196 protein-coding genes and 2 pseudogenes (1 of these 198 cut by a window edge) are annotated in these 226,655 nt (G+C 74.8%); 83 read left to right on the top strand and 115 right to left on the bottom strand.

All coding sequences use genetic code 11. The annotated features are described in order from the left end of the window. Positions 1-143: 143 nt before the first annotated feature. The 3 genes from ACIRD3_RS05185 to ACIRD3_RS05175 all read right to left on the bottom strand — a co-directional run bounded on the left by ACIRD3_RS05185 (position 144) and on the right by ACIRD3_RS05175 (position 2,003). Positions 144-368, bottom strand: a complete 225-nt coding sequence (locus ACIRD3_RS05185) for a DUF6480 family protein (protein WP_402211813.1) — start codon at positions 366-368, stop codon at positions 144-146. Between the two features lie 121 nt (positions 369-489). Continuing rightward, entirely contained in the window at positions 490-1,215 is a 726-nt protein-coding gene (locus ACIRD3_RS05180; protein WP_402211811.1) for a GAF and ANTAR domain-containing protein, read from the bottom strand. Between the two features lie 59 nt (positions 1,216-1,274). After that, complete coding sequence (locus ACIRD3_RS05175; protein WP_402211808.1) at positions 1,275-2,003, bottom strand: ANTAR domain-containing protein; 729 nt, start codon at positions 2,001-2,003, stop codon at positions 1,275-1,277. A gap of 254 nt (positions 2,004-2,257) precedes the next feature. On the opposite strand from ACIRD3_RS05175, the gene ACIRD3_RS05170 reads away from it, so the two are divergent. From ACIRD3_RS05170 to ACIRD3_RS05155, 4 genes are all read left to right on the top strand, one after another. Beyond that, entirely contained in the window at positions 2,258-3,145 is an 888-nt protein-coding gene (locus ACIRD3_RS05170) for a Rieske 2Fe-2S domain-containing protein (RefSeq protein ID WP_402211805.1), read from the top strand. Positions 3,146-3,248: 103 nt separating this feature from the next. Then, positions 3,249-4,361, top strand: a complete 1,113-nt coding sequence (locus ACIRD3_RS05165; protein WP_402211802.1) for a glycosyltransferase family 1 protein — start codon at positions 3,249-3,251, stop codon at positions 4,359-4,361. A gap of 46 nt (positions 4,362-4,407) precedes the next feature. Further along, entirely contained in the window at positions 4,408-5,064 is a 657-nt protein-coding gene (locus ACIRD3_RS05160; RefSeq protein WP_402211799.1) for a HemK2/MTQ2 family protein methyltransferase, read from the top strand. Beyond that, positions 5,048-5,365 carry a CDGSH iron-sulfur domain-containing protein gene (locus tag ACIRD3_RS05155; RefSeq protein WP_402211797.1) on the top strand — a complete coding sequence of 106 codons (318 nt, stop codon included), beginning with the start codon at positions 5,048-5,050 and terminating at the stop codon, positions 5,363-5,365. Before ACIRD3_RS05160 ends, ACIRD3_RS05155 begins: the two co-directional genes overlap by 17 nt. On the opposite strand, the gene ACIRD3_RS05150 is transcribed toward ACIRD3_RS05155, so the two are convergent. From ACIRD3_RS05150 to ACIRD3_RS05110, 9 genes are all read right to left on the bottom strand, one after another. Further along, a complete protein-coding gene (locus ACIRD3_RS05150; RefSeq protein WP_402211794.1) occupies positions 5,339-6,421 on the bottom strand; it encodes an iron-containing redox enzyme family protein in 1,083 nt (360 codons plus the stop codon). The genes ACIRD3_RS05155 and ACIRD3_RS05150 overlap by 27 nt on opposite strands. Positions 6,422-6,479: 58 nt before the next feature. Continuing rightward, the gene (locus ACIRD3_RS05145) at positions 6,480-9,092 is read right to left on the bottom strand and encodes a SpoIIE family protein phosphatase (protein WP_402211792.1); all 2,613 of its coding nucleotides are present in this window, start codon (positions 9,090-9,092) and stop codon (positions 6,480-6,482) included. Further along, on the bottom strand, positions 9,085-9,408 hold the full coding sequence (locus ACIRD3_RS05140) for an STAS domain-containing protein (protein WP_402211789.1): 324 nt from the start codon (positions 9,406-9,408) through the stop codon (positions 9,085-9,087). Before ACIRD3_RS05140 ends, ACIRD3_RS05145 begins: the two co-directional genes overlap by 8 nt. Before the next feature lie 266 nt (positions 9,409-9,674). After that, complete coding sequence (locus tag ACIRD3_RS05135) at positions 9,675-9,833, bottom strand: hypothetical protein (RefSeq protein WP_402211786.1); 159 nt, start codon at positions 9,831-9,833, stop codon at positions 9,675-9,677. A 58-nt stretch (positions 9,834-9,891) separates the two neighbouring features. Next, complete coding sequence (locus ACIRD3_RS05130) at positions 9,892-10,695, bottom strand: metallophosphoesterase (protein ID WP_402211783.1); 804 nt, start codon at positions 10,693-10,695, stop codon at positions 9,892-9,894. Then, a complete protein-coding gene (locus ACIRD3_RS05125; protein WP_402211780.1) occupies positions 10,692-10,946 on the bottom strand; it encodes a BON domain-containing protein in 255 nt (84 codons plus the stop codon). Before ACIRD3_RS05125 ends, ACIRD3_RS05130 begins: the two co-directional genes overlap by 4 nt. Continuing rightward, complete coding sequence (locus tag ACIRD3_RS05120; RefSeq protein ID WP_402211778.1) at positions 10,943-11,596, bottom strand: nucleotidyltransferase family protein; 654 nt, start codon at positions 11,594-11,596, stop codon at positions 10,943-10,945. The genes ACIRD3_RS05125 and ACIRD3_RS05120 overlap by 4 nt, the downstream gene beginning before the upstream one ends. 117 nt (positions 11,597-11,713) lie before the next feature. Continuing rightward, positions 11,714-12,391 (bottom strand): HAD family hydrolase, encoded by a 678-nt coding sequence (locus tag ACIRD3_RS05115; RefSeq protein ID WP_402211775.1) that lies wholly within the window; start codon positions 12,389-12,391, stop codon positions 11,714-11,716. A gap of 60 nt (positions 12,392-12,451) precedes the next feature. Continuing rightward, entirely contained in the window at positions 12,452-13,387 is a 936-nt protein-coding gene (locus ACIRD3_RS05110) for a SigB/SigF/SigG family RNA polymerase sigma factor (protein ID WP_402211772.1), read from the bottom strand. Positions 13,388-13,664: 277 nt separating this feature from the next. On the opposite strand from ACIRD3_RS05110, the gene ACIRD3_RS05105 reads away from it, so the two are divergent. After that, positions 13,665-13,988: a plasmid stabilization protein gene (locus tag ACIRD3_RS05105; RefSeq protein WP_402211769.1), complete on the top strand. Its 324-nt coding sequence runs from the start codon at positions 13,665-13,667 to the stop codon at positions 13,986-13,988. 61 nt (positions 13,989-14,049) lie between these two features. On the opposite strand, the gene ACIRD3_RS05100 is transcribed toward ACIRD3_RS05105, so the two are convergent. Continuing rightward, positions 14,050-14,583, bottom strand: a complete 534-nt coding sequence (locus tag ACIRD3_RS05100; protein ID WP_402211768.1) for an ATP-binding protein — start codon at positions 14,581-14,583, stop codon at positions 14,050-14,052. Positions 14,584-14,592: 9 nt separating this feature from the next. Continuing rightward, a complete protein-coding gene (locus ACIRD3_RS05095; protein ID WP_402211765.1) occupies positions 14,593-15,072 on the bottom strand; it encodes an STAS domain-containing protein in 480 nt (159 codons plus the stop codon). A gap of 252 nt (positions 15,073-15,324) precedes the next feature. On the opposite strand from ACIRD3_RS05095, the gene ACIRD3_RS05090 reads away from it, so the two are divergent. From ACIRD3_RS05090 to ACIRD3_RS05075, 4 genes are all read left to right on the top strand, one after another. Next, the gene (locus ACIRD3_RS05090) at positions 15,325-16,482 is read left to right on the top strand and encodes a glutamate--cysteine ligase (protein WP_402211762.1); all 1,158 of its coding nucleotides are present in this window, start codon (positions 15,325-15,327) and stop codon (positions 16,480-16,482) included. Positions 16,483-16,496: 14 nt separating this feature from the next. Beyond that, the gene (locus ACIRD3_RS05085; protein WP_402211760.1) at positions 16,497-17,522 is read left to right on the top strand and encodes a PHP domain-containing protein; all 1,026 of its coding nucleotides are present in this window, start codon (positions 16,497-16,499) and stop codon (positions 17,520-17,522) included. A 113-nt stretch (positions 17,523-17,635) separates the two neighbouring features. Further along, positions 17,636-18,601: an SDR family NAD(P)-dependent oxidoreductase gene (locus tag ACIRD3_RS05080; RefSeq protein WP_402211757.1), complete on the top strand. Its 966-nt coding sequence runs from the start codon at positions 17,636-17,638 to the stop codon at positions 18,599-18,601. Between the two features lie 38 nt (positions 18,602-18,639). After that, the gene (locus ACIRD3_RS05075; RefSeq protein ID WP_402211754.1) at positions 18,640-19,824 is read left to right on the top strand and encodes an alcohol dehydrogenase catalytic domain-containing protein; all 1,185 of its coding nucleotides are present in this window, start codon (positions 18,640-18,642) and stop codon (positions 19,822-19,824) included. Positions 19,825-19,931: 107 nt separating this feature from the next. Here the strand turns inward: ACIRD3_RS05075 and ACIRD3_RS05070 are convergent, their stop codons facing one another. The 9 genes from ACIRD3_RS05070 to dnaK all read right to left on the bottom strand — a co-directional run bounded on the left by ACIRD3_RS05070 (position 19,932) and on the right by dnaK (position 29,440). Further along, on the bottom strand, positions 19,932-20,372 hold the full coding sequence (locus ACIRD3_RS05070) for a DUF1931 family protein (RefSeq protein ID WP_402211752.1): 441 nt from the start codon (positions 20,370-20,372) through the stop codon (positions 19,932-19,934). Between the two features lie 47 nt (positions 20,373-20,419). Continuing rightward, positions 20,420-22,096, bottom strand: a complete 1,677-nt coding sequence (locus ACIRD3_RS05065) for an FAD-dependent oxidoreductase (protein ID WP_402211749.1) — start codon at positions 22,094-22,096, stop codon at positions 20,420-20,422. 87 nt (positions 22,097-22,183) lie between these two features. Next, positions 22,184-22,447 carry a UBP-type zinc finger domain-containing protein gene (locus tag ACIRD3_RS05060; protein WP_402211746.1) on the bottom strand — a complete coding sequence of 88 codons (264 nt, stop codon included), beginning with the start codon at positions 22,445-22,447 and terminating at the stop codon, positions 22,184-22,186. Beyond that, a complete protein-coding gene (gene trxA, locus ACIRD3_RS05055) occupies positions 22,447-22,977 on the bottom strand; it encodes a thioredoxin (RefSeq protein ID WP_402211743.1) in 531 nt (176 codons plus the stop codon). Before trxA ends, ACIRD3_RS05060 begins: the two co-directional genes overlap by 1 nt. Continuing rightward, a complete protein-coding gene (gene clpB / locus ACIRD3_RS05050; RefSeq protein ID WP_402211740.1) occupies positions 22,977-25,601 on the bottom strand; it encodes an ATP-dependent chaperone ClpB in 2,625 nt (874 codons plus the stop codon). The genes trxA and clpB overlap by 1 nt, the downstream gene beginning before the upstream one ends. Next, positions 25,592-25,969 carry a chaperone modulator CbpM gene (locus ACIRD3_RS05045; RefSeq protein WP_402211738.1) on the bottom strand — a complete coding sequence of 126 codons (378 nt, stop codon included), beginning with the start codon at positions 25,967-25,969 and terminating at the stop codon, positions 25,592-25,594. The genes clpB and ACIRD3_RS05045 overlap by 10 nt, the downstream gene beginning before the upstream one ends. Next, positions 25,966-26,943, bottom strand: coding sequence for a DnaJ C-terminal domain-containing protein (locus ACIRD3_RS05040; RefSeq protein WP_402211735.1), 978 nt, complete (start codon positions 26,941-26,943; stop codon positions 25,966-25,968). Before ACIRD3_RS05040 ends, ACIRD3_RS05045 begins: the two co-directional genes overlap by 4 nt. A gap of 7 nt (positions 26,944-26,950) precedes the next feature. Beyond that, positions 26,951-27,520, bottom strand: coding sequence for a nucleotide exchange factor GrpE (locus ACIRD3_RS05035; protein WP_402211732.1), 570 nt, complete (start codon positions 27,518-27,520; stop codon positions 26,951-26,953). A 9-nt stretch (positions 27,521-27,529) separates the two neighbouring features. Next, on the bottom strand, positions 27,530-29,440 hold the full coding sequence (gene dnaK / locus ACIRD3_RS05030) for a molecular chaperone DnaK (protein WP_402211729.1): 1,911 nt from the start codon (positions 29,438-29,440) through the stop codon (positions 27,530-27,532). 240 nt (positions 29,441-29,680) lie between these two features. Between dnaK and ACIRD3_RS05025 the strand changes: the two genes are divergently transcribed. Next, complete coding sequence (locus ACIRD3_RS05025) at positions 29,681-31,549, top strand: PucR family transcriptional regulator (RefSeq protein WP_402211726.1); 1,869 nt, start codon at positions 29,681-29,683, stop codon at positions 31,547-31,549. 217 nt (positions 31,550-31,766) lie between these two features. Here ACIRD3_RS05025 and ACIRD3_RS05020 read toward each other — a convergent pair whose 3' ends face one another. Further along, positions 31,767-32,660: a hypothetical protein gene (locus tag ACIRD3_RS05020; RefSeq protein WP_402211723.1), complete on the bottom strand. Its 894-nt coding sequence runs from the start codon at positions 32,658-32,660 to the stop codon at positions 31,767-31,769. 113 nt (positions 32,661-32,773) lie between these two features. Further along, positions 32,774-33,715 (bottom strand): TIGR01777 family oxidoreductase, encoded by a 942-nt coding sequence (locus ACIRD3_RS05015; protein ID WP_402211721.1) that lies wholly within the window; start codon positions 33,713-33,715, stop codon positions 32,774-32,776. Positions 33,716-33,951: 236 nt separating this feature from the next. Here ACIRD3_RS05015 and ACIRD3_RS05010 point away from each other — a divergent pair, with 236 nt between their 5' ends. Then, positions 33,952-35,175 carry an enoyl-[acyl-carrier-protein] reductase FabV gene (locus ACIRD3_RS05010; protein WP_402211960.1) on the top strand — a complete coding sequence of 408 codons (1,224 nt, stop codon included), beginning with the start codon at positions 33,952-33,954 and terminating at the stop codon, positions 35,173-35,175. A 63-nt stretch (positions 35,176-35,238) separates the two neighbouring features. Here ACIRD3_RS05010 and ACIRD3_RS05005 read toward each other — a convergent pair whose 3' ends face one another. Beyond that, a complete protein-coding gene (locus tag ACIRD3_RS05005; protein ID WP_402211719.1) occupies positions 35,239-35,592 on the bottom strand; it encodes a hypothetical protein in 354 nt (117 codons plus the stop codon). Positions 35,593-35,678: 86 nt separating this feature from the next. Between ACIRD3_RS05005 and ACIRD3_RS05000 the strand changes: the two genes are divergently transcribed. Then, positions 35,679-36,851, top strand: coding sequence for a DUF6183 family protein (locus tag ACIRD3_RS05000; protein ID WP_402211716.1), 1,173 nt, complete (start codon positions 35,679-35,681; stop codon positions 36,849-36,851). Positions 36,852-37,145: 294 nt separating this feature from the next. Further along, entirely contained in the window at positions 37,146-38,312 is a 1,167-nt protein-coding gene (locus ACIRD3_RS04995) for a methyltransferase domain-containing protein (protein WP_402211713.1), read from the top strand. 57 nt (positions 38,313-38,369) lie between these two features. Here the strand turns inward: ACIRD3_RS04995 and ACIRD3_RS04990 are convergent, their stop codons facing one another. From ACIRD3_RS04990 to ACIRD3_RS04980, 3 genes are all read right to left on the bottom strand, one after another. Continuing rightward, the gene (locus tag ACIRD3_RS04990) at positions 38,370-38,537 is read right to left on the bottom strand and encodes a hypothetical protein (RefSeq protein ID WP_402211710.1); all 168 of its coding nucleotides are present in this window, start codon (positions 38,535-38,537) and stop codon (positions 38,370-38,372) included. Between the two features lie 72 nt (positions 38,538-38,609). Continuing rightward, positions 38,610-39,065 (bottom strand): GNAT family N-acetyltransferase, encoded by a 456-nt coding sequence (locus tag ACIRD3_RS04985; protein WP_402211707.1) that lies wholly within the window; start codon positions 39,063-39,065, stop codon positions 38,610-38,612. Positions 39,066-39,209: 144 nt separating this feature from the next. Next, on the bottom strand, positions 39,210-39,824 hold the full coding sequence (locus tag ACIRD3_RS04980) for a TetR-like C-terminal domain-containing protein (RefSeq protein ID WP_402211704.1): 615 nt from the start codon (positions 39,822-39,824) through the stop codon (positions 39,210-39,212). Between the two features lie 103 nt (positions 39,825-39,927). Between ACIRD3_RS04980 and ACIRD3_RS04975 the strand changes: the two genes are divergently transcribed. The 6 genes from ACIRD3_RS04975 (at position 39,928) to ACIRD3_RS04950 (ending at position 45,740) form a co-directional block, all read left to right on the top strand. Next, positions 39,928-41,148 (top strand): alpha/beta hydrolase family protein, encoded by a 1,221-nt coding sequence (locus ACIRD3_RS04975; RefSeq protein WP_402211702.1) that lies wholly within the window; start codon positions 39,928-39,930, stop codon positions 41,146-41,148. 80 nt (positions 41,149-41,228) lie between these two features. Then, the gene (locus ACIRD3_RS04970; protein WP_402211700.1) at positions 41,229-41,924 is read left to right on the top strand and encodes a hypothetical protein; all 696 of its coding nucleotides are present in this window, start codon (positions 41,229-41,231) and stop codon (positions 41,922-41,924) included. 252 nt (positions 41,925-42,176) lie between these two features. Beyond that, on the top strand, positions 42,177-43,061 hold the full coding sequence (locus ACIRD3_RS04965; RefSeq protein ID WP_402211698.1) for a trypsin-like serine peptidase: 885 nt from the start codon (positions 42,177-42,179) through the stop codon (positions 43,059-43,061). A 37-nt stretch (positions 43,062-43,098) separates the two neighbouring features. Next, entirely contained in the window at positions 43,099-44,565 is a 1,467-nt protein-coding gene (locus ACIRD3_RS04960; RefSeq protein ID WP_402211695.1) for an aminotransferase class I/II-fold pyridoxal phosphate-dependent enzyme, read from the top strand. Positions 44,566-44,641: 76 nt separating this feature from the next. Beyond that, a complete protein-coding gene (locus ACIRD3_RS04955) occupies positions 44,642-45,175 on the top strand; it encodes a hypothetical protein (protein WP_402211693.1) in 534 nt (177 codons plus the stop codon). Positions 45,176-45,467: 292 nt separating this feature from the next. Continuing rightward, positions 45,468-45,740 (top strand): hypothetical protein, encoded by a 273-nt coding sequence (locus ACIRD3_RS04950; protein ID WP_402211690.1) that lies wholly within the window; start codon positions 45,468-45,470, stop codon positions 45,738-45,740. A 48-nt stretch (positions 45,741-45,788) separates the two neighbouring features. Here ACIRD3_RS04950 and ACIRD3_RS04945 read toward each other — a convergent pair whose 3' ends face one another. Further along, positions 45,789-46,757 (bottom strand): LLM class F420-dependent oxidoreductase, encoded by a 969-nt coding sequence (locus ACIRD3_RS04945; protein WP_402211687.1) that lies wholly within the window; start codon positions 46,755-46,757, stop codon positions 45,789-45,791. 173 nt (positions 46,758-46,930) lie between these two features. Beyond that, positions 46,931-47,815: a RimK family alpha-L-glutamate ligase gene (locus tag ACIRD3_RS04940; RefSeq protein ID WP_402211685.1), complete on the bottom strand. Its 885-nt coding sequence runs from the start codon at positions 47,813-47,815 to the stop codon at positions 46,931-46,933. A gap of 134 nt (positions 47,816-47,949) precedes the next feature. Here ACIRD3_RS04940 and ACIRD3_RS04935 point away from each other — a divergent pair, with 134 nt between their 5' ends. Together ACIRD3_RS04935 and ACIRD3_RS04930 are read left to right on the top strand one after the other, a co-directional pair. Next, on the top strand, positions 47,950-48,381 hold the full coding sequence (locus tag ACIRD3_RS04935; RefSeq protein ID WP_402211682.1) for a hypothetical protein: 432 nt from the start codon (positions 47,950-47,952) through the stop codon (positions 48,379-48,381). A gap of 316 nt (positions 48,382-48,697) precedes the next feature. Next, positions 48,698-49,963 carry an alpha/beta hydrolase gene (locus ACIRD3_RS04930; protein ID WP_402211679.1) on the top strand — a complete coding sequence of 422 codons (1,266 nt, stop codon included), beginning with the start codon at positions 48,698-48,700 and terminating at the stop codon, positions 49,961-49,963. Positions 49,964-50,162: 199 nt separating this feature from the next. Here ACIRD3_RS04930 and ACIRD3_RS04925 read toward each other — a convergent pair whose 3' ends face one another. Next, positions 50,163-50,885, bottom strand: a complete 723-nt coding sequence (locus ACIRD3_RS04925) for a GNAT family N-acetyltransferase (protein ID WP_402211676.1) — start codon at positions 50,883-50,885, stop codon at positions 50,163-50,165. Between the two features lie 158 nt (positions 50,886-51,043). Beyond that, the gene (locus ACIRD3_RS04920; protein WP_402211674.1) at positions 51,044-52,429 is read right to left on the bottom strand and encodes a rhodanese-like domain-containing protein; all 1,386 of its coding nucleotides are present in this window, start codon (positions 52,427-52,429) and stop codon (positions 51,044-51,046) included. Between the two features lie 367 nt (positions 52,430-52,796). Here ACIRD3_RS04920 and ACIRD3_RS04915 point away from each other — a divergent pair, with 367 nt between their 5' ends. From ACIRD3_RS04915 to ACIRD3_RS04895, 5 genes are all read left to right on the top strand, one after another. Further along, positions 52,797-53,201: a rhodanese-like domain-containing protein gene (locus ACIRD3_RS04915; protein WP_402211671.1), complete on the top strand. Its 405-nt coding sequence runs from the start codon at positions 52,797-52,799 to the stop codon at positions 53,199-53,201. After that, positions 53,198-53,947 carry a sulfite exporter TauE/SafE family protein gene (locus ACIRD3_RS04910; RefSeq protein WP_402211668.1) on the top strand — a complete coding sequence of 250 codons (750 nt, stop codon included), beginning with the start codon at positions 53,198-53,200 and terminating at the stop codon, positions 53,945-53,947. The genes ACIRD3_RS04915 and ACIRD3_RS04910 overlap by 4 nt, the downstream gene beginning before the upstream one ends. Before the next feature lie 131 nt (positions 53,948-54,078). Next, positions 54,079-54,645: a rhodanese-like domain-containing protein gene (locus tag ACIRD3_RS04905; RefSeq protein WP_402211667.1), complete on the top strand. Its 567-nt coding sequence runs from the start codon at positions 54,079-54,081 to the stop codon at positions 54,643-54,645. Between the two features lie 252 nt (positions 54,646-54,897). Next, positions 54,898-57,282 (top strand): RICIN domain-containing protein, encoded by a 2,385-nt coding sequence (locus ACIRD3_RS04900; RefSeq protein WP_402211664.1) that lies wholly within the window; start codon positions 54,898-54,900, stop codon positions 57,280-57,282. Between the two features lie 108 nt (positions 57,283-57,390). Further along, positions 57,391-59,457 carry an alpha-galactosidase gene (locus ACIRD3_RS04895; RefSeq protein ID WP_402211661.1) on the top strand — a complete coding sequence of 689 codons (2,067 nt, stop codon included), beginning with the start codon at positions 57,391-57,393 and terminating at the stop codon, positions 59,455-59,457. On the opposite strand, the gene ACIRD3_RS04890 is transcribed toward ACIRD3_RS04895, so the two are convergent. The 5 genes from ACIRD3_RS04890 to ACIRD3_RS04870 all read right to left on the bottom strand — a co-directional run bounded on the left by ACIRD3_RS04890 (position 59,447) and on the right by ACIRD3_RS04870 (position 65,066). Next, a complete protein-coding gene (locus tag ACIRD3_RS04890; RefSeq protein WP_402211658.1) occupies positions 59,447-59,920 on the bottom strand; it encodes a hypothetical protein in 474 nt (157 codons plus the stop codon). The two genes, ACIRD3_RS04895 and ACIRD3_RS04890, sit on opposite strands and share 11 nt — an antisense overlap. A gap of 205 nt (positions 59,921-60,125) precedes the next feature. Further along, positions 60,126-60,449: a hypothetical protein gene (locus ACIRD3_RS04885; RefSeq protein WP_402211656.1), complete on the bottom strand. Its 324-nt coding sequence runs from the start codon at positions 60,447-60,449 to the stop codon at positions 60,126-60,128. A gap of 224 nt (positions 60,450-60,673) precedes the next feature. Further along, positions 60,674-62,272: a hypothetical protein gene (locus ACIRD3_RS04880; protein WP_402211653.1), complete on the bottom strand. Its 1,599-nt coding sequence runs from the start codon at positions 62,270-62,272 to the stop codon at positions 60,674-60,676. 146 nt (positions 62,273-62,418) lie between these two features. Then, on the bottom strand, positions 62,419-63,357 hold the full coding sequence (locus ACIRD3_RS04875; protein ID WP_402211651.1) for a DUF1906 domain-containing protein: 939 nt from the start codon (positions 63,355-63,357) through the stop codon (positions 62,419-62,421). A gap of 137 nt (positions 63,358-63,494) precedes the next feature. Beyond that, complete coding sequence (locus ACIRD3_RS04870) at positions 63,495-65,066, bottom strand: sodium:solute symporter (RefSeq protein WP_402211648.1); 1,572 nt, start codon at positions 65,064-65,066, stop codon at positions 63,495-63,497. A 179-nt stretch (positions 65,067-65,245) separates the two neighbouring features. Between ACIRD3_RS04870 and sigJ the strand changes: the two genes are divergently transcribed. From sigJ to ACIRD3_RS04845, 5 genes are all read left to right on the top strand, one after another. After that, complete coding sequence (gene sigJ, locus ACIRD3_RS04865; RefSeq protein ID WP_402211645.1) at positions 65,246-66,166, top strand: RNA polymerase sigma factor SigJ; 921 nt, start codon at positions 65,246-65,248, stop codon at positions 66,164-66,166. A 158-nt stretch (positions 66,167-66,324) separates the two neighbouring features. Beyond that, entirely contained in the window at positions 66,325-67,068 is a 744-nt protein-coding gene (locus tag ACIRD3_RS04860; RefSeq protein WP_402211643.1) for an SOS response-associated peptidase, read from the top strand. Positions 67,069-67,162: 94 nt separating this feature from the next. Further along, positions 67,163-73,753, top strand: coding sequence for a tetratricopeptide repeat protein (locus ACIRD3_RS04855; RefSeq protein WP_402211641.1), 6,591 nt, complete (start codon positions 67,163-67,165; stop codon positions 73,751-73,753). A 5-nt stretch (positions 73,754-73,758) separates the two neighbouring features. Beyond that, on the top strand, positions 73,759-75,030 hold the full coding sequence (locus ACIRD3_RS04850; RefSeq protein WP_402211638.1) for a CHAT domain-containing protein: 1,272 nt from the start codon (positions 73,759-73,761) through the stop codon (positions 75,028-75,030). Continuing rightward, positions 75,027-76,073, top strand: a complete 1,047-nt coding sequence (locus ACIRD3_RS04845) for a hypothetical protein (protein WP_402211636.1) — start codon at positions 75,027-75,029, stop codon at positions 76,071-76,073. The genes ACIRD3_RS04850 and ACIRD3_RS04845 overlap by 4 nt, the downstream gene beginning before the upstream one ends. 40 nt (positions 76,074-76,113) lie before the next feature. Here ACIRD3_RS04845 and ACIRD3_RS04840 read toward each other — a convergent pair whose 3' ends face one another. The 13 genes from ACIRD3_RS04840 to ACIRD3_RS04780 all read right to left on the bottom strand — a co-directional run bounded on the left by ACIRD3_RS04840 (position 76,114) and on the right by ACIRD3_RS04780 (position 93,037). Further along, positions 76,114-76,890, bottom strand: a complete 777-nt coding sequence (locus tag ACIRD3_RS04840) for a GNAT family N-acetyltransferase (protein WP_402211633.1) — start codon at positions 76,888-76,890, stop codon at positions 76,114-76,116. 175 nt (positions 76,891-77,065) lie between these two features. Further along, positions 77,066-78,715 carry a thiopeptide-type bacteriocin biosynthesis protein gene (locus ACIRD3_RS04835; protein ID WP_402211631.1) on the bottom strand — a complete coding sequence of 550 codons (1,650 nt, stop codon included), beginning with the start codon at positions 78,713-78,715 and terminating at the stop codon, positions 77,066-77,068. A 55-nt stretch (positions 78,716-78,770) separates the two neighbouring features. Beyond that, positions 78,771-80,663, bottom strand: coding sequence for a TOMM precursor leader peptide-binding protein (locus ACIRD3_RS04830; protein ID WP_402211629.1), 1,893 nt, complete (start codon positions 80,661-80,663; stop codon positions 78,771-78,773). Beyond that, positions 80,660-82,465: a hypothetical protein gene (locus ACIRD3_RS04825; RefSeq protein WP_402211626.1), complete on the bottom strand. Its 1,806-nt coding sequence runs from the start codon at positions 82,463-82,465 to the stop codon at positions 80,660-80,662. The genes ACIRD3_RS04830 and ACIRD3_RS04825 overlap by 4 nt, the downstream gene beginning before the upstream one ends. Next, entirely contained in the window at positions 82,462-83,643 is a 1,182-nt protein-coding gene (locus tag ACIRD3_RS04820) for a hypothetical protein (protein WP_402211623.1), read from the bottom strand. The genes ACIRD3_RS04825 and ACIRD3_RS04820 overlap by 4 nt, the downstream gene beginning before the upstream one ends. Positions 83,644-83,920: 277 nt before the next feature. Next, positions 83,921-86,587, bottom strand: coding sequence for a lantibiotic dehydratase (locus ACIRD3_RS04815; protein ID WP_402211620.1), 2,667 nt, complete (start codon positions 86,585-86,587; stop codon positions 83,921-83,923). Between the two features lie 171 nt (positions 86,588-86,758). After that, the gene (locus ACIRD3_RS04810; protein ID WP_402211618.1) at positions 86,759-86,956 is read right to left on the bottom strand and encodes a thiazolylpeptide-type bacteriocin; all 198 of its coding nucleotides are present in this window, start codon (positions 86,954-86,956) and stop codon (positions 86,759-86,761) included. A gap of 53 nt (positions 86,957-87,009) precedes the next feature. Beyond that, positions 87,010-87,207 (bottom strand): thiazolylpeptide-type bacteriocin, encoded by a 198-nt coding sequence (locus tag ACIRD3_RS04805; RefSeq protein ID WP_402211615.1) that lies wholly within the window; start codon positions 87,205-87,207, stop codon positions 87,010-87,012. A gap of 326 nt (positions 87,208-87,533) precedes the next feature. Next, complete coding sequence (locus ACIRD3_RS04800; RefSeq protein ID WP_402211613.1) at positions 87,534-88,508, bottom strand: alpha/beta hydrolase fold domain-containing protein; 975 nt, start codon at positions 88,506-88,508, stop codon at positions 87,534-87,536. A gap of 370 nt (positions 88,509-88,878) precedes the next feature. Beyond that, on the bottom strand, positions 88,879-89,790 hold the full coding sequence (locus ACIRD3_RS04795) for a phytoene/squalene synthase family protein (protein WP_402211610.1): 912 nt from the start codon (positions 89,788-89,790) through the stop codon (positions 88,879-88,881). 95 nt (positions 89,791-89,885) lie between these two features. Continuing rightward, positions 89,886-90,431 (bottom strand): hypothetical protein, encoded by a 546-nt coding sequence (locus ACIRD3_RS04790; RefSeq protein WP_402211607.1) that lies wholly within the window; start codon positions 90,429-90,431, stop codon positions 89,886-89,888. Between the two features lie 132 nt (positions 90,432-90,563). Continuing rightward, positions 90,564-91,802, bottom strand: coding sequence for a styrene monooxygenase/indole monooxygenase family protein (locus ACIRD3_RS04785; RefSeq protein ID WP_402211605.1), 1,239 nt, complete (start codon positions 91,800-91,802; stop codon positions 90,564-90,566). Between the two features lie 212 nt (positions 91,803-92,014). Next, positions 92,015-93,037: an ArsR/SmtB family transcription factor gene (locus ACIRD3_RS04780; protein WP_402211602.1), complete on the bottom strand. Its 1,023-nt coding sequence runs from the start codon at positions 93,035-93,037 to the stop codon at positions 92,015-92,017. Positions 93,038-93,226: 189 nt separating this feature from the next. On the opposite strand from ACIRD3_RS04780, the gene ACIRD3_RS04775 reads away from it, so the two are divergent. Next, positions 93,227-94,465: an MFS transporter gene (locus ACIRD3_RS04775; protein WP_402211599.1), complete on the top strand. Its 1,239-nt coding sequence runs from the start codon at positions 93,227-93,229 to the stop codon at positions 94,463-94,465. Between the two features lie 22 nt (positions 94,466-94,487). On the opposite strand, the gene ACIRD3_RS04770 is transcribed toward ACIRD3_RS04775, so the two are convergent. From ACIRD3_RS04770 to ACIRD3_RS04760, 3 genes are all read right to left on the bottom strand, one after another. After that, a complete protein-coding gene (locus ACIRD3_RS04770) occupies positions 94,488-94,901 on the bottom strand; it encodes a hypothetical protein (RefSeq protein ID WP_402211596.1) in 414 nt (137 codons plus the stop codon). A gap of 86 nt (positions 94,902-94,987) precedes the next feature. Next, the gene (locus tag ACIRD3_RS04765; protein WP_402211593.1) at positions 94,988-95,638 is read right to left on the bottom strand and encodes a helix-turn-helix domain-containing protein; all 651 of its coding nucleotides are present in this window, start codon (positions 95,636-95,638) and stop codon (positions 94,988-94,990) included. 178 nt (positions 95,639-95,816) lie between these two features. Beyond that, entirely contained in the window at positions 95,817-96,746 is a 930-nt protein-coding gene (locus tag ACIRD3_RS04760; RefSeq protein WP_402211590.1) for a LysR family transcriptional regulator, read from the bottom strand. A 155-nt stretch (positions 96,747-96,901) separates the two neighbouring features. Between ACIRD3_RS04760 and ACIRD3_RS04755 the strand changes: the two genes are divergently transcribed. The 3 genes from ACIRD3_RS04755 (at position 96,902) to ACIRD3_RS04745 (ending at position 101,030) form a co-directional block, all read left to right on the top strand. Continuing rightward, the gene (locus ACIRD3_RS04755) at positions 96,902-98,503 is read left to right on the top strand and encodes an MFS transporter (RefSeq protein WP_402211587.1); all 1,602 of its coding nucleotides are present in this window, start codon (positions 96,902-96,904) and stop codon (positions 98,501-98,503) included. A gap of 136 nt (positions 98,504-98,639) precedes the next feature. Beyond that, positions 98,640-99,497 carry an SPFH domain-containing protein gene (locus tag ACIRD3_RS04750; protein ID WP_402211584.1) on the top strand — a complete coding sequence of 286 codons (858 nt, stop codon included), beginning with the start codon at positions 98,640-98,642 and terminating at the stop codon, positions 99,495-99,497. A gap of 165 nt (positions 99,498-99,662) precedes the next feature. Continuing rightward, positions 99,663-101,030 carry an FAD-dependent oxidoreductase gene (locus ACIRD3_RS04745; RefSeq protein WP_402211582.1) on the top strand — a complete coding sequence of 456 codons (1,368 nt, stop codon included), beginning with the start codon at positions 99,663-99,665 and terminating at the stop codon, positions 101,028-101,030. 6 nt (positions 101,031-101,036) lie between these two features. Here the strand turns inward: ACIRD3_RS04745 and ACIRD3_RS04740 are convergent, their stop codons facing one another. Further along, on the bottom strand, positions 101,037-101,654 hold the full coding sequence (locus ACIRD3_RS04740) for a TetR-like C-terminal domain-containing protein (protein WP_402211579.1): 618 nt from the start codon (positions 101,652-101,654) through the stop codon (positions 101,037-101,039). Between the two features lie 145 nt (positions 101,655-101,799). Beyond that, positions 101,800-102,633: a YitT family protein gene (locus ACIRD3_RS04735; protein WP_402211577.1), complete on the bottom strand. Its 834-nt coding sequence runs from the start codon at positions 102,631-102,633 to the stop codon at positions 101,800-101,802. 135 nt (positions 102,634-102,768) lie between these two features. Here ACIRD3_RS04735 and ACIRD3_RS04730 point away from each other — a divergent pair, with 135 nt between their 5' ends. Next, positions 102,769-104,211 (top strand): PLP-dependent aminotransferase family protein, encoded by a 1,443-nt coding sequence (locus ACIRD3_RS04730; RefSeq protein WP_402211575.1) that lies wholly within the window; start codon positions 102,769-102,771, stop codon positions 104,209-104,211. Positions 104,212-104,334: 123 nt separating this feature from the next. On the opposite strand, the gene ACIRD3_RS04725 is transcribed toward ACIRD3_RS04730, so the two are convergent. Next, positions 104,335-104,529 (bottom strand): hypothetical protein, encoded by a 195-nt coding sequence (locus ACIRD3_RS04725; protein ID WP_402211573.1) that lies wholly within the window; start codon positions 104,527-104,529, stop codon positions 104,335-104,337. A 190-nt stretch (positions 104,530-104,719) separates the two neighbouring features. Between ACIRD3_RS04725 and ACIRD3_RS04720 the strand changes: the two genes are divergently transcribed. The 3 genes from ACIRD3_RS04720 (at position 104,720) to ACIRD3_RS04710 (ending at position 107,555) form a co-directional block, all read left to right on the top strand. Further along, positions 104,720-106,084: an amidase family protein gene (locus tag ACIRD3_RS04720; RefSeq protein WP_402211571.1), complete on the top strand. Its 1,365-nt coding sequence runs from the start codon at positions 104,720-104,722 to the stop codon at positions 106,082-106,084. A gap of 168 nt (positions 106,085-106,252) precedes the next feature. Further along, positions 106,253-107,083 carry an alpha/beta fold hydrolase gene (locus ACIRD3_RS04715; protein WP_402211957.1) on the top strand — a complete coding sequence of 277 codons (831 nt, stop codon included), beginning with the start codon at positions 106,253-106,255 and terminating at the stop codon, positions 107,081-107,083. 43 nt (positions 107,084-107,126) lie between these two features. After that, positions 107,127-107,555: a hypothetical protein gene (locus ACIRD3_RS04710; protein ID WP_402211569.1), complete on the top strand. Its 429-nt coding sequence runs from the start codon at positions 107,127-107,129 to the stop codon at positions 107,553-107,555. Positions 107,556-107,628: 73 nt separating this feature from the next. Here the strand turns inward: ACIRD3_RS04710 and ACIRD3_RS04705 are convergent, their stop codons facing one another. Continuing rightward, positions 107,629-108,555: an alpha/beta hydrolase gene (locus ACIRD3_RS04705; protein WP_402211567.1), complete on the bottom strand. Its 927-nt coding sequence runs from the start codon at positions 108,553-108,555 to the stop codon at positions 107,629-107,631. Between the two features lie 282 nt (positions 108,556-108,837). Between ACIRD3_RS04705 and ACIRD3_RS04700 the strand changes: the two genes are divergently transcribed. Continuing rightward, positions 108,838-109,305 (top strand): SsgA family sporulation/cell division regulator, encoded by a 468-nt coding sequence (locus ACIRD3_RS04700; RefSeq protein ID WP_402211565.1) that lies wholly within the window; start codon positions 108,838-108,840, stop codon positions 109,303-109,305. A 139-nt stretch (positions 109,306-109,444) separates the two neighbouring features. Here the strand turns inward: ACIRD3_RS04700 and ACIRD3_RS04695 are convergent, their stop codons facing one another. Then, on the bottom strand, positions 109,445-111,061 hold the full coding sequence (locus ACIRD3_RS04695) for a tannase/feruloyl esterase family alpha/beta hydrolase (protein WP_402211563.1): 1,617 nt from the start codon (positions 111,059-111,061) through the stop codon (positions 109,445-109,447). Between the two features lie 467 nt (positions 111,062-111,528). Between ACIRD3_RS04695 and ACIRD3_RS04690 the strand changes: the two genes are divergently transcribed. Together ACIRD3_RS04690 and ACIRD3_RS04685 are read left to right on the top strand one after the other, a co-directional pair. Beyond that, the gene (locus tag ACIRD3_RS04690) at positions 111,529-113,163 is read left to right on the top strand and encodes an ABC-F family ATP-binding cassette domain-containing protein (RefSeq protein ID WP_402211561.1); all 1,635 of its coding nucleotides are present in this window, start codon (positions 111,529-111,531) and stop codon (positions 113,161-113,163) included. Positions 113,164-113,267: 104 nt separating this feature from the next. Then, positions 113,268-113,828 (top strand): CGNR zinc finger domain-containing protein, encoded by a 561-nt coding sequence (locus tag ACIRD3_RS04685; protein ID WP_402211560.1) that lies wholly within the window; start codon positions 113,268-113,270, stop codon positions 113,826-113,828. A gap of 158 nt (positions 113,829-113,986) precedes the next feature. Here the strand turns inward: ACIRD3_RS04685 and ACIRD3_RS04680 are convergent, their stop codons facing one another. Next, a complete protein-coding gene (locus ACIRD3_RS04680; RefSeq protein WP_402211558.1) occupies positions 113,987-114,349 on the bottom strand; it encodes a zinc ribbon domain-containing protein YjdM in 363 nt (120 codons plus the stop codon). A 223-nt stretch (positions 114,350-114,572) separates the two neighbouring features. Between ACIRD3_RS04680 and ACIRD3_RS04675 the strand changes: the two genes are divergently transcribed. Continuing rightward, on the top strand, positions 114,573-115,457 hold the full coding sequence (locus tag ACIRD3_RS04675; RefSeq protein ID WP_402211556.1) for a universal stress protein: 885 nt from the start codon (positions 114,573-114,575) through the stop codon (positions 115,455-115,457). Positions 115,458-115,466: 9 nt separating this feature from the next. Here ACIRD3_RS04675 and ACIRD3_RS04670 read toward each other — a convergent pair whose 3' ends face one another. Both ACIRD3_RS04670 and ACIRD3_RS04665 read right to left on the bottom strand, forming a co-directional pair. After that, entirely contained in the window at positions 115,467-116,639 is a 1,173-nt protein-coding gene (locus ACIRD3_RS04670; protein ID WP_402211554.1) for a hypothetical protein, read from the bottom strand. Between the two features lie 257 nt (positions 116,640-116,896). Further along, a complete protein-coding gene (locus tag ACIRD3_RS04665) occupies positions 116,897-117,403 on the bottom strand; it encodes a DUF664 domain-containing protein (RefSeq protein ID WP_402211553.1) in 507 nt (168 codons plus the stop codon). Between the two features lie 250 nt (positions 117,404-117,653). Between ACIRD3_RS04665 and ACIRD3_RS04660 the strand changes: the two genes are divergently transcribed. From ACIRD3_RS04660 to ACIRD3_RS04630, 7 genes and pseudogenes are all read left to right on the top strand, one after another. After that, positions 117,654-118,127 carry a nucleoside deaminase gene (locus tag ACIRD3_RS04660; RefSeq protein ID WP_402211551.1) on the top strand — a complete coding sequence of 158 codons (474 nt, stop codon included), beginning with the start codon at positions 117,654-117,656 and terminating at the stop codon, positions 118,125-118,127. A gap of 36 nt (positions 118,128-118,163) precedes the next feature. Continuing rightward, positions 118,164-118,727: a YbaK/EbsC family protein gene (locus tag ACIRD3_RS04655; protein ID WP_402211549.1), complete on the top strand. Its 564-nt coding sequence runs from the start codon at positions 118,164-118,166 to the stop codon at positions 118,725-118,727. A 139-nt stretch (positions 118,728-118,866) separates the two neighbouring features. Beyond that, positions 118,867-119,304 carry a universal stress protein gene (locus ACIRD3_RS04650; protein ID WP_402211954.1) on the top strand — a complete coding sequence of 146 codons (438 nt, stop codon included), beginning with the start codon at positions 118,867-118,869 and terminating at the stop codon, positions 119,302-119,304. Between the two features lie 83 nt (positions 119,305-119,387). Further along, a complete protein-coding gene (locus ACIRD3_RS04645) occupies positions 119,388-122,555 on the top strand; it encodes an ATP-binding protein (protein ID WP_402211547.1) in 3,168 nt (1,055 codons plus the stop codon). 347 nt (positions 122,556-122,902) lie between these two features. Next, positions 122,903-123,490 (top strand): annotated as a pseudogene (locus tag ACIRD3_RS04640) (CopD family protein); the annotation flags it as partial. 71 nt (positions 123,491-123,561) lie between these two features. Next, complete coding sequence (locus ACIRD3_RS04635; RefSeq protein ID WP_402211963.1) at positions 123,562-123,807, top strand: hypothetical protein; 246 nt, start codon at positions 123,562-123,564, stop codon at positions 123,805-123,807. A gap of 99 nt (positions 123,808-123,906) precedes the next feature. Next, positions 123,907-124,290 carry a hypothetical protein gene (locus tag ACIRD3_RS04630; RefSeq protein ID WP_402211545.1) on the top strand — a complete coding sequence of 128 codons (384 nt, stop codon included), beginning with the start codon at positions 123,907-123,909 and terminating at the stop codon, positions 124,288-124,290. Between the two features lie 45 nt (positions 124,291-124,335). Here the strand turns inward: ACIRD3_RS04630 and ACIRD3_RS04625 are convergent, their stop codons facing one another. From ACIRD3_RS04625 to ACIRD3_RS04605, 5 genes are all read right to left on the bottom strand, one after another. Continuing rightward, the gene (locus ACIRD3_RS04625; RefSeq protein WP_402211543.1) at positions 124,336-125,517 is read right to left on the bottom strand and encodes an ABC transporter ATP-binding protein; all 1,182 of its coding nucleotides are present in this window, start codon (positions 125,515-125,517) and stop codon (positions 124,336-124,338) included. A gap of 48 nt (positions 125,518-125,565) precedes the next feature. Next, positions 125,566-126,399: a carbohydrate ABC transporter permease gene (locus ACIRD3_RS04620; protein WP_402211541.1), complete on the bottom strand. Its 834-nt coding sequence runs from the start codon at positions 126,397-126,399 to the stop codon at positions 125,566-125,568. Continuing rightward, the gene (locus tag ACIRD3_RS04615; RefSeq protein ID WP_402211538.1) at positions 126,396-127,328 is read right to left on the bottom strand and encodes a carbohydrate ABC transporter permease; all 933 of its coding nucleotides are present in this window, start codon (positions 127,326-127,328) and stop codon (positions 126,396-126,398) included. Before ACIRD3_RS04615 ends, ACIRD3_RS04620 begins: the two co-directional genes overlap by 4 nt. Further along, a complete protein-coding gene (locus ACIRD3_RS04610) occupies positions 127,325-128,602 on the bottom strand; it encodes an ABC transporter substrate-binding protein (RefSeq protein WP_402211536.1) in 1,278 nt (425 codons plus the stop codon). The genes ACIRD3_RS04615 and ACIRD3_RS04610 overlap by 4 nt, the downstream gene beginning before the upstream one ends. A gap of 164 nt (positions 128,603-128,766) precedes the next feature. Continuing rightward, entirely contained in the window at positions 128,767-129,282 is a 516-nt protein-coding gene (locus tag ACIRD3_RS04605; RefSeq protein WP_402211533.1) for a hypothetical protein, read from the bottom strand. Between the two features lie 169 nt (positions 129,283-129,451). Here ACIRD3_RS04605 and gltX point away from each other — a divergent pair, with 169 nt between their 5' ends. Continuing rightward, a complete protein-coding gene (gltX, locus tag ACIRD3_RS04600; RefSeq protein WP_402211951.1) occupies positions 129,452-130,822 on the top strand; it encodes a glutamate--tRNA ligase in 1,371 nt (456 codons plus the stop codon). 273 nt (positions 130,823-131,095) lie between these two features. After that, entirely contained in the window at positions 131,096-131,497 is a 402-nt protein-coding gene (locus ACIRD3_RS04595) for a hypothetical protein (protein ID WP_402211530.1), read from the top strand. A gap of 81 nt (positions 131,498-131,578) precedes the next feature. On the opposite strand, the gene ACIRD3_RS04590 is transcribed toward ACIRD3_RS04595, so the two are convergent. The 6 genes from ACIRD3_RS04590 to ACIRD3_RS04565 form a co-directional block, all read right to left on the bottom strand. Next, a complete protein-coding gene (locus ACIRD3_RS04590; protein WP_402211527.1) occupies positions 131,579-132,247 on the bottom strand; it encodes a cytochrome b/b6 domain-containing protein in 669 nt (222 codons plus the stop codon). Positions 132,248-132,347: 100 nt separating this feature from the next. Further along, entirely contained in the window at positions 132,348-133,061 is a 714-nt protein-coding gene (locus ACIRD3_RS04585) for a molybdopterin-dependent oxidoreductase (protein ID WP_402211524.1), read from the bottom strand. Between the two features lie 96 nt (positions 133,062-133,157). Then, a complete protein-coding gene (locus ACIRD3_RS04580; RefSeq protein ID WP_402211521.1) occupies positions 133,158-133,901 on the bottom strand; it encodes a YitT family protein in 744 nt (247 codons plus the stop codon). Between the two features lie 88 nt (positions 133,902-133,989). Next, a complete protein-coding gene (locus ACIRD3_RS04575) occupies positions 133,990-135,315 on the bottom strand; it encodes a pyridoxal phosphate-dependent aminotransferase (protein ID WP_402211519.1) in 1,326 nt (441 codons plus the stop codon). After that, complete coding sequence (locus tag ACIRD3_RS04570; RefSeq protein WP_402211516.1) at positions 135,312-136,073, bottom strand: iron-containing redox enzyme family protein; 762 nt, start codon at positions 136,071-136,073, stop codon at positions 135,312-135,314. Before ACIRD3_RS04570 ends, ACIRD3_RS04575 begins: the two co-directional genes overlap by 4 nt. 537 nt (positions 136,074-136,610) lie before the next feature. Continuing rightward, entirely contained in the window at positions 136,611-137,309 is a 699-nt protein-coding gene (locus tag ACIRD3_RS04565) for a lysophospholipid acyltransferase family protein (RefSeq protein WP_402211513.1), read from the bottom strand. 313 nt (positions 137,310-137,622) lie between these two features. On the opposite strand from ACIRD3_RS04565, the gene ACIRD3_RS04560 reads away from it, so the two are divergent. The 4 genes from ACIRD3_RS04560 to ACIRD3_RS04545 all read left to right on the top strand — a co-directional run bounded on the left by ACIRD3_RS04560 (position 137,623) and on the right by ACIRD3_RS04545 (position 141,754). After that, the gene (locus ACIRD3_RS04560) at positions 137,623-139,167 is read left to right on the top strand and encodes an MFS transporter (protein WP_402211510.1); all 1,545 of its coding nucleotides are present in this window, start codon (positions 137,623-137,625) and stop codon (positions 139,165-139,167) included. A 100-nt stretch (positions 139,168-139,267) separates the two neighbouring features. Continuing rightward, entirely contained in the window at positions 139,268-139,657 is a 390-nt protein-coding gene (locus ACIRD3_RS04555; RefSeq protein ID WP_402211508.1) for an SCO5389 family protein, read from the top strand. Between the two features lie 215 nt (positions 139,658-139,872). After that, entirely contained in the window at positions 139,873-140,916 is a 1,044-nt protein-coding gene (locus ACIRD3_RS04550; RefSeq protein ID WP_402211505.1) for an LLM class flavin-dependent oxidoreductase, read from the top strand. Positions 140,917-141,130: 214 nt separating this feature from the next. After that, entirely contained in the window at positions 141,131-141,754 is a 624-nt protein-coding gene (locus ACIRD3_RS04545; RefSeq protein ID WP_402211502.1) for a hypothetical protein, read from the top strand. Between the two features lie 175 nt (positions 141,755-141,929). On the opposite strand, the pseudogene ACIRD3_RS04540 reads toward ACIRD3_RS04545, so the two are convergent. Further along, a pseudogene (locus tag ACIRD3_RS04540) lies at positions 141,930-142,079 on the bottom strand (Uma2 family endonuclease); the annotation flags it as partial. Between the two features lie 285 nt (positions 142,080-142,364). Between ACIRD3_RS04540 and ACIRD3_RS04535 the strand changes: the two are divergent. Then, positions 142,365-143,381: an NADP-dependent oxidoreductase gene (locus ACIRD3_RS04535; RefSeq protein WP_402211499.1), complete on the top strand. Its 1,017-nt coding sequence runs from the start codon at positions 142,365-142,367 to the stop codon at positions 143,379-143,381. A gap of 69 nt (positions 143,382-143,450) precedes the next feature. Here the strand turns inward: ACIRD3_RS04535 and ACIRD3_RS04530 are convergent, their stop codons facing one another. The 8 genes from ACIRD3_RS04530 to ACIRD3_RS04495 form a co-directional block, all read right to left on the bottom strand. Further along, the gene (locus ACIRD3_RS04530; protein WP_402211497.1) at positions 143,451-145,724 is read right to left on the bottom strand and encodes a HEAT repeat domain-containing protein; all 2,274 of its coding nucleotides are present in this window, start codon (positions 145,722-145,724) and stop codon (positions 143,451-143,453) included. Positions 145,725-145,802: 78 nt separating this feature from the next. After that, positions 145,803-146,432 carry a GNAT family N-acetyltransferase gene (locus ACIRD3_RS04525; protein ID WP_402211494.1) on the bottom strand — a complete coding sequence of 210 codons (630 nt, stop codon included), beginning with the start codon at positions 146,430-146,432 and terminating at the stop codon, positions 145,803-145,805. Next, the gene (locus tag ACIRD3_RS04520) at positions 146,416-147,351 is read right to left on the bottom strand and encodes a class I SAM-dependent methyltransferase (RefSeq protein ID WP_402211491.1); all 936 of its coding nucleotides are present in this window, start codon (positions 147,349-147,351) and stop codon (positions 146,416-146,418) included. Before ACIRD3_RS04520 ends, ACIRD3_RS04525 begins: the two co-directional genes overlap by 17 nt. A 122-nt stretch (positions 147,352-147,473) precedes the next feature. Beyond that, entirely contained in the window at positions 147,474-147,917 is a 444-nt protein-coding gene (locus ACIRD3_RS04515) for a Pycsar system effector family protein (RefSeq protein ID WP_402211489.1), read from the bottom strand. 101 nt (positions 147,918-148,018) lie between these two features. Continuing rightward, positions 148,019-148,963 carry a hypothetical protein gene (locus tag ACIRD3_RS04510; protein WP_402211486.1) on the bottom strand — a complete coding sequence of 315 codons (945 nt, stop codon included), beginning with the start codon at positions 148,961-148,963 and terminating at the stop codon, positions 148,019-148,021. After that, the gene (locus ACIRD3_RS04505; protein ID WP_402211483.1) at positions 148,953-151,100 is read right to left on the bottom strand and encodes a hypothetical protein; all 2,148 of its coding nucleotides are present in this window, start codon (positions 151,098-151,100) and stop codon (positions 148,953-148,955) included. Before ACIRD3_RS04505 ends, ACIRD3_RS04510 begins: the two co-directional genes overlap by 11 nt. After that, positions 151,097-152,032 carry a hypothetical protein gene (locus ACIRD3_RS04500; RefSeq protein ID WP_402211480.1) on the bottom strand — a complete coding sequence of 312 codons (936 nt, stop codon included), beginning with the start codon at positions 152,030-152,032 and terminating at the stop codon, positions 151,097-151,099. The genes ACIRD3_RS04505 and ACIRD3_RS04500 overlap by 4 nt, the downstream gene beginning before the upstream one ends. Positions 152,033-152,150: 118 nt before the next feature. Beyond that, complete coding sequence (locus ACIRD3_RS04495) at positions 152,151-152,837, bottom strand: Crp/Fnr family transcriptional regulator (protein WP_402211477.1); 687 nt, start codon at positions 152,835-152,837, stop codon at positions 152,151-152,153. A 433-nt stretch (positions 152,838-153,270) separates the two neighbouring features. On the opposite strand from ACIRD3_RS04495, the gene ACIRD3_RS04490 reads away from it, so the two are divergent. From ACIRD3_RS04490 to ACIRD3_RS04470, 5 genes are all read left to right on the top strand, one after another. Continuing rightward, entirely contained in the window at positions 153,271-154,977 is a 1,707-nt protein-coding gene (locus ACIRD3_RS04490; protein WP_402211474.1) for a sensor histidine kinase, read from the top strand. A gap of 17 nt (positions 154,978-154,994) precedes the next feature. Beyond that, positions 154,995-155,381 carry a roadblock/LC7 domain-containing protein gene (locus ACIRD3_RS04485; protein ID WP_402211471.1) on the top strand — a complete coding sequence of 129 codons (387 nt, stop codon included), beginning with the start codon at positions 154,995-154,997 and terminating at the stop codon, positions 155,379-155,381. A gap of 119 nt (positions 155,382-155,500) precedes the next feature. Further along, complete coding sequence (locus ACIRD3_RS04480) at positions 155,501-155,863, top strand: DUF742 domain-containing protein (RefSeq protein ID WP_402211468.1); 363 nt, start codon at positions 155,501-155,503, stop codon at positions 155,861-155,863. Next, positions 155,844-156,461 (top strand): GTP-binding protein, encoded by a 618-nt coding sequence (locus tag ACIRD3_RS04475; protein ID WP_402211466.1) that lies wholly within the window; start codon positions 155,844-155,846, stop codon positions 156,459-156,461. The genes ACIRD3_RS04480 and ACIRD3_RS04475 overlap by 20 nt, the downstream gene beginning before the upstream one ends. 143 nt (positions 156,462-156,604) lie before the next feature. Continuing rightward, complete coding sequence (locus ACIRD3_RS04470) at positions 156,605-158,110, top strand: cytochrome P450 (protein ID WP_402211949.1); 1,506 nt, start codon at positions 156,605-156,607, stop codon at positions 158,108-158,110. Positions 158,111-158,266: 156 nt separating this feature from the next. On the opposite strand, the gene ACIRD3_RS04465 is transcribed toward ACIRD3_RS04470, so the two are convergent. The 4 genes from ACIRD3_RS04465 to ACIRD3_RS04450 all read right to left on the bottom strand — a co-directional run bounded on the left by ACIRD3_RS04465 (position 158,267) and on the right by ACIRD3_RS04450 (position 163,698). Beyond that, positions 158,267-159,901 (bottom strand): purple acid phosphatase family protein, encoded by a 1,635-nt coding sequence (locus tag ACIRD3_RS04465; RefSeq protein WP_402211463.1) that lies wholly within the window; start codon positions 159,899-159,901, stop codon positions 158,267-158,269. A 211-nt stretch (positions 159,902-160,112) separates the two neighbouring features. Continuing rightward, on the bottom strand, positions 160,113-161,027 hold the full coding sequence (locus ACIRD3_RS04460; protein WP_402211460.1) for an SAM-dependent methyltransferase: 915 nt from the start codon (positions 161,025-161,027) through the stop codon (positions 160,113-160,115). Between the two features lie 59 nt (positions 161,028-161,086). Beyond that, positions 161,087-162,445, bottom strand: a complete 1,359-nt coding sequence (locus ACIRD3_RS04455; RefSeq protein WP_402211457.1) for an MFS transporter — start codon at positions 162,443-162,445, stop codon at positions 161,087-161,089. A 188-nt stretch (positions 162,446-162,633) separates the two neighbouring features. Continuing rightward, positions 162,634-163,698: a phosphatidylinositol-specific phospholipase C domain-containing protein gene (locus ACIRD3_RS04450; protein WP_402211454.1), complete on the bottom strand. Its 1,065-nt coding sequence runs from the start codon at positions 163,696-163,698 to the stop codon at positions 162,634-162,636. A 333-nt stretch (positions 163,699-164,031) separates the two neighbouring features. On the opposite strand from ACIRD3_RS04450, the gene ACIRD3_RS04445 reads away from it, so the two are divergent. Then, on the top strand, positions 164,032-164,676 hold the full coding sequence (locus ACIRD3_RS04445; protein WP_402211451.1) for a dihydrofolate reductase family protein: 645 nt from the start codon (positions 164,032-164,034) through the stop codon (positions 164,674-164,676). Between the two features lie 92 nt (positions 164,677-164,768). Here ACIRD3_RS04445 and ACIRD3_RS04440 read toward each other — a convergent pair whose 3' ends face one another. The 4 genes from ACIRD3_RS04440 to ACIRD3_RS04425 form a co-directional block, all read right to left on the bottom strand. Beyond that, complete coding sequence (locus ACIRD3_RS04440; RefSeq protein ID WP_402211448.1) at positions 164,769-165,647, bottom strand: geranyl diphosphate 2-C-methyltransferase; 879 nt, start codon at positions 165,645-165,647, stop codon at positions 164,769-164,771. Between the two features lie 59 nt (positions 165,648-165,706). Continuing rightward, entirely contained in the window at positions 165,707-167,041 is a 1,335-nt protein-coding gene (locus ACIRD3_RS04435; protein WP_402211445.1) for a family 2 encapsulin nanocompartment cargo protein terpene cyclase, read from the bottom strand. A 558-nt stretch (positions 167,042-167,599) separates the two neighbouring features. Beyond that, entirely contained in the window at positions 167,600-168,991 is a 1,392-nt protein-coding gene (locus tag ACIRD3_RS04430) for an amidase (RefSeq protein ID WP_402211442.1), read from the bottom strand. Further along, a complete protein-coding gene (locus ACIRD3_RS04425; protein ID WP_402211439.1) occupies positions 168,978-169,187 on the bottom strand; it encodes a hypothetical protein in 210 nt (69 codons plus the stop codon). The genes ACIRD3_RS04430 and ACIRD3_RS04425 overlap by 14 nt, the downstream gene beginning before the upstream one ends. A gap of 217 nt (positions 169,188-169,404) precedes the next feature. Here ACIRD3_RS04425 and ACIRD3_RS04420 point away from each other — a divergent pair, with 217 nt between their 5' ends. After that, positions 169,405-169,743, top strand: a complete 339-nt coding sequence (locus ACIRD3_RS04420) for a cyclic-phosphate processing receiver domain-containing protein (RefSeq protein WP_402211436.1) — start codon at positions 169,405-169,407, stop codon at positions 169,741-169,743. Between the two features lie 91 nt (positions 169,744-169,834). Here the strand turns inward: ACIRD3_RS04420 and ACIRD3_RS04415 are convergent, their stop codons facing one another. Continuing rightward, complete coding sequence (locus ACIRD3_RS04415; protein ID WP_402211433.1) at positions 169,835-171,115, bottom strand: alpha/beta hydrolase family protein; 1,281 nt, start codon at positions 171,113-171,115, stop codon at positions 169,835-169,837. 421 nt (positions 171,116-171,536) lie between these two features. On the opposite strand from ACIRD3_RS04415, the gene ACIRD3_RS04410 reads away from it, so the two are divergent. After that, a complete protein-coding gene (locus ACIRD3_RS04410) occupies positions 171,537-172,862 on the top strand; it encodes a radical SAM protein (RefSeq protein ID WP_402211430.1) in 1,326 nt (441 codons plus the stop codon). Between the two features lie 124 nt (positions 172,863-172,986). Here ACIRD3_RS04410 and ACIRD3_RS04405 read toward each other — a convergent pair whose 3' ends face one another. Both ACIRD3_RS04405 and sph read right to left on the bottom strand, forming a co-directional pair. After that, positions 172,987-173,826: a thioesterase family protein gene (locus ACIRD3_RS04405; protein ID WP_402211428.1), complete on the bottom strand. Its 840-nt coding sequence runs from the start codon at positions 173,824-173,826 to the stop codon at positions 172,987-172,989. Positions 173,827-173,986: 160 nt separating this feature from the next. Beyond that, entirely contained in the window at positions 173,987-174,964 is a 978-nt protein-coding gene (gene sph, locus ACIRD3_RS04400; protein ID WP_402211425.1) for a sphingomyelin phosphodiesterase, read from the bottom strand. A gap of 454 nt (positions 174,965-175,418) precedes the next feature. Here sph and ACIRD3_RS04395 point away from each other — a divergent pair, with 454 nt between their 5' ends. Then, the gene (locus ACIRD3_RS04395; protein ID WP_402211422.1) at positions 175,419-176,183 is read left to right on the top strand and encodes a hypothetical protein; all 765 of its coding nucleotides are present in this window, start codon (positions 175,419-175,421) and stop codon (positions 176,181-176,183) included. Here the strand turns inward: ACIRD3_RS04395 and ACIRD3_RS04390 are convergent. Both ACIRD3_RS04390 and ACIRD3_RS04385 read right to left on the bottom strand, forming a co-directional pair. Continuing rightward, entirely contained in the window at positions 176,165-177,337 is a 1,173-nt protein-coding gene (locus ACIRD3_RS04390) for a hypothetical protein (RefSeq protein ID WP_402211420.1), read from the bottom strand. The genes ACIRD3_RS04395 and ACIRD3_RS04390 overlap by 19 nt on opposite strands. Positions 177,338-177,734: 397 nt before the next feature. After that, positions 177,735-178,844: an FAD-dependent oxidoreductase gene (locus tag ACIRD3_RS04385; protein WP_402211417.1), complete on the bottom strand. Its 1,110-nt coding sequence runs from the start codon at positions 178,842-178,844 to the stop codon at positions 177,735-177,737. Between the two features lie 133 nt (positions 178,845-178,977). Between ACIRD3_RS04385 and ACIRD3_RS04380 the strand changes: the two genes are divergently transcribed. Both ACIRD3_RS04380 and ACIRD3_RS04375 read left to right on the top strand, forming a co-directional pair. Beyond that, positions 178,978-179,559, top strand: a complete 582-nt coding sequence (locus ACIRD3_RS04380; protein WP_402211946.1) for a TetR/AcrR family transcriptional regulator — start codon at positions 178,978-178,980, stop codon at positions 179,557-179,559. A 292-nt stretch (positions 179,560-179,851) separates the two neighbouring features. Continuing rightward, complete coding sequence (locus ACIRD3_RS04375; protein ID WP_402211415.1) at positions 179,852-181,009, top strand: methyltransferase; 1,158 nt, start codon at positions 179,852-179,854, stop codon at positions 181,007-181,009. A gap of 90 nt (positions 181,010-181,099) precedes the next feature. Here ACIRD3_RS04375 and ACIRD3_RS04370 read toward each other — a convergent pair whose 3' ends face one another. Continuing rightward, positions 181,100-183,175: a sensor histidine kinase gene (locus ACIRD3_RS04370; RefSeq protein WP_402211412.1), complete on the bottom strand. Its 2,076-nt coding sequence runs from the start codon at positions 183,173-183,175 to the stop codon at positions 181,100-181,102. 777 nt (positions 183,176-183,952) lie between these two features. Here ACIRD3_RS04370 and ACIRD3_RS04365 point away from each other — a divergent pair. After that, entirely contained in the window at positions 183,953-184,522 is a 570-nt protein-coding gene (locus tag ACIRD3_RS04365) for an RICIN domain-containing protein (protein ID WP_402211410.1), read from the top strand. Between the two features lie 192 nt (positions 184,523-184,714). Here ACIRD3_RS04365 and ACIRD3_RS04360 read toward each other — a convergent pair whose 3' ends face one another. After that, complete coding sequence (locus ACIRD3_RS04360) at positions 184,715-186,097, bottom strand: HEAT repeat domain-containing protein (protein ID WP_402211407.1); 1,383 nt, start codon at positions 186,095-186,097, stop codon at positions 184,715-184,717. A 101-nt stretch (positions 186,098-186,198) separates the two neighbouring features. Then, the gene (locus ACIRD3_RS04355; RefSeq protein WP_402211404.1) at positions 186,199-189,537 is read right to left on the bottom strand and encodes a BTAD domain-containing putative transcriptional regulator; all 3,339 of its coding nucleotides are present in this window, start codon (positions 189,535-189,537) and stop codon (positions 186,199-186,201) included. Between the two features lie 78 nt (positions 189,538-189,615). Here ACIRD3_RS04355 and ACIRD3_RS04350 point away from each other — a divergent pair, with 78 nt between their 5' ends. Further along, positions 189,616-190,281, top strand: coding sequence for a hemerythrin domain-containing protein (locus ACIRD3_RS04350; protein WP_402211401.1), 666 nt, complete (start codon positions 189,616-189,618; stop codon positions 190,279-190,281). Positions 190,282-190,340: 59 nt separating this feature from the next. Continuing rightward, the gene (locus ACIRD3_RS04345; RefSeq protein WP_402211399.1) at positions 190,341-190,733 is read left to right on the top strand and encodes a DUF4267 domain-containing protein; all 393 of its coding nucleotides are present in this window, start codon (positions 190,341-190,343) and stop codon (positions 190,731-190,733) included. 132 nt (positions 190,734-190,865) lie between these two features. Here the strand turns inward: ACIRD3_RS04345 and ACIRD3_RS04340 are convergent, their stop codons facing one another. The 3 genes from ACIRD3_RS04340 to ACIRD3_RS04330 form a co-directional block, all read right to left on the bottom strand. Then, positions 190,866-191,585: a hypothetical protein gene (locus tag ACIRD3_RS04340; protein ID WP_402211396.1), complete on the bottom strand. Its 720-nt coding sequence runs from the start codon at positions 191,583-191,585 to the stop codon at positions 190,866-190,868. A 131-nt stretch (positions 191,586-191,716) separates the two neighbouring features. Then, positions 191,717-192,154 (bottom strand): hypothetical protein, encoded by a 438-nt coding sequence (locus ACIRD3_RS04335; RefSeq protein ID WP_402211393.1) that lies wholly within the window; start codon positions 192,152-192,154, stop codon positions 191,717-191,719. A 197-nt stretch (positions 192,155-192,351) separates the two neighbouring features. Further along, positions 192,352-193,617, bottom strand: a complete 1,266-nt coding sequence (locus ACIRD3_RS04330; RefSeq protein WP_402211390.1) for a YncE family protein — start codon at positions 193,615-193,617, stop codon at positions 192,352-192,354. Between the two features lie 231 nt (positions 193,618-193,848). Here ACIRD3_RS04330 and ACIRD3_RS04325 point away from each other — a divergent pair, with 231 nt between their 5' ends. After that, positions 193,849-194,421 carry a PH domain-containing protein gene (locus ACIRD3_RS04325; RefSeq protein ID WP_402211387.1) on the top strand — a complete coding sequence of 191 codons (573 nt, stop codon included), beginning with the start codon at positions 193,849-193,851 and terminating at the stop codon, positions 194,419-194,421. 127 nt (positions 194,422-194,548) lie between these two features. Here ACIRD3_RS04325 and ACIRD3_RS04320 read toward each other — a convergent pair whose 3' ends face one another. Continuing rightward, the gene (locus ACIRD3_RS04320) at positions 194,549-195,268 is read right to left on the bottom strand and encodes a hypothetical protein (RefSeq protein ID WP_402211384.1); all 720 of its coding nucleotides are present in this window, start codon (positions 195,266-195,268) and stop codon (positions 194,549-194,551) included. 457 nt (positions 195,269-195,725) lie between these two features. Between ACIRD3_RS04320 and ACIRD3_RS04315 the strand changes: the two genes are divergently transcribed. Then, the gene (locus tag ACIRD3_RS04315) at positions 195,726-196,973 is read left to right on the top strand and encodes a hypothetical protein (protein WP_402211381.1); all 1,248 of its coding nucleotides are present in this window, start codon (positions 195,726-195,728) and stop codon (positions 196,971-196,973) included. 103 nt (positions 196,974-197,076) lie between these two features. Here the strand turns inward: ACIRD3_RS04315 and ACIRD3_RS04310 are convergent, their stop codons facing one another. Beyond that, complete coding sequence (locus ACIRD3_RS04310) at positions 197,077-197,292, bottom strand: hypothetical protein (RefSeq protein ID WP_402211378.1); 216 nt, start codon at positions 197,290-197,292, stop codon at positions 197,077-197,079. Between the two features lie 201 nt (positions 197,293-197,493). Continuing rightward, positions 197,494-198,222, bottom strand: a complete 729-nt coding sequence (locus ACIRD3_RS04305) for a ribonuclease H (protein ID WP_402211376.1) — start codon at positions 198,220-198,222, stop codon at positions 197,494-197,496. Between the two features lie 119 nt (positions 198,223-198,341). Between ACIRD3_RS04305 and ACIRD3_RS04300 the strand changes: the two genes are divergently transcribed. Further along, complete coding sequence (locus tag ACIRD3_RS04300) at positions 198,342-198,590, top strand: hypothetical protein (RefSeq protein ID WP_402211373.1); 249 nt, start codon at positions 198,342-198,344, stop codon at positions 198,588-198,590. A 27-nt stretch (positions 198,591-198,617) separates the two neighbouring features. Here the strand turns inward: ACIRD3_RS04300 and ACIRD3_RS04295 are convergent, their stop codons facing one another. Beyond that, the gene (locus ACIRD3_RS04295; protein WP_402211371.1) at positions 198,618-200,348 is read right to left on the bottom strand and encodes a histidine decarboxylase; all 1,731 of its coding nucleotides are present in this window, start codon (positions 200,346-200,348) and stop codon (positions 198,618-198,620) included. 160 nt (positions 200,349-200,508) lie between these two features. On the opposite strand from ACIRD3_RS04295, the gene ACIRD3_RS04290 reads away from it, so the two are divergent. The 4 genes from ACIRD3_RS04290 to ACIRD3_RS04275 all read left to right on the top strand — a co-directional run bounded on the left by ACIRD3_RS04290 (position 200,509) and on the right by ACIRD3_RS04275 (position 206,851). After that, positions 200,509-201,000 carry an Lrp/AsnC family transcriptional regulator gene (locus ACIRD3_RS04290; RefSeq protein WP_402211368.1) on the top strand — a complete coding sequence of 164 codons (492 nt, stop codon included), beginning with the start codon at positions 200,509-200,511 and terminating at the stop codon, positions 200,998-201,000. Between the two features lie 281 nt (positions 201,001-201,281). After that, positions 201,282-203,948: a TIM-barrel domain-containing protein gene (locus tag ACIRD3_RS04285; RefSeq protein WP_402211365.1), complete on the top strand. Its 2,667-nt coding sequence runs from the start codon at positions 201,282-201,284 to the stop codon at positions 203,946-203,948. Positions 203,949-204,231: 283 nt separating this feature from the next. Further along, entirely contained in the window at positions 204,232-205,221 is a 990-nt protein-coding gene (locus ACIRD3_RS04280) for a serine O-acetyltransferase (RefSeq protein ID WP_402211362.1), read from the top strand. A 67-nt stretch (positions 205,222-205,288) separates the two neighbouring features. Next, positions 205,289-206,851, top strand: a complete 1,563-nt coding sequence (locus ACIRD3_RS04275; protein WP_402211359.1) for a hypothetical protein — start codon at positions 205,289-205,291, stop codon at positions 206,849-206,851. Positions 206,852-206,938: 87 nt separating this feature from the next. Here ACIRD3_RS04275 and ACIRD3_RS04270 read toward each other — a convergent pair whose 3' ends face one another. Beyond that, complete coding sequence (locus ACIRD3_RS04270) at positions 206,939-208,099, bottom strand: hypothetical protein (RefSeq protein ID WP_402211356.1); 1,161 nt, start codon at positions 208,097-208,099, stop codon at positions 206,939-206,941. Between the two features lie 115 nt (positions 208,100-208,214). On the opposite strand from ACIRD3_RS04270, the gene tsaA reads away from it, so the two are divergent. Next, positions 208,215-208,661, top strand: coding sequence for a tRNA (N6-threonylcarbamoyladenosine(37)-N6)-methyltransferase TrmO (tsaA, locus tag ACIRD3_RS04265; RefSeq protein ID WP_402211353.1), 447 nt, complete (start codon positions 208,215-208,217; stop codon positions 208,659-208,661). Positions 208,662-208,852: 191 nt separating this feature from the next. Here the strand turns inward: tsaA and ACIRD3_RS04260 are convergent, their stop codons facing one another. The 8 genes from ACIRD3_RS04260 to ACIRD3_RS04225 all read right to left on the bottom strand — a co-directional run bounded on the left by ACIRD3_RS04260 (position 208,853) and on the right by ACIRD3_RS04225 (position 219,680). Continuing rightward, positions 208,853-210,010 (bottom strand): hypothetical protein, encoded by a 1,158-nt coding sequence (locus ACIRD3_RS04260; protein ID WP_402211351.1) that lies wholly within the window; start codon positions 210,008-210,010, stop codon positions 208,853-208,855. A 111-nt stretch (positions 210,011-210,121) separates the two neighbouring features. Continuing rightward, positions 210,122-210,520, bottom strand: coding sequence for an ATP-binding protein (locus tag ACIRD3_RS04255; protein ID WP_402211348.1), 399 nt, complete (start codon positions 210,518-210,520; stop codon positions 210,122-210,124). A 63-nt stretch (positions 210,521-210,583) separates the two neighbouring features. Then, positions 210,584-211,090 carry a hypothetical protein gene (locus ACIRD3_RS04250; RefSeq protein WP_402211345.1) on the bottom strand — a complete coding sequence of 169 codons (507 nt, stop codon included), beginning with the start codon at positions 211,088-211,090 and terminating at the stop codon, positions 210,584-210,586. Between the two features lie 100 nt (positions 211,091-211,190). After that, the gene (locus ACIRD3_RS04245; protein ID WP_402211342.1) at positions 211,191-213,587 is read right to left on the bottom strand and encodes a PP2C family protein-serine/threonine phosphatase; all 2,397 of its coding nucleotides are present in this window, start codon (positions 213,585-213,587) and stop codon (positions 211,191-211,193) included. Positions 213,588-213,750: 163 nt separating this feature from the next. Further along, positions 213,751-217,920, bottom strand: a complete 4,170-nt coding sequence (locus ACIRD3_RS04240) for a HAMP domain-containing protein (protein WP_402211339.1) — start codon at positions 217,918-217,920, stop codon at positions 213,751-213,753. A gap of 218 nt (positions 217,921-218,138) precedes the next feature. Next, positions 218,139-218,522, bottom strand: coding sequence for an STAS domain-containing protein (locus ACIRD3_RS04235; protein ID WP_402211336.1), 384 nt, complete (start codon positions 218,520-218,522; stop codon positions 218,139-218,141). Positions 218,523-218,634: 112 nt separating this feature from the next. Next, entirely contained in the window at positions 218,635-219,108 is a 474-nt protein-coding gene (locus tag ACIRD3_RS04230) for an ATP-binding protein (protein WP_402211334.1), read from the bottom strand. Then, positions 219,105-219,680, bottom strand: a complete 576-nt coding sequence (locus ACIRD3_RS04225) for an STAS domain-containing protein (protein ID WP_402211332.1) — start codon at positions 219,678-219,680, stop codon at positions 219,105-219,107. The genes ACIRD3_RS04230 and ACIRD3_RS04225 overlap by 4 nt, the downstream gene beginning before the upstream one ends. Before the next feature lie 270 nt (positions 219,681-219,950). Here ACIRD3_RS04225 and ACIRD3_RS04220 point away from each other — a divergent pair, with 270 nt between their 5' ends. The 4 genes from ACIRD3_RS04220 to ACIRD3_RS04205 all read left to right on the top strand — a co-directional run bounded on the left by ACIRD3_RS04220 (position 219,951) and on the right by ACIRD3_RS04205 (position 223,462). Beyond that, the gene (locus tag ACIRD3_RS04220) at positions 219,951-220,619 is read left to right on the top strand and encodes a phosphoribosyltransferase (protein ID WP_402211330.1); all 669 of its coding nucleotides are present in this window, start codon (positions 219,951-219,953) and stop codon (positions 220,617-220,619) included. Between the two features lie 170 nt (positions 220,620-220,789). Then, positions 220,790-221,461: a hypothetical protein gene (locus tag ACIRD3_RS04215; protein ID WP_402211328.1), complete on the top strand. Its 672-nt coding sequence runs from the start codon at positions 220,790-220,792 to the stop codon at positions 221,459-221,461. 25 nt (positions 221,462-221,486) lie between these two features. Beyond that, positions 221,487-222,080, top strand: coding sequence for a GNAT family N-acetyltransferase (locus ACIRD3_RS04210; RefSeq protein WP_402211326.1), 594 nt, complete (start codon positions 221,487-221,489; stop codon positions 222,078-222,080). A 494-nt stretch (positions 222,081-222,574) separates the two neighbouring features. Beyond that, complete coding sequence (locus ACIRD3_RS04205) at positions 222,575-223,462, top strand: S1 family peptidase (protein WP_402211323.1); 888 nt, start codon at positions 222,575-222,577, stop codon at positions 223,460-223,462. Positions 223,463-223,543: 81 nt separating this feature from the next. Here the strand turns inward: ACIRD3_RS04205 and ACIRD3_RS04200 are convergent, their stop codons facing one another. After that, on the bottom strand, positions 223,544-226,655 hold the 3' portion of the coding sequence (locus ACIRD3_RS04200) for a bifunctional cytochrome P450/NADPH--P450 reductase (protein WP_402211320.1). The gene runs 71 nt beyond the window's last position; 3,112 of the gene's 3,183 nt are visible here — the last part of the coding sequence; its start codon lies beyond the right edge, outside the window — the gene reads right to left on this strand; the stop codon is at positions 223,544-223,546.

Genomic DNA, 226,655 nt, shown 5'->3' with positions numbered 1-226,655 from the left:
GGGCCTCCTCGCTGGGGATCCGAGCCGGGTGTTTCCCGGCCGACCGCGCGTCTGCCCCGTGGGCCGCGGCGTAACCGCCCCGGCGCCGATCGGGCACGACCCGGCGCGGGACGGCCGGGGCGGGACCGCCGGGGCGGGGAGGCTCAGGCCAGGACGACGATCATGGCGACGAGCATCACCGAGACCGCCAGCGACAGCAGCACGATGACCACGGCGGGCCAGGGCCCCCAGGCCCGGCGCACTTCGACCGGTTCCGGGTGGGAGATGCCGGAGATTCCGCCCTCGGCCGGCGGGGTGTCCCCGCCGGGCAGCGCGCCGTGTTCGTCGAGCGCGGGGGTGCGGTCGGGTTCGGGATCGGGAGAGGTCATGGTGTCGCCCCGGGTAGGAGTGGGTTCCGACACCCGGCGGCTGCCCGGGGGCGGCCACCGGAAACAACCGGCGGAACCCACCCCTCGCGACCCACCCGCTGCGGGCGCCGCCCGCCCGCGGTCAGCCCGCCAGCAGCACGGCGGGGTCGATACGCCCGTCGACCAGGGCGCGGGCCGCGGCGGCCACGCCGGTGCCGCTGCGGCGGGCGTGCGAGCGCAGCACCTCGAAGGCGGTGTCCATGTCCAGCCCGCCGGACTCGGCCAGGACACCCTTGGCCCGTTCGACCGCCGTGCGGTCCGCGAGGGCCGCGCCGATCTCCTCGGCGGCGGTCCGGTCGCGCCCGTACCGGTGCTGCAGCAGGGCGATCACCGCGAGGTCCGCCAGCGGCTGGATCACGTCCGGGCCGTCGTGGCCCGGTTCGGTGCCGGTGCGGACGTCGAAGACGTTGAGCGCCCCCACGACCCGGCCGTCCAGGCGCAGCGGGACGGCGCGGACGGAGCGGAAGCCGAGGGCGAGCGCCTGCGGGGCGAAGCGCGGCCAGCGGGCCCCGGCGCGGTCGAGATCGCGCTCGACCACCGGCTCGCCGGTGCGGTGGCAGTCCAGGCAGGGACCCTCGCCCACGTCGATCTGCAGGGCCTCCAGTCGGCGCACCCGGTCGCTGGAGTAGGCCACGTCACGCAGTTCGCCGCGACGGTCCGCGACGACGAGACCGGCACCGGCCGTACCGCTGAGCACCGTGCACACCTCGGTGAGGCGGTGCAGGAACTCGACGGTGTCGTAGCCGGTGGCGACCAGGGTCCCGGTGAGCCCGGCGAACGCCTCGTTCATCCGGGCCTCGCGCGTCATGACGGCCTCCCTCTCCCCTACGGGCAAGGCTACGCCCGGGGTGTGGCGTCGGTCATCCGTCATCGGTCCCCCTCGGTGAACCGCAGTCGCCGTTCCACCACGTCGTGCGCGACCTCGTCGATCTCCCGGCCGTGGGCGAAGGCGTGGGCGCGCAGCCGGTCCAGGGCCGCGCCGGCGGACAGGCCCAGTTGCACCATGACCATGCCGACGGCCTGGTCCGCCTCGACGCCGTCGAGCGGCGGGTCGTCCAGCCACCGCAGGGCCGGCTGGTCCGCGGGGGGAGCCAGGAAGGAGCCGACGATCGCGAGGGTCACGCTGGTCGCGGCGACCTGGATGTCGGCGGACCCGGCACGGTCCGGGACGCCCGGCCGGACGCGGTAGAGACTCAGGACCCCGATGCCGGAGGTGCCGAGGTGCAGCGGGGTCGCGTACACGCTGCGCAGTTCCGGGCGGGTGGAGTCGGCACCGGCGAGGTCGACCACCAGGACCGGCCAGCGGACCTCGTCCGGGGACAGCAGGTCGGTGACGGCCACCGGGCCGCGGCTGCGGAAGGCGTCCACGCTCGGGCCCTCGCCGAGGCTGAACTGCCGTTCCTCCATCCGCCGGGCCCGTTCGTCGCTGGCCCAGATCCCGGCGCGGTGCCCGGTGTCGGCCATCAGGATGATCGCGGCGGCGTCCGCGGCCAGCGCCTCGGCGCAGGCGACGCAGAGCCGCTCGGGCAGCGCGTGGCGGCCCGGGCCGTTGACGGCCTCGGCCACGGTCTGCGCGATCCGCGTCAGATCGGCCATCTCCGCGCCTCGTGATTCTTCCGTTTCCTGCCACCGTCGCGCGACGGCCGCCTGTTCCGGCAGCCGCACGGGAGGAGCCGCTGCGTGATCACCGCGGAATAGGTGTCCGGGGCGGGAGGCGGACCACCGTCGTGCGCCGGGCGCCCCCGACGTCTGCCGGCCGCTGCGCCGTCCACCCTGGCGCGTCTACCCGGATCGCCGGACCACAACCCCGCACCGGGTTTGGTCGGCCGCCACCCGGCTAGCCGCCCGGTATGGACACCTCACCCCTGCACACCCACCGCTGGTCCCGCCGGCTGCGCGGCGCCCTGGAGGCACCCGAGCACTGGGACTTCCTGGACGCCCCGGCCGGGCCGCTCGCCGACGCGGCGGAGGCCCTCCCGCTCGGTCGGTACCGCGACGCGCTGCACGGCGTGTGGCTCGGCCACCCGCTGCACCCGGCGCTGGTCCAGCTCCCGCTCGGCTGCTGGACGTCCGCCGCCCTGCTGGACTTCATCCCGGGCGGCCGGCGGTCGGCCGGCACCCTGGTGGCGGCCGGGCTGCTGGCCGCCGGGCCCGCCGCGGTCACCGGCTGGGTGGACTGGGCCCGGCTCGATCCCCCGCGCCGCCGCACCGGGCTGGTGCACGCGCTCGCCAACACCACCGGGCTGCTGCTGTACGGCGGGTCGCTGCTGGCCCGCTGCCGGGGGCGCCGCGCCCGGGGCCGGCTGCTCGGCCTGGCCGGGCTGACCGCCGTCTCGGCCGGCGCCGCGCTCGGCGGGCACCTGGCCTACCGGCTGGCCGCCGGGCCCGACCGGGCCGCCGCCGTGCCCCGGTTGGCACCGACCGACTGGGTGGGCCTCGGCGCGCTGGAGGACTTCCCGAGCGGACAGGCGGTGCGACGGTCGGCCGGCGAGCTGGCCGTGGTCGTGGTCCGGGACGGCGAGCGCTGCGACGTCCTGGCCGAGCGCTGCGCCCACCTGTCCGGGCCGCTGTCCGAGGGCACGCTCGTCGACGGCTGCCTGCGCTGTCCGTGGCACGGCAGCGAGTTCCGGCTCCGCGACGGCCAGGTGGTGCACGGCCCGGCCACCGCGCCGCAGCCGGTGCTGGAGACCCGGGTGCTCTCGGGCCACCTGGAGGTCCGCCTCCCCGGGGCCGGCTGACCGGCCGCCACCAGACGCACCGCGAGCGTCCTCCGGCCGTCCCCGGGCGGCGTTTCGCCCCCGCGGCCGGGGGCAGCCGCCCGGGAGCACCTCAGGAGGAGCCATGACCGCCGTCGTCCCCGATCTCCCGCCCCGCAGCGCCGCGCCGGCACGCCGGTACCGCACCGGGATCCGGGTGGCGGCCGTCCCGGCGGGGCACGTCTACGTCCGGCACCTGGCCGCCCTGACCGCCCTGACCGCCCGCGACCCGGTACGGCACCTGCCGGACCCGTGCCCGCGCGCCACGCCGCGCAGCCGATGGGGCTGGTGGCCGTCGGCCATGCTGGACCCGGACTGGGTCCGCCGCCACCACGACGAGTTCGACGTGTTCCACCTCCACCAGGGCTACGAGAACGCCGCCCCGGCCCGGCTGACCGAACTGGTCCGGCTGCTGCGCCGGCTCGGCAAGCCGCTGGTGTTCACCGTGCACGACCTCAGCAATCCGTACGAGGCCTCGGCCACCGGGCACCTCGCCCGGCTGGACATCCTGGTGCCCGCCGCCGGGCAGCTGATCACCCTCACCCCCGGCGCCGCGGCCGAGATCGCCGCACGCTGGGGGCGCCGGCCCCTGGTGCTGCCGTACCCGCACGTGGTCGAGCCGCACCTGCTGGTCCGGCCGCGGCCCGCGCGGGCCGGGTTCACCGTCGGCGTGCACCTGAAGAACCTGCCCGCGAACGTCATGCCGCTGCCGCTGGTGGAGGTCCTCGCACGGACCGTGGTCGAGCTGCCGGACACCCGGCTGCGGATCGGCCTGCACGCGGACGCCCCCGACGGTGCCGTGCTGCGCCGGATCTCCGCTCTGGCCGCCCACCCCCGGATCGAGGTGCGGCGCCAGCCCTACCGGGACGGCACCCGCTGGGCCCACTCCCTGCTCGACCTGGACCTCGTCGTGCTGCCGTACCGCTTCGGCACCCACTCGGGCCGCCTGGAGGCCTGCTTCGACGTCGGCACCGCCGTCCTCGCGCCGAGCTGCGGCCACTTCGCCGAGCAGCAGCCCTGCCTGACCTACCGTCTCGACCGCACCGGGCTCGACGCCGACTCCCTCGCCGGGGCCGTCCGCGCCGCGCACGCCGACCGCACCGTCCACCGGGCCGACCTGGTCCGGCGCGGTGCCGAACGGCAGTGGCTGGCGATGTGCCACCGCAGCGTCTACCGGGCCCTGCTGGCCCGGGCCTGACGGTCCGGCCGGTTCGGTGCGGACCTCCGTTCCGGAAGGAAGCGACATGCTGCTGCTCCGACCCCCCGGGGTCTACCCGCCGCAGGGGGACACCCGGTTGCTGGCCTCGTGCGTACGCCGGGAGCGGCTGGACGCCTCCGGCGAGGTGCTCGACCTCTGTACCGGAACGGGGGCGGTCGCCCTGGTCGCGGCGCGGACCGGGGCCCGGGTGACCGCCGTCGACCTCTCCGCCCGCGCCGTCCTGACCGCCTGGCTCAACACCCGGCTGCACCTGCGCCGGATCCGGCTGCGCCGGGGCGACCTGCTCGCCCCGGTGGCCGGCCGGCGCTTCGACCTGATCACCGCCAACCCCCCGTACGTGCCGGTCGGTCCCGGCGCGGGCGCCGCCGGCCGCGGCGCCGCGCTGGCCTGGGACGCCGGACGGGACGGACGGCTGGTGCTCGACCGGATCTGCCGGTCGGCCCCCGGTCTGCTCACCACCGGCGGGGTGCTGCTGCTCGTGCAGTCCTCGCTCGCCGACGTTCCCGCCACCCTGGCGCTGCTGCGCGCGGCCGGGCTGCGCACGGCCGTGGCGGCCCGGCGGCGGCAGGCCTTCGGGCCGGTGATGACCGCGCGGGCCGCCCTCTTCGAGCGGCTCGGGCTGATCCGGCCGGGCGAGCGCGAGGAGGAGCTGGTGGTGGTGCGCGGTGTCCGCGAACGCTGACCGGACGGCGACCCGGGTGGTCGTCGTGCCGGGTGGGCCGCTGCTGGTCGAGGGCCCGGTGGAGGTCGTCCTGCCGGACGGCACGGTGCGGCTCTCGGAGCGCCCGGTGGTGGCGCTGTGCGCGTGCCGCCGGAGCCGGACGTACCCCTTCTGCGACACCAGCCACCGTCGGCGCGGTCGGCCCGCACGGAGCTCGGACCGGGAGGTCGGGCACGGCCGGGAGCCGGGTCCGGACTCAGAGCGGGACGGGCAGGGCCGGGAGCCGGGTCCGGACTCAGAGCGGGCCGACGGGCAGGGCTGAGCGCAGGGAGGTCCGCCCGGCCCGCCAGGAGTCGAGCAGGTGGTCCGCGAAGCGGCCGTCCACGACCTCGGCGGCGGCGATGCCGAACGCCACGTCCTTCGCCGACTCCGGCTCCGCGGCGAGGAGTTCCTCGATGACCCCGCGGCGCACCAGCTGCTCGTGGACGGCGTCCGCCTCGATGTGCTCGCGGTAGAAGAGGGTGCCGTCCGGGCCTCCGCCGAGCCGCTCCAGCGCGGCGGCCAGCCGGGCCGAGCCGGGCGAGGAGGTGATCTCGACGGTGGCGAAGTGCCCGACCGCGGCGGCGCGCAGCGCCCGGTGCAGGCCGAGGAGCGTCATCAGGTTGACCACCGCCAGGGTCGGTGCCGGCAGCAGGTCCAGGTAGTGCCGGTAGCCGGGGTCCAGGCCGAAGGCCGTCATCATCCGCGCGTACAGCCGGGCGTGCGCCCGCTCCGGCCGCCCGGCCCCGTACTCGTCGTAGAGGATGGCCATCAGCGCGGCCTGCGCGGAGCCGTGGATCCTCGGCAGCATCCACAGCTGCGGGTCCGCCTCCTTGAGGTGGTAGAGCGAGCGGTGCACCAGGTACTCGCGGGCGTGCTGGAGTTCGCCCTCGGCCAGCAGGAAGTGCGAGGGGCCGGTGCCGTCCGGCGGCTCCGTGAGCAGGCGCTCCAGTGCCTCGCCGAGCGGCCGGACGGGCTCCGCCTCCGCCCGCACCTCGGCGAGGAAGGGACGTTCCAACCCGCGCCGCAGCGCCAGGAGTTCGGGGTCCCACTCCCAGTCGGGGGCGACCCCGGGCAGGCCGCGGTCGTGGAGCTCGTAGCAGAGGTACAGGGCGAGCTGGTGGTCCCCGCTCCAGGGGTGGGTGAAGGGGCCGGGCGGCGCGAGCAGGCGCCCGGCGCCCGGCGGCCCGGCCGTCACCAGGCCGAGCACCGCCGCCGACAGGGGACCGCGCGGGGAGGGCAGGCCGCCCTCCGCCGTCGCCACCGGCCGGCCGTGGTCATTCCGCTCCCGCCCGTCCATCCGCTCCTCCTCCTCGCCGTGTCGTCCCGTCCGGCCCACCGCGTCATCCACCCGGTCCGCCCGTTCCGCCCTGGCGGGTGCCCCGAGGACGCGGCCGCTAACGCGACTCACGCGGCCGGAGCCGGACGGCCAGCAGACAGCTGTCGTCGGCGGGGTTGGGGCCGCCGAGGCGGGCGGCGATGTGGTCGAGGCAGGCCTCCGGCTCGCCGGTGCCGCACTCCGCGGCCGCCCGCAGCAGCCGGTCCGGGCGGACGGTACCGCCCTCGCGGCGGTTCAGCAGTCCGTCGGTCCACAGCAGCACGGTGTCGGTCCCCGGCCGCAGCGGCAGCACGGCCTCGCGGCAGCGGGTCTCCGGCAGCGCGCCGAGCACGGTACCGGTCGGGCCCTCGGCGAGGACGGCGGTGCCGTCCCTCAGCACGGCGGGCGGCGAGTGCCCGGCCGCGCTCCAGGTGAGCGTCGCGGCCGCCGGGTCGAGCAGTCCGCACAGCACGCTGGCGATCCGGTGGCCGCCCTGGTGGCAGAGCATCGTGTTGAGCCGGTCGAGCATCTCGGCCGGCCCCGTCCCGGTGTAGCAGAGCCCGCGCAGCGCGTGCCGCAGCTCGGCCATGCCCACGGTGGCGGCCAGCCCGTGACCGCTGACGTCGCCGACGGCCAGCAGGATCCGGCCGTCCGGCAGGTCCGCCAGGTCGTACCAGTCGCCGCCGATCCGGGGGCGCTCCGCCGCGGGCAGGTAGCGGGCGGCGTGCTCCAGCACGGCGGCGGGCGGTTCCGGCTCACCGGGCACCGACAGCAGTGCGTTCTGCAGGGCCCGTGCCGTCCGGTGCTCGGCACCGGCCCGGCGCCGCTGCTCGGCCAGCCGCGCCCGGGTCTCCGCCAGGGCCTGCTCGGTCCGGTGCCGCCGGGTGACGTCCTGGAGCACCCCGCGGACCGCGGCCGGCCGGCCCGCGCCGGGATCGTCCGGGGCCTCCGCGATCAGCCGGACGGTCCGGGAGGTGCCGCCCGCCCGGCCGACGTCGAACTCCAGGGCCGCCGTCCGCCGCCCGGCCAGCAGGCGGCGGACCAGCAGGCGCAGGGCCGGGCGGTCGTCCGGGTGCACTTGGGCCAGGGCCTCCTTCGGGCTGACCGGGTCCGTGCGGTCGGGGTCGAGTCCGAGCAGCCGCAGGGCCTCCGCCGACAGCTCCGGTGGCCGCCCGACCGTCCAGGCGACGCTGCCCACCCCCGCCATCCGCTGCTCCTCGCCGAGCCGGGCCACCCGCTCCGCGGCGCCGTTCGCGGGCCGCCAGGTGAGCAGCACACCGTCGAGGAAGGGCTCCGCCCGGACGGCCAGCGCCTGGCCGGGCGCCCCGTCGGTGAAGTCCTCCGACCGGCCCTGGTAGCCGACCCCGGTCGCCACCGCCGTCACGATCCGGGCGAAGGTCCCGGTGGTGACCAGCCCGGGGTGGAGTTCGCTGAGGCGCCGGCCGACCTGCGGGTCCGTCCCGGCCGCGGCGTTGGCGTAGCGGACCCGCAGGTCGGTGATGCCGCGCTGCGCCGCGCCGGCGGCCGGGCCCTCACGCACGGCGGAGAGCACCAGGACGGGGTCGAACACCGCGTCCAGCACGGCCCGGAACCAGTGCTCGCCGCCGGGGACGGCCAGCCCCGGCTCGTCGCCGTCCGGGGCGGAGAACCGCAGCAGGTGCCCGGCCACCAGCCCGGCCAGGGCGTCGACGAACCGCGTCGCGGCGCGGGCCCGGGCCGGTGGTGCGTCCCAGCCCAGGCTCATCGCTCCGACGATCCGGTCACCGCGGCGCAGCGGTACGGCGCAGGCGCTGCGGCCCGGCACGATCCGCCCGGTGTCGGGGGCGCCGCCCGGCTGGTCGGAGTCGAACTCCCAGACCAGGCCGCCCCCGTGGGCGGCAGCGGCCAGCGGCACGCCGGTCTCCGGCGGGATGCGCTGCCACTGGCTGACCCGGCGGGGCTCCACCCCGTGACTGCCGACCAGCCGGAGCGCGCCGTCGGGCTCCAGCCGCCCGAGCACCACGGCGACGACGCCGAGCGGTGCCAGGGCCACCTCGTGCGCGAGCCGTGCCAGTTCATCGGGCGAGCCGGCGCTGGCCAGGGCGGAGGCCGCCAGGTGGTAGCGCGCGGACAGGCCGGGAACGGGGGCGGCCGGGCCGTTCCCGGGCAGGACGGGAGCGGGGACGGGCGGCTTCGGGGGCGGGGACGCGGGCGCTTCGGTGGTTCCGGGCTCCTCGGTGGGGGTGTCCTCGACGGAGGCGTCCGCGACCGGGACGGCCTCAGCCGGGATGTCCTCGGCCGGGGCGCCGCCGGTGTCGCTCTCCCCCCGGGGCTCCCCGAGCGGGGCCGCGAGGCCGACCAGGCCGGCGGCGATCTCCGCGAGCCGGCGGTTGCTGTCCTGGGAGAGCCGCACCAGGTGGCCGAAGGCCTCGTCCGGCGTGCAGCCGAGCCGCTCGGCCAGGATCCCCTTCGCCTGCTCGATGACGCCCCGGGTGCGCATCGCCCGGCGCAGTCCCTCGGCCTCGGCGCGCAGCCGGTCGACGGCCTCCCGCAGCACGGCCGTGTCGCCGGCCCGGGCGAACTCGCCGCCGTTTCGGCGGTCGGCCTTCCGACGCTCGGTGAGCCGGCGCTCGACGGTCGGTCCCCGCGCCTCCCGGCCCGCCGCGGTCCGGTCCTCGGCGCTCCGGGCCTCGGGGTCGCGGCGCTCACGCACAGGCCGCCGCCACGTCCGGGTAGAGCGGCAGCACCGCCGCCACCCCGCTCAGCTCCACCACGTCCCGCACCCTCGGTACGGCCCCGGCCAGCCGGAGCGCGCCCCGGTCGCGGCGGGCCCGCCGGGCGGCGCCCAGCAGCACGTTCAGGCCGGTGGAGTCCACGAAGGCGACGGCGGTCAGGTCCACGACCATCCGGGCGGCGCCGCCGTCCGCGAGCGCCTCGAACAGGCGTCGGACCTCGCGGGCCGCGAAGTCGTCGAGGTCCCCGCTGAGCGGTACCACCGTCCAGCCGTTGGCCACCACGAAGTCGTGCATCGGACCGCCCTCGACGCTCGGCCCGGCCGCCCCTCCACCGGGCTCCCCTTCCAGGCTAGGCCCACCCCGCTCCACGGCGTCCCCGCCCTCAGGCGACCGCCCGCGCCCAGGCCCGGCCCGGGCGGCGGGCGGCGAGCGCCGCGTGGTGGGCGGCGTGGGCGCCGTGGCGGACGCCCGGCCAGCGGCGGCCGGGCCGGTGGTGGACCGGCCGTCGGGCGGCCCGCGCAGGCTGTGTGCGGGTGCCGAGGCCGGTGGCCCCCGTCTGGTCAGTCCTCGCCGAGGACGGCGTAGGTCTCCGCATCGCCGTGCTCCCCGTTCTGGTCGTCCGGTGCGTCCGAGGGGCGGGGGCGTGCCGGTCCTCCGTCCTCGGACCGTTCGGGTGGGCGGACGGCTTCGGCCTGGCCGCAGCCTTCGCGCGGGTCCATGGTGGCCACCTCCGGGGGCTGGCGGGGCGCCCGCTCGGGGCGCCGGGGACCCCACCGGCTACCCGGCGTCGTGCCCGGCAAACGACGACGGTCCGTCCCGGCCCCGCCCCGTACGCCCCGGACCGGAGCGGTCACCGGCCCGTGCGTGCAGCCCGTAGACGGCGAAGGCCCGGCCGATGACCGGCTGTGCCACGTTGCGCACCCGGACGCCGCAGGCGGTCAGGCCGCGCTCGGTGCCGAGGTGGGCGTGGCCGTGGACGGCGAGGTCGGCGCCGGCGCCGTCGATCGCCTCGGCGAGCAGGTAGCTGCCCAGGAACGGGTGGATCTCCGGCGGCTCCCCGGCGAGGGTGTCGGGGACGGGCGCGAAGTGGGTCAGGGCGATCCGCAGGTCGCAGCGTTCGGCCGCCAGTCCGTCGAGGGCCGCCCGCAGGCCGTCGGCGCACTCCCGGCTGTGCCGGACGAAGGCCTTCATCTCGGGCTCGCCGAACTCGCCGGCGCTGCGGCCCGCGAATCCGCCCCCGAAGCCCTTGGTCCCCGCCACGCCGACCAGGTGACCGTCGACCGGGACGGTGACGGAGGAGCGCTCCAGCACGTGGACGCCGTGCGCCGCGAGGATCCCGGTGACGGCGTCCGGGCAGCCGGCGTCGTGGTCGTGGTTGCCCAGGACGGCGATCACCGGGACGGGCAGGCCGGCGACCTCCCGCGCCACCACGGCGGCCTCCTCCGGGGTGCCGTGCCGGGTGAGGTCGCCGGCCAGCAGCAGCAGGTCCGCCAGCTCGGCCAGGGTGGCGAAGGCCGGACGCAGCAGCCCCCGGCTGTCGGGGCCCAGGTGGATGTCCCCGACGGCGGCGACCCGGATCACCGCAGGTCCTCGACGCCGACCGGCGGCCGGTCGTCGGCCAGCGTGATGTCGGTGTACACCACCAGGCCCGCCAGGACCTGGGCCACGATGCGCTCGACGGCGGCGCGGCGCTGCTCGCTCGGGACGGTGCCGCGCACGGTGACGTGGTCGCCGTGGCACTCGATCCGCAGGCCGAGTTCGCCGATCTCGTCGTCGGCCAGGCGGTCGCGCAGGTGGGCGACCCGGTACTCGGTGTCGGCGATTCCGGTCATGACCCGGCTCCTTCGGGCTCGATCACCTGGAGGCGTTCCAGGAGGTACAGGAAGGCGGCCGGCATGGGCGCCTGGCCCCGCTCGGCCCGGATCCGCCGCCAGTCGATCTTCTCCCGCAGCGGCCGGACGACGGCGAGCACCGCCCCGAAGTCGCAGTGGTGCTCGGAGAACGCGGCGAGCAGGGCGCTGACCATGTCGGTGGCGGCGAGCACCGGCATGTGCACGGAGTCCACCGGCAGCACCTCGGCGCGGTCCAGCAGCTCCGAGGTGACCGGCCGTTTGGCCAGTTCGAGGATCAGGTCGACGTCCTGGCCGAGGCAGCGGGCCTTGACCAGCCAGTCCTCGGGCGGCAGGAACACCTCCAGTCCGGCCTCGCGCAGGGTCCGGGTGACGGCGTCCGCGTCCTCCCGGCGGATGCAGAAGTCGGCGTCGTGCTGCAGGCGCACGACCGCGCCGTGCGCGTAGGCCGCGACCCCGCCCGCGAGCGCGAACGGGTGGTCCTTGGCCTTGAGCAGCGAGCCGATCCGCTTCGCCGCCTCCAGGATCGCCTGGGTCCGGTCCGGCGGCAGGCACCCGTTCGGCTCGCCCAGCGGCCCCTCGTCCCCGTACGGGCGCGACGACGGGATGGGGTGTTCGGAGAGGTGGTCCATCGCGGCTCCTCGGCCGTGCGGTCCGGTTCGACGCCCCGACGGCTACCCGTCCGGCGGGAGTTCACGCAGCGCGGCGGGGCGTCGGCACCGGGCGTGATGGCCCACGGTCGGCGGGCGTCAGCCCGGGCGCGGCCGGCCGAGCAGGCTGCGGTCCAGGTCCGCCAGCAGCTCGGCGGTGTCGCGGTGGACCTCGGCGGCTCCGGCGCCGAGGAGTTCCTGGGCCGAGAAGCCGCCGCTCTCCACGGCCACGCAGCGGACCCCGGCGCGGCCGGCGGCCACGACGTCCCAGACGGTGTCCCCGATGAACACGGCGTCCGCGGGCTCGGCGCCCGCGCGGTCCAGGGCGGCCCGGACGAGGTCCGGCGCGGGCTTGGTGGCGGCCACGTCGTCCGCGGTGGTGGCGTCCGCGATCACGTCGTCGGCGTCGAGCACCCGGCGCAGCGCGGTCAGCTCCCGCTCGGAGGCGGAGCTGGCCAGGACGATCCGGTGGCCGCGTCCGGCGCAGGCGCGCAGCAGGTCGGCCGCGCCGGGCAGCGCCGTGATCACCGGCCAGCGGGCGGCGTAGAGCGCGTCGTGGGCGGCGGTGATCGCCTCGTCGTCGTCCCGGTCGCGGTCGCGGCCGAGCAGGTGGTCGAGCAGTTGGTCCGCGCCCATGCCGACGGCCCGGTGGACCCGGGCGGCCGGAACCGTCCGGTCGTACTGGCGCAGGGCCTCCCACCAGGCGAGGGCGTGGAAGTACGAGGTGTCGAGCAGGGTCCCGTCGACGTCGAAGAGCGCCGTCGCGGTGGTGGTCACCCGGTCCTCCTTCGGTCGGTCCGGCCGGTGTGCGATCGGGGTGCGATCAGCTCCGTCCGATCACGCCGGTTCCTCGGGTTCCTCGTCGTGCCAGCCGGCGGCGTCGACGTCGTCGAGCTGTTCGCGCAGGTGGTTCAGGGTCGCGGTGAGCAGCCGGGAGACGTGCATCTGGGAGACGCCGATCCGTTCGGCGATCTGCGACTGGGTGCAGCCGTCCCAGAACCGGAGTTTGAGGACGACCTGTTCCCGGCGCGGCAGTTCGGCGAGCAGCGGGCGGACGGCGGTGCGGAAGTCGGCGAGTTCGATGCCGGGGTCGCAGCTGCCGAGCCGGTCGAGCAGGGCGCTGCCGCTCTCGTCGGTGTCCTGGTCGCGCAGGGCGTCCAGGGAGTTGGGGCGGTAGACCCGGCCAGCCATCAGGCCCTCGGTGGCCTGTTCGACGGTGAGGTGCAGGCCCTCGGCGATCTCCTCGGGGTGCGGCAGCCGCCCGAGCTCCTGTTCGAGCCGGTCGGAGCCGCGTGCGACGGTCAGGTAGAGCTCCTGCATGCTGCGCGGCACCCGCACCGGCCAGGAGGTGTCACGGAAGAACCGTTTGATCTCGCCGGTGATGGTCGGTATCGCGTAGGTGACGAACTCGACGCCGCGCCCCAGGTCGTAGCCGTCCACGGCCTTGATCAGACCGATGGTGCCGACCTGGAGGATGTCCTCCATGTCCTCGGCCCGGTGCCGGAACCTGGCGGCGATGAACCGCACCAGCGGCATGTTGAGCTCGATGATCGTGCCGCGGACGTAGCTGTAGGCGTGGCTCTCGCGGGCGAGGTCGGTCAGGCGCGCGAACAGCGCGTCGCTCAGTTCCCGCGCCTCGGTCTTGCCCATGGCCCGCAGCTCGGCCTCGCTGGGCCTGGGCGGGATGTCGGGCGGAAGATCGGGCGGGAGGTCGAGCGGTTGGTCATGCGGTGTGACGGCATCCCGGTGGGAGCTCTCCAGTCGGATGGACACTTGATGTCTCCTGGGCAACGGGGTGATCGCCCGGTTGCACGTGCGGTGCGAGCCGCACGCTCGGGGCTTCTTCCCCCAGGACCTGTGCCCGGCTTCTTCAAGCGCGGTCCCGGTGGCACCCGGTCGGGTGCTGGGGCGGCCGGATCCGGTCTCGACCGCCGTAAGGGTGTTCTACCCCGACATACGACAGTGAATTCATGTTTCGGCCGTTTTCTTCCGAATCGGCCGGGTAACCGCGCTCGGGCGACACCATCCGCTACGCGAAGGAGAGGCGGTCATGCCCCGAGGATCAAGCCCCAAGCGGGAGCGCCAGTACGAGCACATCAAGGAGAGCGCGCTCGACCGCGGCGAGAGCGAGAAGCGGGCCGAGGAGATCGCGGCCCGTACGGTGAACAAGGAACGCGCCCGGCACGGCGAGTCCGAGACCGCCAGCCGGACGTCGATCCAGGACGTCTCCTCCGGCCACCGCGGCGGGAAGCGTTCGCACAGCGGCGCCCAGGGACCGACCTTCGACCAGCTGTACAACGAGGCGAAACACCGCAACATCAAGGGCCGTTCGAAGATGAACAAGCGCGAACTGGCCCACGCCCTCGGCCGCTGACCGGTCCACCGGAACGACGGTTCCTCGGCGGAACGACGGTTCGCTCGCTCCTACGCTTCGCTCACCCGGGGTCCCGCGACGTCGGCTCCGACGGGCTCGGACCTCGGTGGTTCACCCGGGCGAGCGGGGACGGTACCTCCAGCCAGACCGTCTTCCCACCGTCCTCGGGCTGCGAGCCCCAGGCCCTGGCCAGCCGGAGCACCACCCTCAGGCCGTACCCGCCGGGGCGGCCGCGGCCGAGGTCCGGGCGCAGCTGCGGACGCTCCGACCCGTCGTCCGCGACCTCCACCCGGAGCCGGTCCCCGTTCCAGCGCAGCCGCAGCTCACGCGGGCCGCCGGGGGCGTACAGACAGGCGTTGGTGACCAGCTCGGAGATCATCAACAGGACGTCCTCCACCGCCAGCCGCCGCTTCTCGTCGACGGCCGGCAGCCAGCGCCAGGACTCCAGCACCCGCCGGCTGAAGGCGCGGCTGCGCTGCACGGCGCCGCCACCGGCGGTGTCCGCGCCCTCCGCGCGGAAGTCGTACCGCCTGGTCACCTCGGTGTCCGGTGTTCCGACGGGCCCCGCCAGCGGTGTGCGTCCGATGCGCTCCATGCCTCCCCCTCACCCCGGATCCGGCGCGGTGGGCCCGCTCGGCGGCGTCGGACCGGGCGTCTTCAGTGCGGAGCCGAGGTCCGGGTGGATCCTCAGCACACTGTCGGCGCCGGTGATCACGAACAGCCGCTCCACAGAGCGCTGGGGGCCCACGAGTTCCAGGCGCAGCCCGGAGGCCTCGGCCCGCCGCCGGGCCGCGAGCAGGATGTTCAGCCCGGTCGAATCGCAGAACCGCAGCTCACCGAGGTCGACCAGGATGAGCTCGATGCCGTCGGCCACCGGGCGGTCGAGCGCGCCCCGCAGCCCGTCCCCGGTGTCGTGGTCGATCTCACCGGCCACGGTGACGATCCGCACCCGGCCCTCATCGACGACCGCGACGGCGAGGTCCGGTCTCCCGGCCGCCAACGGCACGGCGGACGCGCCCTCCGGCGGGAGCGCCGGGGGTTGGGTCCCCGGTGCGGTCGGCCAGGCCGCCTGGTCATCGTCCATACCGCGCGGGTGCCCCGGGGGCCCGCTCCTACACACGCCGGGCGGCCTCCCGGTCCGGGACGGTCACGGGCGCTCCCTGGCAGCACGGTGGCGGGAGAAGGCCCGTCACATGACGTTTCAACACCCCCCGCCCGGCAAGACGCCCGCCATGCGGATCCACCTGCCTCCGGGCCCCCGTGCCGCGGCTCACCGCCCCGGGCCCGGATCTCACGACGTCCGGGGCGCGGCCGTCGCCCCTCCCTCCCCGGGGCGGTGAGCACCGTGCCCGGCGCCGCCCCACCGCCCGACCCAGCACCCGACCCGTCACCCACCCTGCCCACGGTCGGAGTGGAGGAGGAGTTCCTGCTGGTCGACCGGCGCACCCGGCTGCCCGCCGAACGGGCGCCCCAGGTCATCGCCGACGCCGCCGCCGAGCTCGGCGAGCAGGTGCAGGCCGAGTTCTTCCGCGTCCAGGTCGAGGTGTGCACCCGGCCGGCCACCCGGCTCGCCGACCTGGAGGCCGACCTCGCCCGCCTGCGCGCGGCGGTCGCCGCCGCGGCCGCCGGGGCGGACTGCCTGCTGGTCGCCTCGGGCACCGCGGTGCTGAGCGACCGGCGGCCGGGCCGGATCACCGACGATCCGCGCTACCGCGCGATGGCGGCCCGCTACCGGGGCGTGGTCGACGGGTACGGGGGCGCGCTCTGCGGCTGCCACGTCCACCTGGGCACGGTGAGCCGCGGCCAGGCACTGGCGCTGGCCAACCACCTGCGCCCCTGGCTGCCGGTCGTCCAGGCGCTCACGGTCAACTCCCCCTTCACGGAGGGCCGGGACAGCGGCTTCGCGAGCTGGCGCACCGTCCGGTGGGCGCGCTGGCCGACCGTCGGACCGGCCCCGGTGCTGGACGAGGAGCAGTACGACGCGCTGGTGGCCGGCCTGGTGCGGTCCGGCGTGCTGCTCGACCGGCGGATGGTCTACTGGTACGCCCGCCCGTCCGAGCACGTCCCCACGCTGGAGGTGCGGGTCGCCGACGTCAACGCCGACCTGCGGACCGTCCTGCTGCTCGCGGCGCTGCTGCGCGGGCTCGCCGCCGTCCTGCTGGCGGAGATCGACGACGGCCGGCCGGCCCCCGTCCACCCGGCCGGACTGGTCCGCGCCGCCCACTGGCAGGCCGCCCGCGGCGGACTGTCCGGGGACGGGATCGACCCGCTCACCGGGCGGTACGCCCCGATGACCGAGCTGGCCGACCGCCTCCTCGAACGGGCCGCCCCCGGCCTGGCCGCCGCCGGTGACCTGGCCACCGTGGAATCGGCCCTCGCCCGGATCCGCCGGCACGGCACCGGCGCCGACCGCCAGCGGCGCTCCCTGCGCCGCCACGGCCGGCTGACCGCCGTGGTCGACGAGCTCGCGGCACTCACCCTCGCGGTGCCCTGAGGAGGGTCGCGGCCGTGCACCCGGCAGAAGCGCTGCGGCGGATCGCCTTCCTCCTGGAGTGGAACGGCGCCTCGCCCTACCGGGTCCGGGCCTTCCACGCCGCCGCCGACGCGGTCGACGACCTGCCGCCCGGCCCGGTGGACGCCGCCCGGGCCCGGCGGCTGCCGGGCGTGGGGCCGGTGACCTCCGAGGTGATCGCGCAGGCCTCCACCGGAGCGACCCCGCCCTACCTGGCCCGGCTGGAGGCGGAGGCGGGGCCCGACGCGACGGCCGGGTGGCAGCTGCTCGCCGCCGTCCGGGGCGACTGCCACCTGCACTCCGACTGGTCCGACGGCGGCCACCCGATCGACACGATGGCCCGGGCCGCCCGCGACCTGGGGCACCGCTGGGCCGTGCTCACCGACCACTCGCCCCGGCTGACGATCGCCCACGGCCTCAGCCCCGACCGGCTGCGCCGGCAACTCGACGCGGTCGCGGCCTGGAACGCCGGACCGCCCGACGGGCCGGACGGTGGCTTCCGGCTGCTCACCGGGATCGAGTGCGACATCCTGGAGGACGGATCCCTGGACCAGGAACCGGAGTTGCTCGCCCGGCTCGACGTCGTGGTGGCCTCCGTGCACTCGAAGCTGCGCGCCGACCCCGAGCCGATGACCGCCCGGATGCTCACCGCGGTCCGTGACCCGCGCACCAACGTCCTCGGCCACTGCACCGGCCGGATCGTCACCGGTCGCGGCCGCCCGCCCTCCCGCTTCGACGCCGAGGCGGTCTTCGCGGCCTGCGCCGAAGCCGGCACCGCGGTGGAGATCAACTGCCGCCCCGAGCGCCGCGATCCACCCGACCCGCTGCTGCGCCTCGCCGCCGAGGCCGGGTGCCTCTTCGCCGTCGACACCGACGCCCACGCCCCCGAGCAGCTCCACTGGTTCCGCTCCGGCTACGCCCGCGCCGCCCGCCTCGGCCTCACTCCCGACCGCCTCGTCACCACCTGGCCCCGCGACCGCCTCCTCGCCTGGACCCGTCCGAACCGGTCGGCCGGCACGTGAGGCCGCACCGCGAGCGGCGGCGCGGGCGGTACGCACGGCGGCGCGTTTGGCCGCTGCACCGGCGGACAGACGCCCGGCATCCGACCGTCCCCGAGCGAGGAGGTCGCCCTCCGATGGACGCCAACGGCACCCTGACCGGACGCACCGCCCTGGTGACCGGTTCCTCCCGCGGGCTCGGCCTGCTGATCGCGGGCGAACTCGCGGACCGCGGCTGCCGGGTGATGCTCACCGCCCGGGACGAGCTCGGTCTGGAACGGGTCGCCCGCGAGCTGCGCGGCCGTCCCGGCGAGGTCGCCGCGACCGCCTGCGACCTGGTGGACCCCGAGGCACCGGCCTTGCTGCTCGCGGCGGTCCGGGACCGCTTCGGCGCCGACGTCGACCTCCTGGTCAACAACGCCGGTCTCATCCAGGTGGGCCCGGTCACGGCGATGCAGGAACAGGACTTCCGGCGGGCGCACGAGCTGATGACGATGGCGCCGCTGCGGCTGGTCCAGGCGGTGCTGCCCTCGATGCGGGCCCGCGGCGCGGGCTCGATCGTCATGATCAGCTCGGTCGGCGGCCGGATCCCGGCGCCCCACCTGCTGCCCTACGTGGCGGCCAAGTTCGCGCTCACCGGTCTCTCCGAGGGGCTCGGCGCGGAGCTGGCGCCGTACGGGATCCGGGTGACGACGGTGCTGCCCGGGCTGATGCGCACCGGGTCGCAGACCGCCGCCGAGTTCGCGGGGCAGGCCGGGCGCGAGTACGCCTGGTTCGCCACCGCCGCGTCCTTGCCACTGGTGTCGATGGACGCCGGGCGGGCTGCCCGGCGGATCGTCCGGGCCGTCGAGTCCGGACGGCGGGAGCTGGTGCTGACCCCGCTCGCCAAGGCCGCCGTCCTCGCCCACGGGATCGCGCCGGCCACCACCGGCCGGCTGCTGGGGCTGCAGGCGCGTCTGCTGCCCTCGGCCGGGGCGGTGCCGGAACACGGCGTGCCCGGTGTGCGGGCCGCGGCCCGGCACCCGCGCGGCGGCCCGGTCCACCGGCTGACCGCCCTGGGGCGCCGGGCGAGCCGGGCCCACCACGAGCCCACGGCGTCCTGAGCGGGCGCCCGGCACCGAAGTCCCGAAGGGAGACCCCCGTGAAAGCCGTCACCTGGCACGGACGCCGGGACGTCCGCGTCGACTCCGTCCCCGACCCGGTGATCCGGGAGCCCACCGACATCCTGGTCGAGGTCACCACCACCGGACTGTGCGGATCCGACCTGCACCTCTACGAGGTCCTGGGCGCCTTCCTCGACGAGGGCGACATCCTCGGCCACGAGGCGATGGGCGTGGTCCGCGAGACGGGCAGCGCCGTCCACGCGGTGTCCGTCGGGGAACGCGTGGTGGTGCCGTTCAACATCTCCTGCGGCGTCTGCTACATGTGCGTGAACGGTCTGCAGTCCCAGTGCGAGACCACCCAGGTGCACGCCTACGGGACCGGCGCGGCCCTGTTCGGCTACACCAAGCTCTACGGCCAAGTACCCGGCGGGCAGGCCGAGTTGCTTCGGGTTCCGTTCGGCAACACGCTGCCCGTGGTGGTGCCGCCCGGGCCCCCGGACGACCGGTACGTGCTGCTCTCCGACGTCCTGCCCACCGCCTGGCAGGCGGTCGAGTACGCGCAGCTGCCGCCCGGCGGCGCCCTGGCCGTGCTCGGGCTCGGCCCGATCGGCGACATGTGCACCCGCATCGCGCGCCACCGCGGGGCGGGCACCGTCATCGGAGTCGACCTGGTGCCCGAGCGGCTGGAACGCGCCCGGGAGCACGGCGTCGAGGCGCTGGACCTCGCCCGGCTCGGCTCGCGGGTGGTCGACACCGCCCGGGAGCTCACCGGCGGCCGCGGCCCGCACTCCGTGATCGACGCCGTCGGCATGGAGGCCCACGGCTCCCCCGCCGCGACCGCCGCCCAGCGGATGACCTCGCTCCTGCCGGACGCCCTGGCCACCCGGCTGATGACCCGGGTGGGCCTGGACCGCCTGCACGCCCTGCACCTCGCGGTGGACATGGTGCGCCGGGGCGGCACCGTCTCGCTGTCCGGGGTGTACGGCGGGATGACGGACCCCCTGCCGATGCTGACCATGTTCGACAAGCAGTTGCGGCTGCGGATGGGCCAGGCGAACGTCCGGCGCTGGACGGACGACCTGCTGGCCCTGCTCGGCGACGACGACCCCCTCGGGGTGGACGGCTTCGCCACCCACCACCTGCCGCTGACCGAGGCCCCCGCCGCGTACGAGATGTTCCAGCGCAAGCAGGACGGCGTGGTCAAGGTCCTCTTCCAGCCCTGACCCCGGAGGCCGGACGCCGTCCGGCGAACTGGGGCGTGCACCCGGCGCGGTGCGCGAAGGGCGGGGGTCCGCCGGGCCGGCGGACCCCCACCCGGTGGGTGCCCCGCTCAGACCAGCAGGTCGAAGAGCTCGAAGGCCTCGTCCCACTGGTCCGTGGAGGGGCGGCGGGTGTCGCGGGCGATGGTTTTGAGGGCGCGGGCGAGGGCGACGCTGAGGCCGCCGGCCAGGACGGGCAGCCGCTGCCGGGTGTCCTCGGCGGCCTCCATGCCGAGGGCTGGGCGGGCGGCGAGCTGGTCGAGCAGCGGGCGGAGTTCGATGCCCTCCTCCAGCTTCTTGAAGGCGTGGATGCTCTCCTGCAGGCCTTTGGTGACGGGGAGGTCCTGCGGCTCGATGACGTCCCGGCCGTTGGCCTTGGCATTGGCCGTGCCGATGAGGAAGAGGTCGTAGAGCTTGGCGTCCACGAACTCGTTGTAGCGCTTGAGGTCGTTCTTGTGGACATCGAGGCCGGCGGCCGTGCGGAAGAAGCGCTCGAACTTGGGAATACCCATGGCGGGCATGGCATGTGTCCTTTCTCGCGTCGATGGATGAGCCGAGGTCATCGGGTGGCGGGTGGTCTCACCTCCTCGAGGTGCTCGTGGGCCAGGCGGACGGCCATGGCGCCCTCGCCCACCGCGGAGGCCACCCGCTTGACCGAGCCGCTGCGGACGTCCCCGACGGCGAAGACCCCCGGCAGTCCGGTTTCCAGGGCGAGTGGGGCGCGGCCCAGGGATTTCCACAGGTCCGCTGTCCCAGGGGCCACGTCCTGCCCGGTCGGTATGAAGCCGCGCGGGTCCAGAGTGACGGCGCCGGCGAGCCAGGAGGTGGCAGGGCGCGCACCGATGAAGACGAAGAGGGCACGGGCCTCCAGCACCTGCTGCTCGCGGGTGCGGTTGTCCCGGACGACGACGGCTCCGACCCGGTCCTCGCCGGTGACCTCTTGGACCTCGGTGTGCAACCGGACGTGGATCCGTGGGTGCTGCTCGATCCGGTCGATCAGATAGCGGGACATGTGGTGGCCCAGGTCATCGCCGCGGACCAGCAGGTGCACGGCGGGCGACTCGCGCGCCAGGAACAGGGCCGCTTGGCCGGCGGAGTTGCCACCGCCGACGACGGCCACCGGGTCAAGACGGCAGGTCCGTGCCTCCCAGAGGGTGGCGGCGTAGTGGACCCCCAGTCCCTCGAACCGCTCGACGCCTCGGGCGGGCAGCCGTCGGTAGCGAGCGCCGGTGGCCACCACCACGTTGCTGGCGGCGACCGTGCTGCCGTCGGCGAGCCGCACCACGTTGGCACCGTCGCGCTGTTCGAGGCCGGCGGCCTCGGCGGGGACGGTGATCCGGGCGCCGAACCGGGTGGCCTGCACGACGGCCCGTTCGGCGAGTTCCATGCCGGAGATCCCCGCGGGGAAACCGAGGTAGTTCTCGATCCGGGAGGACGTACCGGCCTGCCCGCCGGTCGCCACCGCGTCCAGGACGACGGTGGAGAGCCCCTCGGAGGCGCCGTACACGGCTGCGGCCAGGCCTCCCGGCCCCGCGCCGACCACCATCAGGTCGCAGACGGCCCTCGCCACGGTCTCGGTCCGCAGCCCGATCACCCGGGCGAGTTCGGCGTTGGAGGGATTGCGCAGCACCCGGTGCTCGTGCCAGACGACGATCGGAGTGTCCTCCGGAGCGACCCCGAGACGCGTCAGCAGCGCCTCGGCCTCGGTGTCCTTCTCCAGGTCGGCCCAGCGGTGCGGGAGGCGGTTGCGGGCGGCGAAGTCCAGCAGCCGGCGCGTGTCGGGGGAGAACGCGGAGCCGATGATACGCAGGCCCGCGCCCGCGCCCGCCAGCATCGTGCGGCGCAGCAGGTAGGCCCGCAGGATCACGTCGCCGAGCGCGGGTTCTCGGCTGAGCAGGTCGCGCAGGGCGGCCAGACCCACCGCGAGCACCTCGCCGGGCGTGCTCACCACCGCGCTGAGGAGGGCGGTCTGGCCCTCCAGCACGCCGAGTTCGCCGAGGAAGCTGTGCGCCTCGTGCAGGTGGACGACCTGCTGCTGTTCGCCGTGGCCTTCGACCACGGCCACCCTGCCGCTGAGGACCACGAAGAACTCCTCGCAGGGATCGCCCGCCCGGAAGAGCCGGTCCCCCTCGCGGACCGGCCGTACCTGTCCGCAGGGTCTCAGGATCGCGATCTGGTCGTCCGGCAGCAGCGGATAGGCGCCGTAGACGTCAGCTGTGGGCGTGAGCGTCGGCACGGTCCACTCCTTTCGGTGGAAACGGAGGCGACGACAGATGTGGTGGGGGCGGCGGCGGAAGCGGCGACGCCGGTCCGGACGCCGGGCTCAGACCATCGCCTCGTGCACGAAACACCACAGCCAGTCCTCGCCGGGTTCGAACGACCGGACGATCGGGTGCCCGTCGGTCGCCGCGTGAGCGCGGGCGTGCCGCATCGGCGAGGAGTCGCAGCAGCCGACCTTGCCGCAGGTCAGGCAGAGACGCAGGTGCAGCCACGGAGTCCCCGTGCGCAGGCAGTCCTCGCAACCCCGTGGTGTTCTGGGCGCCACGGGCCGGACCATGGACAGGTGCGGGTCGGTAAGGCTGGTCATCATGGTCTCCCGGAGGTGGAGTCGGCCGGTCCGCGGGGCGTCGAGAGTGACTCGTCCACCCACCGGCGCAGCGCGTGGGCGGGCGCGGCTCCGGTCTGGCGGGCGACGGGCCTGCCGTGGTCGAGGATCAGCAGGGTGGGTACGGCTTGGACCTCGAACCGCCGCGCCAGGGCCGGCGACGTGTCGATGTCGACCTTCACGAGCTTGATCCGGCCGGCCAGGTCCTCGGCGACCTGTTCGAGGGCCGGGCTCACCATGCGGCAGGGACCGCACCAGGCGGCCCAGAGGTCGACGAGCACGGGCAGGCTCGCCCGCTCGGCGACCTCCCCGAAGTCGGCGTCGCCCGCTTCGGCGATCCACGGCAGCGGGGCCCGGCAGTTTCCGCAGCGCGGGCTGCCCTCCGCCGCGGCGGGTACGCGGTTGGTCCGGCCGCAGTTGGCGCAGACGACCGTCGGCAGCGGGGCCCCGGCCCCGTCCGTTCTGCCGTCACGGCCCCTGCGGGCGGCGCGGCCTTCCGGAGAAGCGGTCATCACGGCTCCTGCAGCTCGTCCTGGAGGGTGACGGTCAGTTCCGCCGCCCTGGCGTCGACCAGGATGGTCACGCCTTCGCGTGCCTCGCCGCTGAGCAACGCGCGGCCGATCCTGGTCTCGACCTCGTGCGCGATGAAGCGGCGCAGCGGCCGGGCGCCGTAGACCGGGTCGTAGCCCTCGGCCGCGATCAGCCGGCGGGCGTCCTCGGTGAGTACCAGGTCGATCCGCTGCTCGGCGAGGCGGTGGCGCAGGTCCTCCAGCAGCAGGTCCACGATGCGCTCGATCTGCGCGATGCCGAGCGGGCGGAAGAGCACGATGTCGTCCACCCGGTTGAGGAACTCGGGCCGGAAGTGACCGTTGAGTTCGCCCATCACCAGCTCCCGCACCTCGGGCTTGATCTCGCCGGCCTGGGTGGCGTCGTCGAGCAGGTACTGGGAGCCCAGGTTCGAGGTCATGATGATGACGGTGTTGCGGAAGTCGACGGTACGGCCCTGCGCGTCGGTGATCCTGCCGTCGTCCAGCACCTGGAGCAGCGTGTTGAAGACGTCGGCGTGCGCCTTCTCGATCTCGTCGAACAGGACGACGGAGTACGGCTTGCGGCGCACCGCCTCGGTCAGCTGACCGCCTTCCTCGTAGCCCACGTACCCGGGGGGCGCGCCGACCAGTCGGCTGACGGTGTGCCGCTCCTGGTACTCGCTCATGTCGAGGCGGATCATGTTGCTCTCGCTGTCGAACAACGCGGCGGCCAGCGTCTTGGCCAGCTCGGTCTTCCCGACGCCGGTCGGGCCGAGGAAGATGAACGAACCGATCGGCCGGCGCGGGTCGCGCACCCCGGAGCGGGCCCGGATCACCGCGTCGGCGACGAGCTGGACGGCCTCGTCCTGGCCCACGACCCGCTCGCGCAGGATCCCGTCCAACGTGAGCAGCTTCTGCCGCTCGCCCTCCTGGAGCCGGCTGACGGGGATGCCGGTCCACGCGGAGACGATCTCGGCGATCTCCTCGGCGGTCACCACCTCACGCAGCATCCGGCTCTCGCCCTGCTTGTTGGCGAGCTGTTCCTCCTCGGCGGCCAGTCGGCGCTCCAGTTCGCTGACGGTTCCGTAGCGCAGTTGGGCGGCCCGGTTGAGATCGTAGGCTCGTTCGGCCTCCTCGGCCTCCTGCCGGGCGCGTTCCAGTTTCTGGCGCAGTTCCTGGACCTTGCGGATGGCCTGGCGCTCGGCCTCCCACTGGGCGTGCTTGGCGTCCACCTCGCCCCGCAGGTCGGCCAGTTCGCGCCGCAGGTCCTCCAGGCGGGCGCGGCTGGCCGGGTCGGTTTCGAGGTCCAGCGCGGCCTCCTCGATCTCCAGCCGGGTGGCCCGGCGGGTGAGTTCGTCGAGTTCGGCGGGCATGGAGTCGATCTCGGTCCGCAGGCGCGCGCAGGCCTCGTCGACCAGGTCGATGGCCTTGTCCGGGAGGAAGCGGTCACTGATGTAGCGGTGGCTGAGGGTGGCGGCGGCGACCAGCGCGCCGTCCTGGATCTTGACGCCGTGGAAGATCTCCAGTCGTTCCCGGATGCCGCGCAGGATGGAGATCGCGTCCTCGACGCTCGGCTCGTCCACCTGGACGGTCTGGAAGCGGCGTTCCAGGGCCGCGTCGGACTCGATGTGCTTGCGGTACTCGTCCAGCGTGGTGGCGCCGATCATGTGCAGCTCGCCGCGCGCCAGCATCGGCTTGAGCATGTTGCCCGCGTCCATCGCGCCCTCGGCGGCGCCGGCCCCGACGACGGTGTGCAGCTCGTCCACGAACAGCAGGATCCGGCCCTCGGCTCCCTTGACCTCGGACAGCACGGCCTTGAGGCGTTCCTCGAACTCGCCGCGGTACTTCGCCCCGGCCACCAGCGAGCCCATGTCGAGCGAGAACACCGTCTTGTCCCGCAGCCCTTCCGGCACGTCGCCGCGCACGATCCGCTGGGCCAGGCCCTCCACGATGGCGGTCTTGCCGACGCCCGGTTCGCCGATCAGCACCGGGTTGTTCTTGGTCTTGCGGCTGAGGATCTGGATCACCCGCCGGATCTCCGCGTCGCGCCCGATCACCGGGTCGAGGCGACCGCCGCGGGCCTCGACGACGAGGTCGCGGCCGTACTTCTCGAGGGCCTCGTACGCTTCCTCGGGAGTGGCGGAGGTGACCCGTTGGTTCCCGCGCACCGTGGTGAGGGCGGCGAGGAAGGAGTCCTTGTCGACGCCCTGTTCACCGAGGCGCCGGCCGGCTGCGGTGGTCGCGCCCTCGTCCACCAGGGCCAGCACCAGGTGCTCGGTGGAGACGTACTCGTCCTTGAGCCGCCTGGCCTCCTGCTCCGCGGTGTCGAGCAGTCGGGCCAGCCGCTGGGTCACCGTCACCCGGCCGGGGGCGGCGCCCGGACCGGTCGTGCGCGGACGCTTGGCGAGATCGGCCTCGACGGCGGCCCGCAGGGCTGCCGGGTCTGCGCCGGCACCGGCCAGCAGACGGGTGGTCAGGCCGTCCTGCTGATCGAGCAGGGCCAGCAGCAGGTGCTCCCCGTCGACCTCGGTCTGGCCCATCCGGACCGCGACGCTCTGGGCTTCCTGCAGCGCTTCCTGGGACTTCTGGGTGAGGCGGGTTATGTCCATGGTGGGGGCTCCTTGGCGGCTCGTTCGCTGCGCCGCAGTGCGATTTCCAGGCGTTCGATGCGGTCGAGCAGGTCCAGGACGACGCCGATGGCCGCGTAGTTGAGTCCCAGACCGATCCGCAGCCGCTGCACCCGGGCGATGGCCGACGGCGCGCTCGGCCGGAACCACAACCGGCCCCGGGCGTCACGCTCGGCGTCCACCAGCCCGAGGGCGACGAAGCGGCCGACGAGTTCGGGCGGCAGTCCGCTCCTGGCGGCCACCTCGGCCATGGGGAGCTGATAGGGGCTGCCGCGGTAGACCCTCACCAGGGGATAGGCGGCCCCGATGCCGGGCTGTCCTTCGGCGGGAGGACGCTGTTCGGCTCTCATGTCCGCTTCCTCGGGTCGAAGGAGGAGACGGCGGCCAGTTCCTCGAACAGCTCGCGCTCGCGCGGGCTGGGCGAGGGCGGCACCATCACCTGGATTTCGGCGTAGAGGTGACCGGGGGAACCCTTGGGGTCGGGCATCCCCTCGTTGCGCAGCCGCAGCCTGCGGCCGGTGGAGGTACCGGGCGGCACGTGCACCTTGACCGTCCCTCCCGGACCGGAGACCGGCACCGTCGCGCCCAGCGCGGCTTCCCAGGCGGTGACCGGCAGTTCGACGTGGATGTCGCGCCCGACGAGCCGGTAGCGGGGATGGGGGGCGATGCGGACGACCAGATAGAGGTCCCCGGCGGAAGCCGGGCCGCGGCCCCGGCCGCCCTCCCCCGCGAGCCGGATGCGCTGGCCGTCGACGACGCCGGCCGGGATGGTGACGTCGTAGCTGCGTCCGCCGCCGGGACCACCGAGGGTGATCTTCCGCCGGCCGCCGCGGTACGCCTCCTCCACACTGAGCGTGAGTTCGGCCTCCTGGTCCGCGCCGGGGATGGGGCTGCCCCGTCCGGCGCCGCCCGCCCCGCCGCCGAACATGCTTCCGAAGAGGTCTTCGAAGTCCACGCCGGAGGCGTTGAAGCCGGTCTCCGTCCAGGTCCGGGTGCCTGCCCGGTCGGCTCCCCGGGTACCTCCGAAGGGACTGCCGCGGTATGCGCCGGCTCCGCCGCCGAAGCCCTGGCCGGCCGCGACACGCTCGTCGTAGTCCTCCGGAACCTGCCGGAAGTCGGGGCCGAAGCGGTCGTAGCGGGACCGGGTGTCGGGGTCGGACAGCACGCTGTACGCCTCGTTGATCTGCTTGAAGCGCTCCTCTGCGGCCGGATCACGGTTGACGTCCGGGTGGTAGCGGCGGGCCAGGGTACGGAACGCCTGCTGGATCTCGGCGGCGTCGGCGGTGCGGGGGACGCCCAGCACCTCGTAGTAGTCGTCTGCCATGGCGGCCTCACCCCTGCTTGCGGTTGACCGCCACCGCGGCCGGCCGCAGCTGGTGGCCGGGTTCGCCGTACCCGGGGCGCAGCACCCGAACGACGGTGCCCGCGGTCGTGTCCGGTTCGTCCACCACGGACACCACCTCGTGCCGCTCGGGGTGGAAGGGGACCCCGGTCTCGTCGTAGCGGGGGTAGCCGAGGCTTCGCAGCACCTCGACGGCCTGGTCGCGTACCGCCCGGACTCCGCTGACGATCGTGCCGGGGTCGTCGGCGCCGGCGTGGGCGAGGGCCAGTTCGAGGTTGTCGACGACCGGGAGGAACGCCGCGGCCACTTTGGCCCGCTCGGCCTCCCGTTCCCGGGGGAGCTCACGGGCGTAGCGCTTGCGGAGGTTGTCGCGGTCGGCGAGGGCTCGCCGCCACCGATCCTCCAGCTCCTCGACCTCGGGGCGGGGCGGCTTCTCCTGCTCCGCGGCTCCGGGGCCCCGTGGGATCGTCTGCGGTGCGGGCGTCCGCTCGGGCGGCGTCTGCTCGGGCTCGGGAGGGGAGCGGTCCTCGGCGGAACGCCTCTGTTCCTGATCGGACATGTCGCCGCCTCAGCTCCGGTCGAAATCGGCGTCGATGACGTCGTCGTCCTTCGGAACGCCGCCCTCGGGACTCTGGCCGGGCGTCGCCGCACCGGGCCGGGCTCCACCCCCGGCTCCGTCCGGGCCGGCGGCGTGGGCGGCCAGCGCCGCGTAGATCTGCTGGAGTTCGGAGGCCAGGCTCCGGGACCGTTCGGTCGGCGCCTCCTCCTTGACGGCGGAACGCGCCTCGTCGATGAGCAGTCGGGCGCGGGCGCGCTCGTGCTCCGGAGCGGAGTCGCCGAGCTCGTCCAACCGGCGCTCCACCTGGTACGCGGCGGCGTCGAGCTCGTTGCGGGCGTCGATGGCCTCGCGCAGGGCCAGGTCGCTGGTGCGGTTGCTCTCGGCCTCGTTGATCATCCGCTCGACCTCGGAGGGGTCGAGGTTGGAGCCCTCACTGATGGTGATCGACTGCTCGGCACCGGTGTCCCGGTCCTTGGCGCTGACCTTGAGGATGCCGTTGGCGTCGATGTCGAAGGTGACCTCGATCCGGGTCTCCCCACGCCGGGCCGGCCGCAGGTTCTCCAACCGGAAGCGGCCCAGCACCCGGTTGTCGGCGGCCAGTTCGCGTTCGCCCTGGAGCACGACGATGTCCACGGCCGGCTGGTTGTCCTCAGCCGTCGAGAAGGTCTCGGACCGGCGGGCGGGGATGGTGGTGTTCCGTTCGATGATCTTGGTCATCACGCCACCGGCCGTCTCGACGCCCAGCGACAGCGGGGTGACGTCCAGCAGCAGGACGTCCTTGACCTCACCCTTGAGCACGCCGGCCTGGATGGCGGCGCCCAGCGCCACGACCTCGTCGGGGTTGACGCTCATGTTCGGGTCCTTGCCGCCGGTCAGCCGGCGGACCAGGTTCTGCACGGCCGGGATCCGGGTCGAGCCGCCGACGAGGATGACCTCGTCGATGTCGTTGTCGGTGACCTTGGCGTCCCCCATCGCGGTCCTGACCGGCTCGAGGCAGCGCTCCACCAGGTCCGAGGTGATCTGCTCGAAGGTGGAGCGGCGGACCGTCTCGGTGAGGTGCTTCGGCCCGGAGGCGTCCGCCGTGATGAACGGCAGGCTCACCTGGGTCTGGCTGACCGAACTCAGCTCGGTCTTCGCCTTCTCGGCCGCCTCGAACAGCCGCTGCAGGGCCTGCGGGTCCTTGCGCAGGTCGATGCCCTCGGCCTTCTGGAAGCCGTCCGCCAAGTGGTCCACCAGACGGCGGTCGAAATCGTCGCCACCCAGGTGGGAGTCGCCCGCCGTGGCGCGGACCTCCACCACACCGTCACCGACGTCCAGCAGGCTGACGTCGAACGTGCCGCCGCCGAGGTCGAAGACCATGACCGTCTCGTGGCCCTTCCGGTCCAGCCCGTAGGCGAGCGCCGCGGCGGTCGGCTCGTTGATGATCCGCAGCACGTCGAGGCCGGCGATCCTCCCGGCGTCCTTGGTGGCCTGGCGCTGGGCGTCGTTGAAGTAGGCGGGGACGGTGATGACCGCCTCGGTCACCTTCTCGCCGAGCGACTTCCCGGCGTCGTCGGCGAGCTTGCGCAGCACCTGCGCGCTGATCTCCTCCGGCGCGTACTGCTTTCCCTTCACCTCGAAGCGGGCCACCCCGCCGGGCCCCTCCACGACGTCGAAGGAGACCGCCTTGGCCTCGTCGGAGATCTCGTCGTAGCGGCGTCCGATGAACCGCTTCGCGGAGGTGATGGTGCCCTTGGGGTTGAGGATCGACTGCCGGCGCGCGAGCTGTCCGACCAGCCGCTGGCCGTCATCGGAGAACGCGACCACCGACGGGGTCGTCCTGGCCCCCTCCGCGTTCGGGACGACAGCGGGCTCACCGCCCTCCCAGACCGCGATGACCGAATTGGTGGTGCCGAGATCGATGCCAACTGCCTTCGCCATGGGAATCTCCTCCGTCGCGACACGGGACCGGTCGGCGGGCAGTCGGGCGAACGGACGGCCTCACCCACCCAGGAGCAGCCTCGCGCGGTACGCGGCGTACTTCCCCGCCCCGGTAGGACCAATCCGCGCCGCCGTTCCGGTCCCCGAGGACGGGGCCGGAACGGGTTCGTCGTGGGACGCGTGCCGAGCGGCGTAGCGGGTAGGCAGGAAGGCCAGTGCCGAGCCGCACATGGACCCGCTATGGACGCCGTGCCTTCTCCGACCGCCGATCCCCTCCGCCCCGTCCCGCACCCGGCGGTCGCGCAGCACGCACTGCTCCGCCTGGTGACGGCCATGCTCGACGGTGAGGACGAGCGCGAGGTGCTGTGGGGAGGCATGGCGGCGATCGCCGCCACCGGCCCCTTCATCGCCGAAGCGGCTTATGCCGTCCACAACGGTCTGGCGCGGCGCTGCTCCCCACTCCGGGTGGCTTCCTCCGCCGTCGCCCGGCCGGGCGACGCGGCGCGGGAACCCGAGGGGGGCCGGGCCGGCGAAGCCCCGGCCGAAGCAGCCGCTGCCGTCGACGTACTGGCCGCCGACGTGCTCGACCGGCGGATCGACTCGCTGGACGGCCGCAGCCGGCACCTGCACAGGCCCGGCGGCCTGTGGGTGCGGGCCATCGCACTGCGGTACCGGGAGACCTGCCTCGGATATCTCGTCGTCCGGTCCCTGACCACGCCCTCGGCCGAGGAGACCGCTCTGGCCGATCTGCTCGCGCGGCAGACCGGGATAGTCCTCGCGCGCCTCGCCCGGCGCCGGGGCGAGCCGGCCGCCGGGTCGGGGCACACGCCGGGGAGCGGGGACCTGTCCGGCACCGGGAACCCGCCGGAGCCCGAGGACGCCTCACCCACCGTGGACCCCGGCGACAGAACGGCCTCCGCCCTGGCCTCGCGACTCGCCACCTATGACGCGCTCTCCCGCGCCGCCGTCTCCGGCAGGGGCGAGGCGGGAATCCTCCAGGCCCTGCACGAGCACACGGGATTCGCGGCCCTCACCGAGGACCGCTTCGGCAACCCGCGGGCCTGGGCGGGTCCCCGCGGGGGCGTCCCCCGGAACGGAGTCGGCGGCGCCGCCCGCCCCGGGTCGGAGAACCGGCGCCGGAACGCCCTGATGCACCGCGCGCGGCGACAGCCCGGCGCCGTCCGGGACCGTGACCGGCTGGTCATGCCCCTGGAGATGGCGGGAGACCTGCTCGGTGTCATCGCGCTGGACGATCCGGACCAGCGGGCGGCGGAAGCGGACAGATCGGCGCTCGAACAGGCCGCTCGGGTGCTGGCTCCCCTGCTCTTCCACGAGCGCAGACTGGCTGAGCTGGAGCCCCGGCTGCGCCGCGACCTGGTCGACCGGCTGGTCTCGGGTGAGGGGACCGAGGACGCCTTCACCCGGGCAGCGGCCCTGGGCCACGACCTGCACCGGCCGCACAGAGTCGCCGTACTGGAGTGGCCGGGGGCACCCGAGGGAGCCGCGCTCTGCGACGCGGTGACACGGGCGGCGGAGCGGTTGCGCCTCGACGTGCTCATCGGCTCTCGTGGCACCACAGCGGTCGTCCTGGTGGCCGGTGAGGACCCGCGCGATCCGGGAGACGAGCTGTACCGGGCCGTCTCGGAGGGCCTGGGCACCGGCGCAGGCGCGATCGGGGTCGGCGGCCGGGGCGAGGTCCTCGCCGATCTGCCGCACTCCTACGACGAGGCCGTCCGTGCCCTCGCCGTCCGGCGCCGTTCCCAACACCCGTACGGCAGCACCGCCTTCGACGAGCTGGGCCTGTGCCGCATGTTGGGCACCGGCGAAGGCGAGCGGGAAGCCGACCTCTTCGTCCAGGAATGGCTGGGCCGGCTGCTGGACTACGACGCCCGGCACCACACCGAGCTGGTCATGACGCTCTCGCGCTACCTGGAGAGCGGCTGCAGCTACGACGCGACCTCCGAGCTGCTCCTCATCCACCGCAGCACGGTCCGCTACCGCCTCCAGCGCATCGGCGAGATCACCGGCCACGACCTCAGCGCGGTCGAGACGCGCCTCAATCTGCACATCGCCACCCACATCCACCACGCGCTCGACCCACCGCGATGAATCGCGGGCGGGCGGTGCGACGGTGACGGAGCGGCTGCTCGCAGGGTCGTCACCCGAAGTGACCTCCAGGGCCACAGCTCAGCCGACGCGGCTCCCGGCGGGAAGCTCGGCAGCGTAGGCGGGCGTGGACGCCGCCACGGGCCCGCGTCGGCAACACCGGAAGCGGCCCGCCGCAGGGCCGCGGTGACCGCGGGGCGCCTGCCGGCCGCCGGACCGGTCAGCGACGGCGGTCCGGGAACGGCCGTCGGTCCTGCGGACGGTCCTGCAGGCGGTCCTGCAGGCGGTACTGCTGGCGGACGTACTCGCGGGCCGCGCCGTCCTCGGCGGTGACGCCGTCGTGCTCCAGCAGCCGCCCGGCCGCGAGCAGCGCGGCCGCGACCTGCTCCGCGTCCGCGTCCGCCGTGCCCAGCGCCAGCCGGTCGCGCAGCGCGGCGAGGCGCAGCAGGTGTACGCGCCGGTGCCGGGGCGGCTCGTCGCTCCGGCTCCGGTGCGCGTCGAGGTGCCGCTGCTCCTCCGTGAGGGCGGGCGCGTCGGCGTACGCCTCCTCGGGGGTGGGCACCGGACCGACCGGCACCGGGCGGACGGGCGGCGGCGGGAGCGGCGGCAGGCCGTGGGCGGAGAGGACGGCGTTCGCGAACTCGGGCCGGTCGACGGGCAGTCCGTGCCGGCCGAAGAGGGCGAAGAGTTCGGCGAGGGCGCGCGGTTCGGTGCCGCGCGGGCGGTCGTCGTCCGTGAGGGTGAGCCGGCCGAGGAACGGGCCCCAGGACCGGCCGCGCGGGTGGACGAGGCGCAGCCGGAGCTGGACCCGGTGGGCGCTGGTCTCCGGTTCCTCGTCGACGTGCATGGCCAGGCCCCGGATCTCGGACCAGGTGTGGTGGGTGGGGACGAGCAGGCGGACCACGGTGAGGCCGGTCTCCGATTCCCGCAGCCAGAAGGTGCGCGGTGCGCCGGCGACCGTGGCGGCGACGACCGCGGCGGCGATCAGCAGGGTCGTGCCGACGCCGGCCGCGCCGGTCTCGCTCAGCACGATCGCGGTGATCAGGCCGAGCACGCAGCCGACCCCGATGATGTCCACCCGGCGCCGCACGAACGCCAGCCGTACCGTCGTCATCCCGCCCGCCCCTCCCCGCGTGTGCTCCCAGCCTCGCCGTCGACGCGCGGCGCGGACAAGCGCGGGCCGGGAGCTGTGACGGGCCCGTGACGAACCCGGGGCGCGGCGGCCCGTCACCTCCCGCGCAGGCGGCGGACCAGGTCGCGGGCGGCGGCCGGCCAGCTCGGGTGCTCGAAGGTGAATCCCGCGTCGAGCAGGCGGGTCGGCACGACGCGGCGGCTCTTCAGCAGCAGCTCGGACTCGGAGCGCAGGGCGAACGCGCCGAGTTCGGCCATCCAGCGGGTGGCGGGCAGGGCCAGCGGCATGCCCCAGGCGGCGCGCAGCTCGCGCATGAACTCGCGTTGGGGCAGCGGGTTCGGGGCGGCGAGGTTGACCGGGCCGGTGAGCTCCTCGTGGGCGATCAGGAAGTCGACGGCGCGGGCGAAGTCGCGCTCGTGGATCCAGGAGACGTACTGGGCGCCGCCCGCGATCGGGCCGCCCGCGCCGAGCCGGGCCAGCCAGGAGAGGGCGTCGAGGGCGCCGCCGCGCTCGGGACCGAGCACCACGGCGGTGCGCAGCGCCGTCTTGCGGGTCCGCGGGGTGTCGGCCGCCGTCTGGGCGTCCTCCCAGGCGCGGGCGATGTCGATGCTGTAGCGCCAGGAGGCCGGGGCGTCGGGCTCGTTGCCGCCGATCAGGCCGTCCGGCTCGCCGTTCGGGGCGTCGTGGCGGTGGGCGTAGACCGTGGCGGTGCTCATCTGCAGCCAGACGGCGGGCGGGCGCCGGGCCGCGCTGATCGCCTGGCCGACGGCGCGGGTGGAGAGGACCCGGGAGTCCATCATGGCCCGCCGGTTCTCCTCCGTGTAGCGGCAGTTGACGCTGCGTCCGGCGAGGTTGACCACGACGTCGCTGCCGTCGATCTCCTCGGCCCACGCACCGAGGGTCCGGCCGTCCCAGCCCACCTGCCGGGGCCGGGCGGGCCGGCGGCTCAGGGTGACCACCTGGTGTCCGGCGGCGGTCAGGCCGCGGTCGAGCAGTGTGCCGAGCGCGCCGGATCCCCCGGGTATGACGATCTTCATGCGTACCCCCTCGTCTCGGGAGCCAGCGTAGCCCAAAAATCTGAACACGTTCAATTCCTTGCCGTGGGCAGCGCGGGTGCCGGGTGCACGAGGGCGGCAGCGACAGAATTGCCCGCCGGACCCTGGCACAAGTCGCCAGATCACCCCGGCAGACCGACCGGCCAGGATGGGGAGCAGCCGCCCGGAACGGGCACGAAGGATCGTCAGAGAACCCGAAGGAACCACCTGTGACGCCGATGACCCTCCGCCAGATCAAGCCGGGCAACCGCGGCTTCCTCTACCTCAACTCCCACCCCGAGGGCTGCGCCGCCGTCGTCGACGACCTCTGGCAGCGCACCCCGGCCCGCACCGCACCGGCCCTCGCCGGCGGCGACGGCGGCACCGACGGTGCGGGCCCGGTCGCCCTCATCATCGGTTCGAGCGCCGGGTACGGCCTCGCCGCCACCGTCGCCGCGCTGCGCACCCACGGCATGCGCGGCCTCGGCATCGCCTTCGAAGCCCCCGAGACCGAGCGGCGCACCGCCTCCGCCGGCTGGTACCGGACGGCCCGCACCGCCGAGCTCGCCGGACCGGACGCCGACTTCGCCTTCCTGAACGCGGACGCCTTCTCCGCCGAGGCCAAGGAGCGGGCGCTGGACCACCTTGCCGCCCGGTACGGCCGGGTCGACCACCTCGTCTACAGCGTCGCCGCGCCCCGTCGCACCGACCCCGTCACCGGCGAGGTCCACCACTCGGCGCTCAAGCCCCTGGGCTCCGCCTACCGGGCCAAGACCCTGCAGTTCGACGGCGACACCCCCTTCGTCGGCTCCCTGGAACTCCAGCCCGCCGACGACGCGGAGCGCGACGCGACCGTCCAGGTCATGGGCGGCGCGGACTGGGAGCTGTGGATCGACGCCCTGACCGCCCGCGGCCTCGTCCGGGACGGCTTCCACACCGTGGCGCTCTCCTACGTGGGCTCCGAGCTGACCGCACCGGTCTACCGGGCCGGCACCATCGGCGCCGCCAAGCAGCACCTGGAGGACACCGCGCGCCGGCTCCACCGGGACCTCGCCCCGCTCGGCGGGCAGGCCCACACCGTGGTCGCCGGCGCGGCCGTCACCCAGGCCTCCACCGCCATCCCGTCCATCGCCCTCTACACCGGCCTGCTCCGTGCCGTCCTCGGCGACGGCTTCCGGAGCCCCGCCGAGCAGGCCACCGACCTCTGGCAGCAGCTCACCGGAGCGGCGCCGCTGCGGCTCGACCGGGAACAGCGGATCCGCCTCGACGAGTGGGAGCTCGACGAGCAGGTCCAGGCCGCCGTCCACGAACGCTGGGCCGCGGCGACCACCGACACCCTGACCGGGCTCGCCGACACGGAATGGGTCCGCACCGAGGTCGGCCGCCTGTACGGCTGGCACGTCCCCGGCACCGACTACACCGCCCCGGTCCGCACCAGCGTGCCCTGGCCCACCGGGATCTGACCGCCCCGAACGACCGCTGCGGCGCGACCGGCGGGTGTGGGGGGCCGGGGCCGGAGGAAGGCCCTACCCGCTCAACCGTTCGCAGAGGGGCGGCTCCAGGGCTCCCAGGTCCTCCCAGACGCAGACCTCCAGCGTCGAGAGGAACCCGCCGGACGCGAAGACCATCGCCTGGCCGATGTACTGACCGTCGGAGCCCTGGATCGTCCCGTCAGCGATGACCGGACTCCGCTCGACCACCGGCCCGGGAGCCACGGCGTCCTGGTCCACGCGGAGGTCCACGGTCGGACACCCGCAGGTACAGCCGGGCTTCATCCGGGCATGGGGGATCTGCGCCCGGTACGCCCGGTCCACCTCGGTGTCCCCGGCCAACAGGAGCTCCAGGCTCCGACGCACGTCCTCGCTGAGTGGTCCCCACACCTCCGCTGCTCCTCCTGATCGCCGGGCTGGCATGACGGAACAGCTTAATCCCGGCTGACCTGCGCGATCAGGGCAATAATCACGCCATGGGCAAGAACATCGAGCGCGCAGTGCACACCCTGTGCGAAGCCGACCACGCGGACGTCGCGGTACTCCGCGCCGAGGTCGAATCACGGGTCTCCACCGGCGAGTTCGACTGGGCCGCCGACCTCGCGGTGGAGCTCACCGCCCCGGTCGCCGCCGGCGATGACCACCAGGGGAACTGCGGCGCGGTCCTGTACTGGACCCTCCACGCCCTGGCCGCCCACCCGGAGCCGGAAAGCCTCCGCGCCCTGGTACGGGTGCTGGAATCGCCGCACCACGGCGGCTTCGACCCGACCGCCCACCCGCGTTACCTGGCCGCGGTCGTGGCCCGCGGCCACCGGATCGAGACCATCGCCGGCGTGGTGTTCGGCCGGGTGCCCGAGGCCGCCTGCGCACGCGAGTTCGCGGCGTGCCTGCTCCACGAGTCGGTGCTCGTCCACGACGGGGTGAGCGGGTACCCCGAGCTGCGGGCCTTCGCCGACACCCTCCTGGCCGAGGACCACCCCCTCTCCGTCCTGCCCCTGAGCCTCCTGCCCGAGGAACACGGCCTCCGGCGCCCGCCGGGAGCCGCGGACGACTGGACCTGGACGGTGCCCGCCGTCTGGCCGGAGACGGCCGACGCCCACCGGCTGCCGGCCTCAGCGGCGATGCGCCGGCGGGTGGCCGGACTCGACCCCACCGAGATCGGCCCGCCCGCCACCGCCGGGGCGATGGGCGCAGCCGTCGACCACTGGCTCACCCGGTCCAACGGCAGGCTCGCCGCCCAGGAGTTCTGGCTGCTGGAACCGGTGGCGCGGGAGGACGTCCCGGCGCTCCTGCCACTCCTGCCGCTCACCGCCTGGCCCGAGGAAGCGGCCGGAGCGCAACTCCACCCGGCGGACGCCGACCTGGCGCTGCGGATCCTGCTCACCGCGGCGGTGCGCGCACCCGCCTACGGCCGGGGCCTGCACGGCGCATACGGACGGCGCGCCGCGTGGCGCTCCCTCGCCGGCCTGACCGGAGGTCCCGCGGACGCCCCGATCGCCGACGTCGCCGAACGCGTCCGGCGGACGGGCTGGTTCCGGGTCGGTACCGCGTCCCCGTGGTTCCACAACGTCGCCTGGGACCTCGCCCTCGCAGCCCTCCGGCCCGGCGGCCGGGAGATCGCCGTCCTGGCCGCCACCGACACCGACTGACGGACTCCGCTCGCGCCGCCCACCTCCGCGCGCGGCCCGACCGCCTCCGCGCCCGCCGACCGCGGCCGGCCGCGGCCGGCGCGTGCGCCCCCCGCGGGCTTCCGTGCGCCGTCTACCCGCCGAAGTGACGCCGCGTCAGGATGGTCGGTCTCCGACCCGTCGTGCGCAGGAGGGCAGCATGGGAGACCACTCGAAGCCGCCACCGGACCCCAAGGACGGGAACCCGCCGCCGGACAACGCCGACGGCAAGGTCGACCCACCGCCGGGCAACGGCAAGCACAAGAAGGGCTGACCGTGGCGGGCGCCGGCGGCCCGGCCGGGTACCGGGCGCGCCTGGACGCGCTGATGGCGGAGCGCGGGGCGTGGCCGGAGGACTCCCCGTGGTTGCGCGCGGCGTTCGCGGAACTGCCGCGCCACCGGTTCGCGCCGGAGCGGCTGTGGCGGTGGAACGGCCGGTCCTACGGTCCGGTGGAGCTGGCCGGTGATCCGGACGGCTGGTACGCCGAGTTGTACTCCGACGCCGACGCGGCGGCCGTCACCCGGCTCACCGACGGCCGGCCGTCCTCGTCGTTGTCGGCGCCCTCGGTGGTGGCGGACATGCTGGACAGCCTCAGGCTGGAACCGGGTCACCGGGTGTGGGACGTCGGGACCGGACAGGGCTGGACGGCGGCGCTCGCGGCCTGGCGCGCCGGGCCCGGCCTGGTGGTCTCCACGGAGGTCGACGACCAGCTGGCGGCGTTCGCCCGCGACCGCCTCGCGGCCGCCGGGCTCGACGTCGAGGTCAGGGTGGCGGACGGCACCAGCGCCGAGGTGCCGGAGGGACGCCAGGTCGACCGGCTCCACGCGACGTACGCCGTGGAAACCGTCCCGTGGTCCTGGGTGGCGGCGGTCCGGCCGGGCGGGCGGATCGTCTACCCCTGGGGGCGCCTGGGCTACGCGGCCCTCACGGTCGCCGACGACGGCGCCCGCGCGCACGGGTGGGTCCACGGCCTGGCCCGCTTCATGGGCGACCGAAGCGGTCCGGTGCAGCCGAGCGCCGGGTACTCCGCCTTCACGGCGGTGCGCGGTGACGCCGAGCCCGAGCACTGCCGGGTGCTCGACCGGGACCCGGCCGGCCTGGAGGACTGGCACCTGCGGTTCGCGCTGCGCGTCGCCGTCCCGGACGCCGTGCTGTTCACCTGCCAGGGAGAGGACGGCCCGGTCGCGCTGATCCACGACGGGGACCGCTCCTGGGCCGAGGTCCTCCCCCGGGCCGGCGCCGGGCCGGTGCTGCTGCAGGGCGGGCCGCGCCGGATCGGCGACGAACTGATCGCCGCCTGGTCCCAGTGGGAGGCGCTGGGGCGCCCGGACCTGTACGACTACGGGGTCACCGTCACCCCGGACTCCCAGTGGGCGTGGCACGGCGATCCGGACACCGGCGCGCGATGGCCGATCGGAGCTCCGCGCCGGGCCACGAGGTGACCTTCCGACCGTCCGAGCCCGCCCCGCGTGCTCCGGCCGTGACCGGGTGCGGCCGCCTCAGCGCTTCGCCGCCCCCTGCGGGGCGAGCGCACAGGGCGCCGCCCACAGCGGCACCACCGCGACGGCCGCGGCACCGACGTGCGCGCGGGGCTCGGTGGGACGGCGAGGAGCGGTGGTCGGCCGGATCGCCCTCGGGTGGCCGGCCGTGCTGCGTACGGAAGTCATACGCGGCAACCTAGCCGCCGCCACTGACACGTCCCGCCGGCGCCGTCCCGGTGGACGTTGTCGGCCACGGCACTAGAGCCGCCTCGTCAGGAACGCGCTGTTCGGGTCCGGCCGGTAGTCCGCGAACGGCTCGCAGCGGGTGAACCCGAACTTCTCGTACAGCCTCCTGGCGGGCAGGAAGAACTCGGCCGTGCCGGTCTCCAGGCTCAGCCTCGTGTACCCCATGCCCTTGGCCTCGGTGAGGATGTGCTCCAGCAGCAGGGTCGCGACGCCGCTTCGCTTCCGCACCGGCGAGGTGCGCATCGACTTCAGTTCGGCGTGGTCCGCGTCCAGGCGCTTGATCGCACCGCAGCCCACCAGCACGCCGTCGTCCCGCACCGACCAGAAGGTGATCCCGGGCCTGCGGAGGGCGTCGAGATCGAGGGCATGCGTGCTCTCCGGCGGCGAGACGGCCCGCAGCTGCCGGACGTGCGCCTCGAGGAACGCGGCGATCTCGGCTCCGGAGAGGTCATCGGTCTCGATCTTCACTCGTGCTCTCTCCGTCCTCCGTCGGTGCCGTCCATGAGACTGCCCCAACCGGTCGGTCGTCGGCAACCGTCGACGGCCGCCGGGCGGGGAGAGCGCGACGGCCGCCCACGCGGTGATCCGATCCGGCGTCCGGGCGTCGCGTCGTCAGGCCGGCCGGTTCGTGCCGGGTGCACCGCTTGGGCCGGACGCGTCGCCGAGCAGTCGGTCGACCAGGAGCTCGGCGTAGCCGTGGGCCGGCACGTCGATGCCGAACAGCGCCCGGATGTAGAACGGCGCGATCAGCTGGTCGAGGATCTGCTCCACGGGGGGCGGGTCCTCGCCCCGGGCCGTGGCCCGCCGGCGGATCTGCTCGATGGAGCGCATCCGGCGCTCGAACTGCGGCGCGCGCTCGGCCCGGGCCCGGGAGCTGTTCGGCATGGAGAGGACGACGGCGCGCATCAGGGCGCGTCCTTCGGGTGTCCGGAAGCTCACGACATTGGCCTCGGCCCAGGCGAGGAGGTCGCCGCGCAGGCTGCCGGTGTCGTTCAGCGGCGAGTCGCGTTCGAGGCGGGTGGTGACCATGTCGGCCAGGAGCGCGTCGAGGCTGCCCCAACGCCGGTAGACGCTGGTGTGGTTGACGCCCGCGCGGTGCGCGATCGCGGGGATGTTGAGGTCCTCGCCCTCCGGGTCGCAGAGCAGGTCGATGACCGCCTGGTGGACGGCAGAACGGACCTCTTCGGGGCTCCTGCGGACGCGTGCGGACGCTTGCTTCTCGCTCATGCCCCCATCCTAAGCACACATATTTGCTTCCTGGCGCCCGAGGGGTCTACAGTCTTCCTCGCAAGCACAAATCTGTGCTTGCAGGGTTCAAGGAGGACGTGCGATGAAGCAGCTGCTGTTCCCGAACAACATCCAGTTCTGGTACGAGACCCTGCGGTCGATGAGCCACATCGCCTACGGCGGCGCGGACTTCGGCGAGGTCGTCTCGACCGCCGAGCGGATCACCGAGGGCGACTACGCCAGCTGGTACACCGAGTGGCTGGCCACCGCCGACCGGGTGTCCGGGGACGCCGAGAAGGCCCTGGCGGCCGGTCACGAGGTGAGCGCCCGGGACGGGTTCCTGCGGGCCTCCAACTACTACCGCTCGGCCGAGTTCTTCCTGCACGGCCACCCCTGCGACCCCCGCCACGACCACGCCTACGACCGCAGCGTGGCCTGCTTCCGCTCGGCCGCCGCGCTGTTCACGCCGATCATCGAGCCGGTCGAGATCCCGTACGAGGACACCACCCTGCCGGGCTACCTCTACCGGGTCGACGACTCCGGGACGCCCCGGCCGACGCTCATCATGCACAACGGATTCGACGGCACCGCCGAGGAGTTGCACTTCTTCGGGGCGATGGCGGGCGTCGAGCGCGGCTACACCGTGCTGGTCTTCGACGGGCCGGGCATGCCCGGCCCGCGCCACCACCAGGGCCTGGTCTTCCGCCCCGACTGGGAGAAGGTCGTCACCCCCGTCGTGGACTTCGCCGAGACCCTCCCCGAAGTCGACAACGACCGCATCGCGCTCCTCGGCATCAGCATGGGCGGCGTGCTCGCCCCCAGGGCCGCGGCCTTCGAGCACCGCCTGGCCGCGCTGATCGCCGTCGACGGCCTGTACGACCTCGGCCAGACCTCCGTCCGCACCATCGCCGGCACCCGCGAGGAGGCCGAGCGGCTCCTGCGCGCACCCTCCGCTCCCGAGCTCGACGCGGCCTTCCAGCAGGCCATGGCCGCGGACCCGATCGCCCGCTGGGCGATCAACCACGGCATGTACGTCATGGGCGTCGACACCCCCCGGGCCTTCAGCGCCTCCTACCTCGACTACAGCCTCGCCGACGGCATCGCCGAACGGATCCAGTGCCCCACCCTGGTCTGCGACGCCGAGGACGACATGTTCTTCAAGGGCCAGCCCGAACAGCTCTACGAGCACCTCACCTGCCCCAAGACCCTGATGGTGTTCACCGCCGAGGAGGGCGCCGGCGCCCACTGCCACCCCGGCGCCATGCGCCTCACCCAGGCCCGCATCTACGACTGGCTCGACGACACCCTCGGCGCGGCCTCCTGAGGAGCCGACGGCCACCGCACTCGCCGTCCGCCGTCGCCGTCCGCCGTCGCCGTCCGCCCGGAGGCTCTAGGCTCGCCCCCATGCGTCGTGACGGGCAGGGCAGTGACAGCGTGGTCCGGGTACCGGTGCCGCCGTTGGAGGGCTACGAGTCCGGCCGGCTCTTCCACCGGTTGCTCCTGCTGTTCCTCCGGGACCTGAAGGAGGCCGGGGAGCCGGTCGGCCGGCACCAGTACCTGCTCGGTGCCGTGGTGGAGCTGCACCGGCCCGCCCGGGCCGAGGGCGGTGGCGCCGGGTCGACGCAGCCGCGCTGCGCGAGCTGCCGCACGCCCTACCCGTGCCGCACGGTGCTCGGCGTGGCGGTGAGCGCCGGGCTGCCGATCCCCTGGGGCTCCCCCGCCGCCGTGGTCCCCGCCCTCCGGGACGCGGGGCTCGCACCCAGGCCCGGGGGCGAGGTCACCACGGAGCACGTGTCCTGGGCGCAGGGCTGGGGTGCCCGGCGGACGGCGCAGGGGAGCTGGGAGATCGGCATCGAGATCGACCGCGGCGAGGTCGAGATCCTCTCCCGACCGGACGACGCGGCGATGGCCCGCTACCTGGCCGCGGCAGCGGCCGCCCTGGGCGGCCCGTACCCGTACGGCTGGACCGAGGACGCGGCCGAGGCGGCGGCGGTCCGACCGGCGGCGCACTCCCAGGCGGCCGACTGGCGCCAACACGCCCGACTGCCCTACCTGGACGTGCACCGCCAGTACGGGGCAACCCCGGACGACAGCCCGTGACCGTCCGCGCCCTGCGGGGGTTGCACCGGCATGACGACCTCTGCGCCGACCCGGCCACCGATCCCCGCCGCACCCGACACCGTTTCCGGGCCCGAGCTCGTGCCGCGGAGGGTGCGGGCCGTCAGACAGGCCGCGGCATTCGCGTCCGCCCTGTTGGTGGGCGCCGGGCTCGCCCCGACCGCAGTGGCGGCGACGCCGTCCACGGGCAGTCCGGACGCCGTGCAGCTCGGCCGGTACTGGACCCCGACCCGTATGGCGGCCGCACGGCCGGTCGGCCCCGAGGTCGCCGCACCGGCCACACCGGCCACGTCGGCTGCACCGACCACGGCGGCCGCGGCCGCCACCGCGGACGGCCCCCGGCCCGGTGAGTTCATCCCCGCGAGCCGGAGCTTCGACGGCATGCCGCAGGCCGGCACGTTCTTCTGGACCGACGCCGCCGGCACGCACCGCACCTGCAGCGGCTCCGTGGTCCGCAGCCCCGGCCGCGACCTGGTGCTGAGCGCGGGGCACTGCCTCATCGGGGCCTCCGGGACCTCCCCCGCACGGCATCTGGGGTTCGTCCCGCAGTACCACGACGGGCTCCTGCCCTTCGGCATCTTCCCGGTCAGGACGAACGGCGTGTACGTCCCGCAGCAGTACGCCGAGCTGGGCCCGCATGCCGGGGCCGCGTACGACTTCGCCTTCGCGGTGACCGAGCCCGACCGGGACGGCCGTCGGATCCAGGACGTGGTCGGCGGGTTCGAACTGCTCACCGGCACCGGCACCGACCACGCACCGGTACGGATGACGGGCTACCCGGCCGGCGCGCGGAAGCCGCTGGAGTGCCTGAGCCGCACCACCCGGTGGGTCAGCGACGACCCCGCCGATCCGGGCACCTTCGAACGGATCGCCTGCGACGGCTTCGTGGGCGGGACGTCCGGCGGGCCCATGCTGGTGCCCCGCACGGGCGGCTGGGCGGTGATCGGGATCATCGGCGGCTACCACACCGGCGGCAACACTCCCCAGATCTCCTACAGCGCCTCCTTCGGCTCCGCCACCCGCGCCCTGTACGAGGCCGCCACCTCGCCGGGAGCGGACGGACACGCCGGAGCCGGCCCGGAACGACGCGCCGCACGAAGGACGGCCGGGCAGCGGTGACCGTTTTCCGTCCCGCCCGCCGGGCACACGCACGGCCATGGACCAGTCCCAAGCTCCGGTGCTGGAGGCCCTCGCGGCCTTCCACGCCAACCCCATGACCACGTTCACCCCGCCCGGCCACAAACAGGGGCGCGGTGCCGACCCGCGCGTCATCGAGGCCCTCGGCCCGGACGTCTTCCGCGCGGACGTCCTGGCCACCGGAGGGCTGGACGACCGCCTCGACTCCCGCGGCATCCTGCAGCGGGCGCAGGAGCTGATGGCCGAGGCCGTCGGCGCCGACCACACCTTCTTCTCCACCTGCGGCAGTTCCCTGTCGGTGAAGGCCGCGATGCTCTCCGTCGCCGGGCCGCACGAGGAGCTGCTGGTGGGCCGGGACGCGCACAAGTCCGTCGTCGCCGGTCTGATCCTCGCGGGCATCCGTCCGGTGTGGATCGAGCCCCAGTGGGACGCGGAGCGGCACCTGGCCCACCCGCCCTCCGCGGACTCCGTCCGCGCGGCGCTGGCCCGGCACCCGGACGCCCGGGGCGCCCTCGTCACCTCGCCCACCCCCTACGGGACCAGCGCCGACCTCGAAGCGATCGCCGTCGCCTGCCACGACCACGGCAGACCACTGATCGTGGACGAGGCCTGGGGCGCGCACCTCCCCTTCCACCCCCGGCTGCCGCGCTGGGCCATGGACGCCGGCGCCGACGTGTGCGTCACCTCCGTCCACAAGATGGGCTCGGCGCTCGAACAGAGCTCGGTCTTCCACCTCCAGGGCGGGCTCCTGGACCCGTCCGTCCTGAAGCAGCGCGAGGACCTGCTGGGCACCACCAGCCCCTCCACCCTCGTCTACGCCGCGCTGGACGGCTGGCGCCGGCAGATGGTCCAGCACGGCCGCGCCCTCTACGACCGCACCCTCGGCCTCGCCGACGACCTCCGGGCCCGGATCGAGGCCCTGGACGGCCTGCACGTCCACGGCCGCGACGACTTCTGCGGGCCCCGCCTCGCAGCCGACCTGGACCCCCTCCAGGTCATCATCGACATCTCCGCCCTCGGCACCACCGGCTACCGCGCCGGCGACTGGCTGCGCTCCCACCACCAGCTCACCCTGCACATCTGCGACCACCGCCGGATCAGCGCGCAGCTCACCCACGCCGACCGCCCCGCCACCGCCGACGCCCTCCTCCACGGCCTGACCGAGCTGGTCGCGATCGCACCCGACCTCAGGCCCGCACCGCGCGTCCACGTCCCCGCTCCCCGGGAGCTGCGGCTGGTCCAGGAGCTGCTGCCGCGCGACGCCTTCTTCGGCCCCACCGAACAGGTACCCGTGGAGAAGGCCGCCGGGCGGATCGCCGCCGAGATGCTCACCCCCTACCCGCCCGGCATCCCGGCCGCCCTCCCGGGCGAACGCCTCAACGACGACGTGATCGACTACCTGCGCACCGGCCTCGCCGCGGGCATGCTCATCCCCGACAGCTCCGACCCCGAGCTGACCACGGTGCGCGTCACCGTCGAGACCTGAACCCGGCGGGCGGACCCGGTGCCGGGCCCGCCCGCTCGGCGACCTCCGTCCGTCGAGTCCTTGACAGGGAGGAATCGTGACCCCCCAACCGTTGGCCGAACCCCTGCACATCTACCTGAACGATCACCTGACCGGTGCCTTCGGCGGCGCCGCGCTCGCGGACCGCATGGCCCGTCGGCACCCCGACGGCCGTCGCGCGGACGACCTGCGGCGATTGGCCGACGACATCGAACAGGACCGTGACGACCTCGTCCGGATCATGGACCGGCTCGGCGTGCCCGTCCGGCGGTACCGGACCTGGCTCGGCCTCGCCGGCGAGCGGATCGGCCGGCTCAAGCCCAACGGGACCGTCGTGCGCCGCGCCCCGCTCAGCGACCTCATCGAGCTGGAAGCGCTGCGCACGGGGGTCGAGGGCAAAGCCGCGGTGTGGCGTGCGCTGCGCGCGATCGCCGACACCGACGAACGCCTCGACCGTGCGGAGCTGGACCGCCTCGGCGAGCGGGCGGCCGAGCAGGCGCGGACGTTGACCGGCTGGCACCGAGCGGTCAGCGCCACCGTCCTCGCACCGGGCAACAGGCGGCCGGGCTCCGGTCCGGACACCGCTCGGTGACGGCAGGCCTTCCGCCGCCTCGCGCTTGCCCGGCCACGACCGCTTCCCTGGCGATCCGGACGAGGACACGGGGGTGGTCGGTCAGGAACGTCCACTGCCGCTCGGTGCCCGGGCCGTCCTCCGTGCCCCCGCGATAGGTCGTCCGTTCCACGACTGCCGATACACGACCGCTGATTCGTGCAACGGTTGACAGGTCCGGCAGATGGGCGAAAAGTGGAGCGAGCTGCCCGTCCCGCGTCCGCAGCGGAACCGTGCGGCGGCCACTCGACGGGAGACGGTGCGCATGGCCCCGATGAGCAGAGCAGGGCTGGAACGACTCACGTCCTTGTTGACCGAGCGGATCGGCCCGCCCCGCGACCACGGCACGGACGCGAGCCGGGTCGAGCCACTGCGTCGTCAGGTACGCCACGCGGTCACCGGGATCGACGCCTACCTCAGCGCGGTGGAGGCCGGCAACTGCGCCGCGGTGGGGCTGCGCGAGCAGGCCCTGGAGCTGTGGCAGGGCCTGGAGCGCCTCGCCTCGGTGCGGCCCGGGCCGGACGCCGCCGACAGCGGGGCCGGGTGAACCGCTGACGACGGCGCTGACGACGGCCACTCCCGGACCGGACCGGGGTCAGAACGCCGTCCGCAGTGCCGGCAGCAGCGTGTCCTCGGCCCAGTCGAGGAACGCGGGCTGGCTGTCGCCGCCGATCTGCACGAGGGCGACCTCTCCGAAGCCGGCGTCGACGAACGGCCGTACCGCCTGGACGAAGTCCTCCACCCGGTCGCCGCACGGGATCACCTCGGCGACGTCGTCGGGGCGGACGAACCGGCTCGCGGCGGCGAAACCCGCCGTCCCGGGCAGCTCGGCGTTGACCTTCCAGCCGCCGCCGAACCAGCGGAACTGCTCATGGGCCCGCCGAACGGCGGCGTCCCGGTCGGGGTCCCAGCACACCGGCAGCTGGCCCACCGCCGGCTTCCCCGAGCCGCCGTGCTCCGCGAAGCCGCTGATCAACGACGCGTCCGGCTCGACGGCGATCACCAGATCGGCCAGCCTTCCCGCCAGTTCGCAGGATTCCGGCCCCGAGACCGCGACCCCGATCGGAGGGGGCTGGTCCGGGAGGTCCCACAGCCGGGCACCCTCGACGTCGAAGTACCGGCCGTGACGGGTGACGTACCCGCCGTCGAACAACGCCCGGATGATCTGCACCGCCTCGTCGAGCATCGCCTGACGCACCGGAACCGCCGGCCAACCACGGCCGACCACGTGCTCGTTGAGGTTCTCGCCGCTGCCCAGACCGAGCCGGAAGCGGCCCTCGGACAGCAGGTGCAGCGTGGCGGCCTTCTGCGCCACCACCACCGGGTGGTAGCGGAAGGTCGGGCAGGTCACGTAGGTCATGAGCGGGATCCGCGAGGTGGCGTGCGCGGCGGCACCGAGCACCGCCCACGCGTAAGGGGCGTGGCCCTGCTCGTCCAGCCAGGGGAAGGAGTGGTCCGAGGTCACCGAGAAGTCGAAGCCTGCCCGCTCGGCACGCACCACGTCCGCGACCAGGTCACGGGGGCCGCGCTGCTCGGTCATCATCGTGTATCCGATTCTCACCATGGCCCGCGCCTGCCCCGAAAACGGCACCCCTCACACCGCCGGGCGTGCCGGGCGGCGGGGCGGCGGGGCGGCCCGTGACCGTCCGGTGTGCCTCCCGCACCCCGGTGGTGCTGCCGACGGCCGGGTGGCGGGCCACCACCGGAGTCAGGGGGCCCGCAGATCGGTCCGCGGGATCAGCGCGGGGCTGCGGCGCGCGCGGTCACCGCTTCGGCGAAACGTCCCGGTCCTTCCGGATCGGTCCGGAGGAACAGGTTCGGTTCGATGAGCTCCAGCTCCAGCACCACCGGTTCGCCGGCGTTGTCCAGCACCAGGTCCACCCTGGCGAACAGCAGCGCGCCCGGCGACGGAACCGCCGCCAGCGCCGCCGACGCCGTACGGAGCTCCGCCCCGGTCGGCCGGTACGGTGCGACGCCCGGATGCGGCACCCGGTCGTTGTCGATCACGCCGGGCTCCGTCAGCAGGGGGTCCTTGCGGATCGCGTGGCTGAAAGCGCCGCCGACGAAGATCAGAGCGCGTTCCCCTTCCGCCACCCGGGGCATGAACGGCTGGACCATCACGCTGCGGCCCTGCTCCAGCAGCATCCGGGCATGGCGGGCGGCATCCGCCTCCCGGCCGGGCTCGTAGCGGGCGGTGTCCAGGGCACCGGCGGACACCGCGGGCTTGACCACCACACCGTCCGCGCCGCCGAGCCGAGCCGGGGTGACCTGCGTCCCGGGTTCGAGGAACCCGGTCGGCACGACCGCGACCCCGCGCCGGGCGAGCCCTCCCAGGTAGTGCTTGTCGCTGTTCCAGCGGACCACGGACGCGGGGTTCCACAGCCGGGTGGCCTCCGCCGTGGCGTCGGCCCAGGCCAGGAAGTCGTCGAGCCGTTCCACGTAGTCCCAGGTCGACCGGATGACCGCCGCGTCGAACCGCGCCCAGGGAGCCGTCGCCGAGTCCCACACCACCGGCTCCGCCGACAACCCGCCGGAGCGCAGGGCGTCCACGACCAGCGGGAGATCCTCGTCGTACGCGACGCCGACCTCGCTGGTCACGACCGCGACCCGGGCAACGCTCATGCCGCTCTCCCACCGAACACCCGGCCGCGTCCCGGCAGGCCGCGGCCCTCCGGAGCCGACCACCGAACCCACTCCGCCCGTCAGCGGGAGAGGGCCACACGCCCCCGGGTCCCCGCCGAAAGGGCTCGCCGACAGTGTCCGAACCTATCGCGGCCGACGCCGACCAGCAGGCGGGGCGGTGCGTCCGGGTCCGGGACCGGGTCCGGGTCCGGGTCCGGGTCCGGGTCCGGGTCCGGGCCGGAGGATCACGGCCCGCCGGCCGCCCCGACGACGTCCGCCGCCGAGCCGACCGCCACCCGGCCCGTTTCGCCGAGCACGCCGCGACGATCGTCATCACCGCCCGCGCCGAACTCCTGTTCTGGATCGGGGACTGGCTCACCGACGCCGGCGACCGCGTCGCCGGGGAGCCCCACATCCATCAGCACGGCGAGAGCTTCCTCGGCGACGTCGTCGGCTTCTTCGACCCCCGGGGCACGAACGTGCCGATGCACGCCTTCTGCGTGGTCGCCGTCGAGCCGATCTTCCACCGGGCCCGCTGGCAGCGGCGGCCGGCCCCCGTCGGCTGACGGCTCGGGCGCTCCGGGCGGCTTCCGGGCAGGTCCTGGCCGCGGCCGTCGGCGGCGGGGAAGGCCTCCTCACTCGCCGCGCCGTACGATCCCAGAACTCCCCTGCCCGGCCCAGGAGTACCGCCACGACGGGCTCCGCCTCCGCGGCCGGGCGAGCTCGGTGTTCGGCTCACGGACCGCGGAGTACACAGCCGGAGGCCGGCCCGACTCGCCTCCGCCCGGGGGGATTCCGCGGTTCCGGGGTGGGGCTGGCCCCACCCCGGCCGGGGGGACCGTCGGATGTCCCGGTGGCAAACGGCTCCGTAGCGTTGCCGTCATGACCCACGCCACGACCCGCACCCGCTTCTTCCGACAGGCCTTACGGCGCACACGAGTTCGCCAGGCCCTGGCCGCCGCGACCGTCGTCGTCCTCACCGCCCTCGCCGCCACCCCGGCGGTCGCGGCGTCCGAACCCGGCCCGGCCCAGCAGAGCCTGGGGCGCGGGGACCTCCTCGGTCTCACCCCCGTCGCCGACCTGAGCCAGGCCGAGGTCGCCGCGTTCCTCAAGGGCGCCGACATCGACCCGGCGACCGTGCGCCACGGTGTGCGCGGCTACCGCCTCACGTACCGGACCCTGACGCCCCGGGGCGAACCGACCACGGCCACCGGCCTGTTGGTGCTCCCCAAGGACGGCAGGCACCGGCTCGACCTGGTGGCCGACACCCACGGCACGATGGTCCACCGCGACTACGCGCCGTCCGTCGCCAAGGACTTCGGGCTGTACGCGCCCTATCTGCACGCCGCCGCGGGCCGCGCCGTCGCCGCACCCGACTACCTCGGGCTCGGCAGGGGCCCCGGCCTCCACCCGTACATGGACACCGCCTCCTCCGTCTCCGCCTCGCTCGACATGCTGCGGGCCTCCCGGACCGCCGCGCGTGCGCTCGGCAGGCCGCTCACCGGAGACGTGTACGGCACCGGGTTCTCCCAAGGCGGACAGGTCGCCATGGCGCTGGGCCGCGAGCTGGCGCGGGGCGCGGACCGGCACTTCCGACTCCGGGCGCTCGCGCCGGTCGCCGGACCGTACGACCTGCAGGGCGCCGAGATCCCCGCCCTGTTCGACGGCCGCGTCAACGACATCAGCGGTGTCTTCTACATGTCGTACTTCCTCACCGCACAGAACCGGCTGCACCCCGTCTACGGCAACCCGGCCGAGGCCTTCCGGCAGCCGTACGCGGGGTACGTGGAGGAACTCTTCGACACCCGGCACACCGAGGAGGACATCGTCACGAAGCTGCCCGGCTCTGTGAGGGAACTGCTGACCGACGGCTTCTACGAGCGGCTGCGGCACCCGGACGGCGGCCTGCTGGCCGCGCTCAAGGCGCAGGACGGGACCTGCGACTGGAAGCCCGACGTGCCCGTACGGCTGCACAGCGCGGCCGGCGACACGGACGTGCCGATCGCCAACTCCCTCAGCTGCGCGGCCGATCTGGCCCGCAACGGTGTGACGGCCCCCGTGGTCGACCACGGAAAGGCCGACCACAACGGGTCCTTCAAGCTGGCGGGGCCCGAGATCGTGCGCTGGTTCGACACGCTTGCGCCCTAAAGGTTGTTTCACAAGGTTCCGAGAGACCGGAGCGAGCAGTCAGCCGAGTCAAGAATCGGCTGAGTTGTCCTATTTCTCGAGCGCCCGACCTGGGAGTCAAACCGCATCCAAACGGACACCCTGCCGCGGCCCCCAGCCTTGTGAAACAACCTTTAGCCTCGATCCTGCACGGCGGTCCGCCGACTGACCTGCGTTCCGGCTAGGCGAGCTCCACACTGAGTTGTGCGCCCACCTCGCGGAAGCCCAGCGCGAGCGCGACCCGCCGGGAGGCGGGCACCCGGGCCCGCCACTGCGGAAGCAGTCCGGCCGCCAAGGCGTGCGCCACCGCCTCGGAGCCGACCGCCCGGGCGAGGCTCCGCCCTCGCCACGCGGGGGCGGTCAGCACACCGACGTGGGCGGTCCGGCTCGGCCAGAGCCGGTATCCGGCGGACGCGACGACCTGACCCCGCTCACGGATCACGAACGCGGGTGAGGTGATCTCGTCCAGCCCGGCCTCGTCCGCGTCGTCCGCTCCCGCCAGGTTCTCCAGCTCCCGCAGATCAGGGTGCTCGCCGGGCAGCTGTTCCACCGTCAGCCCGGCGAGCGAGACCGGCCGGAACCGGTCGTCGGACACATAGGACAGCGCGGCCGGGCCGAGCACCCGGGCTACCGGCAGCGCCCCGCGGATCGTCCGAGCGTCGGCGAGGGCCCGCGCCGGAAGCCCCGCCAGCGCGTCGCGCACCCTCGTGGCGGCGTCCTCGCCGGGCGCGGTCACGATCGCCGACCCGCCCAGGACCACCACGCCCACCCAACCCGGGGGGCACGTCCTCGACCCGGCGGACACCACGACGCGCACGCCTCCGGTCGGCGTGAACGACACGGGTACGGAGGCGAGTTCCTCCCACAGTCCACGGGCTCGGGCCAGCAAGGGATCCATCGACATGGACCCGATCCTGCCAGCCCGCACACCCGTCGGGCCCACGGACGACCTCCGACAGGACCGCCACCGGGGACGACGGGTTCGGCCGCGGCACCCGGTCGGAGGCGGCGTGCGGAGCGCCCTCTGCCCGCGGCCGGGGCAGAGGCGCGCGCCGGCTGGGTTCAGGCTTCGGCCGGGTGGGTGAGGGTGTGCCAGGCGTGGTAGCCGCCGAGGAGGTCGGAGACGCCGGGGCGGCCGTGGTAGCGCAGCAGGCTGGCGGCGATGGAGGAGCGGTGGCCGCCGGCGCAGTGGACGACCAGGGGGCGGTCGGTGGGGATCTCGTCCAGGCGGGCGGGGAGTTCGGTCAGGGGGATGTGCAGGGATCCTTCGATGGAGCCGGTTGCGCGTTCGCCGCAGGTGCGGACGTCCAGGACGGTGGGCGGCTGTTCGCCGGCGAGTGCGGTGCGGAGCTGGTGTGCGGTGAGGCGGTCGGCGGGAGTGAGGTCGTCGGCGAGGGCTGACAGGGCGTTGCCGGGGTTGCGCAGGTAGCCGGCGACACGGTCGAAGCCGATGCGGGCGAGGCGGGTGATGACCTCGTCCTCGCGGTCCTGCGGGGCGATGATCACGATGCTGCTCTCCGGGGTGAGGACGGTGCCGGCCTGTTCGGCGAAGCGGCCGTCGAGGGGGACGTTGACGGCGCCGCGGACGTGCCCGGCGCCGAAGTCCTCCGGGCTGCGGGCGTCGAGGACGACGGCGCCCGCGGTACGGGCCTCCTCGAAGCCTTCGGGGCACAGCGGCCGGGCGGCGTCGGTGCGGTCGAGCAGCGGGCGGTCCTGCCGGTTGAGGGCGGCGTCGTGGCCGAAGTAGGCGGGGGCGGCGGACTGGCCGGCGGTGACGATGCGGACGAAGGTGTCCTGGTCCATGGGTCGGCAGGCGTAGTTGGTGGCGCGCTCGCGGCCGATGGTGGACCGGCGGTCGGTGGAGAGGTTCTTGCCGCAGGCGGAGCCGGCGCCGTGGGCGGGGAAGACCAGGGTCTCGTCGGGCAGGGCCATCAGCTTGCGGTGCACGCTGTCGTAGAGCATCGCGCCGAGCTCCTCGGCGGTCACGCCGGTGGAGGCGAGCAGGTCGGGGCGGCCGACGTCGCCGATGAACAGCGCGTCGCCGGTGAGCACGCCGTACGGGACGGTGTCGTCGGGCTGTTCGAAGACCAGGATGCTGATCGACTCGGGCGTGTGGCCTGGGGTCTCCAGGACCTGGAGGGTGACCTCGCCGAGTTCGATCCGCTCGCCGTCGGCGAGCTCGCGGATGGGGTACTCGGTCTCGGCGCGCCGCCCGTACCCGATCCAGGCGCCGGTGCGGGCGGCCAGTTCCAGGTGGCCGGCCAGGAAGTCGGCGTGGAAGTGGGTGTTGATGACGCCGACGACGGTCAGGCCGCGCGCCTCGGCGTCGGCGAGGTACTCGTCGACGTCCCGGCGGGGGTCGACGATCACCGCCTGGCCGGTGCGCTCGTCGGCGATCAGGTAGGAGGCCTGGGAGAGGCAGTCGAGGTAGTACTGGCTGAAGATCATGGGAACCCTCCTGGGCGGCGCCGGGCGGCGCGGCACGGGGCGGCGTCGGGCGCCGCGACTCGGTCTCGATACCCCCCTTGGTATGCCTGGCGGCATGCGGCCGGACTTCGGCCGATACCGGCGGGGGTATCGCTGAACGATTTCGATAATACCCCCGGGGGTACTATGGTGGGCGTCGAGGGGGGACCGGCCGCCGCCATTGAGCCGGCATCGACCAGGCGTGAGCCGGGAATCGAGCCGACGATCGGCGGGGCCGAAGAAGCGCCACTGCCGCTACGGGCCGGGCCACCCGGCCCGTACGGGCGGGGCCACCGCACCCCCGATCCGCCGGACCACCGCTGTCCGGCCCCCACCACTGGAGAGTCCCTTGTCCCAGCTGTCGCACGTCCCGGACCAGCCCGTCCCCGGACAGCCCGCACCTGTACCTCGCGAACCCGGGCAGGCCGGCCCCGCCGAGGCCCACGCGCTCGCCCGCGCCGGTGCCGCCGTGCTGCTCGACGTCCGGGAGGCCGACGAGTTCGCGGCCGGCCACGCCCCCGGCGCGCTGCACCAGCCGCTGATCGCCCTGGTGGCAGGCGTTCCACTGCCGCCCGGGACGGCGGGGCGGACCGTGCTCGCGGTCTGCCGTTCCGGCCACCGCTCCCGGCGCGCGGCGGAGTTGCTCGCACGGCGCGGGGTCGCGGTGCTGAACGTCGCCGGCGGCATGGGCGCCTGGGCCCGGGCCGGGCTGCCGGTCACCACGGCCGCCGGCGACGCCGGGCACGTGATATGACCGCGCTGCTGCTGGCGCTCGCCGCCGGTGCGGTGGTCGGGCTCGCCCTGGGCGGGCTCGGCGGGGGCGGCAGCATGCTGGCCGTCCCCGCCCTGGTCTACCTGCTCGGCTTCAGTCCGGCGCTGGCCACCACGGCCAGCCTGGTGATCGTCGCCGCGACCTCGCTGACCGGGCTGCTCGCCCACGCCCGGGCGGGCCGGGTGCGCTGGCGGACGGGGGCACTGTTCGCCGCCGCCGGACTGCCCGCCGCCGCGGCCGCCGGGGCACTGTCCGCCCGGGTGCCGGGCGCTCTGCTGACCGGCGGCTTCGCGGTGCTGGCGGCGCTCGCCGCCTGGCGGATGCTGAGGCCCGCCGAAGGCGGGCAACGGGAGCGGTCCGCCGCAGGAGCGGGGCGCTCCACCGCCGCGGGCGCGGGACTCGGCGCCGTCACCGGGCTGCTCGGCGTCGGCGGCGGCTTCCTCGCCGTCCCCGCACTGGTCTCGGTGCTCGCCTTCACCATGGCCGAGGCGGTCGGCACCAGCCTGCTGGTCATCTCGGCCAACTCGCTCGCCGCACTGCTGCCCCGTCTCGGCGCGGCCGGCGGCATCGACTGGACCGTCGCCGCGCCCTTCACCGGGGCCGCGATCCTGGGCGCCTGGGACGGCAAGCGGCTCGCCGACAAGCTCAGCGGGCGCACCCTGCAGAAGGCCTTCGCCTTCGCCCTGCTCGGCGTCGCGGCGCTGATGCTGCTCACCGCACTGAGCTGACCGCCCGACGGCACCGGGGAGCACCCGCCCCCGAACCCCGGCTCCGGCCCCACCCCGAGCTCCCACGCGAGACATCGGGCCACTGGCCAACTCCTTGGCCGCACCCCCACCCCACGAGAGGACCCCCCCCCATGACCACGCCGCTGACCGTCGAGCAGCTCAGGCCCCGCCTGGGGCAGCTCACCCTCATCGACGTCCGCTCCCCCGGCGAGTACGCCGCCGGCCACATCCCCGGCGCGGTGAACATCCCCCTGGACCAGCTCGACCGCGCCCTGCCGACGCTGCGCGGCGTCGCCGAGCAGAACGAGCTCGCCGTGGTCTGCGCGGCCGGGCCGCGCGCCGAGAACGCCTGTCGGCAGCTGGCGGCCGCCGGGATCCCGACCCTCACCCTGACCGGCGGCACCCACGCCTGGTCCGGCGCCGGTCAGCCACTGGACCGGGCCGCCGGGGCCCGTACGGTGTGGGCGCTGGACCGCCAAGTCCGCTTCGTGGCCGGCGTGTTCGTGCTCGCCGGACTGCTGCTGGGCCTCGCACTGCCGGGCCTCCGCTGGGTTTCGGCCGCCGTCGGCGCCGGGCTGGCGGTCTCCGCGCTGACCAACACCTGCGCCATGGGCACGGCGCTCGCCAGGCTGCCGTTCAACCGGCCCCGCCCCGGCGCGCCGACGCTGGACGACACGCTCGCCACCCTCGGACGCTGAGGCCGGCCCGCGCGGCCCGGCGTGTGAGTGCCCCTGCCCACCCCCGTCGGACAGGGGCACTCACGGCTCGCCCCGTCCGGTGCCGCAGACCCGCAAAGGTCGGCAACGCACGGGCGTTGACGCGGGCTTGTCCGGACATGTGAAATGTCACCCATCACATGCGACCCTCGCCGCATCGATTTGAACGTTCAAACGCTCCACTCGTCAACCACCCGCGCAGCAACCACCCGCCCGACCGGAGGACGATCCGCCATGCCGCCCCGCGCCCGCGCCCGTACCCGCGCCTTACCGTCCGGTCTCCTGCTCCTGGCCGTCCTCGCCGCCCAGGCCCTCGGCGGCGCCCCGGCCCTCGCCGACGAGCGGACGCCGCTCGTGGACGGCGGCGGCTACGTCCTCGGCTCCGCCCTGGACGGCAGCTGCCTCGGCCCCCGGTTCGCCCGGGCCGAGGCCGGAACCCCGGTGGTCGGCGCGGCCTGCCAACGGCTGCTCAGCCAGCGCTGGCAGCTGCGCCGCACCGGCGGCGACTACCTGCTCGTCAACGCCGCGAGCGGCCGCTGCCTCACCCTCGACGGTTCCGGCCGCCCGCCCGCCACCGCCGACTGCGGCACCTCCCCCGAGGCCGAACGCTTCACCGTCTCCCGCGCCCCCCAGGGCACGTTCACCCTCGCCGCCCGGGGCTCCGGCGCCTGCCTGAGCGCCGAGCCGGCGCGCACCCCCGCACACCCCCGCTGCGACGCACGCCCCGCCCACCGCTGGACGCTCACCCGCAGCGAGCCGCTCCTCCTCGCCAACCCCGGCTTCGAGCAGGGCGCCGAAGGCTGGACCCTCACCGAGCACACCGGCATCGCCAGCAACAACCCGCACAGCGGCACCCGGCTCGCCTACCTCGACGCCGGCACCGGCTACACGGTGAGCCGGTCGACGACCGCCACCGCCGCCGGCAGCCACGACCTCTCGGCCTGGATCGCCACCGGCGGCGCCGGCGGCACCCTCGCGGTCAGCGTCAACGGCACGGTGGTGCGCTCGCTCACCCTCCCCGAGCAGCCCGTCTACGCGAAGTACACCCTCCCCCGGATCCGGGTCGCCCCCGGCGACCGGATCGTTCTCACCATCGGCTCCTCGCCCACCGGTTGGGTCAACGTGGACGACGCGGCCGTCGCCCCGTCCGCGCCCAACGATCCGGTGGCCGACTCCTCCGACCCCGAGCTCGTCGCCCTGTTCGACTGGGCCAAGACCAAGGCCAACAGCTGGGTGCAGCAGGCCGGCACCACCGGCGTCCTCGACATGGACGAGAACCACCCGGGCGGCACCGGCAGCACCGGCTACGACGCCACCTACTGGGCCGGCTACCCCTTCCGGTCCGCCTTCTACAGCCGCGACTTCGCCCACCAGCTGGTGGGCGCCCACCTGCTCGGCCTGGACGCCGAGAACAAGACCATGCTGCGTGGCTTCGCCGCCTCCGCCACCGAGGCCAACGGGCTCTACCCGGTCTGGGCGCTCAACTTCGACGCCCGGACGTACGGGGCGATCGACTACCGCGGCCCGAACCGCTTCGTCCGTGAGCTGCCCGCGCCGTTCGAGCTGGTCCAGAAGGCCGGCGAGGCCTTCCGCTGGACCGGCGACCGCGACTACGCCGACGACCCGGCCCTCGGTGCGTACGTCCGCAACACCCTGGGCCCGTTCATCGCCCGCCACCCCGGCCCGGTCGACAACGGCGGGCTGCCGATCCCCCAGGCCACCAGCCGCAGCATCTTCGCCGGCACCGCCAGCTACGCCGAGAACGCCGCCGGCACCTACGCCGAGGCCGGTGACGCGCTCGGCGCCCAGTACCAGGCCTACCTGGCCGCCGCCACGCTGGCCGACGCCCGGGGCGACGCCGCCTCCGCCGCCGAGCTGCGGCACGCCGCCGACGCCCTGCGGTCGTACGTCAACTCCCGCTGGAGCGTGGACAACCAGCACCCCGGCGAGCTCGTGCACGGCTACGACACCGAGGGCCGGCCGGTCACCGGCTGGGGCTACGAGGCGAGCGTGCTGATGCCGGTCAAGCAGCTGATCGACCCCGGCCCGCGCCGGGACGCGCTCCTCGCCGCCGTCGACGCCGCCGACTCCGGCCCGGAGCGCTCGGTCAACCTGGAGGCCTACACCTACCTGCCGGACGCCTTCTTCGCCAACTCCGACGGCGCCACCGCCTGGAAGTGGATGCGGCACGTCTACGAGAGCGCCGGCGAGCCGCACGTCAGCGGGCAGTTGCTGAACGGCGACTACCCCGAGGTCCCGTTCACCCTGCTCGCCCAGACCGTCCAGGGCCTGCTCGGCGTCGAGCCGGACGCCGCCGGCGGCGCGCTCGCCACCACCTCCCGGCTGCCCGCCTCGGTGGGCTGGCTCCAGGTCGCGTCCATCCCGGTCGGCGCCGGCACCGTCACCGTCCGCCACGACGGCGAGCACGCCAGCACCGTCACCAACACCGGTACCGCGCCGATCACGTGGGAGGCGCGCTTCCGCGGCCGGCACGACCGCATCAGCGTCGACGGCACCGCCCGCGAGGCCCGCACCAAGACGGTCGACGGCGTGACCTACAGCTACGCCACCGTCACCCTCTCCCCCGGCCGCGCCGCCACCGCCTCGGCCACCGACTGACCCCCACACCGCACCACCCGCGGCCGGCCGGCCCCCCCCGGCCGGCCGCACGCCCCACCCGGCCCTTCTCACGCCGCGCCGGTCCCCCACACCCCCAGGAGCGCACGCATGCGCCGAACTCCCCGCCACTTCGCGGCCACCCTCCTCTCGCTCGTCCTCGCCACCGCCGGTCTCACGGCCGCCGGTCCCGCCACGGCCGCCCCCACCGCCGCCCTCGGCAACGGCAACGCCCTGACTCCGCCGATGGGTTGGAACTCCTGGAACTCCCTGGGCACCGAGGTCACCCAGGAACAGGTCGTCCAGACCATCGACTTCATGGCCGCCAACGGCCTGGTGGCGGCCGGTTACGACACCGTCACCATCGACGACGGCTGGTCGCTCTGGCACCGCGACGACCAGAGCACCGACCTGGTCCGCAACGCGGACGGCGGCCTCCAGCTCTACGACGCCGCCGGGCAGCCGGTCAGCGGCAGCGACGGCACCGGCACCGACCCCACCTCCGGCCACCTGATCCCGCGCCCCGACCACTTCCCCGCGCGGACCGTCGACGGCCGCACCGTCAACGGGATCGAGTACCTCGCCCGGTACGCCCACGCCAAGGGCATGAAGTTCGGCCTCTACGCCACCGACACCTACCTCACCTGCCAGATGCACCCCGGCAGCCTCGGCCACGAAGCCACCGACGCGGCCGACTTCGTCGCCTGGGGCGTCGACTTCGTCAAGTACGACGACTGCCCGTACGGCCCGCGGATCCTCGGCCCGGACGGCCACGACTACGGCACCCAGGGCGAGGGCAGGGAACTGACCCGCTCGATCTACGCCCGGGTGCAGACCCTCCGGCAGGCCCTCGACGCCGCCTCCGCCGCCCAGGGCCGGCCCGAGGTCACCCTCAGCGTCTCCGCCCAGCCCGTCCACACCGGCGTCCCCCACCTGCTCGCAGCCGACGACCCGGCCCGCACCGACCCGGTCGTCCTGGCCGCCGGCACCGCCCCCTTCCAGGCCCCCGGCTACGCGCCCACCGGCGTCTGGTGCGGCCAGGTCGCCCACCTGTGCCGGATCGGCGGCGACCGGGACAGCGAACTCGACGGAGTCCTCTGGAACGGGCAGTTGCAGACCGCGCTGCAGTACCCCGGCAACGTCCGCCCGGGCAGCTGGAACGACCTCGACATGATGTTCACCGGCTGGCAGGACGTCTACGGCCTGTACGGCACCACCGACACCTGCCCCTGCCACAAGCCGTTCACCGACGACGAGTCCCGGACCGAGACCTCGATCCTGGCGATGCTCGCCGCGCCGCTGATCTCCGGTGCCGACCTGCGCACCGCCGCGCAGTCCGGGCACAGTGCCGACGGCCACACCTGGTCCACCGGGATCAGCGAGGCGAGCCTCGCGATCCTGAAGAACCGCGAGGTCATCGCCCTCGACCAGGACACCCTCGCCAAGCCCGCCACCCTGGTCGGAGCACGGCCGGCCGACGGCCACGCCCCCGTCGTGCTCCAGCGACAGCTGGCCAACGGGGACACCGCCGTCCTGCTGGTCAACCAGGACCCGACGGCCACCCGCACGGTGAGCACCGGCCTCGCCGAACTCGGTCTCACCGGGGCCTCCTACCGCGCCGAGGAGCTCTGGACGGGCGCGAGTTCGACCGTCACCGGCCCGCTCGGCGCCTCACTGCCCCCGCACGGCGCGGCCCTCTACCGGCTCGCCGCGCAGCCGTCCGGCGGCGGCACCGGCGTGGTCGACGACGGCGGGTACCACACCCTCACCACCGGAGGCCTGGCACTCTCGGTCTCCGGCTCCTGCGCCTCCCCGCTCACCTCGACCACCGACCTGGAGCCGCCGCGCGCCGGCGACCCGGCGCAGCGGTGGACCGTCACCTCCAACCCCGACGGCACCCTCCGGATCACCGACGCCTGCGACACCCCGACCCACCGGCACACCGTGCTCTCGGCCGGCGCCTCCGCCGGGAACAGCGCCTACCTGTACGACCTCGCGCCCGGCAACCCCTGGCAGGAGTGGAGGGCGACGCAGAGCCAGGCCGACGGCAGCCTCACCGTCGCCAACGTCGCCACCGGCCTGGTCCTCGGCATCCGCACCGCGGCCCCCGGCACGCCCGTCACCACCGATCCGCCGGCCGGGCCCTCCGCCGGGCAGCGCTGGACCGTCAGCTCCTGAGTTCCGGCTCCCGGGCGCCGGACCGCTCCGCGACGCGGGCGGGCGGCGTCCGGACCAGAACCGCCACGCTCAGTCCGAAGATCAGGACGCCCAAGGGCACGTGGACCGACGGGACGTGCGCGATGCCCAGCACCACCTGCGCCGATGCCAGCACCAGGAAGCCCGTCGCGTACAGGATCGGCCGGGGCGAACCGCCGCCCGGCCGCCACGCGAGCACGGCGGCGAGCACGTACAGCATCGAGGCGCCGTACATCACCCGCGCCCCGACGCCGTGCACCACCCCGGCGGAGGAGCTGGTCAGCAGCAGGCCCGCGGTGACCGCCTGGAAGAAGACGGTCGTGGTCTGCAGGGCGACGGCCGCCCGCAGGAAGGTGTGGCTGCGCCGGTGCGTCCTCGTCGACGCCCCCGTAGCCGTTGCCGTCCCCGTAGCCGTTGCCGTCGCCGTCCCCGTCGTCGTTGCCATGACGTGGTCCCCTCTTCTGCCTCGCGGCGTCCATCACCGGTGTTCCAGTGATCCGACGACGTGGGCCCGCGAAGTGTGAGGTGCGATGGTCCCCGGGCTCGTCAGGCCCGGGCTCCGCGGGTCGGAGCCGCCCCCGGGCCACCACACCGGCCCGGCCCCGGCGCGTGCGTGCGCCGGGGCCGGGCCGGTGTGGTGGCGTCGGAGATCAGGCGCCCCAGCCGTGGGCGTCTCCGGTCGAGAGCTCCCGCCAGATCGTGGGCTCGACCGGCGCGGTCGCCCCGATGGCCTCGAACATCGGCCGGATCTCGGACCCCTTCTCCTGGAAGAACGACTCGAAGCTCTGCCGATCGGGCCACTCGTCCAGCACCAGCACCCGGCTGCCGTCCTCGGAGCCGTAGAAACGGTGCGCGATGAGACCGTGGCGCTTCGCCGCCTCCAGGACATCCGGGAACGTCTGCGCGTTGTCCCGGGCGTACTGCTCCAGCGCCTTCGCGTCGCCGGCGACCTCCAGGGTCAGGATCACGGACATGGCTGCTCCTCGTGTGTGCGGACTCGTACCGGGATGTTCGCAACAAGCACGTCCGAAAACGGACCACACACGCGCTTCGGCGCGGCGGGCAGTGCCTTGAGGGACCGTCATCAGGGCTCCTGACCTGCCCGTTTCCCGAAATCGAGGTACCTCCACCGGGGCAGGTGTCCGCCGTTCGGCCGCACCGGTTCCTGCCCCGGTCCGGTGTCGTCCTCTGCCTCGCGTCACGGACGCCGGGCCAGCACCTCGTCGGCGATGGCCAGTGCCCCGCCGGGGGCGATCTCCTCCAGGTCGTCGAGGACGGTCGTCCAGCCGTCGAGGAGCACGGCCCGGGCGGCCAGCCGGCGGGCGCGGGCGGGCTCCGAGGCTCCCACCAGGACGGCCAGGGCGCGGGCCCGCGTCCCGCCGTGGGGGATCGTGTGGGCGACCTCCTCGGCCCGGTCCGGCTCACCCTGCCGGGCCAGCGCACCGACGACGTCGATGAGCGCCTCGCCCCGCGCCCAGTCGTCGGGGACCGCGGCGGCGAGGGCTTCGGCCCGGGCCGTCTCGCCGCGCCGGGCCAGCTCGCCGACGACGGCCATCAGGGCCCGGCTCCGCGCCCAGGGGGCCGCGAGGGAGCGCACGAGGGCCTCGGCCCGGTCCGTGTCCCCGGACCGGGCCAGGACCTCGACGACCTCGGTCCTCCGCACCGCCCGCAGGCCGGGCTCGACGATCCGGTCGACGAGGGCCAGGGCCCGGTCGACCTGCCCGTGCCGGGCGAGCAGCGAGGTCACGGCCTCCTCCAGGGCGAGGCTGCCGCGGCCGGCCTCGGATCGGAGCAGGTCCTCGGCCCGGTCGGCCAGGGCGAGCGCCGTCTCCCGGTCGGCGGTCTCGGCGACCGCCGCCAGGAGCTCGGGCACGATCCTCGCGTCGAAGGGCGAGTGGGGGCGGGCGCGGATCGTGAGGCAGAGGACGTCGGCGTCCGTGCCGCCCTCCCGCGCCCCCGCAGCCGCGGCCTCCGCCGCCTTCGCGGCGGCGGCACGGGCCAGGCTGCGCAGCACGGCGTCGAGCCGTTCCAGATCCCCGCTGCGGACCTCCGAGGCCAGCACGGCGACCAGGAACGCGCGCTGCCCGACGCCCGTGCGGCCCTCACGGCGGACGAGGTCCTCCACACGGTCGGCGTACGTGCCCGCCAGCGCGTGGTCACCGGCGGCGCGCGCGATCTCCATGGCCGTGACGAGCGTGCGGCCCGCCTCCGCGCCGCGGCCGGCGCACTCGTCGGCTCTGGCGGCGTACCCGAGCGCGGCGGGGAAGTCGCCGTCGTCCGCCACCGCCTTCGCCAGCCCGGCCCACGCACGCGGCCAGTTGTGCGGATAGCGGACCGTCCGCGCCAGGTCGGCGGCGCGCCCGTGGTCACCGGCGCGGGCCACCGCCGCGATGTGGTCCACCAGGGCGCCGTCCCGCAGGGCGCGGTCGGTCAGCGACTCGACGAGCGCCCGCGCACCGTCCAGGTCCCCGGCCTCGCCCGCCGCTCGCACCAGACGGAGGAGGTCCCCCTCCGTCCCCGGCCGACCCGCCTGCGACCGATCCGCCCCCGACCGGACCAGCTCCACCGCCCGGGCGAGCCGGCCGGCCCGCACCAGCGCCAGTGCCAGGTCCAGATCGGCCCGGCTGCCCGCCTTCCGGTGTGCCGCCAGCCGCAGGACCGTCAGCAGGCAGGGGACGGCGCCGCTGCGCAGCGGACCCTGGTCGCCACTGCCCGGCGGAGCCAGGCCGAGGCGCTGCTCCCGGGCCCTCGTCCAGTAGAGCTCCGGGCCCCACTGGGCCAGCTCCTCGACCATCACGACGCCCCCTCCACCGGCGGCCGCGCCTCGCACCACGCGAGGCCCCCGCCCGGACCGTCACGATAGTGCGAGGCCGGGCGCGGCGCCGCGCCCGGTCCGGACGGCCGACCGGGGACGGCCGGGCGGACGGCCGTCCCGGCGGCCCGTTACGGTTCGGGAACGGCCACGGGGCCGCCCGCCACCGGGCCGTCCACCTGGTCGCGGTCGACGTTCAGCGTCACCCCGCCGTACGTCTCGTCGGCGCCGCCCCGGTACTGGTGGATGCGCCGGTGACCGGTCCACAGGTCGTCGGGCACCCCGGCCTGACCGGTGGTCGTGGGCTTGCCGTCCCAGCGGGCGTACCAGATCGCGTCCGGCAGCGGGGACCGTCCGTCCCGGGCGGCGGCGACGATGTCGGCGATGCCGGAGTTCATGCTGGAGTAGAAGCCCGACCGGTAGCCGGCCTCGTGCAGGGCCTCGGTCCAGCCGGCGGTGAAGTCGACCACCGCCCGGCTGCAGACCTCGTCGCCCGCCGGGTACGCCTCCATGTCGAGGTAGACCGGGCTGCCCGGCCCCAGACCCAGCGTCCGCAGCGCCTGCGCCGCCTCCTCCGCCTCCTGCCCGCCCTGCTCCTCGGCCCACTCCGGGTCGATCCGCAGCGGCTTGTCCGGGCGCTGGGCGCAGGGCGCCTGGAGCCCGACGTGGGTGGGCACCAGCTGCCACCCCATCAGACGGACCCGGGCCACCCACTGCGGCGTCAGCTGGTCCTGCGCGCAGTGGCGCTGGCTCCCGCTGCTGTAGATGTTGACCGCGCCGTAGGGCGAGGCGGTGCGCCAGACGGAGAGGGCCTCCAGCGACGGCGCGGAGCAGGCGTCGAAGCCGGCCCCGGTGAACCGGTACATCGGCAGGTCATCCTCCGGCTCCGGTTCGTCCGGGCGCGGTTCGACCGGTCGCGGTGCGATCGGCAGCGGCGCGGTGAGGGGCCCGGGTACCGGCGCGGGCCGGGCGGCCGGCGCCCGGAGGTCGGTGGCGAGCCCGTGGGCGGTGCCGGGGAGCAGGACGAGCACGGCCGCGGCGGGGAGCGCGGCGAGGGACGGAAGGCGCATCGTTCCCTTCTAGCGGCCGCCGGGCACGTCCCCGCGTCACGGTGCCGCCGTGCCGCCCGCGTTCACCCGCACGCGCGACACTTCCGACCACGAAGGCGCCGTACCGGTGGACCCGGCGAAACGGCGTCGGGTGGGCGTCACTCCTGGACGGGGGCCGCCTCGGCGCGGTCGGCGCCGGGGCCGGACCGGGCGTCGTCCGCGGGGACGCGCCCGGTCTCGGGGGCGCGGTGGAACAGGCTGAGCAGTCCCCCGACGGCCAGGGTGACCAGCACGCCGACGGGGACCAGCCATTGGGCGGCGATGGCCGTGGGCACGACCCCGGTGGCCGTGGTGACGTCGATCCTCACCCCGCGCACGACGTAGGTCATCACGGCGAGGGTGACCAGGAAGGCGAGCACGGCGTCGGTCCCGGTGGCGCGCCGTACCAGGCGGCCGAGCAGGAAGGCGCCGAGCAGCGCGCCGTAGGTGTAGCCGGCGATCGTCAGGCCGGTCAGGTAGACGTTGCCGGTACTGGTGCTGAAGGCACAGGCGAAGACGGCCATCAGCGCGGCCCACACCAGGGTCATCACGCGGGCGAGCCTGAGCAGGAAAGCCTCGGAGGGCGTACCGCGGAAGAAGCTGTGGACGAGGTCGGCGACGGTCGAGTTCGACATGGAGTTCAGGGCCGAGGACAGCGAGCCCATGGCGGCGCCGAGGATGCCGGCGACGAGCAGGCCGGAGACCACCACGGGCAGCCCGTGCAGGATGAAGTCGGGGTAGAGGTTGTCGGAGCTGCCCAGCCCGAGTTCCTTGAAGCTCCTGCCCTGGTTGTAGGACCACAGCAGGGCGCCGACGAGGGAGAAGGCGGCGAACTGGAGGGTGACGAACACGCCGGAGGCGATCATCGCCTTCTGGCCGTCGCGCAGCGTCCTGGTGGCGAGGATGCGCTGGACGATCAGCTGGTCGGAGCCGTGGCTGGCCATGGCGAAGATCGCGCCGCCGACGATCGCCGTCGGCAGGGCGAACGGGCTGGTGAGGATGTGGGCCGGGTCGAAGTCGGTGTCGAAGAACCGGAACCGGCCGGCGTCCAGGGCGCGCGCGTAGCCGTCGGTGCCGACCCGGCCGGACAGCACCGCGACGGTGAGCAGGGCGCCGCCGAGGTACAGGCCCATCTGAATGGCGTCGGTCCAGATGACGGCCTTGATGCCGCCGAGGTAGGTGTAGACGACGGTGATCAGGGTGAGCACGACGATGATCGTGCGGTAGTCGGTGTGCACCCCGAGCTCGCCGAGCAGCAGCCGGATCGGGATCGCCGAGGCGAACAGCCGCACGCCCTCCGCGAGGAGCCGGGTGACGACGAAGGTCACCGAGGCGAGCCCCTGGAGTCCGGGGCCGAACCTGCCGCCCAGGTACTGGTAGGCGCTGACGAAGCCGCCGCGCTTGTACAGCGGGATGAGCGCGGTGGCCACGACGACGCGGCCGATGACGTAGCCCAGGGCGAGTTCGACGTTGCCGAAGCCCTGCCCGCCGTAGGCGCCGCCGGGCAGGCTGATGACGGTCAGCACGCTGGTCTCGGTGGCCACGACCGAGAACGAGACCGTCCACCAGGGCATGTGGCCCTCGCCGACGAAGTAGTCCTTCGACGTCGTCTGACGGCCCGCCAGCCGCAGGCCGATCACCGCGACGGCGACCAGGTAGACGACGACCACGAGAAGGTCGAGTTGGCGCACGCTCTCTCCTGTCTCTCCTTGCCGGCTCCCGCTCCTCCCCCGTTCCCCGTTCCTCCCCGCTCCTACTCTCTCCCGGGCGGCGGTCGGCGGGGTGGGGGCCGGAGTCCCGTGTCGTCGGCAGGACGGCCCGGACCTGCCCCCCCTTCTCCCCCGCGGTGGTCGATCGCTAGGGTCCGACCATGAGCACCCCATCCGAGCCGGAGCTGAGCGCGGTCGTCGGCGAGCGGCGGCAGCTGATCAACCTCGCCTACCGGCTGCTCGGTTCGCTGGCCGAGGCCGAGGACGCCGTCCAGGAGACGTACGCCCGCTGGTACGCGCTGTCGCGGCCGCAGCGGGAGGCCGTCGCCTCGCCCGGCGCCTGGCTGACCACCGTGGCCACCCGCGTCTGCCTGGACCTGCTCGGCTCGGCGCGGGCCCGTCGCGAGCGCTACGTCGGCGAGTGGATACCCGAGCCGCTGCCCGACCGGGCGGAGTGGATCGGCGGGCCGGGCGGCAGCGGGGCGCGGCCCGCCGACCCCGCCGACTGGGTCACCCTGGACGAGTCGGTGAACATGGCCTTCCTCGTCGTCCTGGAGGCGATGACCCCGGCCGAGCGGGTGGCGTTCGTCCTGCACGACGTGTTCCGGTACCCCTTCCCCGAGGTCGCCGAGATCGTCGGCCGCACCCCGGCGGCCTGCCGGCAGCTGGCCACCTCGGCCCGCCGGCGGGTGCGCGCCGCGCAGGCCCCGACGGCTCCCCGGGCCGGACAGGCCGGTCTGGTGCGGCACTTCAAGGAAGCCTGGGAGGCCAGGGACATCCAGGCCCTGATCGGCCTGCTCGCCCCCCACGCCACGATGACCGCCGACGGCGGCGGTACCGTCGGCGCCGCGCTGCGCCCGGTCCTGGGCGCCGAGCGGATCGCCCAGTACCTGCTCCACATCGCCGACAAGGCCCCCGGGCTCGTCCTGCTGGAGCGCACGGTCAACGGCCTGCCCGGCCTGGTCGCCCAGCACACCGGGCGCACCGCGACGGTGGCGGCCTTCGGCGTCGAGGACGGCCGCATCACCCGGATCTGGGCGGTGCGCAACCCGGAGAAGCTGCGGCCGTGGAACGGGACGTGACGCACCGCCCCCGGGCTGCGGTGGCCGCGGTGGTGCAGGTCGCGGGCTGAGGGGCACCGCCGGCCGATCGGGATCGGCCGACTCCCGAGGACGGCCGGGCGCCGCGCTGAGACCGGGGTGCGCGCCGGTTGTCGGCCGTGAGTGGCAGGCTGGGGGGCATGTGCGGCCGCTTCGTCTCCACCACCACGCCCCAGGACCTCGTCTCGCTGCTCGGCGAGCTCCGGTGGGACCCGGCCGAGACCTTCGCGCCGAGCTGGAACGTCGCCCCGACCGATCCGGTCCCCGCCGTCCTGGAGCGCGTCGACCGGGACACCGGCGAGCTGCTGCGCCGGCTGCGACCGCTGCGCTGGGGCCTGGTCCCGTCCTGGGCCAAGGACCCGTCGGGCGGCGCCCGCATGATCAACGCCCGTTCGGAGACGGTCGACACCAAGCCCGCCTTCCGCAAGGCCTTCGCCGCCCGCCGCTGCGTCGTCCCCGCCGACGGCTACTACGAGTGGCGCGAGGTCCCCGGCGACGCCGACCGCAAGAAGTACAAGCAGCCGTACTACCTCAGCACCGGCGGCGTGATGCTGATGGCCGGCCTCTACGAGTTCTGGCGCGACCGCACCCGCGCCGACGACGACCCGCTCGCCTGGCTGGCCACCACCACCGTCATCACCACCGACGCCACCGACAGCGCCGGCCGCGTCCACGACCGGATGCCGCTCACCATCGCCCTCGACGACCTGCCCACCTGGCTCTCCCCCGCCCACACCGACCCCGCCGAGCTCCACCACCTGCTGCGCCGCCCCGGCGACGGCGACCTCCGCGTCCGTGCCGTCCCCACCGCCGTCAACAGCGTCCGCAACAACGGCCCCGACCTCCTCGCCCCCGCCCCCGACCCGCTGGGCCTGGCGGACTGACACCCCTTCACGCATTCCGCTGACACCGCGTCGGCGCCCCACTACGGTGGGCACGCGAAAAACCGTACGCGGGGGTGGGGGCGCCGAAGTGTTGATGTCCGTCACGACGCACGTCCGTCCCGAGGGCGGCATGCCCGACCCGGAGCCGTTCGAGCAGCGCCGCCGCTCCACCTCGGCATCGGCGGCGACGGGCGACCAGCACGCCGCCGTCCTGCCCCCCGAGGCCGCCCGGGCCGCGCTGTCCATCGAGCCGACCACGCCGGCCCCCAACCTGCCGCCACGCCCGGCCGGCCCGCTGATCGGCCGGGAAGCCGAGCTGCGGGCCGTCGCCGAAGCGCTGGCGCAGCACGACGGCGGCGGCCTGGTCACCCAGGCCACCACGCTGCACGGCCTCGGCGGGGTCGGCAAGACCAGCCTGGCCCTGCACTACGCCGCCACGGAGATCGAGAACTACCGGCTGGTCTGGTGGATCACCGCCGAGTCCGAGGAACAGCTCGCCGAGGCCTTCGCCGGACTCGCCGTCCACCTCCACCCGGCCTGGGCGCTCACCGCCCAACCAAGCCAGCAGGTCGAATGGGCCGTCGCCTGGCTGCGCGCCCACGACCGCTGGCTGCTGGTCTACGACAACGCCGAGGACCCGGCGCACCTCGTGCCCTACCTCGGGCGACTGCTCGGCTGCGGCCACCAGCTGGTCACCAGCCGCCGCGCCGGCGGCTGGCACCCGGGGATCCGCCCGGTCCGCATCGACGTCCTCGACACCCCCGAGGCCGCCCGGCTGCTCTGCGGCACCGCCTACCCGGGGGCCGCCGTCGACCCCGTCGAGCAGGACGAGGCCCGCGCCCTCGCCGACGAACTCGGCCACCTGCCGCTGGCCCTCGCCCAGGCCGGCGCGTACGTCCAGCAGACCGGCACCACCTTCGCCGCCTACCGCGAGCTGCTCCGCACCACCAGCCCGGTCGGACCCCGGACGGACGACGGCGCGGTGGACACCGTCGCCCGGCTCTGGCGGACCACGCTGCGCAGCGTCCAGCACACCGCCCCCTTCGCCGTCGAGCTGCTGCGCACCCTGGCCTGGTACGCCCCCGAGGCGCTGCCCCGCGAAGCCCTCAGCCCCTTCGGTGCGCGCCGGGCCGAGGAGGTGGACTCCGCCCTGCGGCTGCTCGCCGACTACCACCTGATCACCCTCGGCGAGACCGTCGCCGTGCACCGGCTGCTGCAGGCCGTGCTGCGCGGCTCGGACGGCGACCGCCGGATGCGCCGCCGGGCCGAGCGGCACCTGGCCGGGGCCGCCACCCGGCTCTGGCCGGACGCCGGACCCGAGCTGCGCCGGGCGCTGCTGCCGCACATCCGGGAACTCGCCGCCGACGGACCGTCGCAGGACCCGACGCCGGAGACCGTCGCGCTCTACGCGCTCGCGGCCGGGGAACTGACCGACCGGGCGCAACGGGTCTTCGCCCTCCCCCTGGTCACCGCGGTGGCGGACGGCCTGACCCGGCTGCGGGGCGCCGACCACCCCGAGACGCTGACGGCGCTCGGCCGCCTCGGCAGGCTGCACGCCCAGGCCGGGAACCCCGCCCGGGCGGTGGAGCTGTGCCGGGAGGTGGTGGCCGGGCGCGGCCGCGTCCAGGGCCCGGACCACCCGGACACCCTCGCCGACCGGCACGGCCTCGCCTACGCCTACCGCAAGGCGGGTCGGCAGGCGGACGCGATCGCCGAGTTCCGTGCCGTCGCGGCCGAGCGCGCCCGGGTCCTGGGGGCGGACCACGACGACACCCTGCACAGCCGCGCGAGCCTCGCCTACGCACTCCAGGTGGCCGGGCAACACCGGGACGCGGTCACGGAGTTCACCCGGCTGGTGGCCGACACGGAACGGGCAATGGGTCCGGACCACCCCGCCGTCCTGACCCGCCGCAACGGTCTCGCCTTCGCCCAACTCGCCGCCGGGCAGCACCGGTTGGCGATCGCCCTGTACGAGCAGGTGGTCGCCGACCGCACCCGGATCCTCGGCGCCGACCATCCCGACACCCTGAACAGCCGCGGCTGGCTCGCCTCCGCCCACGTCGAGGCGGGCGACCACGCGGCGGCGGCGCGCGCCTACGAGGCGGTCATCGCGGACCGGGCGAGGGTGCAGGGCGCCGACCACCCGCTGACCCTGCTGGCCCGCGGCCGACTCGCGGTGGTTCACCGCGACCACGGACAACCCGCCTCGGCCGTGGCGGAGTTCACCGCCCTGGTCGCGGACTACCGGCGACTGCTCGGCCCCGACCACCCGCAGACCCTCGACGCCCGGAACGGGCTGGCCCAGGCCCGCCGCGAGGCGGGTCAGGCCCGGGCGGCGGTGGAGCAGCACCGCGTCCTGGTCCGCGAACGCACCCGTGTCCAGGGCCCGGACCACCCCGGCACGCTGGAGGAGCGCTCCGACCTGGCGTACGCCCTGCGCCTCGCCGAAGCACCCGAGCGCGGGGTCGAGGAGCTCGAACGGCTGGTGGCCGACCGGGCCCGCGCCCAGGGCCCGGATCACCCGGACACCCTGGACGAACGCGCCAACCTGGCCTGGGCCCTGCACACGGCCGGCCGCCCCCGCGAGGCGCTCGCGGAGCGCCGCCGACTGCTCGCCGACCGCGAGCGGATCCACGGTGCCGAGCACATCGAGACCCTCGGCGCCCGCTTGGACCTGGCCCGGGCCTGGAGTTACGCGGGTGAGCACCGACGGGCGGCGGCGCTGTGCGACGAGCTGGTGGCCGACTGGACTCGGGTGCTGGCGCCCGACCACCTCAGGATCCTCGACGCCCGCGGCTGGCAGGCCTGGCTCCACGGCGAGGCCGGGAACCACCGCCAGGCCGTCCGACTGCGCGAATCGCTGGTGGCCGACCGCACCAGGGTCCACGGCCCTGACCACTTCCACACCCTCGACGAGCGCAAGGGGCTCGCCTACGCCCTCCGGGAAGCCGGCCGCTTCGACCAGGCTCTCGCCGAACGCGAGCGCCTCACCGCCGACCGGACCCGGCTCCAGGGTCCCGACCACCCGGACACCCTCCGCGCCCGGCTGGAGCTCAACCTGGCGCACCGGGACGTCGGTCACCACCTCCTCGCCCTCGCGCTCGCTGCCGAGCTGGTCTCCGACTGCACCCGCCTGCTGGGCCCGGACCACCCGTTCACCCTGGACACCCGCTTCTGGCTCGCATCGGCACACGGAGACGCCGACGACCACGACCGGGCGGCCGAGCTCTACGAAGCGGCCACGGCCGATCGCCACCGGATCCTGGGCGCCGACCACCCGGAGACCCTCGCGACGCGCTACTGGCTCGGCAACAGCCTCCGCAGGGCCGGTCATCACGACCGGGCCCTCGCCGTCCTCCGCGCACTCGTGGCCGAGCGCACCCGCGTCCACGGGCCGGACCACCCCGGGACCCTGAGCTCCCGGACGGAACTCGCCTGCGCGTTGTCCGCCGCCGGCGAGCACCGACAGGCGCTCGACCTGCACGAGCACCTCATCGCCGACTACGCCCGGACCCACGGCCCCGACCACCCGAACGCGTTCAACGCCCGCTGGTGGTACGCCAACGCCTTCACCGAGGCGGCCGACCACCCCCGGGCCCTCGTCCTCTACGCCGAGCTGGCCTCGGACCGGGGCCGGGTGCTGGGCGCCGACCATCCGGACACGCTGGTCTCCCGCTGGTGGCAGGCGATCAGCCTCACGCAGACGGGCGACCACCGTCGCGGCATGGAGTCGTACGCCGGGCTGGTGGCCGACTACACCCGGATCCACGGCCCGGAGCACCCGGACACCCTGTCCGTCCGAAAGGGCCTGGCCTGGGCCGTCTTGGCGGCGCAGGACCATCACCGGGCCCTCGGCCTCTTCCGGGAGTTGCTGGCCGACCACATCCGGTTCCTGGGCGCCGACCACCACCGGACCCTGACCTGCCGCGACGCCGTGGCCGCCGCGACCGAGCAGGCCGGCGACCAGCGCCGGGCGATCGAGCTGTACACGGAGCTGGCGGCCGACCGGGCGAGGGTCCAGGGGCCCGACCGTCCGGCCACCCTCCAGACCCGGCGATCACTCGCCCACACGCACCGCGAGGCCAAGGACTTCGAGCGCGCCTCGGAGCTCTACGCGCAGCTGATCGCCGACTGCTGCCGGATCCTGGGCCCGGACCACACCACGACCCTCGACACCCGGTTCGGCCTGGCCCGCACCCGTCGGGAGGCCGGTGACCACGGACGGGCCGTGGAACTCTTCCGGGCCCTGGTCGCCGACTCCCGGCGGGTGCTGGGCCCCGACCACCCCGACACCCTGGACGCGCGGCTCGGCCTCGCCCGCTCGGTGGTGGCGGCCGGTGACCACGGCGCCGCCAGGGAGCTCTACGACGCCCTGCTGGCCGACCGGGAGCGCGTGGAGGGGCCCGACCACCCCTCGGTCATCAACACCCGGTGGTGGCACGGCGCGGCCCACCGCGACGCCGGCCACCACCGGCGGGCCGCCGAGGTCTTCGGCACCGTGGTCACCGCCCGAACCCGGGTGCTCGGAGCCGAGCACACGGACACCCTGGACGCCCGCTGGGGGGAGGCCGCCGAGTACCGGGAGGCCGGTGACCTCCGGAAGGCCCTGCGGCTGTGCGAGGCCCTGCTGGCGGACCGCTCCCGGACCGACGGCCCCGACCACCCGGAGACCTTTCAGACCCGCGCCCTCCTGGCCTGGATCCACCGGACGGCCGGTCATCACCTGCTCAGCACCGAGCTCTACGAGGCGCTGCTGCGCGACCGGATCAGGGTCCAGGGCCCCGACCACCCGCAGGTGCTCGACACCCGGGCCGCCCTCGCCGCCGACCGCCAGGTCTCGGGTCTGCACCTGCGGGCGGTCGCCGACCGCGAGCTGGTGGCCGCGGAGCGGGCCCGCGTGCTCGGCCCGGACCACCCGGACACCCTCGGCGCCCGTACCCTGCTGGCCAACGATCTCCGGGAGATCGGTGCGTGCGACCGTGCCGCCGCGCTGATCACGGCCCTGATCGCCGACCGGGTCCGGATCCAGGGCCCCGACCACCCGGACGTCCTCGCCGCCCGGGCCGCACTCGCGCGCACCCACCGCTATGCCGGCCGCCCCCACGAGGAGATCCTCGAACGGCGCCGGATCCTCGCCGACCGGACCCGCCTCCACGGCGCGGAGCATCCCGACACCCTGGCCGCCCGCCAGGCGCTGGCCTGTGCCCACCGCTTCGCCTGGCGGCACGAGCAGGCCGACGCGATCTACCGGGAGGTCCTGGCCGACCGCACCCGGGTCCTCGGCGCCGACCACCCGGACACCCTGGACGTCCGGGACACCCTCGCGCTCAACCACGGCGAGGCCGGCCGCTACGCCGACTGCGCCGCCCACGCACAGGAGGCGCTCGCCCCGGCCGAAGAAGCGCTCGGACCGGAGCACGTACTCCCCGGAATGCTCCGGTACCGCCGGGCCGCCGCACTGCTGCTCGCCGGGGAGCACCAGGCGGTGATCGCCGAACTCTCCCCGCTGGCGGCGGAATGGAGCAGTCCCGACGCCCCCCTGCTGCCCGTGCTCGGCTACGCCGCCACCGTCCTCGCCTTCGCACGGCACCACAACGGGGAGCACGAGGAGGCCGTCCGCCTCGCCGCCGATCTCGCCGCCACCACCCGCGAAGCATTCGGCGCCGTCCACGACCTGGCGATCGGCGCCCGCGAGACCCACGCGCTCCTCCTGGCCCGCGGCAGCCGGCCGCTGCGCGCCGTCGTCCGCCTGGAGGAACTCGTCGCGACCTGCCTCCGGAGCCGGGGCTCGCGCGGGACCCTCACCCTGAGCGTCCGCCAGAGCCTCGCCCATGCGCGCCTCCTGGCCGGGGACGCGCTCGGAGCGCTCCGCGTGTACGAGGGCATCGTCGCGGAGCTCCTCGCCGTGCCGAGCGCCGCGTCGGCGATCGCCCGGCTCGCCGACGGCCATCGGGAGCTCGACACCGTCGCCGTGACGCTCGGGGCCGAGCGCTGCGACCAACCCGAGCTGTTCCCCACCCTCGCCGTCGGCCTGGCCCGCGCCCTCGCCGAGGCCGGACGCGCCGAGGACGCCAGGGACCTCCTGGAAGCGGTCAGCCTCGGGCGCGAAGCCCTGATGGACCCGGGGCACCCGCTGATCGTCGAGAGCCGCACCGCCCTCACCCGACTCAGGGCCGACACCCCGCCCTCGGCGGCGTCCACCGTGCCCGCGCTCCCGGAGCCCGAACCCGCGCCGCTCCTGCTGCGACGCTCCCGGGGCTCGATGCACCGCGCCGGTCGGCCGGCGCCGCCCGGACCGGCCTGGCACCCCCGGATCACCCTGCTGGACGACCCCGCCGTGGGCGCCGCCACCCGGCTGGAGCTGCGCCTCGAACCGGCCGACGGCCGGCGGGCCGACCCGGCCGCACTGCCGGAGCTACGGCTGGTGGCCGCCGTCGCCCCCGACGCCGCCCTCGATCCGCCGGTGGCCGACTACCACCCGGCCGGCGCGCCCGCGCGGTTCGCGCTCACCCCGGCCGTGCCCGGCCCGCACACCCTCCGCGTCACCGTGTTCGACGGCAGCCACGGCGCCGTGCTCCAGGACCTCTCCGCCGTGGTGGACGTCCCGGAGACCGCGCCCGCCCTCGCCCCCACCCCCGCCGAAGCCGCAGCGCGAACCGCAGCCCGAGCCCAGGAGCTGGAGTAATCGACGTGCCCCGGGACCTCCAAGTCGTCGTCCGGCAGAACCCCTCCGCCGACTACACCCGGCTTCCGCGCCAGGCCGGCCCGTACGGCCCCGGCGAGGACCCGCCGGCCAAGGGCGCGCCCCCGCTCGACCTCGTGGTGACGCTCCGCCGGCACGGCGACGAGCTGCACATGTCCGCCTTCCGGCCCGGCGAGCGCACCCCCAGGACCCGCACCCACGGGGCCCGGCTGGCGGTCAGCGCCCCCACCCTGCTCGCCCGGGCCGCCCGGCTGCGGACCGTCTGGCGCGACCTGCTGATCGCCTACGACCCCGACCCGCTCGCCCACCCCTACCCCTTCGCGAGCACCGTCGACTTCACTCCGCTGGCCGCCGTCGTGGAGCGCAGGGTCGCCGAACTCGCCGAGGAGGGACGGTACTTGCTGGAAACCATGCTCGAGGGACCCGGCCGGGACCTGGCGCTCTTCCGCGACTACCTCCACCGGACGCTCACCGAGCACGGCTCGCTGCGGATCAGCTTCGACTCCGACCTCCACCTCCCCTGGCCGATGCTCGCCGTCGACGCCGAACGCCCCGACACCTGGGCCGACTTCCTCGGCTACCGGCACCAGGTCGAACAGACCGGCGCCGCCTACCCGGCGATCCAACCGCCCTACCAGGCCAGGACCAAGCCCGTCACCAGCCTCAACACCGACGACCAGCTCACCGGCGTCGGCCGGGCGCCCGAAGTCCGCAAGCTGCTGGAGGACCGCTCCCAGCTCACCGTGCGCACGGAGTCCGAGCTGCTGCTGAAGGCACTGTCCTGCGCGGTGCTGGACGAGGACGTCATGTACTTCTGGTGCCACGGCCAGTTCGTCGCCAACGACTCCCCGTACGAGCAGCTCGCCGTCCGGCTCTCCGACGACCGGCACATCGACGCCGACCTCGTCCGCCGGCACCGTCGGCGGCACCTCAACGCGCCCGAGGCCGTGTTCCGGCCCTTCGTGCTGCTGAACGCCTGCCACACCGGGCAGTCCGCCGCGGCCGAACTGGAGCACCTGGGGCGGGCGTTGGTCGACCTCGGCGCGGACGGCGTGCTCGGCCCGCAGATCCAGATACCCCAGGAGTTCGCCGCGGAGTTCGCCTTCGCCTTCCTGGACCTCTACCTCACCGGCGAGTTCACGGCGGGCGAGATCACCCAGCAGCTGGTGCAGCGCTTCGCCCGCGAGTTCCACAACCCCCTGGCGCTCGCCTACTCCCTGCACTGCGGCATCGACAGCATCCTGGAGCTCAACCCGTGACGGCACGCCTCCGTGAAGCACCGGCCCCCGTCGTCCGATCCGCCGTGGTGGACCTGGACGAGGACGGCCGGCTGCTCGTCCCCGGGACGCGCACGCCCGTACCCGGGGCCCGGGTCGCCGACCACCTCGCCCGGCACCTGCCGATACCCGAGCGGGCTACCGACCTCTTCGTCTACGTCCACGGCTGGCAGACCGGTCCCGCCGCGGCCGCCGCGGCGGCCGCCGCACTCGTCGGCCGGGCCGCCGCCCTGCACCGGGCCGCGCCGAACGCCTACCCGGGGCTGACGGCCGGGTTCCGCCCCTGGTGCGTCGTGGTGCGCTGGCCGTCGTCCAGCCTGCCGAGCCCCCACGGCTACCGGCGCATCCGCGCCCGGGCGCACGCCATGAGCGCCCGGGGACAGGCCGGACGGGTCCTCGGCCACCTCCTCGGCTACCTCGACGGCGGCCGCGGCCGCCCGGACGCACCGCGGGTGCTGGCCAACCGCCACGGCCAGTACCTGCACCTGGTCGGCCACTCCTTCGGCGGCCGGTTCCTCTGCGAAGCCGTCCAGTACGCGGCCGACCGCCCGGCCGGACCGCCCGTCCTGGGCTGGAGCCGACCGGGCGACCCCGCACGGCCGTTCACCGTCGACAGCGCGCTGGTCTTCCAGATGGCCGCACCGCGCGACGCCTTCGACCGGCTCTTCCCCCGGCTGTTCCTCGGCCCCGGCCGCCCCGGCGCGCCGCTGCGCGGGCCGGTGGTGCTCACCCACTCCCGCTGGGACCGGGCCACCGGCTTCTGGCACCTGCGCGCCGAAGGCCTCCCGGGCATCGGCCACTCCGGGACGAGCGTCGCGCCGGTGCCCCAGTTCACCGCCCGGCTGCGCCCGGCCTCCTCGCCCTACCCCCGCGCCGAACTCGACCACCCGATCGTCAACATCGACGCCGGCCACGTCTACCGCGGCGGCCTCGCCACCCGCCTCAACCCCGCCGGAGCCCACTCCGACTTCCAGCACCCGGAATCCGCCCACCTGCTGCTCAGCCTCGCCTCCCACGCGCGCTGACCGGTCCCGGCCGATCCGCCTGGCCCACGGCCGGGGTCCCTCAGGTGCGCTCGAAACCGTGGGTGCGGCCGATGACCTCGAAGCCGCGGCGGGCGTACCAGGCGCGTGGCCAGTCGTCGGACTCGGCGATCAGGAAGCGCGTGCCGCAGCCGGCGTCCGCCGCGCGGTGCAGGGCGGTGGACAGGACGGCGTCGGCGTGGCCGCGGCGGCGGTGCGGCTCGGCGGTCATCAGGTCCTCGATCTGGGCGATGCCGAGGGCGGGTTCGAGGTAGAGGTCGGTCCACGCCGCCGGCTCGCCGTTCTCCGCGCGGGCGCCGAGGAACTCGACGCGTTCGGCGCCGCGCCGGTTCGCCTCCCGGCGGTCGACGAGCAGGCGGACCACCTCCTCCTCGGCCTCCGGGAGGGCTGCGCGCCAGCTCGCCGCGAGCGGCTCCCGGAGCACCTCCAGCCCGACCTCCCCGACGGCGTGCCGGTCCCCGACGGGGGCGGGCAGCGGGCCCGTGTGCAGCATCACCAGGTACGTGCTGTGCCGGTACCCGGCCCGCTCGAAGGGCTCGACGCACGCCTCCCCGAACTCCCCGTCCAGCACGGACACCACCCGGAACGGCCGCTCGCCCATCACCTCGTCGACCAGCCCCGGCAGCGCGGCCGGATCGACGTCGGCACGGTCCACGACCACCTGGTTGTTCGACCAGGAGCCCGCGAAGCCGTCGTCGAACACCCCGAACCCGCCCGGGAGTTCCACCGTCCACTCGGCCCGCCGCCGCGCGAACCCGGCCAGGAACGCCTCGATCCGCCGCAACTCGTCATCCGACATACCGGAGACTCTACGGCTTCCCTTGCCGTACACCGTAGTTGGCCGTCAGCCGGGCGGCACAAAGCACGGGGACGATCCGAACACCGGCCGGAGCCTCGGCGCGAGGACCACGTCAAGGACTGATGGCTGATCAGGGAGGCCGGGTTGCACGTTGTCCCCGGGACGATCCCGTGACTCACTCGGTGAGCGCACTCGGTCGGCCCAGGGGGAGGAGGTACTGGAGCGGTTCCTCCAGGTCGTCCAGGCCGAGGAGTTCGTGGGCGAGGTCGTCCTGGAGGCCGCCGAGGGGGGTGGTGCCGAGGCCGTGGGCGGCGGAGGTGAGGAGGAGGTTCTGGGTGAGGTGGCCGGCTTCCAGGAGGCCGAGGCGCAGGGCGCGCAGGCCGTAGCGGCGGCGGAGGTGGGCCAGGTCGAGGTAGACGGCGAGGACGGCGGGGGCGTCGTCGACGCCGATCGCGACCGGGTCCGTGGGCGGGCGGGAGAGGTAGGAGGAGAGCGCCTTGAGGTCGTCGAGGGCGGGGGCCGGGCCGATCGGGCGCAGGCTGCGGTGTTCGGGGAGGCACTGGTAGGTGCCGGCGGGCAGGCCGTCGACGGCGAGGGCGACGAGGCGCAGCCGCACGGTGTGCAGGGCGCCCGCGCTGGGGTACGGGCGGTGGCCGGTGTCGGGGCCGGGGGCGAAGGCGGGCCAGAGCAGGCCGCCGAGGGTGGCGGCGGTGAGCGGGCCGGTCAGGGGGCCGCGGGTGGAGCGGCGGCCGTGCAGGGCGTCGGCGAGGGTGACGGCGGGCAGCGGGTCGGCGGGGAGCGGGAGGTCGCCGGTCCGGGGGCGCGGGGCCGGGGCGGGCGGCAGGTCGCGCAGGGTGCTGTCCTCGGTGCGGCCGATCTGGAACTTGCTGCGTTCCAGGTACTGGTGGTCCGGGGCGTGCTGGTCGTCGGGGAAGAAGGTGAACGGCCGGTCGGTCTCCAGCAGGGTGCGGGCGGCGAGGCGGCAGACCGCCCGCTCCTCGTCGGGGCCGACGCCGAGCCGGTTGAACAGCATGTGCAGCTGGGAGGCCCAGACCCAGGAGAGGCGTTCCGAGGCGTCGGTCTCCGGCGCGGCCGCCGCTGCGGCGGTGCGCATCCGGGCGGCGGCCTCGGCGACCCGGGCGGCCCAGTCGCCCAGCCAGGGCGGGGCCGTCCCCGCGTCGAGCGCCGCGCGCAGGGCACGGGCGCGGGCGGCGAGGGCCTGGCGCTGACGGGCGAAGACCGTGTTGACCCGGGTGTGGACGGCGGCGCCGGGCAGCGCCCGGTACTCGGTGACCCAGCGCCAGGACGCGGCGTGGCGGCGCAGCCAGCGGGAGGCGGCGAGTTCGTCGAGGCCGAGGGCGTGCGCGGTGGTGTGGGCGAGGTCGAGGGCGAGCGGCAGCCGGGAGTCGGGGACGGCGGCGAGGGCGTGCAGGGCGTGGACGGCGGTGCGGGTGGAGTGGGTGAACACCTCCTCGGCGATCGGCAGCAGGGCGGGGCCGCCGTAGCGCTCGGTCTCCGGCTCGTACCGGACCTCGGTGACCTCGCCGTGCCGGGACGTCCAGGGGCCGTCGAGCGGGGTGCGGCGGGTGGCGAGCCGGGTGAGGTCGGCGGCCAGGGCGGCGGGCGGCGGGCCTTGGCTGCGGAGGCGGATCCGCAGGTGGGGGCCGCCCTCGCCGTAGCGGATGAAGAACCAGTCGGTGTCCGGGAGGCCGTCCAGCAGCGGGGCGAGGTCGGCGGTGAGGAAGGCGTCGGCCTCGTCGGCGGGCAGCGGCAGCGCGAGGTGCAGGCTGTGCCATCGGGTGGTCGGCAGCTGGTCGGTGGTCATCGCGTCCTTCCCGGACGGCTGGGGCAACGGAAGGTGGCTTTCGGGATGAGCGCGGTCAGGGGAACGGGTGCGGGTGGAGCGGCAGTCGGTCGTGGCGCAGCGGTGCCGGGGTGCGGCCGAGCCGGTACGGGACGTCCAGCAGCCGGGGCAGGCCCCGGGTGCGGCGGTTGGCGTGGCCGAAGGTCATCGGCAGGGTGCCGGGGACGACCACCTTGGCGCAGTGCAGGCCGAGACGGTCGCGGACGCCGGGCTCGTCCTGGGTGACCACGAGGACCTCCAGACCCTCCCCGGCGAGGCGGGTGACCGTCCGTTCCAGCAGCCCGGTCAGGTCGGCGACCGGCTCGGGCGCGCCGGGCCAGCGTGCGGTCCAGGGCACCGGGGGTGGGCCGGCGAAGAGGAAGTCCAGGCGGGGTTGAGCCTCGGGCAGGGCGTTCAGGCCGGTGTGGTCGTCCAGGGTGACCACCAGCTCGGGGCGGTCCAGCATCGGCCGCAGTCGACGCGGGTCGCGGGGGCCGCCGGGGGCGGTGGAGCGGTGCGGCGCCTCCTGGACGTTGGTGACCACCTCGGCGACGGCGGAGCGGATCGCGGTCAGCGGGTCGTGGTGGGCGCCGGCGGCGAGGAAGGTGCGCGGGGCGTCCGGGTGGCCGCCCCGGTGGCGGCAGAGGGCGATGACGGCGGGGACGCCGAGGTCGTTGGTGGCGTCGAGCAGGGTGAGCCGGTAGCCGAGCAGCCGGGCGCGGGCGGCGAGGTCGGCGACCTGCGGGTCCTCGGTGGGGACGGCGACGCCGGGCAGCGGGGTGCGCGCGTACCAGGCCATCAGGAAGGCGTCGCGCTCGGCGACCTCGAACAGGCCGTAGAGGGCGGCCTCCTGGGGGCTGTTGCCGAGCCCGCAGCCGTTCGAGGACTCGTAGACGACGCGGGGGCGTTCGCGGTCCGGCAGGTCCCAGTAGGCGACGTGTTCGGGGACGGCGACCGGGCGGCGGTGGGTGAGCGACCAGCCGTGGACCCAGTCCAGCACCAGGTCCGGGGTGTACGGGACGGTGGCGGAGGCGCCGGAGTGTTCGGGGCCGGCTCCCGGCTGGGGCTGGTCGGGCAGGCCGAGCCGGACGGGGTCGAGCACGGTGCCCGGGCCGAGCTCGCGTTCCAGCGAGGCGTAGGAGGCCCGCAGGACGGTCCGGCGTCCCAGCGGCCGCATGCCGGCGTACCGTTCCACCGCCTCGAACAGCGCCACCCGCTCGCTGGCGCGGAAGTCCGCCGCCCGGCCGTACCCGCCGTCGTCGACGGCCCGGCCGTCGGTCACCCAGGCGGTGGTGAGGGCGAAGGCGGAGTCCTCGGTGCGGAACAGCCGGCGCACCGGGCCGAAGCGCTCGTCGTGCAGTTCGGCCCGCAGCCGCGCCGCTCCCGTACGGTCGTTGGGGCCGCGCAGCACGGTCGGATCGGGCAGCGGGAGGGGCGTGTCGGGCAGCCGGGCCGCTTCCGGGGTGTCGACGGGCAGCGGGTGGCAGACCGGGCAGCCGCCGACCGGGCGGACCCGGTGGGTCGACCAGGTGGCGCGGGCGCCGTTCACGAGGTGGACGGTGGCATCGGTGAACGCCGATGCGCTCCCGGCCAGTTCGGCGGCGAGCGCGGCCACCGCCTCGCCGAAGGCCGGGGTGCCCGTGCCCGCGAGGGCCAGCCCCGGGCTGTGCCAGGGCACCCGGCCGCCGGCGGTGGCGAGCCGCTGGTACTCGGTGCAGCCGAGGCAGGCCGGTGCGCCGGGGTGCAGCACCGGTCCGACCAGGGTCAGCGCGCCGTCCTCGCGCACCGGCACCAGGCGTACGGGGTGGTCGAGTGCGTGTCGGCTGAGCCGGGCGGCCAGCCCGAGGGTCCACTCGGCGAGGTGGACGACGGCGGTGCCCTCGGTGGCGGCCAGGGCCTGCGCCGGGGTGAGGACGGGGAGTTCGCTCATCGCGGGCCTCCGGTGGTGACCAGCGCGGTGAACCCGCAGCCGGCCAGGGCGTTGGCGAGCGGGCGGGCGGCGGCGCCGGCGGGCCGCCAGGGGGCGGTGCGCAGGCCGGTCAGGCGGCGCAGGGAGGCGCGCAGGTCCGGTTCACGGGCGGCGAGTTCGGCGAGCCAGCGGTCCGTCGAGCCTTCGTCCGTCCAGGTGGCCGGGTGGCGCCCGGCGGCGGCGAGCGGGGCGGCGGCGCCGGTGAGCGCGGTGTGGTGGACGGCGGCCGGGGCGCCGTCACGGGCGAGGAGGCGGGTGAGCGCGGCCAGGGCGGCGTGGGCGGCGGCGTCGGCGGGGGTGGCTTCGACGGCTCGGCTTCCCTCGGCCTCGGCCAGGTAGGCTCCTGCGTCGCCGAGTTGACGGACCGTCAGTTTCGGCGGGCGGCCGAGGCGGCGCGCCAGTGCCTCCCACCAGTGCGCGGCCTGCGGATGCTCCCGCCAGTCCGATTCCGGCAGCGCGGACCCGAGCAGCGCGGGCCCGTTCGCCACACGTCCGTCCGGCCGAGGGCCGTTCGGCAAGGCGCGGGCGAGGGCCGCCCGGCGCAGGGCCCGGCCGAGGGCGTGGTCCGGGTCGGCGCCGACCACCGGCTCCGCTCCCCCGTCGACCGCGGCCAGGTGGAGCTCTGCGGAGCGGCAGGCGGCCGCGAGCCGGGCGAGGTCCGTCCGGGCCGCCCCGGCCACCAGGGTGCCGGACGGCGTGCCGCAGGAGACCAGCGCGGCGGGCAGCTGCGGGAGGTCGCCGGGGGACGGTGCGTCCAGGACGCCCAGCCGTGGATCGCCGAGCGCGGTCACCCGGCGCAGCGCCTCGGCGAGGTCGCCGGGCGGCGCGGCCGGGGCGCCGGCAGCGGCCGCCCACGGGTGGTGCTCGGCGCGCGGTGGCCGGGCCTCGGCGAGCAGGACGGCGGGGCGGCCCGGGAGCAGGCGCGGGTCCTCGTCCGGCGCGCCCGGGTCGGGCAGGCCCGCGACGGCGCAGAGCAGCCGCTGGGCGCCGGCGGCCGCGAGCAGGGCGAGCAGGACGGGGGCGGGCGGTGCCGCGTCGGCTCCACTGCCGAGGCCGTCGCCCAGTCGGGCCGCGAGGGCGGTGGCGTCCGCGCGGGTGCGGTCCGGCTCGGCGGGCTCGGTGACGAAGCCGCCGTCCGCCCCGCACTGCACCGCGACCGCCACCGGCGGCTCACCCGTCGAGAGCACCACCCGCCCGGCGGGCAGTCCGGCCTCGGCGACCGGGGTCGGCGCGGCCGTCCCTCCCCGGGCGAGGGCGCGGGCCACGGCGCGGGCCAAGGGCCCGTCCGGGTCGGCGGCGGCCACCACCGGGCGGGCGGCCGCGAGGGCTCCTGCCGCATCGGCCGGCCGGTCCGCCACCGAGCCCGGCCAGGACGGCAGTCGGGCACCGGCCGGGTGGTCCACGATCAGGTCGTGCTCGCGCAACCGGGCGGTGACGGTGGCCAGCGCCGCCGCCACCTTCGCCTCGGGCACGGGGGCGGTGGCGGGAGCAGGCGCTGCGACGGGCTCGGCCGCCGTCTCCGGCCCGGGGACGGGCTCGGCCGCCGTCTCCGGCCCGGGAGCGAGCCGGGCGGCGAGCAGCTTCCACAGCGCCGGGAGGGCGCGGCTGCCCTCCAGGGTGAGGCTGGTGCCGCGTCCGCGCAGGTGCAGGCCGTCCTGGAGGAGGGTCACCGCCACCCCGGGGCGCAGGTGCGGCCTCGGCTCCCCGGTCGGCGGGGCACCCCGCTCGACGCCGCGCCCGACGCCCGGCCCGACGCCCGTCATGCCGCGCCCTCCACCGCGGCGATGACCTCGTCCACCCGGTCCTGCCACCGGTGTCCGGTCAGCTCGGGCACACTGCGCACCACCAGGTGGGCGGCCAGGTAGCGCTCCAACGGCCGGACGTCGCAGATCGCGAGCAGCCGGTACAGGCCGTTGGTGCAGGCCCGGTAGATCAGGTAGTCCGGGCGGCTCCACATCGTGCCGGTGGGGTCGGAGCGGTGCAGCAGCCGGTGGAACTCGCTGTAGCGGGTGCGCAGTTCGCCGTTCCAGCGCAGGGCGGTGTCCGGATCGCCGAGCGCCGCCGCGCGGTGGCGGTACTCCTCGCGGCTGCCGCCGAGGTCGGCCCCCGCCGCCAGCCGGCGCTCCGCCAGGGTCCAGGCGCTCGCCGACCAGTGCGCCCAGTCCCGCTCCCAGCCGCGCGCCCCGCCGTCGGTGATCCGGCCCACCAGCGCCGTGACGGCGCCGCCGACCCGTTCCCAGCGCCGCTCGAAGCCGGCCCGCAGGCCGCCGTCCGGGTCCTCGTGGACGAGGAAGTCCTCCAGGTGCGACAGCATCGAGTAGTGCCCGCCGACCAACCCGTCGGGGTGCGCGGTGGCGTGCGCCGCGAGCGCCGCCACCACCAGCTGCACCCGGGCCTCGGACGCGTCGCCGTGCGCCCCGAGGAACTCGCTGCCGGAGGCGAGGGCGGGCAGCCCCAGCCGGAGCAACTCGTCGCGCAGGGCCGTGGCTTCGTCCCCGATCAGCGCCCGCAGGGAGCGCTCGGCGGCCGGGTCCACGGGCAGCACCCGGACGGTGTTGTCCGGCACCAGCGGCCCGTACGGTGGTGCGACCAGCTCCACCCGCCCGGCGACGGCCGCCTCGGCCAGCAGCTGCTCCTCCGTCCGGTCGGCCACGGACGGGTGCGCCGCCGTCCACGCCCGCAGCCCCTCGGCCGCCCGCTCCGCCGCGACCGCCACCCGCTCACCCGGACCGCGTAGCCGCAGCCGCAGGTGCGGCCCGAACCGCCAGTGCCGCTCGACGTGCGCGTCCAGCCCCTCCGCCACCGCCCGCCGCGCCTGCGGCAGCACGGCTTCGCGCAGCGCGCCGGCCTTGACGGGCTGGTAGTAGGTCAGGACCACATCGCGGGCGGTCACGGCCTCCGGGCCGTCAGCGTCGGCGTCGGCGTCGGCGGGGTCACTCATCGGGCTTCTCCTCGGCACTGGGTGAGCGGAACGTTCGGAAGGACGGGCGCAGGACGGACGGCCCGGGCGGGCCGAGCCACGCCGGCCGGTCGGTGCCGCGCTCCGGCGGACCGACACACGAACGGCGACCCGGCCGGCACCCCGCCGCCCGGACACCGCGCGAGCCCCCCACCCAGCCGCCGCAGACGCACCAACCGGACACGGTCGACCGCCCGGGACCCGAAGACGCCGACAGCCCGGACCCCTCGGGCCGTCCGGCCCGACACCCCGGCGGCGCTCAACGCTCCCCCTCCCGCTCCGCTCCCGCGCCCGCGGCCGTCCGGCCGGGGCGGTAGGTCTCCACCACCAGCTCCACGGCCCGGACGGACTCCGCCGTTCCCGCGATGGCCGGCAGGGACTCCTCCAGCACCACGCCGTTCGGGTACCGGGTGAGCCACTTGCCGAGGTGCCGGAGGTGCAGCGGGTTGCCGAGGTCGACCGGTTGGGGCTTGGGGGCGCGCAGGTGGGCGACGAAGGCGTCGGCGGGTGTGCCGGTGGTGGCGGGCGTCGCCGCCACGGGGTGGAGGAAGAGCTGTTCGGGCAGGCCGAGCAGGGCGCGCCAGCGGGCGGCGGCGGTGGCCGGGACGCCGTCCGGGCCCGGGTCGCCCGCGAGTTCGGCGCGCAGGGCGTCGAGGACGGCGGGCGGCAGGTGCCAGCGGCGGCGGGCGAGGACGACGTGGCGGTGGCGCAGGCGCGGGGTGCGGGTGACGGTGCCGCCGGGGGCGTCGAGGGGGGTGCGCGGCAGCAGCGGGCGGAAGTCGACGACGCCGTTGGGGTGGTCGGCGAGCAGCGGGGCGAGTCGCTGGGGCAGCATGAGCGGCGCGAGGAAGCCGAGGTAGAGGACGTCCAGGAGTTCGCCGGTGCTCCGCAGGCGGAAGCGGAGCTGGTCGCTCGCGGGGTCGTGGACGAGGTCGAGGTCGGCCTCGGTCAGGCCGGTCCACTGCCGGTCGGGGCCGATCTCGTCGGCGAGCAGCAGCGGGTGGAGGTTGGCGTTGAAACCGCCGACCGGCCGGACCTGGGCGGCGCGGGCGCCGTCACCGAGGCCGCGGCGGATCTGCCGGGCGACGTCCGTGGCGGCCCGCGGCGTGGTGGCGTCGAGGAAGCGGCTGGTGAAGCGGCCCCAGCCGCCGTACACGTGGTTGACGCACAACAGGCCGTCGGCGGGGTCTCCTTGGACGAACCAGGAGTAGCTGAGCGGCCGGGCTGCGGTCCAGTCGGGCAGCCGGGCGGCCAGCGAGCGGACCCGGTCGGCGGGCAGCAGGAGTTCGCCGTCCTCCTCCGGCAGCGCCGCGAACTCGGCCTGGAGCGAGGACAGTTCGTTCGGGACGGCCATGTCGGCCCAGGCCTGCGCGGCTTCGGCGCCGAACTCCCATGGCGTGGCGCACACCCCGCCGGCCCCGTAGCGGGCGAGGAACCGGTCGCGGGCGGCCCGGCGCATCAGGTGGCCGTGGTCGAACAGTTCGGCCAGCGCGGTGAGTTCGGCGAGCGCGGCCCGGTCGGCCCGGCTGGGCCGGGACTGCGGCGCCGCCGTCGACACGTGCACGTCCTCGCTGAGGACGGTGAGCGGTGCGGCCTCCGGCGGGACGGGCCGGCCGGCGGCGGCCAGCAGTCGGCGCCAGGAGTCGGCGAGCGCGGCCAGCAGAGCGGGACGACGCTCGCCCGGTGTGTCCGCCAACTCGGCGGTCGACCGCGCGATCCGGTCGACGAGCCGGACGACCGGGGCGTCCTCGGGCCACTGCCGCAGCCAGTCGGCGAGGCTCCGCAGCGGCTGCGGGTCCTGCGGGTCGACCGGGTCGGTGGGCACCAGCAGCCGGGCGCCGAGGAGTTGGTCGACGAAGCGCCGTACGGCGGGGTCGTCGGCCGGGCGGTCCAGGGCGGCGGCCAGGCGGGTGGCCAGCCGGTCCGGGGTCTCGGGGACGGCGGTGAGCGTGGCGAGGAGCGCCAGTTCGGGCCGGGCGGCCAGCTCGACCTCCTCCTCGCGGGTGACCAGGTAGCGCCCGCCCGCGAACACCAGCTCGCTGCGGGCGTAGTGGGCGCGGCCGTCGGCGACGCGGGCGGCGCTGGCCATCCGGTGCGGCAGGGTGCGACTGCGCCGGGGGTCGTCGAGCAGGGCCTGGACGAGCGCGGCGACCAGCGTCCGGTTCTCCTTCACGACCGCGTACGGCGGCTGCGCCGGCCCGTCCGACCTCCGGTCCGGCGTCCCGTCCGCCGTCCGGTCGCCGGGGGACGGCGACCAGCCGACGGAGGTGAACCAGGAGAGCGGGCTGGTCTTGGCGGTGGCCCGCAGCGCGTGTCGCAGCACGGCCGCCTCCTCCTTGCGGGCCCGGCCCGGCCGTTCGCTCGCCACGGCGGCCTCGCGAGCCGTGTTGGCGACGGCGCGCAACAGGTCGGCGCTGGTGAGGGCGACGGCGCGGGTGAACGCGGGCTCGCGGCAGAGCGCGGCGAGGGCCGCGCGCTCGGCGGCGAGCGCGGGCGGGACGGCGTCGGCGAGCGCGGCGAGCACCTGGACGCGCCGCTGCCGCAGTTCGAGCCACGTGGCGAGTCGCGGCAGGCGCTGCGGGAGGTCGGCCAGCCGGTCGAGCAGCGCGGCGCGGGGCGGGCGCCCGTTGTGCAGGTCGCGCCGGAACGGGAGCACCACCCGGCGGTGGAACTCCTCGTCGTGGCCGGCGCGGCTGTCGTGGAGGTCGTCGCAGAGGTCGGTCCGCAGTGCCGCGTCCGCGGCCTCGACGGCGCTCAGTTCGGCCAGCAGGCTCCGTGCGTGCGCCGAGACGGCGGACTGCGGCGGCCGGGCGAGGACGGTGGCGCGCACCAGGGCGTGGCGCGCGGTGTACGCGGCCGGGGCCGCGGCGAGGGCGGGAACCGGGGTCTCCCGAAGCAGGGTGTGCGGCAGGGCTCGGTTCGGCATGACGACTCCCTCCGACGGGACCGGGACGGGCGGGACGGGCTTGACGCGCAGCGCACGGGAGGAACCCGGCGCGTCCGCGCGAACGCGCCGGGTTCAGGGCAGTGCGGGGAGGTGCTGAAGGGGTGGTGCTGCAGGGGTGGTGCTGAAGGGTGGTGCGGAGGGGCGCCGGCCTCAGTACGGGAGGACCGGCGGGTGCGGAACGGCGCAGGACGACGATCCGCAGGAGGTCGAGCTGGGGCCGCCGGAGGCGCCGGTCTCGGGCAGCGCGACGGTGTCGCGCAGCGCGGTGACGGTCAGCTCCCCCAGGTCGAGGCCGTCGAGGGCGAGGACGTCATCGAGGGCGAGCTCGCCCCGAGCGTGGTCGGACATGTGGTCTCCCGGTTTCTCGAACGATGCTTCCAGAAAGGCGGACTGACGCTCCGTCAGGAAATCGGGACGACCATGTCCTGCGGCTGGGCGCAGGAGGACGACGCCTGGCAGGAGCAGGAGCCCCAGGACGCGCCGTTCTCCGGCAGCGCGACGGTGTCGCGCAGGGAGGTGACGGTCAGCTCGCTGAGGTCGAGGTCCTGGAGGTCCAGGCCGGTCTCGGCGGCGGAGCGGGACGTGGTGGTGTCGGACATGGCGGACTCCCTTGTGGTGGCAGGCGTGCCGGACGATCCGGGACGCGTCTGCGAAGCGGTTGCTGCGGGATGTGCCGGGCCCCCCGTGGGTGCGTCGAACGCGGATCGCTTCGGACCCCGACGTCGCGCCGCCCGATGGCGAGTCTAGGTCGCGGGCAACGGCCGACGGCACGGTCCGCCGGGTCATTGGCCGGTAGTCCGTGCCCCTACGGCTCATCGCCGCCGCTGCCTCAGCGGCACTTGAGCGATCCGCTGCCCGGCGTCGACCAGCTCCTCGGCATCGGACCGACGACCGCATCGCACGAGGGGGTTGAGGTGTCCTCCGCTCACCGCCGCAGGACGCGCCGCAGCCAGCGGGTGCGGGCCTCATCGGCGTCCCGCGCGACGGCGGCCTCCGGGGCGATGGTGTCGAAACCGTGGCAGGCGCCGGACCACACGTGCAGTTCCGCCTCTCCGCCCGCCCGCCAGATCCCGTCGGCGTAGGCGAGGACCTCGTCCCGGAAGGTCTCGGCGGACCCGACGTCGAGGTAGGCCGCGGGCAGCCGGGACAGGTCGGTGGCGCGGGCCGGCGCGGCGTACGGCGAGAGGTCGGCGGCGCCGTACCGGTCGCCGAGCACGGCCTGCCAGGCGGTGGCGTTGGAGGCGCGGTCCCAGGTGTCGTGGCCGGCCATCTGGTGGCTGGAGTAGGTGTCGCCGCGGTCGTCGAGCATCGGGCTCAGCAGCAGCTGGCCGACCGGCACCGGACCACCCCGGTCACGGGCCAGCAGGGCCAGGGCCGCGGCGAGCCCGCCGCCGGCGCTCTTGCCGGCGATGACCACCCGGTCCGCGTCCACGCCGAGTTCGCCCGCGCGCTCGGCCACCCGGACGAGTCCGGCGTAGCAGTCCTCGACGGCCCCGGGGAAGCGGGTGCCCGGTGCCAGCCGGTACTCGACGGACACGACCGCCAGCCCCAGCGGCAGCGCCCACCCGCGCAGCAGCCGCGGCAGCACGGACCACGCGTTGCCCGTCACCATCCCGCCGCCGTGCAGGTAGTACAGCAGCGGAAGCGGCCCGCCGACCCCGCCGACCCCGGCGGGCCGTGCGCTGACGAGCGTGACGTCACCCCCTCCGTCGGGCCGCGGCACCGCCAGCTCGGCCACCTCGAACCGGCCGCCGTCGCGCAGCCGGTCGAGCGTCGGACGGGGCCGGGCGGCCCGGTCCCGTTCCTGCCACGCCGCCAGTCCTTCCGGGGTGAGCACCTCCCGCGCCCGCGCACCCGCGGCCGCCAGCACGGCCCCCACCTCCGGATCGAACGGAGGCACCCGCCGCCTTCCTGCTCCACCCGCCACCACAGCCCCCCTTCAGCGCAGGACGACCTCAACACCCACCCGCCCAGCCTGCCAGCCCGCCCCGGCCGGCGTCGCAGCCCCCCGGCGAGCCGGGGCGGGGCGAGCGAGCGGCAGGCCCCAGAAGCCGAGCAGGGCCGGGCCGGTCGTGGCGGTCAGCACCGTCCGGCCGGTCCGGTAGCGCCGGGGCGGGCGCGGGGAGAGCCGGAACACGACGGCCGACGGCACCGCGAAGTGCGTCAACGGCCGCGCACGGCACGGCGAGCGGCCCGTTCACCGCCCTGCGGGCGGCCCGTCAGCCGGCCCGTCAGCCGAGGCCGCCCCCGCTGCGCCCCGTCCCGCGCCGTCAGCCGCGGACCCGCCGCGCCCGGAGGTACTCGCGCCCCAGCAGCCGCAGCGCCGCGCCCTTGGCGGGGCTCGCGGAGCGGCGGAGCAGGGCGCCACGGTCGGCGCGGGCGGCGGCGCTGGTGAGTTCGTCGACCCCGATGAGGCACCGGACCATCGGCCGGTGGGCGGCCGGCACCAGGTCGACGACGGCCCGGCCCTCGGCGAGGGTGCGGTCGACCCGGTCGAGCAGGTCGCCGAGCAGGGCGCGGACGGCCGGCAGGTCGCGGGCCTGTTCCAGGTCGTCACGGGTGACGCCGTGCTCGCCGAGGGTTTCCTCGGGGATGGTCAGCCGGCCGTCGGCGAGGTCCTCGGCGAGGTCGTTGACGAAGTCGAGCCGCTGCCCGGCGTCGATGTAGGTGCGGCAGGCGGCGCGGTAGGCGCTCTGGTCGCCGTCCGGGCCGAGCAGCGCGGCGATGACCATGAAGCCGGGCAGCGAGTACCCGTCGACGTACGCCTGGTACTCCTCCTCGGTGGCGAAGCCGGTGAAGTCGAGGTCCGCGTCCGTCGCGGCGAGGAAGTCCGGGACCCGGTCGCGCAGCACGGGGTGCGCGTCGGCGCTGTGCAGCAGGGGGCGCAGCTCGGGGTCGTCGGTGCGGCCGGTGGCGAGGGCCTCGGTGACGCGGTGCTGCCAGCGGGTGGAGGCGGTGCGGCGCTCGGCGAGGGGACCGCTGTCGAGCAGGGTGTCGGTGCGGTGCATGAAGGCGGCGGCCGCGATCACGTGCGGGACGGTGCGCGCCGGCAGCAGCAGGCCGGCCGCCACGGTGACCTCCCGCCGGTACCGGGTGAGCTGCCGGCGCTGCCGGTCGTAGTCGGCCCGCAGCCCCGGGTCGTGCACGCCGGCCGCGTCCAGCGCCCGCTCCCACCTGCTCACTCGGTTCACCCCATCGCTTGTTCGATCGGGGCCGAGCGTAGTGGGTGGGAACGGAACGTCCTATCCGCGGCCCCGCGCGGTGGCAGGGGGTGCTGTCAGCGCTGGCGGATCGTCGAGAAGCCGCAGGCCGGGGTGCAGAGCGTGACGATGCCGCTGTAGCGGTACGTCGTCCGGCCCTTGGTGACGCTGTGCACGGTGAGCTTCTCCCGGAGGTTCGTCTCCCGGCAGCGCGGGCAGGCCGCGCTGACCGGCTTGCCCCAGGGGCGCTTCGGGTCCAGCTTGTTGTAGGAGACCAGCATCAGGACGACGGCGAGCCCGGCGGCGCCGAAGCCCACGACCTTCCAGGTTCCCTTCGAGGACTCCCGGCGGTCGATCATCTCGTCGTAGGAGAAGGTGCCCCCGCCGCCGTGGTTGGACCATATCCGGCACTCGCTCTGCCGGGTCATGGTGTGGCCGTCACAGGTCGGCGCGGAGTCCGGGTCGGACTTGCCGACCACCAGCGCCAGGAAGAGTCCGACCGCCGCCAGGATGCCCAGGACGACCACGGCGGTGGTCCGGCTGCGGCCGGTGTGCAGGCGTTTGCGCTCGTTGTACGCCGTATCGATCACAGCCTGGGCCATGTTGCCCCCGTCGACCGCCACCACGCGTCTCCTGTTGTCCGTCCGGCTCCGGCTCGGACGGGATGTCCGGGCCGGAGGCCCCCTCGGCGAGGGGTGACAAGAACCCACCATGATCGGCGTGCTCGCGCACGGGACTTGGAAAGATTTGACCTTTCAGTTCCCGGCCCTGACCGAGGCCAGGTAGGCGGCCGCCTTGGCCGGGTCGAGGTACCACCGGTCCACGTCGGCCGGGTCGTCGAAGTTGTTGGCGAAGCGGTCGGCCACGGCCTGGTGCTCGCCCGCCGCGACGAGCAGGTCGAGGACGTGCGGGGGCGGCGGCGCGAGCATCGCGTTGGACCAGACGGTGACCGGGCCCGCGGTCTCCCAGAAGGCGTCGAAGGCGGCCTGCTGGAAGTCCCGGTCGAAGGGCTTGTCACCGTGGGCGAGGATCGCGTCCAGGTAGACCGCGGCGCACCTGGCCGCGCTGTTGGCGCCCTGGCCGGTGATCGGGTCGTTGGTGACGACCACGTCAGCGACACCCAACACCGCTCCGCCGCCCGGCAGTTCGCCGACCGGGTGGCGCACCACCGGGGTGAAGCGGCCGGCCAGGGTGGCGCCCGCGTCGGTGAGTTCGACGCCGGACCGGGCCCGGTCGTACTCCCAAGGGGTGAAGGTCCTCATCAACTCCAGCATCACCCGCAGGTGCTCGGCCGGATCACGGATCCCGTCGAAGGCGTCCGCCGGCCCGCCCGGCACGGCCTCCCAGAGCAGGATGTCGCACGGCCCGGACACCGTCAGCGCCGGCACCACGAACAGTTCGCCGACCCCGGGCACCACGTTGCAGCGCACCGCCGGGAAGTCGTGCTCGGGGCGCGGCGCCAGCCCGTGCACGTAGGCGGCGGACAGTGCCCGCTGCGGCCGGTCGTGCGGCGAGTGCACGTGGTCGCGCTCGAACAGCGAGGCCAGCGCGCCCTTGCCGGAGGCGACCAGCACCAGGTCGTACGAGCCGGCCAGGTGCTGCAGGTCGGCGGCGGTCACCCGGCGCAGCTCCACCCGGCCGCCGCGCTCGGCGAAGGCCTCCAGCCAGGCCGACATCTTCACCCGCTGGTCGACGGACTGCGCGTAGGCGTCCAGCCGGCCGACCCAGTCCACTACCCGCTCCGCCGCCGGGCCGCTCAGCGACAGCCCGACACCCTCGATCCGGGGTGCCTCGTCGGCCCAGAGGTCCAGGCCGAGGGCGCGCTCGGTCCGCATCGCGGAGTCGAACATGCACTGGCTGGACAGCACCCGTCCGGTGCGCACCTCGTCCGCGCCGCGGTCGGTCAGCACCGTCACGTCGTAGCCGTGGGACTGCAGCCCCAGGGCCAGCTGGAGCCCGGCCTGCCCGGCGCCGACGATCAGAACTCTGCGCATCGCCCCTGCTCTCCTGGTGGTGCGTCACGACTCCACAGCCGGACCGCACTTCGCGACTGCCCAGTGGCCTGGATACCAGTCATCGGCGCGCCCGTCCACGGGCCGCGCAGTGCGCCGTGCAGCGGATGGAGCAGAGATCGAGGCCGGGTCGAGGCCGGAGGCGGAGGTTCCGCTCGCGGCCCGCCCCGGCCGCCCCCGCTCCACGGCCCCGGCTACCGGCCGCTCACCCGCCCCGCCACCAGCTGGTCGCCCAACACGCTGCGCCGGTAGAGGACTTGGCGCCCGTCCCGGGCCCGGGCGAGCAGACCCGCGGCGTGCAGGACGCGCAGGTGCTGGGAGACGGCGCTCGGCGTGACCCGCAGCCGGCGGGCGATCTCGACGGTGGCGGTCGGCTCCTCCAGCAGCACCAGCAGCCGGGCCCGCGGCGCACCGAGCAGTGCTGCCAGCGCCTGCGGAGCGGCACCCGACCGGGAGCCGCCCCGCGGCGCGTCACCCGGCGGGGAGTCCCACAGGGTGGCCACGCCCCGGCTCGGGTAGACCAGGCTGGGCGGCTCCTCCGGACTGAGCGGCGGCGCGGGCTTGTGCGCGAACACGGACGGCATCAGCAGCAGGCCTCGCCCCGCCGCAGCGACCCGGTGCCGGCTGATCATCCGGTCGACGTGCAGCACGCCGTCCCGCCACCGCAGGTCCGGGTGCATGTCGGCGAACAGCAGCCGGGCGCCGCCGAGCGCGAGCCGCCGGGCCCGGTAGGTCATGTCCGCCTCCAGCACCAGCCGCATCCGCGGCCACTCCGGCTCGATCGCCGACCGCCAGTACCGGTGCAGGAGGTCGCAGATGCCGTCGCGCAGCGCGGCGACCGCGGCGTCGTCGCCGTCGACGGCCGCCCGCAGTGCCCCGGGCACCGGGTCCGGCGCGTGCGTCAGCACCAGGTCGCGGCGGACCGACTCCGGGGAGGTCCGGCGCACGACGGCCAGCTCCTCCTCGAAGACCGGTGCGAAGCCCGTCGGGACGGGCGTCAGGTGGTCCGGGACGGTACGCCGGCGCGCCACCAGGGCCAGGAGCAGCTCGGTGTCGAGCGCCCCCAGCCGGCCGAGCACCGACCGGCGCCACGGCAGGTGCAACGCCGAGAGCCCGGGGTCCTGCAGCACCCGCAGGCTCAGTACCGCCTCGTGCAGCGGCGACAGTGCGAACCGGGTGTCCGCGAGGTCCTCGACGCCGAGTTCGAAGCTGATCATGAAGCCCCACGCTACATCGATTGGCGGCGCCCCGCCGATGCCGTGCACTGACGCCATGACACCGACCGACCCGACACCGACCGACCCGACACCGACGACCGACCCGACACCGACGGCCGCTCGGACACCGGCGACCGCTCGGACACCGGCGACCACCAGGACCTCCCCCGCCGCCGGGCGGGCGGACCGATGACCCGTCGCCTGGTCCTGCTCCTCGCCGTCACCTGCGCCGTCGCGGTCGGCAACCTCTACTTCCCGCAGGCCGTCGGCCCGCTGATCGCCGCCGGACTGCACGTGCCGCCGGACGCGGCGACCCTCGTCGTGACCGCCACCCAGCTCGGGTACACCGCCGGGATCGTGCTCCTGGTGCCGCTCGGCGACCGGCTCCCCCACCGCCCGCTCCTGGTCACCCTGCTCTCCCTCACCGGCCTCGCCCTGCTCGCCGCGGGCTGCGCGCCGAACCTGCCCGTCCTGGTCGCGGCGAGCGCCGCCGTCGGCCTGAGCACCGTCGCCGCCCAGATCGTCGGCACGCTGGCCGCGAACCTGACCTCCGCCGGCCGCCGGGGCGCGGTGATCGGCGCCCTGCTGAGCGGATCGACCGGCGGCATGCTGCTGGCCCGCACCTTCGGCGGCACCCTCGGCGAGTGGCTGGGCTGGCGGGCCCCGTACCTGGTCGCCGCCGCGCTCACCCTGCTCCTCGCCGCCGTCCTGGCCCGCGCCGTCCCGGCCACCACCGCGCCCTCCCGGCAGCCGTACCGGGCCCTGCTCGCCGAACCCCTGCGCCTGCTGCGCGCCGAGCCGGAACTGCGCCGCTCCTGCGTGTACCAGGCGAGCGTCTTCGCCGGCTTCTCCGCCGTCTGGACCTGCCTGGCCCTGCTGCTCACCGGCCCGCCGTACGGGCTGGACGCCCGGGCGGTCGGGCTGCTCGCCCTGGTCGGCGCGGCGACCATGCTCTGCACCCCGTACGCCGGGCGGCTGGTGGACCGGCACGGCCCCGACCCGGTGAACCTGGTCTGCCTGCTCGGCGTCCTCGCCTCGGCCGCCGTCCTGGCGACGGGCAGCCGCGGCGGCCCGCTCGGCCTGACCGCCCTGACCCTCGGCACCCTGCTGCTCGACGTGGCCATGCAGTGCGGCATGGTGGCCAACCAGACCCGGGTCGACACGCTCCGGCCGGAGGCCCGCGGCCGCCTCAGGAGCGCCTACATGACCTGCGCCTACCTGGGCGGCAGCACGGGCTCCTGGCTCGGCGCCCAGCTCTGGACCCACACGGGCTGGTGGGGCGTCTGCACCCTTCTCGCCCTCCTCGCCACGCTCGCCCTGACCCGCCACCTCACCGCCACACCCCGCACCGCCCCGAGCACCCCCGAGGACCGTCAGCGACCAGCCCGGACGAAGGGCCGCACGTCCCCCCACTCCCAGCAGACCTGACCGGCCTCGACCGCACGGCCCATCACCGCGAGCAGTCCGGCGGGTTCGACATCGGGCGGGACGTCGACGGCCACGAAGCGCTCGCCGTTCCACTCACTCGCCACCCCCGCGGCCGGACCTCGGCCCTGGTCCCGTCGGCAGCCCGCCGGAGGACGCCGGCCGGCAGATCCGCGACGAAGGCGAGCCGCAGCGTCCGGTGCCACGGGCTCCGGACCACCTCGCTGACGCAGTCGTCCTCGCCGAGGAGCACGATGTCGCCGAGGTCGATCCCGTACGTGCGGAACGGGGTGCAGGCGACCGCGTGGGTCCCGTCGTTCAGCGCCCTGAGCCGGAGCTGCTCGACCTGCCCCGGCAGTCCGAACGGAGCCAGGCCGGCGCGCGCGAGGTGGTCGACCTCGGCGCGTCCGACCGGGTCCTCATGGACGACGATCCGCATGACCGCACTCCCCGGGCAGGCTCCTGTGGCCCGCCGTCACGCCGCAGCCGGTCACCCTGCCGTGGGCCGGGGCAGCCGCCGGGTGGTCAGCCCGTGATCAGGCGGCGGCCGGTGATCTCGTCGGGGCGGATCCGGACCCAGCGGGGGCGGTCGCCGCCGGCCCAGGGGGTGGCACCGGGGAGGGCGGCCAGGCGTTGCAGTTCCTCGGGGTCGGTCACGTAGTGGGCCTGGCCGAGGGCCAGGACGCTCCAGCCGCGGCCGAGGTACTCGTCGATGCGGTCGACCTGGAAGGAGACCGAGGCGGACTCGGCCGGGGCGGCGGCGTGGTGCTCGCCGGTGCGGAAGGCGAAGGAGGCCCGGTCGACCACGTAGTTGACGGGCAGGACCACCGGCCCCGGCTCGACCGCCAGGCCGATCCGGCCGATGCCGTGGGTGCCGACGAGCTCCCAGCACTCGGCCTCGGTGAGGTTCTGCAGCCGGGGGTGCGGGCCGGGGCCGCCGTGGCCGGGCGGGGCGTCGGCGCGGCCGGTCAGCAGTTCGTCGCGGCTGCAGCCGAGGACGGCGGCGATCCGCACGAAGCCGGCCGGGTCGAAGTCCGGCCCCGCCGCGAGCAGGTGCCGCAGGTAGCGGGGGGCCATCGCGGCCCGGCGGGCCAGGTCGTCCTCGGTGATGCCCAGCCGGTCGCACCGTTCGGTGATCCGCTGGGCCACGGCGGCGGGGTCGCTGGTGTCGTGCACGGGGTGACTCCTCGGCTTGCCGGGGGCGTTCGGGCCGCGTCCGGGCCGCGTCGGGGCGCAATCCGGTACGGGCCCGTCGAGTTGACCAGGGCGGACCCATCCAAGCGCCCGGCCTGCGGCAAGTCGAGCAACGGCCCGGCCCCGTGCGTGTCGGTCGCCGCGGCCCCGCCCCCACAGATCAGTGCGGCGGCTCGTCGCCCTGCCCGGTGAGCTCTTCGGCGAGCGCGCCCAGGCTCTCCCGCAGCAGCCGCAGCAGCGGGTCCTGGTCCCGGCGCGGGTGCCAGAGCAGGGTGACCCGCAGCGGCCGCAGCCGGGCGGGAACGGGGACGGGGACGGGGACGACGCCGAGGGCGGCGCCCGCTTCCCGGACGAGCGCGACGGGGGCGACGGTGACCAGGTCGGTGCGGGCGACCAGGTGCAGCGCCGCGAGGTAGCCGGGCACGACGCAGCGGACCGTCCGGGGCAGTCCGGCCTCCCGCAGCTCCCGGTCCAGCGCCTCCTCCGGCCGTCCGCTGCGGGAGACCAGCACGTGCTCGGCGGCGGCGAAGCGTTCGGCGCTCGGCTCGCCCCGGGTGAGGGCGTGGCCGCTGCGGACGGCGGCGGTGAGCCCGGCCCGGACCAGGCCGAGCGAGCGCAGGTCCGGGCGCTTGGCCGCGTTGACGACGAGCGCCAGGTCCGCGGTGCCGTCCCGGACGGCCTCGGCGCCGTCCCGTCCGCCGTCCGAGGCCAGCAGGCGCAGCTCGGCGGCGGGCGCGGCCGCGGTGAGGCGGGTCAGCAGTTCGGCGCTGCTGAGGACGATCAGGTCCTGCGGCGCGACGACCGTCAGGCTCCGGTCGAGCGGCCGGGCCTGACGGTCCAGGAGCTGCTCGGCCTGTTCGAGCCAGAGCCGCAGCCTGGGGCGCAGGTCGACGGCGGTGGCGGTGGGCCGCAGTCCGCGGCCGGAGCGCACCAGGAGCGGGTCCTGGAAGGCGCGGCGCAGCCGGCCGAGGGCGCGGCTGGTCGCGGGGACGGAGAGGTTCAGCCGGTGCGCGGCCCGGGTGACGGAGCCTTCGTCCAGGAGGGCGTCCAGGACCACCAGCAGGTTGAGGTCGACCGAGGACAGTTGCACCAGGTGAAACTATCAGTTGCCGTTTTGCCGATTGCCGCAAATGCGCAGGCCGCCTAGGTTCGAGGCAGAGCGACCGCAGCCCGCCCGACCGGCCTCCGCGCCGGGGCGCGCCCCGTCCGTCGCCGCCTCCCGCCACGACCCGGAAGGGGTCCCGCATGCCCTCCGCCGTGCCCCGGCACGAACCGCCGGCCCAGCTCCCACCGCCGCCGCAGGACGGGCCGCCGTCCCGGCCCGGCCGCCGCGCCTTCGGCCCGACCGGCCTGACCGTCGTCTGCGGCGCCTCGCTGTTCATCACCAGCCTCGACTCCACCGCGGTGAACGTCGCGCTGCCCGCCCTCCGGGCCCAACTGTCCGCCGGCCCCTCGCAGTTGGCCTGGATCGTGGACGCCTACACGCTGACCCTGGCGGTGCTGCTGCTCCTGGCCGGAGCGCTCGGCGACCGGCTCGGCCGGCGCGCCATGTTCCGCGCCGGGCTGCTGGTCTTCGGGCTGGGCTCGCTGGGCTGCGCGCTCGCCGGCAGCGCCGACCAGCTGATCGCCGTCCGGGTCCTGCAGGGCGTCGGCGCCGCGCTGCTGGGCCCCAACGCGCTGTCCACCGTGACCACCGCGATCGAGGACCCGGTGCGCCGGACCAGGGCGATCGGTCTCTGGGCGGCGATCTTCGGGCTGGCCGCGGCCGTCGGCCCGCTGGTCGGCGGCTCGCTGGTCGACGCGCTGGGGTGGCGCTGGATCTTCCTGGTCAACCTGCCGGTGGTGGCGCTGACGCTGGCCGCGTCGGTGCGTGTCCCGGAGACCAGGGGCAGCCGGGTCCGTCCGCTCGACCCGCTCGGGCTGGCGCTGGGCGCGGTGGCCGTGTTCGGGGCCACCGAGCTGCTCATCCACGGCGCCCACCAGGGCTTCGGCGGCGCCACCCCGCTCGTGTGCGCGGTGCTGGCGCTGACGGGCGGCGCGGCGTTCGTGGCCGTCGAACGGCGATGCCCGCACCCGGTGTTCCCGCTGGCGCTGCTGCGCCGGCCCACCTTCACGGCCGCCACGGTCAGCGCGGTGCTGGTGTTCGCGATCCTCGCCGGGTTCCTGTTCGTGTCCAGCGTGTACTGGCAGCAGCAGCGGCACGCCTCGGCGCTGGAGACCGGGCTCGCGCTGCTCCCGGCCACGCTGGCGCTCGCCGTGGTCTCGCCCTTGAGCGGGCGGCTGCTGCACGTGGTCGGGGCGCGCCGGCTGCTGGTGGGCGCCGGGCTGCTGCTGGCGCTGGGCGCCGGACTGCTCGCGCTGGCGGCGGGCGGCGACGCGTACCCGCCGTACGCCGCCGGGTACCTGGTGCTCGGGCTGGGGCTCGGCCTGGTCAACCCGCCGATCACCAACACCGCGGTGACCGGTCTGCCGCCGCAGCAGGCGGGGGTGGCCTCCGCGCTCGCCACCACCTCCCGGCAGCTCGGCAACACCCTGGGGGTGGCGGTGCTCGCCCCGGTCGCGGCCGGCCCGCACGTCGACCAGCGGCGCGCCTGGCTGATCGCGCTGGGCCTGGGCCTGGCGGTCGCGGTGCTCAACGCGCTGGCCGGCCGACGCTGCCGGGCCGAGCAAGCCCGACGAGCCGCCCCGGCAGCCCCGGCCGACCCGGCCGCTCCAGCCACTCCAGCCACTCCCGCCGACCCGACCGGCCCGACCAATCCGGCCGACCCGACCGACCCGACCGATCCGACCGGCCCGCAGCAGCCGGCCGCGGGCGCGCGACAGCCCGAGCGAGCCCCCGCCCGCTAAAGATCCGTCAAAACCGCTGTGCACACGCCTGTCACCCCTCCCACCCCCGGCGCATACTGTCCAGCGCGGCTCGCACCGCGCGACAGGGCCACTCCGGTCCCGGCCGGGCTGCGCCGCGACGGGGGAGGTCGAAATCGTGGCATTCGTCGTGATCGTCGCCGTGCTGTTCCTGCTCTGGCTGTCGACCGGTGTGCGGGTGGTGCAGCAGTACGAGCGCGGGGTGGTGTTCCGGCTCGGGCGGGTGAGCGGGCGGGTCCGCGAGCCGGGCGTCACCCTGCTGGTGCCGGTGCTGGACCGGATGCGCAAGGTCAACGTCCAGGTGATCACCATGCCGGTGCCCGCGCAGGAGGGCATCACCAAGGACAACGTCTCGGTGAGCGTCGACGCGGTGCTCTACTTCCGGGTGATCGACCCGATCAAGGCCACCGTGGACGTGCAGAACTACGCCTTCGCCATGCTGCAGGTCGCCCAGACCTCGCTGCGCTCCATCATCGGCAAGAGCGAGCTGGACGACCTGCTCTCCGGCCGGGAGAACCTGCACCAGGGGCTGGAGGTCATGCTGGAGAGCCCGGCCACCGGCTGGGGCGTGCACATCGACCGGGTGGAGATCAAGGACGTCAGCCTGCCCGACTCGATGAAGCGCTCGATGGCCCGCCAGGCCGAGGCCGACCGCGAGCGCCGGGCCCGGATCATCACCGCCGACGGCGAGTTCCAGGCCGCCGCCAAGCTCGCCGAGGCGGCCACCAAGATGGCCGAGACCCCGGCGGCGATGCAGCTGCGGTTGCTGCAGACCGTGGTGGAGGTCGCGGCGGAGAAGAACTCGACGCTGGTGCTGCCGTTCCCGGTGGAGCTGCTGCGCTTCTTCGAGGCCTCCGCGGCCCGGATCGCCGACGGCGCGAACGGCGCCGGCGCCGCCTCCGCCGAGCCCGCCCCGCCGGCCGTACCCGTGCAGACCCCGGCCGTACCCGCGCAGGCCCCCGCCGACGGGAGCTGACGCCCCGCGCGGCCGGCCCGGGCGCACCCCGTCCGGGCCGGCCGCGTGCCCATAGCTCGTCTCTATGACCCCATAGACCGGAACCGACTACAGCTCCGCCCCGCCTCCGGGTTGGCTGCAAGGGTCCAGACCACCCTCCCGCTGCGCCCGACCGGAGGTCCGCCCGTGACGCCCCGCCCGATCAGAGTCGCGATCGTCGGAGCCGGCCCCGCCGGCATCTACGCCGCGGACGCCCTGCTGAAGTCCGACGCCGCCCGGGCGCCCGGCGTCTCGATCGACCTCTTCGAGCGGATGCCCGCCCCGTTCGGCCTGATCCGCTACGGCGTCGCACCCGACCACCCGCGCATCAAGGGCATCGTGACGGCCCTGCACCAGGTGCTCGACAAGCCGCAGGTCCGCCTCTTCGGCAACGTCGACTACCCGTCCGACCTCGCCCTGGACGACCTGCACCGGTTCTACGACGCCGTGGTCTTCGCCACCGGCGCGACGGCCGACCGCCCGCTCGACCTGCCCGGCATCGGGCTGGACGGCTCCTACGGCGCGGCCGACTTCGTCTCCTGGTACGACGGCCACCCCGACGTGCCGCGGGACTGGCCGCTGGAGGCCGAGAAGGTCGCGGTGCTCGGTGTCGGCAACGTCGCCCTGGACGTCGCCCGGGTGCTCGCCAAGACCGCCGAGGAGCTGCTTCCCACCGAGATCCCGCCGAACGTCCACGCGGGCCTGCGCCGCAACCTCGCCCGCGAGGTGCACGTGTTCGGCCGCCGCGGCCCGGCCCAGGCCAGGTTCAGCCCCATGGAGCTGCGCGAGCTGGACCACTCCCCGACCATCGAGGTGATCGTCGACCCCGAGGACATCGAGTACGACGCCGGCTCGATCGCCGAGCGCCGCGCGGTCAAGCACGTCGACCTGGTCGCGGCGACGCTGGAGAAGTGGGCGATCCGCGACGTCGGGGACCGCCCGCACCGGATCTTCCTGCACTTCTTCGAGTCCCCGGTGGAGGTCCTCGGTGCGGACGGCCGGGTGGTCGGCCTGCGCACCGAGCGCACCGAGCTGGACGGCACCGGCAACGTGCGCGGCACCGGCCGCTTCACCGACTGGGACGTGCAGGCGGTGTACCGGGCCGTCGGCTACTACTCCGACGAGCTGCCCAAGCTGCCGTTCGACCCGGTCTCCGGCACCGTCCCGCACACCGCCGGCCGGGTCCTGGCCGGGGACGGCTCGCCCCGCACCGCCACCTACGTCACCGGCTGGATCAAGCGCGGCCCGGTCGGCCTGATCGGCCACACCAAGGGCGACGCCAACGAGACCGTGGCCTGCCTGCTGGACGACCACGCCGCCGGCCGCCTGCCCGGCGCCGGCGAGCCGGACCCGGCGGCCGTCGAGGAGCACCTGCGCGCCCGGGGCGTCCGCCACACCACCTGGGCGGGCTGGCAGCTGCTGGACGCCCACGAGCGCGCCCTCGGCGAGGCCGAGGGCCGCGAGCGGGTCAAGGTCGTCGAGCGCGAGGAGATGCTCCGCCACAGCGGGGTGTGAAGCCCGTCACGGGCGGACGATCGGCAGCAGCACCTCGTCCACGATCTCCGCCGGATCGAGCTGCACCGCGTCCCCGCCGCACATCTTGATCCGGTACAGCATCAGCGCGGGCACCACGTCGGTGACCAGCGGGGTGACGGCGCCCGGGCGGACCTCGCCGCGCTCGGTGCCGCGGTCCAGCACCTCGGCGATCAGCGCGGTCGTGGGCTCGACGACCCGCTCGAACACGATCTCCACGAAGGCGTGCGCCCGCTGGTGGTCCAGCTCGCTCATGATCGCCCGCACGGCGGCGCCCAGCTCGCTGAACATCGCGGTGCGCAGCCTGGCCACCACCTCCAGGAGGTCCCCGCGCAGGCTGCCGGTGTCGGGGGCGGACGCGCCGGGCGGCAGGCTGGCCCGCAGCGCGTCCATGACCAGCTCCTCCTTGGAGGACCAGCGCCGGTAGAGCGCGGCCTTGCCGGTCTGCGCCGCGGCGGCCACGCCCTCCATGGTCAGCCGGGCGTAGCCGTCGGTGGTGAGTTGCTGCAGGACCGCCTCGTAGATGGCGCTCTCCAGCGCCTCGCCGCGCCGCCGCAGCGGGGCCCCCGTCACCGGTCCGTGGACGGCGTCCGTATCAGCGGTCATGGCTGCGCACCTTCTTCAGTCGCCCTTCCCCGATCCCATCGCTACACGCGTTCGCCGGCGTCGCGGTTCTCCGCCCCACCCGGACTCCGACTCACCGGACTCCGCAACGGGCTCCGACCGCACGCGAGGGCGAAGGGGTTTCCTATCACGGGCTACTGTCGATGTTAGTGAACGAACCCGTTCCCTCACAGCCCCGGACCTGCCCGCCCCGAGCCCACACCTCCCGCTCATGACGGAACGTGACCGGACTCTCGCTCCTCGGGACCTGGTCGGGACGCCGCCCGCCGCCGAAGGGGGCCCACCGGCGGTGGCCGGGGTTCCCGGCCGGGCCCCGCTCGCGGTAGGTCCAGCGCGGCAGGAAGAACTGCGTGACCGGACCGACCAGGAGGGCGTAGGCGACGGTGCCGACGCCCACCGTCCCGCCGAGCAGCCAGCCGGCCGCGAGGACGGTCACCTCCAGGCCGGTGCGGACGGTGCGCAGCGAACGGCCCGTCAGCGCGGCCAGTCCGGTCATCAGGCCGTCCCGGGGGCCCGGCCCGAACCGGGCGCCGACGTAGACGGCGACGGAGAACCCGTTGAGCAGCACGCCCAGCAGGAGCAGGCAGCCGCGGGCCGGCAGTCCGAGGTCCTCGGGGAGGACCGCGAGCCCGAAGTCGGAGGAGAGCGCGAGCACCACCACGTTCGCGCCGGTGCCGAGCGTCGGCCGCTGCCGCAGCGGCACCCAGGCCAGCAGGACGAGCACGCCCACGACGGCGCTGATCGTGCCGAAGCTCAGCGAGGAGTGGCGTTGCACGCCCTGGTACAGCACGCTCCACGGGTTGACCCCGAGGGCGGCGCGGACCAGCAGCGAGAGGCTGAACCCGTACAGGGCCAGTCCGCCGAACAGCCGGGCGAGGCGGTGCAGCGGGCGTTCGGCGAGCGACAGGTAGCCGAGGCCCCCGGTCGACGGGCGGCGCGGTGGTGCGGTGCTGACGGGCATGCGGGTGTTCCTCCGGTCCTGGTGCGGGGTGCTGGGCACCTGACGGGGAGTCTCCGCGGCCGCCGCCCGCGATCGGATGGCCAATCCGCGGAAAGTGGTATGTTCCACCGAGCCGATCCCAGGGGGCCCGGGACGATGACGCACGCGCTCGGCGCACGACAGCTGGCCGCGCTGCTGTCCGGCCTGCCGGAGGCCCGGCCGGTCTACCGCCATCTGTTCGAGGCGATCAGCGCGCTGATCCTGGACGGCCGGGTCGCGCTGCACACCCGGCTGCCCGCCGAGCGGGCGCTCGCCACCGCGCTCGGGCTCAGCCGGCCGACCGTCACCAAGTCGTACGCGCTGCTGCGCGACCACGGGTACGCCCGCAGCCGGCAGGGCTCCGGCACCTGGACGGCGCTGCCGAAGGAGGTCGTGCCGCACAAGGTCGGCCGGGTGCTCCCCGCCCCGGACGCCGCCGTCGACCTGGCCCGGGCCGCCTCCGGCCTGCCCCAGCACGTCCTGGACGCGGCCCTGGCCGAGGTGGCCCCGCAGCTGGCCGTGTACACCCGCGGCCCCGGCTACCACCCGTACGGGCTGCCGGGTCTGCGGGCGGCGGTGGCCGAGCGGTTCACCCGGCGCGGGCTGCCGACCGTGCCCGAGCAGGTGCTGATCACCTCCGGGGCGCAGCACGCGCTCACCCTGGTGATCGGGCTGCTGACCGCGCCGGGCGACCGCGTGCTGGTGGAGAGCCCGTCCTACCCCAACGCCCTGGAGGCCCTGCGCCGCGCCCGGCTGCGGCTCGTCCCCACGCCGGTGGCGGAGCACGGTTGGGACGTCGAGGCCATCGAGGCCGTCTTCCGCCGGGCGGCTCCCCGGCTGGCCCTGCTCACCCCGGACTTCCACAACCCCACCGGCCTGCTGATGCCCGAGGAGGCCCGCGCCCGCGTCGTCCGGGCGGCGCGGGCCCGGGGCAGCTGGCTGGTGATCGACGAGGCCATGGCCGAGCTGGCCCTCGACTGCCCGCCGCCCGCCCCCTTCGCGGCCCGGGCCCGGTCCGGCGGAGCTGGCGGGGTGATCACCGTCGGCTCGATGAGCAAGACCCACTGGGGCGGCCTGCGGATCGGCTGGCTGCGCGCGCCGGCCGCACTGGTGACCGAGCTCGCCGGCCAGCGGATCGCCAACGACCTGGGCGGCTCCGTCCTGGACCAGCTGGTCGCCCGCACCCTGCTCGACGCCGACCAGGACCTGCTGCGCGGGCGGCTGGACGCACTGCGCGCCCAACGCGCCGCCCTGGCCGGAGCCCTGACGGAGCACCTCCCCCGGTGGAGCTGGCAGCTGCCGCCCGGCGGGCTGTCCCTCTGGGTCGACCTCGGGGAACCGGTCGCCACCGCCCTCGCCGAACGCCTGCTGGACCACGGCGTCCGGATCGAGAGCGGCGCCTTCTTCGCCACCGACCCGGGCGTCTTCGAGAACCGCCTGCGGATCCCGTACACGATGCCGCCCGCCGTCCTGCGCGAGGCGGTCCGGCGGATGGCGGCGGCCGTGGCGCAGGGGCTCCCCGCGCCGTCGACGGCACGGCGGGCGCACCTGGTGGTCTGACCCGGCCGCCCCGACGACGGGGTCTCCGCTCTCGGGCTGTGGGCCCGTCGTGGCCGGTGCGGCGCGCCGTAGGCACCGCGGATCACGCGAGCCCGCGCCGTGGGAACCGTCTCGGACCCCGCCCTACAGGCCGAGGTCGACGGCCAGGCAGTTGTAGAACGTCCAGGCGCCTTCCGGGTCGTAGGAATCGTTCGCCCTGCCGCCCGGGCCGACGTCCACCTCTTCGGTCATGGACTCGAAGCGGATGCGCTCGGGAAGCGTGCCGTAGCGTGCGCGCCGCGCTTCCGCGTCGGGGTCGCGGCTGAGGTCCTCGCTCATGCCCCTCAGCCTGCTCCCCCTATCGTCACCTGTCAAGACAGTGACGATCGACGCAATGGCAGTGGCGCCCCCACCCGGCGGCGCCACGGAATTCGCTGTTCCGCCACGGTCCCCTGCGGCAGGGTTGCCCGGGCGGGGCCACGGCGGCCCCGTACGCGGACACGAAGACCAGCACGAAGGAGACGACCGGATGGTCACACCGGACACAGCCGGCCAGGGACTCGCACGGGAGACGGTGGAGGCGGCGCTCGACCGGGCCGCCGCGACCGCGCACCTCAACGCGTTCATCACGCTCGACGCCGAGGGGGCACGCGCCGAAGCCGCCCGCCGGGACGCCGGGCACACCGGGAACGCGGCAGGCGCGCACCGGGCCTGGGGCCTCGTCGTCAAGGACAACATCCACGTCGCCGGCCTGCCCAACACCGCCGGCACCCCCGCGCTCGCGGACTTCGTCCCGGCCGCCGACGCGCCCGTCGTCCGGGCCCTGCGCTCGGCGGGGGCGATCGTCCTCGGCAAGACCAACCTGCACGAGCTGGCCCTGGGCGCCACCTCCTGCAACCACACCTTCGGCCCGGTCGGCAACGGCACCGACCCGGCACTGTTCGCGGGCGGCAGCAGCGGCGGTACGGCCGCGGCGGTGGCGGCGGGCGTCGCGGAGGCCGGGCTCGGCACCGACACCGGCGGCTCCATCACCATCCCGGCCGCCCTGAACGGGATCTACGGGCTGCGCCCCACCGCCGGGCGCTACCCTTCGGCGGGCCTCACCCCGCTGTGCCCCACCCGGGACACCGCCGGGCCGATGACCCGCACCCTGGACCTCCTGCTGACGCTGGACACCCTCGTCACCGGGGAGACCGGAGGCGCGCAGGACCCCTCCCGCCCGCTCCGGCTGGGCCTGCCGCGGCACGTGTTCACCGAGGACCTGGAGAGTCCGGTCCGGGCCGCCTGGGACGCGGCCGTCGACCGCCTGACCGCGGCCGGGCACACCTGGGTGCCGGTGGACACCGCACAGCTGGCCGAGCACGACGCCCGGATCGGATTCCCGCTGGTGTTCGGCGAGTTCGCCGCCGCGCTCGGCCGCTACCTCACCGAGCACCGGGCCGGGCCCACCCCGGCCGAGGTCCTGGACGCGGTCGGCGACCCCGTCATCGGCGACCTCCTCAAGGCCACCGCGCTGCCCACCGGCCCGGGATACCCGGGGCCCGCCGCACTGGCGGGGGCGCTCGCGCAGCGCCGGGTGCTGCAGGCCGCCTACGACGAACTGTTCGCGGCGCACGGCCTGGACGCGCTCCTCAGCCCCACCGTCCCGGTGTGCGCCCGGCCGCTGCGCCGGTTCGAGGACTCCCTCCCCCTCAACGGCCGGGACGCGCCCACCTTCTTCACCCTGATCCGCAACACCTCGCCCGCCGCCACCGCCGGCCAGCCCTCGGTGACGCTGCCGCTTCCGGCCACCGCCTCCCCGCCCGTCGGGCTCCAGCTGATCGGGCGCCGGGGCGCCGACCGGGAGCTGCTGTCCGCGGCCGCGCGGGTGGACGCCCTGCTCCGGCGCGACTGACACCCCTTCACCCCACCTCGTCACCACCTTGACAGGTGACGCGATGCCCGGACAGACTCATCACCAGTCAGAGCAGTGACGGCATGCCGATCGCCGGATCCGCTCATATCCGGACCATCCGAAAAGGGGTTTGTCGTGGTGAGCATCAAGGGTGGACGCAAGCGACGGATGACGGGTGCCGCCCCGGCCCTCGTGGCGGGTCTCGCGCTCTGCGCCCTCACCCTCACCGGCACCGCGAGCGGGGCGCCCGGCGCGACCGCCGAGGCCGAGGCCTCCGGCGGTCGCGCCAAGCCGACCATCGTCCTGGAGCACGGGGCCTTCGCCGACGGCTCCAGCTGGAACGGCGTCATCGAGCGACTCCGCGCCGACGGCTACCCCGTGGTCGCCGCCGCCAACCCGCTGCGCGGCCCGGCCTCCGACGCCGCCGCCCTGCGCACCCTCCTCGACCACATCAAGGGCCCCAAGATCCTCGCCGGGCACTCCTACGGCGGCACCGTGATCAGCGAGGCCGCCACGGACGACCCCGAGGTGAAGGCGCTCGTCTACGTGGCCGCCTTCCTGCCCGCCCCGGGTGAGACCGCGCTGGAACTCACCGGCAAGTACCCGGGCTCGACCCTCCCCGACGCCCTGGACCCCGTCACCTACCGGCAGGGCGACGGCAGCACCGCCACCGACCTGTACATCAAGCAGGACCTGTTCCGTCGGCAGTTCGCCGCCGACGTCCCGGCCGGGCAGGCCGCGCTGATGGCCGCCAAACAGCGCCCGATCGCCCAGGCCGCCCTGACGGAACCGGCCACCGGCGCCGCCTGGCAGACCACGCCCAGCTGGTCCGTCGTCACCACCCAGGACCTCAACATCCCGGCCGCGGTCCAGCGCTTCATGTCCGAGCGGGCCCACGCCCACACCACCGAGGTGGCGGCCTCGCACTCCGTCGCCGTCTCCCACCCCCGGCTCGTCGCGGACGTCATCGAGCAGGCCGCCCGCGCCACCGCCCGCTGACCTCACCGGCCGGACCACTCACTCCTCCGTCAGGAAGCCCGTCATGCCCGTCGTACGGTTCCACCTCGTCTCCACCCTCACCCCCCAGGACGTCCTCGCGGTGCTGACCGACTTCAGCCCCGCCCGCGCCGAGGCCTGGCCCACGATCGACGCCGAGCACTTCCGGGTCCACGGCCTCGGCGGCACCTGGGCCGAGGTCACCGAGGGCACGGCCGCCGCCTGGGAGCGCGCCCGGTACGCGTGGCAGCCCGGCGGGGACACCGTCACCATCACCACCCTCGACTCCAAGCTCTTCGGCCCCGGCGGCGGCTGGGTCTTCCGGCTGACCCCCGAGGGCGAGGGCACCCGGGTCGACGTCGAGCTGACGCGCCGACCGGCCACCCTCAAGGGCAGGATGCTCGCCTCGCTCCTGCCCGTCGCCGCGCCGCCGTCCCTGCGCAGGTCCTTCGCCGGGCCCCTGCGCGCCGTGTGAACCTCCCCCGCGCCCGCAAGGGGCCGACGGCGCGAGCCGACGGCCCCTTCGGCGTACCGGTCCGGCCGGCCGGTCAGGCCTCGGCACCCAGGTGGTCGGTGAAGAACGCGGCGAGCCGGTCCACGGCCTCGCCGAGGTACTCCTCCCGGTCGTACAGGTCGACGTGTCCGGCGCCCTTGATCCAGGACAACTCCTTCGGCCCGGTGGCCCGTTGGTGCGCCTCCACGGCCATCCAGGAGGTGACGGCGCGCTCCCCGACGACCTGCAGCATCGGACGGGGGGCGATCAGCGGTACGGCGAAGAACGCGTCGTAGCAGGCCAGCCGGTCGATGCTCGCCCAGGCCAGGACCTTCGCGGAACGCTCGTGGGCGCCGCGCGAGGTGCAGTAGTACGCGAAGCCCTCCGCCGCGTGTTCGCCGCCGAGCGCCGCCGCTTCCTCCGCCGTCTCGGGGAACACCCTCATCGCGCCCGGGTCCTGGCCCCGGGCGGCTGCGGTACGGGCCCGGGCTGCCGCGTCCAGCAGCGCCCGGAAGACCGCCGGGTCCTGGGTACCGTCGGCGCCCAGCCGGAACTGCCGGGACGGGTCGGCGGTGCAGACGGTCGCCACCGCCCGGACCCGGCTGTCGCCTCCGGTGGCGGCCAGCGCGTATCCGCCGGAGGCGCAGATGCCGAGCAGCCCGATCCGCTCCTCGGCCACTTCCTCCCGGGTGACCAGGTACGACACCGCGGCCTTGAAGTCCTCCACCCGCTGCGCCGGATCCTCCAAGCCGCGCGGCAGGCCGCCCGACGCACCCTGGTACGCGGCGTCGTAGGCCAGGGTGACGAACCCCCTTTCGGCCATCCGCCGCGCGTACGTACCGGAGGTCTGCTCCTTCACCCCCGTACCGGGGTGGCCGACCACCAGCGCCGGCCTCGGGCCGGACGCCGGAGCGGCCGGGGTGTACAGGTGCGCGGCGATCTCGATGCCGGCGCTGGGGAAACGGACGTCCGTCCTGTGCATGCGGGCGCTCTTCCTCTCGGTCTGCTCGGGCTCTGCATCGGATCCGCTCCCCGACCGGGGAGGCGGCATCCGGGCCCCTACTGTGCAGCAGGCGAACGGACCGGCGGATCAGTCAAATGACGGTGTGCCCCACCGGTTCGCACCCGGCCCGTCGCGCCGCCACGACCGGCCGAACTCACCGCCGGACAGCGCGCTTTGACCGTCATGTGACCGATGCGGGCGGGGCGCGTCCGGCGAAGAGTGGCAGCCACACCGTTCGCACCCCGGAGGGGACCTCCTGCCATGCACCGCGACCAATCGCCCCTGCGGGCGCGTTCGACGCCCGAGCACCTGCCTCCGCTGGTCCTGGCCGTCGACCGGATGCTCGACGAGTTCACCCGGCTCCCCGCGCGGGCGGAGTTCCGCTTCGATCCGGCGATGCCCGCGGTGATCACCGTCGAGTTCCTCGCCGAGCGGGGCCCGGGCCTCGTCTGGCGGTTCGGCCGCGAGCTCCTGCACCGCGGCCTGACGACGATGAGCGGCTGCGGCGACGTCCGGATGTGGCCGGCCCAGCCCGACGAGCGGCCGACCTCCTGGCTGCTGCTCGAAACCCCGGAACTGGAGGCCCTGTTCGAGCTGCCGACCGGCCCCCTGGCGGCCTGGCTGGACGCCGGCTACCGGATCGCCCCGGCCGAGACGGAGCTGGACGGCCTGGACTGGGACGGATTCCTGCGCAACCTGGCCGACCACCCGGACCCGCTCTCCGAGTGACCGCGCCCGGCCGTTCGACGCGCTCCCAGGGCCCGTCCCCGGTGTCCGTGCGGCCCCGGGAGCGACGAGGCGTCGGGGGAACGCGCGGCTTCCCGACCCACGCCGGCAGGCGCGGGCCGGGACGGGGCACCCGAAGGGCTCAGTGCCGGGAGGGTGGCACGCAGCGGAAGCCGGCAGCGGCGGCCGGACCGCCGTGGCCCGAGTAGCGGGACACCTCGGGGTAGCTGCAGAGGTCGCGCTTGACGCTCCGTCCGGTGGCGTCGACCAGGGTGGCGGGCAGCGTCGTGGGAGCCTTGCCCCGCTCGACCCAGGCGGTCAGCGCCGCGAGGTCGTCGGTCGTGCCCTGGCCCCTGTTGAGGCCGCAGTGCGCCGCGCCCGGGACGAGGAAGAGACGGTAGAAGTCGTCGACCCGCTTGGTGCCGCCCATCGTCCGCTCGACCTGCCGGCGGTAGTCGACGGTGCCCTGGGTGGGGATGAACTGGTCGGCCTGGCCGTGCCAGCTCAGCAGCTTGCCGCCGGAGTCCCGGAAGGCGGACAGGTCCGGGTCGTCCGTGCCGATGATCCGGTCGTACTCGGCCCGGGACTGCTCGAACAGCCGGGTGAACTGGTCATAGGTGATCGTCGAGACGTCGAAGGACGGCTGCTTCTTCAGCCAGGTCGACACCCAGAGCGCGGGCACGGGGAACGGCGCGCCCTTGACGACGCCGTTGGCGTCGGGCCGGGTGGTGCCGGCCAGCCCCGAGAGGTCGGCCCCGACCGGGACCCCGGGCCAGAGCTTGCGGCCCGAGCCGGTGCGCGGGCCGTCCCAGATCTTGCGGACCACGGCGGCGTCGGCGGCCGTGACGGTCAACTCCCGGCCGTCGCAGACGACTGTGGTCCCGATCAGCCGGCGCGGGTCGAAGTCGCACCGCGCCACGTCGTTGACCAGGCCGTCCTGCGCGCCGTCGAGCGGGTCGCAGGCCTTGACGGCCGCGTCGGTGAAGGCCTTGAACTCACAGGCCGACGGGTAGGTCTTCTCGTTGTTCATGACGACCTGCGGCCACAGGGTCGCGACCTCGAACGCGTCCCAGTGGACGGCGGGCGCGTTGGCGAGGATGCCGTCGAAGTCGTCGGGGTAGCGCTGGGCCTCCATGTAACCCTGGCGGCCGCCGGTGGAGCAGCCGTTGAAGTAGGAGTAGGAGGGGTGCCGGCCGTACGCCGCGGCGACCACCTGTTTGCCGACGATCGAGGCCTCGTGCTGGGACCGCGAGGCGAGGTTCTCCAGCAGCGCGGTGTTGACCTGCCCCTTGGCGCTGAGAGCCCAGCTGACGTCGACGGCGTCGCCGAGCCCGGCGTCGGTGGTGGTGCCGGCGTACCCGTTCTTGACGGCCGTGCCCAGCCCGACGTTGTTGTCCCCGGCCGCGTACGCGCTGCCGCCGAGCGCCTGGAAGCGGCCGTTCCAGCCGATGAGGGGCAGCCAGGTCCGCACCTCGGCGTGGTCGTCGTCGCCCGGGTGGGTCAAGGTGACGGTCACCTCGCAGTAGGCGGGGACACCGGTCACCTGGCCGCCGACCACCCCGGTCCCGTCGACGGTGCCGCCCTCCCGGCGGAGCGCCGTCACCGACTCCACCCTGGTGCCGGCGGGGGCCGCCACGGACACCGGCGCGCACGAGAACGTCGCGGGCACCGGTGCACCGCCGGCCCCGGCCGCCGCCATCGGCAGGTCGGCCGCCGCCAGCGCGGCGCCGGTCGCGAGCACGATCAGGAATCTCTTCATGGGTGTCCCGTCCAAGGAGGTCAAGGGGGGTGAAGGGGGTGAAGGGGGTGAAGGGGGAAGGGGGAAGGGGGAAGGGGAAGAAGCAGTGGGTGCGCGGCACATCGGCCGGAGGGCCGCTCAAGATTGCGTCACCTGTTCAACTGGTGACGATGCTGACACGGCTCCCGAGGGCTGTCAACGAGCCGACGGGGAGCGGGCGGTGGAAAAACCACGGTGGCCGACCTGCGACACCTGCTACGCTGCGGGTGACCCGAAGTCCGGGTGATCGATGTGATCGATCCGATCGAGGAGTGACCGACATGGCGGGTGACGACGACATCTCCGGGTGAGATCCGGATATGACGGCCACCGGCCGGCGCCCCAGGGTGCCGTAGCCGAGGTGGTCCGTTTCGTCGTACCCCTTGCTCCCGTGTCTGCCCAGGGCAGAGCTCTCGGTCCTGCCCTCAGTCCCCTTCGAGGCCACCCCCATGTCCGACGCCGCCATCGTCTGCTCGAACCTGTCCTTCGCCTGGCCGGACGACACCCCGGTCTTCCAGGACCTGTCCTTCACCGTGCCCGCCGGCCGTACCGGCCTGGTCGCACCCAACGGCTCCGGCAAGAGCACCCTGCTCAAGCTGATCGCCGGTGAACTCACGCCCACCGCAGGCTCGGTGACGGTCAGTGGCACGCTCGGCCACCTCCGCCAGAGCCTCCCCCTCACCGGGGACCTCACCGTCGCCGAGGTGCTCGACATCGCCGGGATCATCCGGGCCATCGACGCCGTGGAGTCCGGCGACGTCGACGAGCGGCACTTCACCACCATCGGCGACGACTGGGACATCGAGGAGCGCACCCGCGCCCAGCTCGACCGGCTCGGTCTGGGCCACCTCACCCTGGACCGCAGCCTGAGCACCCTCAGCGGCGGACAGATCGTCTCCCTCGGCCTCGCCGCCCAACTCCTCAAGCGCCCCGACGTGTTGCTGCTCGACGAGCCGACCAACAACCTCGACACCGAGGCCCGGCGCAAGCTCTACGACGTGCTGGGCGACTTCACCGGCTGCCTGCTGCTGGTCAGTCACGACCGCGCGCTGCTCGACCGCATGCAGGGCATCGCCGAGCTGGCGGGCGGCGAACTGCGCTTCCACGGCGGCGACTTCACCGCGTACCAGGAGGCCGTTCGGGCCGAGCAGGAGGTCGCGGAGAAGAACGTCCGCAACGCCGAGCAGGAACTCAAGCGCGAGAAGCGGGAGTTGCAGCAGGCCCGCGAACGCGCCGACCGCCGGGCGAGCAACGCCGCGCGCAACCTCAAGAACGCCGGCCTGCCCCGGATCTTCGCCGGGACCATGAAGCGCGGAGCCCAGGAGGCGGCGGGCCGCTCCGGCACCCTGCACGCGGCCCGGGTCGGCGAGGCCAAGGCCCGGCTGGACGAGGCCGGACGCGCCCTGCGCGAGGAACAGCGCCTCACCCTGGACCTGCCCGACACCCAGGTGCCCGCCGGCCGCAACCTCTTCCTCGGCCAGGGCCTCCAGGTCCGGCACGCCGACCGGCCGGTGTTCGCCGGGAGCGGCGTCGACCTGAGCATCCGCGGCCCCGAGCGCATCGCACTCACCGGGCCCAACGGCGCGGGGAAGTCCACCCTCCTGCGCCTGGTCACCGGCGACCTCACCCCGGACGACGGGCGGATCACCCGCAACGACGGCCGGATCGCCTACCTCTCCCAGCGCCTGGACCTGCTGGACCCGGAGCTCACCGTGGCGGAGAACTTCGCCGCCTTCGCGCCCGAGCGGCCCGAGGCGGAGCGGATGAACCTGCTCGCCCGCTTCCTGTTCCGCGGCGCCCGGGCACACCTGCCGGTGCGGGTGCTCTCCGGCGGCGAGCGGCTGCGCGCCACCCTGGCCTGTGTACTGTGCGCCGAACCGGCGCCGCACCTGCTGCTGCTCGACGAGCCGACCAACAACCTCGACCTGGTCAGCGTGGGCCAGTTGGAGAGTGCGCTCCACGCGTACCGGGGCGCTTTCCTGGTGGTCAGCCACGACGAGCGGTTCCTGGCCGGGATCGGGGTCGACCGCCGGCTGCGACTCGCCGACGGGGTGCTGCGGGAGACCGGGGTGCCCGCGGTGTGACCCGCCGGCCCGTGCGCGCGGGCCCCTGCCCGGGGCCCGCGCTCGGCTGCCCGCCCCCGGGGGCCGTTCTTGCGTGCGTCACAGTCACCTGCCAGGATGGTGATGTGAATCTTGACCATGTCTTCGTGTGCGGGCACCCGGCCCTCGACTTCGCGGCCACCCTCCGGGCCCGGCGTTCGACCCGGTTCGAGATGTTCGTGACGCCCGAGCGGCTGAACGCCTGGTACCTGGACTGCGGACTCGTGGACACCATCACGCCCGGCGGCGAGCAGGACGTCCGGGACGCGAAGACCGTGCGCGAGGCCGTCTACCGGCTCGTCACCAACCGCCTGGCCGGCGAGGACTTCGACCGCGAGGCGCTCGCCGTGCTCAACGGCGCCGCGCGCAAGGCCCCGGTCACGCCCCAACTCACCCTCACCGGGCGGCACAACGAGGCCACCCCCGAGCAGGCCCTGGCCACCGTCGCGCGGCACGCCGTCGAACTCCTCAGCGGCCCGGACGTCCCGCTGATGAAGGAGTGCGGCAACCCGGAGTGCACCCGGATCTACCTCGACCGCTCCCGGGGCATGCGACGGCAGTGGTGCGGCATGGAGTCCTGCGGCAACCGGATCAAGGCGGCCGCGTACCGGGCCCGGAAGAAGACCTCGCCCGCGGTCGGCGTGTAGCCCCGCCGGCGCGACGGAGCCCGGCGCCCCCGGGACCACGACGGCGGAGGCCGGTGCGAGGATCGCCTCGCACCGGCCTCCGCCGCCTCACACCCACCGCCTCCTGCTGCGGCCGGTCCGAGCGGACGGGCCGCAGCAGGGGCGCGCGGCTCGTGGGGTCAGGCCTTCTTGACCACGCTGGACTTGAGCTGCATGGCGCCGAAGCCCTCGACGCGGCAGTCGATGTCGTGGCCGTCGACGCCGTCCACCAGACGGATGTTGCGGACCTTGGTGCCGGCCTTGATGCCCGAGGCGCTGCCCTTGACCTTCAGGGCCTTGATCACCGTCACGGTGTCGCCGTCGCTCAGCACGTTGCCGACCGCGTCCTTGATCACCCGCTCGCCGGCTCCGGCGGATCCGGCCTCACCGGTGGCATCGGCGGGCGTCCACTCGTGGCCGCACTCCGGGCAGACCATGAGGGCGTCCATCGCGTAGGTGTACTCGCCGCCGCACTGCGGACAGGGGGGAAGGTTGTCGCTCATGTGATCAGGATATCCAGTCACCCGAAGTGCGTTTCCCGTGGTCAGCGGCCCGTGAGCGCCGGGCGCCGCCCTCCCGGGAGGCGCCGGTCGCGCCCGCTGCCGATACTGGGGCCGCACCCCGGGCGGCCGGGCGCCGTCCCGGACCGGCGCGATGCCGCGCAGACCGTACGGGCGGAGCGGGGCCGTACGGCCCGAGCGAAGCGCGCGAACCGAGGAGGACGCCATGACCGGATCCGTGGTCGTCGGCTACGACGGCTCGCCCGAGAGCCTGGCCGCGACCGTGTGGGCCGCCCACGAGGCGCGCCGCCGCGGCCTGCCACTCGAACTCCTCCAGGCCTGGCCCTGGCCGAAGCGGGACGTGGTCGGCAGCGACCAGAGCTACCAGCGCGCCCGGAGCCTGCTCACCGACCGGGCGGACGCCCTGCGCGCCCTGGTCCCCGAGGTGACGGTCAACTCCTCGTCGGTGACCACCGAGCCGGTCGAGGCCCTGGAGGCCGCCGCACAGAGCGCCGCCGTGCTGGTGCTCGGCTCCCGCGGGCTCGGCACCCTGCGCGGCTACCTGGTGGGCTCGGTCAGCCAGGAGGTGCTGCGCCGGGCCGCCCGCCCGGTGGTGCTCGTCCGCGCGGGCGAAGCCGGGGGCGACAACGCGGGCGGGGACGTCGGCGGGCAGGAGCCGAGCGGCGCGGTGACGGTCGGCCTCGACCTGGCGCACCAGGCCGAGCCGGTACTCGCCTTCGCCTTCGAGGCCGCCGCGCTCCGCTCGGCGCCGCTGCGCGTCGTCCACGTCTGGGCCCCGCCGCCCGGCAGCGAGCACATGTCCTACGGCGCCATCGGCGGCCTGGAGGGCGAGGTCGCCGGGTCGGAGCGGGCCGATCTCGCCGAGGCCCTGGAGTCCTGGCGGGCCCGCCACCCCGAGGTGGAGGTGACCGCCGAGCTGGTCCGGGGCAAGCCCGCCGTGGAACTCGTGGACGCGGCGGCCACCGCCCGGCTGCTGGTCGTGGGCCGCCGCAGCCACCACGCACCGCTGTGCCACCACCACCTCGGTCCGGTGGCCCACGCCGCGATCCACCACGTGCACTGCCCGGTCGCCGTCGTCCCGTACGACTGATCCGGGCCGTCAGCCCCGGCCGGCGGTGTCCTCGTGCGCGGACTCCGCGAGGTCCGCGGAGTCCGGGCTGCCCGCGGAGTCCGGACTGTCCGCGGAGTCCGGCGAGTCCACGAAGTCCGCGAAGCACGGGTAGCCCGGCAGCGGTGCCACCCGCCAGCCGCCGGCGACCTCCCGCAGCAGGCTCCGCACCGCCTCCGCGAACGCCGGGAACTCCTCCAGCCCCGCCGCGGCCTCCCAGCGGTGCCGGAGCACCTGGCGCGTGGTGGGCACCGGCCGCCGGGTGCGGTGCATCGGGCGGTCCTCGGCCGTGCGCGACAGCAGGCCCAGGGTCGCGTGCACCGTCCACACGGCGACGGCCCGGCGCATTCCGGCCTCCCACACCGCGTCCTCGGCCAGCGCCGGGTAGATCGGGACGACCTCCGCCCGGTACGCCGCCTCGACCCGCCGGGCGAGCCCGGGCGGCAGGGCGAAGACGCACCAGCAGGTCGAGAACGGCATCCGGCAGTACGCCGCGGTCAGGAACACCGACTGGTAGCAGGCCACCTCGAAGTCGAGCAGCCGTAGACCGTCCGGGGTGAGCAGGTTGTTGTCCGGGCAGGTGTCCCCCGGGCTGAACGCGGGGTACTCCTCGCCGCCCGCCGTGCCGATCCGGGCGAGGTCCGCGCCGAGGCCGGCCGGCACGGCGATCCCGGCCGCCTCCACCACCTCGGGGAACCGGGCGGCGGCCCGCTCGATCCACGGCTCGTCGTCCCAGGTCGGCATCCCCCGGTCGAAGCGCGCCCACAGCCCGGTGAGCTCCTCGCGCCGGCCCACCGACCGGGCCGCCAGTCGGCCCAGCCCGACCGCCCAGGCCAGCAGGCCCTCCTCGGCGGCCTTCGGGTCGTCGCCCAGCAGCACGTCGGCCAGGGTCGGCGCCTCCCCGAGGTCCGCCAGGACCAGCAGCGGCACCTCCGGGTCCACGCCGAGCACCGCCGGGCCGGCCAGGCCGAGCGAGAGCCCGGCCGCCTCCGCGGTGAAGCCGCGCAGGGCGTCCGGCCCTCCGGTGTAGGCCTTGACGATGACGCTCCGGCCGTCGGCCGTCCGGCAGCGCAGCACGGTCGAGCGGGGGCTCCCGCCCAGGTCGACGGGGTCGGACAGGGTGGTGGTCAGGACGCGCTCGGCGGCGCGCAGGATCTCGTTCATCCGGGCCATCCTGTCGCCCACCGGCCCACCGCCGCTGCGATTTTCGGCCGAAAGCCGCGGGTCTTTCGGGGTCGCCGGAACGCAGCCGGATGCGCGTCCCCGGGGGGTCGGCCGGGCCGCCGCGCGCCCTGCCTCGCCTGCCGCACCCCGCCCCGTCCTGCCCTGCCGGACCCCACCCCGCCCCGCCCCGCCCTGCCCTGCCCTGCCCTGCCCTGCCGGACCCCACCCCGCCCTGCCCCGCCCGGAGGCGCGGGCCGTCAGCGCCCGGCCAGCAGGCCGCGGACGAAGGCCGCCTGGCCGACGTGCTGGAGGTCGTCCGCGATCACACTGATCAGCCGCACTCCCAGGGTGACCGGGGGCTGCCACGACGCGTCGACGATCCGGGCGAGGGACCGCCCGTCGAGGCCACGCACGTAGTCGACGGTCCTGGTGTGGACGGCCTCGTGGTAGCCCCGGAGCAGGTCGGCGGTGGCGGTGACCTCGGCGACCTGCGCGGGTCGGTGCCCGTAGCCGGTGGACGATACGGGGAAGGGCAGGGCGAACCGCGCCGCCCAGCCGTCGGCGGTCCAGACCTGTTCGCGGTCGGCCGCGTCGGCGAGGTGGTCGTCCTGCACCCGGGTGAGGTGCCAGACCAGCCAGGCGATGGAGTTGGCCGAGTCACTTGCCCGGAAAGCCAGTTGCTCGGGGGTCAGCCCGTCGACCACGTCGGCGACCGTCTCACGGATCCGGCCGAACGCGTCCACGAGAAGATCGGTGCTGGTCACACCGGCCACGGTCGCCTCCTGGTCGAGTACCCCCGTCCCCACCCGGCGGCGTGGCGGGGCACCCGCCGCCCGACGATTGTGTCCCGCCCGTGGAGCCCCGGCCACCGGGACGGGCCCCGCGGGCGTGAGGACGCGACCCAGGCCCCGCAGGGTGCTGCCGGAGACGGCTGCGACGAGGATGGGACGTAGCCGCGTCATAGGGTGGACGCACCCGCGCCCCCGCCACCCGGTCCACCCCGAGGAGCCCGCCATGGCCGACCCCACCCGTGCCCATCTGCTCGCCGCCATCGAGCTCGCGCACAGCGCGCGGGCGCACGGCAACCACCCCTTCGGCGCGCTGCTGACCGACTCCGCCGGCGAGGTCCTGCTCACCGCCGAGAACACCGTCCTGAGCGACCACGACGTCACCGCCCACGCGGAGACCAACCTGGTGCGGCAGGCGTGCCGCACCCTGCCCCCGGCACGGCTCGCCGAGGTGGTCCTGTACAGCAGCACCGAGCCGTGCGCGATGTGCGCCGGCGCGATCTACTGGAGCGGCATCCGGCGCGTCGTCTACGCGCTCTCCGCACCGCAGTTGAACCTCATCGCCGGCGTCGACCCGGACGAGCCGGTGCTCGACCTGCCGTGCCGCCAGGTCTTCGCGGCCGGCGGCAACACCGTGGAGGTGTCGGGGCCGCACCTGTACGAGGAGGCCGCCGCCCCGCACACCGGGTACTGGGGCTGACCGGGCGCCCGTCGGCCGCGCGCTAGAGTCCCCGCCATGAGCGAACCTGTCACCCCGCCCTTCGGGAACTTCCCAACTGCCTTCGCCGCACTGGACGTTCACGCGGACCTCGCCGCCCCCGTGGCCGACGCCCTCAAGAACTGGGACGTCCGGGAGGCGGCCGCCGCCGTGCTCTTCGTGGACACCGACCCCGAGAAGGCGGACACCGCGGTGTTCTGCGCCGCCTACGACACGCCGCCGGAGCTCTCCGCGAACTGCGTGGTGGTCGCCGCCAAGCGCGCCGGTGAGACCACCCACGCCGCCTGCCTCGCTCTCGCCACCACCCGGGTGGACGTGAACCGTACGGTCCGCACCCACCTCGGCGCGCGCAAGGCCTCCTTCGCCCCGATGGACACCGCGGTCGAGCTGACCGGCATGGAGTACGGCGGCATCACCCCCGTCGGCCTGCCCGGCGGCTGGCCGCTGCTGATCGACGAGGCGGTGGCCGCGGCCCCGTACGTCCTGGTCGGCAGCGGCCGGCGCCGGGGCAAGCTGATCCTGCCCGGGTGGGCGCTGGCCCGGCTGCCGGGGGCCGAGGTGCTGCCGGGCCTGGCCGGCTGAGCGGCCGCCCGCGCCGGCGGCCCGTTCCCCCGCGCCCGGCGGGGTGGCCGTCACCCGGCTGCCGGGCCGTACTGGCGGCGCCGTCCGACCGCCCCCACCGTGGTGGAAGGGGCGACGACTGACAGGACGGTGACTCATGGTGGACGCGAACGACTCCGTTCCCCGCGTCGTGGTCGGCGTCGACGGTTCGCCGTCGTCGCAGGCCGCGCTGCGCTGGGGGATCCGGCACGCCACGCTGATCGGAGGCGTGGTGGAAGCCGTGGGCGCCTGGGAGCCGCCGAGCCACTTCGGCTGGTCGGCGCCCGTGGTGGACATGTCCTTCGACCGGGACCTGGCCGAGCGGCGGTTCACCGAGGAGCTCCACACGGTGCTCGGCGCGGACCACCCCGTCGAGGTGCGGCCGAGAATGGTGATGGGCGACCCCTCGGACGTCCTGCTGGAAGCGTCGAAGGGCGCCGAGGTCCTGGTGGTGGGCAGCCACGGCCGGGGCGGCTTCACCCGCGCCCTGCTCGGCTCGGTCAGCACCCGCTGCGCGCAGCACGCCGACTGCCCGGTGGTCATCATCCGCGCCAAGTGATCCCGCCACGTGGTCCGGCCAGGCGATCCGGCAGCGCGATCCGCGCTGCGCGAGCCCGCCCGGCCCGGTGGGAGAATGCCGGTGTGGGCTCGCCCGACGTGTCGGACCTCGTCGGCCGGGCGGCGCTGCTGACCTCGCTGTGCCGCGCGGTGGACGACGCTGCGGCGGGCCGCGGCGGTCTGGTACTGCTGGCCGGGGAGCCCGGCATCGGGAAGACCGCGCTCGCCGCCGAGGTCGTGCGCTACGCCCGGGGCCTCGGCATCACCGCCGTGTGGGGCGGCTGCGAGGACGGCGGCATCGCGCCCGCGCTGTGGCCCTGGCAACAGGTCGTCCGCGCGGTCACGGACGAGCCGTTCTCCGGGGAAGCGCGCGTGCGCCCCTCCGCCGGCGCCGAGGACTCCCGGCTGGCCCTGTTCGACCGGATCGCGGGCCTGCTGCTGCGGGGCGGCCGCCCGCTGGTCGCCGTCCTGGACGACCTGCAGTGGGCGGACACCGCCTCGGTGCTGCTGCTCGGCCACCTGGGCCGGCGCGCCCGGCACGAGCCGCTGCTGCTGGTGGGTACCTACCGGGACGTCGAACTGCCCGAGGACCACCCGCTGCCCGCACTGCCGGGCGCCGAGGTGGTGGTGCTCGGCGGCCTGGCGGAGGCGGAGACCGGGGCGCTGCTGGCGCGGTTCGGGCCGCCCGCGACGGCGGAGGCGGCCGCCCTGGTGCACCGCAGGACGGGCGGCAACCCGTTCTTCGTCCAGCAGGTCGCCCGGCTGCGCGCCGCCGGCCGGGACAATCCCGCGGGCAGCGACAACCCGACCGTGCCGACGGCGGTCGGGCAGACGGTCGCCCGGCGGCTGGCCAGACTGCCGGACCGGACCGCCCGGGCGCTGGGCACCGCCGCGGTGCTGGGCCGCACCTTCACCGCAGCCCGGCTGGCCGCCGTCGCCGCGTCGGCCGCCACCGGTACGCCCGCCTCGACGCCCGTAGCCGCCACGCCCGCCGAGGGCGCACCCGCCGCAGAAGTGACCACCGCGGGGGTGACCGGCCTGCTGGAGCCCGCCGTGCACGCGCGGATCGTCGCCCGGGACGGCCCGGAGGGCTACCGCTTCGTGCACGACCTCTTCCGGGAGGAACTCGTCGCCCGGCTCGACCCGGCCCGGCGCGCGGGCGTCCACCTGGCCGCGGCCCGGGCGCTCGCGGACACCGCCGGCCCGGCCGAACTCGCCTGGCACTACGGGCAGGCGCTGCCGTTCGGGCCGGTCGAGCCGGCGCTGCGCCACGCGGTGCGGGCCGGGGAGGAGGCCATCGGCCTGCTGGCGTACGAGGAGGCCGTCCGCTGGTGGCGCCAGGCCGTCCGGCTCACCGACCCGGACGATCCCGTGGCGCTGCGGCTGCGGGCCGCCCTGGCGGAGGCCGAACTGCGCGCCGGGGCACGGGAGTCGGCCGCGCGCCGGTTCGCCGGGCTCGCCGACGACGCCCTGGCGCAGGACCGGCCGGAGCTGCTGGCGGCGGCCGCGCTGGGGCTGCACGAGGCGGGCGTGCGCAGCGGTGACTCCCGGCGCGACGTGGTCGACCGGCTGGCGCGCGCGGAAGCCGCCCTGGCCGAGGGGCCGCACGCCGCCCTGCACGCCGAGGTACTGGCCGCCCTGGCCCGGGAGTTGGCCGACGGCCCGGAGCGGGACGCCGACCGGGCCCGGGAGCTCGCCCGCCGGGCGGCGGAGCGGGCACGCGCCGCCGGCGATCCCCGCGCCCTCGCCACCGCGCTGTTCGCCCGGCACGACGTCGAGTGGGCGCCGGGCACCGCGCACCGCCGACTGGCCCTGGCCGAGGACCTGGTGGCGGCGGCGGTGGAGGCGCACGACCCGGCGCTGGAGTTCGAGGGCGTCCTGTGCCGCTTCGTGGCCCTGCTGGAACTCGCCGACCCCGGCGCGGCGGACGCGCTGCGCCAGGCGGCGGTCGTGGCCGGACGCTCCCGGCTGCCGCGCGCCCGCTACCTGGTGCGCTCACGCGACGCCGCCTGGGCGCTGCTCCGCGGACGCTTCCGGGAGGCGGAGCAACTCGCCGACGAGGCGGCCGCGTTGGCCGAGGCGATCGATGAGCCGGACGGCCCCGGGGTGACCGCCACCCAGCGGATCGCGGCCGCGCTCGCCCGGCAGGGGCCGACCGGGATCGCGGCGACGCTGGCCGAGTACGGCGACGCCGGGCTGCCGCCGGAGTTCCTGCCGCACTGGCGCTGCTTCGACCATCTGGCGGCCGACGAGCCCGAGGCGGCCGCCGCCGTCCTGCGGGCGCTGCCGCCCGCCGAGGACCTGTCCCGCTTCCGGTGGCGGGCGCTCGCCGGGCTGGCGTTCGACGTGGAGATCGCCGTCGCGGCCGGTGTGCCGGAGGTGCGCGAGGACCGCTACCGGCGGCTGCTGCCGTACGAGCGGGAGACCATCGTGATCGGCGGCGGGGTCGCCGTCCTCGGTCCGGTGGCGTTCTACCTGGGCCTGGCCGGCGGCGGACCGGAGGCCGTGCGGCACCTGACGGACGCCCTGGAGAGCGCCGACCGCCTCGGTGCCCGGCCGGTCGCCGTCCGGGCCCGGCTCGAACTGGGCCGGGCGCTGCTGGCCCGCGACCCGGCGGGCGAGCGCGGACGGCTGCTGCTCGCCCAGGCGGTGGCCGCCGCCGAGGCACTGGACCTGGACTGGCTGCGCGACGACGCCCGGGCCACCCTCGCCCGGGCGGACAGCAGCCACGTGTTCCACCGGGACGGGCAGCTGTGGACGCTCGGGTACCGCGGCCGCACGGTGGTCCTCCGGGACGCCAAGGGCCTGCACGACCTGGCGCTGCTGCTCTCCGCCCCGGGCCGGGAGATCCCGGCCACCCGTCTGCTGGGCGGCGAGGACGTGCCGCCCACCGGCAGCGACGAGCGCGCGGACGAACGGGCCCGCGCCGCCTACCGGGCCCGGCTGGAGCAGCTGGACGGCGAGATCGCCGAGGCCCGCGACGGCGAGGACCTCCCCCGGCTGGCCCGCGCCGAACAGGAGCGGGACGCGCTGGTCGCCGAACTGCGCGGCGCGTACGGCCTCGGCGGGCGACCGCGTCGGCTCGGCGACGCCGGGGAGCGGGCCCGCACCACCGTCACCGCCCGGATCCGGGACACCCTGCGCCGGATCGAGCGCGAGCACCCCGAGCTCGGCCGGCACCTCGCCGTCTCCGTCACCACCGGCCGGGCCTGCGCCTACCGCCCGGCCCACCCGGTGCGCTGGCAGCTGTGACCGGCCGGAGCGCCACGGGCCGGCCGGGCGCGGGCGCTCAGCGGGGAGCACCCGCGCCGCGTTCCGCTACGCGGCGCCGCTGACGCCCGGGGCCACGAAGCGGCGGTGCAGCGGGCGGAACTCCACCCGGGGCTCACCGGTGATGCCGGCCTTCTCGATCGCGGGCGCCAGCCGTTCGGCGAAGAACGTCTCGAAGGCCTGCTGGGACTCCCAGCGACCCGAGAACGACCGCGGACGCCGCGGTCCTGCGATCCAGATCGGCCACCCACCTCGTCTGGGCGGGCGTGGTCCTGCTGCTCGCCGGCTACTTCCAGCTCGCCGCCCGGGTCGCCCGCGCCGGCAAGGGCATGCCCTTCGGTGACGCCCTGGCGCCCGGCCGGATCCTGGACTTCCTGCGGGCCCCCGCCGCCAAGGGCGCCTGGATCGCCCAGGGCACCGTCTACCTCGTCCAGAACCTCGTGCTCCTCGCCACGGCCGCCGCGCTGATCGCGCTGTCCGCCCCGGCCGCCCGCCGCCACGCCGACCGCGTCGTCCTCTCCGCGCTGCCGGCGGCCCTCGCGGTCACCCTGATCGCCGCCGTCCCCACCACCGCCCCCGCCGACCTCGACCGCTGGCTCGACCTCGCCCTCGACCAGGCCCACATCGTCTCCGGCACCGTCTGGCTCGGCGGCCTCGCCCTGCTGGTCTCCCTGGCCGGCACCCGCGGCCGCCTCGGCGACGGTGCCGGGCTGCTCTGGGCCGACGTCTGGCGCCGCTTCAGCCTCGTCGCCATGGTCTGCGTGGGCGCCGTCCTGGTGTCCGGTCTCTGGCTCAGCTGGAAGCACGTCGGCGCGCTCTCCCAGCTGTGGACCACCGGCTACGGCCTCGCCCTGCTGGTCAAGGTCACCCTGGTCCTCGGCCTGGTCGCCGCCGGCGCCGTCAACCAGTTCTGGCTGATGCCCCCCGGGCCCGACGCGCCGACGACACCTCCTCCCTCCTCCACCTCACGCTGCGCCACTTCCCGAAGGTGGTCTGGGGCGAGGTCGTCCTCGGGGTCGCCGTCCTCGCGGTGGTGCCGTTCCTCGCCGGGTCCGCCCGCACCGAGGCCGGCAGCGCCAAGGCCGTCTCCTCCGGCAGCGTCCTCGCCGCCGGCGCCGCGCTGGTCCTCGCCCTGGCCGTCTCGCTGTACGCCACGGCCAAGGCCTCCGAGGCGCTGTCCCGCCGCCCCGCGGCCGCCCCGCCGGCCGCGCCGGCCCCGGCGGCGAGCGTCTGACGCCACCCGCCCGTCCGCCCCGGATGCATCCGGCCGTGCGGGGTGGTCGACTCGACAGGACGGGAAGTCTCGGGGACCGTCACGGAGAGGAGCCGACCGATGCCGAAGGTGTCCAAAGAGTCCGCGACCAAGGTCCAGGAGTTCGGTCCGGTGACCGACCGCCGCGAGGAGATGAACGGCTACACCGTCGAATTCGTCTCCTTCGCGGCCGACGCCGACCTGGACGGGCCGCTGCAGTCGCTGCCCGACGGGAGGTGCCAGTGCCCGCACTGGGGCTACGTCATCGCCGGGCGCATGCGCTTCGTGTTCGCCGACCACGAGGAGGTGTACGAGGCAGGCGACGCGTACTACCAGCCGCCGGGCCACCGGCCGTACGTCGACGCCGGGACGGAGCTGCTGCAGTTCAGCCCCACCGACGAGCTCGCCCGCACCGAGCAGGCCATCGCCGACTGGATGGGCCGCCAACAGGGCGGCACGCCGTAGGCCCCCGGCCCGGCCCCCACGCGGGGGCCGGGCCGATTCCCGTCATCAGGCCGGGCGCTCCGGGTGGGTCAGGTTGGCGCCGTCGCGGGGGTCGAAGACGTGGATCCGGGCGGTGTCGACCCACAGCTCCAGCGGGCCGCCCTCGGTGGCGCGGGTCGCGGTGCTGAGCCGCGCGACCACGCGGTGCTCCTGCATGCCGGTGTCGGCCCGGCCCGAGTCGGCGGCCAGTTCGGCGAGCTCCTCGGTGGCCGCGGGCCCGCCCTCCTCGGCGAAGTGGACGTACACGTCCGAGCCGACCGACTCCCGGACCTCGACGGTCACGGTGACGGTGACTCCGCCGGAGTGCTCGACCAGGGCCGCGTCCTCGAAGTCCTCGGGCCGGATGCCGACGATCAGCTCGCGCGGCGCGTCCGCGCGCTCCAGGGCGCGCCGGGTCCGGTCGTCCAGCGGCAGGTCGCCCAGCGAGGTGCGCAGCGCGTTCTGCTCCAGCGTGGCGCCGAGGAAGTTCATCCCGGGCGAGCCGATGAACCCGGCGACGAAGAGGTTGACCGGCTCGTCGTAGAGCTGCTGCGGCGAGCCGACCTGCTGGACGACCCCGGCCCGCATGACGACCACCCGGTCGCCGAGGGTCATGGCCTCCACCTGGTCGTGGGTGACGTAGACGGTGGTGGTGCCGAGGCGGCGCTGCAGGGCGGCGATCTGGGTGCGCATCTGGACCCGGAGCTTGGCGTCCAGGTTGGACAGCGGCTCGTCCATCAGGAAGGCCTTGGGGTCGCGGACGATCGCCCGCCCCATCGCGACCCGTTGGCGCTGCCCGCCGGAGAGGTTGGCGGGCTTGCGGTCGAGGTGCTGCGTGAGGTCCAGGATGCGGGCGGCCTCCTCGACCTTGGCGGCGATGGTCGCCTTGTCGGTCTTGGCCAGGCGCAGCGCGAAGCCCATGTTGTCGCGCACGCTCATGTGCGGGTACAGGGCGTAGCTCTGGAAGACCATCGCGATGTCGCGGTCCTTGGGCGCGCGGTCGTTGACCACCTCCCCGGCGATCCGCAGGGTGCCCTCGGTGATGTCCTCCAGCCCGGCGATCATGTTGAGCGTGGTGGACTTGCCGCAGCCGGAGGGGCCCACCAGGATCACGAACTCGCCGTCGGCGATGGTGAGGTTGACGTCGCGGACGGCGAGGGCGCCGTCGGGGTAGCGCTTGGTGATGCCGTCGAGGACGATCTCGGCCACGGTCCGCCTTCCTGGTCCGCCGGGTGCGGCGGGCTCGTCGTGTGGGTCTCAGCCCTTGACTGCGCCGGCGGTGAGCCCGGCGACGATGCGGCGTTGGAACAGCAGCACGAAGACCACGATCGGGATCGTGATGATCACGGCGGCCGCCGCGATCGAGCCGGTCGGCTGCTCGAACTGGGAGCTCCCGGTGAAGAAGGCGATCGCGGCCGGTACGGTCCGGGCCGAGGTGGTGGAGGTCAGCGAGATCGCGAACAGGAAGTCGTTCCAGCAGAAGATGAAGACCAGGATGCCGGTGGTGAACACGCCGGGTGCCGCCAGCGGCGCGATGACCAGCCGGAACGCCTGCCAGGGGGTGGCGCCGTCGACCTTGGCCGCCTTCTCCAGGTCCCAGGGGATCTCGCGGAAGAACGCGGAGAGCGTGTAGATCGCCAGCGGCAGCGAGAAGGTCATGTACGGGATGATCAGCCCGGCCCAGGTGTCGAAGAGGCCGAGCACCCGCTCGATGTTGAACAGGGGGGAGACCAGCGAGATCGGCGGGAACATCGCGATCAGCAGGGACACCCCGATCAGCAGCCGCTTGCCGGGGAAGCGCAGCCGGGCCACCGCGTAGGCCGCCATGGTGCCGAGCACCACGGCGACGGTGGTGGCGATCACCGCGATCCCGATCGAGTTGACCAGCGCGCGGGTGAACTCCGAGGTCTCGAAGATGCCGCGGTAGTTCGCCCAGGTCCACTTGCGCGGCACGAAGTCGCCGTCGGAGAGGGTGGCCGGGTCCTTGAAGGAGAGCGCCACGATCCACCACACCGGGAAGAGCGCGTAGAGGACGACCACCAGGTTGGCGATGCCCCAGCCGGTCAGGGCCCGGGTGTGACGGGTGCTCATCGGCGCTCCGGTTCGGCGGCGGGCGTCGCCGCGCCGAACAGTTTGACGAAGACCAGCGCGATGAGGGCAACGCAGACGAAGATCAGGACCGAGATCGCCGACCCGATGCCCAGGTTGAGCGCGGTGAACAGGTTGTCGTAGCCGAGGATCGAGACCGAGCCGGTGTCGTTGGAGCCGCCGGTCAGCACGTAGATGTTGTCGAAGATCCGGAAGGCGTCCAGGGTGCGGAAGAGCAGGGCGACCAGGATCGCCGGCTTCATCAGCGGCAGGATCACGAGGCGCAGCCGCTGGCCGAAGCTCGCGCCGTCGACCATGGCGGCCCGGACGGTCTCGTCGGGCACCAGCGCGAGGCCGGCGAGCAGCAGCAGGGCCATGAACGGGGTGGTCTTCCAGACCTCCGCGAGGATGATCAGTCCGATGGCGGGCCACTGTTCGGTCAGCGGGGCGCTGCCCTCCGGCAGCAGGGCGGCCAGGTACCCGGTGCCGGGTGTCCAGGCGTACTGCCAGGAGTAGGCGGCGACGACGGTCACGATCCCGTACGGCACCAGGACGGCGGTGCGGACGGTGCCGCGGCCGAAGACGGCCCGGTGCATCACCAGGGCGAGCGCCAGGCCGAGGACCAGCTCGACGGCGACGGACACCGCGGTGATCAGCACGGTGACGCCGAGCGCCTGCCACCAGAACGGCGAGGTCAGCACGGCACCGTAGTTGGCGAGCCCGACCCAGTGCGCCTGCTCGGGGAAGCGCAGGTCGTAGCGCTGCAGCGAGAGGTAGACGGCGTAGCCGATCGGGTAGGCGGTGACGGCGAGCATCACGATGACCGCGGGGGCGCAGAGCAGCAGGCCGAGCCGGCGTTCCTGTCGGGCCCCGCGGGAGGGCCCGACGGGCGGCCGGACGGCCGCCGCGGGGGCTCCGGTCGGTGGTGTCACGGGATCAGTCCCTTCGAGCCGAGGGCGTCCTGGATCTGCCCGCGGAGGTCGGCCACGTCCTTCTCCGGGTTGATGCCGGCGGGTGGGGAGAGGGTGTGCGAGACGGCGATGGACACGTTCTGGTAGGCCGGGGTCTGCGGCCGGATGCTCGCGGAGTCGAGGGCGGCCAGCACGTCGGCGGCGAAGGGGTAGCTCCGGGTCAGTTCGCCCGCCTGGTAGAGGCTGCGCAGCGAGGGCGGGAGGCCGCCCTTGAGCGCGTTGGTGAGCTGGTTGTCCCGGTCGCGCAGGCACAGGGTGGCCTCGAAGGCGAGATCGGCGTGCCGGCTGTAGGCGCCGACCGCGAGGTCGATCCCGCCGATGGTGACGCTGGCGGGGCGGTCGGGGGTCACCGCCGGGTACGGGGCCCAGCGGAAGTGCGGGAACAGCTCCGGCTGGTTGGCCTTCATCGAGGGGTAGACGAAGGGGTAGTTGAGCTCGAAGGCGGCCGTGCCGGACTCCATGGCGAGCCGGTTCTGGTCCTCCATCTGGTTCGACAGCGAGGGGTCGGCGGCCGCGGAGGTCGCCAGGTCGTGCATCACCGTGGCGGCGGCGACGGCGGGCGCGCCGAGCGAGGGGGCCTGGGCGTCGGGGGTGAGGATCGAGCCTCCGGCGCTGGTGACCAGGGTGTTGAACCACACGGTCAGTCCCTCGTACTGGGCGCCCTGGATCTCCACCAGGTGCGGTTTGCCGGCCCGGGCGAGCTCCTCGGCCTGGGCCAGCATCTCCGCCCAGGTCCTGGGCGGTGTCTGCACCAAGTCATCGCGGTACCAGAGCAGTTGGGTGTTGGAGTTGTACGGCACGGCGTACAGCCGGTCGTGCCAGGTCGCGGTCTTCACCGCCGCGTCGAGGGTGTCGGCGGTGCCCCGGTCGCGCAGTTCCCCGGTCCACTCCCGGATCCAGCCGGCCTCGGCGAACTCGGCGGGCCAGGTGACGTCCAGGCCCAGGATGTCGACGTCGGTGTCGTGCGCCGCCATCCGCCGTACCAGTTGCTGGCGTTGGCCGTCCGCCCCGCGCGGCAGCTTGTTGTAGCGGATCCGGTAGCGCCCGCCGGACTGCTGTCCGCAGCGGTCGGCGGCCTGCTGGAGCGCGCCCGAATCGTCCGGGAAGTTGTACCAGTTGAGCGTGACGGGGCCGCTCTGCCCGCCGCTCCCGCAGCCCGCCAGGGCGGACGCGACCACGGCCAGCCCGGCGGCGGCACTCGCCCACCGCGAGCGGAGACTGGGGACCCTCGGCATCGTTCTCCCGTGGTGGGGCGGACCGGTCCGGCCGACCCTAGGGCGCCGCCCCGCCCGGCACCGGTGCGCCGCGCCGTGGACCAGCCGGACGGGCGAACCGGACGGCGCACCGTGGACATGGCGGGGTCGGCCGGCGGGAGCGGCCGGCGGGGAGCGGCGGAGCGTCAGGGGCGGGCGGCGCGGCCGGTTGCGGTCGCCCGGTCGAGGTGCCGGGCGAGTTCGGGCAGGTGCCGGGCCGGATCGTCGGTGTGCGGGATGGTCCGGGGCAGAGCGCGGGCGATCGCGCCGACGGTGGCCAGGGCGTACGCCTCGCCGTCGGTCAGGCCGTCCTGGAGGGCGATCAGCCCGTCCAACCGCTCGGTGAGGTAGTCGGGCACGCCGCCGGTCTCGGCATCGGTGGGGTCGAGGTCCCGGCCGCAGGCGAGCAGGGCGACGGCGAACTCGGCCAGCCGCGGGCTGCTCGTTCGGGCGGCCAGCTCGCACACCCAGGCGACGGCCCGGCTCGCCGCGCCGGCCGCCTCGAGCAGCGCGGCGGCGAGCGCCGCGCCCTGCGGGTCCTCGGTGGTGCGCTCGGCCTCGGCGGCCAGCCGGTCCGCGGCGGCGGCCCGCCGGGCGGCGAGGAGCACGGTCTCCGCGTCGGGGTGCTGGAAGGGTGTCCGGAACTGGCTGTCGTCGGTCATGCCCTGCCCAACGGGCACTCGGCCGTCCGGGTCACGGACCACACCTCGACCGCGCCGATCCGGGGCGCCGCGACAATGGCGCTCGGCTCCCCTCGGTTGTCGCTACCCTTCGTCCATGACTCAGCCGTCCCGTCCCGTCCGCGTCCGCTTCGCCCCCAGCCCCACCGGCATGTTCCACGTCGGTGGCGCGCGCTCGGCGCTGTACAACTGGGCGACGGCGCGACAGCAGGGCGGCACCTTCGTGCTGCGGATCGAGGACACCGACGCCGCCCGCAACAAGCCCGAATGGACCGAGGGCATCATCAGCGCCCTCGCCTCGATCGGCATCCACGAGGGCGACCCCGGCTTCGAGGGCCCGTACTTCCAGTCCGCCGGCGCCGAGCGGCACCGCGCCGCCGCCGAGAAGCTGTTCGCCGCCGGCCGCGCCTACTACTGCGACTGCAGCCGCGAGCAGCTGGCCGAGCGCACCGGCTCCGCCCAGCTCGGGTACGACGGGCACTGCCGGGAGCGGGGCCTCGGCTTCGAGCCGGGGCGCGCGCTGCGCTTCCGCACGCCCGACGAGGGCGCGACCGTCGTGGTCGACCTGATCCGCGGGGAGCCCGCGTTCCCCAACGCGGCCATCGAGGACTTCGTGATCGCCCGGGGCGACGGCAGCCCGGTGTTCCTGCTCGCCAACGTGGCCGACGACCTGGAGCAGGGCATCACCGAGGTCATCCGCGGCGAGGAGCACCTGTCGAACACCCCCAAGCAGCAGCTGCTGTGGGAGGCGCTCGGTGCCACTCCCCCGGTGTGGGCGCACCTGCCGGTGATCGTGAACGAGAAGCGGCAGAAGCTGTCCAAGCGCCGGGACAAGGTGGCGCTGGAGGACTACCTGGCGGAGGGCTACCTGCCCGAGGCGGTGGTCAACTACCTGATGCTGCTGGGCTGGGGGCCCAAGGACGACGTGGAGATCCGCCCGTACGCCGAGCTGGAGCGGCTCTTCCGGGTCGCGGACGTGAACGCGGCCTCGGCGTTCTTCGACGTGGCGAAGCTGCGCGCCTTCAACGGCGAGTACCTCCGGGCGATGGCGGTCGCGGACTTCACCGCGGCGTGCCGCCCGTGGCTGACCGGCCCCCGAGTGCCCTGGGCGGCCGAGGACTTCGACCCGGAGGCGTTCGCCGCGCTCGCGCCGCTGGCGCAGTCCCGGATCGCGGTGCTCGGCGAGATCGTCGAGCAGGTGGACTTCCTGTTCCTGCCCGAGCCGGTCCGGGACGACGCCTCCTGGGCGAAGGCCATGAAGGACCGGGAGGGCGCGACGGCGCTGCTGCGCACGGCCCGGGAGCGGCTGGCCGCGGCGGCGGGCTGGGAGACCGGTGCGCTGCGCGCGGTGCTGGAGGCGGTGGCGGCCGAGCACGGGCTGAAGCTGGGCCGGGCGCAGGCGCCGGTGCGGGTGGCGGTGACCGGCCGGACGGTGGGCCTGCCGCTGTTCGAGTCGCTGGAGGTGCTGGGCCGCGAGCGGACGCTGGCCCGGCTGGACGCCGCGGTGGCGCGGCTCGTCTGACGGTCCGCTCGAAGCGCCGCCGGCCGTGTCCCGGAGTCCGGGGCACGGGCGGCTCGGCGCGGCCGGCTCGGGTGCGGCCGGCTCGGGTGCGGCCGGGAGCGCATCGACACCTGAACGGGCCTTCTCCCGTCCTGCGATTGACCCGACCGGCCGTCGGAGGCCCGACCGACACGCCACGGGCGGCGGACCATCGCCCGCCGCCCCCGGGAGCCGCACCTACTGTCGCTTGCGCCCGAACCGGGACGCTCACTGACAGAAGCGGAGAAACCACCCATGAACCGTTGCCTCGCCCGGACGCTGGTCCTGCTCGCCGCCGCCGGTCTCGCGGCCGTACCGACCGCCGCGAGCGCCGAGGCCGTCTCCGGCGGCAACCACGGGACGGTCATCATCGGCGACGACAACCAGGTCGCCGGCTACGACATCATCAACGCCGGCCACGACGCCACCGTCGGCTCCCACAACGGCGCGAGCGGGGCCGCCGGGGTGGCCGGCTCCGCCATGGACGCCGCCCAGGCCACCGGCGGCAACTACGGCACCGTGATCATCGGCGACCGCAACCAGGTCGCCGGGGACGACATCGTCAACGCGCTCGGCGACGCCACCGTCGGCTCCTACAACGGCACCTCCGGGATGGCGGCGACGATGACGGCGGCGCTGAGGCCGATCACCGGCTGAGGCCACCACGGCACGGAAGGAGGGCCCGCCCGGCGCACGTGGGGCGGGCCCTGACGGTGCCCAGCGGTGCGTGCCGGCCACTCAGGTGCGGGTCGGCCGGACCGGCTGGTCCGGCTCGTTCCGTCCGTGGGTGTCCGGGGTCTGCCACTGCGGGTGCTCGCGCTCGGCCCAGGACTGCTCCACCAGTCCGGTGCGCATCCCGCGCCGGGACTCCGGATCCCGCCAGGCCATCCGGACGTGGCCGAGGACCACGACCGCGATGGCCCCGGCCAGCCAGTCGTGCACGAAGGTGGCGCCGGTCCGCCAGGAGGGCGGGGCGAGGTGGGTGAGCCACATCAGCAGGCCGGTGCCGATGATCACCAGCATCGTGCCGAGCGTCCACTGCGCGTACAGCTTCTGGCCCGCGTTGAACTTGCCGGCCGGCCGGTCCCAGGAGCGGCGCCGGACGGCCCGCAGCCAGGCCCAGTCCGCCGCGGTGAACCGGCTGAGCCGGGTGGCGTCGGCCCGGAACGCGCGGGAGGCGAGGCCGAGCAGCAGCGGGACGGGCAGGGCCAGGCCGCACCACACGTGCACGGTGACGACCAGCGGACGGTTGCCGACCAGGGTGGCGAGCGGCGCCAGGTAGAGGCAGGCGGCCGTGGAGAGGCAGACGCCCATCAGCACGGCGGTGGTGCGGTGCACCCAGCGCTCGGCCCGGGTGAAGCGGAGGACCAGATCGGCTCGGGTCTCGTCCGTGGCAGTCCCGTCCATGGCGGTCCCGTCCGTCGTGGTCCCGTCCGTCGTGGTCCCGTCCGTCGTGGTCCCGTCCGTCGTGGTCTCCTCCGTGGTGGTCGGTTCGGGTCGGGTCGGTTCAGCTCGTCGGTTCATCGGACCGCCCGTTCGACCGGCCGACCCAGGCGTCGACGTCATAACCGTTCTGCTCCCAGTAGCCCGGCTCCACCGCGCCGGTGACGGTGATGCCCGAGAGCCACTTCGCGGACTTGTAGAAGTACATCGGCGCGACGTACAGCCGCACCGGCCCGCCGTGGTCGTGCGAGATCGGGTTGTCCTGCATCCGCAGCGCCACCAGCACGTCGTCGCGGCGCGCCTGCTCCAGGGTGAGGCTCTCGGTGTACTCGCCGTCGAAGCAGTCGAAGCGCACGGCCTTCGCCCCGGCCTTCACCCCGGCGGCGTCCAGCAGGTGCGACAGCGGCACGCCCTCGAAGGGGGTGTGCGGCACCCGCCAGCCGGTGACGCACTGGACGTCCTTGACCAGCCGGCGCTGCGGCATCGCCCGCAGATCGGCCAGCCGGTGCGCGGCGGGGCGCTCCACCATTCCGCCCACGGTGAGCGTGTAGTCCGCGTCGTCCCGCCGGGGGACGGAGGTCACCACCGAGTAGTAGCGGAAGCCGTTGTTGCCGGGCAGCAGCCCGCTGAGCCCGCTCGGGTCCCGCTCGGCCAGCGCCGACTCGGCGCGCTGCAGGTACGGGCCGATCGCGACGCCGGCCGCGCCGAGCCCGAGCAGTCCGAGGACGACCCGTCGGCCCACCGGGCTGCCCTCGGGATGGTGCTTTTCTCTGGTCACGCCCCCGATTCGACCAGGCCGGGGCCCGTCCCGGCCAGGGGCGGAGGCGATCCGTCAGCATTTCGTCATGAACTCCCCGGACCGGGGGCGATTGCTTCACGAACGCCGCGCGGCCGCGTCCGGGCGACGGTCCGGGCGGAGGTCCGGGCGGTAGGTGAACCAGGGCAGGAAGAACTGGGTGACGGGGCCGACCAGCAGCGCGTACAGGACGGTGCCGACGCCCACGCTGCCGTCGAGCAGCCAGCCGGCCCCGAGGACGGTGAGCTCGATCAGGGTGCGGACCAGGCGGATGGAGCGCCCGGTCGTCTCCGCGAGGCCGGTCATCAGGCCGTCCCGGGGGCCCGGGCCGAAGCGGGCGCCGACGTAGACGGCGACGGACAGGCCGTTGAGCAGGATGCAGAGGGCGACCAGCCCGATCCTGACCCCGAGCCCCAGGTGCTCGGGGACGAGTAAGAGGCCCAGGTCGGAGGCGGAACCGACCACGACGATGTTGGCCACGGTGCCCAGGGTGGGCTTCTGCCGCAGCGGGATCCACAGCAGCAGGACCAGGGCGCCGAGGGCGGCGCTGATCATGCCGAAGCTCAACGGCGTGTGGTAGTGCAGCCCTTCGTACAGGACGCTCCACGGGTTGACGCCCAGCGAGGTGCGGACCATCAGTGCCAGGCTGAAGCCGAACAGGGCCAGGCCGAGGAGCAGCCGGGACAGCCGGAGGAGGGGGCGCTCGGCCAGCGGCAGGTATCCGAGGGCCCTCGGTGGCGGGCCCGGGCCGGTGGCCGGCTCGGGCGGGTGCCGCTGCGGACGGTGCGGGAGGCGGTGCACGTGGTGGCCGCTGGTTTCCAAGGCGGGTCGCCTCCCGGCGCTCGTCGGTTCACTCGTCGGGGTCCACGCGCGGGGATGCACGCGTGGGCTTCACTCGGGATGACTTGCGTCAGGGGTCCGGCCGGTCCAGCCGGTCCAGGGCGGCGCGGATCCTCCGGGCGGCCTCGCTCAGGATCGTCCCCGTGCGGCCGCAGTTGATCCGGACGAGGTGGTCCAGCGGGTGCCCGTCCGTGAAGTGGGAGCCGCAGAGGGTGGCGACACCCGCCTCGGCCAGCAGGAACGCGTCGGCGGTGGCGTGGCCCCGCCTCCGGTAGGCGTCGGCGAAGGCCGAGAAGTCCGCGAACAGGAAGTAGCCGCCCTGCGGGACGTCGATGTGCAGCGACGGGACGGTGCGCAGCTCGTCCAGGACGGCTTCGAGGTTGGCGCGCGCCGCGCGGGCCCGGGCGACGGGCACCTCGTCCAGGTCCGGGCTCAGCGCGACGTGGGTGGCGAACTGGCCGTAGGTGGAGGCGAAGGAGGTGAGGTTGACCTGGGCCCGGGCGGCGGCGTCCACCAGGTCCGGCGGACCGCAGAGGTAGCCGATCCGGTCGCCGTGCATGCCGTAGGTCTTGCCCGGCCCGGTGACGTGCACCGTCCACGGCCGGACCGGGACGGGGGTGCCGTCGGGCCGCCGGGCCTCGATCGCGGCGAAGGTCGCCGCCCGGGGACCGGGGACGTGCGCCTCGTACGGAGTGTCGAAGAGCACATGGACCGGGCTCCTGCCGTCGGCCTCGCGCCGGGTGTTGTGCCGGGCGAGGACCTCGGCCAGCGCGGTCAGCTCCGCGGTCGAGTAGACCTTGCCGGTGGGGTTGATGCAGTCGCCCAGGATGACGATCTTGGTGTTCGGGCCGAGCGCCTCCGCCAGGGCGGGCGCGGTCAACCCGCCGGCGCCGGTGGTCAGGACGGTGCGCGGGCTGCCGCCGTGCAGCCGCACCATGTCGGCGTAGTGCGGCCAGTTCGGCACCGGGATGACCACCTCGTCCCCGGGGTTCAGCAGGGCGTGGAAGACCACCGAGATGGCGCCCTTGACGCCGCCGGGGGTGACCAGCACCTCGGTGGCCGGATCGTAGGCGATGCCGTGCAGCCGCCGCGTCCGCGCGGCGATGGACTCCCGGAGGAACGGGAAGCCCCGGACGGGCGCGAAGGCGTGCGCGAGGTGGGGGCTGGTGCGGATGAACTCCACCAGCCCGTCGTCGATCCGGGTGTCGGTGGGGGTGTCCAGCGCGCCGATGCTGAGGTCGATGGCCTGCTGCTCGGCCGGGCGGGCCCGGTTGAGCTCCGCGAGCATCGCCGCCGTCCCGTGGGTGACCGAGTCCGGGAGGCTCAGGACGGCATCGGCGATGCCCCGGTCCTTCCGGGCGGCGCCGCTCTCCGGGGCTGTCCGTCGGGCCGTCACCGCGCCACCGCGGCCTTGGACATCGCCGTCCACATGGCCAGTTGGACGTCCAGGGTCTGCTGGGCACCGTAGGCGACCTCGGCGAGCTCGGCCTCGGTGCGGCAGTTGTTCAGCACGCACTGCCGCGCGTCGGCGGCGTGGCGTTCCTCGACGCCCTGGTCGCCGACGTGGACGTTGAAGTAGACCTCGACCGTGTCGACGAACTCCTCCTCCGGCAGGTGCTTGCGGGCGTTGCGGAAGGCCGCGCGGCAGGTCTGCAGCATCGGGTCGGCGTGGGACTCCAGGGCCATCGCCACGCCCAGCATCCGGTGGTAGTTGCCCACCAGGAGCTCCAGGGTGCGGTCGCGGTAGGCGACGGTCGCGGGGATGACCAGGTCGCTGTCGCGCGACTCCCGCACGGTCAGCGGCGGCAGGCCGAACTCGACGCTCCCGTAGTGGTTGTGGGCGTTCTCCATCAGCACCTCGTGGCAGTGCTCGGCCCGCCCGTCGCCGGTCTCCTCGTTGAGGATGTGCGAGAACAGCACGAGCGTGTGGCGGTCGTCGCGGGCCGCCGCCTGGGCGCAGACGTGGGCGATGCCCTTGACGGTGCCCTCGGTGCGGTGGAAGAAGTTGGCGCGGTGGACGTCGTAGGCCGACCCGGTCCACGGGTCGTCCCGCAGCATCCGGAAGTAGTCGTTGCCGTAGACGCGGTGTTTGCCCAAGTCGTCCATCAGCTCGGCGACCTGGTCCTGCAGTCCGGTGTTGACGGTGCCTGTCATGTCACTGCTCCCGTGTGGGCAGGATGGACCCGACCGGCGGGGCGGGCCGGCGGTCCGGCGGACAGGGTGGGCCCGGCGGGCGCGGTGGATCCGGCGGGCGTGGTGGGCGCGGTGGATCCGGCGGTCCTGGGTGGATTCGATGACCGGCACTGGGACGGCCGGTTCGAACGAGTCGCTTCCCGCCGGCGGCCGGACGGACGCCGGCCCCGCGGTTCTGCCACTGCGGTGCCCCGTGGCGTGGCAGTTCGCTCACGACCATCATGCGCAGAGATTGCTTGACGAGGGCAGGTCATTTCTGGCCGCCTACCCCGACCACGCCACCGTCCCGGCATCCGGGGGTCCTGAGATCCGCCCGCCCGGCCGTACGCTTCCAGCTCGCACGGGAGGCGGACGGGAGCGCCACCGGCCCGCCGGAGCCACCCCGGACCGTGTTAACCCTGGTTCACCCGGCGGCTCCTGGTGCACCGGGGCACCGGCGGAGACCGGTCGGCACCGCGGACGAACGGCCGATTCCGGCCCTCGGGGGCCACAGGGGTGTCAGCCGCGCCGACCGGGCCCCGAGGTCCCGAGGTGCAGAGCACCGCGGCGCCCGTGGCCGTCCAGCCGCTGCTGCGCGGTGCGCCAGGCCTCGGTGACGGCGCGTCGGGCGGCGGCCGTCGCCCCGGCGATGTCGCCCTCGGGGTGGAACGGCGCACCGAGGTGGACGTGCAGGGCGGGACGCCGCAGCGGGGCGGTGGCGAATCCGGCGAGCTGCTTGACGGCGCCGCCCGAGCTCAGCCGACGGGCGCCGCACTGGCCGAGCGGCACCACCGGGGCGCCACTCACCACCGCCAGCCGGGCCAGGCCGGTCCGGAAGGCACCCGGCTCCGCGTCGCGCGGGTCCCGGCGCTTGGGCAGGCCGCCCTCGCCGTAGATCAGCACGACCCGGCCGGCCGCGAGCGCAGCCGCGGCCTCGTCGAGCGCCGCGGCTGCGTGGGCCTTCCCCCGGTGGACCGGGATGTGCCCGCCGGCCCGCAGCACCCCGCCGAGCACGGGCACCCGCCACAGCCCGGCGGTCGCCATCACCACCGGCTCGGTGCCCACCCGGCGCAGCGCGGCCAGCACCACACCCGGGTCGGCGAGCGAGCTGTGGTTGGCCGCGACGATGCTGCCCGGCGCGACCGGCCCGGCCACCTCGGAGGTGACGGCCAGGCGGCCGAGGGCGGGGATCAGCGTGCTGGCGATCCGGCTGAGCATGAGGTGGTTCCTTCGTGGCCTGCGGCGGAGTGGGCGCCCCCATCCTCGCGGAGCGCGGACGCCGGCCGCCTGAGTAGCCGTACTCAGTCCGGAGCGGGATTCCTCCCGGATCCGGACTGAGGCCGACCCGGGGCCCCGGCCACCCTCCGGCCCCTCGTCCTGAGCGTCCGGGCCGCCGCCGCGGGGTGTCCGGAAATCACCGCTTGTCCGTAATGAACGGTTGTGTTCCCTATCTCCCGGGACTACTGTCGGTGGAGGTGAACGAATCCGTCTCCCTCCCGTCGTTCGCTCCCGAGCCATTGGGGAACCTGCCATGGCCACCTCGCGTGCCCTGGCCACGGCTCCGCCCGCGACCGCACGTCGGGGCCAGCACCCAGGGATAGCCCTCACCGTCATCGCGGCCACGCAGCTCATGGTCGTCCTCGACATCACGATCGTGAACATCGCGCTGCCGCACATCCAGTCGGCGCTGAGGTTCAACACCACCGACCTGTCCTGGGTGATCAACGCCTACACCCTGACCTTCGGCGGGCTGCTGCTGCTCGGCGGCCGGGCCGGCGACATCCTCGGCCGACGCCGGGTGTTCATCGTCGGCGTCCTGGTCTTCAGCCTGGCCTCGCTGCTCGCCGGCGTCGCCCAGTCCTCCGCCTGGCTGCTGGCCGCGCGGGCGCTGCAGGGCCTCGGCGGCGCGATCGCCTCGCCGACCGCGCTCGCGCTGATCGCCACCAACTTCAAGGAGGGCCCGGAGCGCAACAGGGCCTTCGGCGTGTTCTCCGCCGTCGCGGGCGCGGGCGGCGCGATCGGACTGCTGCTCGGCGGCATGCTGACGTCCTGGCTGTCCTGGCGCTGGGTGTTCTTCGTCAATGTGCCGATCGGCATCGCGATCGCCCTGCTGGCGCCGCTCTACATCAACGAGTCCGAACGGCACCCCGGACGCTTCGACCTCACCGGCGCGTTCACCGCCACCACCGGCATGGTCTCGCTGGTGTACGGCTTCATCCGCGCCTCCGAGCACGGCTGGACGGACTCCGTGACGCTCACCGCCTTCAGCCTCGCCGTCGTCCTGCTCGCCGCATTCCTGGTCAACGAGCGGCGGGTGCCCCAGCCGATCACCCCGCTGCACCTGTTCCGCGACCGCAACCGCTCCGGCGCGTACGGGCTGATGCTCTGCGTGGCCGCGGCGATGTTCAGCATCTTCTTCTTCATCACCCTGTTCGTGCAGGAGATCCTGGGGTTCAGCCCGCTGCGGGCCGGCATCGCCTTCCTGCCGATCAGCGTGGCCATCATCGCCGCCGCCCAGTTCGCCGCCCGCAACCAACTGCGCTACGGGCCGAAGCCGTTCCTGGTCACCGGCTCCGTCCTGGTGCTCGCCGGAGTCGCCTGGGCGAGTCAGATCGACATCGACACCAGCTACGTCGGCGGCATCCTGGGCCCGACCCTGCTCTTCGGCTTCGGCATGGGCTCGATCTTCGTCCCGGTGATGCTCACCGCCGTCTCCAAGGTCGCCCCGCACGAGACCGGCGCCGCCACCGGCATGCTCAACACCACCCAGCAGGTCGGCGGCTCGCTCGGCCTGTCGATCATGGTCACGGTCTACGGCACCGCCAGCCGCAACGAGGCGCGCCAACAGGTCGGGAAGTTCCTGGAGCAGGCCACGCCGGAGCAGGCGCTCCGGTTCAAGGCGACCGGCAAACTGCCCGCCCCCTACTCCTCCGAGGTACTGGTCCACGGCATCGCCAGCGCCTTCCAGCTGGGCCTGGTCTTCGCCGCCCTGGCGGTGGTGATCGCCACGCTCGTGATCAAGGTCCGCCGACCGCCCGCGCCGACGGGCGCCAGTCCTACGGGGGGCGGTGCTTGACAGCGCGTCAGGGTGGGCGGGAGAGTCTTTCCTGCAATGGTTTTCATCTTCGATAACCGTCACGCCTTGCCGTGCCCGCACGCCGAAAGAGGACACACCCATGTCGCTCGACGTCTCCCCCGCCCTCCTCGCCCAGGCCCGGGAGGGCCGCGTCGACGAGGCCGAGTTCCTGGCCACCGTCCGCGCCTCGCTCCCGTACGCCTACCAGGTCGTGGCCGGGCTCAGCACCGAACTCGCGGCCGGTGACGAGGAGTTCACCACCGACAACACCACGCCCAGCGACGAGGAGCGCGCCCAGCTGCTGCGCGCGCTCGCCAGCAACGCCATCCGGGGCAGCCTGGAGGACCACTTCGGGGTGAAGCTCGCCTTCGTCAACTGCCACCGCGTCGGCGCCTTCCGGCCCGGCGCCGAGGACAGCGAGGCGTACCGCGAGTTCACCTCGCTGCACAACCAGATCCGCAACCAGAGCCCGGAACTGCGCAGCTGCTGACGGCCGGTGGGAGGGTGGGCCCCCGCCCGGGCGGGGGCCCACCCTCCGGTGGCGGCCGCGTTGCGCCGCCTTGCCACGTGTTGCCGGGTGTTGCGCGCCGGTGTCCGGATCCCGTGCCGATCTTGTCGGGGCGGGGTGCGGATGCGTACGTTCGGAGGGCACCACCGGTCCGGCCCCTCCCCCGGGGCCGCCTCACACCCCGCGGAGCCGCCACCATGTCGCCGGACCCTCGCCCGCTGCGCAAGCTCGGCTTCCTCACCATCGGGCTCTTCGACGAGGCCGACCCGCGCCGGGGCCACGAGTCCACCCTCGACCTCATCACCCTCGGCGAACAGCTCGGCTTCGACAGCGCCTGGCTGCGCCACCGCCACCTCCAGTACGGGATCTCCTCGCCGCTCACCGTCCTCGCCGCCGCCTCCCAGCGCACCAGCCGCATCCAGCTCGGCACCGCCGTCACGCCGCTCGGCTGGGAGAACCCGCTGCGGCTCGCCGAGGACCTCGCCACCGTCGACGTGCTGGCCGGCGGCCGGCTCAACCCCGGATTCAGCGTCGGCCCGCCCACCCACTACGAGCACGTGCGCGGCGCGCTCTACCCCGACACCGGCGAGCAGGAGGACTTCAGCCCCCGGCGCGCCGAACGCCTGCTCGCCCTCGTCCGCGGCGAGGACGCCTCCGACTTCTCCGGCACCGAGGGCATCGAGGTCTACTCCCGCCGGGTCCAGCCGCACTCCCCCGGCCTCGCCTCCCGGCTCTGGTACGGCGCCGGCAGCCTGCGCTCCGCCCGCTGGGCCGGCGAGCAGGGGCTCAACCTGCTCACCAGCAGCGTGGTCAAGGCCGGGACGGACGACGGGCCGCACGACTTCGGCGCGCTCCAGGCCGCCCTGATCCGCGCCTTCCGCGAGCAGCACCCCGACGGCGAACGGGCCCGGGTCTCCCAGGGGCTGGTGGTCATCCCCACCGACAGCGCGACGCCCGAACAGCGCGCCAGGTACGAGGCGTACGCCCGCGCCCGCACCCCGCGCACCCTCACCCCGCAGGGACCGGCCCGGCTGCTCTTCGCCCCGGACCTGGTCGGCACCTCCGAGGAGCTCGTCGAACGGCTGCACGCCCACGCCGGGTTCCGCGAGGTCGACGAAGTCGCATTCGCGCTGCCGTTCGACTTCGCGCACGAGGACTACGTGCAGATCCTCACGGACCTCGCGACCCGGCTCGGCCCGGCCCTCGGCCGGCAGCCCGCCCCGGCGGCGGGCGAGGGCTGACCGGGGCGGGCTGCCGGGCGGCGCGGCTGGCGTCCCCGCTGGGGGTCTCTGCGGAGGGTCGCTGCTCGGGCCGCTACTCGGGGCCTTCGCCCGCGGATTCCAACAGGCGGGCATTCGGGCGGAGTTGACCGCAACCACGGCGAGTGGGGCGACGTCCTGAACAGGTACGGACGGACGGCCGCCCCGGCCGGACGCCGGACCGGGGGAGAGCACGATGGGCCGCTACGACGCCGCACCCGTACCGCCGCCCGCCCTCCACCCCTGTCCGCGGTGCGGCCTCACCGACCAGGTGCGCAGCGTCCCGGCGGTGTACCACGCCGGGCGCAGCAGGGTGACCTCCGGGTCACCACACGGCGACGACGTCCACCGCACCCGCGAGGTCGTCTCCGACCTCGCCCGGGCCCTCGCCCCCGCGCCGCTCCCCGACCGGGCGCCCGGCCGCACGGCCCTGAGCCTGGGCGCCGGGTTCTCCGTGCTCGCCGTCTTCTGCTTCGTCGCGGGGATGCTCGCCAAGGACTTCAACGACGACGCCCAGGGCTTCGCCACCGTGCCGAGCCGCCCCGCCTTCGAGATCCCCAGCACCGTCACCACCGTCGTCGTGCTCATCGCCGCCGGCTGCTTCCTCGCCGGCGTCCTGCTCCGCGCCGCCGCAACCCGCGACCTCGCCGGCCGGCCCCGGGCCGAACACCTCTGGGCCCAGGCCTGGTACTGCGCCCGCTGCGGCACCGCCCACTTCCCGCCCACCGCGGGCCTTCCCACCGGGGCCCTGCAGCTCCGGGAGTTCCGCCGCATCGTCTGGCACGCGGGCGGCTACGGCCACCTCCTCGACCGGTACTGAGCCCCGCGGGAATCAGAACTCGGCGGTGGCCGGGCCGAGTTCGAAGGGGCCCGGGAGCCGTACCGGAACCCCGAACGGGGGCGGGCCTCTCGACCCGGGTGCAGCCGAGCGATCCGGGCTGGGAGAACAGCGTGCACGTGCGCTCCTGCCGGTCCACCAGCAGGTAGAGCGGCGCACCGAACTGCGCGTACCGCCGGCGCTCGACGGTCCGGTCGGTGTCCCCGTTCGAGGGCGAGGTCACCTCCACCACCAGCACCGTCTGGTCGGGAAGCAACGCGCGAGCCGCTTCGGCCAGTTCGCGCGGGACGACGGCCAGGTCGGGCACGTACCGGTCCCCGGTGCCCGGGAGGCGAGGTCTCCGGAGCCCGAGCACCGGTGGTGTCGGTGCGGACGCGGGGCGAGTTGTTCGCGGAGGAGGCCGACGGTGCTCTGGTGGGCCCAGGAGTGTGCCACCGGGGTGGCCGCTCCCTCGATGATCTCCAGCTCCGTCTCCACGGCGCCGGGCCTACCCGGACCTCCCCGGCGGGCGGCCCCTGGTCAGATGAATAAGCGCTTGCTTAGAATCAGGCTCGCCGACATCCGCGAGCCGATTGTGTGACCAGGAGACGTCATGACCGCAGACACCGCAGTCAACCGCCAGATCCGCCTTGCCCGGCGGCCGGTCGGGGAGGTCCGGGCGGAGGACTGGGCGCACGGGAGCGAGGCGGTCGGGGTGCCCGGGGACGGGGAGTTCCTGGGGCGGACGCGGTACGTGTCGCTGGACCCGGCGATGCGGGGGTGGCTGGACGACCGACCGTCGTACCTTCCGCCGGTGGGGCTGGGCGAGGTGATGCGGGCGGGCTCGGTCGTGGAGGTCGTCGCGTCGAACCACCCGAGGTTCCGGGTCGGGGACCACGTGGTCGGGGCCTTCGGGGTCCAGGAGTACGCGGTGTCGGACGGCAAGGGCGCGATCACCGTGGATCCCGCGCTGGCGCCGCTGTCGACGTACCTGGGTGCCCTCGGGATGCCCGGCATGACGGCGTACTTCGGGCTGCTGGAGGTCGGGGCGCTCAAGGAGGGCGAGACCGTGGTGGTCTCCGGCGCCGCCGGGGCGGTCGGCAGCATGGTCGGACAGATCGCCAAGGTGAAGGGCTGCCGGGTGGTCGGCATCGCGGGCGGTCCCGAGAAGTGCGCCCTGCTCACCGAGGAGCTCGGCTTCGACGCGGCGATCGACTACCGCGCCGAGGACGTCCGCAAGGCCCTGCGCACACACGCCCCGGACGGCATCGACGTCTACTTCGACAACGTCGGCGGCCCGATCCTGGACGCCGCGCTGACCCGCCTCGCGATGCACGCCCGGGTGGTGGTCTGCGGCGCGATCAGCCAGTACAACAACGAGACCGCCGTCGAGGGCCCGTCCAACTACCTGTCACTGCTGGTGCGGCGGGCCCGGATGGAGGGCTTCGTGGTCTTCGACTACGCCCGCCGGTACGCGGAGGCCGCCGCCGAGATCGCGGGCTGGATCGGCGACGGCCGGATCAAGGTCAAGGAGCAGGTCGTCGAGGGCACCGTGGCCGACTTCCCGGAGACCTTCCAGATGCTGTTCCGCGGCGAGAACACCGGCAAGCTGGTGCTCCGCCTGGTCTGATCCCGTCACGAGGAGGACCTTCTCGGGCGGCCGCGTCCCCCGCGCGGCCGCCCGAAGCCGGACCGACCCTCAGCTGCCCTGATCGCTGCCGCTGTCCCTCCCGGCGCGGCCGTGGCTCTGGAGCAGCGCGGTGGCGGCGGCGCGGAAGCGTTCGTCGTTGCGGAGGATCCGGCCGTCGAGGCCGGAGCGGACGACCCGCCGGTCGCCCTCGGCGAGGGCGGCGAGCCGTCGGCGCTGGTCGGGGGTCAGAGCGGCGGCGCCGAGGGCCCGGAGGGCTTCGAGCGCGCCCTCGGGGTCGGCCTCGGTCTCGGCGGAGTGGAGCGCGGCCTCGGCGAGGCGGGTGCGGTCGAGGACGGCCGGAGTGGCGGCGGGGTCGGCGGCCGGGTCGGCTACGGAGTCGGCAGCGGGCTCGTCGATGGCGAGCAGCGCGCGGACGGCCGCGGCGGCCGTGTCCGGCTGCTCGACCAACGCCTCCAGGCGGGGCGCGAGGACGCGCACCCCCGCGCCGAGCGGGGCGACCTCCGCGAGGGCCCGGACGGCGTCGAGGGCGCGGACGAGCGTCCAGCGCCCCCAGAGCGACCCGGCCCCGCGGTCGAGGACGGAGGCCAGGATCCGGACGGCCTCGCCCACGCCGCCCTGGTCCCCCTCGTCTCCCCGGTCTCCCCGGTCTCCCCGGTCTCCCCGCCCGCCCTCGATCCGCTGGAGGGCGACGGCGATCGCGATGTCGGCGTCCAGCTCCGGAGTCGTCTCGCCGTCCTCGCTGAGCGCCGCGCGCAGGGCGGGCAGCAGAGGGGCGGCGGCGGGGCCCAGATCGCCGGCGGCACCGGCGGCCTCCGCGACGTCGCGGGAGTCCGGGGTGAGCGCGGCGGCGATGGCTGCCAGCAGGACGTCGGTCTCACCGGTGAGTTCGTGGTGCGCCCGGGCGACCATGAGCGGGCCCGGGCGGTCGGCGGCGCGCAGCGGGGCGGCGGCGCGCAGCGCGCTCGCGGCCCGTTCGCGCTCCTGCGGCGAGCCCCCGGCGGCGACGGCCGCGATCGCGGCGGCGGCGTACGGCCAGCCGGGCAGCACCGCGCAGAGCTCGGGCAGGGCGGCGACGGCCTGCGGGCCCCAGCGCCGCAGCAGGCCGACCAGTTGGGCGGTTTCGTTGTTCCCGAGCCCCTCGGCCGTCAGCCGCGCGCGGACGGCGGCGAACAGCTCCGGGTCGAAGGGCAGGACGAGGTCGGCGGGCGCGCGGAACCCGGCCAGGGACTCCAGCGCCCGCGGGCGCCGGTCGAGGGCGTGGGTGAGCGGCTGGACGGCCTGCCCGGGGGCGATCAGGACGAGCGCGGCCAGGGCCTGGTCGGCCTCCTCGTCGTCCGGCAGGCCGGCGAGTTCGGCCAGCAGCGGGGCGGCTTCGGCGGCGACCGGGCCGAGCTTGCCGAGCAGGTCCGCCGCCACCCGGTCGGCGGCCAGCGGGGCGATGGCCGGGACGAGCCGGCACGGGGCGCTGCGGGACAGGTGGCAGGCGTGGTCGGTCGCCCAGAGGGCCTCCGACCGCACCTCGGGGCGCTCGTCGCGCAGGGCGGTGTCGAGCAGGGTGAGCGCGGCCTCCCGGTCGGCTTCGGTGTCCCGGCTCAGCAGGGCCTCGGTGACCGCCTGGAGCGGCTCGCGGCGGCTCTCCTCGTACAGGTTCGAGGCGGTGTCCTCGGCGGGCAGCAGGTCGAGCAGGGCCGCGTGATGGGCGGCGCTCCACGGCTCGCCCGCGTCCAGGGCGGTGAACAGCGCGGCCAGGCGCAGCGGCGCGGGCGTCCGCTCGCCGAGCAGCGCGCGGGCCTCGGCGGCGGCGCCGGCCGGGTCGAACCGTCCGACGGCGGTGAGCAGTTCGGCCAGGACGGCGGGATCCGTCTCCTCCGCCCAGCGCCGGCGCAGCGCGGGCAGGGCGTCGGCGGCCCCGGTGTGGCCGACGGTCCACACCGCGCCCTGCCGGACGGCGGCCCGCTCGTCGGCCATCAGCGGTACCAGCAGCGGGAGTTGGGCGGCCACGGCGGCTCGCACCCGGCCCGGCTCGACCTCCCGCTCGTCCCGGCTCTCGGCCATGCCGCCGAGCAGCCAGAGCGCCTGCTGCGGCTTGTGCCCGGCGGCGGCGAGCCGGGCCAGGTAGGGCGCGGCGTCCGCGCTGGCGGAGTAGACCGTCCCCTGGTGGAGGATGCAGGAGAACAGCTCGGAGACCGCCTCGTCCGCCGCCTCGCCGTCCTCGGCGAGCGCGCGCAGCAGGTCCGGGAGGTCCTCGGCGGGACCGTAGGCGTGCGAGACGGTGTCCCAGGGGTGGGCGTCGAGACCGGCGAGGGCGGTGGCGAGATCCATGGACGGGATCCTCGCAGGTGGGACCGACAACGGGGTGATCGGCCGGTGTGCTCGCGCACCGGTGCGCCATGACGATCGTCAGCGCCCGGCCACCGTCGGCTCGGTGTCCAGCACGAGCACCATGTGCAGCTTGGCGACGGCCAGTCCGTCCACCAGGACGGCCCTCGGCTCCCGGCCCCACACCTCGAACCCGCAGGCGGTGTAGAGCCGCAGGGCCGCCTCGTTGCCCTCCGAGACGGTCAGCAGCACCTGCCGCAGCAGCCCGTCCTCGGCGGCCGTGCGCAGCACCTCGCGCACCAGCGTCCGGCCGATCCCCCGGCCGCCGGCGGCGGGGGCCACCGCCATGCCGTACAGCGTGCCCTTGTGCCGTTCCTGGCTCCGCCGCGCGACCTCGAGCCCGGCGGTGCCGACCAGCGCGCCGGTGCCGTCGAAGGCGCCGAGCAGGGCGCCCGGCCCGTCCTCGGCCTCGGCGAGGCGGCTCAGCGTGGCGGACATCGGCTTGGCGCGCTCCTCGGCGTAGCCGGAGGTGAAGGCGCTGGGCGTCGCGCGCAGGGCGTCCAGCCGGAAGGCCCGGTACGGTTCGGCGTCCGCGCGGCCCAGGCGGCGGACGGTGACGGGCTCGGCGCGGCGGACGGTGACGGGCTCGGCGCGGCGGACGGTGACGGGCTCGGCGCGGCGCCCCGCCGCGGGCTCAGCCGAGGCGGACACGGGTGCACCGGGTCACGTACGGCAGGGCGATCGTTTCCCGGCCCGCCAGGTCCGGGTGGCCGGCCAGCAGCTGCTCGACGTCGGCCAGCAGGCGGGCGCGCTCGGCCTCCGGCAGGGCGATGACGTAGCTGCGCGAGGCGACCATGTCGACGATCCCGGCCGGCGTGGTGGCGTGCTCCCAGCGGATCTCCAGCCGTTCGGGCGGGCCGAAGGGCGCCGGGACGGCCGGGCTGGTGTCGATCCGCTGCCCGGTCGAACGGTGCATCAGCGCACCGAGTTCGGCCGCCCAGGGCTCGCACTCGTCCCGGACGTTCCACACCAGCGCCAGCGTCCCGCCGGGGGCGAGCACCCGGGCGATCTCGGGCACCGCGGCCGCCGGGTCGAACCAGTGCCAGGCCTGCGCCACCACGACCGCGTCCACGCTCCCGTCCGGCAGCGGGATGCGCTCCGCCGAGCCCGCCCGGACGGCCGCCTTCGGCACCGCCGCGGCCAGCTGCGCCCGCATGCCCCCGTCGGGCTCGACCGCCACCACGTCCAGGCCCGCCTCGACCAGCAGCCGGGTCAACTTGCCCGTGCCGGCGCCCAGATCGAGCACCCGCCGGGCCTCCCGCGGCACCGCCGACCCGATCAGCGCCTGCGGGTACCCCGGCCGCCCGGCCTGGTACGCGGCCGCCGCCACCCCGAACGACCGCGCCCGCAGCCGCTCCGCCCACCGCCGCGTCGCCCCCTGCCGGGTCATCCCGCAGGCCCGCCCGATCTCCTCCCAGGTCGCCTCCCGCCCCCGCCGCAACTCCTCCACCAGCTCCGTCCGCCGCTCCTCCAACGCCTCGATCACCCCCGACAACCGCCGCAACCCCTCCAGCCCGCCCGCCCCGGCCACATCCGCCGCCACCCGCCGACCAAGATCACCCGTCTCCATGGGCCCGCACTGTAGGGGCGGCCGCCACGAGCCGTCAACGGTCATTGCGTGTCGAGGCAACAGCTGTTGCCCTCCCGCGGGACCGGACGGCCCCGGTCGAAGCCCGACCGGGGCCGTCCCCCTCAGAGCGGCCCGAGGGTCAGCGCGAACTGCGGAAGCGCCAGGAGCAGCAGGACGGTGCCGGCCTCGATCCACCGGTACTTCGCCCGGATGATCGCGCTGGTGCCGGCCAGCGCGGTGAGCAGCGGGCCGGCCGGGTCGCGCCCGACCCGCTCGAAGTCACGGCGCAGCCGGTCCGGACCGGCGCCGGGAGCGATGTGCTCGAAGTACCCCGGGCCGCCGGCCCTCGCGCCCCGCCCCTTGCGGTGGCGCGGCACCAGCGCGGCCGCGAAACAGGCGACGGCGAGCAGGGCGCTGGCCACGGAGGTCCACCGCAGGAGCCGGCTCCCGGGAGCGCCGCCGCCGCTGCCCAAGGGGATGAAGGTGGCGAGCACGGCGCCCGTGAAGGCCAGGAACACGGCGGCCTTGGTGTCCGCCCGGACGAGCTCCGCGCTGTTGGCCGCCATCAGACGCTCCATCGCCGACACCGAGGACGGGCCGGACACCGCCGTCCGCACCGAAGCCCGGTGGCGGCGCGCCTGCTCACGCCGCACGCCACACGACCGGATCACCGCGGACTCCCGTTCGGCACGGCACCGGGCGTCCAGCCGTTGGCCTGGGAACGGATCTTCACGAACTCCGGCCCCGGCGCCTGCGGGCCGGGCCCGGGGACCTTCCGCCCGAGGGCGACCAGGCGGTCACGCAGCATCCTGGACAGCTCCTGCTGCTCCTGCGCCGTCAGCGTGCCCAGCATGCCGGCCAACTGGTCCTGCCAGGTGGTCTCGCCCCGGAGGAGGTCGGCGTGACCGACGGCCCAGTCCAGGACCTCGCGGACCTCGTCCGGCTTCCGGGCCAGCCAGAGCGCCGCGAGGGCGACCGGTCCGTCCTGGACGGACCGACGGCAGAACTCGTACTCCGCCGGGCTCGTGTCGATCCACAGGTTCGCCGCGTGGGGCTCCCCGAGCCGCGGCTCGGTTCCGTGCTCACGGGCGGAGACGTCCGTGACGCGGTAGCTGAGGCCGCACTCAGACAGCACACAGGGTGCCGCCAAGTACTGCGCCAGCTCGTGCGCGCCCAGCTGCGCCCCTGCGGCGGCGAATTGCTCCTTGAGCTGGTGCAGGCGCCGGTCGAGGTCCTTGCGGACGGGTCGCCAGCCACGGCTGGTCCCGGTTCGCACCACCTGCGCCGCGTCGTGGACCCACCACAGGACGTCGACCTCCAGCGGTTCCGTGCCGTACGGGGTGGGGAGGCCCACGGCGCCGACGTTCGACCGCTCGTCCAGCTCGACCAGGTACGCCCGGTCGAACCCGCGCAGCCCCACCCGGGCCCCGGATCCGCCGCCCTGGCCCTCGGGCACGCTCCGGCGGCGGGCCCCGAGCTGGTGGTGGTGCCCGTCCCGGTCCCGCAGGACGAGGACGCGGTCGCGCCGCCCGGACCAGCGGTGCCGGAGTATCTCCCGCCAGGGGGCCCGGGTGGCCTGGGTGTAGACGGGAGAGTCAGTCTCATTGGTCATCAAAGCCTCCGAATGAACGAGCCGCCCGGTACGGCCCGGGTTCTCCTCGCCGCCAGGCCTCCAGCGCGGTGTGCGCGATGTCGCGGCCGACCAGGTCGGGGGTGTCGTCGCCGTCGATCTCGACCAGCAGTCTCAGCTCGCCGGATCGCATGTCCCGCGCGAGCGCGGTGAGCAGCGTCTCCACGGCGGCTCGCAGCGGTTCGTCCCGGATCGCCTGGTGACACCAGTCGACCAGCGCCAGACTGGCATGGTCGAAGGTGCGGTCGTCGTTGAGTGTCCGCCGGACCAGAGTGATCACCGCCTCGGCGAACTCGCCGTCGCCGCCCAGCTGCTGCTGGAACCACGTGGGGACCAGCAGCAGCCCGGCGAAGACGTCCAACGAGAGCGTGGCGTGACCCCCCGGCTGGTCCGCCCACTCCAGGAGCTCACCGAGGACGGCCGGCTGGTTGCCGCCCACGAAGAGCCTCTGCAGACCACCGCGTACGGCGCCGGAAACCGTGCTCTCCTTCCCTTCCTCTCCCCGGTAGCAATGCCGGAGCAGGCGCAACGCGGGTTCCGGCCGTGAGACACCGAAGTCCCCACCGCAGGCTTCGGCGACGGTGGACCGCAGTCGCCAACCGCCTCGGCGGCTCCAGCTCCTGAGGTGGTGTTTCACCTCGCCCGCCAGGATCGGGTCCTGCGCCGCGACGCCCAGCGCGTACGCAGCGGTACTACGGCAGTGCGCACGGTCGGACCGGGCCAAATCGTAGATGTGTCGAATGGCCCGGCGGCCGCCCGTCCAACCGGCGGCGAGCCCCACCACGTGGCCCACCGGCTCGGCCAGCTCGGGCTCGGTCTCGGCGACCACGTTCATCCACTCGGTCAGCAGGACCGACACGTCGCGGTACTGCCGCCAGACGTGGCGCAGCACCGACTCCGCCTGTCGGTGCCGCCTGAAACGGACCGGCTCCACCGTGTAGGAGTAGCCCCAGGTCCGCCGCGTCTCGCTGGGCAGGCACTCGGCGCGGACGGTCGCCAACAGTGCGTCCAGCGAGCGTCGGAAGGCGAACCTCGGGTTCTCGCGAGGGGCTTCGCTGCGAACGGATCGCCGATGGTCGCCGTGCTCGTCCACGCTCACCGGCAGCAGCGCGTCGAGGCGGCCGTCGGCCAGCCTGAGCAGCCGGTCGGCTTCCTCCCGCACGATCCTGCGGTCGAAGCCTTCCAGAACGCTCGTCACCAGGAGGAACGCAAGCCCGTCCGGGTCCTTTCGAAGCGCGTGCAGGAGGTCGGGGGCCTCCGTCTCCGCAAGGAAGCTGAGCCGCTCACCGAGGTCGGCCGGGTCGGGGCCTTCGTCACCAGCCCCGCTCACCGCCGCGACGAGTTCGGCGACCTGGGCCGGCACCAGCCCGGGCGCCAGCAGACCGTCGAGGTCCGGCCCCAGCCGGTCCAGCAGCGCCCGGCGCCGGGCGCCGTCGAGAACGGCGGCTTCCAGGCACGCATCGAAGACCGCACGCGGCGTCGGGGAGAGGTAGCGCACCGGAGTGATCTCCAGATCGCGGGCCAGGGCGCGGAGACGGTCTGCATCGTGCGGGAGCATCACCACCATGTAGGCGTCGGCGTCGTCCAACCGCCGTCGAAGCCTGGCGATCGCCGCCGGGCCGAGCCGGACCTCCGGTGCGAGGCCGTGCACCAGATAGCCGCGAGCCTCGCGCTGCGTCGGCCCCCACACGGACAGGTCCGAGTCGCTGTCGAGCGCGCGCAGGACAGTGCTGTGCCCGCTGCACTCGAACAGCAGGTTGAGGGCCGTGGTGCGCCTCCCGGTGCCGGGTTCCCCGACGAGGAAGAGCAGGCGGGTACGAAGCCGCTCCAGCGCTTCGGGGAAGCAGTCCGGTGTTGCGAATCCGGTTCGGGCGGCCAGGATCTCCAGCGGGGAGATGGGCCCGTCCTGCGCCTCCACCGGTCGAGTGCCACCCGGGACGGCGCCAGTAGTCTCGACATGCTGGTCCCCGTGGACCTCTCCGGTGTTGATGTTGCTGCCCGGAGCGTAGACGACGGTCTGCCAAGGATGGCCCCACCAGGGGCTGGATCCGTCGGTGAACTCATCGGCGAAGACCTCGAAGTCGAGCTCGTCGGGCGAGCCCCCACCGTCGGGGCTCACCGGTGGTGCTCGTTCTTGTCGCCGTGGACGGTGTCGCCCTTGTTGCCCGCCACGAAGTCGCCGCCGAAGCCCCCGTAGGAGTCGCGGCCCGCGTTGGTGACGCTCTGCCCGCCGTGCACCGTGCCGCTGTTGATGTTGCCGCCGTCGGCCCGCTGGTTCACCACGGTCCGCCGCGCGCGACGGTACTCGGCGGGCTCGGCGGGCTCGGCGGCGGGCGCGCGCCGCTCCTGCTCCTCGACGACGGCGTCTCCGAGGATCCTGCGGTCGTAGAGGTTCCCGGACGGCGCCGGCACGTACAGCCAGGCCCGCTGGTCGAAGCGCTTGCCCTCGACCGTGGCGGGGACCTCGATGAAGTGGTCGGGGTGCCGTCCGGTGTATCCACCGGCCACCGCGTCCTGGTAGCAGCGGTCGGACAGGATGGCCGCCACCTGGGTGATGCTCTCGTTGGAGGCGGCCAGCATGGCCTTCACCGGGCGGGAGTCGAGCAGGCGGTGGGTGTCGTTGCGCGGGGTGCCGTTGCCGTCGAACTCACCGCCCGTGTCGGGGAGCGGGCCGATGTGGAGGCTGACCCGCAGGCGGATGCGCACCGTGCCGGACGAGTGGACGTTGAACTCGGTGAGCACGTCCTGCAGCGTGTTCAGCCAGGGGTGGATCAGGAAGGGCATCCAGGCCGGGTCGAAGCCGAAGACGTACCCGTCGCCGGTGGAGCCGGGGAACCGCCGGTCCTGCCAGACCTGGGCCAGTCCCGCCCGCTCGAAGGACCACTGCAGCACCTCCGGGACGGCCCGGCTGATCACGCCGTGCTCGATCGCCGGGTACCCGGTGAAGTCCTTGGCGTCCACCGCCACGATTCCCCGGTACGGGGGGAGGTGCCGGCTGCGGGTGTGGGGCAGGGCGCTGGCCTCGGGCCGCGGCTGGTCGAACTCCGTCATCTCTGCTCCTTGTCGTTCCCGAACTGACCTTGCGCCACCCAGCTTCGCGAGACCGGGTCGCGCGGTGTGCCCGCTCAGTGCGGAAGGAGCGTGACGGCGCTCACACGGGTCGACGGCGTCAGGTGCGGATCGCCGCGGCCGCGCGCCGGAGTTCGGGGAGGTCGCCGATGACGACGGACTTCCGGCCCGCTTCGACCCCTCGGGTGCCCAGGCCCGCGAGCGCCGCGGTGACGGTGTTCCTGGACACGCCCAGGTGCTGGGCCAGTTCGTCGCGGGTCAGGGCGAGTTCGACGCGCGCCTCCCGCGGGGTACCGGTGGAGAACTCGGCCAGGGCGACCAGGGCGGCGGCCAGCCGGGCCGTGACGTCGCCGCCGGTTCGGGCCAGGTCCGACTCCCGCAGCCGTCCCATCGCGTAGCGCACCATCACGGGGTACAGGTTCCGCTCGGCGACGAAGCGCAGGAAGACGTCCTTGGCCAGGACGGCGACCGTACAGTCCGAGATCGCGTGGACGCTCGCGGAGCGGACGCCGTCGTCCAGGACGGCGACCTCGCCGAGCACCTCGCCCGGGCCCCGGAAGGCGAGCAGCTGGACGTCCCCGTCGCGTTCGCGCCGGGTCACCTTGGCGACTCCGGCGAGCAGGGCGAGGACGTGGGTGCCCTCCTCTCCCTGCCGCAGCAGGGTGGCGCCGATCGGGTGCCGGCGTTCGAAGGCGCCGTCCAGCAGGCCGGTCCAGGCCTCGTCGCCCATCAGGTGGCGCAGGGCGCGGCCCAGCGGGTCGGGGGTTCGGCCGGCGTGATCGGTCATGTGACGACCTTAGGAGGCCTGGCGTCCGTGCGCGGACGGATCCGGGCGGACCGACGGCACGCAGCCGCCGCGCCGGGGCTCCCCTTCCGGGTGGTCCGCGTGTGGCGGGTTGACGGAAAGGGTGGCGCTTAGCACGAACTTGCCCCGGCGCGCCGGGACTTGGCGGGGAAACCCTTCGCATGGGCGAATCCGGGGCGGGTTGGCGGTGCGGGGGCGGCGGGGCGAGAAGCCTGGTGCGGGGCGGCGTTCCGCCGGGCGCGGGACTGGTGTGCGAGATGTCGGGCATGTCCGGCAAGTTGCCACAAGTCGGTTGAGAGACAGTATTTTTGAGTTTCGGTCAGTATTGTCCTGAACTTGGCTATGCTGCAGCACCACGCCTCCGGAGCCGGTCGCCGTCCGTCCCCGTACTGTTCCGATCGTTTGAGGATGCTGAATGCTTCGAGCTGGATCGTCACCCGCCAGACGGCGCCCCGCGCCCCTGCTCGGCTGGCTGCTGCCGACGGCCGTGATGGCGGCGGCCGTGGCGGTCGCCGCGGCGGTGGTGACTGCCGGGGCCCGGGCCGGGGTGCTGTGGTGCGGGGCGACGGGCACCGTGCTGGTGGCCGTGGTGGCCGCCGAATCGGCGCGCCGGGGGCGTGCGTTGGCCGAGTTGCGGGACCGCAGCACCCGGCAGGCGGAGGACCTGCAGCGGCGGCTGACCGGGCAGGAGGACGAGCTCGCGCGGCTCGCCGAGACCGAGCTGCGCCGGGTGGTCGCCGGGGCCCGCTACGGGTACTCGATGGACGTCCTGCTGAACCCGATCGAGCAGGCCGCCGCGGGCGTCTCCCCGAGGTTCCGCAAGTCCCTGGTGGCCGTCGCGCACGGCATCGCCGTCGCCGTCGACGACGAGGTGAGCCGGCGCGACTCCGCCGAGCGCGCCTTCGTGAACATCGCCCGCCGGGTCCAGGCGATCATCCACCGGCAGGCCAAGGACCTGCGGGAGATGGAGGACCGGCACGGCAACGACCCGGCGGTCTTCGACGACCTGCTGCGCCTGGACCACGGCAACGCGCTGACCGGCCGGCTCGCCGACAGTATCGCCGTGCTCTCCGGCGCCCGCCCCGGCCGCCAGTGGACCCGCCCGATCGCCCTCTACAGCGTGCTGCGCGGCGGCATGTCCCGGATCCTGGAGTACCAGCGGGTGGACCTGCACCCGGTCGCCCAGATCTCCGTCACCGGCCCGGCCGTCGAGCCGCTGATCCACGCCGTCGCCGAGCTGCTCGACAACGCCACCCGCTACTCCCCGCCGCACACCCACGTGCACCTGAGCGCCTCCGAGGTGCAGAGCGGGATGGCGATCGAGATCGAGGACGGCGGCCTCGGCCTCACCGACGAGGCCGTCGCCCGCGCCGAGCGGTCGATGCGCGAGGCCATGGTCTCCAAGGACTTCGACGACCTCACCGAGTCCCCCCGGCTGGGCTTCGCCATCGTCGGCCGGCTCTGCCAGGCGTACGGCTTCCAGGTGTCGCTGCGCCGCTCCGCGTACGGCGGGGTGCGCGCGGTGCTGGTCGTGCCGCAGGAACTGCTCACCACCGCTCCCCCGACCGGGCGGGCGCACGGCATCGGCGCCTTCTCCGGCCCGCGCCCGCTGCCGCCGACCCCGCCCCGGCAGGCCTCGGCCCGTCCGTGGGGCGCCCGGACCACCTCGGCCGGCGTCGGCCCGTCCTACGGCTCGACCAACCCGTGGGGGTCGCCGGTGACGGCGGGCGCCGTCCCGGGCGGCGGGGACGACGAGGTGATCGTGACCGAGCGGACGGCCAACGGCCTGCCGCAGCGCCGACGCGTCCGGCCGACCGGCCGCGCCGCCTTCGCCACGCCCCCGCGCGGCACCGGCCGCCCCTCCGCGCCGCCGTCCGCACAGCCCGTCCAGCCGGCCGGTCCGACGGCGGGCCCCGCGGCGGGACCGGCGGCCCAGGCCCCCCGCCCCGCCGCCAAGGAGCCGAAGCAGCCCGGCCTGTGGCTGGAGGCGTTCATGGACGGCATCAAGGGCACCGGCTCCGGACCGTCCGCCGGCTCGGCCGGTCCCGACGGCGCAGCCGGCCCCGGACGCACCCGACCCGGACACACCAGTGAAGAAACGGCAGGGAAAGGCGAGCAGTGATTCCGCACCGCAGCAACATGGACTGGATCCTCAACGACCTCGCGCACAGCGTCCCGTACGTGCGCCACGTCATCGTGCTGTCCGCCGACGGCCTGCGGATCGCCCAGTACGGGACCGACCCGGACACCGCCGACCGCCTCGCCGCCGCGTGCGCCGGGCTACAGAGCCTGGCGGCCGCCGTCGGGCACGAGTTCCCGCACGGGAACGGCTCGATGCGGCTGGTGGTGATCGAAGTCGACGGCGGCTACTTCTACCTGATGGCGGCCGGCGACCGCGCCTACCTCGCGGTGCTCGCCGACGAGGGCGTGGACGCCGGGCTGGTGAGCCACCAGATGCGCGACCTGGTGGCCCGGATCGGCGAGCACCTGTCCACGCCGCCGCGCAACCCCGAGGTGGTCGCGTGAACCGGCCCCCGGCCCGGCGCCGCGGCGCGACGGCCCATGACCGAGCGTCCGGCACATGAACGGGCGCCCGACACGTGAACGAGCGACGGGCACATGAACGAGGACAGTGAGGCGGTCGCATGACGGCAGACCAGGGCAGTGGCTGGGAAGGCCCCGAGCCCGACCGCCTGTACGTGATCACCCGCGGCCGCAGCGGTCCGTCCGGGCCCGGGGTCTTCGACCTGGTCACCCTGATCGTCTCCCGGGGGGAGCCGACGCCCGCCCTGCAGCCCGAGCACGCGGCCATCCTGCGGCTGTGCCGCTCCCCGCTCTCGGTGGCGGAGGTCTCCGCCTACCTGGAGCTGCCCACGAGCGTGGTCACCGTCCTGTTGGCGGACCTGCTCGACGACGAACTGATCGAGGCCCGCGCCGCCGTCCCGGCGGCGGAACTTCCCGACCGGGCCCTGTTGGAGGCGGTGATCCATGGACTTCAGCGGCTCTGACACGGTGGTGGGGCCGGCCGGCGCGGACCTGCTGCCGGACACCGTCACCACGGCGGTCAAGGTGGTGATCGTGGGCGGCTTCGGCGTCGGCAAGACGACGCTGGTCAGCTCGGTCAGCGAGATCCGCCCGCTGACCACCGAGGAGACGATGACCCAGGCCGGGGTCGGCGTGGACGACCCGACCGGGGTCGAGGCCAAGACCTCCACCACCGTGGCGATGGACTTCGGCCGGATCAGTCTCAGCGAACGACTCGTGCTGTACGTCTTCGGCACCCCCGGGCAGGAGCGGTTCTGGTTCCTCTGGAACGGCCTGTTCGAGGGCGCGCTGGGCGCGGTGGTGCTGGTGGACACCAGACGACTGGAGGTCAGCTTCGAGGTGATCGGGCGGCTGGAGGAGCGCGGCGTGCCCTTCGTGGTGGCCGTCAACGGCTTCCCGGAGGCGCCGAGCGTGCCGCTGGAGGAGCTGCGAGGCGCGCTCGACCTCCCGACCGAGGTCCCGATCGTCGCCTGCGACGCACGCAGCCGCGAGTCCAGCCGGGACACCCTGATGACGCTGATGCACTACCTGTACGAGCTCGCCGCGCCGCCCGGCCGCTGACGCCCGCTCACCGGCCGGCGGCCGCGAACCACGGCACGCCGGCCGATCCATCCCGTAGGCCGAACCCGTGGGCCCCGACCCGTAGACCCGCACCCGTGGCCCGCCTACGTACCAAGACCGACCCCCCCGTGACCGGAGACCCTGTGACCACCCCGTTCCCCGACGCCTCCGCCGGCTCCGCCGCCCCCACCCCGCCGCCCGGCTGCCCGGCCCACGGCCTCGCCGCCGACCGGATCGGCCCGATCGGCCCCGGCGGCCTGCGGCGCCTGTACGGCCCGGACGCCGAGGCCGACCCGGCGGGCCTCTACGAGAAGCTGCGCGCCGAGTACGGCGAGGTGGCCCCGGTGCTGCTGCACGGCGACCACCGGGCCTGGCTGATCCTCGGCCACGGTGCCAACATCACCGCGATGCGCACCCCCTCCCTCTTCTCCCGCGACTCCCGTCTGTGGACGGCGTTCCGCACCGGCGAGGTCCCGATGGACTCCCCGCTGCTGCCGGTCATCGCCTGGCAGCCGATCTGCGTCTTCGCGGACGGCGAGGAGCACCGCCGGCTGCGCGGCGCCGTGCTGGACGGCCTGAACCGCTTCGACCGGCGCGGCATCCGGCGCCACGTCCGGCGGTTCACCACCGACCTGGTCCAGGTGGTCGGGCCGACCGGCCGGGCCGAGCTGATCACCCAGTTCGCCGAGCACCTGCCGATGCTGGTGATGACCAAGCTGCTCGGCATGCCCGATGAGTACGGTCCGCAACTGGTCGACGCCGCCCGGGACCTGATGAAGGGCACCGAGACGGCCATCGCCAGCAACGAGTACGTGGTGGCCGGCCTGCGCCGGACCATCGCCATCAAACGTGAGGCGCCCGGCGACGACCTGACCAGCCACCTCCTGGCGCACCCGGCCAGGCTGACCGAGGACGAGGTGATGGAGCACCTGCGGGTGGTGCTGCTCGCCGCCAACGAGACCACCGTCAACCTGATCGCCGACTCGCTGAAGATGGTGCTCACCGACCCGCGCTTCCGCGCCCACCTCTCCGGCGGCCAGATGACCCTGGGCGAGGCCTTGGACCAGGTGCTCTGGGACTCCCCGCCGATGTCCCTGGTGGCCGGGCGCTGGGCCACGGCCGACACCGAGCTCGGCGGCCAGCAGATCAAGGCCGGGGACCTGCTGCTGCTCGGGCTCGCCGCCGGGAACGTCGACCCGGTGGTCCGCCCCGACCTGGCCACCCCGCTGTACGGCAACCGCTCCCACCTGTCCTTCGGCGCGGGGCCGCACGAGTGCCCGGGCCAGGACATCGGGCGGCACGTCGCCGAGGCCGGCATCGACATCCTGCTCACCCTGCTGCCGGACGTCCGACTCGCCGTACCGGAAGAGGACCTGACCTGGAGCTCCGCCTGGATCTCCCGGCACCTGACGGCGCTACCGGTGGAGTTCACCCCGCGCGACATCGAGCCGGACCCGGAGTCGGTCGCCGAGGCGGAGCGCGCGGCGGCCCGGCGGGCGGAGGCCCAGCGGCTGGCGGACTCCGAGCGGGCCGCCCGGATCGAGGCCGCGGGCACGGGTGCCGGGGCGTCCGGCTCCGCCGCGCCGCGCGTTCCGGGGCAGCGACGGCGCACCTGGTGGACGGTGGTGACCGACCTCTTCCGGCGCTGAGCCGGCCCCCCTGCGCTGAACGCCCGCGCTGGGTCCCCGGCGCTGAACCGGCCGTGGACCGCGACCGGCGGGGTCTTCACCGACCCCGCCGGTCGCGCGGCCGTACCCGGGTCAGCCCCTACGCCCCCCCCCCCGGCCCGCCGGCCCGGGCGCCCGTCAGTCCGAGCGCCCGTCCGTCCGGCGCCGGTACAGGGTGAAGGTGTCCACCGGCGTGAGGTCGCCGTGCGGTCCGTCGAACGTGTAGTAGGTGACCTTCATGGTGGTGGTGCCGCCGCGGCGGTCGCCGGGGTCGACCTCGAAGGCGGCGAAGCCGTGGCTGTGTCGGCGGTCCTGGACGGCCGCCCACGGCGCGTCCTCGGTGAGCCAGATCGACTCCCGGTACGGCGCCCCCGGTTTCGGGTCCTCCAGTCCGATGACCACCCGGCCCTTGGGCGTCTCGAAGAGGTCGCCCTGGGTGGTGGCGGCGTTGCCGCCGGCGCCGATGATCATGTGGACGGTGCCCCGCCCGGTGTCGATCAGGTCGGTGCGGGTGTCGGTCGGCACCGGCGTGCGGGTGTCGTTGGGCAGGGTGCCGCGGACGGGGTGGGAGCGCTCGTAGTAGTGCTCGTGGCCGCACAGCACCAGGTCGACCCCGTAGGCGTCGAACAGCGTGCCCCAGGTCTCCCGGATGCCGAGGTCGCTGCCGGCGCCGTGCAGGGAGCTGGAGATCATCGGGTGGTGCATGCACACCACGATCCAGTCGATCGCCTTGGTGTTCCGGGCCGCACGCAACTCGCGCTCCAGCCAGCGCTGTTGGGCGCCGCCCGAGTAGCCGCGCAGATAGTTGTCGCCGGAGTTCTGGATCGCCACGTCGTCGTTGGCGAGGCTGATGAACCGCACCGAGCCGACGGTGAAGGCGTACCACATGCCCCGGGTCTCCTCGTCCGAGGAGGCGGAGGAGTCCGGGAGGTCGAAGTAGGCCTGGTAGCCGAGGGCGCCGATCGGGCCGTTGCCGCCCTCGTTCTCGTGGTTGCCGACACAGGGCATCCAGGGCCGCAGCCGGGTGGAGCGGCTGTTGCTGATGAACCAGTCGGCCCAGGTGGCGGTGCGGCTCTGGCCGTGGCGACCGGCGTAGGAGGAGTAGCAGAGGTCTCCGTTGAGGAGGTTGAACAGCGGCCCGACGCGTTCCACGGCGCTGACGATGTCGGCCGAGGCCGAGGTGCCGACCTGGCTGCTCATGTACACCGGGTACTTGCCGAGCGGTGAGGGCATGCCGTCGGGGAAGGTGACCAGGCGGCGGAGGTTGGGCGCGGCCTGGTCGCCGAAGCTGGTGAAGGTGAACGGGGCGCGGCCGCGCGGGGCGGTGGTGAAGGTGCCGGTCTCGGGGTTCGCGCCCTCGTGGCCCGCGCTGTAGAGGTAGGTGGTGCCGGGGCGCAGGCCGCCGAGGCGGGCGTGGTGGACGTACACCTCCACCTTGTCGATCGAGTCCCGGTAGGTCCGGGTCTGCGCCTGGACGACCCGGCCGAGGCCGCCGTCCGGCGTGCCGTAGCGGACCTGCGGCCGGCGGACGGACTGGGGGGTGAGCCAGGAGACGGTCATCTCCGAGCTGGGGTCGGTGCCGAACTGCAGGTGCAGTCCGGTCACGCCGGCGGCTCCGCTGCGGTGCGGGCCGGTCTGCAGGAGTGGGCTGGTGGGGGCGTCGTCGGCCGGCTGGGCGACCGCGGGCTGCGCGCCCGTCGTCGTGCCCGCTGCCACCAGGGCGGCGCCGGCCGCCGAGGTGCCTTTGAGGATGGACCTGCGTGCAAGGGTCATGGAAGCTCCGCCTGTCGAGTGGGGGATCGACGGGAGGCCACTGTAATGACATGTGCACGTAAAGACGATCGTTTCGCCGGACTCCGGGTCCGGACCGTCGTCGAATTGACGCAATATCGGCGGTAGGGGGTCGCGGAGGCGCTGCCCGAACCCCTCGACCCACCACCCGGCCGTCGATCGGCCGCCGTCCGGCCGTCGGCCCCGACCCCGGCTACGCCTTGCGGCCCACTCCCCCGAACACCGGGACCTGCTCGTCGGCCAGGCTCGGCGACGGGGCCTCGCCCAGCTCGGGGTGCCAGCGGTTGATCAGGACCACACCGGGATCGTCCAGTTCCAGCCCCGCGAAGAAGCGCTCGACGCCCTCGTGCGTGCGCATGTGGACCTCTATCCCGGCCTCCGCGTAGCGGCGGCTGCCGATCTCCGCCCGGTCGGGCGAGGTGTCGCCGGTTCCGGCGGTCAGCGCGAGGAAGCTGCCCGGGGGCAGTGCGTCCAGCAGCTTGCGGACCGGCGGGTGCGCGGCCTCGTCGGAGAGGAAGTGCACGATGTTGATCAGCGTCAGCGCGACCGGCTCGTTGAGGTCCAGGGTGCCGGCCACCGCCGGGTCGGCGAGGAACTGCTCGGGCTCGCGCAGGTCGCCCTGGACGTAGGCGGTGCGGCCCTCGGGGGTGCTGGTGAGCAGCGCGCGCGAGTGGGCGAGCACGATCGGGTCGTTGTCCACGTACACCACGCGGCACGACGGGTCGACCGACTGGACGATCTCGTGCAGGTTGGGCGCGGTGGGGATGCCGGTGCCGACGTCGAGGAACTGGCGGACGCCGTGCACCTCGGCGAGCCGGCGGACCATCCGGTGCATCACCGCGCGGGCTGCGGTGGCGGCCTCCCGCGCGCCGGGCAGGTCGGCCATGACGCGGTCGCCGACCTCGCGGTCCGCCGGGAAGTTGGTCTTGCCGCCGAGCAGGTAGTCGTAGACCCGGGCGGAGTGCGCCCGGTCGGTGCGCAGGTCGACCTGCGGGGGCTCCTCGAAGCCGGCCTCGGCCAGCCAGCTCTCCGCCGCGGCGCCGCCGAAGGCGTCGCTGTCCCAGGAGTCCTCGTCGGCCGCGCTGTTGTCCGGCGTGTTGGTGTCCACGCTCGCCCTCCCCGTTCGGCGGTTGTCCGGACCACTCAACCACAGCCGGTGATCGTCCGTCAGGCGGATCCCGGTGAACTGCCGCCCGTGGCCCGGGCGTCCCGGACGGCGGCCGCGAACGAGGGCACCTTCATCGCCGTCAGCAGCGCGAGGGCCGGGCCCGTCGTGCAGACGGTGACGTACGCGGGGATGACGCCGAGCCAGTGCCGGCCGCTCAGCCACTCGGCGAGCAGCGGGAAGGTGCCGCCGAACGCGGCGATGGTGGCCGCGTTGACGACGCCGAGGCCGACCGCCCGCACCTCGGTCGGGAACAGCAGCCCGGTGAAGACGTTGAGGGTGCCGAGCACCGTCGCCACCAGCATCCCCAGCAGCACCGCGACCGCCTGGAACGGCAGCCAGCCCTGGCGCAGTCCGGCGAGCAGGAGCCCGACCAGCGGGATCGGCAGGCCGAACCCGATCCGGGCGACCGGCAGCAGGCCGAAGCGGTCGGCGGCGGCGCCGGTGAGCAGCATGGTGACCAGCACCACGGCGAGCACGACCGTCATGAAGGAGGCCGCCTCCTCCTTGCCGATCACGTGGTAGGCGGCCGCGTACTGCGGCAGGTACACCAGGGCGAAGTAGTAACCGACCGTCCCGCCGAGGGTGTTGAGGAAGACGGTGAACGCCGCCCAGCGGTGCTCGCGGAGCGTCCGCAGGAACGACGGGCGGCGCGGGCCGCCGTCCGCGGCGCGCGCCCGCGCCCGGTGGAACTCCGCGCTCTCCGGCGCCCACCGCCGCACCCCCACGGCGGCCAGCCCGAGCAGCGCGGCGACCACGAATCCCCAGCGCCAACCGCCGTTCTCCAGGCCGGACTTGCCGATGGTGTGGATCAGCAGGGTGAGCACCCCGAAGGAGAGCAGCGAGCCTAGGATGATCCCGCCGTACGACACCGAGCTGAACGCGAACCGGTGCCGCGGCGGGGCCGTCTCCGTCACGTACGCGGCGACGCTCGGCGCCTCCCCGCCGAAGGCCAGCCCCTGCACCACCCGCGCCAGGACCGCCAGCGCCGCCGCCCAGACCCCGATCGTGCGCTGGCCGGGAATCGCCGCGATCCCCAGACTGGCCACGGCGATCACGGCCATCCCGAGGCTCAGCGCGAACCGCCGCCCCCGGGTGTCGCTGAGCCGCCCGATCAGGTACGAGCCGACCGGCCGGGCCACGAAGCCCACCGCGAAGGTCACGTACGCCCCGAGCACCCCGCTGACCCCGTGCTTGCCGTGCCCGAAGAGGTCCGCCGCGAAGTACGGCGCGAGGACGGCGTAGATGTTCCAGTCGAAGGACTCGACCACCGACCCGACCGTCGCCGCCGCCAACTCCCGCCGACGCCCGCCGGCTTCCACCCGGTCACCGAGCGACGCGACCGCCCTGCTCTCTGTCATGGCCTCAGCATGGCACCGTTCGGGAGCCGACGGAATCCGGCCTCCCGAAGTCCGCCCGGCCCGGCCCCGAGCCGAGCCCGGCCGCCACTGCGCACCAGACCGGTCAGTGCCCGGGATACCCAGGTGACCGGTGTTGCTGCGGTTCGTCCGCGCCCCCGAGCCGCTCCGCGTCAGCCGCGCGTCGGCCGTCAGCCGCGCGGCAGCACCAGCGACTGCACCGCCGGCAGCTTGCGCCAGTCGCTCGACACGATGCTGGCGTGCGCCGCCGCCAACTGCTCGGCGCGGGCCCGCGCCTGGTCGGCCGTCGGGTCGGTGCCGCTGATCTCCGGCGCGACCTTGTGCGCGTCGGTCATCACCAGCAGGTAGTGCGAGCGGTCGTACCACGCGGTGTCGATGCCGTTGAGGTAGGTGGCGGCGTCACCGTCGAAGACCACGAACCAGGGCCGGATCGAGGTGTCCGCGCCGGCGTACTGGGCGCGGGGGTCGCCGGCCGCGGCACCCAGCACGGACGGGAACACCTGGGCCTGGCCGATCCGGCCCGCCGCCGCCAGGTCGCGCAGGTGGCGGCCGTACTCCACGTCGGTGTGCAGGGTGTCGAAGGGGTTGCCCAGCTCGACCGTGCCCGGGATCGCGTACAGCACCACCTTCCCGGCCAGCGCCGAGCGGCTCGGCCAGTTGCCCGCCTTCACCGCCGCGTCGAGGCTCCCGTACGAGCCTCCGCCCGGCTTGGCCAGCAGGTCTGCGGGGCGCAGCACGGCGGAGCCGAGGTGCTGGGCGATCAGGGTGTCCAGCTGGTCGGGGCCCATCCCGAGGTTGGCGGAGAAGCCCGGCTTGAGCTCCAGCTTGATGACCAGCGGCCCGGCCGAGGGGTGCGCGGCGAGCCAGACCCGGACGTCGTCCAGGCAGTTCTCCAGGTTCTTGTTGGTGCCGCCGCTGTAGAGCTGGGCGGGGGTGGTGGCGGCGGTGCAGTTGTTGCCGTTGCCGAACGGGTTGGAGTGGCTGACCTTCCACTCCTTGGTGACGACGTTCGGCCAGAGGTCGAGCTCGATCATCCCGGTGCCGGTGTCCAGGCCCTGGGCCAGGTAGGGGAAGGCGGCCGGGTCGTAGGTGTTGTGCAGGCCGACGGTGGTGGCCGAGCCGAAGGGCAGGTCGCCCGTCCCGCTCGGGGCGGCGTCCGCCGGGGCGGTGGAGATCAGCGCGGCCGAACCGGCGAGCAGGCCGGCCGCCAGGAATCCGGACAGAGTACGGCGCATGGTCATGGGAACCCCCCGAGGTTCGGAACGTGCCGGCCGCCCTCCTCCGGGCGGCCTGACGAAGCATCGCCGAACTGGGCGTGCTCCGCATGAAGAAGGCACGACAATAGCGTGACGGCTGCACTGCTTCTCCCCGCACCCCCTCCCCCTCGTCCCCGCTTCGTCTCCCTTTCATCCACATCCGGTGCTCCCGCTGCTCCCCTTCTCCCGCCGCGCCGCGCCACGCCAGCGACGGGTGACGGAGCCTCAGGGTGTCGGACCGGCGGGTTAGCGTGGCCCGGCGAACAGGGTGCGGCCCCACCGCACCGAGGCGCCGAGCGGCGGAGGAAGCCGATGTCCCTGGTCCGGATCCACAATTTCTCGATCTCCCTCGACGGTTACGGCACGGGCGAGGGGCAGAGCCTCGACGCGCCGTTCGGCCACGCCACCGACCGGCTGCACGGCTGGTTCTTCCGCACCCGGACGTTCCGGCGGATGAGCGGCCAGGAGGGCGGCGAGACCGGCGTGGACGACGCGATGGCCCGCGCGTGGGGGGACGGGATCGGGGCGGAGATCATGGGCCGCAACAAGTTCGGCCCGCAGCGCGGCCCCTGGCAGGACGAGGAGTGGAAGGGCTGGTGGGGCGCGAACCCGCCGTTCCACACTCCGGTCTTCGTCCTCACCCATCACCCGCGCCCGACACTGGAGATGGAGGGCGGGACGACCTTCCACTTCCTCGACGCGACACCGGAGGAGGCGCTGCGGCAGGCCCGCGCGGCGGCCGGCGACCTGGACGTGCGGATCGGCGGCGGCCCGAGCACCGTCCGCGCCTTCCTGGAGGCCGACCTGGTCGACCACCTGCACCTGGTCGTGGTGCCCATCGTCCTCGGCCGGGGCGAGCCGATCTGGGCCGGACTGGAAGGCCTGGAACAGCGCTTCCGCACCGAGGCGGTGAGCAGCCCCAGCGGGGTCACCCACCTCACCTTCACCCGGCGGTAGCCGGTCTTCGGCCGCCCAAGCCGGACGGCGGCCTCCCCGAAGGCACGGGGAGGCCGCCGTCAGGCGTTCCTACCGGAACGGACCCGCCGGGATCAGACCCGGTCGGCCGCGATCAGCACGTACTGGAACGAGCCGTCCTTGTAGGACTCGATGAACGCCTCCTCGATGCCGGTGACCAGCGAGGTGGTGTTCCGCAGCTCCCAGTAGGGCAGGGTGTCCGGAGTCAGGTCGATGACGGCCTGCGGCACCAGCCGGTTGTCGGCCATCGCCCGCAGGTACTCGCGGCGGGAGTGGATGTTGCACTCGAAGTGGGCGTTGATCTGCGAGACCCACTTCGACGGCTGCCCGTAACGGGGGTTCCAGCAACCGGTGATGGTCACGTAGCGGCCGCCGACGCTCAGCACCCGGGCGTGCTCGGCGAACAGGTCGTGCAGGTCCACGTACATGCTGGACTCGTTGTTCCAGGAGCCCGCGACGGTGCCGGTCTCGATGGGCATGTTCAGCATGTTGGCGACCCGGGAGCGGACGAAGTCGCCGATGCCGAGCTCGGCGGCCCGCTTGTTGCCGAAGTCGGCCTGCTGGGTGGAGAGGGTGAGGCCCTCCACCCGGCAGCCGAAGCGCTGGTGGGCCATCACCATCGACCCGCCGCGGCCGCAGCCGGCGTCCACCAGGGTGCCGTCGGCCGGGATGTCGCCGAGGTGGTCGAGCAGCACGTCGGCCTGGGCGGACTCCAGGCGGTGCAGCTCGGCGATCACCTTCTTCTCGCGCTCGCTGTCGGCCGGGTCACCGATCGCGGCCTGGTCGATCTCGCCGATGCCGTAGTGGTGGTGGTAGAGGCCGTCGACGTCGCCCAGGCGAAGGTTGACCGGGCGAGCCTCGTGGTCCCAGTAGCGTGCGATGTCGCCCTGGTACGGAGTCGCCGGGCCGGGGATGGCCTTGCCGGGGGTGGTGAGGTCGTCGGTCAGGGACATGGGTCAACTCCTGAATTCTTACGAGTGGTTACGGACTGCGGATGACGTCGCCGGGGCTGTCACCAGAAGTCGGGCAGGGTGTAGCGGTGGGTGTTGGTCTGGTGCCAGTAGTGGTTGCCGTCGAGCCACACGGCCACGCCGCGCAGGAACCGCACCAGGCTCGGCACCGGGCAGGCCACGGCCAGGGCGGCCGCCTCGGCCTCGAAGGCGTGCATCAGCTCGTTGTGGACCTCGACGGCCTTCAGGTAACCCTCCTTGCGCGAGACGCCCTCGCGTTCGGAGATCACCGTCGGCAGGTTCAGGTGCAGCCCGGGACTGGACAGCTCCTTGGTGTACGAGTACAGGTCGTTGACGATCGTGGTGGCGTTGCCGGCCAGCGCGATCACCCGCTGCATGGCGGGCAGCGCGTGCAGCTCGACGGGCAGCTCGTAGCCGCCGACGGTGTCGGTGATCGTCGGGCAGGGGCGGAAGTTGTTGAACTGGCGCATGGCCAGGTACTCCCACACCTCCGGCACGTGGTCCGTCTCAGACCACGCCGCCTCGGCCAGGTACCCCAGGTGCAGCCGCGCCATGTCGTGCCGGAAGCGGTCCGACTGGGAGGGCGTGGCCGCGGCGGTGAAGTACTGCATCGCCGAGTGGTACGCGCGCCGGGGAGCGTCCTCCGCGAGCGAGGCCTCCCAGGCGGGGTGGTACTCATGCGTGGTGTGCAGCGGGTCGAGCGCGGTGTGCGCGAGCAGCAGGCGGCTGCCCAGGCCGACCGGCGAACCGCCGAGGTCCTCGCAGTAGCAGTCGTCCACCGCGTTCTCGGCCACCATCAGGCGGGCCGCGAGCATCAGGTGGTCCACGCTGGGCGCGTCGGGGTGGCAGGCCACCATGTAGCGCCCGGTGGAGAAGCCGTCGAAGTCCTTCTCCCACTCCGGCGGGTAGAGCTCGATCTCGTCGATCGCCCAGGCCTTGATCTTCAGGCTGAGGGCCTCCACCCGGGCGGGGTCGGGCTCGGCGATCGGGTGATGGTAGAGGCCGGGGATGGGGTCGCCGGTCCTGGGCTTGCCACCGGTCCGAGCCGCGGCGGCCGGAGCCACCCCGAGCAGGGCCGGAACGGACGACCCGGGTGCGGAGAGTGCGGGCAGGGACAAGGCGGGCGGCGCGGCCGGCGCCTGGACGTCGGGGACCACGGCCTCGGACACCGCCGGGGCCTCCGCAGCCGAGACCTCGGACACCGGTGGCTCGATCCCGGCCACGTCGGGCACGGTGACCTCCGGCACGGTGACCTCCGGCACGGTGGCCTCCGGTACCGCGGCCTGCGGCACGGCGGGCCGCGGGCTCAACTGCAGCCCGGAGGTGCCCAGTCCGGTGGGCCCACGGAGGATCCGCTCGATCGCCGGGGAACTCATGGGCCCACCGCCGGGGCGGCGAGCCCGGGTGGTGGGTCCGTTCTGGCACGCAGGGGCATGGAGCCTCCTCTGGAATGGATCGCACGATATGACGGGACGTCATCTCGCCCGCCGGGGAAGGAACTCCACGCGGCGGGCCCCGTGTCGCTCGACTCCCAACCGTAGGCGGGTGGGCCCGTTCCGGAACGCAACGGACGATCTTCTACACCCGATAGGGTGAACGTTCATGCTGACGGCGTTTGGAAGCGCTCCTGTCATGCATCGGCCCACCCCTCCCCCGGCGCCCCACACCCGAACCCGCCGCCCCCACCCGCCCACACCCCGCGTCAACCCGGTACACACCACCCGTGTCCTGGCCGCACCACCCGCGTTGGGCCCTCCTCGTCATCGTCTTCGACGCCCCCTCCTCTCCTTGGCCTGGGGCGAACAGCACTGCGGCCGGTGTCGCCGCCGACCGGCCACGACGCCTTAACGCTCAGTCTTTGCTTTTACGGTTCGCCGACACCGACGCCGTGCGGGCCGGGCCGGAGGATCCCGGCCCGGCCCGCGCCGTCGTGCTCAGGCCACCGTGGCGAGGCCCCGGGTGGACTGGGTCCGCTCGTAGGCGTGGCCGACCCGCAGGAGGGTGGGCTCGCCGAGGGGGCGGGCGAGCAGCTGCATGCCGATCGGCAGGCCCGCCGGGTCGTGGCCGACCGGGACGGACAGGGCGGGCAGGCCGGTGATGTTGGCCGGGGCGGAGAGCCGCACGTAGGCGTCGGAGACGCTCTCGACCGTGCCGTCGGGCCAGCTGACCGTCTCCTCGCCGGCGCCGACCGCGGTCATCGGGACGCTCGGGGCGGCGATCACGTCGACCTCCTCCAGGACCCGGGCCCACCCGGCGCGCATCAGCGTGCGGGAGCGCTGGGCGCGCAGGTAGTCCCCGGCGCTCATCAGCTCGCCGGCCTCCAGGAGGATGCGGACGTCGTCCTGGTACAGCTCGGGGACGGTGCGCAGGCTGCCCTCGTGGTAGGCACTGGCCTCCGGCACCATCAGGCCCCACTGGGTGGCCTGGATGTAGCGGGTCATCGGGACGTCGATCTCGACGAGCCGTGCGCCCAGGGCTTCCAGCTCCCCGATGGCGTGCCGGACGGCGGCCTGCACCCGTGCGTCGACGTGGTCGAAGTAGTAGGTGCGCGGCACGCCGATGCGCAGGCCCGTCAGGTCCGTGCCGGCACCCGGCCGGTAGTCCGTGGCGGGCGGGGACAGCGAGGCGGGGTCGCGCGGGTCGTGTCCGGCCAGCGCGTTCAGGACCAGGGCCGCGTCCTCGACGGTACGGGTGATCGGACCGACGTGGTCCAGTGACCAGGACAGCGAGGTGACGCCGTGCCGGGGCACGAGACCGTAGGTCGGCTTGAGGCCGACGACCCCGTTGAGGGCGGCGGGCACCCGGATCGACCCGCCCGTGTCGGTGCCCAGGGCGAAGGTCGCCGCGCCCGACGCGACGGCGACGGCGGACCCTCCGCTGGAGCCGCCGGCGACCCGGCCGCGGTCCCAGGCGTTGCGGGTCTGCGGGGTGGTGAGGCCGAACGCGAATTCGTGCGTGTGGGTCTTGCCGAGCAGGACCGCGCCGGCTGCCGTCAACCGTGCGGCGACGGTGCTGTCGGCCGTTGCGCGGTGGTCGGCGCGGACCCGGGAGCTGGCGGTGGTGGCCACGCCCGCGACGTCGATCAGGTCCTTGAGCCCCATCGGGACGCCGTGCAACGGCCCCCGGTAGCGACCCTGCGCCACTTCGCGCTCGGCTTCGCGCGCCGCCCCGCGCGCCTGTTCCGCAGCGACCGTGACGTACGCACCGAGCTGCGGCTCCACCCGCTCGATGCGGTCGAGGACCGAGTCGACCAGCTCGACGGGGGACAGCTTCCGGGCCTGGACCGCCGCCGCGGCGGCGGTGAGGGAGAGCTCAAACGGCTGCATCGTGCTGCTCCCCTCCGGCGCGGTAGGCGCTGCCGGGCGGGACGTCGGCGAAGTCCAGCTCGCGCAGGACCGAGACGACGCGGTGGATGTGGTTCGCGACGGCCGCGACCGCGGCGTGGCGCCCGGCGGGCAGCACCAGCCCGGCACGGGCGGCCCAGCGGGCCGCCTCCGGCGGTGTGAGTTCGACGGCGGACATGGGGTTCTCCCTCTCGGTCATGGCTCGGGCAGCGACCCCGAAGGCCCCAAAGCCCCAAAGGCTCCAAAGGCTCCAAAGGCTCCAAAGGCAAAGGATTCGCTTTAAGAGACCCTAGGCTTGACCCCTGCTTAAAGCAAATCCGTTGCATTAGTCGCAGCAGGTGAGGAGCCTCGATAACCCGTGGCTGCCCGGCCCCCGGTCCTGCGACGATGATCCGGTGAACGAAGCCCCCGCCGTGACGACGCCCGTCGTCCTCGGCATCGACGACCTCCGCCCCCTCCCCTGGGCCACGCGGATCGCCCGGACCAGCCGGGAGGGTGTCCGGCTCCTGGAGGAGCACCGCGACAGCTTCATCGACGAGCTGTGGCTCGACCACGATCTCGGCGGCGAGGACACCGTCATGCCGGTGGTGACCCTCCTGGAGGAGGCCGCCTTCCACGGTCGGCCCTTCCGGATCGGAGCGGTCTTCGTCCACAGCGCCAACCCCATCGGCGCCGAGACCGTCGTCCGGTCGCTCACGCGGTGGAGCTACCGCGTCCAGCGGGCGACGGCGTAGCGCCCGGACGGCCGGGCGGCTTCCTGCGGACCACCGCCCGGATCGCCCGCTCCCGCAGCGGCATTCCCGTGGACGGTCCGGCAGTCCTGTCCTAACGCTCGTGGACCATCTCGGGGAAGCGCGGCGACGGGCCGTCCAGGAGGTGGTCGTCCCGGCCGCGCAGCCAGCGGTCGAAGAACGACGCGACGTAGGAGCGGGTGGCCAGCACCGCGCGGTCCGGGCGGACGTCGCCGACGTCCTCGGTCGACTTCGCCTGGCTGATCGCGCCCTGGCGGGCGAGTTGCGGCAGCAGGGACTGCGCGTCGGTGTAGGAGCCGTGGCGCGAGCCGGTGAGGGTGAGGTCGGCGTGCCAGCCGGTGCTGTGCTGCCACAGGGCGTCCCAGCCGGGCTGCTGGTGGTAGCTGCCGGAGTCGGGGTTCTGGGTGCCCATGAGCAGGAACGGCCGGGTCAGGCCGTCCGCGGCGACGCTGGTGAGGTCGACGCCGGTGCCGTCCGGACCGGGGAAGTGGAGCTGCCCGTCGAGGTCGACGCCGACCTTGAGGCGGGGGTCGTCGTGCATGGTCTGGAGGGCCGTGGAGCCGCCTCCGGAGTGGCCGACCATGCCGATCCGGTCGAGGTCGAGGGAGGCGGCGAGACCGGGCGGGAGCCGTTCGTCGTGGCACAGCCCGGCGAGCCGGTCCAGCACGAAGCGGGTGTCGTCGACCCGGGTCTGCAGCGTCTTGCGCAGGAGGGCGCCGATGTCGAGGCCGGGCTGGGCCATCAGCCCCGGGAACACGGAGGTCGCGAGGTCCCCGTCGGGGAAGGCGACCTCGGAGGCGTCGTAGGTGTGGTCGACGGTGACGACGACGTAGCCGCGCGAGGCGAGGTCCTCCACCAGGCCGGTGCCCCACGTGCGCGGGTCGCCGAAGCCCGCCGAGTACAGCACGACGGGCCGCTTGCCGCCGGGGAGGGCGGGCGCGTCGGTGCGGGCGTGGGTCCGGATGCCGGCCCAGTCCGTACGGTCGGGCTCGAAGCCGTAGTCGCTCTGGCCGACGCTCCCGGCGCTGCCGAAGTGGTCGGCGGCGGCGCGCACCATGAAGGGCGCGCGGTCACCGCCGGTGGCGGGCCGGGTGGTCGGGTACCAGAAGCTGATCATCAGCGTGCGGTGCGGGCCGGGCTTCCAGGGGTCGTCCCGACGGTCGTCCGTCAGCTGCAGGGCCGTCGTGCCGACCGGGTACGGCCCGGTGGGTTGCGGCAGCCGGGCCACGGCCGGTCGACCCGCGTTCCCGCTCGGTGCCGCCACCGCGCCCGGTGCGCCGACCACGCCCGACGTCGCCGTCGCCGCCAGCAGCACGGCCGCCACGGCCGCCACCGTCCGCCCTCGCCCGCTCATCGCCGTTCCTCCTCGTTCGGTTCCGTCTTCGCCTTCGACACGGGCGACCGTACGGCTGAGGAGTGGCGCGATCCGTCATACCGGAGTGCCAATTCCCCCGGTAGCACCCCGGTATGACGCCGGTCGGGCCGTCACAGCGCCGGGGGCGTCATTCCGGCGCCGGCACGGCCGCCGACGAGGTCAGCGGGGCGATGCCCACCCTCGGACAGGAGAGGGCGGGCGACGGGCGGTCCCGGGCAACGACTTAGGTCGGGAGTCCCGCACCCGGTGGGTCCGCGGGCCGAGGCGGAGCGCCGCCCCGGCCCGCAGCATGGACGAGTCGATCTTCTCCGGCCCGACCGGTGCAGGGCTGGGCGCGTAAGGGGGAGAAGAATGGCCACGGCGCCGTGGAGGATCGGGGCCAGGAAGGAAGACCAGCGCTATGGAGAGCCAGGCCCGCAGCCGCACCGCACTCGTCGAGGAGCTCATGGAGCGCTATCCCGACGTGCCGCGCGAGGCGGTGATCAAGGAGGACCTGCTGCGCGGCGGCATGGCCTTCGACGAGTCCGCGCTCAGCGGCAGCGCGAGCGCCGACGGGGGCGGCGAGGTCAAGCCGAAGTCGTACTTCATCTTCTCCTTCGACCACCGCACCCTGCCCGAGCTGGGCGCGGCCGCGCTCAACCGGCCGCCGGAGGAGGTGGTGCTGACCGGCGGGCCGTACGGGCTGCGCCGCACGGTGGTGTCGGTGCGGGTCAACCCGGACTCGCCGTACCGGGTCGGGGCCGGGGAGGACGGCACGCTCGGCCTCTACCTGGACGGCGCGCGGATCGCCGACGTCGGCCTGCCGCCGATGCCGGACTACTACCGGCACACGCTGGCCAACGGGAAGTCGGTGATGGAGGTCGCCCCGACCATCCAGTGGGGTTACCTGATCTACCTCACGGTGTTCCGGGTGTGCCAGTACTTCGGCGCCAAGGAGGAGTGCCAGTACTGCGACATCAACCACAACTGGCGCCAGCACAAGGCCGCCGGCCGCCCGTACACCGGGGTCAAGCCGGTCGAGGAGGTGCTGGAGGCGCTGGAGATCATCGACCGCCACGACACCGCCCGCGCCTCGCAGGCGTACACCCTCACCGGCGGGGCGATCACCTCGCAGGTCGGCGGCCGGGACGAGGCCGACTTCTACGGGCAGTACGCCAAGGCCATCGAGGAGCGCTTCCCCGGCCGCTGGATCGGCAAGGTGGTGGCGCAGGCGCTGCCGCGCGAGGACGTCCAGCGCTTCCACGACTACGGCGTGCGGATCTACCACCCCAACTTCGAGGTCTGGGACAAGCGGCTCTTCGAGCTCTACTGCCCGGGCAAGGAGCGCTACGTCGGCCGCGACGAGTGGCACCGCCGGATCCTGGACTCCACCGAGGTGTTCGGCCCGGAGAACGTGATCCCCAACTTCGTGGCGGGCGTGGAGATGGCCGAGCCCTTCGGCTTCACCACGGTGGACGAGGCGATCGCCTCCACCGAGGAGGGCCTGCGGTTCTTCATGTCGCACGGCGTGGTGCCGCGCTTCACCACCTGGTGCCCCGAGCCCACCACCCCGCTGGGCAAGGCCAATCCGCAGGGCGCACCGCTGGAGTACCACATCCGGCTGCTGCAGACCTACCGCGCGACGCTGGAGGAGTTCGGGCTCTCCTCCCCGCCCGGCTACGGCCCGGCGGGGCCGGGGAACGCGGTGTTCTCGGTCAGCTCCTTCATGGACTCGCTGCCCGCGTGAGCCGATCGGCCCCTGCCGCCCGCGCGGCAGGGGCCCGGGCAGACCGAGGTCGCGCCCGGGCAGGACCCGGGCAGAGCGCGGGCAGGGGCCGCACGCCCCGCCGGGCGTCACTGCGTCTCCTTCGTCAACTCCCTTGCTGCGGGCGGACGGTCAGGATCTGCTCGGCCCGGCCGACCGGGCCGAGCACGTCGTGCAGGACGGTGCTGGTGACGCCGTGACCGGACGGGCCGAAGCTGACGCTGGTGTCCAGGCCGGTCCAACGGCCCTCGGGGCGGCGGTGGAAGTGGATCGTCAGATCGGTGTTGGGGAACATCCACGCGGTCGGGTCCTGCCGGACGGCGATGCCGTTGGCGGTGTCCACGAGGGCGACGAAGGAGGCGTGCGGGCTGCTCGGCTCGCCCGCGACCAGCTCGGCCCGGCTCGCGATCCAGGCGGCGGCGCGGCCCGGGGCGGTCTCCCGGCGCCGGACGTCGATCGAGGAGATGTAGCCGCCGCCCCACAGCCCGCTCATCGCCCAGGGCTCGAACTCCTCGGGCGCGGGCAGCCGCCGGTCGTGGGTGCCGGCGACGGCGGCGGTGTCGAGTTCGGCGAGGAACCACGCCCGGGCCCGGACGACGGCCCGCTCCCCGATCGTCACGGTGGCCTCGACCAGTTCGATGGTGCGCCCGGGCCGGACGGTCTCCACCGTGACCTCGCACTCCTCCAGGGCGATCAGCCCGAGGATGTCGAAGCTGATCCGGGCCAGCGCCAGACCGGTGCCGGGGCGCTCGGGGCGGCCTGAGCGGTCGGGGCCCGCGGAGCGGTCGGAGCGGTACCGGTCGATCGCGTGCACGATCAGGCCGCCGAGCGGGCTGAAGTGCTGCTCGTCGGGGTGCCAGGCGCCCTGGGCCTGGAGGGTGGGCTTGTAGCGGTTCTCGCCGGTGCGCTGGTAGTAGCTGTCGGGCGCGGTGGTGGGGGTGGTCACGTGCGCTTCTCCTCGGGCCGTTCGCTGAACGCCGGGCGGGCGCCGCCGGGGTACGACGGCGCCCGACCTCGGCGTTCAGGATCGTAAGGGGCCGAACGGCCTCCCGGGCGTGACGGTGACGCATCCCACACCCCGGGGCCACCCCCGCTCCGGAGGAGCGTCAGTGCGCGGCGAGCGGGTAGTGGTCGGAGAGGTCGGTGTAGGTGTAGCTCTTGCCCCAACTGCTCACCGTCCAGGGCGCGCTGTGCACCCGGACGACCTGGTTGGTGTACTGCTGCGGGCGGGCGTGGTCGGCGCGGTAGAGGACGTAGTCGAGGTCCTCCTCGGGGTCGTTCGGGTAGCGGTAGCGGGCGACGGAGTTGTCGGCGGTGTCGAAGGAGTACGGCCAGCCGGTGCGGGCCGAGGCCGGGGCGAGGTTGCCGTTGCTCAGCAGCGCCTGGTACTCGGTGCCGTGGGAGTCGATGTTGAGGTCGCCCGCGACCACGATCGGCTCGTCGGCCGGGATCCGCTTGGCGTCCAGGAAGCCGCGCATCGCGGTGAGCTGCTTGGCCCGGATGTCCGCGGCCTGGCCGCTGGAGCAGCCCGAGTCGGTGGACTGCAGGTGGGTGCCGACCACGTGGGTGCGGCGGCCGTCGACGTCCAGCACGGCGTACGCGAAGCCCTTGTTGGACCACCAGTCCGAGCCGCAGGCGTCCTTGTAGACGTACTGCTCCTTGTGCAGGATCGGCCACTTGCTCAGCAGGGTGACCCCGCCGTCCTCCGGGGTGGTGGAGCTGTAGCTGCCGGAGGTGGCGTCCCAGCCGCTGGTGGAGCGACCCACCACGGGGGTGTGGTACGGGTACGCGGCCGAGGCCTTGGCGGTCAACGCGTCGGAGGACGCGTTGTCGAACGCCTCCTCCAGCACGACCACGTCGTGGCCCTGGAAGAAGTCCGCCGAGGCGATCGCCTGAGCCCGGTACTGCTGGCCCCAGTTGGGGTAGAGCGAGGTGCTCATCAGGAAGACGTTGTAGGTGAGCACGTCGAGCGGGGGCGCGGTCACCGGCGTGCTCTCGGCCGAGGCTGGGGCCGCGCCGAGGGTGGCGATCACGGTGGCGGCGGCGCCGGCGGCGAGGGCACGGCGGACGGACGACAGCGGCATCTGGGCTCCGTGGGGTGTCGTGGACCCGTCGGGTCGCGGGATGTTGTGTATCCAACTTGCCCGGCGGCACGGCCCGCAAGACTTCGGGCGAGCATTCGGTGAACTCGCCGGTAACACCGGCGTCGCAGACGGGGTGACGGATGGTCGGGCGGGCTGCACCGCCCCACGCCCCGGCGCTCCCGTCCGCTTCCCCGCCGTGGGCCCTGCCGCGCCCCTCCCGCTCCCCCCTGCCGCGTCAAGCCCGGCAGGAGACGGGCCCGGCCCCCCTCTTCCGGACGTGGGGGGACGAGGTCACACTGTCGCAGGCGGCGAACCGGCACAGCGGGAACGCCGTCCGGCAGGGAAGCAGACACGCCGACAGGGCACCGCAGCAGGCACGCCGTCAGGCACCGCACCAGGCACGGCACCAGGCACGACACCAGCTACGAGAACACCAGCACCGAACGGGGGCTCCATGGCCGGCAGGAAGAAGAAGCAGAAGAGACCGCTCGCCGAAGGGGTGGTCCCTCCCCCGAAGCGGGTCCGCCGCCGCCCCGCACCGGAGCTGTCGCCGCGGACGGTACGCCGGACGGCCTGGCTGGTCGGGCTGCTCACCCCGGTGCTGCTGGCCGGAACGGCGACACTCGGCAGCAACCCGGACTACCAACCGGCCTGCGGCATCGTCGCGTTCCTCATCCTCTCGGCGGGCATCATCGGCATCGGCTTCGTCCGCGCCAGCGGCTGGGTCATCCTGCCGGCCGCGCTGTTCGGCGTGCTGCTGCTGGCGATCACCGGGAACAGCGTCCGCGCCCAGATCCTGTCCCACCGCGGCGAGGAGACCTCGGTGGTGATCACCGCGGCCCACAGCGCGAAGGACAAGAGCGGCAAGGTGAGCTGGACCTGCGACATCCGCCGCGCCGACGGGCAGCCGCTGCCGCACGCCCGGGTCGGCGGCTTCGGCTGCGGGGGCACCTACGACGTCGGCGACACCATGACCGTGGTGGTCGACCCGCAGGGCTGGGCCCCGCCGGCCGCACTGGACGAGGACCTCGACTTCGACGGCAGCGCTGTCTACGTCGTCGCCGCGCTCGCCGCCCTGTGGAGCCTGCTCACCCTGACCGCGGCGCGGCGCACCCTCCGGGAGTCGACCGCGCCTTCCGGCCGGAAGGCGGCCGGCCCCAAGTCGTCCGACCCGAAGTCGTCCGGCCGGAAGGCGGCCGGTCAGAAGAGCGGCAGGTAGCGCACGAGGACGTCCTGACCGGTGCCGGCGAGCGTGCCGTACAGCAGGGTGGTCCCGAACGCGTCCACGGCGGGCCCGGAGGACGGACCGGCCGCGGTGCCGACCCGCTCGACCCGGCCGGTCCACAGGTCCCGGCGGAAGACGTCCGCGACGCCGTCGGTGTCGCGGGGCACCAGCGTGTCGGCGTCCGAGGCGAAGTAGACCCAGCGGTCGTCCGCCGTCATCACGCCGGGCTGGCTGCCGTCGGCGGCCACCTCCGTCACCGTGCCGGCGCGCAGGTCACGCGCGTACAGCGTGACCCGGACGGTGCCCTGGTCGGACCGGAACACCCGGAACAGCGCGTACCGTCCGTCCGGGCTCAGCCGGCCCTGACGCGCCGCGTCCCGCAGGGTGCCGCTGCCGTCGACGCTCGCGCCCTCGACCCGGCCGGTGCGCGCGTCGTACACGTAGAGCGGGAACAGCTGCCGGGTCGGCGCGGGCTTCCCGGCCGCCGGGGCCGCGGGCTTCGCCGCGCCCGGCGCCGGCCGCAGCAGGTTGCCCGCCTTCGAGCGGAAGGCGACGGTCAGGCCGTCGGCGCTGAGCGAGGGCTCGACCGAGCTGCCGTCGGCGGGGGCGCCGTCCCGGCCGGTGCTGACCAGGCGGGTGGTGCCGGTCCGGCGGTCCGTCAGGTAGACGTTCGCGGTGCCCGGCGCGGCCCCGGGGGCGAGGTCGGTGCGGTCCGAGGAGTACGCGACGTAGCGGCCGTCCGCGCTGATCGCCGGGCTGAGGGAGTTGCCGACGCCGCTTCCGGCGGTGAGCGCTTCGGTACGGCCGGTCCGGCGGTCGTGGACGTAGACGTCGGTGCGGCCGCTGCCCGGCTGCCCCGGGAGGGCGTTGGTGGCGTCGCTGCTGAAGGCCACGTACCGGCCGTCAGCGCTGATCGCCGCCTGACTGGTCGAACCGTCCAACTGGGCGCCGCCGTCGGCCAGGCTGACCCGTTCGGTGCGCCGCGTCACCAGGTCGCGGACGAACACGTCGTAGAGCCGGTTGGTGTCGCCCGGCACCAGGTTCGAGGCGAGGGAGGTGAACAGGGCGTAGCGGCCGTCGGCGCTGAGCCCGAGCGGCTCGGACCAGTCGTCGGCCGACGCCCCGTCCGGGCCGACGTTCACCCTCACCGTGTCGCCCCCTGCTGGCGGCGTCGCCGATGCCGATGCCGGTGCCGCGGTGCCCGTCAGGAGCGCGGCCGCCAGAACGCAGGCCGCCCGTACCGTCGTGGCCTTCGTGGCCTTCATGGCCTTCATGGGCTGTCCTCCCCTTCCGCCCGGGCCGCCCCTGCTCCCCGCCCCCGCGCAGCCCGCCTGGCGTCGAGCCAACCTTCCGGTGCGTCCGCGGTCAATCGGGCGGGCGTTCCGATGGACACGATTCCGCCAACTCCCGCACACAACTCACACGCACCGCCCGGGCCTCGCCGCCGCCCCCGACGCCGCGGGCCCGCCGGCCGCCAACCTGCCGACCTGCCGACCTGCCGACCTCCCGACCTCCCGACCTGCAGCCACGGCATCCTTCCCCGGTTCAGGAAGCCGTCGCGGGCACGAGGTGGTCCAGGCCCTGGGCACTGCCCGTCGCGGCCTCCACCGAGCGGGGCAGCATGACGCGCTCGTAGGCGCGGACGGCGTCGCCGACGCCGGGTTCGGTGACGAGGGCGTGGGCGAGGTCGGCGCCGTCGAGCATGGCGAGGTTGGCTCCCAGCCCGACCGGGGGCATCAGGTGTGCGGCATCGCCGAGCAGCGTCACGCCGGGAACGTGCGCCCAGGTGTGCGGGGCGGGCAGCACGTGCAGGGGCCGGTTGACGAAGCCGTGGTCGCTGTCGCGCAGGATCCGCAGCAGGCCCTCGTCCCAGCCGTCGAACAGCTCCACCAGGTGTTCCCGCACGGCCCGTTGGTCGCCGAGGTCGAGTCCGGCGGCCGCGTGCCAGTCCTGCGGCGCGCGCAGGGCGAGGTAGCCGCGGATGTGACCGTTGCTGTTGCGCTGGGCGACGAGGGTCCGGCCGACGCCCTTCGCCAGCAGCGATCCGTTGCCGACCAGCCGGGCGAGTTCGGGGTGGCGGGTGTCGCAGCGGTCGAAGCCGGTTTCGACGAAGGTGACACCGGTGTAGTGCGGCACGGCGGGCGACAGGGCCGACCGGACCCGTGACCAGGCACCGTCGGCGCCGATCACCAGGTCGAACTCCTCGGCCGCACCGCCGTCCAGGAGCAGCAGGCACGTACCGCCCGCCAACGGGGTGACCCCGGTGACGGCCCGGCCCCACCGCACCGTGCCCGGGCGAAGCGAGTCCAGCAGCAGGCCGCGCAGCTGGCCGCGGTCGATCTCCGGGCGGCCGCCTCCCTCGGTCGGCCCCCGCTGCGCGATGAGGGCACCGGTGGCACGGTCGAACACCCGCCACTCGTCGCCCTCGGGGCGGGCGAGCGCGTGGAACCGGTCGAGCAGGCCCGCCGACCGCAAGGCGGCCTGGCCGGTGTCGGCGTGCAGGTCGAGGGAGCCGCCCTGCGGGCGGGCGTCGGCGTCGGTTTCGCGCTCGAACACCGTGACGGCGCGGCCGTGTCGCTGCAGGACCCGGGCGCAGGTCAGGCCGCCGAGGCCGGCGCCGACGATCGCGATGCGAGGGGCGGGGAGAGGGGGCATGGGGTGTCCTTCCAGGGGGATGGGAGGCCGGGCGGGCCGGCAGCACCAAGAAAGCACAGTCGCTACATAAGTGCAATGACTACACTTTCTTAGTGGGTGCACGTCGGGCTATGGTGGTGGGGTGACCGAAGCGATGGGGCGCCGTGAGCGCAAGAAGGCCCAGACCCGCCAGTCCCTGGCGGACGCCGCACTCGAACTCTTCCTCGAACGCGGCTACGACCAGGTCGGCGTCAAGGACATCGCCGACGCCGCGGACGTCTCGGTGACCACCCTGTTCAAGCACTTCCCCGGGAAGGAAGCCCTGGTCTTCGACCAGGACGACGACCTGGAGGCGGCCCTCGTCGCGGCCGTGCGCGACCGGCCTCCGGGCCGGTCGATCCCGCAGGCGCTGCGCGAGCACCTGCTGCTGCACCAGACCCGGTTCGCCGTCCACGCCGCCGACCCGCGGTTCGCCGACTTCCTCCGCCTGGTGCGGGAGACCCTCGCGCTGCGCGAGTACTCCCAGCGGATGTGGACCCGCCACGAGGCAGCCCTGGCGCGGGCCATCGCCCAGGCCGTGGGCGCGCCCGAGGACGACACCGGCTGCGCCGCCCTGGCCCGGTTCGCCCTGGCGGCCCGCAGCCTGATCCAGCAGCACCCCGACCCGCGCCGGGCCGCCGAGGAGGCCTTCGCCCTGCTCGAACACGGCTGGGCAGCCGCCCACCCGACCAGCTGACCCGCGCTACGGCGAGCCCCGACGCGCGGCGCGCCCAGCCACCGGCACATCGCCTGCGGCCGGCCGAGGTTGCGACTCGGCCGCCGACCGTGAGAGCGTTCCAACGATCTTCTCGGAAAGGGTACTTCGTGACGCTCGGCATGGTTCTCGGTGATCTCTCGGCTCGCGCTTCGACGCGGGAGCCGTTCCTGCTCTGACGTTCACGCCTGCGCTCGCAGGCCGTGCCCATTGGCTCCCTCCTCGTCGAAGTGCTCTTCGTGCCCCCTTGCACGTTCGATCACGAGGAGTACAGGTGTCCGAGATCCGTTGGTTCGAAGCCGGAACCGAACGATCCGCCCCATGGCATTCCGAGAACGGGATGTCGGCGCCCCGACGCGTCGTCGTCGCCGACGACCGGATGCGGGCCGACACCGCCTATCGTCTGGCCTGCGAAGGAACCGCCATGCTGTGGCGCGGCGACTTCCACAACGCCCGCCAGTTGCTCAAGGCCATGAGCCGCCGCGCCGACCGCAAGGGCCTTCCCCAGGGGGCCACTCCGGCGGAAGCCTTCCACCTGCACCGCCGCGCCCGCGGACGGCGTGCCCGCACGTTGAGCATGCTGCTGGTGCCGTTGGAGCACGACTACACCCTGGCACTCCGCAGGTCTCCCGATGTCCGCCGGGCCTGCACGGAAGCGTACGGCCCGCCGGAGCGGCCCTCGGTGGTCGCACTCAGGGAGCTGCTCGGCGTGATCGGCTCGAGCCAGTGGCGCCGGAAGGGGGTGGAGGTGCCCGCCCTCGGTGCGCGCCTCCGTCCGCACTACGGCGTGTTCTCCCCGGTCAGGGGGGAGTACGTGGACCTGGTGGCACAGGCGCCGCTGCCGTTGCCGACGGTGGATCGCGGCGCCGGTCCGCGCACGGCGTTCGATCTCGGTACCGGCACCGGCGTGCTCGCCGCGGTCCTGGTTCACCGCGGAATCGAGCGCGTGGTGGCCACGGACACCAATCCGCGCGCGCTCGCCTGTGCTCGTGAGAACGTCCGCCGCCTGGACATGGCGCGGAGGATCGAGGTGGTGAACGCCGACCTGTTCCCCCCGGGACGCGCCGATCTCGTGGTCTGCAATCCCCCGTGGATCCCCGCCCGACCGACATCCTCGATCGAGCAGGGCGTCTACGACCCGGACAGCCGGATGCTCCACGGCTTCCTGTACGGGCTCGCCGACCATCTCGCACCGGGTGGGGAGGGGTGGCTGATCCTCTCGGACCTCGCCGAGCACCTGGGCCTGAGGCCACGCCGGGAGCTGCTCGCCACCATCGCCGCGGCAGGACTGCGCGTCGTCGGCAAGCTCGACGTCAGGCCGCGGCACCCACGCGCCTCCGACGCCACCGACCCGCTCCACGCTGCCCGCTCCGCCGAGGTCACCTCGCTGTGGCGCCTGGCAGCCGCACGGACGCCGACCTCCGCTTCCTAGCCGGCCGGGCGGACCCGACGCCCCGGCGGCTCCCGGTGCCCCTGGGCTCCCTGTGCCGGAGGGACGGCCCGGGGCCCGCGGCGGGCCGGGTCAGTCGGGCGGGCCGCAGGGCAGGACGGCGCGGACGACGGCGCCGCCGGGGGTGTTGTCGGCGGTGAAGGTGCCGCCGAGCTCTTCGGCGCGCTCGGCCATGGACCGCAGGCCGACCCCGGAGGTCGCGGCGCGGGCGGGGAAGCCCGTGCCGTTGTCGGCGACCTCGACGGTGATCCGGTCGGGGAGGGCGCACAGCCTGAGCCGGGCGGCCGTGGCACCCGAGTGGCGGACCACGTTGTTCAGGGCCTCGCCGCTGATCCGGTAGACGGCGGCCTCCACGGCCGCGGAGAGCGCGGGCAACGGGTCGGGGTAGAGGTCGAGGGTGACGTCGAGCGACCGGCTCCCGAGGGTGTCCGCGAGGCGGTGGAGCGCGTCGGCCAGCCCCTTGCCGTCGAGGGGGCCCGGGCCCAGGTCGTGGGTGATCCGCCGGAGCTCGGTGATCGCGTGGCCGATGCCGGCGGAGGCGGCGGTGAGCGAGTCGGCGGCCTCGGAGCCGTCGGGCAGGTCGGCGCCGGCGGCGTCGATCCTCAGGCGCAGGCCGGACAGGGCGGGGCCGAGACCGTCGTGGAGGTCGTGGCGCAGCCGGCGGCGTTCCTCCTCACGGGCCAGGACGAGCTGCTCACGGCTGGCCCGCAGGTCCTCGTACAGGCCGAAGGAGGCGATCGCGGGCGAGGCCTGGTCGGCGAGCAGGCTCAGCACGTCGCGGTCCTGCCGGTCCAGCTCGGACTGTCCGGGGCGGGGCGGCACGAGGAGTTCGCCGATCTCGGCGCCCTCGTAGGTGAGCGGGAAGCGCACGCCGGGCACGTCGAGCGCCCCGATCCGGGCCAGCTCGCGCGGCCCGCTCCGGGTCCGTACCCGGACCGCGGCGGCCGGCAGCCCGAGGGCCAGGACCACCGTCCGGCACAGCAGCGGCGCCGCGTCCGCCGGGTCGACGGCGTGGCTCATCCGCTCCGCCAGCTGCCGGACCAGCTGGTACGGGTGCGCCCGCTCGCCGTAGTAGTAGCGGTCCACGGCCCGCCCCACCCCGCGGGCGGCCGGGCGCAGCAGCGCGCCCCCGGCCGCGGCCATGGCGAGCTGCCACCAGCGCGTGCCGGGCCCGGTCCCGCCGCCGGTGCCGGTGCCGGTGCCGGTGCCGGTGCCGGTGCCGGTGCCGGGCAGCAGGAGGTGCGTCAGATAGGCGGCGAACACGACCGCGACGAAGACCAGCGCGCCGAACGCGAACGCGGTCAGGTACCGCCGGGTGACCCGGTCCAGGGAGAGCCCGCGGTCGCGCCGGAAGGCGGCGAGCGGCACCAGCATCCAGACCACCTCACCCGCCACGACGACCGCGTACGGCAGCCACGTGGGCTGGTCGCCGACGAAGCTGGGGACGACGGCCAGCGCGGCCCACACCAGGTAGGTGGCCATCACCGCCCGCAGGTACGGGTGCGGCCCGGGCAGGTGCCGGCAGCGGACCGTGGCCACCGTCAGGGTGAGCACCAGGCTCGCGGCGAACTCCACGATCGCGTACGGGCTGAGCCATCCGTCCACCCAGGCGTACAGCGCGGTGTGGTGCAGCGGGTTCGGCAGGCCGTACCACTCGGGCACCCGGGCGGTGGTGCCGAAGGCGGCCACGGCGCTCCACGCGGCCACCAGGACGGGGATGCAGCGCCAGACCCCGCCGGGCAGCCGGGCGTCGGGCAACCAGAGCGGGAAGCTCACCACCGCGAAGGCGTTGAGGGTGGAGGCGGCCAGCACGACCGCCGCGACCACCCCGACGACCCCCGGCCCGGCCCCGGCCAGCGCGGCCGCCAGCGAAGCCGCCATGCGCAGTGTCTCCAGCACGCCGGCGGACAGCAGCAGCGCCCCCAGGGCCTGGCCGTTCCGGTTGACGACGAGAAGCAGGCCGGCCAGCGCGAACATCAGGCCGACCGCGACCCAGAGGCCGCCGAAGAGGTACTGCCCGCTGACGCCCTCCACCGCCGGGTGGGTGAACGCGAGGAGCGACCACACCGCCGCGCACAGCAGTGCGGTCCCGGCGGCCGCGATCGCCGTGGCGACACCGGCGCCGCCGCCGGGCCTGAGCCCTCTCATCCGCCACACCACCTCCCTGAACCGTCCCATGCTGCCCGGCCCGTCGTCCCGACCGCCCGGGCCACCCGTCCCGACTCCCGCAGGAGCGGGCGCTCGGCCGCAGCACTGTACGGCCGCACACCGCGTCCGCCCGGCACCGAACGGCGCGCCTCCGCTGAATGCCGCCACGGCGGGCCACCCGCTCGCCCCGCCGCTGCGCCTCCCCGAGCGGCCCCGAAGGCAGGACCGACCCTTCCGGCCGACCTTTCGGCACAAGGGCCGACGCGGCTCTCCCCTGACCCGCCGTCGCCGACTCATCCCCGGACCGGCGATCGACACCAGCCACCACGTCACCACGAACGGTCCGGCTACCGCCCCGACAAGCGACCCCAGAACCCGGCCGACAAGACCGACGGGACCGGACGAAGCAGCGGCAAATCCGGTGGACAGCGTCGCGATACTGCCGTCATGGCCGTCACCCGGCAACGTGCCCGAGTCTCGGCGGAGTACCTCGCCGCCCGCCCCGAGGCCGGCCCACCCGGCCACTGGTCCGGTGGAGGGGGTCCAACGCACGTTGTCCGCGGCCCACTTCCGTTCCTCCCTCTGGTCGGAGCCGAAAGATTGTTTGTCCGCGCTCCGACGCACCGGGTGCCTGCCGCGGCGGCGTTCTCCGGGATTGATTGTCCGGTTCCGATTGGTGCTGACCGGCGGCGAAGGAGTCCTCCACTGTGGGTGGCGCGCAGCCGGGCCGGGCGTCCGCTGCCGCCATCACCCACCGGAAGGTCAAGGAACACGCCGATGCGACGAACACTCACCGCCCTGTCCACCGCCCTGCTCGCCCTGGCCGGGGCCCTCGCCCTGCCGGCCACCGCGCAGGCCGACCCGACGAACCCGCAGCCCTACGCCTACGGCTTCCTCGCGGCGCTCGCCCGCCCGGCCAGCGGCGGCCCCGACGGCACCTACTACTGCATGGACGAGTACCGGCAGATCAACGGCGACGGCCGCCCGGTCCTGCTGCGCCCGTGCGACGGTTCCTGGAACCAGTTCTGGTTCGTCTCCCCGGACGGCCTGATCCACAGCACCAACGACGGCCGGTGCCTGTGGGGCCACTTCCCTGACAGCCCGTCCGACAGCCCGGGTGCCCGGGCGGTGGGCTGCAACGCGAACGACCCGAACCAGCGCTGGACGTTCAACACCGACCGCAGCGTGTGCAACGCCGGCGGCGCCTGCCTGACCTACGTCGGCAACCCGGGCCCGCGCTCCTCCTACGGCCTGTGGACCCTCGGCCGCAACGCGAGCGCGGGCCTCACCCAGGAATTCGACTGGCACCACTCCGACAGCGACCGCCCGATCAACCCCAACATCTGACCGACGCACGGAAACGTCCCGACCGTGGGGCGGGGCGCCCGCAAGAGGGCGCCCCGCCTTCGGCGACGTCCGCGCAGGCCGACTGCCGAGGCCGCCGGTGGACGGCCGGCGCCGGCAGCACGGCCGCAGTGAGCGGACCGGCCGCGTCCCCGAACGGGCGGGTCGGCTCGAGCGGAACCGGCGGTGGAACGGTCACACCGGGAGTGCACCGGCCGGGTGGCCGTGTTCTCGGCCGCACGCGGTGAGGGCGAGGACCCCGTGGCCCTCGATCCCGGTTGCCGGTCCCAGGTCGGCGGGATCGACCGAGAGTCGGGCGGCGATGTCGGTGGCGTAGCAGGTGTCGGGAATGCGGAGCTCCTCCTTCACCTGGAGATACCGGGTGCGGAACGCTTCGGAGTCGGAGGCGCTCACGCCGTCGAAGGCGTCGTCGGGGAATCCGTCCTGGTGAGGGAGGAGGTAGCCGGACTCGGCCGGATGTCCCGCGCTGCCGTCGTCCCCGTCCTCCCCGTCTTCCTCGGCGGTGTACGCGTCGTAGTGGCGTACCACTCGGCCCTCCTCGGCGATGCACCAGGCGGTCCAATCGTCGCCGCAGCTCATGCCGTACCACTGGGCTGAGCCGAACCGGTGGCTGAGCTCCGCGCACCGCTTCCGCACGACGTCCTCGCGCGCCCGGTCGTCCCCGTCCGCCTCACGGATGCGGTGGGTGGCCTCGGAGGTGTCGCCGAAGACCAGGGTCCAGCCGTTCAGGGCCGGACTGACGAAGACGCGCGAGCAGGCGGTGTGGGGCTGCTTCCGGTCCCAGTCGTGGTGGTCGTGGTTCCAGGCCGCCGCGCCGGTGCGGAACGTGACGGGGTGGGCTCCGGTGAGGTCGAAGGCGTCGAGGACCGCGTCCTGGTCCGCGGTGGGTACCGCGTACCAGCTTCCGCACAGGTGCAGGTCCCGGGGGACATCGGTCGGCAGCTTGATCCTGGTCAGCCGCTCCCAGAGGTCGCGGTCCCGGTGGTGGAGGGCGGCGGGCCCGCCGATGGCGGCGAGGGCCTCCAGCGCGCCGGCCCGTACCCCGGGCGCCGGCGCGGGACGGGAACGCACCTGCCGCAGGCCGGGGACGGCTGAGGAGCCGATCGCTCGCAACGTCCGGACGGCTCGCTGCCGCACCTCGTCGTCCCGGTCGCCCAAGGCCGGAATGATCCGGTCGACGAACCTCGCCGCGGCCGCGCCCTGGGTCTGCAGGGCGAAGAGCGCGACGCTTCGGACCCGGGGGTGCGGGTGGTCCAGCAGGGGCACGTAGACCGCGTGGTCGGCCACCGCCAACCTCCCCAGCGCCCACCCGATCCTCCGGGCGACCTCGGGCGAGTCCGCCGCCTCGGCGGCCTGCGCCAACGGCAGGAGCGCGGGCTCCCCGATCCGGCACAGGACGTCTGCGGAGGCGGCCCAGTCCACCGGTGACCGCTCGTCGCAGAGCAGCTCCAGCACTGCCGCGACGATCTCCGTCCCCTGTTCGACGAGCGCATCGCGAGCCGACCGGCTGTCGTTCCAGGGGCCGGAGAGCTCCTCGACCAGCAGTCCCTTGTCCATGGCGGGCACCCTAGCCGGGCGCTCTGACGATCCCTCTCGGGGGCGCCGGCGGCCATGCCGCCGGATGGGGAGCCTCAGGTCGGCGGCCGGGCGGCGCCGGATCAGTCGCCGCCGCGGCCCAGGGGGGTGTTCCACCGTTCGGCGAGGGCGGCCGCGTGGGCGAGGTGGGCGGCGGCCTCGGCGTCGCGGCCGAGCAGGCGGGCGAGGTCGCCGAGGGTGGCGGCGACCGGGCGGATCGCCAGGGTGAAGCCCGCGGAGGGCGGCGGCGCGTCACGGTGGGGAAGCAGCGTGCGGTACAGCTCGTCGGCCCGCTCCTTCTCGCCGAGCGCCACCGCGGCCATCGCGCGGAAGGTCGCGAGGACCGTGAGGAGGTAGTCGGTGCGCAGCGGCCCCACCCGGGCGAGGACGGCGCGGGCCTCGTCGTGCTGCCCGTCGGCGCACAGGGCCGCCGCGAGGAGGTCCGCCATCGCCGGGCCGTACTCCTTGGCCAGCCGCCGGGCCTGGGGGACGAACTCGCCGAGCCGGCCCTGAGCGGCCCGGATCGTCGCCGTCGCGACCTGTAGGAAGCCGTCGGCGTGCGGGGAGCCCTGCCTGGCCATGCCGGCGGTGGCCTCGGCGTAGAGCTTCTCGGCCTCCTCGCTGCGCCCTTCGATCAGCGCCCGCGTCGCCAGCGCGGTCTGGCCGACCACGACGGGCCCCGGCAGCCGGTAGGTCCGGGCCAGTTCCACGCACGTGTCGATGTGGCCGTAGGCACCGGCGACGTCGCCTTCGGCAGCGGCGGCGATCGACAGGCTGAGCAGGCCGAACCAGCGGAAGGCCGGCAGGTCGTGCTCGGTGGCGAGCCGGACGAGCTCCTCGCTGCGCAGCACCGGCGCGCGCCCGTCGAACTCGGCGTCGAGCTCGCGCAGCAGCGCCGCGAGCGCCCTCGCGCGCAGGCCCGGGTCCCCCAGGGCCGTGGCGATCGCCACGGCTTCCTCGGCCGCGGCCCGCACCCGGGGGTTCCGCTCGTCGGACAGTTCCGCGCAGTAGGCGAGCAGCAGCCCGCACCGGGCGGCGGGGGCGACGTCCGGCCGGTCCAGCGTCCGGCCGAGCAGCGCGACGACGGGCTCGTCGACCACGCCGTACGGCCGGGTCTGCCACGGCGTCGGCTCGGACCAGGCGGTGAGCGCGCGGATCACCAGCTCGCCGCGCCCGGTGCCGACCGCGCCCTCGATCGCCCGCTGCCGGGTCGCGCGGGCGGCCGTGACCGCCCCGGCCCGCACCTGGGCACGCAGCAGCCTGCCCAGCAGGTCGAGGCGTTCCGCCTCCCGGTCCCCCGAGGGGCCGGCCGGGGTCCGGTCGAAGCAGTCCAGGGCGGCGGCGAGCAGCTCGGCCGCCGCGTCGTGGGCGTAGCGGGCGGCTGCCAGGTCGGCCGCGCGCAGGCAGTAGTGGACGCCCTTGGCGGCCGTCGCCGAGGCCGCCGACCGCGCGAAGTGGTGGGCCAGCGCGGACACGTCGCCCGAGCCGAGCCGTTCCAGGCCGGCCGCGATCCGGCCGTGCATGCGCCGGGCCCGCAGGCCGCTCAGGTCGGCGAGCAGCGTGTCGCGCACCAGGGCGTGCGTGAACCGGACGCGGCCGGGGGCGGGTTCGGTCAGCAGTCCGGCGACCAGACCGGCGTCCAGCGCGCCGAGGACGGCGTCCTCGTCGGTGTCGGCGGCGTCGACCAGCAGCTCGACGTCCGCTTCACGCCCGACGACTGCGGCCAGCCGCAGGACCGCCACGACCGTGTCGGGGAGGCGTCCGAGGCGGCGACGCAGCACGTCGCGGACGCCCTGGGGCACCTCGGACAGGGCCACCAGCGCGCCTTCGCTGCCGAGCAGCCGGGCGCTCTCCCAGACGTAGAAGGGGTTTCCGCCGGTGCGTTCGGCGAGCGCGGCGAGCGTCCCGGCGTCCACCGGCCCGGTGCCCGCCGCCCTGACCACCTCGGCGACGGCCGACGCGGACAGCCCCGGCAGCGGCAGCCGCAGCGGGGACCGCCCGGCGAGCACGGCGAGCTGGTCCGCGAGCGGGCCCTCGATCTCGTCCGGGCGGTAGGCGGCCACCACCAGGAGGGGTGTCCCCGGGGGCAGGTCGGTCAGGCCGGTCAGCAGGGCGAGCGTCTCGGCGTCGGCCCAGTGCAGGTCGTCCAGCAGGACGGCCAACGGCCGCTGGCGGGCCGCCGCCGCCAGCCAGCGCGCCACCGCGCGGTTCAGGCGGAACCGGCCGGCGGCCACGTCCTCGTCGGGGCCCCGGCCGGACGCGCGGTCGGAGAGCAGCGGGGCCAGTGCCTCGGTCGACTCGGGCGGGGGCGCCAGGGCGGCGGCGATCGTCCGCAGTGCGACCACCCAGGGCCAGGCCGGTGGCGCGCCCTCGTCGTCGGTGGCCTGGCCGGCCGCGACCAGCCAGCCCTCTTCGCGGAGCCGCTCGCCGAGCCGTTCCAGCAGCTCCGACTTGCCCAGGCCCGCCTCACCGGTGATCAGCGCGAACCCGGGCCCGGCGGCGGCCGCCCGGTCGGCGGCCTGTGCCAGCCTGGCGAGTTCGGCGTCGCGGCCGACGAACAGACGGGTGTCCGGGGCGGGTCGGCGCGGCGGGGCCGGGATGGTCCGGCCCTCGGGCGGGGTCGGCGGCCGGCGCCCCGGCACCTCCGTCGCGGCCCGCAGCAGCGCGGTGCGACCTCCCAGGATGGCCGCTTCGAGCTCGTTGAGCGCGGGCCCCGGGTCGAGGCCCGCCTCGTCCGCCAGGACCGCGCGGGCCCGGCGCAGTGTCGCCAGCGCGTCGGCCTGCCGCCCCGCCGCCCACAGCGCCAGCGCGTGCAGTCGCCAGCCTTCCTCCCGCAACGGCTCGTCGAGCGTGAGCAGTTCGGCCTCGGGAACCGTCACGGCGGCCTGCGCCGACCGCAGGGCGGCGACCACGTTCAGCTCGCGCGCGACCAGCCGCAGCTCGTCCAGGCGGGCGACCTCGGCACGGGCCCAGGACTCGTCGACGAACTCGGCGTACGCCGCGCCCTGCCACAGCGCGAGCGCCTCGCCGAGCAGGCCCCGCGCGGTCTGCGGCTGCCACGGCGGGACTTCGCGCGCCTCGCGCAGCAGGCGCTCGAACCGCCAGGCGTCGACGGCGCCGTCGGGCAGGCGCAGCGCGTACCCGGGTGGTGCGCTGACCAGCAGGGCGGCCGGAGTGCGCGGTGCCCGCCCCGGCTCCAGCAGTCGCCGCAGGTTCGACACGTACGCCTGCAGCGACGTCACGGCCCGGGCGGGCGGGGCCCCTTGCCAGATCTCCTCGATCATCCGGTCCACCGAGACGACCGCGCCGCGCGCCACCGCCAACCGGGCCAGGACCGCGCGCTGCCGCCGGCCGCCGAGCGGGAGGGGCCCGCCGTTCCGCTCGGCGGCGAAGGAGCCGAGCACGCGTATGGAGACCGTCACCAGGCACATCGTAGACGGCCCGCCGAGGTCCAAGTCGCTTCCAAATGGCCTCCAGGAGCCCGGGGCGAGGCTTCTCGCATGGACACCACGAACGCACCGCAGCAGACCCGTCCGAACACCCGGGAGATGGTCGTCATCCACCGCGGACTGCGCCGCGAGTCACGACTGCTCGTCGAGCTGATCGCCGCCGTCGCTCCCGGCGACACCGCCCGCGCCCGCGTCCTGGCGGACCACTTCCGCGACTACCGGCTCGGGCTGAGCAACCACCACCACGGCGAGGACGCGTTCCTGTGGCCTCCGCTGCTGGCCAGGGTCGACCTGGAGGCCGACCTCGTCCTGCGGATGGAGGCCCAGCACGAACGCGTCGCCGCCACCCTCGCGGCGGCCGAAGCCGCCCTGCCCGCTTGGGAGTCGAGCGCCGGGGAGGCGGAGCGCGACGCGCTCACCGCCGCCCTCGCCGAGCACCGCGCGGTCCTCGTCGAGCACCTCGACGAGGAGGAGGCCTCGCTGCTCCCCCTCGCGGCCCAGCACCTGTGGCTGCACGAATGGAACGCGATGGGCGAGCACTTCCTGGCCCACACGCCCAAGCCCAAGCTGCTGTTCTTCCTCGGCATGGTCCTCGAGGAGGCCGGTCCGGCCGAACGCTCGGCGATCCTCGGCGGGCTGCCGCTCCCGGCCCGACTGCTCTGGTACGCCGTCGGCCGCGCACAGTACGCCCGCGCCACCCGCCGGGTCCGGGGCTGACCGTCTCCGCCCGCCTCCCTCCCCTCTGCCCGAACTCCTCCCGAAAGACAGGAAAAGCCATGAAGCGCTTCACCACCGTCCTCTCCGTCCTGAGCGGTCTGTTCCTGCTGTACATCGGCCTCCTCTTCCTGCTGGACCCGCAGGGGTCCGCGGCCGGATTCGGCCTGCCGAGCTGGCCCCAGCACGAGGGCACGGGCTTCCTCACCGTCAAGGGCGGGCGCGACATCGCGATCTGCCTCGGCGTCTTCGCGCTCCTGCTGACCGGCCACCGCATGGCCCTCGGCTGGGTGCTGCTGGGGCTCGTCTTCGCGCCCGTCACGGACATGCTGACGGTCCTGGGCAACCACGGGTCGCCCGCCATCGCCTTCGGCGTCCACGGCCTCGCCGCCGCGGTGGTCGCCCTGAACGCCGCCCTCCTCCTGCGCGAACGCCCCGCCCCGGCCGCTGCCTGAGCCGGCCGGTGGGTCGAGGTGCTCGGGGACTCCCGGCCGCCCGTTCGAACGCGGAGTGCCGGGGCGCCGGGCGGGCCTCGGCCGGGGTGGCGCGGAGTGCGGGGGTGTCGAGGCCGGGCGAGGGTGCCGTACTCAGCCGCCGGTGGCGGCGCGGTACGCCGACACCGCGGCCGCGAGGACGGCCTCGGTGTCCGACGACGGCTTCTCCTCGGCGATCTGCTGCACCATGACGATCACGTCGCCGACGCGGACGAACCCGGTCACACCGACGAAGGTGTGCGCGTCCTCGGGGAAGGTCGACGTGACGCGCAGCAGCACGCTGTCGTCGCCCGGCACGGCGGCCGCGGTGACCGACACGGTCTCCTGGAGCCGGGTGCCGTCCGTGAGCGTGTTGGTGTAGGAGGTGCAGCGCTGGGCGGCCCCGCGGATGGCGGCCATGACGGCGGCCGCCTGTCCGGGGCCGTACCGGTCGAGCGCCTCCTGGCCGAACCAGCCCAGGTCGTCGTCGCCGACCGGTGTCCGTTCCAGTCCCACCGCCACGTCCTCCGCCGGCGCGGCGTGCGCCGTCATGAAGGAGTTGACGCCGAGTTCTTTGCACGGCATCGACGCGATGGGGGTGGCCGACGGGGTGTGCGGGGCCCCCGTCGTGGTCAGGTTGGCCTCAGCGGTGAGGAGCTTGAACCCCTTGGGCAGCCGGTCCTGGGTCAGCAGGCCGTCCCGCAGGTGCTCAGGAGCCGCCCGGCCGGCGGCCGGCGCGGTCCCCGGCCGGGCCTGTGGGTCGGCGGCCGAGCAGGCCGACAGACCGAGAACCGCCAGGACGACCACGGCCACCGCACCACGACGCGTCTGCACCGATCCACCCCCCAAGACTCAAGATCGCGTCGCACTCTCCCACACCGGGCTGTCCCTCACTCACCCGGGGTGGCGCCGTCCCTCCTCGCGCGGGACGCCGGGGTGGAGGCGGCCCCGCCATCCGACCCCGCTTACCCCTCCGGTGGCGGCGCGACCCGCACCGTTGCCGTTCCGTGCAGCACCCGGCCCGCCGCCGTCTCCTCTTCGAGGCGCCGGGTGAACACGTCGAGGCGCGCCGCGGGTTCCAGCTCGAGCAGGCCGGGCGGCCAGGTGCCCGGCGGGACGATGATCACCACGGCGGTGCCCCGGGCTTCCGCGGCCGCCAGCCAGCCGGGCGAGACCTCGATGCGCGAGTCCGGCTCCCACAGCTCGCGGCCGCCGACCAGCTCCAACCGTTCCACGCGTCCGTCGCCGACCGCGACGGTGGCGGTGGTGGCCGGCGGCTCGCCCGCCGCGAGCGTGAAACCGCTGTCGACGGCGCCCTCGACCAGCGCGCCGTGGAGGTCCGGGCCGACCTCCACTATCAGTTCCGCGAGCGGCGGCCCCTGGGCCGGCTCCTGCACGGTCAACGCCCACACCACCGGAGCACGGCCCCGGCTCCTGTCCGTCCCATCAGCCACGACGGCTCAACGACCGACCCGCCCCGAGGGAACTCACTGTCCCCCGTCCGCCCGGTTCCGGAGGAACGACGGTGCTCGGCGGAGTCCGACCGGCCTCCTCGCGGTCGTCCGACCATGAGCGGGGGGCCGGCGCGGCCCGGTCTGCGTCAGGGTGTGGGCCCGGTCCAGCCGGTGGGGACGTGACCGAGGCGGACCCGTTGGGGGTGGCGGCCGACGGCGACGGAGGCGGTCTTGCGGCCGGTCGCGAAGTCGATGGCGGTGACCTGGTCCGCGCCGCTCTCCGAGACCAGGCAGGACCTGCCGTCCCCGCTCACCGTCGCCCAGTACGGCTTGGACGCGGGGATCAGCGGGCCCTCCTGGAGGGTGGCGCGGTCGACCACCGTCGCGTAGTCGTCCACGGTGCCCGCGACGCAGATCCGGTCGCCCGACGGGCTCATCGACAGGCCGTGGTGGCGGGAGTCGTTGGGCCAGGTGGTGCGGTCGGTGCTGGCGGCCGGGTCGACCGGGAGGGTCTTGACCCGGGTGATCCGGTCGGCCGTCACGTCGTACTCCAGGAAGCCGTTGAAGAAGGACACCTGGAAGTAGAGGCGGGTGCCGTCCGGGGAGAAGACGGCGGGGCGGACGGCGTTGGAGAGGCCGCCGAGGCCGGCGTCGTCGAGGCGCTTGCGCATGTCGATCTCGCGGATCGGGGTGAGGGTGGCCGCGTCGACGACGGTGATGTGCCGGTCGCCCTTCGTCCAGTCCAGCCAGGGCGCGTCCAGGGCGGTCTCGACGTTGCCGATGGACATGTTCCACAGCTGCCGGCCGCCGTCGGTGAAGATGTTCTCGTGCGGCTTGTCCCCGGTGTGGAACGAGCCGAGTTCGGCGCCGGTGCGGACGTCCAGGACGTGGACGGTGTTCGCGGTGGAGGCGGAGACCGCCACCCGGGTGCCGTCGGGCGAGAGCGCCATGTGGTCGGCGCGGTAACCCGCCACGGGGAAGCGCCAGTTGATCCGCCCGGTGGCGAGGTCGAGGGAGACCACGTCGGCGAAGCTGGGCCGGGAGACCACCACGGCGGTGCCGTCCGGCGTGCTGTACATGTCGTCGACGAACTGGTCGTGGCCCTCGCCGGGGCCGAGCCGGACGCCGAGGAAGAAGCCGAGTTTCACGGGGTTGAGGTAGATCTCGGCGAGCCGCTGGTCCTTGTCGGGGATGACGTTGATCCGTCCGACCTTGGTGAGGGCGCCGGAGGATTCGATCACGTCGGCGGTGCCGTCCCAGTTGTTGCCGACGAACATCACCTCCCGCAGCGCCGGCGCGGCCGCGGAGGCGGCGCCGCCGGTGACGGCGGCCGGGGCGAGCAGGCCGAGCGCGGCCGCGAGCGTGCAGAGGGATCGGACGCCGAGGCGGCGCCGGGGAGCTGTGCTGGACATCGTCGCTCCTTCGTGGGGGGTGGCACGACGGGTTGTGAGACGGTCTGTCAGCTTGCGCCACTCGACGGTAGGGAGGGGGCCGGTCGGCTGGCAAGACGTCGGCGGCGGACGCGTGCGCGGCGGGGGCCGTCCGCCCGTCGCCGACGGCCGGTCCACCGGCCGCCCGCCGACCGGCCGGAAACCGTGGAACCCCCTGGTCCAGGGCCTGGGCCCAGGCGTAGGGTGCGCCGTGTGAACGAACTGATCTTCCGGGGGAAGGACCTGTTCCGACCCTCGTGGTCGAACTTCCTCCCGCTCCTCCTCCTGCTCGCGGCCCAGGTCGTCGTCGGCGGGATGAAGCTCGGCGCCTGGCCCACGTTCTGGATGGTCCTCGCGACCGTCGCGCTCTGCGTGCCGGGCGCCGTCCTGAGCTGGCGCTGCTGGAGCCGGGTCGGAGCCGACGGCGTCAGCGTCTGCTGGGGCTTCGGGCGCGGCCGGACGTACCCGTGGCAGGAGATCCGCTGGGTCGACGTGCGGGAGACCAAGAGCAACGGCTCGGTGACGTACGCGGCGCGGGTCTTCCTGACCGACGGGCGGCGCCGCTCGCTGCCGGGCCTCCAGACCAGCCGGCTGTACCCGTCCGCGGACTTCGACACCGACTTCCAGCGGCTGGTGAACTGGTGGGAGTACAGCACCCACCCGACGCAGCGGGTGAAGCCGGCGAAGCAGCTCCGGGACCGGGTGACGCCCACCGTGGCGGGCGTCCTGCTCGGGTTCCTGATCTGTGCGGTGGTCCTCGTCATCGTCATCCTGCAGCAGCCGTAGCGGTCTTGACCGCCCGCTGAGCCGCAGAATCGTTCGGCCCCGGCTCCCCACGAGGGGGGCCGGGGCCGATGTGCGCACGGGCCGCCCGGCGCCTACCGCTGACCGCTGGACCCGCTGGACCGCGAGGTCACTGCCCCGGGTAGCCCGGCTGACCGCCGTAGGACGCCCCCTGCGGCGGGTAGGGCTGCGCGGGCGGCGCCGGATAGGCCTGCGGCGCCGGGTACGGCTGCTGCTGCGGGTAGGGCTGGACCGGCGGCGCCGGGTAGGCCTGCTGCGGCGGGTACGGCTGGGCGGGCGGCGCCGGGTACGGCTGCGCGGGCGGCGCCGGGTAGGCCTGCTGCTGCGGGAAGGGCTGGCCCGGCTGGCCCGGGTACGGCATCCCCTTGGGCGCGAGCTCGAACGGCTGCGAGGAGGGATCGATCGATCCGGGCGGGAAGGCCGTGCTCAGCTGGTCCAGCTCGGCCCGCCAGTAACGGTGGATGTTCAGCCGGGTCGGCTTGGTGCTGTGGGGCAGCTGCACGTACATCGAGCTCCAGACCGAGGCCCGCTTGACCCGGCTGACCGGGAAGGCGTGCCGCGGGAAGACCGCGACCACCTCACCGGGGCGGTTGGTCCAGCGGCTGGCGGCGTTGACCACGATCGAGCTGTTGGTGAGCGTCAGGAAGTAGAACTGACGGGTCAGCGCGACGATCAGGCCGAGCAGTGGGACCTCGTCGAAGACCGCGTTGAGCCACGGGCTGGGGCCGGTCTCCACGTGCACGCACGCGATGAAGGTGTCTCCCGGCGGTGCCACCTGGGACAGCTTCTCGATGACCTGGGCCTTCTGCTTCGCCCGGCGTATTGCCATGCTTTCGGTACCTCTTACCCCGTCGTGTCCGCCGACCTTGCCCGGCGGGAAATCGGCTGAGGTTAGCAGTCGGTGATCAGGCCCCGAACAGCCCTTCTCGGCAAAGCTTTTGCCATCTTTCGGTTTTTCGGGCCTGGCCGCCGAGCGGTCCGACGAGCAAACGGCCGCGATCGGGAGTGCCCGGACGCGATCGGGAGTGCCCGGGAGGAATCCGGAGGCGGTCCGAACAATGGACGGACAGATCTGGCCACTTCGGTCGATCTCGGCCACATCGCTTAAAGCCCGCCCCAAATAATGGCGTGATTACTTGCTGATAGTGTGATCACATGTGTAAGCGCTGCGGCGCTTCATGCCACAGGGGAGGGAGTCCCGGTCGTCCGATCGGGCCCAGTAACACAGGAGTTGCACCATCAACACCGCCATCCGCAAGGCCGCTCGCGGTGCGATGCCCGTCGCCGTGACCGCTTCCGTCCTCGCCACCGGTCTCGCCGCCTGCGGCACCGTCGAGCAGCTCAACGCCGCTCAGAAGGTGTCCAAGGCCTTCAACAAGGTCGGTGACGGCAAGTCGGCCGGCTTCGCGCTCTCCATCGACGCCACCCCCGAGCAGATCGTCGCCTTCGCCAAGGCCACCGGGGAGAAGGACGCCAAGAGCGAGGTCGACGAGAAGGGCGCCAAGGCCCTGTCCGGGCTCACCTTCGCCGTCGCGGTCTCCGCGGACAAGCCGCTCAAGGACATCGAGGCCTTCAAGAGCGCCAAGGGTTCGGGCACCAACAACGACCTGACGCTCGACAAGTCGGTCCGCGTCTCCTACGTGATCTCCGACCGCAGCGGCACCTCGCTGCTGGAGTACCGCCAGGTCGACGCCAAGGGTTACCTGCACGTCGACGCCAAGGGCGTGCTCAAGCTGGCCGGCGAGGACCCGTCCCAGGTGGACGAGCTCAGCGCGGACCTGCCGCCGGACCTGAGCGCCGTCAAGGACGCGCTGGCCGGCAAGTGGATCTCGTTCGACCTCCAGGAGCTCGCCGACGAGGCGAAGAAGAACGACGGGAAGAAGGCCGCGCCGAACGCCGTGCCGACGGCCGACCCGGAGGCCGCCAAGCAGCTCCTCAACTCGCTGAAGGACGTGCTCGGCCGCACCGTCACGTACGAGGACAAGGGCACGAAGGACGGTGCCGAGCACATCTGGATGAGTGCCCCGGCCCGCCAGCTGGTGGACGAGCTGTTCAAGGCCGTCAAGCCGGTCGCGGACAAGTTCCCGCAGCAGTTCAAGAAGTTCCCGTCCAAGGCCCCGAGCGACGTGCCGGACCGCAAGGTCGGCGTGGACCTCTACCTGAAGAACGGCGCCTTCTCCTCGGCCACCTTCGACCTCGCCCAGCTCGCGGACAAGATCGAGCCCGGCGTCAACTTCCCGGTGAAGCTCGCCTTCAACCAGACGGCCCCGGACGTCCAGGCCCCGGCCGGCGCGGTGAAGATGACCAGCGAGGACCTGATGAAGACGGTGCTCGGCCTCGCCGCCGGGCCCGCCGGTGCCGGCGCGGGTGCCGGCCGCCCCGCCGCGGGCGGCCCCCTCACCCCCGCCGCCCCGCTGACCGACGCGCAGCTCAAGGAGCTCGCCCAGCTCGGCGTCCCGGAGTCGCAGGCCCGCACCTTCAACTCCCTCGGCATGGGCTTCGAGGACATCAAGGAGATCGCGAAGGAGGGCTGACCCTCCCCCGCCTCCCCCACGACCGGCCGACCGCACCCGCGGTCGGCCGGTCGTGTTTCGGTGTCGGTCGCCTCCCGACCGGGGGCTACGGTTCCCGGCCCGGCTACGACGTTCGCGCGGGGTGCCCCGCCGGCAACTCGACCCGGCCGGAGCGCAGATGGCTGCGGTGGCCGTCGGTGAACAGCAGCCGCAGGCTGTGGTCCGCCGGGGCGGCCACCACGACGGCGCTCTCGACCGCGGCGTAGGACGACTCGCGGTAGACCCACACCCGGTCCCCGACGTGGAACTCCGCCGTCTCCGAGACGATCACCGTGCTCACCTCCGCTCCGCCCGGTCCCTCGTCCACCCGGGGGTACGGACGAGGGCCCCGCGCGACTCGGCACGGGGCCCTCACCGTTGGCGGACCGTCCGGGAGTCGGCCCGCTCAGACGTCGCGGCGGTCACGCGTCGCGGCGGTCACGCGTCGCGGCGGTCGGCCGTGAGCCCGCTCAGACGTCGCGACGGTCGGCCGTGAGCCCGCTCAGGCGTGGGCGGCGACGCACTCCGGGTGGCCCCAGCTGCTGCCGACCTTGGTGATCTTGTCGCCCTTGGCGTACGGGCGGCTGCACGGGCAGGTGCCCGGGTAGCGGGCGGCGAGGGTGCGGGCGGTGCCCGAGGAGCTGCGCTTCGCGGCCGTGGCGGTGGTGCCGGTGGTTCCGGTGCGGGTGGTGCTGCCCCTCCCGGCGGCGGCCCGGGCGGGGCGCGGCTTGGCGGCGGCGGCCGGGTCGGGCTCGGGCAGGTCGGCGGCGGTGCCGGAGGCGTCCTGCTGGGTGCGCGCGGCGTCGCTGGCGGCCTTGTCGGCGATGGCGTTCAGCGGGTCGCCGTCGACCTGGTGGGCCGGCACGTAGACGAAGGTGACGTCCCGGCCCTCCAGCAGCGCGTCGATCGCCTGGATCAGCTCCTGGTTGGCGACCGGCTTGCCGGCCGCGGTCTTCCAGCCGTTGCGCTTCCAGCCCTTCAGCCACTTGGTCACCGAGTCGCGGGTGTAGGTGCTGTCCAGCCGCACCTCCAGCGGGACGGCCGGGTCCGTCGCCGCCAGCAGCCGCTGCAGTGCCGTCAGTTCGCCCACGTTGTTGGTGCTGTGCCCGAGCGCGCCGGACTCCCAGCGCTGGGGCGCGCCGGTGGCGTCCGCCACCACGTACGCCCAGCCCGCCGGACCGGGGTTGCCCTTGGCTGCTCCGTCACACGCTGCAATGACTCGTTCGACCATGCCCCCGATCATGCCCGGTCGGGCGGCCCGGAGCCAAAGCCGGTCGGCTGCGGTCAGGGCCGCCGCGAACGGCCGTGCCGGAGTCGCCGGGCTCCCGGCCGCGTGCTGTCCTTGGGCGCATGATCACCTCGTCGCCGGCCCGGGTGGCCGTCCCGCTCGCCGTCTCCGTCACCACCGCCGTCCTGGCCCTCGCCGGCGGCGCCCCGGCCCGGGCGCTGCCGCGGGACGTCACCGCCGAGCAGTGCCAGGAGGCCGGCGGCACCGTCCAGGGCAGCGGGTACTGCGTGGGTGCCGTCGGGGTGGACGCCTGGGGGGCGGACATCGACGGGCAGGGCATCGGCGACCGGCCCACCGGCGCGGTCCGCTGAGCCTCCCCCGCTCCGTCGAGCGGGCCGCTACGCGCGCCCCAGGATCACCGGGTCCTCGGCGAGTTCGGCCAGCAGGGCGTCCAGCTTCGCCCGGTCGACCGAGGGCATCACGAAGACGTGCACGTAGCTGCGCCGGGTGCTCTCGTCGCCCGGGACCAGCAGCACGTCCTGGGAGGACAGGGACCACTTGGCCACCAGCTCCGCGCTCGGCTGGCGGAACCGCACGGTGACGGCGCCCGGGGTGCGGGCCGGCCAGAGCTCGACGCCGAGCTCCCGCTCCATGGCGACCAGTCGCCGCTCCAGGTGGGCGGCGAGTTCCTGGGCCGTGCGGATCCGGTCCACCTGGTCCTGGTAGGAGTACCGGGACAGGTGGTCCCAGAGGATCAGCGGGGAGAAGCCGTTGCGGGAGCCGGCGAAGGTGGTGTCCGGCGCGCCGATGTAGTCCGGCTGGGACGGCGGCGAGATCTGGTACTTCACCTTCGTCATGTAGATCCCGCACGGCCAGGGCGCGCCGGCCCACTTGTGGCCGCTCATCGCGATCGAGGAGACCATGTCGACCTCGCCGTGCTCGGTGCTGGGCAGCCGCAGGCCGAAGTCGAACTCGGGCAGCGCCGCCTCCGGGGTCCAGCCGTACGCCGGGTCCTCGGCGGCCATGCGCAGGAACGGCGCGTAGCCGGCGCCGAGCGCGCCGTCCACGTGGATCCAGAAACCGCGGCGCAGGTCGACCAGCGGCTCCCCGGTCGCCGGGTCGGAGCCGTACTGGACCTCGCGGCGGACCAGGCCGTGGTGCTCGAAGATCGGGAGCAGCCGCTCGCAGACCGCGCGGACGTCGTCGTGGGCGCCCTTGAAGGTGCTGCCCAGGTTGAGGTTCACGAAGACCGGGTGGCCCTTGGCGGCGAAGAACTCGACCAGGGTGGCGAGGGCGTCGACGTCGATCTCGCCCGGCCCGTCCCAGGTGTGCCCGGACGGCCCCGGGCGGGAGGGCACCTCGGTGGGCCAGGTGCGCAGGCCGGTCACCGGGTCGACCAGCGGGCACTCGTCGGCGTACTTCTCCAGGCCCACGGCGTGGAAGGTCTCGACGCCCAGGACGCGGACGGCCTTGGCGAAGGAGTAGTGGGTGTCCTCGGAGTAGAAGGCCACCGGGTGGTGGGCGTTCGGGTTCAGCCGGTCGGGCGCGGCCTTCACGTAGCGCAGCGCGTCGAAGGGGGCGGCGGGCGGCTGGATCAGCGCCTTGCCGCTGAGGTAGTCCCGGGCGTTCCAGAGGGCGTACATGTTGCCCTCGGTCGAGCCCATGGACAGCATGTAGCCCCAGTAGGACTCCGGGTCGGCCGGGTCGTGCGGGCGCTCGGCGTGCCAGAGCCTGGCGTAGTAGTCGAGGACGGCCCGCTCGACGACCTTGGTGTTGGGCTTGTAGCCGCCGCTCTGGAACGGGTCGCCGAGGTTGTTGATGTTGTTCGGCATGAAGCGGGCGAGGTCCAGCGCGGTGCCCTGCATGTCCTGGGTGGCCTGGTAGCCGACCAGGTGCTTGCGCTTGCGGGTCAGGTACTCGTCGACGGCGTCGAGCGCGCGGAGCCGCTGCGCGTCGTCCAGTCCGCCCGCCGGGAGGGCGAAGTCGCCGCCCTCCAGCTCCGGGCCGGGGTCGACGGCGGGCGCGGCCGTCCGGGCGCCCGGGACGGCGCTCGTCGGGGCGGCGCTCGTCGGCGCGGCGTCCGTCGGGGCGGCGGCCGGGGCGAAGGTGGCGGACGCGGTCGGGCTCATGGGCGGGGCACTCCGGGCTCACGGTGGATGGCGACGGACGTTCGTCGACCGCGGCAAGGATGGAACTTTCCGCCGCCGCTGGGAAGGTCCACCGAAGAACATTCGGCCAGGGCTCGATCTGGTTTGCGAATCTGCGGAAGCGGCTGCGATCCTGGCGGGCATGCCGAACAATCCGCAGGCCCGGCGCACACCCGTCGACGACGTGGACCGGGCGATCATCCGCGCCCTGGCCGACAACGCCCGCCTCCCGAACAACGCCCTGGCCGCGGCGGTCGGCATCGCCCCGTCCACCTGCCTGGCCCGGGTCCGCGTGCTCCAGGAGCGCGGCATCATCCGCGGCTTCCGCGCCGAGCTCGACCCCGCCGCGATCGGGCTGCCGCTCCAGGCGATGATCTCGGTACGGCTGCGCGCCCACACCCGGGAGCAGAACGAGAGCTTCCGCAGCACCGCACCCGACCTGCCCGGTGTGCTGGCCGTCTTCCACATGGCCGGCTCGGACGACTACCTGCTGCACGTCGGCGTGGCGGGCCCGGAGGCGCTGCGCGACTTCGTGGTCGACCACCTCACCACCCACCCGGCGGTCGCCCAGACCCGGACCAACCTGATCTTCGAACAGATACCGGGCCGGCGTTACCTCGCCCCCGGGCGCTGAGCGTGCGTCACCGACCCGGCCCCACCGCCGCGCCGTCGGAGTTCGACTCGTGACGAACGATGCTTGAATCTGCGCGATCATCGGGCTGAAGGAACAGCACCGGACTCACAGCCTGCTCGAACCCTGCCGAATCAACCGGGCCTCGAACCGTCCGCCCCGTTGACATGGCCACCCGGGCACAGCAAGCTCTGTCGAAACTGCTCGCTACAAGCACCCTTCAAGCACTTCAGATCATTATCGATCAGCTTGTTTCAGCGGAGTACTCGACAGGAGAAACCACCGTGCGCTTACTCCGGCCCCACCTCCGCCACGCCGCCCTCGCGGCGGCCCTCACCAGCCTCGCCGCCGTGGCCGGCCCCGCCCTCCCCGCCCGGGCCGCCAGCCCCGCCTCCGCCGTCCTCGACCAGGGCCACCAGAGCGTCACCTGGCAGAGCCCGCAGTACGCCAAGGGCACCCTGGGCGGCCCCACCGCCTGCCCGCCCGCCGCCCAGGACCCGGGCGGCACCGTCTGCGACCACTTCGACCTGACCGTCGACGTCCCGGCCGGCTACTGGAACGACAACCCCGAGGGCGGCGTCCCGGTGTCCGTCCAGTGGCAGAACCCCGCCGACGACTTCGACCTCTACGTCTACGACGCCGTCGGGAAGGAGGTGGCCACCAGCGCGGGCACCGCCGACCCCGAGTCCACCGTGATCCCGAAGGCCTCCGGCACCTACCGCGTCGTGGTCGTCCCCTACGACGTCCACGGCGGCTCGTACACCGGCCGCGCCTACCTCCCGCAGACCGCCGACGCGGGCGACCTGACCTCCTTCGGCGGCTCGGACGGCAGCTACGACATCAGCGCGGGCACCCTGAAGGCCAAGGTCGACTTCCTCGCCGACGACCAGCTCCGCCTGCGGGCCGCCCCGGACGGCGTCCTCACCGACCCGGCCGGCAGCACGATCATCCGCAAGCAGCCCGAACTCCGGCACGACACCAGCACCTTCGACGCCGGGGAGTACTACGGCATCCGCTCGGGCGACCAGGTGCTGCGGGTCTACAAGCACCCGCTGCGGTTCGGCCTCTACCGGGCCGACGACCGCACCGCCCTCTGGCAGGAGGACGCGCCGCTGCGCTGGAGCACCAGCGGGCTGCGGCAGTCCCTGGTCCGCGGCGCCGACGAGCAGTTCTTCGGCGGCGGCGAACAGAACGGCGGCTTCTCCCACCGCGACAAGACCATCCACGTCGCCAACAGCTTCGACTGGAACGAGGGCGGCTACAACAACTCCCAGCCGTTCTACGTCTCCAGCGCCGGCTACGGGGTCCTCCGCAACACCTTCGCCCCCGGCATCTACGACTTCGGCTCGCCCGTCCGCACCGGCCAGCAGGAACGGCGGCTGGACGCCTACTACTTCACCGGCGACGTGAAGAAGGTGATCGGCCAGTACACCGCCCTGGTCGGGAAGCCCTTCATGCCGCCCGTCTACGGCCTGGAACCCGGCGACTCCGACTGCTACCTGCACAACGCCAACCGCGGCGAGCGCCACACCACCGACGCGCTGAAGGTCGCCGACGGCTACGTGCGGAACCAGATGCCGCTCGGCTGGATGCTCGTCAACGACGGCTACGGCTGCGGCTACGAGGACCTCGCCGCGACCGGCGCGGGCCTGCGCAAGGACCACGCCCAGCTCGGCCTGTGGACCCAGAACGGCCTGCCCAACCAGGCCGACGAGGTCAAGGCCGGGGTACGGGTGCGCAAGCTCGACGTGGCCTGGGTCGGCAACGGCTACGACTTCGCGCTGAACGCCTGCGACCAGGCCAAGGCCGGCATCGAGCAGAACAGCGACGCCCGCGGCTTCGTCTGGCTGCCCGTCTCCTGGGCCGGCGCGCAGCGCTGCGGCGTGCTGTGGAGCGGCGACCAGAGCCTGTCCTGGGACTACATCCGCTGGCAGATACCGACCTACGCGGGCGCCACCATGTCCGGCATCGCGTACGACACCGGTGACGTCGGCTCGATCTTCCGCCGCGACCCGAAGATGTACACCCGCGACCTGCAGTGGAAGGCCTTCCTCCCGGCCATCATGACCATGGACGGCTGGGCCCGGGACATGTCCGGCAAGGAGCAGCGCGACCAGCAGCCCTGGTTGGACGGGGAGCCCTACACCTCGATCAACCGCAGGTACCTGCAGCTGAAGGAGCGGCTGCTGCCGTACATGTACACGCTGTCCGCGGAGGCCACCCGGACGGGCATCGGCGCGGTGCGCCCGCTCGCCCTGGAGTACCCGGACGACCCGGCGGCGCTCGGCCCGAACGCGACCTACGAGTTCCTGGCCGGGCCGGACTTCCTGGTCGCGCCGGTCTACTCCGACACCTCGGTCCGCAACGGCATCTACCTGCCCGCGGGCACCTGGACGGACTACTGGACCGGGCGCACCTACCAGGGCCCGACCACCATCGACGGCTACTCCGCCCCGCTGGACACCCTGCCGCTGTTCGTCCGCGGCGGCGCGATCGTCCCGATGTGGCCCAAGGGCACGCTGTCCTGGCAGAACCGGGACCGCGGCGAGCTCGACTACGACCTCTACCCGCAGGCGCAGGGCGACTCCTCCTACACCCTGTACGAGGACGACGGCGTCACCCGGCAGTTCACCGCGGGCGCCTCGGCCACCCAGCAGGTGGACGTGCACGCCAACCGCGCCGTCACCACCGTCAAGGTCGGCGCGAGCGTGGGGAGTTACACCGACAAGCCGAGCGCGCGCAGCTACCGCTTCACCGTGCACGGCCAGGACGCCCCGCGCCAGGTGGTCACCGAGGGAGGTCCGCTGCCCCGGCTCGGCTCGGCGGCGGCTGTCGCCTCCGCCACGTCCGGGTGGTACCACGACCCGGCCACCGGCGTCACCGAGGTCAAGACGCCGGCCGTCTCCACCGACCGGGCCTTCTCCCTCCACCTGATCCACGGCGGCCACTGACCCACGGGCCGCCGGCCGGTCACCGCGGGGCTCCCTCGGCACACCGAGGGAGCCCCGTGCCCGTTCCGGCAGCCGCGGCAGGCCGGCCGCGCCGGGAGCCGACCGGCGACGGCGGCGGGCCCCGGCCGCGGGGTTTCCAAACCTTCCGGAGCGAAGAATCGGGATCCTCGCAGGTGGGGGCGGTGAGGATCACTCGGGTGGCGTCCTTCGGGAGAGTGTCGATGGGGCGGGGCTGACAATCGAGGGGGCTTCGTCCCCGCTTCCATCGGACGGGAGGACGGTCATGTCATCTCCAGCGATCCCTCGGTCCGTCATCGAACAGGATCTGCGCGGGCTCGCGGACCGGCTGGGCCCGGCCCGGAGCCCGGAGCTGTCCGAGCGGGTGGTCCGGCTGGTGCTGTCGCGGGTCGGCGGCCAGGTGGCCGAGGACCTCGCCGCGTTCGCGGGGCGCGATGCCGCGGCACACGGTGACCAGCGGTACATCTATTCCGGTTACCTCAGTTTCCGGTCGGTGATGGCCCACCGGCTGGCGCACGCCGTGGGAACCCTGCGCCTCCCCGGCGTGCCCGCCGACCTCCTGACGGCGCAGGCCCGCCGGATCTCCGAGGAGGCCCGGCTCGCCACCGGCGTGGAGATCCACCCGGGCGCCGCGATCGGCCGGCGGTTCGTGGTCGACCACGGATCGGGGACGGTCATCGGCGAGGACTGCGAGATCGGCGACGACTGCTACTTCCTGCAGAACATCGTGCTCGGGGCACGGGACATCGTCGCGCGTTCCGACGGATCGGTCCGCCCGCGCCGCCACCCGCGGATCGGCAGCCGCGTGCAGATCGGCGGCGACGTGTGCGTGTTCGGGCCGGTGTGCGTGGGCGACGACTGCGTGATCGACCCGGGGGCGCGGATCACCACGGACGTCCCGGCCGGGGCGCGGGTCCGGGTGGTGTCCACCACGCAGATCAGCCTGACGGAGCGCGCACCGGTGGTCCACGGGGTCGCCGTGGTGGCGGGGTGCCTCGTCATCACCGGCTGCCGGCTCCACGGGACGGTCCCGGTCGTCCTGGACGGGAATCGCACGCCCTGCGCGTCGCTGACCGTGGTCGGGGCGAGCGACACGGAGATGCACTGCCGGCCGGCCGGCGACTGGCCGGCCCGGCCGTCCGCCCTCGGACTGCTCTCCCGGGGGCAGCTGGTCTGCTACGTCCGGCCCGTCGCCGAGGTGCTGAACCGGTGCCGGGACGACGCGGGCCGTCCGCAGGCGACGTCCTGCGGCTGAGAGCCACCAGGGCGCCGCGCGGGCGCCCGACCAGTGCCCGCCTTAGGCGGCGGAAGGGCGGTGTGCCGTGCCCACTCCTGACATCGGTCACCGGATCGAGCTGTTCGAGTCGTACCTGACGCGCCATCCACGGCTGCGGCTGCGGATCTCCTGCCCCTCCCAGGAGTTCTCGGAGCTGGAGATGGCCCAGGGAGTGGGCCGCTGGTTCTCCTGCGTCCGGGGACTGTGGGAATCCTTGGACGTCGGCTCGCGGCCGGACCTCGCCCTTCTGATGTTCCAGGCACCGGCGGTACCCCGGTCCGTCGAGCGGTACGTGCTCGGACTCGTACCGCCGGGCGGCGCCGGGCCGGGTGACCGGCTGGCGCGGCACGCCCTGCTCGCCGTGGACGACGACTCGGACCGGCATCTGAGCGAGAAACTCCTGGAGCGGCCGGACCTGCTGCGCCGGGTGCGGGCCCTGGTCACGCGGGCCAGGGAGCGCGGCCAGGTGGTCGAGCCACTCTCCTGCTACCAGGCCAGCGCCCGGATGGACGAACTGGCGGACCGCCTCGGCCTGGACTGCCGGGAGACGCCCACCCGGACCCTGGAGCTGGGATCCAAGGCCGGCAGCCGGCAGCTCTTCCGGGCCGCGGGACTGGCCCACGCCCCCGGCACCTACACGGCCGCCTTCGAACTCCCGGCACTGGCCCGGCAGATGGCCGACCTGACCCGCGCCCATGGGCCCGGCAGATGGCTGCTGAAGATCAACGAAGGCTACGGCTCGGGCCACGGCCTGGCCGTCGTGACGGCCACCGAGCCCACCCACGCGGCAGCCCTGACGGCCCTGCGGCAGCTCAGACCTTTGACCGGGAGCATCTCGCGCGCCCAGTTCCTCGCGGGCCTGTCGGCCAACGGCGCGATCATCGAGCAGTACCTCGGCACACCGCCGGGGGGCGAGAAGCGCTCCCCCAGCGCCCTGCTGTTCATCGGCCCCGGCGCCGACGGTGAACCCGGCGTCCAGCTGCTGGGCACCCACGACCAGGTCCTCGGCGAGGACCTGCAGTACCTCGGCTGCCGCTTCCCGGCCTCCGTCCGCTACCGGGAGACCGTCACCGCGATGTCCCTCGCCGCCGCGGGCCGCCTCGCCCGGGCCGGTGTGCGCGGGCACGTCGGCGTCGACTTCCTGGCCCGCGGGGACGGCGGCGGCCGGTGGGACGTCCGGGCCGTCGAACTCAACCTGCGCCAGACCGGCACCACCCACCCCCACCGCACCGTTCGCGCCCTCGTCCCGGGCACCTGGCACGACGACGGCCGGCTGACCCACCGCGGTGCCGAGGTCCACTACACCGGCACCGACGGCCTGATCTCCCCGGCCTACCGGGGGCTCACGCCCGCCGACGTGATCCGCGCGCTCGACGGCCGACCGGACGTGGCGTTCGACCACACCAGCGCCCGCGGGGTCATCCCCCACTTCTGGACCGCCCTCGAACCCTTCGGAAAACTCGGCGCCACGGTCCTGGGCGACTCGCCGGACGATTGCGCGCTCCTCCGACACCGCTTCGTCGAACTCCTCGACGACCTCGCCGCCCGCGCCGCCGAGGCGGCCCCCCGACGCCGGGAGCGGCAGGACGCCACCACCCCGGGCCACTGATCCCCGCCCGAACGCCCCCTGCCCCGCCCCTTCGTCGGGGGCCGCCACGACGGGCGGCCCGGCGGTCACGCGGTCTTCCGCACGCCGTCAGTGGCGGGCTCCGGGGCGGTGGGTGTCGCAGTACCAGCCGGCCGGGTAGAGGCGGGCGCCGGGCAGGCCGCAGGGGATGCGGCCGGCCGAGCAGTGGCCGGTGCGGACCGGGGGGATGACCCGGCCGGCCGGCGGTGGGGCGTTCAGCGTCAGGGCGGCGTGGTAGGGCTCGCCGGTGTCCACACCGCGCCGCTGTTCGGGGACGCGGACGCACTCCACGGCGCGGCGCCCGGTGGAGGCGTCGCGCTGCCGCGGGATCAGCGGACCGGCGTCCGGGTCGACCAGGACCCCGCCGTTGTCGAGGTAGCGGCGCCGGTCCTCCTCCGGCGCCCAGAAGCGCAGCGCGCCACCGGAGTCGGCCCGCAGGGCGACCGGGACGTAGGCGCCGCCGACGACGCGGCGCACGAAGTCGTCGATCCGCGGGACGAGCACCTCCCAGCTCGGGTGCCAGCGGCGGCAGCGGCCGCTGCCCCGCACCGGGCAGGGCCGGGCGTCGGTGTGGTCGCATCTCCGCAGCCGGAGGGTGCGCACGCCGCCGCGCACCAGCAGGTCGCGGTCCTCGCGGATGGCCCGCGCGGGCAGGTCGTCGGTGCGCACCCAGGGCGCCCGGTCGATCAGCGGCGCCTTCGGGTCGACGGTGTGCCAGACCGCGGTGATGCCGTCCTGCCGTGCGAGCCGGCTCCGCCGCCGTACGGACTGCGCGGTGCGGTAGGACAGTTGGGGCTCGAAGCCGAAGCGGCGGCCGTCCGCGCCGGTGACCAGCACGGCGGCCCGGCACCGGCCGTCCGCCGCGCGGGGCTCGATCTCGACGGCGTGCCCGTCGCTCGCGGCGGCCCGGGCGTAGCGCTCCTGGTAGGCCCGGCGCTCCTCGCCGCGCGGGTCCTCGTGGGCCCGGCGGTGCGGGCTGTGGTGGGTGGCGATGCGCCGGCCCCGACGGAGCGACAGGTACATCCACTCCGGCTGGTCGGGGCGGGCGTCGTAGCAGGTGGGGCAGCGCAGTCCGCGTTCGGCGACGGGTCGCCGGTCGGCGCGGAGGCGGTCCCACAGGCCGGGCAGCTCGGGGACTCCGAGATCGGCTCGGTCGAGGTCGAGGATGCGGTCGAGTGCGGTGCTGAAGACCGGGTTGCGCGTAGGGAGTTCACCGTCGTACTCGTTCATGGCGTCTCGTCTCTGCCATCAACCACGAGAGGGGGCTTCCAGTCTGCACCGGGCCACCGACGAGGGGGACCGCTACGGTGCTGGTGGACGGAGTCCCGGGTGCACGGAGGGCGCAATGGCGGACACGGGTTTCGAGGGACCGGCCGGACGGGGGCGGTCCTTCGAGGTGTGGGAGCTCGGCCGGGTGGAGTCCCCCCTGACGGAGCGGGCGGGGGCGCCCCGGCAGGGTGACGAGGGCGCGCCGGAGGCCTGGGTGGCCTTCGACGCGTCGGTGGGGCGGGCGCTGCGGGACCTGGCGGTCGGGCAGGAGGTGCTGCTGCTGACCTGGCTCGACCGGGCCGACCGGGAGGTGCTCGCCGTCCACCCGCGCGGGGACCGCTCCCGGCCGTCGACCGGGGTGTTCGCCACGCGCTCGCCGGACCGGCCGAACCCGATCGGGCTGCACCGGGTCACCGTGCTGGCCGTGGACGGCCTGCGGCTGCGGGTCAGCGGCCTGGAAGCCGTCGACGGCACGCCGGTGCTGGACGTGAAGCCGGTGCTGCCCGGGATCGCGGAGCGCTAGCGGCCCGTCTTCAAACCCCCGTCGTCCGCCCGGAGGGCGGGCGGGGCGGCGTTGGGGTGCGTGCATCGCAAGGCGGAGGAGGGAGCCACTGCGGAGCATTGGCGACTGACGACAACGCGGCGAGGTGCGTGCCCCGGCGCCGGCCCGCAGGCGAGGGTTTGAAGACGGGCCCTAGCGGCCCGTACGGTTCGTCAGGCCGGCCAGCGCAGCACCGCGCCGAGGCCGCCGGGCGGGCCGGGGAGGGTGTCCGGGACGAGCAGCGCCTCGGCGCCGCAGGCCGCGCCGGCGCGGAGCAGGGCGTCGGCGGCGGGGGCCTGCTCGGGGTGGGCCACGCCCATGCCGCGCAGCTCGGCCCGCTGGACGCCGATGTGCTCGGGCTCGGGGCCGGTCCACACCGGGCGTTCCGGGTCGTGGCCGCCCGACTGCAGCAGCAGGGCGGCGAGTTGGTGCTGCCGGGCGGCGCTCACCACGGCGGGGATGCCCTGGGCGGCGGGGCCGGGCGCGGTGGAGGTGCCGGCCGCGTCGGTGCCGTGCTCGCCGGGGCGGCCGACCGCGGTGCGGTAGGTGTCCAGGACCTCGGCCAGGTGCCGGGCGCGGTGGTCGTCCCAGGCCGAGGCGATGCGTCGGCCGAAGGCTTCCCTGGCGATTCCGTCGGCCCGGCCGCCACCGTCCAGTTCGACGGTCAGCGGTCGCAGGTGCTGGGGCAGCCGGTCGTGGACGGCGCGGCGTTCGCGGACGTCCCCGGTGAGGACGAGCAGCCGGGCGCCGCTGTCCGGCCAGATCCGGGTGAGGTGGTCGGCGATGATCCCGGCGGTGCGCTCCCAGGTGTCCTCGACCCGGTGCCGGTAGTGCCACTCGTAGCGGTCGGCGGGCGGGGCGCGGTGGCCGCGGCCCTGCCACTGCGGCGCCTCGACGGTGCCGACCACGGCACTGCGCCCCAGCTCGTACCGTTCCAGCTCGGCGCCGGTACGGTCGACGGCGGCGACCAGACAGGCGGGCGCCGCGTCGTCGAGCAGGCCGACCAGCGGGCTGGTGTGCGGGAGCGGGGCCCAGGTGGCGGCGACGTCGGGCGGGGAGCCGGCGAGCGGGACGTCCAGGGCCACCTCGCCGTCGGCCGCGAACAGGGCCCGTCCGGGCGGGGAGCCGGCGGCGGGCTCCGCCGCCAGGTGGTCGCGGACGGCCGCGCAGGAGCGCTCGTCGGCGCCGGCGGCGGCCAGCCGGTGGACGGCGGCGCGGTCGATCAGCGCCCGGCGCCGGACGGCGTCCTCGGTGGCGCGGTCGGTGTCGAGGTAGACGGTGGCCCAGGGGCCGGGCCGGTCGAGCAGCGGGGTGAGGAACGCCAGGTCCATGGGGGCCTCCCGGGGTGGACGGGGCTTGCCGTGGAAGGGATTGCCCGGTGGTGCGAGGAGGGGTCACTCGGGCACCTACCCGCCTGCACCCGGTGGACACCGGCCCGGCCGTCACCGCTGGGGCGGCACCCGCAGCTCGCACCAGACGACCTTGCCCGGGCCCACCGGGCGCCACCCCCAGCGGCGGCTGAGCCGGCTCAGCAGGTACAGGCCGAGACCGCCGCCCGAGCCGTTCGATCCGTACCGTGGCCGGGGCGTCGGCGGGCGCGGACTGGAGTCGCTGACCTCGATCCGGACGAACTCGGCCCCGCGGACGAGCAGCAGCGCGCCGGGGCCCGCCGTATGGCGCTGGGCGTTGCCGACGAGCTCCGAGACCAGCAGGACGGCGTCGGCGACCACCAGCGGGTCCGGCACGTCGGCCAGGAAGCGCTCGGTGCAGGCCCGTGCCTCGGCCGCCGCCCGGGGTCGGTCGGCGAGCGGCAGGCGTAGCGCCCGCGGTCGCCGGCGCACGGATGGCACCCGGGCCCTCGCCATGCGATCGTGCCTCCTCCGGTTCCCCCCGGGCTGTGGTGGTCAGCGCTTGAACAGGTTCCGCATCCGGCCGCCAGATCGGGCCGGTACCTCGTCGGAGCCCGGCCCCCCGGACTCCACCGGCTCGGCCCGCTCGACCGGTTCGGCCCGCCCCACCGGTTCCCTCCGCTCGACCGGTTCCACCCGCTCGACCGGCGCCGTCCGCTCGACCGGTTCCACCCGCTCGACCGGCGCCGTCCGCTCGACCGGCGCCACCGGTTCGGCCCGGCGGCGGCTCACCCGGCGGTGCGCCGGTCGTGCCGTACCCCCGGCGGCTGCCGGGCCGACCGGCCGCGCGTACCGCCGCGACCGCAGCATCATCGCCAGGCCGAGGCAGAACAGCAGCGCGAGGGCCACGCCGGAGAGGAAGATGCCCAGGCTGTTCAGCGTCACGAGGTCGTTTCCCAGGATGGTGGCCTGGTAGTCGGGCCCACCGGAGAGGTTGTCCGCGATCAGCAGCCCGACGAACGCGCCGGACGCCGACATCAGCAGAAGTCCCAGTAGCAGCATGATGGGGATCCCTTCCCGTCCCGTGCTCGGCCCCCGAACGGGTCGCGCCTACCCGGGCGGCGCGGTCCGTAACGGCCGCCGGGCGCCCGCCTCGGGCGCGCTACTCGGTCTGGACGGCGATCAGGCAGGTGTCGTCGTCGGTGTCGGCGGAGCTGAGTTCGAGCAGCCGGTCCAGGTACTGCTCCAGGTCCGGGCCGGGGGCGCCGGCCGCCCGGATCAGCTGCTCCACCGACTCCTCCACCGGACGGTCCCGGCGCTCCACCAGCCCGTCGGTGTAGAGCAGCAGGACGTCCCCGGGGTCGAGCCGGGCGGTGTGCTCCTCATAGCGGGCGTCGTCCAGCGCGCCGAGCAGCACGCCGTGCGGCAGGGGCAGCACCTCGGCGCCGGCCGCGGCGAGCCGGATCGGCGGCAGGTGGCCGGCCCGGGCCCAGCGCAGTTCCCCGCCGACCGGGTCGAGCAGCACACAGACGGCCGTCGCGGTGACCTGCCCGGGTTCGCGCAGGGCGACGGTGTTGGCCCACTCCAGCAGCCGGGCCGGGCCGGCACCCGTCACCGCGAGGCCGCGCAGGGCGTGCCGCAGGGCGACCATGCCGGTGGCCGCGCCGACGCCGTGCCCGGCCACGTCGCCGACCGCGAGCAGCACGCGCCCGTCGGACAGCGGCAGGACGTCGTACCAGTCGCCGCCGACCCGGTCCTGCTGGGCGGCGGGGCGGTAGCGCACGGCGGCGTGCAGGCCGGTGACGCCGAGCGGGGGCGGCGCGGCCGGGAGGATGGCCTGCTGGAGGCGCAGCGCCAGTCGCGCCCGCTCGGCGGACTCCTGCTCGCTGTCGGCGAGCCGCTCCCGGGTGGCGCCGAGCGCGACCTCCGTCCAGTGCTGGGCGGACACGTCGTGGTAGGCGCCGCGGATCGCGGTCAGCCGCCCGGTGTCGTCCAACACGGGCTCGGCGATCACCCGGGTGAAGCGGTGGGTGCCGTCCGGCCGGTCGAGGCGGACGACCGCGGAGGCGGTGCGGTGGCGGTGCCGGACGGTGTCCAGCAGGCGCCGGATGGCGGGCCGGTCGTCCGGGTGGGTGTGCTGGGCGAGCAGGGCGAGCGGCACCGGCGCGGCCTCCGGCGGCAGCCCGTACAGCTCGTGCAGCCCGTCGCTCCAGCGGATCCGGCCCTCGGCGGGGCGTTCCTCGAACCCGGCCACCCGGGCGAGCCGCTGGGCCTGGCGCAGCAGGTCGGCGCGCTCGTGCTCCTCGGCCCGCTCGTCCGCTCCGGGCGGCTCGTCGTCCAGCCGCCAGCAGACCAGCAGCCGGCCGCCGAGCGGGACGGCCGCGAGCTGGACGGCGGCAGGGGCCGGGACGGCCTCGGGGGCGGTGCGCCCGGCGCCCCCGAAGGCCAGTCGGACGCGCTCGGCCGGCAGCGGCGCACCGGTCTCGTGCGAGCGCAGCAGGCGATCGAACAGGCCCGCGGCGACGGCGACCGGGTAGGCCTCCAGCAGCGACGCGCCCTCCAGCGCGTCCCGGGGGCGGCCGAGCGGGTCGCGGAACCGGGCGTTGACCCGCCGGATCGTGAAGTCGGCGACGCGGCCGTCCCGGACGACGGGCTCCAGCAGCAGGGCGGGGGTGAGCAGCCCGTCCAGGAGGACGGCGGTCTCCTCCGGCGTCACGGGTTCCAGGGGCGGACCGAGCAGGGTCGTGCAGAGATCGGCCAGCGCGTACAGCGGGCGGCGCTCGGGCGGGCGGAGTACCGGGGCGGGGCCTGACCAGACCAGCTCCAGAGCGCCCCTGCGGCGGCCCTGGTCGAGCAGCGGCAGGACGGCCCGGGCGGACCCGCCGCCCACCGAAGGTGCCTCGCTCCCCGGCTCGCCGGGCCACAGGTCCCCCCCGGCGTCGACCACCCGCCGCGCCGGGGTGGCGACCCCGGGCGGCACCCGCTCCCAGCCGGCGGCCTCGTCGGCGGACAGCCCGGCGTGCGCGGCGAGGGCGAGCGCGCCGTCGGGCAGCCGCAGCCAGACGGCCACGGCCCGGGCACCGAGCACCGCGCCGGTCTGCTCCAGGACGGCCTCGGCGGCGCGCTGCAGGTCGGCTGCGGCGGCGAGCGCGGGCGCGACGGGCGGGCCCGCGCCGGGCTCCGGGCCGAGCGTGCCGGGGACGGCGACGGCATCGAGGCCGCCGGGGACTCCTGGGGCATCGACCGCGCCGAGGGCTTCCGGCTCCGGTTCCGGTTCGGGGAGCCCGGCGATCTCGGCCGCCAGCGCGACGACCGGCACGCCCGCGTCCCGGGCCAGCCGGGCGAGGTGCGCGGCGGCCTCGGTGGTCGGCAGCCCGAGCCGCTCGGCCAGGATGCCGGTGGCGAGGTCGACGGCGGCCCCGGTCCGCGCCTCGGCGTGCAGCCGGACGACGGCGCCCCGCAGCCGCCGGACGGCCTCGGCCAGCGCCCGGGCGGTCCGGTCCGCGGACTCGCGCGCCGCCTGCTCCCCGGGGTCCCGGGGGTCCTGGGCGGCGGTCACGGCCGGTCCGGTCGGCGGCGGTCCGTCCGGTGGCTCGGGCCGGAGCGCACCGCGGCGTCGGGCCACGGGCAGCGCACGGCCCACCCGGGGCACCCGGCGGCAGGGGCCGCTCCCGGCCGCCGGGGCGGGCGGCACCGACGGCCGGCGGGCGGCGCCCCGGTGGTCATGACGCGTCCAGCCAGGTCCGGATCCGCTCGACCAGGCGGGTGGTGTCGACCGGCTTGGTGACGTAGTCGTCGGCGCCCGCCGCCAGGCTGCGGTCCCGGTCGCCGGGCATGGCCTTGGCGGTGACGGTCACCACCGGCAGCCGTTCGAAGCGGGCGTCGGCGCGGATCGCCTCGATGGCCGCGTAGCCGTCCAGTCCGGGCATCATGACGTCCATCAGCACCAGGTCGGTCTCGGGGTGGGCGCGCAGCAGGTCGAGCCCGGCGCGGCCGTCGGCGGCGTGCAGGACGGTCAGTCCGTGCTGTTCCAGGGCGGCGGTGAGCGCGTAGACGTTGCGGATGTCGTCGTCGACGATCAGCACGGTGCGGCCGGCGAGCGGGCGGTCGGCGGGCCGCCCGGCGGGTGCGGTCGCCGGTGCCGCCGCCGGCGCGGCGGGCCGGGTCGAGGGGCGGCCGCCGAGCAGCCGGACCACCCGCTCCCGCAGGTCGTCCAGTCCCCCGGCGCGCTCGACCCCGCCGGGCAGGTCGCCGTCGCCCCCGTACCCGAGGACGGGCGTGCCCGCCGCCGCGGTCTCCGCCAGCACGGGGGCGAGGTCCGCGGAGCCGACCAGGTCCAGCAGCACGCAGCGGTACGGCCCGCCCGCGAGCGCGGCCCGCAGCTCGGCCTCGTCGCCGGCTCCGTCCACCCGGACCGGCGCGACCGTTTCGCCCCCTTCGGCAGGGCCCGCCCCGGCACCGCCCGCCCCGGCACCGCCCAGCTCCGCCGTGGCCCCGCCCAGCTCCGCCGCGGCCGAGCGGGCGAGCTGGGTGAGCAGGGCCGGCGGGTCCGGTTCGACCACCAGGATCCGGGTCTCGGCCGGCGGGTCGTCGGCCGGCCGCTGCTCGGTTCCGCCGAGCGGCAGGTAGAGGGTGAAGCGGCTGCCCTGCCCGGTGGCGGACCGGACGGTGATGGCGCCGCCGAGCAGCCGGGCGAGTTCCCGGCTGATGGACAGCCCGAGGCCGGTGCCGCCGTAGCGCCGTGCGGTGGAGCCGTCGGCCTGCTGGAAGGCGCCGAAGATGCTGTCCAGGTGGCCCGGGTCGATGCCGATCCCGGTGTCCTCGACGTGGAAGGCCACCGCCGCGTGCACCCGGCCGAGTTCGGGCGGCAGGTCCGCCGCTTCCACCCGCTGGATCCGCAGCTCGACCCGGCCGGTGTCGGTGAACTTGACGGCGTTGGAGAGCAGGTTGCGCAGCACCTGGCGCAGCCGGGCCTGGTCGGTGACGATCCGTTCCGGGACGGTCCGGTCGACGCTGACCTCGAAGGCGAGGCCCTTCTGGTCGGCCAGCGGCCGGAAGCCGGACTCGACGTACTCCAGCAGCTCGCGCAGCGCGAAGGGTTCGGGGGTCAGCTCCATCTTCCCGGCCTCCACCTTGGAGAGGTCGAGGATGTCGTTGATGAGCTGGAGCAGGTCGGTGCCGGCCGAGTGGATCACGCCCGCGTACTCGACCTGTTTGGCGTTGAGGTTGCCGGTCGCGTTCTCGGCGAGCAGCTGGGCGAGGATGAGCAGGCTGTTCAGCGGGGTGCGCAGCTCGTGGCTCATGTTGGCCAGGAACTCGGACTTGTACAGGGAGGCCCTGGTCAACTCCCGGGCGCGTTCCTCCAGTTCCTGACGGGCCTGTTCGATCTCCAGGTTCTTCGCCTCGATGTCCCGGTTCCGCTGGGCGAGCAGGGTGGCCTTCTCCTCCAACTCGGCGTTGCTCCGCCGGAGTTCCTCCTGGCCTTCCTGCAGCTCCTCGGACCGGGCCTGCAGTTCGGCGGTGAGCCGCTGGGATTCGCCGAGCAGTTCGTCGGTGCGGGCGTTGGCGAGCAGGGTACCGATGTTGACGCCGCAGGCCTCGGCGAACTGCTCCAGGAAGTCGCGGTGGGTCTGGGTGAAGGCGTGCACGGAGGCGAACTCCATGACGCCGATCAGCCACTCCTCCAACGCGATCGGCAGGATGACGAGGGAGCGGGCGTCGCCGCTGCCCGCGGCCGAGGCGAGCGGGGCGTAGCCGGGCGGCAGGTCGTCCACGGTGATGGTGCGCCGGCTCCGGGCGGCCTGGCCGACCAGGGACTCCCCGAGCCGCAGCCGCCGTTCCTCCCCGGCCGGGCGGCCGTAGGCGCTGATCAGGACCAGTTCGGTGCCGGTCGCACCGTCCTCGGCGAGGAAGAACGCGCCGTACTGGGCGCCGACCAGCGGGGTCAGCTCGTCGGTGATCATCTCGGCGACCGAGCGGATGTCCCGGCGGCCCTGGATGGCGGCGGAGAAGTGGGCCAGGTTGGTCTTCAGCCAGTCCTGTTCCTGGTTGGCGAGGGTGGTCTCGCGCAGCGAGCCGACCATGGCGTTGATGTTGTCCTTGAGGTCGGCGACCTCGCCGGAGGCGTCCACGCTGATCGAGCGGGTGAGGTCGCCGGCCGCGACGGCGCTGGTGACCTCGGCGATCGCCCGGACCTGCCGGGTCAGGTTGCCGGCCAGCTCGTTGACGTTCTCGGTGAGCCGCTTCCAGGTGCCGGAGACGCCCTCGACCCGGGCCTGGCCGCCCAGCCGGCCCTCGCTGCCGACCTCCCGGGCCACCCTGGTCACCTCGGCGGCGAAGGACGACAGCTGGTCGACCATCGTGTTGACGGTGGTCTTGAGCTCCAGGATCTCCCCGCGCGCGTCCACGTCGATCTTGCGGGTCAGGTCGCCCTCGGCGACGGCGGTGGTGACCTGGGCGATGTTGCGCACCTGGCTGGTCAGGTTGTGCGCCATGAAGTTGACGTTCTCGGTGAGGTCCTTCCACGTCCCGGCGACGTTGGGCACCCGGGCCTGGCCGCCCAGGATGCCCTCGGTGCCGACCTCCCGGGCGACCCGGGTGACCTCGTCGGCGAAGACGGAGAGGGTGTCGACCATGGTGTTGATCGCGTCGGCGAGGGCGGCGACCTCGCCCTTGGCCTCCACCGTGATCTTCCGGGACAGGTCGCCGCGCGCCACGGCGGTCGCGACCTCGGACATCGAGCGGACCTGCCCGGTCAGGTTGGAGGCCATCACGTTGACGTTGTCGGTGAGGTCCTTCCAGGTGCCGGAGACGCCCCGCACGGTGGCCTGGCCGCCCAGGTTCCCGGCGGTGCCGACCTCCCGGGCGACCCGGGTGACCTCGTCGGCGAACGAGGACAGCTGGTCGACCATCGTGTTGATGGTCTCCTTCAGCTCCTGGATCTCGCCGCGCGCGTCCACCCGGATCTTCTGGGTGAGGTCGCCCTCGGCGACGGCGGTGGTGACCGAGGCGATCGAGCGGACCTGCGCGGTGAGGTTGTCGGCCATCACGTTGACCGACTCGGTCAGCCCTTTCCAGGTGCCGGAGACGTCCCGGACGTCCGCCTGACCGCCCAGCCGGCCCTCGGTGCCGACCTCCCGGGCCACCCTGGTCACTTCGGCGGCGAAGGACGACAGCTGGTCGACCATCGTGTTGATGGTGGTCTTGAGCTCCAGGATCTCCCCGCGCGCGGCGACCGAGATCTTCTGGGTGAGGTCGCCCTCGGCGACGGCGGTCGCGACCTGGGCGATGTTGCGCACCTGCCAGGTCAGATTGCCCGCCATCGCGTTCACCGAGTCGGTCAGGTCGCGCCACGTCCCGGCGACGCCCGGCACCTGCGCCTGCCCGCCGAGCCGGCCCTCGGTGCCGACCTCCCGGGCCACCCTGGTCACCTCGTCGGCGAAGGACGACAGCTGGTCGACCATCGTGTTGACGGTGTTCTTCAGCGCCAGGATCTCCCCGCGCGCGTCCACCTCGATCTTCTGGGTGAGGTCACCGCGGGCCACCGCGGTGGTCACCTGGGCGATGTTGCGGACCTGCCAGGTCAGGTTGCCCGCCATCGCGTTCACCGAGTCGGTGAGCTCCTGCCACGTCCCGGTCGCGTCCGGCACCTGGGCCTGCCCCCCGAGCCGCCCCTCCGTACCGACCTCCCGGGCCACCCTGGTCACCTCGGAGGTCACCCGGGCCAGCTGGTCGGCCATCCCGTTGAAGACCTCGGCGATCTCCCCGAGCACCCCGGGGCGGTCCGGGGTGAGCCGGGTGCGGAAGTCCCCGTCGCGTACGGCCGTGAGCCCGGCGAGCAGCTGCCGCAGCGCCTGCTCGGCCGGGTCGGCGGGTACCGGGTGCTGGTCCATCCGTCCACCGTCCGGAGACTGACACGGCCGAGGTGCACCGTCCGGGCACCTCGGGTCCGGGGCGGCGGGCCGCTGCCCCTGCTCCCACTGTGCCACCGGAATCCGGGACGCGGCGGACGGGGAGCACGCGGGGCCGGCTCAGCCCGGGCGCCCGTCCCGGCGCGCGCGGCCCGCACGCTCGGCCCCGCACGCTCGGCCCGGCACGCTCGGCTGCACGCTCAGCCCGGCACGTTCTCGCGGACCGGGAAGGCGTCGGTGACACCGGTCAGTTCGAGCATCCGCAGGAAGAGCCGCCGGGGCCGGGCCAGTTCGATCCGGCTGCCCTCCACGGCGGCCCGGGCCTTGGCCCGGAGCAGGGCGTTCAGCCCGGTGGAGTCGCAGAACTCCAGCTCGGCGCAGTCGATCACGATCACCCCGGCGGGCCCGGCGAGGGCCTGGTCGACGGCAGAGCGCAGCTCGGCCGCCGAGTCGAGGTCCAGCTCGCCGTGGAGGACCAGCACGGTGCCCAGGGCCCACGGGCGGATCTCGAAGGTGAGGCCCTCACCGCTGCGGGCGGCCCGGTCGTCGGCCTGCTCCCCGGTCTCCGACGAGCGCTGTGTCATGGCTGCGAGCTCCTCCCACCTGCCGATGCTCCGACCACTCGGCTAACCGGTGGGGGCAGCCGGAAACGCCCTCGGGCCGAGGAAAACCGGACGGACGGCGGAGGAGCCGCCGTCAGCCCCGGCCCGAACGGACCACCGGGGCCGGCACCTCCAGCCAGACCAGCTTCCCGCCGTCCTCGGGCTGCGCGCCCCAGGCCCGGGAGAGCCGGTCCACCACCCGCAGCCCGTGCCCGCCCGGCCGGCCCGGGTCGGCGGAGCGGCGCAGCCGCGGCAGCACCGGGCTGGCGTCCGCGACCTCCACCCGCAGCCGGTCGCCGTCCCAGCGCAGCCGCAGCTCGCGCGGGCCGCCGGGGGTGTGCAGACAGGCGTTGGTGACCAGCTCGGAGACCATCAGCAGCACGTCCTCGACCGCCAGCCGCTGGTCCTCGTCGGCGGTCGGCAGCCAGTGCCAGGACAGCAGCGCCTGCCGGCTGAAGTCACGGCTGCGCTGCACCGCGCCGGCACTGCCCGCGAACGGCAGCCGCCGGGTCTGCTCCGGGCCCGGCGGCCGGTCGCCGTCGCGGCGGTCGCCGGTCACGCTGCTCACGACGGCCCTGACGAGGCGGCGGGACCGGTGGAGCCCCCGGACCTGCCCGCATCACCGGCATCGGCGGCCTCGGCGGAATCACCGGCGGCGTCGGCGGCCTCAGCGGAATCACCGGCGTCTGCGGCCTCTGCGGAATCGGCGGAACCACCGGAACGGGCGGGGTCGGCCGGCTCGGGGTCCGCCGCGAGCTCCTTCAGCGCCGCGTCGAGGTCCTGGTGGATCCGCAGCACGGTGTCGGCCCCGGTGATCGCGAACAGCCGCGCCACCACGGGGTTCGGTCCGACCAGCGCCAGCCGCCACCCGGCGGCGTCCGCGTCCAGCCGCGCGCGGAGCAGCACGTTCAGGCCGGTCGAATCGCAGAACCGCAGGTCCGCCAGGTCGACCAGGATGCGCGCGAAGCCGTCCCGGTACGGAGCGGCGAGCGCGGCGCGCAGCCCGTCCGCCGTGTCGTGGTCCAGTTCCCCGGCGACGGTGACGGTCCGCAGCGGTGGCTCGTCCACCACGGCGACGCGCAGGCCGCCGGACGCGTGCTTCCCGTCGGGCTCACGGGGTTCCTCGGATGGCCGTCGCATGCTCGCTCCCGGTCCGGTCGGGACGGCTGGGCGCCGTCGTGACCATCATCGCGCCCGCCGTCCCGGGCCGCGCGGACGACCGACCCCGGGTCCGGCCACCGCCCGATGACGGCCGGAGGCGCCGTCCGTCGGTCGTCCACGGCCCGCGCCTGCCCAGGCGCGCCGCGGTCACACCTGGAGGCCGGGGCCTTCGCGGTCGGACGTTAGAACCCGTGGCAACGGGGCAGTCGCCCGGCAAACCCGGGGGACCCGCGCAGGAGACGTGTGCCCGTGAGATTCCTCGACCGCAGCACCGCCGGGCACCAGCTCGCCCGGCGCCTCGCCCCGCTCGTCGACGGCCGGGGCGGCCACCGGGTGGTCGTCGTGGGCCTCGCACCCGGCGGTCTTCCGGTGGCCGCGGAGGTCGCCGAGCTCCTGGAGGCACCCCTGGACGCCACGGTGGTCCGGCCGCTGGTCGTGCCCGGCTACGACCGCCCGGTCGGCGCGATCGCCGACGGCGACCCGCCGCTGTTCGACCGGTACACCCTGAGGAGCCTCGGCGTCACCGCGGCGGAGGTCGGCGCGAGCGTCAAGCGCGAGCGCGTCGAGGTGCACCGCCGTGAGTCGCTCTACCGCCAGGGCCGGGCCCGGCGCCCGCTGCTGGGGCGCACCGCCGTCCTGGTCTCCGACGGGCTGACCGACGCGCTCACCGTCCGCGCCGCGGTGCACGCCGTCGCCGCCGAACGTCCGGGCCGGCTGATCCTCGCCGCCCCGGTCGGTGACGCCCGGCTCGCCGCCGAGCTGCGCGACGACGTGGACGAGCTGGTCTGCCTGCACCTGCCGCGCTACGCACACGCCGCCGGCCCCTGGTACGGCGAGTTCCACGACGTCACCGACAGCGAGGCGGCCGTACTGCTGCGGCGGCACGCCGCATCGGCCCTGCCCGGTGACCGGAGGTGAGGGCGGGGGTGGCGGGCGGAACCCGAGCCCCCGTACCGCCGCCGGGGGCGGCCCTGGCAGGATCTCCGGCCATGACGCGAAGCGAGACCTCCTCCCCCGGCTCCCGCCCACGGCGCGGCCGGACAGTGGGCGGTCAGGGGGTGCGCGGTCAGGGGGTGCGCGGTCGGGGCGTGCGCGGTCGGGGCGTCAAGGACGACCCGCCCTGGCCTCGGCGTCCGCTGCTGACGGCCCTGTGGATCCCGGGCGCCGCCGTCCTGCTCCCGCTGGTCGGCGTGCTCGGCGCCTTCGGGCCGTGGCTGCTGGTGCCGTCGGTGGCGCTGATCATCGCCGTGCTGGTCGGCCTGGTCCACGCCCTCCTCAGCCTCTGCCGGTCGCGGCCGCTGCGGATCGTCGCGCTGCCCTTCGTCCTCGCCCCGCTGATCGCGGTCCCGCTGCTGAGCCTGGAGGCCACCCGGGCGACCGTGCTGGACCTGCGCGGTGTCGCGCACCCGGGTACGGTCACCGGCGTGCGGGTCAGCCACGGCCGGACCACCACCTATCGGTGCGCCGTCCGCTACGAGGACGCCCCGGGGCACGGCGGTTCGGTGACGTGCGGCGCCGGGGACACCGTGGGCGAGCGGGTCGGCGTCACCGAGGACCCGGGGGGCTTGGTGGAGCCGGAGTTCACCGCCGCCGCCGGCAGCGCCCGCGGCGACCTGGCACTGGCGGGGTTCTTCGACGTCGTCCTGCTCGTCGTCGCCGGCACGGCGGCCGGCCTCGGCGCCCTGCTCCACCTCGCCCGCGGCCGCACCGCGCGCCGCCCGCCCGGGCCTCCTCCGCCGCGAAACCCGCTTGCCGGCTGAGCCGGGCACGGACGATCCTCGGCGGATGGAACACCTGGAACCCGCGGCACCCACGGAACCCACCGCATCCCCCCAACTGGTCATCGCCGTGGACGGGCTGACGCTGCGCCGCTTCGCGGGCGAGGCGGACCTCCCCGAGTTCTTCGCGGTCATCGAGGAGTCCGTGGACCACCTGCGGCCGTGGATGCCCTGGGTCGCCGAGCACAGCCGCGCCAAGACCGTCGAGTACCTGGCCTCCCGGGCCGAACGCTGGGCGAGCGGCGAGGACTTCGCCTACGCGATCGTGCTGGACGGCGCGATCGTCGGCGCCTGCGGGCTGTACCGCCGCGAGGACTCCCCGGCCGAGGTGCTGGAGATCGGCTACTGGCTGCACCCGGCCGCCACCGGCCGGGGCCTCGCGACCAGGGCCGCCGCGGCCCTGGTCGACCAGGCCTTCCGGCTGCCCGGGGTGGAGCACGTGGAGATCGTCCACGACCCGGCCAACCGGGCCAGCGGCGCCGTCCCGGCCCGTCTCGGTTTCACCGCCCACCTGCGCCGCCCGGCCGGGGCGGTCGCCCCGGCCGAGTCCGGCGAGGAGCAGGTCTGGCGGCTGACCAGGCGTGAGGGCCCGGGCCGGTGACCCCGGCGGTCCGCCGCCGTGGGGGGAGCGGGCGGACCGCCGGGCACGCCCGGCCGGACGGGACGGTCCGGCGGCGCGCCGGGAACGGACGCGATGGGAGGCCGAAGCCTCCGCGCGGAGCGCCCCTTGTCGAACCCCGCAGGCCCGCCGCGGACCCTCACCCGCGGCTTCGCGCGTCCGTTCCCGTACCTGGGAGACCTCACCGCGCCGCGCCGATAACACTTTCCTGCGACCGCCCCGTCGGGCGGCGGCACGGCGGGCGTCCCGGACCTCCGAACGGCGGACCCGCGCACTCCGCCGACCGCGCGCGGGTCCGCCGACACCCGGTCAGGAAGCTTGTACCGAACTGCCCGTTTCCTGATACTTCCGGTCAGCGCCTGTCAGGGGCAGATCATCCGCCGTGCTTCCGGACAGCGCGCCGGAGTCCGCCCGCCGTCTGACCGCGCCTCACGGCCCCCCGAACCCCGGGGGCCTCTCACTCCCGGAGGAGAACGGTGAGGACCACGCGCAGGACCCCCCGCACCGGCACCACCCGACGCCGCACCCGCCTGCTCGCCGTCGCCCTCGGCCTGCTGACCGCCACCGCGGTCGCCGTGCCGGGCGCCGCGGCCGCCCCCGCCCACAGGCCCGAACCCGCCCAGCTCTCCGCCCTCAGCGACGCCGTGCTGAAGGCCGAGGTCGACGGCACCGCGTGGTACGTCGACGAGGCCGCCGGGCGCGTCGTGGTGACCGCCGACAGCACCGTCTCCACGGAGGCGCTCGACCGGATCACCCGGCTCTCCGGCGGCGACGCGTCCGTCCTGACCGTCCACCGCGTCCCCGGCGCCTTCCGCCCGCTGCTCGCCGCCGGCGACGCCGTCTACGGCGGCCAGTACCGCTGTTCGCTCGGCTTCAACGTGGTGGACGGCGACACCCACTACTTCCTCACCGCCGGCCACTGCGGCAACATCGCGCCCGAGTGGTACACGGACGCCGCCCACACGACCCCGATCGGACCGACCGTCGCCTCGACCTTCCCGACCCACGACTACGCGCTGGTCCGCTACGACAACGCCGCCCTCAGCCACCCCGGCGGCTTCACCTCCGCGCCGAACGCCTTCGTCGGCGAGGCGGTCAAGCGCACCGGCTCGACCACCGGCACCCACGGCGGCCGGGTCACCGGGCTCAACGCCACCGTCCGCTACAGCGGCGGCGGCACCGTGCGCGGGCTGATCCAGACCAACGTCTGCGCCGAGCCCGGCGACTCCGGCGGTCCGCTCTACGACGGCACCAAGGCGCTCGGCCTCACCTCGGGCGGCAGCGGCAACTGCACCGTCGGCGGGACGACCTTCTTCCAGCCGGTCAACGCGGCGCTCACCGCGTACGGGGTGCACGTCTACTGAGCCCCGAGCCGCCGGCCACCGAGCCGCCGAGCCCCCGGCCCCGCCGCACGAAGCGGCGGGGCCGGGGCCGTTCGGGCGGGGTCAGCCCGCGTACACGTCCTCGACGTACCGGCCGGCCTCGATCAGGTCCTGCAGCCAGGCCTGCGCCCGCTGCTCGTCGGCGCCCGGCGTGCGCTCCCGGTACAGCGCCCGGAAGGCCGCCCGCACGCCCGGCGCCATCCGCGCGCCGTCGCCGCACACGTACACCTCCGCGCCCGCCGCCAGCAGCTCCCACACCTCGGCCGCCTCGGCGGCGAGGCGGTCCTGGACGAAGCGCCGCCCGTCCTGCGGCCGCTCGCTGAAGGCGGGCCGCAGCGAGACCGCGCCCTCCCGCTCGGCGGCCTCCAGCTCCGGCCGGTGCAGGTAGTCCGCCTCCGCGGCGTCGCAGCCGAAGTACAGCAGCGCGGGGGCGAGTTCGGTGCCGGCGCGGAGCAGCGCGCGGCGGTCGGCGACGGCGCCGCGGAAGGGCGCGAGACCGGTGCCGGCCGCGATCATGATCACCGGAGTGCGGTGTCCGATCCGGAACGCCTCCCGGCAGGGCTGGACCCGGGCCAGCACGGTGTCGCCGACGGCCAGCCGGGCGAGGTAGCCGGAGCCGGTGCCCCGGAAGGTGCCCCGGCCGGAGCGGGCGGGGGCGCTGAGCACGGAGACCATCAGGTCCACCTCGGTCGCGTCCCGGGCGGGCGAGGAGGAGATCGAGTAGTGCCGGGGCCGGATCGGCGGCAGCAGGTCCAGCAGGACCGGCCAGCTCAGGCCGCCGTGCAGGGCCGGGTGGTCCTCGATCAGGTCCAGCAGGGTGCGCGGGTCGTCCTCGGGCAGCGCGCGGAGCGCGGCCTGCTCGGGCGGGCAGGGGTTGAGGGCGGCCAGCGCGGCGCGCTGCTCGGCGCTCGGGCGGTCCTGCAACTCGACGTGGTGGGTGAGCAGTTCGCGCACCGTCAGCGGGCGGTCGACGGCCAGGCCGGTGCGCCGGTGGGCCACGATGTTGAGCACCGTCTCCGGGTCCGCGCCGAACAGCTTGGCTGCGCGCTCGACCAGGGCCGGGTCGTTGGCCGGGACCACGGTGAGGTGGTCGGCGGTCCGGTAGCCGGTGCCCTCGGGCAGGGCCAGCCGGACCAGGCGCTTGACCCGGTGGTAGTCGGGGTCGGTCAGGCTGTCGACGGCGGTGACGGTCAGCTCGGCCATGTCGTGCCGGGCGGCCAGCGCCGCCAGCGGGCCGCCGGTCACCTCGGTCACCGTGTACGCGGCCTCCTGGCGCAGCGCGGCGGGGGCGTCGGCGTCCCCGTAGCGCTCCAGCAGGGCGTCGCGCAGCGCCTCGGTGAACTGCCGGACGGTGCCGGAGAGGTCGCCGGAGGCGTCGGCCTCGGCGCGGCCGAGCAGCCGGGTGCCGCCGAGGGCGGCGAGCCGGTCGTCGATCAGGACCGGGACGCGCTGGTAGGTGGCGGCGTAGGTGCGGTCACCGATGCCGAGCACCGCGTAGGCCACGCCCGCCGCGGCGCCGTCCTCGGCCTCCTGGAGGCGGCGGACGAAGACGGCGGCGTCGTCCGTCGGCTGCCCGTTGTACGAGGCCGCGGTGATCACCACCGGGCGGTCGGTGGGCAGCCCGTCGGCGTAGGCGTCCAGCGGGGCGACGGCGGTGTCGCAGCCGAGGTCGGCGGCCGCCTCGGCGAGCTGCCGGCTGAACTCGCGGCTGGCGCCGTAGTTGGAGCCGTGCAGGAGCAGCAGCCCGGTGCCCTGCCGGACCCGGCCGGGGCGCTCGGCGGCGGCACCTGCCCGGGCCTCGGAGCCGGTCACCGGCTCGGCGGCCACGGGGGCGGGCGTGCGCCGGGCGAGGCCGAGGGTGAACTCGTCGGGCTTGATGGTGAGCGTCTGCTTGATGGTCAGCCGGTAGTCGGCGTGGTCGATCAGCCGGTAGCGGTGGACCAGCATGCCGAGCAGCATGGTGGCCTCGTGCAGCGCGAACTGCCGCCCGATGCAGGCGCGTTCACCGGTGCCGAAGGGCTTGAAGGCGTGCGGGGAGCGGGCCGCCTCGGGCTCGTCGTCGAACCGGGAGGGGTCGAACAGCTCGGGGTTGTCGCCCCAGGCCGGGTCGCGGTGCAGCATCGGGGTCGACACGAAGACCGTCTCCCCGGCGCGCAGCGGGATCCGCCCGCCGAGCAGGGTGTCCTCGCGCGCCTCGCGGCTGAAGGCGGGGGCGGTGGGCCACAGCCGCAGCGCCTCGTTGAGCACCTGGCGGGTGAGCCGCAGCCGGCCGACGTCCTCGTACGAGGGCTCCGGGTCGGTCCGGTCGCCCCAGAGCGCGTCCACCTCGCGCTGGACCTGCCGCAGCACGGTCGGGTTCTTGACCAGGTAGTACATCGCGAAGGAGAGCGCGCCGGAGGTGGTCTCGTGGCCGGCGATCAGGAACGTGATCACCTGGTTGCGGATGTTCTCGGCGTCCAGCCGGGTGCCGTCGGAGGGTCGCACCGCGCCGAGCATCAGGCCGAGCAGGTCCTCGGCCGGGCCCTGGCGGTCCTCCCCCGCGCGGGCGGCGATCACCTCGTCGACGACGCCGGCCAGGTAGTCGGCGTCGGCCCGGAAAGCCGCGTCGCGCTCGGTGTGGTCCAGCTCCGGGTCGCGGGTGAACTTGTGCATCGCCCACTCCAGGCAGCGCACCATGGCGTCCACGAAGGGGTGCGGCTCGTCCCGCTCGAAGGAGCCGAAGTCGAAGCCGAAGCCGGCCAGCCCGATGGTGTCCAGGGTCATCCGGGTCATGTCGCCGGGCACGTCCACCGGCAGGCCGGCGGCCTCCCGGCGGTCCCAGGAGTCGATCATCCGGCGGGCCACCCGCAGCATCACCGGGTGGTAGGTGCGCATCGAGCCGAGCGCGAAGGCGGGCATCAGGATGTCGTGCGCCCGGGCCCAGTTGGGCTCCTCGTTGTAGGCGGTGAACAGGCCGTCACCGGTGAACTGGCGGACGTTCTCCAGGCCCGGGCCGATCGACTTGGTGAACCGGGTCTCGTCGGCGAGCTCCTCGACCAGCTCCAGGCCGCTGACGATCAGGGTGTCCCGGCCGTGCAGCCGCTGCACGAAGGCGGGGCCGTGCTCTCTGGCCAGCTCCATGGTCCGCAGCATGGGGGCGGCGAGCGGCGGAGCCGAGGAGATGTCCACCAGGGGG

The organism is Kitasatospora sp. NPDC093550 (assembly GCF_044764985.1).
Taxonomy (GTDB): domain Bacteria; phylum Actinomycetota; class Actinomycetes; order Streptomycetales; family Streptomycetaceae; genus Kitasatospora.
This window is presented reverse-complemented; position numbering and strand designations above follow the sequence as displayed.

Excerpts from the sequence above, each read along its gene's own strand:
- ACIRD3_RS05185 (WP_402211813.1), bottom strand. The coding sequence starts at position 368 with ATGACCTCTCCCGATCCCGAACCCGACCGCACCCCCGCGCTCGACGAA.
- ACIRD3_RS05180 (WP_402211811.1), bottom strand. The coding sequence starts at position 1,215 with ATGACGCGCGAGGCCCGGATGAACGAGGCGTTCGCCGGGCTCACCGGG.
- ACIRD3_RS05175 (WP_402211808.1), bottom strand. The coding sequence starts at position 2,003 with ATGGCCGATCTGACGCGGATCGCGCAGACCGTGGCCGAGGCCGTCAAC.
- ACIRD3_RS05170 (WP_402211805.1), top strand. The coding sequence starts at position 2,258 with ATGGACACCTCACCCCTGCACACCCACCGCTGGTCCCGCCGGCTGCGC.
- ACIRD3_RS05165 (WP_402211802.1), top strand. The coding sequence starts at position 3,249 with ATGACCGCCGTCGTCCCCGATCTCCCGCCCCGCAGCGCCGCGCCGGCA.
- ACIRD3_RS05160 (WP_402211799.1), top strand. The coding sequence starts at position 4,408 with ATGCTGCTGCTCCGACCCCCCGGGGTCTACCCGCCGCAGGGGGACACC.
- ACIRD3_RS05140 (WP_402211789.1), bottom strand. The coding sequence starts at position 9,408 with ATGCACGACTTCGTGGTGGCCAACGGCTGGACGGTGGTACCGCTCAGC.
- ACIRD3_RS05135 (WP_402211786.1), bottom strand. The coding sequence starts at position 9,833 with ATGGACCCGCGCGAAGGCTGCGGCCAGGCCGAAGCCGTCCGCCCACCC.
- ACIRD3_RS05125 (WP_402211780.1), bottom strand. The coding sequence starts at position 10,946 with ATGACCGGAATCGCCGACACCGAGTACCGGGTCGCCCACCTGCGCGAC.
- ACIRD3_RS05120 (WP_402211778.1), bottom strand. The coding sequence starts at position 11,596 with ATGGACCACCTCTCCGAACACCCCATCCCGTCGTCGCGCCCGTACGGG.
- ACIRD3_RS05105 (WP_402211769.1), top strand. The coding sequence starts at position 13,665 with ATGCCCCGAGGATCAAGCCCCAAGCGGGAGCGCCAGTACGAGCACATC.
- ACIRD3_RS05100 (WP_402211768.1), bottom strand. The coding sequence starts at position 14,583 with ATGGAGCGCATCGGACGCACACCGCTGGCGGGGCCCGTCGGAACACCG.
- ACIRD3_RS05095 (WP_402211765.1), bottom strand. The coding sequence starts at position 15,072 with ATGGACGATGACCAGGCGGCCTGGCCGACCGCACCGGGGACCCAACCC.
- ACIRD3_RS05080 (WP_402211757.1), top strand. The coding sequence starts at position 17,636 with ATGGACGCCAACGGCACCCTGACCGGACGCACCGCCCTGGTGACCGGT.
- ACIRD3_RS05070 (WP_402211752.1), bottom strand. The coding sequence starts at position 20,372 with ATGGGTATTCCCAAGTTCGAGCGCTTCTTCCGCACGGCCGCCGGCCTC.
- ACIRD3_RS05060 (WP_402211746.1), bottom strand. The coding sequence starts at position 22,447 with ATGACCAGCCTTACCGACCCGCACCTGTCCATGGTCCGGCCCGTGGCG.
- trxA (WP_402211743.1), bottom strand. The coding sequence starts at position 22,977 with ATGACCGCTTCTCCGGAAGGCCGCGCCGCCCGCAGGGGCCGTGACGGC.
- clpB (WP_402211740.1), bottom strand. The coding sequence starts at position 25,601 with ATGGACATAACCCGCCTCACCCAGAAGTCCCAGGAAGCGCTGCAGGAA.
- ACIRD3_RS05045 (WP_402211738.1), bottom strand. The coding sequence starts at position 25,969 with ATGAGAGCCGAACAGCGTCCTCCCGCCGAAGGACAGCCCGGCATCGGG.
- ACIRD3_RS05040 (WP_402211735.1), bottom strand. The coding sequence starts at position 26,943 with ATGGCAGACGACTACTACGAGGTGCTGGGCGTCCCCCGCACCGCCGAC.
- ACIRD3_RS05035 (WP_402211732.1), bottom strand. The coding sequence starts at position 27,520 with ATGTCCGATCAGGAACAGAGGCGTTCCGCCGAGGACCGCTCCCCTCCC.
- dnaK (WP_402211729.1), bottom strand. The coding sequence starts at position 29,440 with ATGGCGAAGGCAGTTGGCATCGATCTCGGCACCACCAATTCGGTCATC.
- ACIRD3_RS05025 (WP_402211726.1), top strand. The coding sequence starts at position 29,681 with ATGGACGCCGTGCCTTCTCCGACCGCCGATCCCCTCCGCCCCGTCCCG.
- ACIRD3_RS05020 (WP_402211723.1), bottom strand. The coding sequence starts at position 32,660 with ATGACGACGGTACGGCTGGCGTTCGTGCGGCGCCGGGTGGACATCATC.
- ACIRD3_RS05015 (WP_402211721.1), bottom strand. The coding sequence starts at position 33,715 with ATGAAGATCGTCATACCCGGGGGATCCGGCGCGCTCGGCACACTGCTC.
- ACIRD3_RS05010 (WP_402211960.1), top strand. The coding sequence starts at position 33,952 with ATGACCCTCCGCCAGATCAAGCCGGGCAACCGCGGCTTCCTCTACCTC.
- ACIRD3_RS05000 (WP_402211716.1), top strand. The coding sequence starts at position 35,679 with ATGGGCAAGAACATCGAGCGCGCAGTGCACACCCTGTGCGAAGCCGAC.
- ACIRD3_RS04990 (WP_402211710.1), bottom strand. The coding sequence starts at position 38,537 with ATGACTTCCGTACGCAGCACGGCCGGCCACCCGAGGGCGATCCGGCCG.
- ACIRD3_RS04980 (WP_402211704.1), bottom strand. The coding sequence starts at position 39,824 with ATGAGCGAGAAGCAAGCGTCCGCACGCGTCCGCAGGAGCCCCGAAGAG.
- ACIRD3_RS04975 (WP_402211702.1), top strand. The coding sequence starts at position 39,928 with ATGAAGCAGCTGCTGTTCCCGAACAACATCCAGTTCTGGTACGAGACC.
- ACIRD3_RS04970 (WP_402211700.1), top strand. The coding sequence starts at position 41,229 with ATGCGTCGTGACGGGCAGGGCAGTGACAGCGTGGTCCGGGTACCGGTG.
- ACIRD3_RS04965 (WP_402211698.1), top strand. The coding sequence starts at position 42,177 with ATGGCGGCCGCACGGCCGGTCGGCCCCGAGGTCGCCGCACCGGCCACA.
- ACIRD3_RS04960 (WP_402211695.1), top strand. The coding sequence starts at position 43,099 with ATGGACCAGTCCCAAGCTCCGGTGCTGGAGGCCCTCGCGGCCTTCCAC.
- ACIRD3_RS04950 (WP_402211690.1), top strand. The coding sequence starts at position 45,468 with ATGAGCAGAGCAGGGCTGGAACGACTCACGTCCTTGTTGACCGAGCGG.
- ACIRD3_RS04945 (WP_402211687.1), bottom strand. The coding sequence starts at position 46,757 with ATGGTGAGAATCGGATACACGATGATGACCGAGCAGCGCGGCCCCCGT.
- ACIRD3_RS04940 (WP_402211685.1), bottom strand. The coding sequence starts at position 47,815 with ATGAGCGTTGCCCGGGTCGCGGTCGTGACCAGCGAGGTCGGCGTCGCG.
- ACIRD3_RS04930 (WP_402211679.1), top strand. The coding sequence starts at position 48,698 with ATGACCCACGCCACGACCCGCACCCGCTTCTTCCGACAGGCCTTACGG.
- ACIRD3_RS04925 (WP_402211676.1), bottom strand. The coding sequence starts at position 50,885 with ATGTCGATGGATCCCTTGCTGGCCCGAGCCCGTGGACTGTGGGAGGAA.
- ACIRD3_RS04920 (WP_402211674.1), bottom strand. The coding sequence starts at position 52,429 with ATGATCTTCAGCCAGTACTACCTCGACTGCCTCTCCCAGGCCTCCTAC.
- ACIRD3_RS04910 (WP_402211668.1), top strand. The coding sequence starts at position 53,198 with ATGACCGCGCTGCTGCTGGCGCTCGCCGCCGGTGCGGTGGTCGGGCTC.
- ACIRD3_RS04905 (WP_402211667.1), top strand. The coding sequence starts at position 54,079 with ATGACCACGCCGCTGACCGTCGAGCAGCTCAGGCCCCGCCTGGGGCAG.
- ACIRD3_RS04900 (WP_402211664.1), top strand. The coding sequence starts at position 54,898 with ATGCCGCCCCGCGCCCGCGCCCGTACCCGCGCCTTACCGTCCGGTCTC.
- ACIRD3_RS04895 (WP_402211661.1), top strand. The coding sequence starts at position 57,391 with ATGCGCCGAACTCCCCGCCACTTCGCGGCCACCCTCCTCTCGCTCGTC.
- ACIRD3_RS04890 (WP_402211658.1), bottom strand. The coding sequence starts at position 59,920 with ATGGCAACGACGACGGGGACGGCGACGGCAACGGCTACGGGGACGGCA.
- ACIRD3_RS04885 (WP_402211656.1), bottom strand. The coding sequence starts at position 60,449 with ATGTCCGTGATCCTGACCCTGGAGGTCGCCGGCGACGCGAAGGCGCTG.
- ACIRD3_RS04875 (WP_402211651.1), bottom strand. The coding sequence starts at position 63,357 with ATGCGCCTTCCGTCCCTCGCCGCGCTCCCCGCCGCGGCCGTGCTCGTC.
- sigJ (WP_402211645.1), top strand. The coding sequence starts at position 65,246 with ATGAGCACCCCATCCGAGCCGGAGCTGAGCGCGGTCGTCGGCGAGCGG.
- ACIRD3_RS04860 (WP_402211643.1), top strand. The coding sequence starts at position 66,325 with ATGTGCGGCCGCTTCGTCTCCACCACCACGCCCCAGGACCTCGTCTCG.
- ACIRD3_RS04855 (WP_402211641.1), top strand. The coding sequence starts at position 67,163 with ATGTCCGTCACGACGCACGTCCGTCCCGAGGGCGGCATGCCCGACCCG.
- ACIRD3_RS04840 (WP_402211633.1), bottom strand. The coding sequence starts at position 76,890 with ATGTCGGATGACGAGTTGCGGCGGATCGAGGCGTTCCTGGCCGGGTTC.
- ACIRD3_RS04835 (WP_402211631.1), bottom strand. The coding sequence starts at position 78,715 with ATGACCACCGACCAGCTGCCGACCACCCGATGGCACAGCCTGCACCTC.
- ACIRD3_RS04830 (WP_402211629.1), bottom strand. The coding sequence starts at position 80,663 with ATGAGCGAACTCCCCGTCCTCACCCCGGCGCAGGCCCTGGCCGCCACC.
- ACIRD3_RS04825 (WP_402211626.1), bottom strand. The coding sequence starts at position 82,465 with ATGACGGGCGTCGGGCCGGGCGTCGGGCGCGGCGTCGAGCGGGGTGCC.
- ACIRD3_RS04820 (WP_402211623.1), bottom strand. The coding sequence starts at position 83,643 with ATGAGTGACCCCGCCGACGCCGACGCCGACGCTGACGGCCCGGAGGCC.
- ACIRD3_RS04815 (WP_402211620.1), bottom strand. The coding sequence starts at position 86,587 with ATGCCGAACCGAGCCCTGCCGCACACCCTGCTTCGGGAGACCCCGGTT.
- ACIRD3_RS04810 (WP_402211618.1), bottom strand. The coding sequence starts at position 86,956 with ATGTCCGACCACGCTCGGGGCGAGCTCGCCCTCGATGACGTCCTCGCC.
- ACIRD3_RS04805 (WP_402211615.1), bottom strand. The coding sequence starts at position 87,207 with ATGTCCGACACCACCACGTCCCGCTCCGCCGCCGAGACCGGCCTGGAC.
- ACIRD3_RS04785 (WP_402211605.1), bottom strand. The coding sequence starts at position 91,802 with ATGCGCAGAGTTCTGATCGTCGGCGCCGGGCAGGCCGGGCTCCAGCTG.
- ACIRD3_RS04780 (WP_402211602.1), bottom strand. The coding sequence starts at position 93,037 with ATGATCAGCTTCGAACTCGGCGTCGAGGACCTCGCGGACACCCGGTTC.
- ACIRD3_RS04775 (WP_402211599.1), top strand. The coding sequence starts at position 93,227 with ATGACCCGTCGCCTGGTCCTGCTCCTCGCCGTCACCTGCGCCGTCGCG.
- ACIRD3_RS04770 (WP_402211596.1), bottom strand. The coding sequence starts at position 94,901 with ATGCGGATCGTCGTCCATGAGGACCCGGTCGGACGCGCCGAGGTCGAC.
- ACIRD3_RS04755 (WP_402211587.1), top strand. The coding sequence starts at position 96,902 with ATGCCCTCCGCCGTGCCCCGGCACGAACCGCCGGCCCAGCTCCCACCG.
- ACIRD3_RS04740 (WP_402211579.1), bottom strand. The coding sequence starts at position 101,654 with ATGACCGCTGATACGGACGCCGTCCACGGACCGGTGACGGGGGCCCCG.
- ACIRD3_RS04735 (WP_402211577.1), bottom strand. The coding sequence starts at position 102,633 with ATGCCCGTCAGCACCGCACCACCGCGCCGCCCGTCGACCGGGGGCCTC.
- ACIRD3_RS04730 (WP_402211575.1), top strand. The coding sequence starts at position 102,769 with ATGACGCACGCGCTCGGCGCACGACAGCTGGCCGCGCTGCTGTCCGGC.
- ACIRD3_RS04725 (WP_402211573.1), bottom strand. The coding sequence starts at position 104,529 with ATGAGCGAGGACCTCAGCCGCGACCCCGACGCGGAAGCGCGGCGCGCA.
- ACIRD3_RS04720 (WP_402211571.1), top strand. The coding sequence starts at position 104,720 with ATGGTCACACCGGACACAGCCGGCCAGGGACTCGCACGGGAGACGGTG.
- ACIRD3_RS04715 (WP_402211957.1), top strand. The coding sequence starts at position 106,253 with ATGACGGGTGCCGCCCCGGCCCTCGTGGCGGGTCTCGCGCTCTGCGCC.
- ACIRD3_RS04710 (WP_402211569.1), top strand. The coding sequence starts at position 107,127 with ATGCCCGTCGTACGGTTCCACCTCGTCTCCACCCTCACCCCCCAGGAC.
- ACIRD3_RS04705 (WP_402211567.1), bottom strand. The coding sequence starts at position 108,555 with ATGCACAGGACGGACGTCCGTTTCCCCAGCGCCGGCATCGAGATCGCC.
- ACIRD3_RS04700 (WP_402211565.1), top strand. The coding sequence starts at position 108,838 with ATGCACCGCGACCAATCGCCCCTGCGGGCGCGTTCGACGCCCGAGCAC.
- ACIRD3_RS04695 (WP_402211563.1), bottom strand. The coding sequence starts at position 111,061 with ATGAAGAGATTCCTGATCGTGCTCGCGACCGGCGCCGCGCTGGCGGCG.
- ACIRD3_RS04690 (WP_402211561.1), top strand. The coding sequence starts at position 111,529 with ATGTCCGACGCCGCCATCGTCTGCTCGAACCTGTCCTTCGCCTGGCCG.
- ACIRD3_RS04680 (WP_402211558.1), bottom strand. The coding sequence starts at position 114,349 with ATGAGCGACAACCTTCCCCCCTGTCCGCAGTGCGGCGGCGAGTACACC.
- ACIRD3_RS04675 (WP_402211556.1), top strand. The coding sequence starts at position 114,573 with ATGACCGGATCCGTGGTCGTCGGCTACGACGGCTCGCCCGAGAGCCTG.
- ACIRD3_RS04670 (WP_402211554.1), bottom strand. The coding sequence starts at position 116,639 with ATGAACGAGATCCTGCGCGCCGCCGAGCGCGTCCTGACCACCACCCTG.
- ACIRD3_RS04660 (WP_402211551.1), top strand. The coding sequence starts at position 117,654 with ATGGCCGACCCCACCCGTGCCCATCTGCTCGCCGCCATCGAGCTCGCG.
- ACIRD3_RS04655 (WP_402211549.1), top strand. The coding sequence starts at position 118,164 with ATGAGCGAACCTGTCACCCCGCCCTTCGGGAACTTCCCAACTGCCTTC.
- ACIRD3_RS04630 (WP_402211545.1), top strand. The coding sequence starts at position 123,907 with ATGCCGAAGGTGTCCAAAGAGTCCGCGACCAAGGTCCAGGAGTTCGGT.
- ACIRD3_RS04620 (WP_402211541.1), bottom strand. The coding sequence starts at position 126,399 with ATGAGCACCCGTCACACCCGGGCCCTGACCGGCTGGGGCATCGCCAAC.
- ACIRD3_RS04610 (WP_402211536.1), bottom strand. The coding sequence starts at position 128,602 with ATGCCGAGGGTCCCCAGTCTCCGCTCGCGGTGGGCGAGTGCCGCCGCC.
- ACIRD3_RS04605 (WP_402211533.1), bottom strand. The coding sequence starts at position 129,282 with ATGACCGACGACAGCCAGTTCCGGACACCCTTCCAGCACCCCGACGCG.
- gltX (WP_402211951.1), top strand. The coding sequence starts at position 129,452 with ATGTTCCACGTCGGTGGCGCGCGCTCGGCGCTGTACAACTGGGCGACG.
- ACIRD3_RS04595 (WP_402211530.1), top strand. The coding sequence starts at position 131,096 with ATGAACCGTTGCCTCGCCCGGACGCTGGTCCTGCTCGCCGCCGCCGGT.
- ACIRD3_RS04590 (WP_402211527.1), bottom strand. The coding sequence starts at position 132,247 with ATGGACGGGACTGCCACGGACGAGACCCGAGCCGATCTGGTCCTCCGC.
- ACIRD3_RS04570 (WP_402211516.1), bottom strand. The coding sequence starts at position 136,073 with ATGACAGGCACCGTCAACACCGGACTGCAGGACCAGGTCGCCGAGCTG.
- ACIRD3_RS04565 (WP_402211513.1), bottom strand. The coding sequence starts at position 137,309 with ATGCTCAGCCGGATCGCCAGCACGCTGATCCCCGCCCTCGGCCGCCTG.
- ACIRD3_RS04560 (WP_402211510.1), top strand. The coding sequence starts at position 137,623 with ATGGCCACCTCGCGTGCCCTGGCCACGGCTCCGCCCGCGACCGCACGT.
- ACIRD3_RS04555 (WP_402211508.1), top strand. The coding sequence starts at position 139,268 with ATGTCGCTCGACGTCTCCCCCGCCCTCCTCGCCCAGGCCCGGGAGGGC.
- ACIRD3_RS04550 (WP_402211505.1), top strand. The coding sequence starts at position 139,873 with ATGTCGCCGGACCCTCGCCCGCTGCGCAAGCTCGGCTTCCTCACCATC.
- ACIRD3_RS04545 (WP_402211502.1), top strand. The coding sequence starts at position 141,131 with ATGGGCCGCTACGACGCCGCACCCGTACCGCCGCCCGCCCTCCACCCC.
- ACIRD3_RS04535 (WP_402211499.1), top strand. The coding sequence starts at position 142,365 with ATGACCGCAGACACCGCAGTCAACCGCCAGATCCGCCTTGCCCGGCGG.
- ACIRD3_RS04530 (WP_402211497.1), bottom strand. The coding sequence starts at position 145,724 with ATGGATCTCGCCACCGCCCTCGCCGGTCTCGACGCCCACCCCTGGGAC.
- ACIRD3_RS04520 (WP_402211491.1), bottom strand. The coding sequence starts at position 147,351 with ATGGAGACGGGTGATCTTGGTCGGCGGGTGGCGGCGGATGTGGCCGGG.
- ACIRD3_RS04515 (WP_402211489.1), bottom strand. The coding sequence starts at position 147,917 with ATGGCGGCCAACAGCGCGGAGCTCGTCCGGGCGGACACCAAGGCCGCC.
- ACIRD3_RS04510 (WP_402211486.1), bottom strand. The coding sequence starts at position 148,963 with ATGACCAATGAGACTGACTCTCCCGTCTACACCCAGGCCACCCGGGCC.
- ACIRD3_RS04500 (WP_402211480.1), bottom strand. The coding sequence starts at position 152,032 with ATGACGGAGTTCGACCAGCCGCGGCCCGAGGCCAGCGCCCTGCCCCAC.
- ACIRD3_RS04495 (WP_402211477.1), bottom strand. The coding sequence starts at position 152,837 with ATGACCGATCACGCCGGCCGAACCCCCGACCCGCTGGGCCGCGCCCTG.
- ACIRD3_RS04490 (WP_402211474.1), top strand. The coding sequence starts at position 153,271 with ATGCTTCGAGCTGGATCGTCACCCGCCAGACGGCGCCCCGCGCCCCTG.
- ACIRD3_RS04485 (WP_402211471.1), top strand. The coding sequence starts at position 154,995 with ATGGACTGGATCCTCAACGACCTCGCGCACAGCGTCCCGTACGTGCGC.
- ACIRD3_RS04480 (WP_402211468.1), top strand. The coding sequence starts at position 155,501 with ATGACGGCAGACCAGGGCAGTGGCTGGGAAGGCCCCGAGCCCGACCGC.
- ACIRD3_RS04475 (WP_402211466.1), top strand. The coding sequence starts at position 155,844 with ATGGACTTCAGCGGCTCTGACACGGTGGTGGGGCCGGCCGGCGCGGAC.
- ACIRD3_RS04465 (WP_402211463.1), bottom strand. The coding sequence starts at position 159,901 with ATGACCCTTGCACGCAGGTCCATCCTCAAAGGCACCTCGGCGGCCGGC.
- ACIRD3_RS04455 (WP_402211457.1), bottom strand. The coding sequence starts at position 162,445 with ATGACAGAGAGCAGGGCGGTCGCGTCGCTCGGTGACCGGGTGGAAGCC.
- ACIRD3_RS04450 (WP_402211454.1), bottom strand. The coding sequence starts at position 163,698 with ATGCGCCGTACTCTGTCCGGATTCCTGGCGGCCGGCCTGCTCGCCGGT.
- ACIRD3_RS04445 (WP_402211451.1), top strand. The coding sequence starts at position 164,032 with ATGTCCCTGGTCCGGATCCACAATTTCTCGATCTCCCTCGACGGTTAC.
- ACIRD3_RS04440 (WP_402211448.1), bottom strand. The coding sequence starts at position 165,647 with ATGTCCCTGACCGACGACCTCACCACCCCCGGCAAGGCCATCCCCGGC.
- ACIRD3_RS04435 (WP_402211445.1), bottom strand. The coding sequence starts at position 167,041 with ATGAGTTCCCCGGCGATCGAGCGGATCCTCCGTGGGCCCACCGGACTG.
- ACIRD3_RS04430 (WP_402211442.1), bottom strand. The coding sequence starts at position 168,991 with ATGCAGCCGTTTGAGCTCTCCCTCACCGCCGCCGCGGCGGCGGTCCAG.
- ACIRD3_RS04425 (WP_402211439.1), bottom strand. The coding sequence starts at position 169,187 with ATGTCCGCCGTCGAACTCACACCGCCGGAGGCGGCCCGCTGGGCCGCC.
- ACIRD3_RS04415 (WP_402211433.1), bottom strand. The coding sequence starts at position 171,115 with ATGAGCGGGCGAGGGCGGACGGTGGCGGCCGTGGCGGCCGTGCTGCTG.
- ACIRD3_RS04410 (WP_402211430.1), top strand. The coding sequence starts at position 171,537 with ATGGAGAGCCAGGCCCGCAGCCGCACCGCACTCGTCGAGGAGCTCATG.
- sph (WP_402211425.1), bottom strand. The coding sequence starts at position 174,964 with ATGCCGCTGTCGTCCGTCCGCCGTGCCCTCGCCGCCGGCGCCGCCGCC.
- ACIRD3_RS04395 (WP_402211422.1), top strand. The coding sequence starts at position 175,419 with ATGGCCGGCAGGAAGAAGAAGCAGAAGAGACCGCTCGCCGAAGGGGTG.
- ACIRD3_RS04385 (WP_402211417.1), bottom strand. The coding sequence starts at position 178,844 with ATGCCCCCTCTCCCCGCCCCTCGCATCGCGATCGTCGGCGCCGGCCTC.
- ACIRD3_RS04380 (WP_402211946.1), top strand. The coding sequence starts at position 178,978 with ATGGGGCGCCGTGAGCGCAAGAAGGCCCAGACCCGCCAGTCCCTGGCG.
- ACIRD3_RS04370 (WP_402211412.1), bottom strand. The coding sequence starts at position 183,175 with ATGAGAGGGCTCAGGCCCGGCGGCGGCGCCGGTGTCGCCACGGCGATC.
- ACIRD3_RS04365 (WP_402211410.1), top strand. The coding sequence starts at position 183,953 with ATGCGACGAACACTCACCGCCCTGTCCACCGCCCTGCTCGCCCTGGCC.
- ACIRD3_RS04360 (WP_402211407.1), bottom strand. The coding sequence starts at position 186,097 with ATGGACAAGGGACTGCTGGTCGAGGAGCTCTCCGGCCCCTGGAACGAC.
- ACIRD3_RS04350 (WP_402211401.1), top strand. The coding sequence starts at position 189,616 with ATGGACACCACGAACGCACCGCAGCAGACCCGTCCGAACACCCGGGAG.
- ACIRD3_RS04345 (WP_402211399.1), top strand. The coding sequence starts at position 190,341 with ATGAAGCGCTTCACCACCGTCCTCTCCGTCCTGAGCGGTCTGTTCCTG.
- ACIRD3_RS04330 (WP_402211390.1), bottom strand. The coding sequence starts at position 193,617 with ATGTCCAGCACAGCTCCCCGGCGCCGCCTCGGCGTCCGATCCCTCTGC.
- ACIRD3_RS04320 (WP_402211384.1), bottom strand. The coding sequence starts at position 195,268 with ATGGCAATACGCCGGGCGAAGCAGAAGGCCCAGGTCATCGAGAAGCTG.
- ACIRD3_RS04305 (WP_402211376.1), bottom strand. The coding sequence starts at position 198,222 with ATGGTCGAACGAGTCATTGCAGCGTGTGACGGAGCAGCCAAGGGCAAC.
- ACIRD3_RS04300 (WP_402211373.1), top strand. The coding sequence starts at position 198,342 with ATGATCACCTCGTCGCCGGCCCGGGTGGCCGTCCCGCTCGCCGTCTCC.
- ACIRD3_RS04295 (WP_402211371.1), bottom strand. The coding sequence starts at position 200,348 with ATGAGCCCGACCGCGTCCGCCACCTTCGCCCCGGCCGCCGCCCCGACG.
- ACIRD3_RS04290 (WP_402211368.1), top strand. The coding sequence starts at position 200,509 with ATGCCGAACAATCCGCAGGCCCGGCGCACACCCGTCGACGACGTGGAC.
- ACIRD3_RS04280 (WP_402211362.1), top strand. The coding sequence starts at position 204,232 with ATGTCATCTCCAGCGATCCCTCGGTCCGTCATCGAACAGGATCTGCGC.
- ACIRD3_RS04270 (WP_402211356.1), bottom strand. The coding sequence starts at position 208,099 with ATGAACGAGTACGACGGTGAACTCCCTACGCGCAACCCGGTCTTCAGC.
- tsaA (WP_402211353.1), top strand. The coding sequence starts at position 208,215 with ATGGCGGACACGGGTTTCGAGGGACCGGCCGGACGGGGGCGGTCCTTC.
- ACIRD3_RS04260 (WP_402211351.1), bottom strand. The coding sequence starts at position 210,010 with ATGGACCTGGCGTTCCTCACCCCGCTGCTCGACCGGCCCGGCCCCTGG.
- ACIRD3_RS04250 (WP_402211345.1), bottom strand. The coding sequence starts at position 211,090 with ATGCTGCTACTGGGACTTCTGCTGATGTCGGCGTCCGGCGCGTTCGTC.
- ACIRD3_RS04240 (WP_402211339.1), bottom strand. The coding sequence starts at position 217,920 with ATGGACCAGCACCCGGTACCCGCCGACCCGGCCGAGCAGGCGCTGCGG.
- ACIRD3_RS04235 (WP_402211336.1), bottom strand. The coding sequence starts at position 218,522 with ATGACACAGCGCTCGTCGGAGACCGGGGAGCAGGCCGACGACCGGGCC.
- ACIRD3_RS04225 (WP_402211332.1), bottom strand. The coding sequence starts at position 219,680 with ATGCGACGGCCATCCGAGGAACCCCGTGAGCCCGACGGGAAGCACGCG.
- ACIRD3_RS04210 (WP_402211326.1), top strand. The coding sequence starts at position 221,487 with ATGGAACACCTGGAACCCGCGGCACCCACGGAACCCACCGCATCCCCC.